The following is a 230,686-nucleotide window of genomic DNA, read 5'->3' as shown; positions in this document are numbered from 1 at the left end:
GCGTGGCGGCGGCCGAAGCCGCCTCCTGGATCTCAGCGATGGCCCGGGTGCGGGGGGTACCGGTGTCAGTCATTGACGGGCTCCTCGAGCAGCGTGGCCAGGACCTCCTGGTAGACGAGGTCGGGGGTGAGCCGGCGCAGCTCCTCGTTGAGGGTGCTGACCGGCTCGCGCCGCGCCATCGTGACCACCTGGGGCTCGGGGGAGCCGGGGCGCGTGATCGTGACCCGCTCCAGGTCATGGCGGGCGATGATGATCTCGCCGTCGTCGGTTCTGGCGGTAATGGAGGAGATGCCCTTGAAGTCCTCCTCATCGACTCTCGTGACCGGTACGTCCAGCCGCAGCCGCAACCACGCGATCATGAGGGAGAGCGAGGAGTTCCTCGGCTCGCCGGCCACCACGAGCTCTCGCAGGCTGCCCGCGCGCAGCAGCGGGTCCAGGGTGGAGGCCACCATGGCGCGCCACAGGGTGATGCGGGTCCAGGCCAGATCGATGTCTCCGCGCACGCTCACCGGTGCCAGCTCTCGCAGCGCCCTGGCCGGGAAGTCCTGCGCGGGAGTGTTGGTGATGCGTGTGGAGCCAAGGCGTCCCAAGGGATCCTGCGAGGGGATCTCGGGGACGGTCGTCGGCCACCACACGACCACCGGGGCGTCGGGCAGGAGGAAGGGCACCACCAGCGTGTCGGTGTGCAGAGCCGCTTCGTCCCAGGGCCGCAGGACCAGCGTCTCGCCGGCACCGGCGTCGTGACCGACGCGGATCTCGGCATCCAGGTGCCCTCCGGCCTGGGCTGGGACGTGTCCGTCACGGCTGCGTGGAGTCACGCGACCGACAGCGTCCTCCTCAGGCGGTTTGACGACGGCGATGATGCGGCTGGGGTGATCCCGGCTGGCGCCGTGCGCGGCGCACAGCGCGTCCTCCAGGCCCTTCTCGTCGGTGGAGATCACGAGAGTCAGCACCCGGGAGGAGCCGGAGGTCCCCTCGTGCTCCACCAGCCGGGAGACGATCCGGGAGGTGGTCGTCGCGGTCAGTGTGGTAATCATGAGCGCCTCCAGGTGCGGCCGTCGCGGGCAAGGAGTTCGTGGGCACTGGCCGGCCCCCAGGAGCCGGGGCGATAGCCCTCGGGACTCCCACCGGCGCTCCAGTGCTCGATGACGGGATCGAGAATGCGCCAGGACAGGTCGACCTCGCGCTGGTGGGGGAAGAGAGGGGCGTCACCCAGGAGCGCATCGAGGATGAGGCGCTCGTAGGCCTCCGGGGACTCCTCGTTGAAGGTGGCTCCGTAGCCGAAGTCCATGGAGACGTCGCGCAGCTCCATCTGGGTTCCGGGCACCTTGGAGGCCAGCCGCAGCGTGATGCCCTCATCGGGCTGGATGCGCAGCACGATGGTGTTGGCACCCACGGCCGTGGTGGCCGCCGACTCAAAGGGCAGGAACGGCGGCTGCTTGAAGACGACGGCGACCTCGGTGACCCGGCGGGTCAGGCGCTTACCGGCGCGCAGATAGAACGGTACGCCGGCCCAGCGACGGTTGGTGATCTCCAGGCGCAGGGCGGCGAAGGTCTCGGTGCGGGAGTCGGCGGCGACGCCGTCCTCCTCCAGATAGCCCCGCACCGGCAGCCCTCCCTGGAAGCCGGCGTCGTAACGGCCCCGGGCAGTGGTGAGGTCCAGGTCCAGCACCCCGTCGCGCTCCAGACGCACGCAGTTGAGCACCTTCTCCTTCTCCAGGCGCACCGCGGCCGCCTCCATGCTGGTGGGCTCCTCCATCGCGGTCAGAGCCAGGAGCTGGAGCAGGTGGTTCTGAATGACGTCGCGCGCCGAGCCGATGGTGTCGTAGTAGCCGGCCCGGGTTCCGATACCGATGTCCTCGGCCATCGTGATCTGGACGTGGTCGACGTAGCGCTGGTTCCACAGCGGTTCGAACATCGTGTTGGCGAACCGCAGCGCCAGGATGTTCTGCACCGTCTCCTTGCCCAGGTAGTGGTCGACTCTGAAGACGTCGTCGGGACGCACGATACGTCCCACGAGATCATCGAGCTCTCGGGCGCTGGCGCGGTCGTGCCCGAAGGGCTTCTCAATGACCACGCGGCGCCAGGCCTCGGCCGACTCCTCCACGAGCCCGGAGCGGGCGATGCGTTCGGTGACGGCGGGGAACCACCCCGGAGGGATCGACAGGTAGAAGGCTCGGTTGCCGCGCGTGCCCCGGGTGGCGTCCAGGTCATCCACCACGGCCGTGAGCCGGTCATAGGCGGCGTCGTCCTCGAAGGAGGCGAACTCCACGAAGCGCATCCCCGCTGCCAGCTGCTCCCAGATGGCGGGACGCCACGGGGTACGGGCGCCCTCTCGAGCCGATTTCTCCACGTAGGCGCGCAGGTCGTCGTCGGACCAGGAGCGCCGGCCGACCCCCACCAGGGAGAAGCTGGGGGAGAGCAGGCCTCGGTTGGCCAGGTCGTAGATCGCGGGCAGGAGTTTGTGGCGAGCCAGATCGCCGGTGATGCCGAACATCACCAGGACGCAGGGGTCCGCGATACGCGGAAGGCGAAGGTCACGGGCGTCGAGGAGCGGGTTGACCGCCCGCGCGGGTCTCGACGACGGGAACGGAGTCGCAGAGTCGGAGCTGGACACGTCAGCCTTTCTGAGATTCGACGAACGGCGGACCAGGTGGCGCCGACTGGTCGTCGGAGCACTGCGGCGCCCTGAGCGCAGGCCCGGCCGGGGCCGCTGCACCGCCTGGAGGAACCGTGCTGGCCGCACCCGTCACTGTAGCGCCACCTCAGGCGGCTCACCCGGCAGGGACAGGCCTGTCGTGAGCCATCACACGCCGTTGCCGACACGTCTGAACCACGGACGGTCCTCGTGCGCGAGGACTGGACGCGGTAGGGTCACAGAGGTTGACAGGTGCGGGCGGTACTCATCAGCGTCGTGAACCGGAATGTTGACACGCCGTTGCCGTTATCGCAGAGCGCAACCATTATCCTCCGCCACCAAGGCTTGGAATCGCAGCGCCGTCATGAGGGGGCTGCGGCACAGGAAAGGACTTTCATGACCAGCTTCACCCCCGCACCGGCCACAGCCGACCTCGGTGTCTTCGGGCTGGGGGTGATGGGGGCGAACCTGGCCCGCAACCTGGCTCGTCATGGCCACGCGGTCGCCGTCTTCAACCGCACGCTGGCCCGCACCGAGAGGCTCATCGAACGCTACGGCTCCGAGGGCGACTTCGTGCCCGCTGCTGATCTGAAAGATTTCGTGGCCTCGCTGCGCACGCCGCGTGTGGCCATCATCATGGTCCAGGCCGGAGCGGCCACCGAGGCGGTCATCGAGGAGCTGGCCGCCCTCATGGAGCCCGGCGACATCATCGTCGACGCCGGCAACACGCTCTACACCGACACCCGGCGCCGCGAGATCTCCCTGCGTGAGCGCGGGCTGCACTTCGTGGGCATGGGGGTCTCCGGCGGCGAGGAGGGAGCGCTCAACGGCCCCTCGATCATGCCCGGCGGCACCGCCGAGTCCTACGACCGCCTGGGGCCGATGCTGGAGTCCATCTCTGCCCACGTGGACGGCACGCCGTGCTGCACCCACGTCGGTCCCGACGGTGCCGGCCACTTCGTCAAGATGGTCCACAACGGCATCGAGTACGCCGACATGCAGCTCATCGCCGAGGCCTACGACCTGTTGCGGCACGTCGGCGGGTTCACGGTCCCCGAGATCGCCGAGGTCTTCCGCTCCTGGAAGGACTCCGAGCTTGACTCCTACCTCATCGACATCACCACCGAGGTCCTGTCCCACACCGATGCGGCCACCGGTGAGGCCTTCGTCGACGTCGTCGTCGACGCGGCTGGGCAGAAGGGCACCGGCGTGTGGACCACCCAGACGGCTCTCGAGCTGGGAGTGGCCGTGCCCGCCATCGCCGAGGCCACCTTCGCACGCGCGGTCTCCTCCTCCAGCGCGGCGCGGGCCGCGGTCCAGGCCGCTGACATCGCTGCAGGAACCACGCAGACGGCCCTGACCGACCCCGAGGAGCGACGCGGCTTCGTCGATGCCGTCAAGCAGGCCCTCTACGGCTCCAAGATCGCCGCCTACGCCCAGGGCTTCGATGAGATCGCCACCGCCTCCAAGCAGTTCGACTGGAACATCGACCTGGGTGCCATGGCCCGCATCTGGCGAGGCGGCTGTATCATCCGCGCCCGCTTCCTGGACGACATCACCCGTGCTTACGCCGAGAACCCCTCTCTGGCCAGTCTGCTCACGGCGCCGGTCTTCGCCTCCTCCCTGGCGAAGGTTCTGCCCGCCTGGCGCCAGGTCGTGGCCACCTCCGCCACCACCGGCGTCCCCGCCCCGGCCTTCGCCTCCTCCCTGGCCTACGTCGACCAGCTGCGCTCCCGGCGCCTGCCGGCCGCCCTCATCCAGGGGCAGCGAGACTTCTTCGGCTCGCACACCTACCACCGCACCGATGATGTCGAGGGCGTCTACCACACCCTGTGGGCCACGCCCGAGCGCACCGAGGAGAAGTGGGACTGAGGTTTGGCGAGGCCTGGTACCCACCTCGTACCAGGCTCGCTGAGGTCTCGGCCGCGACCGCATGCCGCTAGATTTTGCCGCATGACGACCACCGCGCCCGCCCGCTCCGACAGCCCCACGAACCTGCGTCACGAGGAGGCCGCCTGGCGATCCTCCGTGTGCCAGGTGCCCTCCACCCACGTCGCCGTCGATGTCACCGGGGCCATCGACCGCCACGAGGTCGCCTTCAGCGTGCGTTGCCTGATGGGCCTGGACATCAGGCAACGCGCCGAAGGACTCTGGGTGGACTTCGTGGGGCAGACGGTCGACTCCCTCAGCATCGACGGGCAACCCGCCCCGGTGACCTGGGACGGGGCCCGTATCGAGCTGCCCGTCCTCGACCCGGGCGAGCACACGGTGGAGATCACGGCGCGCGGCCTCTACTCCAACTCGGGTCAGGGGCTGCACCGCTTCCACGACCCGGTCGACGGCGCCACCTACCTCTACACCCACTTCGAGCCCTCCGACGCGCGCCGGGCCTGGCCGGTCATGGAACAGCCGGACATCAAGACCCGCTTCTCGCTGGAGGTCAGGCACCCCCGCGGCTGGACAGTCATGTCCAACACCCGCCCGCAAGCAGGAGGATCGAGCCCCCAGGCCGCGACCGGCACGGACTGCGGCTATGAGACGACGACCTTCGCCGCCTCCAAGCCCCTGCCCAGCTACCTCACCGCACTGGCGGCCGGCCCCTGGCACCGAGTGACCGGGCAATGGGCGTCCCCGAGCCGGCCGGGCCTGACGATCCCGCTGTCCTGGTCCTGCCGAGCCAGCCTGGCCGAGTACCTCGATGCCGCAGAGCTCCTCGACCTGACCCAGGCCGGCCTGGACCTCTATGACCGGGCCTACGCCTACGGCTTTCCCTGGGACTCCTACGACAGCGTGCTCGTCCCGGAGTACAACCTCGGCGCCATGGAGAACCCGGGCTGCGTCACCTTCAACGAGGAGCTCTACCTCTTCAGGGGGCCGGTCACCCGCTCCCAGAGGGCCGGACGCGCCAACACGATCCTCCACGAGATGTGTCACATGTGGTTCGGCGACCTCGTGACTCCCACCTGGTGGGAGGACACCTGGCTCAAGGAGTCCTTCGCCGATCACCAGGGCACCTGGGCCGAGGCCGAGGCGGCCGGCTACACCGAGGCCTGGGTGAGCTTCGCCTCCACCCGTAAGGCCTGGGCCTACCTGGAGGACTCCCGGCCGGCCACCACCCACCCCATCGTCGCCCGGGTCGACGACGTCGAGGCCGCCCGGCAGGCCTTCGACGGCATCACCTACGCCAAGGGGGCCGCCGTCGTCAAGCAGCTCGTCGCCCACGTCGGCCAGGAGGCCTTCTTCAAGGCCTCGGGTCTCCTCTTCGAGCGCAGAGCCTACGGCAACGCCTCCCTGGACGACTTTCTGCACGTGCTCTCCCAGGTCTCGGGCCGCGACATGCAGAACTGGGCTCGCGCCTGGCTCCACACCGCAGGCCCCTCGGTCGTCACCGACGAGCTGGTCGTTCATGAGGGACGCATCGTCTCCCTGACCCTGCAGCAGGAGGGGATCGACCCGGTGAGCGGGCAGAGCGTGCTGCGTCCGCACACGCTCGTCGTCGGCCTGTACTCCTTCGACGGGGACGGAGCGCTGGTACGCACCCACCGCCTGCCGGTGGTCCTGGAGGCCGAGAGCCTCGACGTCGTCGAGGCCGTGGGGCTGCCCGCTCCCGATCTCGTCATCGTCAACGACGAGGACCTCACCTACGCCGTCGTGCGGCCCGACGACACCTCGCTGTCATGCCTGACCGCCTCGCTCGGCTCCCTGCGTGACCCCATGGCGAGGGCCTTGGCCTGGTCGATGCTGCACAACCTCGTCCGCGACGCGGTCATCGATGCGGCACTGTTCGTCCAGGCAGTTCTGGCGCACGCCGACGATGACACCGAGCCGAGCACCCTGACCGTCCTGCTGAACCAGGCGCTGCGGATCGCCTGCAGGTACGCCGACCAGCACACGCGTCGTGCGCTCCTGGAACGCCTCGTGGCCGATGACTCGACCGGGCCCTCCACGGAGGGGGAGCCGGCCGTCCTGCCCGGCGGATGGGGCAGGCTCCGTGCTGCCGCGCCGGGATCCGACGCCCAGATCGTGCGCGTCCGCGCCTGGCTGGAGGCAGCAGGGCAGGCGCGGCTGCTCGGTGAGGCGGGCAGTGCCCAGGTGGCCGCTCGTGCACGAGAGATCCTGGACGGAGCCCTGCCCGGACTGGAGCTGGACGCCGACATGCGGTGGCGGGCCCTGACCGCTCTGGCGCGGCTGGACGCCGTCAGTGCCAACGAGCTCGAGGCACAGCGAAAGGCGGACCCGACGGCCAGCGGCATCACCCATCACCTGCAGGCCTCCACCTCGATGCCCCACCAGGACCTCAAGGCCGAGGTCTTCGAAAGGCTCCTCAGCGACACCTCGGTGAGCAACGACCACATCGACGCCCTGGTGGCCGGCTTCGCCGTCGACGCCCACCGTGAGCTGACCGCGTCCTTCACCCCTCGCTACCTCCGGGAGATCCAAGGGCTGTGGGCCGAGCGTGGTCAGGAGATCGCTACCCGGTTGGTCGTCGGGCTCTTCCCCTCCTGCGGGGACGAGGCGGATGCCCAAGCGGTCGAGGACTGGCTCGCGACGCACCCCGAGGCGCCGTCGGCCCTGCGCCGGCTCATCCTCAAGAGCCTGGACGACCTGCGACGCGCTCTGACCGCTCGACGCACAGGCTCGGCGGTTCTCTGAAGGGATCGGGCCATCTCCATCCCGTGAGACCTTTGTCCTAGCCTGAGTATCATCAATGCGGAACCGTGACCTGTTTGAGACCTTCAATCGGTGCTCCCAGTCACCTTGCGGGCATCGTCGCGGGCGTGCAGCGGGTAGGCTGCTGGCCAATCATGGAGGGTTGTGTCGTGGTGTTGACTCGACGGCGGTACAACGAACGGTATGGTGGTCCCTGAGGCGGCGCACCGGGCGCCGCAACGAACCGAGGGGCAGGAATAATGTCGAGCAGTCCGATCGAGCAGGATCCCTCCTCCACACAGACCTTCGGGGTCGTCGACGTCGCCAACGCAGTCGACTCCCCGGTGGTGGGGCTGAGCCAGCAGGATGCCGCCGCGATCGCTGCCCTACCGTCGGGAACGGCGCTTCTCCTGGTCCACCACGGGCCGACCACCGGCGCGCGGTTCCTCCTGGACGCCGAGGAGACCACCGTGGGGCGCCATCCTCGTGCCGACATCTTCCTCGATGACGTCACCGTCTCCAGGAAGCACGCGGTCTTCTCGTCGCTGCCCGATGGCGGGTACGGCGTCCGTGACTCCGGTTCGCTCAATGGAACGTATGTCAACCGCACGCGTGTGGAGCAAGTGGCGCTCCGCTCCGGCGACGAAGTCCAGATCGGCAAGTACCGGATGACCTACCACCCCGGCCCCCAGGGCGGAGCCGCGTCTCGGTGAGCGCTGCAACCGCACGAAGCAAGAAGCGAGACGCCCCCTCCTCCTTGCTTGAGGCGTCTGAGCGCCCGGCAGGCGAAACCTGGCCCCGCGGCATCTCTCGAGAGCCTGTGATGAAGATCGGGCAGGTGGTGGATCTCCTCAAGGTGGAGTTCCCTGCCCTGTCGATCTCCAAGGTTCGCTATCTCGAGGGTGAGGGGCTCATCAGCCCTCACCGTGTCGGCAACGGGTACCGTCGCTACTCGCAGGCGGACCTGGAGCGGCTGCGCTACGCCTTGGCGGTGCAGCGCGACGAGTACCTTCCGTTGCACGTCATTCGTGAGCGTCTGGCACGGCTGGACGCCGACGTCGAGGCCCCCGCCCCGCAGCCCGTCGCCCGGGTGGTCGCCCGGGATGGCCGGATCGTCGACGACGGCCCCATGGATCTGGAGGCGCTCCTGGCTCACTCCGGTGCCAGTGAGTCCCAGATCGAGGAGCTCGTCGCGGTCGGACTCATCAGTCCCGATGTTCGTGGACGCTACAGTCAGCAGAATCTCAGGACCGTGCGCCTGGCCATGGAGATCACCCGCAAGGGAGTGCCCCTGCGCAACCTGCGCGCGGTACGCGCCTCAGCTGAGCGGGAAGCGGACACGATCGACCAGGCAGTGGCTCCGCGTCGGTCACGCTCGCGCAGCGCCGGTGAGGAGACGGCTCGGGAGCTGGCCGGGCTCGTCGCGGATCTGCACACGATTCTGCTGCGTTGCGCCGTTGACGCGCTGGGCTGAGGGTGGGTGCGTGCACGCACGCCCGGTAGGCGTTCATCCGGCCGGTGGTGCGTGTCGACGAAGGTCAGCGTGCATCGGTTGCGCGTTCCTGGGACAGGGGTGACTACCTCCCGTAGGGTTGGAACGTGCCCTTGATGCAGTTGGTGGGTGTCAGATCCACCGATCCTGATGACGGCTTGGTCGCAGTCCTCGTGGAGGACGGCGGACCGACGATGCTGGCCATTCCGGTGACGGCGCACGAGGGGCTGGTGCTGCAGGCCCACGGCTCGCACCGCTCGCCCTCATGGCCCAGGCTCCTTGATGATGTCGTCGAGGCACTGGGCGGTCGCATCGGGCGCACTGAGCTCGACGTTGACGATGACGCGCGTATCGTCGCCAGGCTCGTCGTTGAGACTCCCGCCCGCGCCAGCGGGGTGACGACTGTTGCCTGCACTCCGGGAGAGGGGCTGCTCCTGAGTGGATACCACCGGTTCCCGGTGCACGCCAGCAGCTCGCTAACGCGCCTGAGGGCTGTGGACCTCAGCGACGACCACGGTGCGGAGCGCCTCGAGCAGTGGCAGCGAGTGCTGTCGCAGACCGATGACCTGGCCGACGGCGACACGCGGGACTGATGTGACTGATGTGACTAGAGTTGTAATCTGCGTCACTGATAGACGCTGCTGTCCTGTCGGAGAATCGGCTGTATCGCAGGGAATAGTCGGTGTGTGGACCGCGACTGTCGACCTCACCTAGAGATTCATGCCTGACGGCACACTGAGATGGGGCGCGCCCTTCGTTGAGCATCGCCTCAAGTGGCCCTATCGTGGAGCCGTGGCCGCACGAGGCGGGCCGCCGCACCAGTTTCAGGTGCGTGTTCTTCCGGCGACAGGAGCAGGTCGTGAGCATGAATGAAGCCAGCGCGATAGCAAGGCCTCAGCGTACTCAGGGCATGCTGTTCGGTGACCCGCTTCCCCAGCTTGATGCCGACTCGGGCTACCGCGGGCCGGTGGCCTGCCGAGCCGCCGGCATCACGTATCGCCAGCTCGACTACTGGGCACGTACCGGGCTGGTTGAGCCGTCGATTCGAAGCGCCAAGGGATCGGGCTCCCAGCGGCTCTACTCCTTCCGCGACATCCTGGTTCTCAAGGTCGTCAAGCGCCTCCTGGACACCGGGGTCTCGCTCCAGCAGATCCGTACGGCGGTCAGTGCCCTGCACTCCCGCGGTGTCGAGGATCTGGCGTCCATCACCCTCATGAGCGACGGTGCCTCGGTCTACGAGTGCACCTCGGCCGACGAGGTCGTCGACCTGGTCGCCGGCGGCCAGGGCGTCTTCGGCATCGCCGTGGGGCGGGTGTGGCACGAGGTCGAGGGAGCGCTGGCGGATCTCCCCGTCGATCACGCTCAGGCCCTCGGAACTCCTCTGGTTGAGGACGAACTGGCCAAGCGTCGCGCCGCTAAGCGACAGCAGGCCATCTGAGCACTGCGAGGCGCACAACACCATCAGAACGCCTGTTCGCTGAGGCTGGAACCGTGGAGACGGTTCCAGCCTTCAACGTATTCTGGCCGAGTCGATCCGATTCATGACAAGGCGAGTGTCGCCGCGGTGCAGCTTTCGGCGGCGCTCTCACACCAGGAGGCAAGATGACTGGAGCGCCCACCCGTACCCTGGCCGACCTGAGGATCAGCCCCATTGGGCTGGGAGGTAACGTCTTCGGCTGGACGGCCGATGAGGCGACCTCCTTCCAGGTGCTGGACGCCTACCTGGACGGCGGCGGGAACCTCATCGACACTGCTGATGGATACTCCTACTGGGCTCCGGGGAACTCAGGAGGGGAGTCGGAGACCGTGATCGGTGCCTGGCTCGCCTCGCGTCCTGTCCGTGAGCGCGTGGTTCTGGCCACGAAGGTATCCACCAAACCCGACCGTCCGGGTCTGAGCGCGGATAATATCCGCCGGGCGCTGGAGGAGTCGCTGTCGCGGCTGCGTACTGACGTTGTTGATATCTACTACGCCCACTTCGACGATGAGTCGACTCCGTTGGAGGAGACCGTCGGCGCCTTCGAAGAGGCCCGGCTCGCCGGCAGGATCCGGCACGTGGGGCTGTCCAACTACACGCCTGAGCGCATCCGGCAGTGGTTCGCCATCGCTGACGCACACGGGTATGCACGGCCCGTTGTCCTTCAGCCCCACTACAACCTTCTCCACCGAGACGACGTCGAAGGCCCTGGCGCCAGGGGGCAGGTGGCGGCCGAGCTCGGTATGGGGCTCATGCCCTACTTCGCCCTGGCCGCCGGCTTCCTCACGGGGAAGTACCGTCGGGATGAGCCGATCAGTGGTGAGAGGGCAGGGATGGTAGCCGACTACCAGCGGTCCGAGTGCTATGACGTCGTTGAGGCCGTCGCCAGGGTGGCGGCGGATCACGGGGTGGAGCCGGCAGCCGTGGCTCTGGCCTGGCTGCGTGACCGTCCCGGTGTCACCGCTCCCTTGGCCTCGGCGCGCAACCTGAGTCAGCTGCGACCGATCGTGGAGGCGCTGACGCTCGAGATCAGTGACGAGGAGACCCGGGCTCTCACCCGGGCCTCCGACGCCGCGTGCGCCTGACCCGCTGCGGGGCCGGCCGGTGCCTACAGGGTGCGCCTGCCCAGAACGTAACGGCGGCTGTATCCGTCGGAGAGGTCGGTAATGGTGACGCGAACCAGGCCGGCTTCATCGACGCGGTAGTGCTCCTGAATCCGCGGACCGTGATCGCGCCGCTCTACTGAGTAGGTCCTCAGCTCCTCGTCATCGACGTCCCGCAGTGAGGACTCGAAGGGGAAGACGATGTCCTGGTAGGGGGCGATCTCGCCGCGTGGCTCACCGCCCTCGTCGACACCGGCGCACTCCACAAAGCGGTACCAGCCGATGTTGTGCGCCGCGTCGTACTCGCGGGTCAGCACCGTGCCCTCCCGGCCCCCGGGCGAGGCCTGGACCGACTCTGGGCTCAGGATCGCGTCGAAGGTGAGACGGTGGCCGCCGTCGGCCTCGCGGAAGACACCGAAACCCCGTGAGAGCCGGTCGGTCAGGTCGTAGTCACTGGTGCGGTCCGCCGCGATTGCCAGGCCGATGGCCGTGGAGGCCCCGGGGTAGGGGGAGCGGTGAACCCGACGACCGAAGCGCTCCCTAAGGAGCCTGGGCACCAGGGGAAGACCGGAGGCACCGCCGACCAGGTAGACGCCGGCAATATCGGTCAGATCCGGGCTCCCGTCGTCCAGCCTGCCGACCAGAGGTGCCATCGTGTCCAAGGACCGCTCAATGAGCGGCGTGCAGGCCGTGTACAGGTCGGACACCGGCAGGACGACATCCTGGCCTCTGAGGATGATGAGCACCCGACGGCTCTGAGGGGTGAGGTGCTCCTTGGCATCCCGGCACTGGTCCAGCAGGTCGTCGAGCTCAGTGGGGGAGAGGTCCTCCTCGGTGATGCCCGCCCGGCTGAGGGCCATCGTGGCCATGAGCAGGTCGACGTCGTCTCCGCCCAGGTCCCCCAGTCCGTGAGAGGCCAGCACCTCGTGAGAAGTGCCGACGACGTCGACCAGTGAGGTGTCGAAGGTACCGCCGCCCAGGTCGTAGACCAGCACCCGGGTGCGCCTGGAGGAGACGGTGGTCGCCTTGCGATGGGTGTACTCGAACCCGGCGGCACTGGGCTCGTTGAGCATGGCGGCGACACGGAAGCCCGCTTGCTGGAAGGCCTCGAGAGTCAGAAGACGCTGAGCGCCGTAGGCGTGGGCTGGCACCGCGACCACCACGCGGGCGCGTGCGATGTCGATGCCCCGCTCAGCGAGCTCGCTTTCAAGGTGGCGCAGGAAGCTGGTGAGAACCTCCAAAACGGAGAAGGTCTGGTCTCCCAGCCGTACCGGCGTCGATGCCGTCAGCGTGGGGGAGGCCAGGGCCCGTTTGAGGCTGCGCAGCAAAGGAGCCCCCTGGTGAGCGACCTGCCTGGCGGCGAAACCGTGGACGAGCGTCCCCTCGTGCAGTGCTGTCAGTGAGGGGACGAAGTCGTGCTCGTCACCGTGCTCGTCGGTGAAGCTGATAACGGGATAGTTCCCCCGATCAGCACGTGCCACGACGGTGCGTGTCGTCCCCAGATCGATACCCAGGTCGATGTCCGTTGCCGACTCGGAGTCGATCCCCTGGTCGGGGAGGATGCCGCTGCCGATGCTGTCCAGGCTCTTCATGGTGTCCGCTGCCATGCGTTGACCCTATCGTGACGGGCCCCTCTTTCCGGGGAATGCCACCATGTCGAGAGGTACTTGTGGAACGTGACAATTGGCTCAGCGGCTTTGCCCCCGAGATGGGACGAAAGACCGTGTTGCTAGGGAGTGGACATGACGTGCTTATGAGACGTCCGGAACCGGTGCGAGGCTCGTATGCGATTGGTTAGGCAGCAGGGGGGTCGGCGGGTAACAATACTAGTGGGTTGCGCTCACGCGACCCGGACCTCCGCAACCGTCTGCCAGGGCGGCCGAGAGGGGCAGCCAGATCTCCCATCGGGAACGGTATGAGCACCATTCTCTTCCTCGTGATCGTTGTCGTCGTGACGGCCCTCGTCTTCGACTTCACGAACGGTTTCCACGACTCGTCCAATGCGATGGCGACGTCGGTGGCGACAGGCGCCTTCACACCCAGAAGAGCGGTTCTGGTCGCCGCCGTGCTCAACGTCATCGGCGCCTGCCTGTCGACCGAGGTCTCCAAGACGATCTCGCACGGGATGTTTGACGACACGGTGATCGAGTCGGCGCCGGCCATGATCTTCGCTGGTCTGGCCGGCGCCATCCTGTGGAACCTGGCGACCTGGTTGTTCGGGTTGCCGTCGTCGTCGTCCCACGCGCTGTTCGGAGGACTCATCGGAGCGGTCGTGGTGGCAGCCGGGGTCCAAGGAGTCCACTGGGGCACTGTGATCTCCAAGATCATCCTGCCCGCCGTCATCGCACCGGTCGTGGCCGGGCTGGCGGCAGCGCTGGCCACGGCACTGGCCTACCGCATCGCGCACCCGACCAACCCGTACTCCGAGAGGCTCTTCCGCAACAGCCAGCGGGTCACCGCATCGCTGGTGGCGCTGTCTCATGGCACGTCTGATGGTCAGAAGACCATGGGGGTCATCACGCTGGTGCTGGTGGCCGGCGGCTACCAGGAGGCCGGTACCGGGCCCCACTGGTGGGTCATTGCGGCAGCGGGCCTCGCCATCGGCCTGGGCACCTACTCGGGCGGGTGGCGCATCATGCGCACCATGGGGCGTGGGCTGGTGCATGTCGAGGCTCCGCAGGGCTTCGCCTCCGAGACCGCCTCGACGGTGGCGATCCTGGCTTCCTCCCATCTGGGGTTTGCGCTGTCCACCACCCACATCTGCACCGGGTCGATCCTGGGCTCCGGGATCGGCCGGGGAACCAATGTGTCCTGGAGGACCGCCGGCAAGATGGGGATCGCCTGGCTGGTGACGCTTCCGTGCTCAGGCCTGGTGGGGGCCGCCACGTCCTATGTCGCGGTCAAGGGCGGTGTGCCGGGCACGATCGCGGTCATCTGCCTGCTCATCCTGGGAGCCCTGGCCATCATTCGGCAGGCGAGCCACAACCGGGTGGATTTCTCCAACGTCAATGACGCCTCCGAGGTCGTCGTCGTCAAGCAGAATCCGGAGCTGGGACGTGAGCCGCGGACGCTGGACGAGGTGCGTTCCGAGATCGTCAATGGCGTGACGGACCAGGACAGTACGCATCGGATGACGACAGGATCCATGGCATGACCGGTATGGCGATCGACTGGGGATCACTGGGGCTGGTGGCGTCCGTGACGGTGCTGGGCACCGCCTTCATCCTCACCATCTGCTCGTTGGCGGCCCGCATGCTGGCCACCGTGCACGCCAAGCACGAGGCCGGCGAGGTCGAAGGGGTGCGTCTGGCTCAGGTCCTGGCGGGCGTCTTCATCGTTATTGCTGCCGTGATCGCGTTATTCGGTCTGTGGCTCATCGTCCCGTACTTCCACTGAGAACCACCTCGGCGCACGACAGTGGTCCTGCTAACATCCCTTCGTGACTGAGGATCTCAAACGCCTGGCCCAGGATGCAATCGCCGCATCCGCAGCGGCTGATGACCCGGACTATCCCTGCTTCCACGTCGTCCCGCCGGTGGGCCGACTCAACGATCCCAACGGACTGCTCATCGACGGCGACACATACCACGCCTTCTACCAGCTCAGTCCCTTCCACCCCCACCGCAAGCTGGTCTACTGGGGACACTCCTCCTCGACGGACCTGCTGCACTGGCGCCACCACGCGCCCGCCATCATCCCGGACTCCTCCTACGACCGCAGCGGTGCCTACTCCGGTAACGCGATCGTGCTGGAGGGCCATGAGGTCGATGCCGCCCCTGCTCGGGCTCCGTTCCAGCTGTTCTACACCGGGAACCTCAAGGACCCGGTGACCGACGAGCGCACCGCCAGCCAGTGCCTGGTGACTAGCGGCGACCTGACCGACTTCGCCAAGTGGCCCGGAAATCCGCTCATTCCCGCCCACGCCGAGGGCTACACGACCCACTACCGTGACCCGCAGGTCTTCCGGGATCCTGACCGGCCGGGGGAGTACCGAATGCTCATCGGGGTCCAGCGCGCCGATGAGACCGGCGCCGCAGTCCTGTACCGCTCCCGGGACCTGGTCTCTTGGGAGCTGGAGGGCGAGCTGAGCTTCCCTGGAGCGGGAGGCGCCTTCGATGCCTTCGGGTACATGTGGGAGTGCCCCGGCCTGGTGCGGCTGAAGGATGAGGACACCGGTGAGGACTGGGACGTCCTCATCTGGTGCCCGCAGGGCATCACCCCCGAGCGGGAGGGCTTTGAGAACATCTTCCCCTGCGTCTACACGGCGGGACACCTGGTGGGCACTGAGCTGCGAGACACCGGCGGGGTCTTCTACGAGGTTGACCGGGGTTTCGAGTTCTACGCCCCTCAGGTCTTCGCCCGGCGGTCCTCCGAGCCGGGGCCGGTGCTGCTGACCGGGTGGGCGGGCAACGCCTCTGAGGACGATCAGCCCTCCATCGAGACTGGGCAGTGGGTCCACGCCCTGACCATGCCTCGGATGCTGAGTCTCAAAGCAGGCCGACTCATCCAGCGCCCCGCCGCCTCACTGCCGTATGACGCCGGGGAACCGGCTCTCGTGGGGGAGAGACTGAAGGCGGGCCTCCACGAGGTCGATGAGCTCAGCGGGCATCGCAGCTGGCAGCTGCGCCTGGAGGCAGACACCGAGCACACCGCCGGGCTGTGGGGGCTGCGGATCGGATCGGATGACTCGCACGTGGACATCACCCTGGATGGGCAGGTGCTGCGAGTGGACCGCACCACCTCCCGCTACGCCCAGCACGGATCGGTGCGCAGCGTGACGCTTCCTGAAGGGTGTGCGCCGGTGCTGGAGGTCATTCACGACCGATCACTGACCGAGGTTTTCGTCGGTGATGGGGCATTGGTCCTCACGCTGCGCAGCTTCGTCGCCATCGACAGCTCGGGAGTACGGCTGATGGTGGACAGGGACCTCGCGTTGACGGCTGGCAGCACGAGGACATTCACACCGTCCTGAGCCCTCCCCAACCTGGCGTCATGATGGGGGTGAAGGGCTCCTGAGCAGGGCGAAGACAGGGAATTGACCAGGGCCTTCTCTCCGGTTGCAGGGTGCTCTAACTCACTGTAATGTGACAATCGATTGACACAGGTGTGGCCGCCGGGAGTCAGCGACGTTCCCGACCAATGGGTTTCCCAGCCCGCCCAGTTCTCGCGGTCCCATCACGAGAAAGGAACCCCGGGTGGCAATGGATCACGCCCGCGTGGCGAAGGACGTCCTGACGTACGTCGGTGGCGCTGACAACATCAACGCAGCAGCGCACTGCGCGACCCGCCTGCGTCTTGTCCTCAATGACATGGACAAGGTCGACCAGAAGGCTCTCGACAAGGACCCCGACCTCAAGGGAACCTTCATCGCTGGCGGCATGTTCCAGATCATCGTCGGGCCGGGAGACGTCGACCTCGTCTTCTCCGAGATGATCCACACCGGAGGCGTCAAGGAGGTCTCCAAGGACGAGGCCAAGGAGCAGGCCGCTAAGAGCGGTAACCCGCTGTCCCGTTTCATCAAGGCTATCGCGGATATCTTCGTCCCGCTGCTACCGGCCCTTGTCGCCGGCGGTCTCATGATGGCGATTCATAATGTCCTCACGGCCGATTTCTTCACTGCGTCCTCCTTCGTCACGTCGGACAACCCCACTGGTGCCTACGGACTCGTCGACCGGTTCTCATGGCTTGCCGACTACGACGACGTCATCAACCTCGTATCCTCGGCAGCCTTCGCCTTCCTGCCGGTGCTCGTCGGCTTCTCCGCAGTCAAACGCTTCGGTGGCAACGTCTACCTGGGTGCGGCCATGGGGGCCGCCATGGTGTCCACCCAGCTGACCAGTGCCTACGAGATCGAGACGGCTCGACAGGCCGGCACTATTGAGGTCTGGCACCTCTTTGGGCTGACCGTGGACAAGATCGGTTACCAGGCCATGGTCATCCCTGTCCTGTGCGTGTCATGGTTGCTGGCATACATCGAGAAATGGCTCCACAAGCGCCTGTCGGGAACTGCCGACTTCCTGCTGACCCCGCTCATCACGCTGCTGGTGACCGGCTTCCTCACCTTCGTCGTCGTGGGCCCTCTGGCACGTGAGCTCTCCGACGGCATTACCAACGGCTTGAGCTGGCTGTACACGACCGCCGGACCCCTGGGCGGCTTTCTCTTCGGCATGGTCTACTCGCCGATCGTGGTGACCGGATTGCACCAGTCCTTCCCGGCCGTGGAGCTGCCTCTCATCGCACAGATGAGCAGCGGCGGTCCCGGCTCCTTCATCTTCCCGATCGCCTCCATGGCCAATGTCGCCCAGGGCGCTGTGACCCTGGCGGTCTTCCTCCTGACCAAGGACTCCAAGATGAAGGGTCTGGCTGGTGCTGGTGGTGTCTCCGCGATCGTTGGTATCACCGAGCCCGCCATTTTCGGTGTCAACCTGCGCCTGCGTTGGCCGTTCTTCATTGGGATGGGTGTGGCCTCCCTCGGGGGTGCCGCCGTCGCCCTGCTCGATATCCACAACCAGGCTCTGGGCGCCGCCGGATTCGTTGGTTTCGTCTCGATCGTTCCCGACGACATTGTCAAGTACCTCATCCTCGAGGTTATCGTCTTCTTCGCCGCTTTCGGCGCCGCCTTCGCCTACGGCACTACTCGAGGAAAGGCATCTCTGGCCGGCGATGACGTCGACGCCGATGAGGCCGCCCTGGAGGCCGAGGCCATGGCCGAGCACGCCGAGACCGTCGAGCTGCCCGCTGAGGCCACTGAGGACTTCACCGTCACCGCTCCGATCCAGGGACGTGCGATCCCGCTGTCCGAGGTGGAGGACCAGACCTTCGCCTCAGGCATGCTCGGTCCGGGCATGGCCATTGCACCCGCCGAGGGGCCGGTTGTCTCCCCGGTCGACGGCGAGGTCCTCGTGGCCTTCCCGACCGGTCACGCCTATGGCCTACGATCCGCCAGCGGAGTCGAGCTGCTCATTCACGTCGGCATGGACACCGTCCAGCTCGAGGGCAAGCACTTCAGCCCCAAGGTCAAGGCCGGCGACAAGGTTCTGCGGGGCATGCCGCTGGTGGACGTCGACTGGGCCGCCGTCGGAGCCGCCGGCTACCAGACCGTCACCCCGATCGTCGTTTCCAACGCCCAGGGCTACGAGGGGATCGAGGAGCACGGTGCTGGAACGATTCACCGAGGCGATGCGCTCTTCGACGTCGTGCGCAAGGCCGATGACTCCGGTGCCGACAAGACGGATGTTCAGGCCGACGCCGCTCAGGCCAAAGCCTGATCCAGTCAAGGATCGTCCGTGATTCGGATGCTCGTGGGCCCCGACCATGCAGGCCGGGGCCCACGAGCATCGTCAACGGATCACTAGGCGGTACGGCCGGGCAGTAACTTCACCGGCATGGGGGAGGGAACCTGCAGGTCCTCCACCCCGGGACCACCCGACTGCGTGCTCTGCGTGGAGACCGCGGTGGCCGAGTCGATCCGCTTCAGGAGCAGGTCGGCTGCCGCCCGTGCCAGCTTGGTGATGGGTTGCTGGATCGTGGTCAGCGCCGGCAGGGCATGCCGCATGGCGACCGTTCCGTCGAAGCCGATCACCTTGAAGTCGTCCGGAATCCGCAGGTCGCGCTCGGCAGCCCACTCCATCACTTGCGCGGCAGCCAGATCGTCGGTCGCGAAGACCGCGTCAACGTCGTCGACCACGAGGTCGAGCCGTTCTCGGATGAGACGGGGGCGCTCACTGTTGGGTGTGTTGAAGTCGACAGTCAAGACCACCGGCTCGATGCCCGCCTGCTGGAGCACCTGACGGTACCCCTTCTCCCTCAGGTTGTGGATTCCAGTGCGAGACGTCAGCAGGGCCGGACGACGCGCCCCCCGTTTGAGCAGGTGCTCGGCGGCGAGCCGACCGCCGGCCTCGTTGTCGCAGCGGACATTGGGGACGATGGGGGAGAGGTCCCGATCCACACTGACCAAGGGCAGGTGAATCGAGCTGTAGTCGGCAAGACCGTCATTGTGGGCGCTGGAGATGATGCCATCGACCCGGTGGGAGACGAGCAGGTCGAGGTACTCGCGCTCCCGATCCGCCTTGCCCATCGAGTTGCAGACGAAGGTCCGGTAGCCGCGCTCTGCGAGGAAGTCCTCGACATGCTCGGTCAGCTCGCCGAAGAAAGGCAGGGCAACGGTGGGTACGATCAGCCCGATTGAATGCGTCGACTTGCCGTGCAGTGCTCGGGCGATCTGATTGGGGCGGTAGTTGAGCTGAGCGATCGCCTCAGCCACCCGCTCCCGCGTCTCTTGGGAGAGGTAGCCGCGGTTGTTGAGTACGCGGGAGACTGTCGTCAGCGAGACGCCTGCAGCCTGGGCGACATCGGCCAGTGTGGGTTCGCGGTGTGACTCCACGAGTGGGTCCTCGAGCTCCTTCAGTCGGTCACGGTGAGTGCGATCTGCTGCCAAGCATATGCCTCGAGGGGGTCATTACCCAACTGACCTGCGTAAACGTGAGTGGAAGTGTTACGAGCCGGGCAGGATTTCGGCGTAGAAGGCGATCATGGCGCGAGCCATCCGGGCGTGTCCGGCGTCGTCGGGGTGGATCTGGTCGATGGCCAGGCGGTCCTCGTCACCGTTGATGGCCGTGCTCAAGGCATCGGTCGAGGTCAGACCCAGGGACGTGGCCTTCTCGTGCACGAGACGGCGGATGGCCTGGAAACGCGGACCGACCTCCAGGGAGGGGAAGTAGGGGGCGATGATGACCGGCGCGCCCCGCAGGCGTGTGGAGATGAAGCTGAGGTCATGGTCGATCGCCTGCTCGACCAGCTCACGCTGAGAGGGGAGGAAGGCGGCATCGTTCAGGCCCAGGCTGATCGTGACGATGTCGGGCTCGCAACGCAGGACCGCTTCCAGCCAGGTGGTGTCACGGCACGACGGTGAGCGTTGCCCGCCGGGCAGGTGGCCCCCACGTCGTGCGAAGAAGCCCAGGCCGTCCGCCGCCAGGTTCACTTCCCGCCACCGCTGATGCTCACACACGAGCGAGGTCCAGCGATTACGAGGATGGCTCAGGGCTCGCCAACCGGTGGTGATGGAGTCACCGAGGAAGACAGCAGTGGGGAAGTGGTCGGAGTGCGGGATCGTGGACACGGCTACCGACTGTAGTTCTCCATGCCGGGAGGAGCCAGCGCTGCTCAGCGGTCATCGCGTGAACCGCTCTGGCCCTCGCTGTCCTTGGGTGCGTCCTGTTCGGTCAGGACACCGTCGTGCATCGCCAGGACCCGATCGCATACGGGAAGCAGCCGCTCGTCATGAGTGACCATCACCGTGGCCTTGCCCAGCTCGTGGGTCTGGTCCGCAAGCAGATGAGCGACGTCCTGAGCCCGTCGGGTGTCCAGGGAGGCGGTGGGCTCATCGGCCAGGATGATGTCCGGGTCGTGGTAGAGCGCCACCGCGATGGCGGCGCGCTGACGCTCGCCCCCGGAGAGCTCCGAGGGGTAGGCGTGGGCGCGCTTCGTGATGCCGAGTGAGTCCAGCAGATGATCCCGTCGGTCGGTGTCGCCCTGCGTTCGTGCCGCTCGGTCGTGCAGGCTGAACTGGTCGTTGAGCCTGAGGAAGGGAACCAGCCCCGAGGCCTGGAGGACGAAGCCGATGTGCCGAAGTCGGAGCCTGGCCCGCTGCTTCTCCGGCAGGCTGGAGAAGGGCTGACCGGAGATCGTCACGGTGCCACTCGAGGGAGTGCGCAGGCCGCCCATGATGGTCAGGAGCGTGGACTTCCCGGAGCCTGAGGGGCCCAGGATCCCCACCAGCTCGCCAGCGCGCAGCGTGAGGTCCGTGCTGCGCAGGGCGTGAACGGTCTCATCGCCCTGACGGTAGTCGCGGGTCACCGTCTCCAGGGACATGACCGGAGTTGCCGCTCCACTTGCTGCTGCTGATGCGGTCATGAGATGGCCTCCACGGGATCGATGCGGGAGATGACCCGGACGGAGATGAAGCCTCCGATGACGGAGATGGCGATGAATGCCGTGACGATGAGCAGGTCCAGGGGAGCGGAAATCCTGAAGGGCACGGCGCGGGGGAGGACCAGGGACGTCGCCATCGTCAGAAGCAGGCCGATGCCGATGCCGGCTACCGACAGCACGAGGGTCTGGGCGCATCCGGAGCGGATAAGGTAGCCGGTGGGGACGCCGCGAGCTTTGAGGATGCCCAGGACTGGTCTCTTCTGCAGCGTCAGCACGTAGATGAAGATGCCCAGAACCGTGGAGGCGATGATGATGAGTGAGCCGATCATGAGGCTGAAGGTGAGTACCTGGGCCGAGTAGCCGGGGAGCGTGCGAACGAGCTCCTCGGTGGTGAGGATCGTCAGTCCTGCGTCCTTGGCGGACTGCGTGGCCTTGCTGTCGGTGGTCAGGTCGGAGGTGAAGACGACGGCGGAGACGGCTGGGGACAGGCTGGTGGGGCCGTGCTGGCGCAAGGCCTGGCTGTCCATGGTCACCACGGGAGCCGCCTGGAAGGTGGTGTCATGGGTGAATCCGACAACGGTCCAGTCGTGGTCAGAGCCCAGCAGTCGAATCGTGTCACCAACCGCGAGTCCCTTGGCCTTCAGCGAGTCGTCGACGAGGACTTCGCTATCGGGGGCAGAGATCGTCCGCCCGTCGGCCACAGGCGGACTGAGCTGTCCGTCCAGATCGATTCCGAAGGCGAAGACATCCTCACGCAGCGCCTCGCCGTCCTCGTCCTTGACGTCTGGCGCCTGGGCAACAGCGGCCGTGCTCATCAGGGCAGAGGCTGTGGTTCCGTTGTCCTTGGCCAGGGCCGTGGCCGCTTCCAGCTGCTTGTCGCTCAGACGGGAGGCGGAGAGGTTCTCGTTGGAGGTGTCCGTGACGGCGACGCTGGCGGTGTTCCAGCCGTCGATGCCGGCGCGGTAACGGTGGGCGAGGCCCACAGCCAAGGAGGCCAAGAAAAATGTGAGGTAGGCCACCAGGGTGATGACGGAGATGATGAGCGTGAAGCGCACGGGTTCGTGGCGGATCTCGCGCAGCGCGAGGAACATGGGGCTCCCTGAGGAGTGGTCGGCAGCGGGCCGGCTGGCGCACTCCGTGAAGGCTACATGCCGCGAGAGGTTCGCAAGGTCGAGGGTTCAGGGGGAGCGCTCGCCTTAGGGGCGGCGACCAGGCAGGACGCCGCCCAGTTCCTACCGCGTGTCGCGGGAGAGTGTCGCTCCTGCACGAATGACATAATGTACATTATCGGCGTTCGGCGAGTGGGGCTTGTTCTCAGGAGCGCTGTGCGCGGCATCGGGTCCGGGACATCCGGTCGGCGGCGACGTCCATCAGTCCGGCACAATTGTGCGTGTGACTGGAAGGGCTGCTGGAAACAACCCCGCCGATGCGCATGACGTCATCCGTGTCGTCGGGGCTCGTGAGAACAACTTGCGCAGTGTCGACGTCGTCATCCCCAAGCGCAGGCTGACGGTCTTCACCGGCGTGTCGGGCTCGGGCAAGAGCTCGCTCGTCTTCGCCACGATCGCCACTGAGTCGCGCCGTCTGGTCAATGAGACCTACCCGGCTTTCGTGCAGGGCTTCATGGACGCCGGCGCACGTCCCGACGTCGACCGTCTGGAAGGACTGACGCCGGCGATCGTCGTGGACCAGGAACGCCTGGGATCCAATCCGCGCTCAACGCTCGGTACTGTCAGCGACGTCGGAGCCCTCCTGAGGGTCCTGTACTCGACGCACGGCGTGCCACACATCGGCTCACCTCAGGCCTTCGCCTTCAACGTCCCGTCCGTCACCGGTGGTGGTGCGCTCACCACGCAGCGCGGCAGTCGCAAGATCGTCGAGCGCAAGACATTCACCGTTCAGGGCGGGATGTGCCCGGATTGTGAAGGCATGGGTCAGGTCTCAGACATCGATCTGACGCAAGTGCTCGATGAGACGCTCTCCTTGAATGACGGCGCCATCACCGTCCCAGGATACGCAGCCGGTGGCTGGCAGGTGCGCAGCTTCACCGAATCCGGTCTCTTTCCGGCAGATGTTCCGGTAGCCGCCTTCACGCCCCAGCAAAGAGATGATCTACTCTACAAGGAGCCCACGAAGATCAAGGTCGGCGGCATCAATGTGACCTACGAGGGGCTCGTTCTCAGAATTCGACGGTCGATCCTGTCCAAGGAACCACAGGCACTGCAGCCTCATATTCGTGCCTTCGTGGAACGGGCCGTCGTGTTCGGAACCTGCCCGCAGTGTCATGGAACCCGCCTGTCCGAACCCGCCCGCAGCTGTTTGATCGACGGTAAATCCATTGCTGATGCCTGTGCCATGCAGATCTCGGATCTGGCGCAGTGGATCACTCGTCTTCAAGGGACTCTGACCGGTGCCGCTCCCCTGCTGGATAATCTGAAGGACATGCTGGACGCCTTCGTGCTCATTGGGCTGGGCTATCTGTCACTGGACCGCCCGGCCTCCACGCTCTCGGGCGGTGAGGCCCAGCGCACCAAGCTCGTGCGCCACCTGGGCTCGGCCCTCACCGATGTCACCTACGTCTTCGATGAGCCCAGCATCGGTCTGCACCCGCACGACCTCCACCAGATGAATGAGCTGCTGCTGTCACTGAGGGACAAAGGAAACACCGTGCTCGTCATCGAGCACAAACCCGAGACGATGTCGATCGCCGACCACGTGGTGGATCTGGGGCCGGGAGCGGGAACCCGAGGAGGCCGGATCTGTTTCGAGGGAACGGTCGAGCAGCTGCGCGGCTCTGACACTCTTACCGGACGCCACCTAGCGGACCGGATGCGAATCAAGAAAAGCCACCGCTCCCCCACGGGAAGAATCGAGATTCGCGGCGCCAGAACGAACAATCTTCACGACGTCGATGTCGATATTCCCCTGGGAGTTCTCAGCGTCATCACTGGAGTGGCCGGATCCGGCAAGTCGAGCCTCATCCACGGCCACCTCTCCCCCATCGATGGCGTGGTGACGGTCGACCAGGCACCGATCAAAGGCTCCAGGCGCTCGAATGCCGCCACCTACACCGGACTGCTCGACCCTGTTCGCAAGGCCTTTGCCACAGCCAATAAGGACAAGGGTGCGAAACCCGCGCACTTCTCGGCCAACTCAGACGGGGCCTGCCCGGTGTGCGGCGGAACGGGAATCATTGAGACGCAACTGGGCTTCATGGAGACCGTGGAGTCCCGATGCCAGGCCTGTGACGGGCGGCGTTTCAGGGACGAGGTGCTCGCCTACCAGCTTCGCTGGATTCAGCATCGCCGATGTCTTGGACATGAGTGTCGAGGCGGCGCTGGCCTTCTTCTCCCAGGGCGAGGCTCGTCTCCCCGCGGCAGCCAGGATCCTGTCACAACTGACGAATGTGGGGCTCGGTTACCTCCACCTCGGCCAGGCCCTGACCACCTTGTCCGGTGGTGAGCGTCAGCGGCTCAAGCTCGCCGTCCAACTGAGCCAGGAAGGCCGCATCATCGTGCTCGATGAGCCGACCGTCGGACTGCACCCGGCCGACATCGAGGCCATGCTGACGCTCCTGGATCGCCTCGTGGACGGCGGCCGCACCGTCGTCGTCATTGAACATCACCAGGCCGTGATGGCGCACGCCGACTGGATTCTTGATCTGGGACCCGGAGCCGGTCACGACGGTGGCCGCGTCGTGTTCACCGGAACACCGGCGCAGATGGTGGCGGAGCGAAGCACACTGACGGGCCAGTACCTCGCCCGGTACGTCGAGGAGGAGAACAACCATGCCCCCATGTGAGGCTCGGGTTCATGGACATGCCGAGGTGGCACGTACCTACCGAATCCGTCCGGCGACGATGGCGGACTCCCCCGCGATCCGCCGGATCCGTAACGCCGCCGTGCGGGAGTCTCTGGCCATCTGGACCAGCATCGAGCAGGACCACGCCGAGGCCGAGGCCTGGCTGGCCCCCATGGTGCAGCGGGGAACGGCTCTCGTCGCTCACGTCAGCGGTAAGCCGCAGGACGTCGTCGGCTTCGCGGTGGCCGGTCCCTGGCACTCCTACGAGGGCTACGCCCGCACCGTTGAGGACTCGATCTACCTTTGCCCTGCGGCGCAGGGCAAAGGTCTTGGTGCCAGGCTCCTCGCCGCCCTCATCGAGGCCTCACGGCGGGCCGGGGACCGCACGATGATCGCTCTCATCGAGGCGGGTCACGCGACCTCGGTGCGCCTGCACGAGCGCTATGGTTTCACCACTGTCGGCACTGTCCCGCAGGCCGGCGAGAAGCATGGTCAGATCCTCGACCTGACCCTCATGAGCCGTTGCCTGAAAGGACCCACCATGTGCTGTCACCAGATCAAGCCCGCCGACAGCGACAGCCACCGACGGGTCGATGCCGACCAGTCCATCGAGCTTCAGCCCGAGGAACCCGCCGTCCTCCAGTGGCAGGTCAGCACCACCGATGACCTTGTGGCGCACCTGCTGAGCCTTGTCGGCACGCCCCAGGGACGGCCGGCGATCATCGCCGTCGACGGGAGGGGCGGATCGGGCAAGACCACGCTCACCACGGCGCTGGCCGCAGCCGTCCCCGGCGCGCAAGCCTTTCACCTGGACGACCTCATCTGGAACGAGCCGCTCTATGACTGGGACCAGCTGTACGTCGACACCCTGACTCAGCTGCGTCGGGCCGGCAGCCTCGACCTGGTCCCGGACAAGTGGCGCGAGCACGGCCGTGAGGGCTCCATCCGGATCCCAGCCGGCTCTCCCCTGGTCCTCGTCGAGGGGACCGGGGCGGGTCTGGCCGCAGTGCGCAGCCTCATTGACGCGCACGTATGGGTTCAGACCGGTGACGACGTGGCCGAGCGCCGCGGCATCAAGCGGGACATCGCTGAGGGAGTCAACGGCGACGCCGAGGAGTCGGTGCGTTTCTGGCACTGGTGGATGGCCGGCGAGCGCCTCTTCTTCGCCAAGGACCGTCCCTGGCGGCGCGCAGACGTCATCGTCTCCGGTGACGCCCCGGCCGGCGTGGAGCCAGGAGAGATCGCCTGGACTCCGGGGCCGCTCCTGGCCGGCTGAAGCCCGACTCTTCGCCGCTCAGGGCGGGGCCGTCAGTCCCCCAGCGCGGTCCCCACGGCGCGAGCGGCCTGGATCCACTCGTGGTCGGCCGGAACGAACTTGGTACGTCCGGCCACCTCCTTGAGCGGCACCAGCTCCGTGCCGTGACCGCGGTCGGCGACCATGACTCCGAAGTGGCCCTCCGCAATCGCGTTGGCTCCGGCCACGCCCAGGCGCGTGCCCAACAGACGATCCGCTCCGCAGGGCGAGCCGCCGCGCTGGACGTATCCCAGGATGGACACGCGCGCCTCCAGCCCGGTCAGGCTCTCCAGCTGCTCGGCCAGGGTGAAGGTGTTGGCGCGGTGAGAGGCCTCCAGACGCTTGACGCCCCGCTTGGCCATCGCCTTGCGCTCGGGACTGGAAGCGTCCTTGACCAGGGCGCGGGCGTGCTCCAGCTCGGCATGATCCGTCACTGACAGCGCCCCCTCGGCCACGGCCACCACGGAGAAGGACGACCCGTGGGAGCGGCGCCGCTCAATCTTGTCCGCGATCGCGTCCACCGAGTACGGAATCTCCGGCAGCAGAATGACATCCGCCCCACCTGCGATGCCGGCGCCCAGGGCCAGCCATCCGGCCCGGTGCCCCATGATCTCGGTGAGGATGATGCGGTGGTGGGAGTGCGCCGTCGAGTGCAGGCGGTCCACGGCCTGGGTGGCGATCTCCAGGGCTGTCGCGAAGCCGAAGGAGGAGTCGGTGTGGACGATGTCGTTGTCGATGGTCTTGGGCAGGTGGATGACGTTCAGGCCAGCATCCATGAGGCGTTTGGCGTTCTTCGCGGTCCCGCCCCCGCCGAGGCAGACCAGGGCGTCGATCCCGTCCTTCTCACAGTTGTCCACGATGGTGGGCACCATGTCCCGGGGCTCGCCGTCCACCATCATGCGATGCACCTTGTCCCGGCTGGTTCCCAACATGGTTCCGCCGGTGGTGAGGATCCCGGACAGGGCGGCGGGGTCGAGCTCGGTGAAGCGGTTCTCGGCCAGGCCGCGCATGCCGTCCCGGAAGCCGATGAGCTCCCAGCCGTGCTGCTGGATCGCCGCCTTTCCGAAACCTCGGATCGCCGCGTTGAGTCCCGGGGCGTCGCCGCCCGCCGTGAGAATGCCGATGCGCTGAGCCATGAAGCCAAGTATGCCGGTCCCCGCTGGTCCGCACAGGCTGTAGGCGCCGGTTCCGCTGATTCCGGCGATGCGAGGCAGGCTGGTCGCTGAAACGGATCGACGACACCGCGTTAGACGCCAACCGGTATCATCACTACCCTGATCGCGTCGATGCCGGGGGAACCCGGCGGGAGCCCATCAGAACCGGGACACCACGAGAGACGAGCCACAAGGAGACCACAAGCATGGCAGACCGCGCACTGCGAGGCATGACCATTGGCGCGAAGTCGATGGAGTCGGAGGACGGCGTCGAGTTCGCCGAGCGGATGATCGTCAGCTACGAGTGCCCGATGGCGCACGTCACCAGGATCCCGATGTCCACCGAGGCCGAGGTGCCTCCCACCTGGGAGTGCCCCGAGTGCGGCCAGCTCGCCGCCCGGCGCGGCGAGGACGAGCCCGAGCCCGACGAGCCCAAGAAGACCCCGCGCACCCACTGGGACATGCTCCTGGAGCGCCGCAAGGTCGATGAGCTCGAGGTTCTCCTCAACGAGCGCCTCGAGGCGCTGCGCAGCGGTGAGGTCTACCGCGAGCGGGTCAGCGGCTGAAAGCCGTCAGGAGCGCTTCTGCCGCGATGAGCTCGTCGGACGCTGTTGCTGGTACCCGGCGGCGGCCCGACGGCGCTTGTCGCGGGCAGCGCGCAGCCTGCTTCCGGCGACCTTGGCCGCATCGAGCAGCTGGCCGGAGCGCTTGGCGACACCCCAGCGGGTCACCAGGGACAGTTCCTCGGTGAAGATACCTCCCGAGAGCTTGGACTGCCCGGCCTCCCGCTCCAGGAAGGTGATCGGCATCTCCACGATGCGGCCGCCGATCTCGTCAACCAGCTTGGTCATGTTGACCTGGAACCCGTAGCCGAGGGCCTCGACCTTCCCGAGGTCCATGCGACGCAGGATCGAGGCGCGGAAGACCCGGAAGCCCGCGGTGGCATCCTTGACGCGCAGCCCCAGCATGGCGTTGATGTAGAGGTTCCCGGCCTTGGACAGGGCCACACGTTTGGCATCCCAGCCCTCGGTGGCGCCGCCGGAAACCCACCGCGAGCCGATGACGAGGTCCGGCTCGTCGGCCATCTCAGCGCGCTGAATGAGCAGGGCTAGGTCCTCGGCGCGGTGGGAGCCGTCGGCATCCATCTCCACGATGAGCTCGTAGCCGGCGGCCAGTGCCCAGGAGAACCCGGCGAGGTAGGCCGGGCCCAGCCCGTTCTTCTCCGAGCGGTGCAGGACATGGATGTGGGAGTCCTCGTCGGCACGGGTGTCGGCGTAGTCTCCGGTGCCGTCGGGGGAACCGTCGTCGACGACGAGAATGTCGGCCTCAGGAGCGTGCTCGCGGACCCGGTCCAGTGCCGTGGGCAGGGACTCGATCTCGTTGTAGGTGGGTATGACGACGAGTGCCTTCACTTCTGTCTCCAAGGTTGGGGTCGTGTGGCGCCGAGGCTAGTGGCGGCGCCCTGAGGTTATCTGAGATCAGTGACGACGCCGGCGATCTCCGGCCGCAGCCGCTGCCTTCCGCCCTGAGCGCAGCCGGCTCAGGATACCGGCTCCCACCAGTAGCCCTGCACCGGTGAGGAGGATGATGCCGGGGGCGGCACCGAGCCGGTCGGCGACGGTTTGCGAGCTGCGCAGCGGAACGTCGGCCACGAGGCTCGCCTGGGTGTAGGGCCGGGTGACCTGCTCGACCTCACCGCGGGGGTTGATGATCGCGGTGTAGCCGACGGTGGAGGCCTGGATGACGCTGCGGCCGTGGACCACCGCCTGGACACGGCCCTGGGCGAGCTGCTGGGCCGCCTCGCCGGAGTCGAGGAAAGAGGCGTTGTTCGTCGGGATGATGATCGCCTGCCCGCCCTGTTCGACGCCGGTGCGCAGGGCGTCGTCGTAGGCGACCTCGAAGCAGATGCCCATGGCGAAGGTGACGTCCCGGCCCTGGGTGACGGCCGGAACCGTCAGCGTGCTGGGACCGGTGCCGGGCAGCATGTCGATGCCGACCCGGTCGACCTGGGTGGTCAGGCGACGTACCAGGGAGCGGGAGGGGATGTACTCCGCGAAGGGCACGGGCCGGTGCTTGCGGTAGTAGGGATGAGCCGTCTTGCCCGAGACGTCTCCGGGATTCCAGATGAGGACGTCGTTGTAGCGGATGTCGCCGACAACAGGAACCGCGCCCACGAGCACCGGCGCCTGGGCCGCCTGGGCGGCCTCATCGACGATGCTCGCCGAGGCCGGGTAGTCGCGAGGGTCCAGGTCCGCGGAGTTCTCCGGCCAGATGACCATGTCGAGGCTGCCGGGGCCCACGTCGGCGGCCAGCTGCTTGGTCGCCTTGGCGTGGTTACCGGTCACCTCCAGGGCCCGGTTGAAGGCGTCCTCGAAGTCGGTGGCCACATTGCCCTGGACGGCTCCGACCCGGACGGTACCGTTCTCAGCACGCGTCTCCAGGGGCAGTGTCCGGGGCGCAACGAGCACAGCCGCCGCGATTGCTGCGCAGGCGAGGACCGGCATCGCGCGGCGCTCATAGATGGAGCGAGCTGCATGGGCGATGCATGCGGCCGCCAGTGCCACCAGCAGGCCCACCCCGGCGCTGCCGACATAGGCCGCCGCCGGCAGGACAGGGGCATCCGCCATGGCGAAGGCCAGGCGCCCGAAGGGGAAACCGCCCAGCGGCCACACCGAGCGCAGCTCCTCCATCCCGGACCACAGCAGGGCGAAGAAGAGCACGTCGGCCGCGCCGGCCGGCACACGCCGCGTGAGCCGCCCCCGTCGGGCAGCACCCTGGAGCAGTGGCAGGCGGCTCACCAGGGACCATGCCCCGCCGAGTGCGGCGAGGTAGAGGGACTCGAAGAGCGTCAGCGCGATCCAGCCGATCGGGTTGCCCATGCCCACCATCGTGAAGTGCAGCAGTGGAGTGAACAGGCCGAAGCCGTAGAGCAGTCCCAGACCGGTGCCCGCCCAGAAGCGGCGTCCCCGAATGAGGAGCATGAAGGCCCCGACCCCGATGAGGGCCGACCACCACAGGTTCACCGGGGGGAAGGCGGCGTAGGTGGCCAGCCCCGCCAGCAGCGCCACCACCGCCGGGGCTGATCGACGAAGCCAGCTGGGGGACTGAGATAGCATCCGGGAGGGCAACCGAGAGGGCACTGTCACGCGGTGAAGCATACGGGTACGTTGATAGTTAACCTTTGTGACGGCGGGCCAGAGCGTGATGCACGGGCCGCCAGGCCAGGGCCAGCAGGGTGCCGATGACGGCTCCGATGAGGCAGGACATGGCTGTTCCGGTGATCCAGGACAGGATCGGGTTGTGGGTGAGTTCCTCGGCCCACTCGATGGCGTGGTGCAGCGGGTGGAAACCGACCTTGGCGAGGTTGGCCGCCAGGATGTGGCCGCCGACCCACAGCATCGCCACGGTCCCGATGATCCCGATGCCGCGGAAGAGCGCCGGAGCCGAGGTCACGATCGCGCGGCCCAGGGAGCGGATGGTGCCGGTGCGGCCCTGCCCGGCCAGGTGCGCCCCGGCGTCGTCGAGCTTGATGAGGGCCGCCACCAGGCCGTAGACGGCGAAGGTGATGAGCAGGGCGATGAGGACCAGCACGATGATGCGCCGCATGGAGGACTCCCCCTCCACTTCGGCCAGGGCCAGCAGCATGATCTCGGTGGACAGGACGAAGTCCGTGGTGATGGCCTGACGGATGATCTGCGCCTCGTTGACCGGGCCGGTCTCCTCCTTGGCGTGAGCAGCACCGCCGAAGCGCTCCAGGATCTTCTCCCCGCCCTCGAAGCACAGGTAGGCGCCGCCGACGATGAGCGCCACCGGCAGGAGCCACGGAGCCACGGCGGTCAGCAGCAGACCGATCGGCAGGATGATGAGGAGCTTGTTGCGCAGCGAGCCCAGCGTGATCTTCTTGATGATCGGCAGCTCCCGGTCCGGGGTGATGCCGGTGACGTACTGGGGGGTGGTGGCGACGTCGTCGACGGCGGCCGCCGAGACCTTCGCCGAGGTCTTGACAGCCATGGAGGCCGTGTCGTCAACAGTGGACAGCGTCAGCTTGGCGAGCGTGGCGATGTCGTCGAGAAGGGCGAAGAAGCCTGACATAGGGGCATGAGTCCTGTCGTCCGGAGTATCGGCTGGAACGAGACTACTAGCCGCCGCATCACACGGCCGACCAGCTCACCACTCCCCTATTGAGATCCAGGGAGGCCTCGGCGGCGCGCATCGACAGGTCGGTGACCGCCCTGGCCTGCTCGGGGATGGCATCCGGTGGCGGTGAGAGGCTCGCGATCTGCCCGACGACGTCGAGCAGCTGCTTGCACCAGCGCACGAAGTCCCCGGCCGTCAGCTCCGTGGCGTCCAGGATGTCCGCCAGCTGCGCGCCGTCGCACCAGGCCTGGACGGCCCCTGCCAGTGCCGGCTCCGCGCCCGAGGAGGCCTCGATGCGGGCCAGGGACTCCAGGTCGTGGATTCGGTGCGAGACCCCCAGCTGTGCGCGCAGGCACTGGCCGAGCCTGGAGCCGGGCGCCACGGGCAGCCCGATCGACTGTGCGCTCAGTCGTGGCTCATAGACGCAGGCACTCAGTGCCCCGGCCAGCTCCGCGGCGCTGAGGTCCCCGAAGACTCCCGTGCGCAGGCACTCGGCGATGAGCAGGTCCCGTTCGGCGTAGATCCGGGCCAGGACCTTGCCGGCACCGGTGACCCGCAGCTCGCGCTCCGGGTGGCCCCGGTCCACAGGGTGCAGATAGCCCAGTTCGAGCAGGACCTCGCAGACGGCGTCGAAGAGGCGGGCGATGGTGCCGGTGCGGGTCTCGATGCGCCGTTGAAGGCGCTCGGCCTCGGCCTTGGCCCTGGACCACTTGCGGCCCACCCGGGCGTGTTCCTCCCGGTCGGGGCAGCCATGGCAGGGGTGGGAGCGCATCTCGTGGCGCAGTCGCTCGAGGTTCTCGATCGCGCTGTCTCGGCGGGCCTGGGCGCGGCTGGAGCGGGTGCGCGTGCGCTTACCGCTCCCTTCCAGGTCCCCGGCACGCAGTGCGTCGACCAGACGCTGAACGAGCCGGTCCCGGTCCCGGGGCCGGTGCGGGTCCACCGAGTCCGCCACCCGCAGCGCGCCCACGCGCATGACCCCGTCCGGTGCCGTGTCCGGGGTCAGGGCGACGACTCGCGCATCCTCCCCCAGCACCGTGATGGTGGGGGTTCCAGTCCGGTCGGCACCGACTTGAAGGACGATGCCGTGGCGGCGGCGTCGCCCCTTGCGGAAGACGATGACGTCACCGCGTCCCAGTGAGCTCATGGTCCGTCCCGTCTCGCTGCGGCGCGCCGCGGACTTGTCCCGCGACAGGTCCGCCTCGGCGTCGGCAATGGCCTGGCGCAAGGAGGCGTACTCGCGGAAGTCGCCCAGACGGCACGTCATGTCCTTCTCCAGGCCCTCCAGGCTGCGGCGCTTGCGGCGAGCCTGAGCGGCCAGCTCCACGACCCCGCGGTCGGCCTGGAACTGGGCGAAGGACTGCTCGAGCACCTCACGCACCCGCATCCGCGGCATGCGCTCAAGCAGGTTGACGGCCATGTTGTAGGTCGGACGGAAAGCGGAGACCAGCGGGTAGGTGCGCCGGGAGGCCAGCGAGGAGACCGTGGCCGGCTCGACGTCGTCAGCCGCCAGCACGACGGCGTGGCCCTCCACGTCGATGCCACGTCGCCCGGCCCGCCCCGTCAGCTGGGTGTACTCCCCCGGGCTGAGGGTGACGTGGGCCGAGCCGTTCCACTTGCGCAGCGACTCCAGGACCACGGTGCGGGCGGGCATGTTGATCCCCAGCGCCAGGGTCTCGGTGGCGTAGACGACCTTGACCAGGCCCGCGCTGAAGAGCTCCTCCACCGTCTCCTTGAACACCGGCAGCAGTCCCGCGTGGTGGGCCGCGACGCCGCGCTCCAGGGCGTGGGCCCAGAAGTGGAAGCCGAGGACCCCCAGGTCGCCGGCGGGGATGTCAGCCGTGCGCCGCTCGATGACCTCCCGGATTCGGGCCGCCTCGGCCTCGGTGGTCAGGTCCACCCCGGCGCTGACCACCTGGTGGACGGCCTGCTCACAGCCCGCCCGAGAGAAGACGAAGACGATCGCGGGCAGCAGGCGCGCCCCCTCCAGGGCCGTGACGACCTGCAGTCGTGAGGGCGGCTTCAACCTTGCCGTGCGGGCTCCCCCCTCGCCACGGCGAGGCGCCCGTCCCCCTCGGGCGGAGCGCTTCCAGGGCTGCGGTCCCCTGGCCGAACCGCCACCGCGGCCACGGTAGCTGTTCTTGGAGGCGCCACCGGAGGCGGCGGCACGCCTGGCCTGCTTGACGGCCTTAAGCAGTTCGGGGTTGAGCGGGGGCTGCCCCGTCTGCAACGGCTGCCGCTCCAGCTCGGTCTGCTCGGTCTGCTCGGACTGCTCAGGTATCTCTGCGGGGTGGGAGTACAGCGGCAGCAGCCGGCGTCCGACCATCATGTGCTGAGTCAGTGGGACGGGGCGTTCCTCGGAGACGACGACGGCGGTCCTGCCGCGCACCTGGCCGAGCCAGTCGCCGAATTCCTCGGCGTTGGAGACCGTGGCAGACAGGGAGATCACCTGGACCTCGGCGGGCAGGTGGATGATGACCTCCTCCCACACCGGCCCGCGGAAGCGGTCGGCCAGGTAGTGGACCTCGTCCATGACCACGAAGCCCAGCCGGTCCAGGTCACGCGAGCCCGAGTAGAGCATGTTGCGCAGCACCTCGGTGGTCATGACCACCACGTCCGCGTGGGGGTTGACGGAGGTGTCACCGGTCAGCAGCCCCACCCGTTCCTGACCGTGCCGGGCCACGAGGTCCAGGTACTTCTGGTTGCTCAGCGCCTTGATGGGGGCGGTGTAGAAGGTCTTGAGCCCCCGGACCAGGCCCAGGTACACGGCGAACTCCCCCACCACCGTCTTGCCGGCGCCTGTCGGGGCGGCGACCAGGACACCCTCTCCCCTCTCGACGGCTCCGCAGGCCTCCTCCTGGAAAGGGTCGAGGGGGAAGTCGTAGCCCTGGGCGAAGCGGGCGAGCTCACTGCTGGAGGCGGCCTGTCGACGACGAGATGCGGCATAGCGCTCGGCTGGTGAGCTCATGGCAACACCCTACGGGCCCGATCGGCCCGGAGCTGGTAGGAGCAGCCGGACGGCGTCGGGAACGGCCTCAAGGCGCAGGGGCAGCTCGGCCAGCGGCTCACCGTCGGCGAAGGGGTGAGGAGGCGGGCGCAGGCCCCGATCACGGCCGGTTCGCTCAGCGAGCGCCTCAATGGTGACGGTGCAGCTGCGCTCCACGTGGACGGCCGGGTCGGTCAGGTGCGTGCCGCGGAAGAGCCGGCGGAAGAGGGCGAGCAGGTGGGTGCGGCCCACGGGATCCAGGCGCAGCACCTCCAGCAGGCCATCGGCGGGGTCCGCCTGGGGCGCCAGGTCCATGCCTCCGCCGACGTAACGGGTGTTGGCCACCGCCAGCAGGAGCGCCGGCCCCTCCCAGGTGCCCTCGTCGGTGGTGACCCGGTATCCGTAGGGAGCCAGCGTCGCGAGCTCGGCGGTGAAGGCGCGCACGTAACGTCCCTCACGGGCCGGCCAGGAGAGGGTGTTGGCGCGGGCGTTGACGGCGGCGTCCACCCCGGCACTGACCACGGCCAGGGACCAGCGACGCTGCGGGGCGAGCAGGGTGCCGTCGGGGCGGGAGGCGTAGATGGCGTCCACCGCAGTGATGGAGCCCTTCCCGGACAGCGCCTGGTTGATGAGGCGAGCGGAGGCCTCCGCGTCCCGGCTGGGCAGACCGAAGTGCCTGGCGATGTCGTTACCGGTGCCGGTGGCCACGATGCCCAGGGGCACACCCGTCGTGGCGACGATGTCCACCCCCAGGTGGACCATGCCGTCCCCGCCGACGACCACCAGTGCCTCAACGTTCCGGTGCGGCCCGTCCCCCAGGAGGGCCCGTCCTGCGTCACGCGCCTGCTCGTAGGAGCTGCCACGGACGTGAAGGACCTCGTGGCCGGCCCCGGTCAGGATCCGGCGGGCGACGTCGTCGGCGGCCGCATGACGGCCTCTTCCCGAAGAGGGGTTGGACAGCAGAGCGATACGCATCGAAGGAAAGGGCGGGACAAGTCAGGCAGGGACGGGGGTGAGCACCCGGCTACTCGGCCAGGGCGGCCTCGAGCTCAGCACGCTTCTTCTCCACCCGTTTGTCATGTGTGATGGAGATGAAGCAGGCCAGGAAGTACAGGCCAGTGACGGGCAGTGCCATGAAGATCATGGACCAGGGATCCGGCAGCGGGTTGGCGAAGGCCATGAAGGTGAAGATCGCGACAACCGCCCAGCGCCAGCCCTTGAGCATCGTCGAGCCCTTCATGAGCCCGAGCATATTGAGGGCGACGAGCAGCTCGGGCAGAAGGAAGGCGATCCCGAAGACGAGGACCAGTCGCATGACGAAGGCCAGGTAGACGCCTGCGTTGATAAGTCCCGCTGTAGGACCGGAGGGGATGAAGCTGGTGAGAATGGCGACCGCATGCGGCATGATCCACATTCCCAGAGCCGCACCTGCGGAGAAGAGCAGCAGTCCTACAACACCGTAGGCCCAGGTGTAGGCCTTCTCCTTGCGAGTCATGCCCGGTCCCACGAAGGCCCAGAACTCGTACATCCACAGTGGCGCGGAGAACAGGACGCCGAGCCAGATCGACACCTTGAGCCTCATGTCGAAGGAGGCCAGGATCGTGTCGAAGTTCAATGTGAGGTTGGCGCCTCGGGCATTAGCGGCCTCGATCGGTCGGGTGATGAGTGAGAAGGCCTGTTCGTAGAGCACATAGCCCACGACCGACATGACCAGAATGCCCAGGGCCGAGATGAAGAGCCGGTTGCGCAGCTCGCGCAGGTGGTCCCCGATGGACATACGCGCCTCGGGGTTGTCCCTGCGCCTCGATCGCTTGATCCGAGGGAGCTTGGGCACCACGGCCTCCTTCGTCTCCAGGTCACCGGCTCCGGCCGGATGACGTCACTTCTGGGAAGAGCCCTCGGTGCTCTGAGCGGTCTGACCGGACTGGGTGGGCTCGGTGTAGTAGGTGCCCTCCTGAGGCTGCTGGATCTGAGCGGCGGGCTTCTTGTCGTCGTCCTCGTCGCGCAGCTCCTTGATCTCCTTCTTGAAGACCTTCATGGACTGACCCACACTCTTCGCGATATCGGGAAGTCTGCCGGAACCGAAGACAACCAGTACAAGGACAAGCAGAACGATCATGTGCCAGACTTGAAAACGCATGGTGCTACTCCTAGGTGGTCGAGGCTATCGATACGGGCTGAGTGTAGCCTCCCCGGCAGGTACCTCTGAACGACGGCACCGTCGGTTCCCCCCAAGGCGGACGGAGTCGGCTGCTCCTGGGGCGCCCTCACTCCACATCAGTGTCATAGGAGCTCAGGGCCTGTTGAGCGGCCTCGGTGGCGTCGTGGGCAAGATCCGCAGGCTCGACGGCAATGAGGTGACGGCCCGCCGAGAGAACCAGTCCGATGAGCCAGGCCCGGTCGCGTCCTTCCACAACGACCTTGAGGCTGCCGTCCGCAGTCTCCTCCTGTGAGAGGCACGGGATCTGCTCTGCGAGCCAGCGGCCCGTCGGATGCAGGACCAGAGTGCCGCGAGGCCTGTCCTCCGCGGAACGACCGGCCTCGGGCTGGTTCCTTCGGCGCGAGGCGCGATGCCGCACAGACGGGGTGTCGAGCACCTCTGCCGCAGTGATCCGGTCCAGGCGGAAGCTGCGTTCGGCCTGGGCGCTGAGGCACCAGCCCACCAGGGTCATATGTGATCCATCACTTTCCAGGGTGATGGGATCGACGTCTCGCTCCGAGGGGGTGTCGGTGGCGGAGACATAGACCAGGTGGAGGCGGCGCCTGTCCTGCAGAGCGGAGCGCACCGTGGCCAGAATCCGGGACGCATGGCTGGAACGTCCGGCGTGTGCGGGCCCTGGGCCGGGGGTGGTGACGGTTCCCGGATCGACGCGGGTGTCGGAGTCCTCGGTGGGGGTGCCAGAGCTGAGCAGGGCGGTCACCGCCTGCTGGGTGGAGGCGATGACGGGTGCGGAGGCCTCGTCGTCGGCCAGGAGGTCGGCGAGCACCCTGAGCGCCATGAGCAGAGAGATCGCCTCCTGCCGGGTGAGGCGAACCGGGCGGTCCAGCCCCAGCGGTTCGGACAGGCGCAGGCGTCCGTCCTCGAAGTCCGCAGCGTCGAAGTCCACGAGGTCCCCGTGCATGCCGCCGGGCAAGCCGGAGATCCACAGCGTGTTGACGTCGCGCTCAATGACGGCCGGGGTGACGCCGAAGTGCTTGGCGGCCTCGGCAACGGTCACGCCGGGGTGTTCCGCGACCCAGGCGGGCAGGGCGAGCAGCCGCGTGAGCTGGTCGGAGGCGGACACGCGCGCCATCCTCACTCCCCCTCCGGTGCCGCGAGCCCGGCGGCGCCTTGCAGGTGGGACAGGACCGCCTGGCGCAAGGATTCGGGGGCGAGGACGACGACTGCGTCGCCAAGAGCGGCCACGGTTCCGGCGAAGGAGAAGGGATCCTCGTACTCGACGGCGATGAGATCACGGCCTTCCAGGTGCGCGGGCAGAGCAGGCAGTTCTGCCTGCGGGCGCTGAGCCGGATCGAGGTGGGCTCCGGCCAGACGCAGTCCTAGAGCACGCCCCGGCAGGGCGGCGAGCAGTGCGCGCCGGCGGCTGGGCTCCTTGGCGGGAAGCCGGGTGAAGGCTCCGGGGTTTCCGTGAACGGTGACTGGGCCGGTGATGCGAGCCAGCCGGAAGGTCCGCAGCCCGACGGCGGTTCCTTCCGGTTCCTCCGGTTGTCTGCTGGCGTCTGGGCTGTGGGCGCCTGCAGGCTCGACGGCGTCGAGGTACCAGGCCCCCTCGGCCAGGCGCAGGTGGTGCGGCTCGACAGTGCGGGCCCGGGTGCTGCCCGAGCGGGCCGAGACGTAGTCGAAGGTGACCAGGCGGAGCTCGTCGACCGCGGTGATGAGCTCCTCGGGGATCTCCTCACCGGACAGGTCCGCGGTGAGGACCGGCAGGCCGGCAGAGCCGCCCCTGGTCGGTCCCTCACTGACGGCACGCAGCTTGGTCAGGGCCCGCCGGGCCGTGGCGGGAAGGTCACCGTCGCGCCAGGCGGAGGCGGCCAGGCCCAGGCAGGCGGCCTGCTCGGCGCTCAGATGCAGCGGGGGAAGGGTGTAGTCCTCTTCGATGACCCGGTACCGGGGCTCCTCGGGGCGCCCGGTGGTGGTCACCTCGATACCGAGCTCGCGCAGCGTGTCCTTGTCCCGCTCGAACTTGCGGCGAGCCGAGAGCGGATTGGTGGAGGGGTCCGCCAAGCCGTATCCCGGCACACTGGCCACGAGCTCCTCGGCACTGAGACCGGTGGTGGTGTTGCGCAAGGTGAGCAGAAGGCTCACCAGGCGCTCCTCGGTGCTACGGGTCGGCTGGCTCACGGTGCCCCAGCCTAGGAGAGTCCGGTGGCCTGCGGCTGGTGGCGCGCGCGCCCGGATAGTCTGCCGCCATGATGTGGCGCGACGGCGTAGTGACCGGGACCAGGACGACATGGGGACCCGCGGGGCGATCCTGCGCCGAGCTGGACGTGGAGATCGTCGGAGCCCCAAATGGTGCGGACGGCCTGCTGCCCGGCCAGCGGATCCGCGCGGTCGCCTACGAGGCCCTCACCGGGCTGCCCGGCGCCGCCGAGCGGGTGAGGCTGGAGGTCTCAGCCCTCGACCGCGCCCTGGGCACGGGCGGGCACGCCATGGTCAGCTCTCGCCTGGACGTCCTGCCGCCTGACCCGCCGCGCGAGGGGCATCTCGTCAAGGCCCGCTACATGCCGGACCAGGTGATGGTCACCGGTGTCGACGAGCAGGGCACGGCCCACCACGGCCTGCTGTCCCAGCCGATCGGCAGCCTCCATCTGGAGGGGATGCCGGTGATGGTTGCCGACCTGCACTCGAGCCTGCCGGCGGTGCTCGCCGGGCTGCGCTCCCCCGACAGCCAGGAGCAGCCACGAGTCGCCTACATCATGACCGACGGCGGGGCCTTGCCCCTGGCCTACTCACGTGTCGTTGCCGCCCTGAGCCAGGCCGGGTGGCTGACCGGGACCATCACGGCCGGGCAGGCCTGGGGCGGTGACATTGAGGCGGTCAGCGTTCACAACGCGCTCCTGGCGGCCCGTCACGTCCTGCGCGCCGACGCCGCCATCGTCATCCAGGGGCCCGGGAACCTGGGCACCGAGACGCCCTGGGGCTTCTCCGGGGTAGCCTGCGGGGACGCGATCAACGCCATCGCCACGCTGGGCGGACACCCGGTGGCCTGCCTGCGTGTCTCTGACGCCGATGCCCGCGCCCGCCACCGGGGCGTGTCCCACCACTCGATGACGGCTTACGGGCGAGTCGCGCTGGCGGGGGCCGACGTCGTCGTCCCCGGCCTGGAGGGGCCGCTGGGGGTGCAGGTGCGTCGGGAGGCCGAGGCTCTGTGCGCGCCCCGGCCGGGCGCCGGGCAGCACCGACTCGTCGAGGTTCCCGCCGACGGGCTCCTGGAGCTGCTGCGGGCTGCAGAGGCGCAGACCGGGGTCAGGCTGTCCACCATGCGACGAGGTTTGGATGAGGACGCAGCCGCCTTCATCGCCGCAGCGGCGGCGGGTCGCCACGCGCGCCATATCCTTGACGAAGGAACGGCACATGGCTGATCGAGACGGCCGACTGGAGGCCGCAGCCCGCGGCGCAGCGCTGCCGACGACAGCGAGTCTGTCAGCGGCCTACGACTGGCAGGCCCGTCACCGCATGGTGCCGGGGCGAAGAGGCCGCTGGGCACACTACTCGATCCCGGTCGTGGATCTCGCCCTGGGGGCCGTCTTCCTCGCCTTCGCACTGGAGTCGGTCACCTTCATCCTGCGCTTCGGCGGCTATGCCATCTATGTTTCGGACTTCGCCCTGTGTCTGGCGTTGGCGCTGACGCAGTTCGGACGGTTGCGTCTCCTGCGTGTCTCCTTCATCGCGACCTACGCCCTGCTGGCGGCCTACGCGATCCTCGTGGTCCTCTCCCCCGTCAACCTCGGCCTCAACCCGATCATCGCCACGGCCATCACTAGTCTCTACACCGTCACCCGCTGGGAGCCCGACCGGCGCTGGGGCACGGCGGCACTCCTGCTGGCTCTGGCCGGCGCCCTGGTCAACCCCGTTACCCTCGCCTCCTATACCCCGCCCTACGAATCAGACGCCGACCCGACGACAGGCTCCGGCTGGGACGGAACCATCCTCCTGGTCAGAGCACTCTCCAGCCTGGTCTTCGTCGGTGCCGTGGTACTCACCTACCTGCTGGCCTCCTCCCGGCGCCGAATCGCCGAGAACCAGGCCCTCGACGTCGGCATCGCCGCGGCCCAGGCGGTTGCGGCCGAGCGCCTGAGCCTGGCCCGAGAACTCCACGACCTGGTGGGCCACAGCCTCACCACGATCAAGGTGCAGGCCGCCACCGGCCTGGCCCTGGGAGGCGAGGAACGGCTGCGCAGCACGCTGACCACGGTGCGTGACACGGCCGATGCCTCCCTGGCCTCCGTACGCCAGCTCGTCTCCGTGCTGCGCTCCGACGCCGGCGAGATCACTCCCCTGGCGGACCTGCGGACCATCCCGGCCCTCATCGAGACCACTCGCAGCTCGGGGAGCCGGATCAGCGCCGTGCTTCCCGAACCGGAGGTCCTGGAGCGGTGCAACTCGGCGTGGTCTGCGATACAACGCCTCACCCTCGTGCGTCTGGTAGGAGAGACCCTCACCAACGCCGTCAGGCACGGAACCGGCCAGATCGAGCTGAGCCTGACACTGTCGCAGGACTCCTGCCACCTTCACGTCGCCAACCCGGTGCCCGACGTCGCAGAGCACTCCCCCTTCGGTGGCAGCGGACTCGTCGGCCTCGAGGAGCGGCTCAGGCTCGTGGGCGGAACCATGACCCACGGCATCCACAACAACGGGGACCACAGCTTCTTCACCATTGATGTCGACTTCCCGGTGGCGCCGCTCGAGCTGCCCGCGAGCGCCATGACCGCCGGCGAGACAGAATCAGGAGACTGCAGATGACGACCAGGACAACCGGTGTTATCAGGGTGGCTGTTGTCGACGATCAGCCGCTGCTGGTCAGCGCCTTCAGTGCTCTCGTGGCCGCACAGCCCGACATGGAGGTGGTTCTGGAGGCCGTCAACGGGCGTCAGGCCGTCGAGGGTTTGACCGCTCGAGCCACCGGTACCCACGGAGGGGCCGACCTTGTGCTCATGGATCTGCGGATGCCGGTCCTGGACGGGGTCAGTGCCATTCGCGAGCTGCGTGCCTCACCGGCGACTGCCTCGTTGCGGGTTCTGGTCCTGACCACCTTCGATGATGAGGAGCTCGTCCTGGCCTCGCTGGGTGCCGGCGCCCACGGCTTCCTCCTCAAGGACGCCGAGCCGGCGACACTGCTGGAGGCGATCCGCGTCGTCGCCGGCGGAGGGTCCTGGCTGGATCCGGCCGTCACCGGAACCGTTCTGGCGCATCTTGATGCAGGTACCGGACCTGGTGCCCCGCCGTCGTTGGCCTCCCCGTCGGCACCGATCGATGGGGCTGTGCCCGTTGTGGGGGCGCCGTCGGGTCCCTACGAGGCGCTCACCGGTCGGGAGGACGCCGTACTCGCGTTGGTGTGCCAGGGGTTGAGTAACGCCAGTATCGGTGAGCGGCTCCATGTCGCCGAGTCGACAGTCAAGTCCCATGTCAAGACGATCCTGGGTAAGACGGGCTGCCACAACCGGGTCGAGCTCGTCATTTACGCCCTGACCACGGGACTCGTCCAGCCGCGGTAGCTCTCCTCCCCAGGGAGGAGACGGGAGTGTGGGAGCGGATGCGGACTGTATCCCTGGTGGGGATCCGTTGAGGTACTGGTGCGCACGAGCATGGAACCATGACAGCCACCGCAATATCATCACTTCCCCCCTCCCCCACCCACGCCGTCGGCCTGACGCCCGGTCTCAGGCTCGCCGGGATTTCCAAGTCATTTGGTCGCCAGAAGGTCCTCACCGATCTGGACCTGTCGGCCTATCCCGGCCGTGTCTACGGGCTGCTCGGTCTCAACGGGGCGGGCAAGTCGACCGCCTTCAACATCGCCCTGGGGCTGCTCACACCCGACGCCGGGCGTGTGGAAATCCAGGGGGCTCCCTTCTCCCGTCGCAGCCTGGCCCAGGTGGGGGCCTCCATTAACGGCCCCGCCCTTTTTCCCCAGCTGTCCGCGCGACGCAACCTGCTCGTCCACTGCCGTCTGACCGGTACCTCGCCGCAGGCCATCGCCCCGCTCCTGGAGCGTGTCGGGCTGGCTGGAGTCGGCAGAAAGCGTGCCGGCTCCTTCTCCACGGGCATGAAGGTGCGCCTGTCCCTGGCTATGGCACTTCTGACCGACCCGGAGGTCCTCATCCTCGACGAGCCCCAGAACGGACTGGATCCTCAGGGCATCATCGAGCTGCGCGATCTCGTACGGAACCTGGCCGACGAGGGACGCACCGTCGTCGTCTCCAGCCACCAGCTCGGGGAGATCGCCCGCATGAGTGACGACATCGGGGTCCTGGCGACCGGGCGCCTCGTCTACGAGGGGCCGCTGGCCGACTTCGCCGACGCCGACGACGAACGGGCCATGGAGGCGGCATTCCTAGCGGCAGTCACCGGAAGCGGACGCCCCGCCGGGACGGAGGTGCGCGCATGAGCACCGTTGTGCAGCCGCAGACCCGGGTGAAGGCACAGGGGACGGCAAAGGTGAGAGTAGGCCTGTGGGACCTGGTGCGCGCTGAGTTCACCCGCAGTCGGCGCACCTTCACCTGGGGCGTGATCGGGGCGACTCTCATCTTCACCGTTCACACCATCATCCTGGCGAACGCCTCAATCTCCTCAGGAGTGGTCACGGAGCTCCAGTGGAACGGCAATGCCCTGGCGTGGATGCACATGTATGCCGGGGGCTTCGCCGTGCCTCTGGGGCTGCTGACCGGGGCGATGGCCCAGTGGCGTGAGCAGCGGTGGCGTCAGGGTGGGACGGCATGGCGCGCCGTCGCGCCGCGCCGGGTGGCGGGTGCCCGCCTCGTGGTCCTGAGCCTGTCCGCGCTTGCCTGCCAGGTGGCGCTGGTCGCCCCGGTGGTGGGGCACGCCCTCATCGTCGGCAACGGCTGGGGGCCTTGGGACCGGTACCTGCTGTTCGCCACCTACATGTGGATCGTCGTCACTGGCGCCTGCGCCTGGGGCATGGCAGCCTTCCATGTGCTGCGAGTTGTTTCCGTAGGGGTCGCCCCTGTCCTCGGCTTCGTCTGGTCCGTGGCGGGCGTGGTCCAGGCCGAGCGGAGCAACTGGTGGATGCTCCCGTGGGCCTGGACGGCGAGGGTCCCGTTGCCCCTGCTGGGCGTTCACGGCAGCAGCGTGCTGCTCGAGGCGGACTCGCCGGTGTGGGGCTACCCGCTCCTGCCCGGGTTCTTGCTGACGATCGGCCTGACCCTGGCCGGCGTCGGACTGGCCGTACTCTGCGGGGCTTCCGGTGGTACCGGGTCCTCGGCGTCGTCGGTTTCCCGACTCAGCCGGCTGCTTCCTGGCGGAAGGGATGCCGCTGACGATCAGTCGGAGACCGTCTCGGTGCAGTCACCGGAGCAGGCCCCAGGCGCGCGACCCCGAAGCATCCCGATTCGTCGAGCCACGCCCACCACCCGTATGGCCCATGTTCCCGGGCCGCGCAGTGCCGTCCTGGCGATGGCCGGCGTTCTGCCCTGGATCGTGTGGGTGGTCCTGGCGGTCCTGCTGCTTGCCTTCCTGGGGATCCTCCACATCGTGTACCCACCCGGGTACGGGCAGAGCTTCCTCGAGCTCATGGGAGTGCCGGTTGCCGCAGCCCTCGTCGGCATCACGGTGTGGGGACGTCTCCAACCTGCCTGGCGTGCGCTCATCACCCGCCGAGGTGCCGGGGCCATCCTGACCTCAGTTGCGGTCCTGAGTGGGTTCTTCCTCATCCCGGTCCTGGGCGCCTCCTGGGGCATGACGGTCCTGGGCGACACATTGACCCGCACCGACCCGACCCTGCCGGCGGTGACCGGCCCGGTCTACGGGTTCATGGTGATGCCGGCCGTTGCCTTCATGATCGCGGCCGTCAGCCTGGCGGTGGCTCTGAGCACCCGGATCGTCGTGGCGATCGTCCTCAACATCATCCTTGTCATCATGGGGCTGCTCATCGGCGGTAACGAGGTCTTGGCGGCCACCTGGCTGTGGCGGCTGGCCCCTTGGGGCTGGATGAGTATCGCTCACCAGTTTCCCGAGCGTTGGCTGATGATCGTCGTCCTCAGCCTGCTCATCGGATCGGTGGCGATGGGGACAGCGGCCCTAGGTGCCCGGCGCGCCGCCATCCGGGACTGAGTGGGGGTGTTGTCGGTGTGCCGTGCGCCCTCGGTGTCACGGATGGCGACTTTTAGGGTGTCCGTCGGCTGGCGTGCCTGGGCCTGTAGGGCTCTGGCCTGTGCATACGTGTCAGGGCTCGACGGTCATCGACCAAGCGTGTTCTTAAAAGTCGCCGTTCGTGACACCGTTCGCCGGCCGAGCTGGTGGTCTGGGGTGCGGCCGCGTGTGCTGGGTGTGGGGGTTAGTGGCCTTGGGCTTCTTCTGCGTCGTCGGTGAGGTAGGTGACAATGCGGACCAGGTCGTAGGGGGTGGAGGTCTCGGTGGTGGTGATGGTGCCTTCGATGGGTCGCCACTGGTCCTCGCCGGTGGGGCGGTACCTGGTGGTCCAGGTGGTGGTCAGGGTGGTGGTGACGCCGGTGGCGGTGTGCTGGTAGTGGTGGGTGACGGTCTGGTGGGGGTAGGGGGCGCCGGGGTCGGTGGTGGTTGTGGTGGTGCCGTCTCCCCAGCCCCAGGTGTAGGAGGTGGGTGTGAACTCCACCTCGATGGAGGTGCCCAGGATGGTGGTGGTCTGGTGCTGGGGGCTGGGGTTGGTGTAGACGATGAAGGCCTTGGAGATGATGACCTTGGGGCCTGGTGGCTGGCGGGTGATGCCCGAGCCCGAGGCGATCAGGGTGGCGGCCTGGCGGGTGGTGACCGTGACCGTACGGCCACCACTGTCAGTGTTGGTGGGTTGGTCGGGCCCGCCGGGGCGGTTGAGGGTGGCCAGGTTGCACTTGTACTTGTCCAGCCCGTAGGCGTCCTTCTCCGGCGAGCACTCCCGATGCGACTGCTCCTCCCACATCGACGGATCCGAAGCCTGAACGGTTGGAGAACTGGATGAAGGGTCTCCTTCTCCTGACGATGGGGATTCGATGGTTACCTGCTTATCTCCGGTAAACTGAGTCGAGTCACCCGAGTTGTTTGCACCTAACTGAATATTAGTTCCCGAAGAGTCTTTACTATTTCCCTCATTGTCGCAACCAATGCCGAGAGCGGCAGCCTCGACCGAAACAAATAATGTCAACGATAAGATCAGATAGGCGGCAATAGAGGAAGGTGTATGGTTCATTGCAGTACTTCACCTTCCCGGATCGCCCAGCCCCCGTTGACGTACCTAATGGCGAAACGCACTTTCTGTCCTTCGGTGGGAGGTGCAACACTCTTTTCCCAACTTCCCCCAGAATAAGAGGTCATTTCTCCGTAGTTTATGGTTGCCTCGATTCGACTGTAATCATATCCTTCGAGTTTGTCGTAGTACCTGACGTTCGTGATGTCTTGGTCCCACTTATCAGCCCATCCTCCATCTTTGTGTAGTTGATTTGCTCGGTCGATCACTGATTTACAGAAGACGCATCCGTTCTCGCTCATGGAGTCAACCTCTTTGGTTTTCCCGGTCATGAAGGCGTAGCGGTAGAGGTCGAGGAAGTAGCCGACGCTGGCTGCTGCGCCCTCAGCGCTCTCCTCGTTCAGCTGCGGGGGCTTGGCCGGTGCGGGCTCGGACAGGGCCGCGTCGCGCTTGGCGCGCAGCTCAGGAGTCAGGGCGGCTTCGCGCGAAGCGGTCGCACTGGCGTTGGCATCCGCAATGCCCTTCTCGGCCCGAGCAATAGCCGCCGACGCGCTGGCACTGGCGCTCGCGCTGGCCTCAGCCTTGGCGTCCCTCACCGAGCAGGCCGCCACCCCCAGCGCCAGCACACACACCACCGCCAGTCCGGCCACACCCCTCCAACGCCCAAGACGAGCCCCTGGCCGCCGACCGCGCCCCAACAGCACCGGCCTGCTCAACCACTCCGGCCCGACCGCCATCCGGGCCCGCTCCGCAGACTCACTGACGCCATGACAGTTCAGGTGGCCGCCATTGCCATGCGTACCAGTGCCCCGCTGCGACACTCTCCACCGGCCCGGACCGGGAACTGGCTGCCGCGTACCCACGGGCGCAGCAGATCGTAGGGACGCACTCATCACGGAAGCCTCCTCGCCACCGAAACAACTCGTACCCCGCCAGGTCGGGCGACACTGCCCGTCCAGACGGTGTATTGACACTACCCGCCCCAACACCCCCACACCAGCCCCCAAGGACACCCTGTGGAAAACCTCAGGGTGGGACGGCCTCAAGCCCCTCACAAGGGGCAGCAGACTTCGCGTAGTTGCCGATCGTCGGGCTCATCCCGAGCATCTGGCCGGTGGCGATGAGGTCAGCCGCCCCGGGCAGCCAGAGACGCCTCCATCCGGGATTGAATCAATCTGCGGCAGCTGGTCTCTGCGGCCATAGAGGCCTGCCGTCGCCTCGGGGCAAAACGTCACTCGGAGATGGCTGCCTGCGTCACCGGCACCGAGCGCTGCGAGCCGGCCCGGTTCTACCGAGGTCATGGGACAACGGTCGGTCAGTGTCTCACCGGCTTTCCGATAGCCTAGGCCCATGAAGACCTTTGAGGACCTTTTCGACGAGCTGCAGCACAAGGCGGCCACCCGCCCCGAGGGCTCCGGGACCGTGGAGGAACTGGACCGCGGAGTCCACTTCATCGGCAAGAAGCTCGTGGAGGAGGCCGCCGAGGCCTGGATGGCCTGCGAGCACGAGTCCGATGAGGCCGCCTGCGAGGAGATCAGCCAGCTGCTCTACCACGCCCAGGTCATGATGGTCGCCAAGGGCTACAGCCTTCAGGACGTCTACCGCTACCTGTAGTCCCCGCCCCCTCACGCCTCCTACTCGACTCCCCCACCACAGATCAGGAACCGCCGTGCTGCGTATCGCTGTCCCGAACAAGGGCTCCTTGTCCGACCCCGCCATCACCATGCTCTCCGAGGCGGGCTACCGCACCCGCCGTACCGGCCGTGAGCTCGTGCTCGTCGACGAGGCCAACGACGTCGAGCTGTTCTTCCTGCGGCCACGCGACATCGCCGTCTATGTCGGCCAGGGCACCGTCCACGCCGGCATCACCGGCCGCGACCTGCTCCTGGACTCCGGGGTCGATGCCGTCGAGCACCTGCCTCTGGGTTTCGCCCGCTCCACCTTCCGCTTCGCCGCCCCCAAGGGCACGATGAGCTCCCTGGCCGACGTCGCCGGGCGCCGGGTGGCCACCTCCTACGACGTCCTGGTGCGCAGCTACCTGGCTGCTCGAGGTGTGGATGCCCAGACCGTTCACCTCGACGGCGCTGTGGAGTCCTCCGTCCAGCTGGGCGTGGCCGACCTCATCGCCGACGTCGTCGAGACCGGCACGACGCTGCGGGCCGCCGGCCTGGAAACCTTCGGGGATCCGATCCTTGTCAGCGAGGCCGTGCTCATCACCACCGAGCAGTTCCGCGCAGAGCCCGGGCTGGCCACGCTCGTGCGGCGGCTGGAAGGGGTACTGCGTGCCCGCGCCTACGTGCTCGTCGACTACGACATCCCCATGAACAAGCTGCACCTGGCGACAGCCCTCACCCCGGGCATCGAGTCCCCCACCGTTTCCCCGCTGCAGAACCCCGACTGGGTGGCGGTGCGTGCCATGGTCCCGCGAGCCGACATGAACCGGGTCATGGACGAGCTCTACGAGGTCGGGGCGCGCGCCATCCTCGTCTCCTCGCTGCTGGCCTGTCGGCTGTAGACGCCTTACCCCGGTGACGTTTCCGGGGCGGACGCCCTGGCCCACTCCCCTGCGCTCTACTGCCCCAGGGGCTCGCAGATGTCGGCGGCCTTGGGTGTCTTCTTGTCGCCCAGGATCTTGTGGGAGGCGAGGAACTCGATCATCGGTGTGAAGTCGTCGACCCGCACTGAGCCGACGGCCGCCTTGCCCTCCCCGCTGACCAGCTTGCCCGTGGCCACGGCGACCTCGCGGGCGTTGGCGGCCTGAGTGGAGTCAACCAGGTCCTGCACGTACTCCTTGGTCGCCTCGACCGCGGCGTCAGGATCCTTGACGAACGCGGTCATGCCCTCCACTGAGGCCTTGACCGCCGCCTGAAGGTCCTCACGCCTGGAGTCCAACAGCTTGCGGGTCGTCACCAGGGAGACGCCGATGAGGGGGATCGACTCGGACGGCTGGATCGTGCGCACCGCGGTGCCGGCCTGCTTGATCTGCACGGCGTCGTTGTTGGAGAAGCCGACGACGGCGTCAACCTTGCCACCCACGAGCGCAGCCTGCTGGGTGTAGCCGATGTCCTGGATCGTCAGGTCGGACTCGCTCAGGGAGGCGGTGTCCATGGCCAGTTGGAGGGCGTACCAGGTCTCCCCCTTGCGTCCCGGCGTGCCGACGGTCTTGCCCTTGAGGTCCGCGGGTGTCTTGATTGGCGAGCTCTCCGGCACGATGAGGCAGGCCGGATAGGACTGGTAGTAGCCGCCGACGACGACAAGATCAGACCCGTTGGAGGCGGCGACGACGGCCTCATCGGCTCCCGCCACGACAAGCTGCTCCTTTCCGCTCAGAAGAGCATCGAAGAGCCCCTCCTGGGCCCCGTGATGACGCAGGCTCACCCCGGAGGCGTACTTGCTGTTCTTTTTGGCCATGTAGATGGGGGCGAACTGGATGTTGGGCGTGTAGGTCAGGCCGATCGTCAGTGGGCTGCTTGACTGTGAGGAGCAGGCGGCGAGCACGCCGGTTCCGCTCAGGACGAGACCACTGGCGAGCAGGTGGCGGCGCGAGAGGGGCATGAGTGTTTCCTTTCCAGGGGGATCAGGGCAGGGCGATGGGAGCGAGGGCGCGATGGTCGGGCAGCTCAGCCGGCACGCCGGCCACGCAGGGCGTCCACCGTGCGGCTGCGCTGCTCGAGCTCGTGGAGCGCCCAGTGGATGGTGGTGGCCAGAATGCACAGGAGGGCAATGGTGGAGAACATGCCCGTGGTGTCCACCTTGTCGCGCTGCGTGGACAACAGCATTCCCAGGCCGTCACCGCCCATGATCATCTCTCCGACGACCGCGCCGGTGATCGACAGGGTGAACCCTGTGCGCAGTCCGGTGTAGATCGCCGGAAGCGTCATGGGCAGCTCCATGTGCACGAGCATGCTCAGCCCGTACGCGCCGTCGAGCCGGGCGGCGTCGATGATGTCCGTGTCCAGGCCCCGCAGCCCCAGAAGCACGGTGATCGTGATGGGGAAGAACACCATGAAGGCGCACAGAATCACCACCGGCAGAGTGCCGTAGCCGATCCACAGGACGAGGAGCGGGGCTAAGGCGATACCGGGAACCGCCTGGCTCGCAGCGACATAGGGCAGCACCGCCCGGGAGAAGAACCGCCAGTGGTGCAGTACCCAGGCCAGTGGCAGCGCAAAGGCCGCGGCCAGCAGACAGCCCAGGAGCGCCTCCTTGAGCGTCACCCCGGCGTAGGCGGCCAGTCCTGCCTGGGTCAGGCCCAGCCACATCCGCGTGATGACGGCCAGCGGACTGGGCAGGAAGATGGCCGGAACGGCGCCTGAGGCCGCGGCGGCCTGCCACGCGACGAGCAGAGTAGCGCCGAGAAGGAACGCCGGCCACGGGCCGTGGCGGCCTGCAGTACGGATAGGAGGCTGACGATGAAGCGGCGGCGTCTGCGGCGGCTCTAAGACGGACCCCGCCGGCGAGGGCGCTGGCGAGCCTGAGGACGTCACCGGCTCGTGGGCATCGCGGGATACTGCGGTGGGGGAAGCGTAGGAGCGTGCGGCCTTGCCGATGGGGCTGGGGCTGTACACGGCGGTGTCCTCCCGGATCGTTCCGGGAACGGGTGCTCCCGGCTGCACCGGGGTCCGCCTGTGTGCCGTCGGTCGGCGCACACACGTGCTGGGCGCTCGCCCGGTTCACCTCCCGGTGAGCTCACGGCTGTCCGTGAGCTTGGGACGTTGTCTCGAGCTGCGGGTCTCCCCGCTGAGCGCCACGCGCATCCTCCCCTCCGGACTTTCACCGTCGGTGCCGGGATTCCACCGGCTCAGCCGCTGCATCCATGGCCGCCTCAAGCGGCTGCGGTGCGAGCGGGTCGCGGACTGTGACCGCCGGTTCGGACTTTCACCGACCCCGGAGCACGTTGCTGGCCGCAAGGATACAACGTTGATCGCTACGGGGCCACTGCCGCTGCGGTGACCATCGTTCTGGGTCACCACAGCAGTCGTGGACCGCTCAAGGCGCCATGATGATCCACAGCGCCGCGAGCAATGGTGTGGGCCGGCTACGCCCGTGAGGCCGCAACGGCGGCGTCGAACTCCTCGGAGATCTCCTTGGAGGGCTGACTTGCGAGAGATACGGCCACGGCCACAGCGAGGTTGCTCAGGAATCCGGGCACGATCTCGTAGAGGTCGAAGATGCCGCCCGGGCCACCGGAGACGTTCCCCCAGATCATGACGACGACGGCCCCGGTGATCATTCCGGCGAAGGCTCCCATGGCGCTCAAGCGCTTCCAGTACAGGGACAGCAGAATGGTGGGGCCGAAGGAGGCGCCGAAGCCGGCCCAGGCGAAGGCCACGAGGTCGAGGATCGTTTTACTGGGGTTCCAGGCCATGACCGCCGCGACCAGGGCGATGGCGAAGACTGCCATGCGCGAGTAGAGCACCATGCGGTTGCCACTGATCTTCTCCTCCCGGGTGCGGGCGAAGGAGCCGTACAGGTCCTCGATGAGCGCTGAGGAGGTCACGAGCAGCTGGGAGGAGATCGTCGACATGATGGCGGCCAGAATGGCAGCCAGCATGAAACCAGCGACCAACGGGTGGAAGAGCAACTTGCCCAGTGTGATGAAGACGGTTTCCGGGTCGGCCAGCTGCTTCTTGTCGTGCTGGTAGGTGGCCACGCCCACGATCGCGGTGCCGGCTGCACCGAGCACGGCGAAGAGCATCCAGCCGATTCCGATGGTGCCTCCGGCCACGGCCTCCCGGGGGCTGCGGATGGCCATGAACCGGACGATGATGTGCGGCTGACCGAAGTAGCCCAGGCCCCAGGCCAGTGCCGAGATGACGCCAAGCAGCGTCGTCGTCGGCCCCCAGATGACCCAGTAGTGAGGGTCGACCTCGGCGATGGCCTGCCTCAGGTTGGACAGTCCCCCGAGCCGAATGACACCCGCGACGGGCACCATGACCAGGGCGGTCACCATCATGACTCCCTGCACGAAGTCGGTGTAGGACACGGCCAGGAACCCGCCGATCAGCGTGTAGACCACGGTGATGGCGGCGACGATGACCATGCCGAGGCGATAGTCCATTCCGAAGGAGGACTCGAAGAAACGGCCGCCGGCGACCATGCCGGAGGAAACGTAGAAGGTGAAGTAGACCAGAATGATGAGGCCACTGGACCAGCGCAGCAACCGATGCGTGTCGTGGAGTCGGTTGTCCAGGAAGCTGGGAACGGTGATCGAGTTGTTGGCGACCTCGGTGTAGGCGCGCAGACGCGGGGCCACCAGCAGCCAGTTGGCCAGGGCTCCGACCGTCAGTCCGACGGCGATCCATCCCTCGACCAGTCCACTGACGTACAGGGTTCCCGGCAGTCCCATCAGCAGCCACCCCGACATGTCCGAGGCTCCCGCCGACAGTGCTGCCACCCAAGGATTGAGGTCGCGGTCGGCGAGCATGTAATCGTCGAAGTTGTCCGTTCGCAGATAGGCCCAGCCCCCGATGGCGAGCATGGCCACGAAGTAGACGATCATCGCGATGGCTTGATAGGTAGTGGCAGTCATCTATATGTCCTCACGTCAGTCAGAGGGGAGATATACCGCTGCAGCCGTTGGAGAAAGGACTCCTGGAGTCTCGTGAGTGATCCGGATCGGCGCACGCGGCATATCGCGGCTCGTCGTTGATGTTCCTGATGGCGCGACCATGAGTGACAGATCAAGCACTACGGATGATGTGCAAATCCGTACGTGACATGACGGGCAGCAGTGACCGCTCACTGGATCATGGTCAAGGTTTCCTCACCGGTCCTTCTGTGTGGGCACGACTCAACGCACGTGAAGGACGATGGCCGCGGCGTAGTCACCGTCATGGCTCATGGAAACCGGCCAACACCCTGGGGTTGATACCTCCTCTCCGAGGCTGCGCTCAACAGCGTGGGCAACGGTGCCGCTCAGGCGCAAAGAAGGCCGGCCCCACCGATCGGTGACAACCTCGATCTCACGCCAGTCGACGTCCTCGGCCAGGATAACCGGAGAGGTACTCGTTCCGCGACATTTTGCGCACAGAACGTGTGCCTGGCTCCAGGCCTTGATGAAGGACTCCTTGGCCGCCCACCGCGCTGCCAGGTGCTGGGCCGGGTTGGTTCCCCTCTCCTCCGAACGATTTCGGGCCTCTCGGCGCTCGCGCGCCGTGAAGGCGCGTTGTGCGAAGACGCTGCCGGGCTGCTCGAGCTGGGCGGAGAAACCCGGAATGTGCACCAGGTCCGTACCCACTGACAGAACAGCGGAACCGGGGGGAGTCTGCGGAGTATCTGGAAGCCGTGGTTCCGCCATCACCGAACTCCAGAAAAGAAAGACTTACAAATCATTGAGGAATTCCCTTTGACAAGACTGTGTGCACGCACAGGACCGGTTCCACGGAAATGGAACCCATTAGCCGTGAAACCGGTCCTGTGAGCGCTCAGGTGAGGTGGTTACTCCCCCGCGTGGTAGACGCCGTCGGAGCCCAGGCGAGCATCGGGGTCGAGCAGCATGGCGGCCTCGACCTCGTGCGGGTCGCGCTGCTTGGACTCCTCCCCCAGACGACGGCCCTGGACCTGCTCGAACAGCGGGGCCCGACCGATCATTCCGGCGCGGCGGCGCCTGGTCCCGGCGGCCAGGCGGGCGTTGGCGGAGGCCAGCCAGGCGTCAACCGCCTCCTGGCCCTCGGCCTGCCGCAGGGCGGCCTCAAAGGCACCGGGGTGGACGATCGCGATGAGACCGGAGACGTGTCCGAAGCCCAGCGAGGTCAGCAGACCGGCACGCACCGGACCGGCACCCGGGACACGCCCGTCCTGGCCACCACGACCGGCCAGACGGATGGGCCTGCGCGGCCACACCCAGAAGGCGTCCTTGGCCAGCGGGGCGTCCACAACGTCCAGGGAGGCGTTACCGGGAGCCACACCGGAGGCGAGGATTTCGGTCAGGCCCGCAACCTGGAAGACGGCGGCACCGCCCTTAGCGTGACCGGTGATGGTCTTCTGCGAGACCGCCACCAGCGAGTTGCCCTCGGAGCGTCCCAGGGCGCGCGCCAGACGCGTGTGCAGCTCGGACTCGTTGGGGTCGTTGGCACCGGTGGAGGTGTCGTGCTTGGAGACCAGTGCGATGTCGTCGGCCTCCACACCCAGGGCCGCCAGGGCCTTGGCCAGGCGCGAGCTTCGCCCGCCGCGGCCGGCGCCCAGGGCGCCCAGGCCGGGTGCCGGGATCGAGGTGTGGGCGCCGTCGGCGTAGGAGGAGACGAAACCAACCACACCGGCCACCGGCAGCCCCATGCGGGCCGCCACCGAGCCACGGGCCAGGATCACCGTGCCGCCGCCCTCGGCCTCCACGAATCCGCCGCGACGGCGGTCGTTGGCGCGTGAGAAGTGGCGGTCGGAGATGCCCTTGGCGCGCATGGCCGCGGCCTCCGCGGTGGCGTTCATGTTGCCGAAGCCGACGACTGACTCGATCGAGATGTCGTCGATGGCGCCGGCCACGACGACGTCGGCCTTGCCCAGGGCGATCTTGTCCCAGCCCTCCTCAATGGAGACGGCCGCGGTGGCGCAGGCGCTCACCGGCTGGACCATGGCACCGTAGCCGCCGATGTAGGACTGCATGACGTGGGCGGCCACGACGTTGGGCAGGGCCTCCTGGAGGATGTCGCTGGGACGCTCCTCCCCCAGGAACCGGCCGACGAACATCTTGCGCATCGACTCCATGCCACCGAACCCGGTGCCCTGCGTGGAGGCCACGTCGGAGGGGTGGACGGCCTTGAGGAGCTCGGCCGGGGTGAAGCCGGCCGACAGGAAGGCGTCGACGGCGGTGACCAGGTTCCAGGAGGCGATGGGGTCCATGCCCTGGGTCATCGAGGCGGGGATGCCCCAGCGCTCCGGGTCGAAGTCGCGCGGGAACTGGCCGCCGACCGTGCGCGACAGCGCGGCGCGTCGCGGCACCCGGGCCAGTGAGCCGGCCAGTCGGGTGACGGTCCACTCGCCGGTCTCGGCGTCGGGAACCACGAGCGTGTGCTCGGGGTCGGAGGCCTCGATGGTGCGGGCCGTGGCCTCGTCAGGAACCGACAGGGTGATGTCGCGGTCGAGGTAGACGGTGACCTCCTCGTCGGCGATCGGCGCGATGACGCCGTCGTCGACGAACTCGCGGATACCGCAGCGGGCCACGACCTCGTCGCGGTAGCGCTCCAGGATGTCGGACTCCTCGACCATCTCCCCGTCGGTGTCGTACCAGCCGGCCTTGGGGCTGTCCTGCCAGGTGAGCAGACCCATGCCCCAGGCGAGCTCGAGGACACCGGCGGCGGTCAGGTCGACGTCCTCGCCGCCGCTCATTCCCAGCTCGGCCTCGCGGCGCGTACGGCCCGATCCCCAGGTGGAGACCTCTCCGGTGGAGATGATGACGACCAGGTCATCGAGGTCGGCGCTCACCTCGCCCCACTGGGGGGCGGTGGGCTGGGTCGGGACCACGGGGGTGGGCAGGGCCTTGATGACGGCCGGGGCCTCGGTCTCCTTGGCGGGCGCAGCGGCTTGCGCGGCGGCGTTCTCACGCAGGGCCACCAGGTCGATGTCGTCACCCAGTCCCCCCGTGAGGTCGGCGTTCACCGGGGCCTGAGCCGCCTGGGTGCGCACCTCGGTGGTGCACAGGCCGGTGAGTTCGGAGGCGATCTCCTCCGTGGTCCAGGTGCGCACCCCGGCTGCCTCGACAGCGGCGACGAGCGGGTCGTTACCGCCCATGAGGCCGGTGCCCTTGACCCAGCCGATGCGCGGGTGGGCCAGGGTGACGCGCTGGGCCCAGGCCCGCTCCGAGGACCAGCGGTTGACGATCGCGTCCAGGGCGGACTTGACCTCGCCGTAGGCGCCGTCACCGCCGAAGGTGCCCCGGTTCGGGGAGCCGGGCAGGACCACGTGCAGACGGTGGTCGACGTGGGTGTCGGTGCCGATGGCGCTCAGAGCGGCGATGGTGCGCTCCACCGACCACAGCAGCAGGCGGGTCTGGGACTCGGCCGCCGGGCCGGCGTCGGCCAGCGTGCCCGAGACTCGCGGCGCAGCGAAGGGGAACAGGAGGGTGGGAACCAGGGCCTCCTTGACGACCTTGGTGGAGCCGCCGGAGGTGACCACCTGGTCGTTGCCGATCCACTCCGCCAGAGCGTCGACGTCTCGGTAGGAGGACAGGTTCGCGGGAACCATCCACAGCTTGGCGCCGGCCGCGGCGTGCTCGCGGTACAGGGTGGTGGCGAACTCGAGGCGCTCGTGGGTCAGGCGCGAGCTGGTGGCCACCACGGTGGCGCCACCGGCCAGCAGCTCCCCGACGACGGCCGCCGCGATGGAGCCGGGGGCCACACCGGTGACGACGGCGACGTCCTCGGACCAGCGCACCGTGGCGTCACCGGCCTGCGGGGTCTTCGGCGCGGCCTGGGCGATCTCGGTCAGGACGGCGGCGCGCTCGGCGCCGTCGGCCAGGTCGGAGGCCTTGGCCTGCTTGGCCCACCAGGTGGCGTGATCGGCCACCGCCTGTCCCAGACCCACGAAGCGCTCGGGGGCCAGGAGCCGGCGGAAGGCGTCCAGGTCGGTCTCGCCGGAGCCGAGTCGGGCGACGTCCTCACGGGCCGTGGCCCAGCGGTCATCGATGAGCACGGCGCGCTCAGGGGCGAAGCCCGGGGTGACGGACTTGACCCATCCGGCACCGAGCTCGGCGTCCAGGGCGGCCATGGCAGCCCGGGTACGGGAGGCCTCGTCATCGGCATCAGCCGCGACAGTGGCCTTCTCGGCCAGCCCCAGGGCGTCCAGGAGGGTGCGGGCCGTGGTGGCCAGGACACCCTCGGAGCCGGTGACGCTCTGGGCGAAGGCGTCCAGGGCCGCGGAGTCGACCACCGCGCCCCCGGCACCTCCGGCACTCGGCTTGGCGACGCTCACACCGTGGTCGGCGGCGACGGCCTGGACGGCGGAGTCGATGAGGGAGTCCACGGCGCTCGCACTGGTCAGCGGGGCCGAGGAGCCCAGGGAGGCCAGGTCCTCGCCGCGCATCGAGGCGCCCTCCCGGGTGCCCAGGAACAGGGCGGCGGTCACGTGGGAGACCCAGCCCTGCCCCAGTCCCCAGGTGCCGGTGACGCGGTCGGCGATACGGGAGGCGCGCACGCCGGAGGGGCCCAGGAGCCGGCCCAGCCCCACGCGGATGGCCTCGGTGAGGACCGGACCGAAGGCCTTGTAACCGGGAGCGCCCTTGGCGACCGTGGCGGCCAGGGCCGTCATGTCGGCGTCAGCGGCACCGTCGATGGAGGCGAGTTCGAGCTCGGTACCCAGGTCCATGAGGAGCTGGTTACGACGCGAGGAGACTCCGTTGGTGAGTGTCTCGGTGGTGTCCGTGGCGCCGATCTGCTCGGGGCGGATGCGCGAGGCGTGGGCCAGGAGCACCGTCAGGGCGTCGGTCGCACCGAAGGGCAGGTCGTCCACCGGTCCGGCTGCGGCTGGAGCCGGACCAGCGGGTGCGGCCTCGGCCGCGGGGGCGGGAGCCTGCTCGGCAGCAGTGCTCTGCGCGGGAGCCTGGGCCTCAGCAGCCGGCTCCTCGGCGGCCGGAACGTCGAAGTCCGGTTCGGTGAGCTCGACGGCCGGGTCGGTGTCGGTGGCCAGCACCCGGGCCTCGTCGCGACGAGCGTTGTGCACGGTGACGTGGCGCCCGGCGTGCTGGGGCAGACGCAGGGTGTTGGTGGCCAGGTTCGCCAGGGTGGGGGAATTGGCCAGGCCCACCTCAACGATGTGCTCGATCCCCAGGCCGCCCTCGCTCGGGGAGGACAGCAGGACCTCCTGGGTCTCGATCCAGCGCACCGGAGAGGCGAACTGCCAGGCCAGGAGCTCGACGAGCAGGACTCGGGCCAGCTCGGTGGGGCGCTTCACCCAGGAGTCCCAGTCGGCCAGGATCTCCTCAACGGGCTCGGAGGGCACGACCTCAAGGATCGAACGGGCGAAGTCCTGGGTCAGCGCGAAGGGCCGCGCCACGAGGTTGGGCACGTAGTGGCCCACCAGGCGCGCGACATCCAGGTCCTCGGGGACGAGCTCGAGCAGACGGCCACGGAACTCCGGCACACCGGGGCGCAGCACCTCGGAGTGGAAGGGCACGTCGATGCCGGGGACGAACATGAAGGGGTTCTTGCCCCCGCGGGCCTTGGCTTTGGCGCGGGCGTCGGTGGCCAGGGCGTCCAGGCCCTTGATCGTGCCGGCCACGGCGTACTGCACGCCGGCCAGGTTGTGGTTGACGATCTGGAGGAACTCTCCGGTGGCCTCGGAGATCGAGCGCACGTATGCCTCGACCTCGTCGGCCTTGATGCCCGCCTGGTTGGGGCGCAGCGCGCCCATGCGGTAGTTCGAGGCGCCATCGGCGTCACGGGGCACCAGCGAGTGCATGGTGGAGCCGCGCTGGAAGACGATCGAGATGGTCGTCTCTACGGGCATGACGCGCCCGTAGGCGCTCAGCGCCGTGTACTCGCCCAGGGAGTGGCCGGCGAAGGCGGCGCTGTCCACGAGGGCACCGGCCTCGGCCAGGCGCGCAGTGGTCGCCATGGCGACGGTGGCCAGAGCCACCTGGGTGAACTGGGTGAGGTTGAGCAGGCCCTCGGGGTGGCGGTAGGTGACGCCACGGGCGGTCATCTCGGTGGGGTTGTCGCGCACCAGGTTGATGACGGAGAAGCCCAGCTCGGCACGGGTGTGGGCATCGGCCCGCTCCCAGATCTCCCGGGCGGCCTTGGAGGAGTTCATCTCGTCCAGGCCCATGCCGGGGGCCTGGATGCCCTGGCCGGGGTAGACGTAGGCGGTGGGCTCGGGCGTCGTCACGGCAGTGCCGCGGGAGACGACCTCGCCGTTGATGCGGCAGACGACCTCCAGGACGTAGCCGCCGCCGACCACCAGGCCGGTGCGCTCCACGGTGATCTCGACGTCGTCGCTCAGTTCGACCGGACCGGTCATGACGTAGGTCCAGCCGGCCAGGACGTGGCGCGAGCCGTCGGCCGCGGTGGAGGCCGCCACCTGCTGGGCGGTGGCCGACAGCCACATGCCGTGGACGAGCGGGGCCTCCATGCCGGCCACGTGGGCGGCGTTGTAGGAGGTGTGGATCGGGTTGAAGTCACCGGTGACCCGGGCGAACGCAGTCATGTCCGCGGGCGCGGTGACGGTGGTGCGGCGCAGGATGCGGCGTGCGGCCGGGGCCGTCTCGCGTCCGGTGCCGCCGGCGAGCTCGGGGGCGCTGGGCACGGCGTTGCCGGAGGCGCGGCCGCGGATGGCGAAGCGCTCACGCATGAGTGCCACCACGGTGCCGTCGGTGGCGTCGGTCAGCTCCAGGCGCACGTCGACGACGCGGCCGGCGCTGGACTCCTCCAGTGCGGCGACCCAGCCGGTGACGTTGATCGTGGGGCTGGTCGTGGCTGCGGCCTCCTGGAGCTGGTGGAGCGTGAGGTGCAGGTCGATGGTGTGGTCCAGGTGGACGGCACCGAGCAGGCCCTCGATGAGCGGCATGCCGTCCTCGACGACGCTGCCCAGGGCGGCGTAGACCACCGGCCAGCAGGGGCCGAGCAGGGCGTCGGGCACGAAGGGCGCGGCGGACAGGTCCGACGGCAGGGCGTCGGCGGTCACCGAGGCGTGGTCGTGGCCCAGGGTGCTCGCCAGGGTGAAGGAACCGTGGATGGTGCCGAAGGGCTGGGTGGTGGGGCGTCCCAGGACGTCCGTGGCCCCGGCCTGCGCGGGGCGGACCTCGGGCAGGTGGTCGACATGGTCGCCCGTGATGGACACGGCCCCCACGCCGGCGGTAGCCCGCAGCAGGTCGTTCATCGTCTCGCTGATGCGCTCGGGGTCGACCAGCGGAGCGGCACCGTCCCAGGCACGGGCCAGGCGCAGCGGCACGACGAGGCGGCGCACGGCGTGGATCTCATCTCCGCCGGGAGTGCCGTCCCAGTGGGTGTCGAGGCGGATGTCGAGGTCGTAGGCGTCCTCGGCCACGTCCGGGCGGGCAACGACGTTGTAGGCGTCGTCGTCCAGGACGATGGCCGGGTTGACCGTCAGGTGGCCGTTCCACAGGACGTGGGGGGCCACCTGGACGAGCTCCTTGGCGTCGGCCACGGGGGCGGCCAGGACGCCGTCGGCCACGGCGGGGGCGGCGCCCAGACGACCGGCGGCCTCCTGCTCGTCCGTGCCGGCCTCCTGGAGGGCCTCGACGGCAGCGGTCTCGAAGCGGCCCAGCAGCTCGCCGACCGGCTCATTGATGGTGGTGATGCCGGCAACGGCGACCGGACCGGGGATGATGCGCACCTGGTCAGCGGTGTAGCGCGGGTCCTGGGACTGCCACAGGGAGTCGGTGCCCCACCAGCGCAGGATGTCGGCGTCGACCACGGGCACGAAGGGCACGGGCTTGGGGTGCTTGCGGCACAGGTCGACGAACCAGGCGGCGTCGACGGGCTCCACGAGGGTGGAGGCGGCCGACGGGTAGTGCTCGGCCAGTGCGGCCAGGGCGGCGTCGGAGTCGATGACGGCGTCGTAGTCGGCGAAGAGCGTGGGGATCTCGCCGTGGTCGGCCCGGCTCAGGCGGGCCTCGATGCGGTGCAGCAGGTCGATGAAGCGGTCGTACCAGCCCTCGTCGGCCCAGTCGGCGCGGGTGGCGCTGCGCCCCTCGTGGGGGGCGACGCACAGCTCGGCGTAGCGGGTGGCCCACTCCAGGTAGGTCATCTCCTCGACGTCGCCGAAGTAGGGTTTGGCGGTCTTGGCCAGGGCGTCGATCATCTCCTGGCGGCGTGCGGACATGGCGGCCTCGTCACCGGCGAGCTCCTGGATGAGGCGGGAGGCCCGGGCCGAGGAGTTGTCGATCTCGTAGAGGTCGGCGCGCAGGTGGGACAGTCCGGAGGTCATACCGCCGATGGACTCCCCGGAGGCGACCCAGCCGCCCTCGACCCCGGAGTCCTCGGGGATTCCAGGGGTGTCGACGAGGAGCTGCTTGACGTCGTCGTTGGTCTTGGCCTCCAGGCAGGTCATGGCGGCGGTGCCGATCATGACGCCGTCGACGGGGGCGGCAGCCGTGCCGTAGGCCTCGGCCCAGCGGCCGGTGAGGTAGTCGGCGGCGCGGGTGGGCGTACCGATGCCGCCGCCGACGACGAGCACCACGTTGGTCACGGCGCGGATGGCGTCGTAGGTGGCCAGGAGCATGGTGTCCAGGTCCTCCCACGAGTGGTGGCCACCGGCGTGCCCGTCCTCGATCTGGATGATGACGGGGCTGTCGGGCACGGCGCGGGCGATGGCCAGGACCTGACGGATCTGGTCCACGGTGCCGGGCTTGAAGGCGATGTAGGGGAAGCCCTCGGCGTGGAGGCGCTCAAGCAGGGCGGTGGCCTCCTCGAGCTCGGGGATCCCGGCGGAGATGGTGATGCCGTCGATGGGGGCGCCGCCGGCGCGGGCCTTGGACAGCAGACGCTGGGTCCCCAGGTGCAGGTTCCACAGGTAGCGGTCCATGAACATGGCGTTGAAGGCCGCGGTGCGCCCGGGCTCGAGGGCCTTCTCCAGGCCCTGAAGGTTCTCGGTCAGGACGGCGGGAGTGGTCTGGCCCCCACCGGCGAGCTCGGCCCAGTAACCGGCGTTGGCGGCTGCCGCGACGATGGCGGGATCCACGGTGGTGGGGGTCATTCCCGCCAGCAGCACCGCACTGCGCCCGGTCAGTCGGGTGAAGGCGGTGTCAAGGGTGAGGCGGCCGTCGGGCAGGCGAGTGATGCGCGGGGCGAAGCGGGAGCGGTCGACACCGGGCCGGGGTGCCGCGCCGGCCCGGTCGAGGTCGTCAATGGCCTTGGCGGTCCCGGCGGGCACGACGGTGGTGCCGGTGCCGGCCACGACGCCCTCGGTGAGACGGACCAGGACGTTGCCCGGCCCCAGGTCCAGGACGGTGCGCACCGGGGCGTCCGATCCGGCTGCGAGGGCCCCGGTGACCAGACCGGGCCAGTCGACCGGGTCGATGAGCACGGCGGTGGCCAGCTCGCGGGCGAGCTTCTCGTTCAGGCCGCAGGCGGCCGCCCAGGCGGCGACGTCGTCGACCGCGCCGGCGAGCAGCGGGGTGTGGAAGGGCACCGAGGTGGTGAGGAACTCGGTGACCGGGGCCAGGACGGCGCCGCCGCGGCGGCGGTCCTTGCGGGCCTTGGCGCTGCGGGCGGCGGCCGCCTCCAGCGCGGTGACAACGGCCTCGAGGTCGGCCGGGCGCCCCGAGAGGATGTGCGCCTGACGGCCGTTGGTCACGCCCACGGAGATCCGCTCCGAGCCGGGGACTCGGGCCAGGACGGCGTCGAGCACGCTGCGGGTGACGCCGCGCACCGAGAGCATGGGGGTGGACTCCCCCACCGTGCCCAGGTCGAGACGGCGGGTCGTGCGGGTGGCCGCCGCACCGATGAGGCGGGCGATGGCGTGAACCTCGATGACGCGCTCGCGCTCGCCGGCCTGCACGGCCTGGAGCAGGCTGACGCCCAGGACGCCCTGGGAGTGGCCGACGGCGCTCACCGGGGCGTGGGCGGCCGGGTCGATGCCGGCGCCGGGCAGGGAGGCCAGGGCGGCGTGCTGGGCCATGAGGATGCCGGGCACGGAGACGTCGGCGCCGTCGGCGGTGGTGCGGTGCTGAGGGGCGACCGGGGCCGCCTCGTCGTCCAGGAGCCTCGAGCCGCGCGGGGTCACGGTGAGCAGGTCGGTGGATACGGGGGCCAGGCGCTCGGCCACGGCCTGGTCGACCGCCACGACGTCAGCGGCCAGGGTGTGGTCCAGGGAGACCAGGTCGGCCAGCGTCTGGCGCCAGGGGGTGGCCTGGCCGCCGAAGGTGATGATGTAGGGCTCGCCTCCGCTCAGGCGCTCAGCGATGGTGGTCGCGGGGCTGGGGGCTTGCGAGTTCGTGTGCACGGTAGTGGTGTCCTTCGGTGTTGCGACGGCGTGGTCGGTGGTCTCGGAACGGTTACCTGAACTGGGGTCGGGTGAAGAGGGGGAATACGGCGGAGGCGGAGGCGAGTGGGTCTCGGAGCCGGGGTCAGAGGGGGATGTTGTCATGCTTCTTGGGGGACTCGGGGCGGGCGTCGTTCTTGGCGCGCAGCGCGGCCAGTGAGTCGACGATGACGTTGCGGGTGTCCTCAGGGGCGATGACGGCGTCGATCTCACCGATGGCCACGGCCTTGTCCGGGTTGATGACGGCGTCGGTGTACTCGGCCACGAGCCGCTCGTGCTCGGCGGTGGCGGCCTCCTCCCCCTGCTCGTCACGGACCTTGGCCAGGTCGCGGCGGTGGATGATGCCGACGGCGCCGGCGGCGCCCAGGACGGCGATCTCGGCTCCCGGCCAGCAGAAGTTGAGGTCGGCGCCGATGGCCTTGGAGCCCATGACGATGTAGGCGCCGCCATAGGCCTTGCGCAAAACGATCGTCACCAGCGGCACAGTGGCGGTGGCGTAGGCGTTGATGACCTTGGCTCCGCGGCGGATGATGCCGGCGTGCTCCTGCTCGGCTCCGGGACGGTAGCCGGGGACGTCGACGAAGGTGACCACCGGCAGCCCGAAGGCGTCGCAGAAGCGCACGAAGCGGGCGAGCTTCTCAGAGGCGTCGACGTCCAGGGTGCCGGCGTCCACCAGCGGCTGGTTGGCGACGATCCCCACCGGGTGGCCCTCGAAGCAGGCGAAGCCGACCACGACGTTGGGTGCGAACTCCTCCTGGACCTGGACGAGCTCGCCGTGGTCGACGACGGCCGAGACCACCTCGACGACGTCGTAGGCCTGCCGGGTGGAGGCCGGGACGATCTCGCCGACACTGCGGGCGGCCTCAGCGTCGGCCTGGGCGTCAGCGTCGTCGTAGGCGTAGAGGGGGGCGCTGACCTCGGATGAGGAGGGCAGGTAGGCCAGGAAGGTGCGGACCTGCCCCAACGCGTCCTCCTCGTCGTCGGCCACGTAGTGGACGACGCCGGAGACGGAACCGTGGATCTGTGCACCGCCGAGGTCCTCGGCGCTGATCTGCTCACCGGTTGTGGCGCGTACGACGTCGGGGCCGGTGACGAACATGTGGGAGGCCTGGCGGGTGGCGATGACGAAGTCGGTCAGGGCCGGGCTGTAGACGGCGCCGCCGGCGCAGGGTCCCAGGATGACGCTGATCTGCGGGACCAGTCCGGAGGCGGCGCAGGTGCGGTTGAAGATGCGCCCGTACTGGCGCAGAGCTCCCACGCCCTCCTGGATCTTGGCGCCGCCGGAGTCGATGAGTCCGATGACGGGGATGCGCAGGCGCAGGGCGTCGTCCAGGAGGCGGACGATCTTGTCCCCCTCGATGGTGCCCAGGGCGCCGCCGGAGACGGAGAAGTCCTGGGAGTAGACGGCCACCTGGCGGCCGTCGATCTGGCCGAAGCCGGTGACGACGCCCGAGGGGCGGGCCTTGTCGCCGGCACCTGAACCGGAGTAGCGGCCGATCTCCAGGAAGGTGGAGTCGTCGAGCAGGTCGTTGATGCGCTCGCGGGCGGTGCGCTTGCCCTTGGCGTGCTGACGGGCGGCGGCGTGCTCCTCGGCCTCCCGGTCGATGCGGGCGATGCGCTGGCGGAAGGCGGTGGTGGCCTCCGAGTCGGCCATAGTGGTTCCTTGGGCCGGTGTCTCGGCAGATGCGCCGGGGCCGGTGATGGGGGCGGTGGTCACGGTTCAGGCCTCCTCGGAGTTGTTCTCGGGGGTGCTCATGCGCACCAGGACATCGCCGGCCGAGACGGTGCGTCCGGCGCTGACGGGGATCTCCGAGATGGTGCCGTCGCTGGGTGCGTGGACGTAGTTCTCCATCTTCATGGACTCCAGGACCACGAGCAGATCGCCCTGGCAGACCGGCTGGCCCGGCTCCACGCAGATCCGGGTGACGATGGCCTGCATGGGGGCGGCGATGACACCGGGCTCACCGCCGGCGGTCCCGGTCTCACCGGGGGCTGCGCCTCGAGGTGAGCGGGTGGCGCCCGAACGGCCGCGCAGCGGCTGGGCCCGGTTGCTGTGGGGGCTGAAGCCTCGCGCCGGGTTGGAGGGGGCGAGGATCCCGTCGGGCAGGGTCAGCTGCATGCGGCGGCCGTTGAGCTCGATGATGTAGCTGGAGCGGGTACGCGGGTTGGCGACCGTCTCCGCCGAGCCGTCGGCCTGCGACGTCGCCGCGGCGTCGGCGAGATCGGGCAGCACCTCGTTCTCGATCCACCGCGTGGTCACAGCCAGCCGCCCGGTCTCGTCGGAGGCGGTGAACTCGGGGCGGGTCAGGACCTCGGAGTGCAGGGCAGTGCACACGGTGACGCCCTCGACCACCGTCTCCCGCAGGGCTCGCCGGGCTCGGGCGATGGCCTGCTCCCGGCTGGCACCGGTGATGATGATCTTGGCGAGCATCGGATCGAACAAGGGGGTGACGACGTCGCCCTCAGTGACTCCGGACTCGATGCGGATACCGGGACCGGCCGGCCAGCGCAGGCGGGTGATGGTACCGGTGGAGGGGGCCAGACCTCGGGCGGGATCCTCACAGGTGATGCGCAGCTCGAGGCTGTGACCGCGGGGCTCGTTGACCTGTCCGAGGTGACCACCCTCGGCGATGCACAGCTGGATTTCGACCAGATCGGTGCCGGCGACCTCCTCGGTGACGCAGTGCTCCACCTGCAGACGGGGGTTGACCTCAAGGAACCAGATATCGCCCTCGGGGGTCAGGAGGAACTCGCAGGTGGCCACGCCGACGTAGTCGACCGTCTCCAGGAGGCGACGGGAGGCCTCGACCAGACGCCCGTGGACGCCCTCGGGCAGGAAGGGTGCGGGAGCCTCCTCGAGGAGCTTCTGATTGCGTCGCTGCAGGGAGCAGTCGCGGGTGGAGACCACGGCGAAACCGCCGTGGCTGTCGCGGGCGCACTGGGTCTCGACGTGACGTGCGGCCGTGACGAACCGCTCCAGGATGAGGGTTCCGCCGCCCTGCGCCGCGGACTCGAAGGCAGGGGTGGCCCGGACCTCGTCGTCATTGTGCAGGACGGTGATGCCGCGTCCGCCGCCACCGTCGGTGCGCTTCAGGGCGACCGGGTAGCCGTGGGCGGCGGCGAAGGCGATGACGGTCTCGGCGTCGGTGACCGAGTCGGTGATGCCCGGCACCGGGGCGACCTGGGCCCGCTCGGCGGTGGCTCGGGCGCTCATCTTGTCTCCGAGGGCGTCCATGGCCTCGGGTGAGGGCCCGACCCAGGTGATCCCCGCCTCGATGATGGAGCGGGCGAAGTCTGCGTCCTCGGACAGGAACCCGTATCCGGGGTGGATGGCGTCCGCGCCGGTGGCGCGGGCCAGCTCGAGCAGTGCCGCCGCGTCGGTGTAGGACGATCCCTCGGGCAGTGCGTAGGCCTCATCGGCGAGCTCTGCGGCGGGGCTCATGAGGTCCTCGGGCGTGTACGGAAGGATCGACGTCGCCCCAAGGTCGCGGGCGGTTCGCACGATACGCAGTGCGATCTCGCCACGGTTGGCGATGAGGATACGGGAGAGGGTCACCAAGAGTCTCCTTACCTGGACGCTGCCGGGCTGGCGGCGGGCCCTCCTTGGGCCGGCGGGGTGGATCCGTGCTTTCCCTACAATCGTCGAGGGGCGGGTCCACTGGACTATGACGTTACGTGGTCAAGGCACCACATTCCATTTGTGGAAACCTCACAAAGACTGAGAGTTGCGTTGGTGTAACAATCGAGACCCCAGTAATGGGGCGGCATAACGGGGGCCTGACAAAGACGGCTCCCACCCCTCGAATGCCTTTGAGGTTTCCCACAAGCCCGATGGGGTGGTGCGACCCAGCGCATCGGCTGTCACACCTGCATCACGAACACCTCCTCCAACAAGGTGTCGATGCCGGTCGCGGGCAGCACCCCGCGGCGTCGTCAGTGTCAGCCGCGAGCGTCATGGCGGTGCGAGGAGGCCGCCTCGCGCAGCTCGCAGATGGCGGCCAGGGCGTCGTCGGCCCGGTAGACGGCCGACCCGGCGACGAAGACGTCCGCCCCGGCCTCGGCGGCGCGCTCAATCGTGTGGGCGGTGATGCCGCCATCGACCTGCACTCGCAGGTCGAGCCCTCTGGCACCGACCAGCTCGCGCGCCCGGCGGATCTTGGGCAGCATCGACTCGATGAAGGACTGGCCCCCGAAGCCCGGCTCCACGGTCATGAGCAGGAGGAGGTCGAACTCCCCCAGGACATCGGCGACGGCCTCCAGGGGGGTGGCGGGCCTCAGGGCGATGCCCGCGCCGGCGCCGAGCCGGTGGAGCTCGCGCGCCAGGCGCACCGGTGCCGTCGTGGCCTCGGCGTGGGGGGTGACGATCTGGCAGCCGGCCTCGGCGTAGGCCGGTGCCCAGCGGTCGGCGTCGCGGATCATGAGGTGGGCATCCACGGGCAGCGAGGAATGGGCGAGCACCGCCTCGACCACCGGCAGCCCCCATGACAGGTTGGGCACGAAGTGGTTGTCCATGACATCGACGTGGAGCCCGTCGGCGCCCGGGGCGCCGACGTCGCCCGTGACCCGGTCGAGCTCGTCGGCCAGGTGGGCGATGTCGCAGTTGAGGATCGAGGGGTGGATGGCCGTCATCGGGATGCTCCTCATGATGCGCTGGTGTGGTTGGTCAGTCAGCTGGTGCGGCGCAGCAGGGCGCAGAACATGGCGTCGGTGCCGTCGAGGTGGGGCCAGAGCTGAAGCGCCTCCCGGTCGGATCCGGCCGGCGGATGAGGGGCCAGGCGGGTGGCGACGTCCCCGGCGTGCAGGGGCTCGGTGCGCAGGCCCTCGCGCTCCAGCAGCCGCGTCACGTCGCGCACCACGAGGGTCGTCTCCAGGGCGTGCGGGGAACAGGTCACGTAGGTCACCACTCCCCCGCGTCGCACGGCGCGCAGGGCACTGGCCAGCAGCTCGCGCTGAAGCTCGGCCAGAACGGTGACGTCCTGCGGCTGCCGGCGCCAGCGGGCCTCGGGGCGGCGGCGCAGCGACCCCAGCCCCGTGCAGGGGGCGTCGACAAGAACCCGGTCGTAGGCGCCGGGCTCATCGCGCCCGAGGTCACGTCCATCACCGCAACGCACCCGGGCGACGTCCGGCGCGATGGCTCGCAGGGCCGAGCGCACCAGGTCGGCCCGATGGGGGCTGACCTCGTTGGCCAGCAGCTGGGCGCCTGTCTGCGCGGCCCTCGCGGCGAGAAGCGCAGCCTTGCCACCGGGTCCGGCGCATAGGTCGAGCCAGCGCGCGTCGCGGCCCTCCACAGGGGCGTGTGCCGCAACGAGTGCCACCAGCTGGCTGCCCTCGTCCTCGACCCCGGCCCGGCAGTCGCGGATCGCCTCGATCCGGCCAGGGTCTCCCCCGACCATGACGACGGCGAGGGGACTGATCCTGCCGGGGCGAGGCTCGACGTCGTGGACCCGGTCGGCCTTGCGGGCGGCCTTGGCCAGCGCCTCCGGAGCGATGAGGCCGGGTCTGGCGCACAGGGCCACCTCGGGGTCGGCGTTATCCGCGGCCAGGAGCGCCTCGAGCTCCTCGCCGCTGCGGCCGTGGGTGACCAGGGCCTGGCGCAGCGCCTTGACGATCCACTCCGGGTGCGACTGGGTGCGGGCCAGAGCGCTCGTCTCATCGGGTGCGTCCCGGCGCAGCTCATCCATCCAGGAGTCCAGGTCCCGCCCGCTGAGGCGACGCATGACGGCGTTGACGAAGGTGGCCGCGCCGCGCCCGCAGGAGGTAGTGGCCAGGTCCACGGTGGTGCTCACGGCGGCGTGCTGGGCCACCCTCATACCCATGAGCTGGTGGGCCCCCAGGCGCAGGACGTCGAGCACGGCCGGATCGATGCGCTCCAGGGGACGGTCCGTGCAAGCGGCGATCATCGCGTCGTAGCGACCCAGCAGCCGCAGGGTCCCGTAGGTCAGAGCAGTGGCGAAGCCGGCGTCACGCCGATCCAGGTCGGCGGTCTCCAGCAGCTCGGGCAGGAGGAGGTTGGCGAAGGCGTCATCGCGGCGAACGCGGGTGAGCACCTCCAGGGCCACCTGACGCGCCGAGCCGGATCGACCTCCCGCCGGGCGCGCCGACGCACCCGCCTGTGGGCCGTCCTGCTTGAAGGAGCGCCGGCCCCGGGCTTGGCGACCCTGGTGAGGACCGCCGCGCTCAGTTCGCCTGCCGCGTTGCTCCCGGCGTCTGCCAGGAGCGCCACCCCGCCCGTGGCCTGCGCCTCGCCGGTTCTCGTCGTGGCCGCCCGACGCGCCCCGGCGTGTCGATCGCTCCCCCATCAGCTCATCGCCTCACCGTCGTCGTTCGTCACGCACGAGGTCCCCAGGACGGCCCCCACCTCCGGACGCGCTCCCCTGGCCCAGGCGTCGGCAGGCATCCAGCTGCGCCCGGCGGGCGCGACCTGCCCCAGACGGACGGCGCAGCCCCCGGCTCCCACGAGGACCTCGCGCTTGGTGGCGCGCAGCTGGCCGGGCAACAGATCGGTGACCTCCGGGACCAGGGTGACCGGGCCCAGACGGAACCGGGACCCCTGGTACGTGGTGTGGGCACCCGGCGCCGGAGTGACGCCCCGGATCCGACGGTCAATGGCAAGCGCCGGATCCTCCCAGCGGATCAGGCCGTCGGCCGACGAGAGCACGGGGGCCAGCGTGGCCAGCGCGTCCTCCTGCGGCTCCGGACGCACGCTGCCATCCTCAACCCGGCGCAGCACATCGAGGACCAGGGGCGCCCCGGCGCGCGCCAGCCGCTCGAGCAGATCCCCGCTGGTGTCCCGACCGCTGATGGCCTCCGTGAGTCGGCCATAGACGGGACCGGTGTCGAGCCCCTCCTCGAGGCGGAACACGCAGGCCCCGGTGACCTCGTCACCGGCGATGACCGCCCGCTGGACCGGGGCGGCTCCGCGCCACGCGGGCAGCAGAGAGAAGTGCAGATTCAGCCAGCCGTGCTCAGGGACGTCCAGCAGATCGGCCGGCACCAGGCGACCGTAGGCGACCACGACGGCGACGTCAGCCTTCAGAGCGCCGACCCACGCGTGCACGTCGTCGGCCTGCTCCCCCTTGAGGGTGGCCGGAGTGCGTACATCGAGCCCCGCATCGCGAGCCACGGCCGCCACCGGCGAGGGGTGCAGCGTCCGGCCGCGCCCTTTGCGAGCGTCAGCACGGGTGAGGACCCCGACGACGTCGTGCTCACTGGCGATGAGGGCCTCCAGGGTGGGCAGGGCCGCCTCGGGGGTTCCGGCGAAAAGCACACGCATGCGGCTGAGTCTAAGGGGCGACGTCACCCAGTGCGGGGTTCAATGCCGGTCCGGCGTGGGGAGCAGGCCCAGTGCGATGAGCTCGGAGCGCAGCCGTCCCACACCGGTGAAGTGGTGGGTGCGCATTCCCAGGTGGCCAGCCGCCTCGATGTTGACCACCGAGTCATCGATGAACAGGGTGCGGGAGGCCTGGAGACGGTAACGACTCAGAAGAAGGTCGAAGATGGCGGCATCCGGTTTGGCCAGGTGCTCGCGCCCGGAGACCACGATGCCCACAAAGCTTTCGAGCTGGGGAACCAGGAGCCTGGCCCGCTCGAAGGGCGCGGCGTCGAAGTTGGTCAGCCCGTACAGCGCCACGCCCCTCCCAAGGAGGTCGTCGAGCAGAGCGGCCATGCCGGGAACGGGACCCGTCAGCGATTCGGCGAAGCGCTGACGGTACAAGGAGAGGATCTCCGCCCAGTCGGGGCGGCCGGGGTGGGCCCGGGTGTAGTCGGCGAGCACCTGTTCGAAGGGCTCTCCCCGGTCGAGTCGTTCGTTCCAGGTCAGGAACCCTCCGTCGACCACGAACTCCTCCCAGTCGTCGGCCGAGACGTATCCGGCGACGGCCGCCATGGGCTCCCACGCGTACAGGACGTTGCCGTAGTCGAGGACGACGGCACTGACGGCGCCTGCGGGGCTGGAGGTCGTCAAGGAGGACGATGCGTTCACGTCCGCCATCCTCCCACTCCGTCACCTCGGGACTCGGGTGGCTCCACCCGGGACGGATCACCCTTGACGTTTGTGAGTCACCTACTGAAGCGGGTCCGCCGCATCGGCGGTTCAGGGGCGCTCCACAGCAGCGCCCGAAGAGGCAAAACACCTGATGAAAGCAACGTCACGTACCGATCGCGACCGCTCAATCGGTGCGCTCAGAACTTCTTCCTACCAGGGAGTTTCCAAGCCTCAGGAACTCTGGTACGCTCGTACCAATCCGGTACAGGCGTACCACTTTGACAGTCTGAGCGCGTGATGCGCGTCATGATCCATATCGGCGACACAGTGCTGTGTCAGAGAGGGAGTCATGGAATTCTCCGTAGATTCCGAAATCGGGAAGCTTCGCCAGGTCATCCTGCACCGGCCCGGCAACGAGATGCTCCGACTCACTCCGCAGAACAAGGACCACCTCCTGTTCGATGATGTCCTGTGGCTCGAGCGGGCCCAGGAGGAGCACGACCAGTTCGCACGAGTTCTGACTGACCGCGACATCGAGGTGCTCTACCTCAGCGACCTGCTGGCCCAGACCCTCGAGGTGCCCGAAGCCAGGCAATACGTCCTGGACCGAGTCGTCAACGAGAACACCAACGGCCCCAGCGCCGCCGATCCGCTGCGCGCCCTGGCCCAGGGGCTGTCCGGGGCCGAGTTGGCCGAGGTGCTCGTTGCTGGGATCACGAAGGCCGAGCTGCTCGAGCGCACCTCATGCCCGGACTCGCTCGTGCTGGCCTCCATGGACGACGACGACCTGCTTCTGCCGCCGTTGCCCAACCACCTCTTCACCCGCGACACGTCCTGCTGGATCTACAACGGCGTCTCCATCAACTCGATGATGATGCCGGCCCGGCAGCGCGAGACCATCAACTACGAGGCGATCTACCGTTGGCACCCTCTCTTCGCCGGCTCCGACTTCCCCGTGTGGTCCGAGGGCACGCAGGCCGGCCCCGCCACCGTGGAGGGTGGAGACGTCCAGATCATCGGCAACGGCGCCGTTCTGGTCGGAGTCTCCGAGCGCACCACCTCGCAGGGCATCGAGAGGCTCGCCAGCCGACTGTTCGCCGGAGGCACGGTGAATCGGATCATCGCCGTCGAGATGAACCGGACACGCGCCCAGATGCACCTGGACACGGTGATGACCATGGTCGACGTCGGCACGTTCACCATCTACGGCGGCCTGGGGAAGCTGCCGACGCTTACGCTGCGCCCGGACGGCGACAAGCAGATCAGCGTCACACGCAACGCCCCCGAGGACATGTACCGCGTCATCGCCCAGGCCCTGGGCGTCGACGGGCTCAACGTTCTCATCACGCCCCAGGACTCGATGGCCGCCGCCCGTGAGCAGTGGGACGACGGCTCCAACTCCCTGGCCATCGCCCCCGGTGTCATCGTTACCTATGAACGTAACGTCAACACGAACGAGTACCTTACTTCCCATGGCATCGAGGTCCTGACCATTCCCGGCTCGGAAGTCGGTCGCGGTCGCGGTGGTCCACACTGCATGAGCTGCCCGACCCTGCGGGACCCGCTTGCCTGAGTCGGCCCTGGCCGACACATAAGAAGAACTGTCAGTACATCACCACACTGGACGAAGGAATCCTCATGTCCCACCCCCTGCACAACCGCAGTTTCCTCAAAGAGCTCGACTTCACGGCCGAGGAGTGGAGCTCCCTGCTCGAGCTGGCCGCCCAGCTCAAGGCGGACAAGAAGGCCGGCCGCGAGGTGAAGCGGCTGACCGGTAAGAACATCGCTCTCATTTTTGAGAAGACCTCGACGCGCACCCGCTGCTCTTTCGAGGTCGCCGCCTACGACCAGGGCGCACAAGTCACCTACCTCGACCCCTCCGGATCCCAGATGGGTCACAAGGAGTCCGTGGCGGACACCGCTCGGGTGCTGGGCCGCTTCTATGACGGCATCGAGTTCCGCGGCAAGAAGCAGGAGCACGTCGAGGCTCTGGCTGAGCTCTCCGGCGTCCCGGTGTGGAATGGACTGACGGACGAGTGGCACCCCACCCAGATGCTCGCCGACCAGCTGACCATGCTGGAGCACGCCGACAAGCCGATCGAGCAGATCTCCTTCGCCTACCTGGGCGACGCGCGCAACAACGTTGCCAACTCACTGCTCATCTCGGCGGCCCTCATGGGAATGGACGTGCGGATGGTGGCCCCCAAGGAGCTGCAGACCTCTCCCGAGGTGGTGGCTCAGGCCGAGAAGCTGGCCAAGGACAGTGGCGCCCGCATCCTCATCACCGACGACACCGCCCAGGGTGTCAAGGGCGTCGACTTCCTCTACACCGACGTGTGGGTCTCCATGGGTGAGCCCAAGGAGGTCTGGGATCAGCGCATCGCCCTGCTCGCGCCCTACCAGGTCAACGCCCAGCTGGTGGAGGCCACCGGCAACCCGGACGTGAAGTTCCTCCACTGCCTGCCGGCCTTCCATGACCGCAACACCACGGTCGGTGAGGACATCTTCGCCAAGACCGGAATGGAGGGCCTGGAGGTGACCGACGACGTCTTCGAGACCGAGCGCAACGTCGCCTTCGACCAGGCCGAGAACCGTATGCACACCATCAAGGCCGTGATGGTCGCGACCCTGGGACAGTGGGACTGACTTGTGAGAATCGTCGTCGCCCTCGGAGGAAACGCCCTGCTGCGTCGGGGGGAGAAGCCCGACGCCAGTACCCAGATCCGCAATGTCGAGATCGCGGCCCACGAGCTGGCCAAGCTGGCGGAGAAGCACGAGCTGGTCCTGACTCACGGGAACGGCCCCCAGGTGGGTGTCCTGGCCCTGCAGTCCGCCAATGACGAGCGCCTCTCCGAGCCCTACCCCTTCGATACCCTCGGTGCCCAGACGCAGGGCATGATCGGATACTGGCTGCTGCAGGCCATGCAGAACGCCCTGCCCGGTCGCCACGTGGCCGCCATGGTCAATCAGACCCTGGTGATGGCCGGTGACCCGGCCTTCTCCAACCCCACCAAGTTCGTCGGTGAGGTGTACACCAAGGAGGAGGCCGAGAAGCTGGCTGAGGAGCGGGGCTGGGTGGTCAAGCCCGACGGCGAGCACTACCGCCGCGTCGTCGGCTCCCCCATGCCGCAGCGCGTCATCGAGACCCGTCTAGTGCGCACACTGCTGGATGCCGGCGCGATCGTCGTCTGCTCCGGGGGCGGCGGTGTGCCCGTCGTCCGCAGCGAGGAGGGCAAGCTCAAGGGTATTGAAGCCGTCATCGACAAGGACCTCACGGCGTCGGTCATGGCCGAGGCCCTGGAGGCCGATGCGCTTCTTATCCTCACGGACGTTGATGGAGTGTTTCGGGACTTCGGGACCGAGAACCAGAAACAGGTTCCGAGGGCGACGCCGGCAGAGCTGCGGTCCATGGGACTTCCCAGTGGTTCCATGGGACCAAAGGTTGAGGCGGTGTGCCGATTTGTTGAGCTGACTGGCGACATGGCGGCAATCGGGCGCCTCGAGGACGCCGTTTCCATCATTGAGGGCCATGCAGGGACTATCGTGACTCCCGGGGGAAACTACGGGGGGCCGGACGATATCCATCCCCCGATTCCCGAGCAGCTCGACACGCGCATCCGCAGGGCCTGACCGGCGCAACGGCATCGGTCTTTCAAGGAGGTGGTGAACACCCTTAACCCACAATGACCGTGCCACGGTTCAGCAATCATTCTTATACTCAGATACTCCTACGGCTACATTTGCAGTTCGTTCAGAGTAGAATGACAATGTTGAGCCATAGACACATCACTTGTCTTCATTCACTCATCACACATCGAGCACAAAGGAGTGACTTACTCATGACGAAGATCGTCAACTCTTGGAACGACTTCGACCCTCTCAAGCGTGTCATCGTCGGACGCGCCGACTTCTCGGTTATTCCTCCCGAGGAGCCCGCCACCTCTGAGAAGGTGCCGATCGACTCCGAGATGCGCGGAATGTGGGGCCCCCGCCCCACCGCCACCGTTGAGGCCGCCAACGAGCAGCTCGACAACTACGTCAAGATCCTCGAGGGTCTGGGCGTCCAGGTGGACCGCCCCACGCCGCTGCAGTGGAACCAGGCCATCCAGACGCCTGACTTCCGCACGGAGTCCGGCTTCACCCAGATGCCCCCGCGTGACATCCTGCTCACCATCGGTGACGAGATCATGGCGTCGGCCAACTCGTTCCGCTGCCGCTACTTCGAATACCTCGCCTACTGGCCCCTCATGAACCAGTACTTCGAGGAGGACCCCGAGTTCAAGTGGACTCAGGCCCCTCGTCCGCGGCTGACGGACAAGTCCTACAAGCACAACTACTACGACGAGCGGATCTCCCTGGAGGAGCGCCTTGAGCGCACCGCCGCCAAGGACTTCGTGACTACCGAGTTCGAGCCGATGTGGGACGCCGCCGACGTCATGCGCGTGGGTAAGGACCTGTTCATCCAGCACGGTCTGACCACCAACCGCAAGGCGATGGAGTGGTTCAAGCGCTACTACCCGGACCTGCGGGTGCACGCGGTGAACTTCCCCGGCGACCCCTACCCGATCCACATCGACGCCACCTTCGTGCCGCTGCGGCCCGGGCTCATCATCAACAACCCGCACCGCCGCCTGCCCGAGGAGCAGCGCAAGATCTTCGAGGCCAACGACTGGCAGATCGTCGACGCGGCTCCCCCGGCCCACGAGGTTCCGCCGCCGCTGTGCTACTCCTCCGTCTGGCTGTCCATGAACTGCCTGGTCATCGACCACAAGACCGTGTGTGTCGAGGCCAGTGAGGTCCACCAGATGGAGCAGATGGACAAGCTCGGCATGAACGTCATCCCGGTTCCCTTCCGTGACGCCTACGCCTTCGGCGGTGGTCTGCACTGCGCAACGGCCGATGTCTACCGTGAGGGTGGCTGCGAGGACTACTTCCCCAACCAGGTCGCTGACCCGACTCTGGTCTGATCTCAAGGGTGCGGGGCGGCGGCTCATGGGACCGGGCTGCCGCCCCGCACCTTACCCGGCTCTGCTCTTCGCAGCGCGGTCAGCGGCCGCTCCATAGGACTGGGAAGGCCCTCCTGACCGCGTGAGACCTGGCAAGGATGCCGGTCCGTCGCGCACGCCGGGGGAGAACTCAGGAGACACAACTGCTATGTCACAGACATCGTCCGCTGAATCCTCTGTCACAGAGTACGTCATGAACAAGAAGCTGGGCGCCATCGCCATGCTTCTCTCCGCCACCGGGATGGGCCTTGTCGGCACCATCAGTCGTGGTACGACCGCCGGCCTCGCTCACGCCGACAAGTCCGTCATCGGTTCGTTCCTGGCCTTCGGCCGCATGAGCGTCGGACTACTCGGGTTCATTCTTATCCTCATCTTCACCGGGAAGGCCGGGCTGTTCAAGAGCACCCGCCTGAGCACCACTGTGATCCTGGGAGGGGTCAGCATCGGCCTGTCCCTGGGGTGCTACATCTCCTCGACATTGATGACGACCATTTCCAATGCCGTCTTCCTCATCTACACGGGACCCTTGTTCTGCGCACTGCTCGCACGCATTTTCCGCAAAGAGAAGATCAGCGTGCTCTCCGGAATCTTCCTGTCGCTCGTGTTCATAGGAATGCTGCTGACCATTGGAATCATCGACTTCAAGAACGGGAGTCTGACTTTCGGACTGGATCTGTCGGCCACAACTCCAGAGTTCCCTCAGAAGAGCCTAGGGGATCTTTTAGGTCTGTTGTCCGGCATATTCTACGGTCTGGCACTGTTCTTCTACGGGTACCGCAAGGATGTCGATTCGATCGTCCGCGGTGTGTGGAACTTCTTCTGGGCCGCCTGCGCAACGCTGGTCATGTCCATCGTCTTGCGTCCTTGGCACGGCATTTCCACCTTCACCGCCACCAACTGGATGTGGGCAGTGGCCCTCTTCCTCGTCTGCGGCCTCTTCGCGCTGGGATTCCTGGTCGTTGCAGGGCGCAACCTGCCCGCCGTTGAGTACTCGACGATCTCCTACTGGGAGTGTCCGGTCGCCATTCTGTGCGGCCTGCTCGTCTGGGGCGAGAAGCTCACCCCCATGGGGATGATCGGCGGACTGCTCATTGTCGGCGGTGGGTTGGCCCCGATCATCGTGGATGCCATCGCCCGGAAATCACGCGCCTCCACGTCCTGATCCTCCTGTGATCCTGTCTGCCTGCGCCAACTCCCAGCGGGCAGACAGGATCACATGTAGAGTCATCAACGTCTCACCTTGGGATGACCATTACGTCATCGTCGACATCCACCGAGCTGGAGCCATAGGCTATGAACACCTCCCACTCAGGAAGCACGAAAGACCATCATCTGGACTCAGAACGAAGTCTCGCACTGAGGCGTGCAGCGAAGGCGAGCTTCATCGGAAACTTCATTGAGTGGTTCGACTACGCCTCGTACGGATACCTGGTCACCGTCATTGGTCACGCCTTCTTCCCAGAGGCAGATAAATCAGTCCAGCTGCTCTCGACATATGCAGTATTCGCGATGTCCTTCATTCTGCGCCCGATCGGCGCCGTTGTATGGGGGGCGTGGGGAGACCGTTGGGGACGCCGTTGGGCACTGTCCTGGTCGATTCTTATCATGTCCGGATCGACATTCTTCATCGGTCTCCTTCCCACGTACGCGACTATCGGCATGGCAAGCGCCATGAGCCTCCTTGTCCTGCGAATGATTCAGGGATTCTCCGCCTCCGGCGAGTACGCGGGTGCCGGAACCTTCCTTGCCGAGTACGCACCTCCGGCTCGGCGCGGTATCTACACGTCGCTGGTTCCGGCTTCTACTGCCTGTGGCCTCCTTGCCGGCTCTCTCATGGTGACCGGTATGTTCTCGGTCCTCAGCGACGATGCCATGAACACCTGGGGGTGGCGAGTTCCCTTCCTTTTGGCAGGGCCGCTGGGGCTCATCGGCCGCTACATCCGGGTCCACTTGGAGGACTCCCCCGCATACCAGGAGATGCGCGCGGAGATGCCGCAGGAGCAGAAGGCCGCCAGCTGGTCCGAACCGCTGCGGCTGCTGCTGCGAGACCACCTGCATGAGACCCTCATTACCTTTGGAGTCTCCTGCCTCAACGCCGTCGCCTTCTACATGCTTCTCACCTACATGCCGACGTATGTTCACGAAGAGCTCGGATTCTCCCAGGACACTTCCACTCTGGCTACCTCAGTGATGCTGGTCGTGTACATTGCGGCGATCTTCCTCATGGGGCACCTGTCGGACTCCTTTGGGCGTCGTCGGATGCTCATCGCCGCCTGCGTCGCGTTCATTGTGCTCACGATTCCGTTGTTCGTTGTGATGACGAAGGCTGCGGGCATGCTCGCCGTGGTCATCCTGTGTCAGATTGTCTTCGCTATAGCGTTGACGGCCAATGATGGAACTCTGGCCACCTTCCTGGCTGAGTCCTTCCCGACCAACGTGCGCTACTCGGGATTTGCCCTATCCTTCAATGGAGCCAATGCGCTTCTTGGCGGGACAACACCGTTCATTGTCACATGGCTCATCAAGGTCACCGGTTCCCCCCTGGCACCTGCGGTCTATCTCACGGTGATCGCGCTGATCGCCATGGTGGCAATCTTCCGTTCTCGTGCGATTCATGGGTCGGAGCTGACTGAGGAGCAGGCTCACCCCGAAGTCTGACCCACTCACTGAGAGCAGTTGACGACGAGTTGAATAGACACTGCTTGCTCACGAGGTCATTATCACCGTCTTGTTACGGACTTCAACGCGTTGTCGTCGTAAGATGATGGGTATGGCTCGTACTGATGGACATGACGCTGGAGAGGCAGCGAGTAGTGATGTGTCCGTACCCGCAGGCTCTCGCACAGAATCGCGAGTGACCCCGCGAGGTGAGGACCGTCGTCAGACCATCATCGAAGCCGCGGCGGCCATCATCCGTGAGTCAGGACCGTCCGCGATCAGCCACCGCAGTGTCGCCAAGCGAGCCGGGTGCTCCTTGTCTGCGACAACCTACTACTTCGACGGCTTGGAGGATCTCCTCCATCAGGCGGGTCTGGTCAACATCGGACTGTGGGCGTCTCGGGCGGAGCACGTCGCCGACCGGGTGGAGGCCTTCAAGGGCGTTCCGGACGTCCCCCAACGGGTGCGGTTCATCCTCCAAGCGACTCTTCCCGCCCATGGCGGCTACTTCGGGCACTATCTTCAGCTCATCTCAGCCAGCCAGGCATCTCCGGTGAAGCACGCCTACCGTCAGGGGCGGCAACGTCTCAATGCCGCACTGCGCCGGGTGCTGCGTCAGCTCGACAGCCCGCTCGAACCGGAGATGGTCATCGCTATCGTGGATGGTGCTGCGGTCACCGCGCTCAGTGAGGGGTGGAACGTCAAGTCCACCGCCGCGGGGCTACTGACGGATCTCATCTCCCTGGCCCATGGCATGCCACCCTTCCAGGCGCCTGGTGACACGCTGAGCGCTGCGTCGCCTCATGGCTCTCCCGCCACGTCGCCGGTCACAGCGGTGACGGGTAGCACTGCTGACTAGTGAGCCGTCCGAGCGGGTCTGCCTCTCCCCCTCGCATCTTCACGGTTGCCTCACCACAAACGGGTGGGGTCGAGCTCAACACGAACCGGCTCCTCGCGGCGGGCTGATCGGTCGCGCAGTCGTACCCTGAACATGGTGGCAAGCGCCTTGCCACGTGACAGCGGAGCGCGTACCAGGGCTCTGGCCGCGTCGGGGAGCACCTGACCGTGAACGGGCGGTGGCGCCACCGGGCCGAGCACCTCAAAGCCATCGGCTTCGGCCTGAGCCAGGAGGGATTCCACGCCGCGTACCGGCCCGTCCAAGCGGGCCACTCGCCATGCGGGCGGTAGGTGCAGGTCGGCCCGCTCCAGAAGGTCTCTGCGGGCGAATCCCACCTGGTCCCATCGCACGAGGGCCTGTGCCGCCACCGGCTCCGGGCCTCCCAGAAGGACAACGCGGGCCGACGGCGCCGCCAGCACCACGGCATTGGACCACTGGCGCAATGCCTCGCTGGCAGCACCAAGATCGGGACGGGAGGACAGTGCGGCGCCGTCGAGAAGTAGGACAGCCCGGTATCCGCCCTCGGCCACCGGCTCCGCCCCGGGCGTGGCCACCACGAGACGTGGCGCGTCGTCTACCTCGTCGATGACGCCGTGGGCCTCCCTGGCTCCTGAGACCACCACGGGGACGCCGGGAAAGGCCCGCCCCAGCTCCTCACCCGTACGCGTGGAACCGACCGTCGCCATCCTCAGTCCATGGCCGCCGCACTCAGGGCAGTTCCACCGCCCCACCGTACGAGCGCACCAACGGCAGGAGGTGCGCCCCCGTTGGTCCATCGCCAGCGGGCCGCCACAGACAGCGCACTGAGCGGCTTCGCGGCACCGGGCGCAGGCCACCAACGGCGCGTAGCCGGCGCGCGGCACCTGGATGAGAACCGGTCCGTCCTGCAGGGCCCGCCGCAGTGCTTGATGGGCGAGCGACGGGAGCCGGGCCGCCCCGGACGCACCCTCCCGGTCCAGCTCTGCCGGGCCAGGAACCTCCACACGAGGGACAACACCGCGCACAATATGCCGTGGCGCCGCCAGACTCTGGCACCATCCCTGCTCGACGAGCGACTGCGCTTCCACGGAACGGCTGAATCCACCGATGAGCAGGCCGGCTCCATCCAACGTCGAGCGCAGGGCCAGGACTGTGCGCGTATGACTGTAGGGGGCGTGAGGCTCTTCCAACCGGTTGTCCCCGTCGTCCCAGACGACCGCCAGCCCAAGCCGGTGCACCGGGGCGAAGGCCGCCGCCCTGGTGCCGACGACCACCCGGGCTCGCCCCAGCAGGAGAGCCAGGAATGCCCGATAACGGCGCGCAGGACCGTGCTCGGCTGAGAGCACCACCACCGGTTCCCCCTCCAGGTCGCGCCTGATCCGGGCTGCCAGGGTCTCAGCCTGATGGGTCGTTGCCACCACGACGACGGCGCCGCGAGAGCTCGCCAAGGTGGCCTGGACGGCTCGGGCCAGGCACAGCTGCCACGGCGACACCACCGGGACGCGCCTGCCGTCGTCGTCCGACGAACGTGCTTCGGGCGGCGGCAGCTGGGCCGGCAGGGCGGACCAGACCGCGCGTGGAGCCTCACCGTGAGCCAGCCGTCTCAGGAACTCCTCACCACCGTCGTAAGGCCGCCAGCTGAGCTCACTTGAGGACGGCGGATCCCAGGTGGGAAGTGCGAGGGGAGCCTTGTCCCTCTCAGCCTTCTCCGTGGTGGCGTGCCTTGCCGGAACCGCAAGACGAATGACGTCGGAGCGTGTCCCGCAGCTGCGGGAGGCAACGGCCTCGATGAGGCGACGCGAGCCCTCCGGCAGGACCGGGAGGTCGGAGACCACTCGCCGCAGAGCCGAGAGCCGGCCGATATGGGTGGTCGTGGACCCTCGCTCCCAGATCCATCCGCGCATCTCCTGCTCACCGAAGCGAACCATGACCCGGGTGCCAGGCAGGGCCTGCTGCGCCATCACCGCAGGAACCAAGTAGTCGAAGGTGCGGTCGAGGTGCGGCACCGGGGAGTCCAGGAGAACCCTGGCCACGGGGTCACGGACCCCGGCCACCGTCACTGTGCGCTGACCGGGCTCTGGCAGCTCCAGCAGCTCACCCTGCCTGCTGACGCCGTAACCACGTGCGGGGCCATCCGACTCACCGGAGGCAGAAGCGGCGTCGTCGTAGCCGGTTGCCATACAACCCCTCGGAAGTCTTCCGCCCCGAGTACGCGGGACTCAGACGGCCTGGCGCAGGGCCTCGACGCGGTCGGTGGCCTCCCAGCTGAAGCCGGGACGCCCGAAGTGGCCGTAGGAGCTGGTGGCGCGGTAGATGGGACGCAGCAGGTCGAGATCGCGCACGATCGCGGCCGGACGAAGGTCGAAGACCTCGTTGACGGCCTTCATGATGCGCTCCTCAGGAACGGCTGCCGTCCCGAATGTCTCCACGTAGACGCCCACGGGGTGAGCAGAGCCGATGGCGTAGGCCACCTGAATCTCACACCTTCTGGCCAGTCCGGCTGCGACGACGTTCTTGGCGACCCAGCGCATGGCATAGCTGGCGGAGCGGTCCACCTTCGAGGGATCCTTGCCGGAGAATGCGCCCCCGCCATGACGGGCCATTCCGCCGTAGGTGTCCACGATGATCTTGCGTCCCGTCAGGCCGGCGTCACCTGCCGGACCACCGATGATGAACTGTCCCGAGGGGTTGATGAGGACGTCGGTGTCGGCGGTGTCGAGCTCGGTACCGGCCTCTGCCTGGGCGGCCAGCACCGGCTCGATGACCTCCGTACGCAGAGCGTCGGTCAGCCAGGCACGAGTGCGGTCCGCGTCGTGCTGGGTGGAGATGACCAGGTTGTCCAGGCTGACTGGGCGCTGGCCGTCGTAGCCGATCGTCACCTGCGTCTTGCCGTCGGGGCGCAGTCCTGGAAGGATGCCCTGCTTGCGCACGAAGGCCAGACGCTCCGCCAGACGATGAGCCAGATGGATGGGCAGGGGCATGAGAGCCGCGGTGTCGTCGCAGGCGTAGCCGAACATGAGCCCCTGGTCTCCGGCACCCTGCAGGTCGAGAGGATCGATGTCCGTGTCGTCCCGACGGGCCTGAAGGGACTTGTCGACCCCCGCCGCGATGTCCGCGGACTGCTGCCCGATCGATACCGACACACCACAGGAGCGAGCGTCGAAGCAGACATCTGAGGAGGTGTAGCCGATGGCGGAGATCTCCTGGCGAACGATCTCAGGGATCTCAACGTAGGCCCTCTCCGTCGTGACTTCTCCGGCCACGTGCACCAGGCCGGTCGTCACCATGGTCTCCACCGCGACGCGTGCGGTGGGGTCCTGCTCGAGAATGGCGTCGAGAATCGCATCAGAGACACGGTCGCAGATCTTGTCCGGGTGACCTTCAGTGACCGACTCGGACGTGAACAGACGTAAGGAGGAACTCACGCACCCATCGTAGTCACCGCCGGAACTGATCCGTCGTGGCGTTACCCACGAAAATGCGGAAGCCGGCCCTCAGGCCCCATTCACCAGGTCAGCAGTCAAAGAGATGAGAAGGCGGGCGACGTCCATCTTGCTGCCCTGTCCACGCGCGACTTCAGTGCCGTGGGCATCCAGGACGACGACGGCGTTGGGGACGTCTCCGAAGCCGAGCTCCTCCCCCACCGCGTTGACCGCCAGAAGGTGCGCCCCTTTTCGGCGGGCCTTGGCCCTGCCGTGGAAGAGCACGTCACCGTTCTCGTCCCCGGTCTCGGCGGCGAATCCGACCACGATCTGTCCGGGCCGAGGCGGGTCGCTCACCAACCCGGCCAGGATGTCCGGGTTGGTGGTGAGCTCAATGGACATGGCGGACATCGTGGACCTGGTGAACCTGGCCGCTTCTCCGGAGTTCTCCACTCCGGAGGGTGCCTGCTTCTTGAGCTTGGTGGTGGCCACGGTGACGGGCCGGTAGTCGGCGACGGCGGCAGCCATGATGACGGCGTCGGCGTCGCGGGCGGCATCGCGCACGATACGGAGCATGTCCGCGGCGGTACCGGCCGCGACAACGCTCACCTGCGCAGGCAGGGCTTTGAGCAGGTCGGAGGCCACGTGCGCCTGCACCAGGGTGACGCGGGCTCCCTGCTCGGCAGCGGCCGCCGCCAGTGCGCAGCCCTGGCGTCCTGAGGAGCGGTTGCCGAGGTACCTCACCGGATCGATGGGCTCGCGTGTACCGCCGGCCGAGATGACGACGTGCCGTCCTTGCAGACTCTTGTCGCCCTCCCCCGAGGCCTCCTGCGCTCCCGCGAACCCGGCGGCGGCATGTGTCAAGGCGGCCAGGGCCTGCGACACGATCTGCTCGGGTTCGGGCATCCGGCCCACTCCGGAGTCCTTGCCGGTCAGGCGCCCGCTGTCCGGCTCGATGACCGTCAGACCACGCTCACGCAGCACTGCCACATTCTCCCGGGTGGCGGGGTTGACCCACATCTGGGTGTGCATGGCCGGCGCCAGGACGACGGGGGCCTGGCAGGTCAGTATCGTCGCGGTAAGCATGTCGTCGGCCCGTCCTACTCGTACCCGCGCCAGTAGGTCCGCCGAGGCCGGAGCGACCACGACGAGCTCGGCCCACTCGGCCACGGCCACGTGCTCGACGGCGGCCGGGTCATCGAAGACCCCGGTGGATACGGCCCGGCCACTGACCGCCGCCAGAGCCGGAGCACCGATGAACCTCAGCGCCGACTCGGTGGCCACCACCTTGACCTCGTGCCCGGCCTGACGCAGCAGTCGAACGACGAAAGGGGCCTTGTAGGCGGCGATCGACCCGGCGACGCCGACGACGACGCGCCGTGACCGCTCGACGGCGGTCACGGCGCGTTCAGTCACAGCAGTGTGCGGCTCGTCCATGGCGAGCCGGGCTCAGAACTGGATGTCGTCGAGGCTGGTGGGAGTCTCGCCGCCCTCGAGGGACACCGGGGAATCCAGCGAGATGTCGCTGAACATGTCAGCCTCCGCGGCTCGACGGGCCTCCTCGGCCTCGGCGCGGCGGGCTCGGGCCACGTCCCCGGGGATGACCTCGAGCTTGTCCTCGGCGATCTCACGCAGAGCGATGCCCAGGGACTTCTCGCCGACCTCGGAGTCGACCAGCGGACCGAAGAACTCAAACTGGTTGTCCTCGAGCTGCTGGGTGTAGGTGTTGATCTGGCGGGCGCGCTTGGCGGCCTCCACCACGAGCCCGTACTTGGAGTCGACCTTCTCCAGAAGGTCGTCGATCGGCGGGTTGGTGATGCCCTCGGGCTGGGGAGAGGTTCCGAGCATGTGCATGCCTCCGGTTCAATCTCGATAGTTCAGAGCCACGTTATTCTAACTGCCCAATCCCATGAGTCTCTCCAGCTCCGCGGTGGCGCTCGCCACGGTGTCATTGATGACGACGTGGTCGAACTCCCCGGCCGCGTCCAGCTCGGTGCGGGCCGTGGCCAGGCGCCGCTCCTGCTCATGGGCATCCTCGGTACCGCGACCGACGAGCCTGCGGACGAGCTCCTCCCAGCTCGGCGGCGCGAGGAAGACGAGGCGAGCCTCAGGCATCGCCCGACGCACCTGCCGGGCACCGTCCAGGTCGATCTCCAGCAGTGCGGGGCATCCGGCATCGAGCCGGTCCTGGACCGGGCCCCGGGGGGTGCCGTAACGATGCGCTCCGTGGACCAGTGCCCACTCCAGCATCTGACCACTGGTGACGAGCGAGTCGAAGTCCTCATCGCTGACGAAGTGGTAGTGCACGCCGTCGACCTCACCGGGACGAGGCCGACGGGTGGTGGCCGAGACCGAGACGAACAGGTCTGGATGACGTCTGCGCAGCTCGGTGACGACAGTGCCCTTACCCACCGCCGTGGGGCCGGCCAGAACGGTCAGGCGGGCGAGAGCGGGAACGGACGGGTCTGAGGCAGCAACGTCGGTCATGGCCACATCATGGCCTACCGGGACCCGTCGGCACGACCCAGCGTCTAAGCGGCCTTCCTAGCCGAAGCGCTCCACGAGTGCCGCCCGCTGGTTGGCCCCCAGCCCACGCACTCGCCGGGACTCGGCGATATGCACGTCAGCGAGGATGGCATCAGCTGTTGTGGTCCCCACGCGTGGCAGGGAGATGAGCAGTGCTCTGACCTTCATCTTGCCCAAGACATCATCCGTCTCTGAGGCGGTGAAGAACTCGGAGAGCTTGAGCTCTCCGCTCTTGAGCTCGGACTTGATACGGGCGCGATGCGATCGCGCCGCAGCAGCCTTCTCCAGTGCCTGAGCCCGTTGCTCGGGTGTCAGCGTCGGAAGCGTCATGGTGTGTCTCCTCCCGGTCGAATACCAGTGACCCGCACCACGAGCATAAGTCGGGCCAGGTGTACTCGCATTCGCAGGGGCCTATATTCCACCACCGACTTCGTGTTTCCGCACACACCCTCAATCCGAGGCGGGCTGCAGCACCTTCAGACTCAGCGCAGAGCTGCTGCGGCCTCATAGGCGGATGCCGACGCTGCCTTTCGCAGCTCGTCGATGGAGGGTCCCGCCTTGAGAACCCCGCGTGATGTGGAGGCCAGGACCTGACGGCGCGCCGTCCCGAAAACCGCCTCCAGCTCGGCCGGCCCAGCGCCTTGGGCGCCCACGCCCGGCGCCAGCAACGGACCATTGGCGCGCTGCAGGTCAATTCCCAGGTCACTCACGGCCCCACCGACGGTGGCGCCGATGACCAGCCCGATGCTGCCGAGCCTGCCTTCGCCACTGGCCTGGGCGTTGGAGGCGGTCACGCCCTCCACGATGCCGGCGGCCACGGCCTGGTCCCCGTTGACAGCGTGCTGGACGCCGACTCCTTCCGGATTGGAGGTCAGGGCCAGGACGAAAACGCCGCGTCCGTTGGCCTCGGCGAGGTTGAGTGCAGGTGTGAGGGACCCGTAGCCCAGGTAGGGCGAGACGGTGATGGCGTCGGCGGCTGTAGGAGCGTCGTCGGACAGGTAGGCCTGAGCGTAGCCGGCCATCGTGGAACCGATGTCCCCGCGCTTGACGTCGAGAACGGACAAGGTGCCGAGGTCGCGTAGGGCCGCCAGGGCCTCCTCGAGGACCGCGATGCCGGCGCTGCCATGACGCTCGAAGAAAGCGGACTGGGGCTTGACGGCGGCCACGTGTCCACCAACCGCATCGATGGTCCGCAGGGCGAAGTCCCGCAGGCCTGCGGCCGAGTCGGCCAGGCCCCAGGCCTCGAGCAGGTTCGGGTGGGGGTCGATGCCGACGCACAGGGGCCCGTGGTCGTCCATGGCGTCAGCCAAGCGGGCTCCAAAGGGGCGTCGACTGGTCTGGTGAGCGGCGGTGGAACTCATCTGGTCTCCTTGTCGTCAACGGGGGCCACGGGGTGGGACTCGGATACCGAGCCTCGCCGGGATCGGCGGGCGGCGATGTGCTCCTGGAGGCTGCGAACCCGGAAGGGACCGCGCAGCTGGGCCTCGAGGGCCTGGACCGCTGCCTGGAGCTGTTGGACGGTGGTGATGATGGGACGGTCGGCACCGGTGGTGGCCGCGCGGATGGAGTAGCCGTCGGCGCGGGCCCCTTGGCCCTTGGGGGTGTTGACCACCATGTCGATGGCTCCGGACTCGATGAGCTCGGCGATCGTCTGCTCGCCGTGGTCACCAACGCCCTGGCTGATCTTGCGCACCGCCAAGGCGTCGATCCCGTTGCGGCGCAGCACCTGTGCGGTCCCGGTCGTGGCCAGGACCGTGAAGCCGAGCTCCGCGAGCCGAGCCACCGGCAGGATGATGGCTCGCTTGTCCCGGTCGGCCACCGAGACGAACAGCGTTCCCTCTCCTGGTAGACCACCGTAGGCACCGGCCTGGGACTTGGCGAAGGCCCGCGGGAAGTCGACGTCGTAGCCCATGACCTCGCCGGTGGAACGCATCTCCGGCCCCAGGATCGTGTCAACCACGCGGCCCTCGGTGGTACGGAACCGTTTGAAGGGCAGGACCGCCTCCTTGACGGCGATCGGGTCATCGGGATCGGTGACGGCGGCGTCGGCCTCGGGAAGGTGACCGGAGCGCCTGAGCGAGGCGATCGTCTCCCCCGTCATGATGAGGGCCGCCGCCTTGGCCAGTTGCACACCAGAGGCCTTCGAGACGAAGGGGACTGTGCGCGAGGCCCTGGGGTTGGCCTCGATGACGTAGAGAACGTCGGAGACCAGGGCGAACTGGATGTTGAGCAACCCTTGCACGCCCACACCTTTGGCGATCGCCTCAGTGGAGCGCCGGATGCGAGCGATCTCCGTGTCGGACAGGGTCATGGGCGGCATGACGCAGGCGGAGTCACCGGAGTGGATACCGGCCTCCTCGATATGCTCCATGACGCCGCCGAGGAACAGCTCACTGCCGTCGTACAGGGCGTCGACATCGATCTCGATGGCGTCGTCGAGAAAACGGTCGATGAGTAGTGGCCCGGTACCGTAGACGCCTCCGGGCTCAAGACCGGCGCGCTGGAGATAGTCGTCAAGACCCTGGGCGTCGTAGACGATCTCCATACCGCGGCCGCCGAGCACGTAGCTGGGGCGCACCAGGACCGGATAGCCGATGCCCTGGGCGACCGAGCGCGCCTGCTCGTCGCTCAGAGCGGTGCCGTGCGCTGGTGCGGGCAGGCCGGCACGCTGAAGAACGACCCCGAAGGCCTCACGGTCCTCGGCGGCGTCGATCGCCTCGGGACTCGTTCCCAGGATCGGTACCCCGGCCTTGGCCAGTCTGGCCGCCAAGGACAGCGGTGTCTGACCACCGAGCTGGACGATGACACCGGTCACGGGTCCGGCTGCCAGCTCGGCCTCGTAGATCTCGATGACGTCCTCGAAGGTCAGAGGCTCGAAGTAGAGCCGATCGGAGATGTCGTAGTCGGTGGAGACGGTCTCAGGGTTGCAGTTGACCATGACGGTCTCGTAGCGATCGGACAGGGCCATCGCGGCGTGAACACAGGAGTAGTCGAACTCAATGCCCTGGCCGATCCGGTTAGGACCCGAGCCCAGGATGATGACGGCCGCACGCTCGCGGGATGCCACCTCGGTCTCCAGGTCGTAGCTGGAGTAGAGGTAGGGGGTGCGTGAGGCGAACTCGGCGGCGCAGGTGTCAACGGTCTTGTAGACGGGCCGCAGGCCGAAGGCATGGCGGACCTCTCGCACCGTGTCCTCGCTGATGCCGCGCAGGGAGGCGACCTGGACGTCGGAGAAGCCGTGGCGCTTGGCCAGGGCCAGGACGTCCGCGGTGAGCGCGGATGCGCCCTTGACCTCTTGGGCCACCTCCTCAAGAAGCAGCATCTGGTCCAGGAACCAGGGGTCGATGCGGGTGGCCTCGTGGAGCTGAGCAATGGTGGCTCCACCGCGCACGGCCTGCTGGAGGTCGACCAGCCGGTGCTCGGTGGGCACGGCGATGGACTCCAGCAGCTCAGCGGTCTGCTGCTGGCTGGGCGCCGGTCCGTCCCAGTGGAAGGCGGTTCCCTTCTTGTCCAGAGAGCGTAAGGCCTTCTGGAGGGCTTCCGTATAGGAGCGACCGATCGCCATGGCCTCGCCGACCGATTTCATGGTGGTGGTGAGCCGGGGGTCAGCGCCCCGGAACTTCTCGAAGGCGAAGCGCGGCACCTTGACGACCACGTAGTCCAGGGTCGGTTCGAAGGAGGCCGGGGTGGAGCCGGTGATGTCGTTGGGGATCTCGTCAAGCGTGTACCCCACGGCCAGGCGTGCGGCGATCTTGGCGATCGGGAAGCCGGTGGCCTTCGAGGCCAGGGCTGAGGACCGGGAGACGCGGGGGTTCATCTCGATGACGATGATCCTGCCGGTGGCCGGGTCGACGGCGAACTGGATGTTGCAGCCACCGGTATCGACCCCGACCTCCCGGATGACGGCGATGCCGATGTCCCGCAGCCTCTGGAGCTCGCGGTCGGTGAGGGTCAGGGCCGGGGCGACCGTGATGGAGTCGCCGGTGTGCACTCCCACGGGGTCGACGTTCTCGATGGAGCACACGACCACCACGTTGTCGGCGGTGTCGCGCATGAGCTCGAGCTCGTACTCCTTCCAGCCCAGGATCGACTCCTCCAGGAGAACCTCGGTGGTGCGGGAGGCCGCCAGACCCGCCCCGGCGATGCGATGCAGGTCCGAGTCATTGAAGGCGACACCGCTGCCCAGACCGCCCATCGTGAAGGAAGGGCGCACGACGACCGGGTATCCGCCCAGGGCATCGACCCCCGCGCGGCACTCATCCATGGTGTGGGCGATGACGCTGCGGGCGACCTCGGCGCCACAACGCTCGACGACGTCCTTGAACTCGTCACGGTCCTCCCCGGCGTTGATGGCCGCTGCAGAGGCGCCGATGAGCTCGACGTCGTACTCATCGAGCACGCCGCGCTCGACCAGGCTCATGGCGGCGTTGAGGGCGGTCTGCCCGCCCAGGGTGGGCAGGAGGGCGTCGGGCCGTTCCTTGGCGATGATGGTGGTCAGCACCTCTGGGGTGATCGGCTCGATATAGGTGGCGTCGGCGACGTCGGGGTCGGTCATGATCGTGGCCGGGTTGGAGTTGACCAGGATGACGCGGATTCCCTCAGCGCGCAGGACGCGGCAGGCCTGGGTGCCGGAGTAGTCGAACTCGCAGGCCTGCCCGATGACGATGGGGCCCGATCCGATGACCAGGACGGAGCTGATATCAGGGCGAACAGGCATGTCAGTTTGTGTCCTCGCGGTCCTGGCCCCGGCGGTGCTCCCGCATGAGGCGGATGAATCGGTCGAAGAGGTGCTCGGCGTCATGAGGCCCAGCAGCGGCCTCGGGGTGGTACTGGACGGAGAAGGCCGGCAGGTCCAGCGCCCGTAGCCCTTCGACCACACCGTCATTGAGTCCCAGGTGGGAGACCTCCACCCGACCGTAGCGACCGTTGTCGAAGGGGGCTACAGAGGGCTCATCGATGGGTGCGTCGACGGCGAAGCCGTGGTTGTGGGCCGTGATCTCCACCTTGCCGGTGGCACGGTCCAGAACGGGCTGGTTGACGCCGCGGTGCCCGTAGGTGAGCTTGTAGGTGCCGTAGCCCAGGGCACGTCCCAGGAGCTGGTTGCCCAAGCAGATGCCGAAGAAGGGGATGCGCGCGTCGAGGACGCCACGCAGGAGCTCGATCTCGGCGTCGGCAGTCCCCGGGTCTCCGGGGCCGTTGGAGAACAGGATGCCATCGGGTCTGAGGGCAAGGATCTCGGACAGAGTCGTGGACTGGGGCAGGACGTGGACGCGTACGCCGCGCTCGGCGAACTGCCACGGGGTGCGGGACTTGATGCCCAGGTCGATGGCGACCAGCACCGCGACCGGCTCATGTCCCTTGGCCGGTCCGGTGGGCTCGACGACGTAGCCGGAGGGAGTAGTCACCTCGGCGGCCAGGGCGCGGCCGCTCATGGGCGGCTCACTGCGCACGGCCTCCAGGCAGATGTCGATGCAGGCCTGGCTGGGACCACCGGGGTCAGTGCCTCCGGCAGGCAGGGCGTCCCCGGAGAAGATGCCGCCACGCATCGCGCCCGCCTCGCGCAGATGCCGGGTCAGGGCCCGGGTGTCGACCTCGCAGAGGCCAACGATGCCGGCGTCACGCAGATCGTCCTCCAGCTCCCGACGGGAGCGCCAGCTGGAGGCCCGCCGCGCAGGCTCGCGTACGACGTAGCCGGCCACCCAGATACGGTCCGACTCGGCGTCCTCGTCGTTGACCCCGGTGTTACCGATGTGTGGCGCGGTCTGCACGACGATCTGGCGGTGGTAGGAGGGATCGGTCAGTGTTTCCTGGTACCCGGTCATCCCGGTGGAGAAGACGATCTCTCCAATGGTGCGCCCTTGGGCCCCGTAGCTGCGGCCCCGCAGGGCCCAGCCGTCCTCCAGCACGAGGAGGGCGGCTGGGCGGTGGCTCAGCTCAGGCATGAGCCGAGCCGGCGGGAGCCTCAACGGGAGCGCCGTCGAGCACGGTGGGGCGGCCGTGGAGGAAGGTGGCCATGACCTGTCCCGGCAGCTCCATCCCGGCGTAGGGGGTGTTGGTGGAGCTGGTCCACTGGGCGGAGGCGTCGACGGTGCGGCGCACCTCGGGGTCGACCACAGTGATGTTGGCCGGGGCACCGACCTCGAGCTCGCAGCCCTGGTCGCTCAGGCGGCCGATGCGGGCCGGGGTCGAGGACATGGCCCGGGCGATGTCGCGCCAGGTCATGCGGCCGGTGGCGACCATCGTCTCGATCAGGACACTCAGTGCGGTCTCCAGGCCGGTCATGCCGAAGGCTCCGGCCTGCCACTCGCAGTCCTTGTCCTCCACGGGGTGCGGGGCGTGGTCGGTGCCGACGACGTCGATGGTGCCATCGGCCAGGGCCTCGCGAACCGCCTCGACGTCCTCGGCCGTACGCAGCGGGGGGTTGACCTTGTACAGCGGGGAGTAGGTGCGGGCCATCTCATCGGTCAGCAGGAGGTGGTGCGGTGTGACCTCGGCGGTGACATTGATGCCGCGGGACTTGGCCCAGCGGATGATCCCGACGCTGCCGGCGGTGGACAGGTGGCACACGTGCAGACGCGAGCCGACGTGCTCGGCCAGCAGGACGTCGCGGGCGATGATCGACTCCTCGGCCACTGCCGGCCAGCCACGCAGTCCCAGCTCGGCGGAGACGACGCCCTCGTGCATCTGGGAGCCCTCGGTGAGGCGGGGGTCCTGAGCATGCTGGGCGATGACGCCGTCGAAGGACTTGACGTACTCCAGGGCCCGGCGCATGAGGACGGGGTCGGAGACGCACTTGCCGTCGTCGGAGAAGACCCGCACCCGGGCGGCGGAGGCCGCCATGGCACCCATGTCGGAGAGGTGCTCGCCGGCCAGTCCCGCCGAGACGGCGCCCACCGGGTGGACATCCACCCAGCCTGCCTCACGGCCCAGCCGCAGCACCTGCTCCACGACACCGGCGTTGTCCTGGACGGGCGTGGTGTTGGCCATCGCGAAAACGGCGGTGTAGCCGCCGACGGCTGCGGCGCGGGTACCGGAGTAGATGGTCTCGGCGGACTCCCCTCCGGGCTCGCGCAGGTGAGTGTGGATATCGACGAGCCCGGGCAGGGCGATGAGCCCGTCCAGGTCATGGCGCTGGACATCGGCCGGGGCCTTCGCCGCTGCGTCAGGGCCGATGGCGGTGATAGTGCCGTCGGTGATGAGAATGTCAGTGGGGTCCTCGCCGTAGGGGCGGACACCGGTCAGGAGGTGGGAGGTCACAGCTGGTTCCCTTCGTCAGCGAGGAGGAGGTAGAGGGCGGCCATACGGACGGAGACTCCGTTGCCGACCTGCTCGATAATGCGCGAGCGGGGGTCGTCGGCGGCCTCGGCGGTGATCTCGAGGCCACGGTTCATGGGGCCGGGGTGCATGACGATCGCGTGCTCCGGCATGGCCCGGCGACGGGCGGAGGTGAGGCCGTAGACACTGGAGTACTCGGCAGGGCTCGGGAAGAAGCCCCCTCCTGCGGCACTCATGCGCTCACGCTGAATGCGCAGCATCATGACGGCGTCGGGCTGAATCTCCTCGATCGCCTCATCGAGGTTGTAGGAGACCTCGCAGGGCCAGTCGTCCATACCGACAGGCAGCAGTGTGGGAGGTGCGACGAGCGTGACCTTCGCGCCGAGAGCCGTCATGAGGTCCACGTTGGAACGGGCCACCCGGGAGTGCAGGACGTCTCCGACGATGATGAGGCGGGCGCCCTCCAGGTCCCGCCCCTGCGGGGCGGGGCTGCCGTCCGCCGTCTCGGTCGCTCCGGGGATGTACCAGCGTCGCAGCGTCATGGCGTCCAGAAGGGCCTGAGTGGGGTGCTGGTGGGTGCCGTCACCGGCGTTGAGGACCGGCACGTTGATCCAGCCGGCGTGGGCCAGCAGGTGCGCGGCGCCGCAGGCGGAGTGGCGCACGACGACGGCGTCCGCCCCCATGGCCATGATCGTCTGGGCGGTGTCCTTGAGGGACTCGCCCTTGGACACTGAGGAGCCCTTGGCCGAGAAGTTGATGACGTCGGCGCTCAGGCGCTTCGCGGCGGCCTCGAAGGAGAGCCTGGTGCGGGTGGAGTCCTCGAAGAAGAGGTTCACCACGGTCTTGCCGCGCAGCGTCGGAAGCTTCTTGACCGCATGACGCTGGGTGGCGGCCATCGCCTCGGCGGTGTCCAGGACCATGACCGCCTCGTCGTGGGTCAGGTCCTTGGCGGAGAGCAGGTGCTTCATCGGGTGGCCTCCTGGTTGCTGCGCTCACTCGAACGCTCAGTGGGGACGTCTGCGGGGACGATGGTGACGGCGTCGGTGGAGGCGCCGAGCTCGGTCAGGGACACCACCACTTTCTCAGAGCGGGAGGTCGGCAGGTTCTTACCCACGTAGTCGGCTCGGATGGGCAGCTCCCGGTGTCCGCGGTCCACGAGTGTGGCCAGTTGCACGGCCCGGGGGCGGCCGACGGCGCCCAGGGCGTCGAGGGCGGCCCGGATGGTGCGCCCGGAGTAGAGGACGTCGTCGACGAGGATGACGACCTTGCCGTCAATGCCCCCCTGGGGGATCTCCGTGGGGCGGGGAACACGGATGGGGTGACGTCCCAGGTCATCGCGGTACATGGTGATGTCCAGGGTGCCGACCGGGACCTTGGCGGCGACCTGTGCCTGCTCGGCCTGCTCGGACCACTGCGTCCCTTCTCCCGCGGCGACAGCAAGCGCCTCGACGAGTCTGTGCGCGAGTGGTGCTCCCCCACTGGGGATCCCGAGGACGACGATGTCCTGCGTCCCGTGGTTGCGCTCCAGAATCTCGTGCGCGATACGGAACAGGGAACGGGATATATCGGGAGGTCCGAGGATCTCCTTGCCCTGGATCGGTGCGCCAGAGGCGCCTGACAAACTTTCGGCCATTTCAGGCCTCCTTCCCCGCCTCTCTGGACGGACTTAAAGGATGTTGGTCGCCATCGAGTGTACGTCACCTCCGGCAGGATGTGCTCGCCCACACAGCACGACCTTCGGAGACGAAGGTCACGCCAATGGCTGCGGAACGGCTCAGCGCCTGACTCCAGTGTCAGTGGGACGTGTTTCGCATCTACAAACCATCCGTAACAATGTTTAGTCTTAGCCCAATGCTCAGGCGTCGTCAGACGCTGACTGCGAGATCGTCACAACATGTCGAGAGCTTGAGAAGTGAGTGCCGGATCCATCTGAGCCCGATTGAGAGCTGAACGATGTCGCAGAGCAGGTACGGTCCGGTGTTGCTGCTGCGTCAGCGACTTCTTCTCAAGCAAGGAATGCCCTTCATGACACTCCCCACTCGACGTTCGATCATCACCGGCCTCAGCGCCGGGGCAGGACTGGCCGCCGCCAGTCTCGCCTCCCCCTCGCAGGCAGCGGCTGCGGAGTCCTCCTACGACTTCAGCAGCGTCATCTTCAATGAGCAGTTCTCTGACGGATCGGACTTCTCCCCGTCACGGTGGCGGGACAACCGCTCGGAGCCCGAGTCCTGTGCCAGCTACGACTGGGGGGTGTTCACCCATGACACACACAGCGTCAGCAACGGTGTCGGGCACGTCCTGTGGCGCAAGCGCGCCACCCCCCTCAAGGGCTTCCAGAACCGCTTCGACAAGGAGCCGACCCTGCGCTACGTCGACCAGGCCTTTGTCAGACCAGGCCTCTGTCACCACGCAGGGGCTGTTCTCCTTTGTCTACGGCTCCTTGGAGACCAGGGCACGTTTCCCTCAGTCGGCTGAGGGACTCTTCGCCGGCATCTGGTTGCGGGCGGACGACGACGACAACGGGGGCGAGATCGATGTCGTGGAGACCTACGGCGGCGGCAGTGCCACCGGTATCGCCGAGTCGACTGTGCACTACGGCCAGGCGGGGGGCAAGGGAAGCAACCTGGGGGTCTCGCCGCGGCCCGATCTCACCCAGTGGCACACCTACGGGATGGAGAAGACCCCCGAGAGCATTCTCTTCCTCTTCGACGGTCAGCCCTACCATGAGGTCTTGCGTTCAGCATCGCAGAAGGAGTTCGATGCCTGCTTCGGTGACGACGCCGCCTACCACATCTGCCTGACCACGCACAGCGGAAGCATCCACCGGGGGCGACTCAAGCATGAGGGCTTCACGCAGGCCCAGGTGGATATTGACTACATCGTCGTACGGGCGATGGATGAGTAGCTGATGCAGCGCCCGTTGTTCTCATCGGGCCCGGGAAGAGATCATGCTGGCTGCGTCCCCGGCGCCTGAGACGCTCTGACCACCGGGTCCAGCGCCTTGCTCATACGGAGCACAACGATGAACCCCGCTGCGATCAGAACCTCCACCAGATCGCAGGCGACAACCAGAGATTTGACAGCGGACTTGGACGAGCCCTCCGAGAACCAAGCGACATAAATGGCGAGGGTGGGAAGTCCCGCCACAATACTCGCCACCAGCAGCATCAACGTTGGCAACTTGGCCTCGATCCATCCGTCGGGCTGGACCTGAGGTGTCCGGGAGTTCGCCCGAATACAGGCGATGACACCGAGCATGAACGTCACGATCCACCCGAGGCCAACGACGAACGGGGCGACGATCATCATGAGAAGGGCAAGGAGCGCGAGCTCCAGGTACTCTTCCCCCTGCAGGTTGGCAGTGAGGAGTTCGTAGGTGGTGAAGATGATCTGGATCATCATGGTGATGAGCCCGATGATGCTGCCGGCGACGGAGACCTTGCGGGTCGCGGAGCGCTTGCGCTGAACCTCCGTCAGCACCGGGTCGATCGAGCCGAAGCCAGCAGCAGGCGTCTGCCCCACCAGGGGGTTGTAGCGGCCGTCAGGAACGGGCATGGGGTACTCCAGGATCGGCAGAGGGGATGGCCTCAGCCTAGGTCAACCGCGTCGGATGGGCACAGCTCACGGTATAGGGAGTCCACCCCATGTGCCGCGAGCCCCTCAGTCCATGCCTTAGCCGCTCAGCATTCGAGCTCCCTGCGCCTAAGACGCTCTCACCGATGGGTCCAGTGCCTTGCTCCTACGGAGCAGAACGATGAATCCCACTGCGATCAGAACCTGCACCAGGTAGCTGGCGACGAGCACTGTGTAGAGGACGTAGGTGTCGGTGCCCCCGATGCCGTGGTGGATCTGCCAGAACCAAGTAAGAAGTATGGCAAGGGTGGGAAGTCCCGCCACGATACTCGCGGCCAGCAGAGCCGACGTTGGCATCTTGGCCTCGATCCATCCGTCGGGCTGGACCTGAGGTGTCCGGGAGTTCGCCCGAATACAGGCGATAAGACCGAGGATGAACGTCACGATCCACCCGAGGCCAACGACGAACGGGGTGAAGATCATCGCGAGAAGGCCAATGAAATCAAGGAATGTGAACTCCAGGGACGGATCCCTTGGGACGACGGAAGTGACGAATAAGGTGGTGGCGGCGATCACCTGGATACTCATGGTGATGAGCCCGATGATGCTGCCGGCGACCGAGACCTTGCGGGTCGCGGAGCGCTTGCGCTGAACCTCCATCAAGACCGGGTCATTCCAGCCGAAGCCGGCAGCAGGCATCTGCCCCACCAGGGGGTTGTAGCGGCCGTGAGGAACAGCCGTGGGAGCGTTCCGTGGGTGGCCGGCGCCCTGGATATGGGGGTCGTTGTTGGGATTCTGGGGAGGTAGGTGGCTCATGGGGTACTCCGGCATTGGCAAAGGGGATGGCCGCAGCCTAGGTCAACCGCGTCGGATAGGTGCAACTCAGGGTATAGGGAGCCCGCCCCATGCCGCGAGCCTCCTCGCACCCTGTACCAGCGCCCAGCATCCCGCACTGATCGGCGTCGACAAGCATCTCGATGACACGTCGACGCCCGAGTTCGCATCGCCGCTGCGAACAGATCATGCGGGCTGCCCTCCCGGGGCCTGAGATGCTCTGACCGCCGGGTCCAGCGCCTTGCTCATACGGAGAAGAAACACGAACCCCACGACGATCAGGACCTGGGTCAGGCCGCAGAACATGAGTAATGGCTCCAGGAAGCCATCGATGAAATCATCCGTGTAGTCGCGTGAGAGCGCCTCGTACAGGACCACGTACATGATGAGGGTGGGCAGTCCCGTCACGATGCTGGTGACCAGCAGCGCCAGCGTTGGTGTCTTGGCCTGGATCCATCCGTCCGGCTGAACCTGAGGCGTGCGGGAACGGGCCTGAATACAGGCGACAAGAGCCAGGATGAAGGTGGTGACCCATCCAAGGCCAACAGCCATCGGAGCGAGGACCACGATGAGAAGGGACATGAACAGCAAGAACTCGCCCTGCTGCCCCGTGTACCCGATGGCGAGGAACATGGTGACGATGATGGCCATCTGGATCACCATGGTGATGAGCCCGATGATGCCGCTGGTGAGCGAGACCTTACGGGTCGCGGAGCGCTTGCGCTCGCACATGAGGACCGGGTCGTTCCAGACGAATCCAAGAACCGGGTTCAGTCCCATTGGAGGGTAGGGACCGTGAGGAACAGGCGTGGGTCCGTTCCACGGATAGCCTCCGGGCGCTGCTGGAGACGGCGGGAGGCCTCCGAAGGGATAGGGCCTGGCGGGGTAGGGCATTCCCGATCCCGCCCAGGGGTAGCCGGCCACGTGGGGGCCGGACAGTACTGCTACAGGGTTGTCGACACCGATTGCCCCTTCCTGAGGTGCGCCGACGCCCTTGATGTAGGGGTAGTCGTTGGGATCCTGGGGAGGTAGCTGACTCACGGAGCACTCCAGCATCGGCAGAGGGGGCGGCCTCAGCCTAGGCCACCGATGCAGGACGGACGCAACTCACGGCATAGGGAGTCATCCCCATGCCGTGAGCCCCTGCGCGCCGTGATTCAGCGCAACGTGTCCGCGAGGTCTCCGATACGCCCCAGAAGTCCACCGAGGTACCTGGGTGACTCGTCGGTGGAGAGCATCCGGCTCAGCGTCATGGCCTCATCCACGGCGACGGGCGCATCCACCTCGTCGTTGTAGACGATCTCCCAGGTGGCGATTCGAGCAATGGCGCGGTCGACGGCCGGCATCCGCCCCAGGGTCCACCCCTGGGCGTAGGTCTGGATCGTCTCGTCGACGTCGCCCAGGTGATCGCACAGACCGTCGAGGATCTCCCGGGTGTAGGCAGGAGCCTCGGTGTGGTTGGCCGAGCTGACGGCGCGCAGCTGCGCGAAGGAACGCAGCTCCTCGGAGCCCTCGGAGCTCAGCATCCCGCGCTGATCGGCCTCGAAGAGGATCTCGATGGCACGCCGGCGCGCCTTGGTGCGGGCGGTGACCGGGTGGCGCGATGCGGGGCTCGAGTGGCTCGAGACCTCCTCGGGATGCTCGGTCATCAGTCGTTGACGCGGGAGATGTAGGAGCCGGAGCGGGTGTCCACCTTGACCTTGTCACCGGTGTTGAGGAACAGCGGGACCTGGATCTCAGCACCGGTCTCGACCGTGGCGGGCTTGGTACCGGCGCTGGAGCGGTCGCCCTGCAGGCCCGGCTCGGTGTGGGAGATCGTCAGGACCACGGAGGCCGGCAGCTCGACGAACAGCACCGAGTCCTCGTGGAAGGCCACGATGACCTCCTGGTTCTCCAGCATGAAGGTGGCGGCCTCGCCGACGGTGGCTGAGGGGACGTAGGTCTGCTCGTAGGACTTGACGTCCATGAAGACGTAGTCGTCGCCGTCCTTGTAGAGGTACTGCATGTCGCGCCGGTCGACAGTGGCGGTCTCGACCTTGAGGCCGGCGTTGAAGGTCTTGTCAACGGTCTTGCCGGACAGGACGTTCTTGATCTTGGTACGCACGAATGCGGGGCCCTTGCCGGGCTTGACGTGCTGGAACTCCACTACCTGCCACAGCTGGCCCTCAAGGTTGAGCACCATGCCGTTCTTCAGGTCGTTCGTCGTGGCCACGAGGGTTTCCTCACTGTTGCATTGCATCTGGGACGCGCTGATCCTACCGCGAGGCACTGCGCTCCCCCGGCGACGGGCGTGTCGGACCGATCACGAGTGGCGGGACAAATCGGCTCCGACGGCACTCATGACCTTCTCGCCGGCCTCGTCTGGGGTCGTTGAGGTGGTGTCGATGACGACGTCGGCCAGGTCCTGGCACCGGGCCTGACGCTCGTGGAGCATCTGGACGAACTGGTGGTGGATGGTTCCCAGGGCCACGGACCGCGGTGCGTCGAGACCGTTACGGGTGGCCAGGACCCGGGTGGCGCAGGTCAGGGACGCGACATGGTGAGTTCCCCGGTTGGCGAGCCTGAGGCGCTCAAGGCCCTGACGCACTCCCGTGGCCTCCAGGCAGCCCGATCCCAGGGCGACGACGAGGCCCCCGCTCTCGGCCCGCTCCAGGAGCCGTTCAGCGGTGCCGGCCTCGATGCGGCGGTACTCGGTCTCCGGCACCGCGACGAGTGCCAGGTCGGGGCGGGTGCCCAGCTCGTCGGCGACGAGTCGGCCCAGATCGAGCACGGTCAGGCCCTGGGCACTCCCGATGGCACGGGCTACGCTGGAGCAGCCGGCACCGGGCGGGCCGATGAGGATGAGGGAGCCCGGTGCCGTGGCGCTCAACCGAGGTTCCCTTCTGCCGGGCTGGGCCCACCGGTGACTGCCTCGTGAGCCGATAGGAGAACGCTCTCCGCCGGTGCCTGAACCCGCACGGGCCTGGCGATGTCGTCGAGCAGGACGAGGCGCAGCCGGCCGCCGCGCACCTTCTTGTCGCTCATCATGGCCTCCTTGAGCTCCTCCCAGCGCCCCTCCCCTTCGGGGAAGCGGGTCGGCAGACCGACCGCTTCCAGGCTCTGACGGTGCAGGGCGAGCGCGTCTCTGCTCAGATTGCCGTTGCGGTGTGCGATCTCGGCGGCGAAGACGCATCCGACGGCGACCGCCTCTCCGTGACGCCAGGAGTAGTCGGTGACCTTCTCGATCGCGTGGGCGTAGGTGTGCCCGTAGTTGAGGACCTCCCGCAGGCCGGCTTCGGTGAGATCCTCCCCCACGACGGCGGCCTTGACCGCGATGGACCGGGCGACCAGGTCGGCCAGCACTGGCGAGTCCCAGGTCAGGCAGTCGGCTGGATCGGCCAGGACCCGGTCGAGAATGACCGAGTCGGCGATCAGGCCGCACTTGATGACCTCTCCGAGTCCGGCCCGCAGCTCAGCGGCCGGCAGAGTGGAGAGCATCTCCAGGTCGGCGATGACGGCGGCCGGCGGGTGGAAGGCACCCACCAGGTTCTTGCCTGCCGGCGTGTCGATTCCCGTCTTACCGCCCACGGCGGCGTCCACCATGGCCAGAAGCGTGGTGGGCACCTGAACCACGGGAACGCCTCGCAGCCAGGTGGCGGCCGCGAAACCGGCCAGGTCCGTCGTCGCTCCGCCACCGAGTCCGACGACGAGCCCGTCACGGCCCAGGCGGAAGGAGCCGAGCCGCTCCCACAGGTACTCCGCGACGCGCGCCTTCTTGGCTGCTTCCCCATCGGGGACCTCGAGGCGCAGGACGCGCAGCCCCTCGGCGGTCAGCGCCGCCTCGGCAGCGCGGGCGCGGTCGGCCAGCGCCTTGGCGTGGATGACGGCGACGCCACCCGCACCTGCTCCGGGGACGTCCTGCACGATGCGGGGCAGCTCGGCCAGGATCCCGTGGCCGATGAGGACGTCGTAGGGGCTCGGGCCGCCGACGGTGACCCTCCGTGCGCCGCTGCTGCCCTCGGTGGTTGCCACGGGCCGGACGCGGACGCGCCGTGGCGAGGCGTCGGCCCCGTCCGGGGCAGCGGGCGAGTCTGTCTGCGTCTCGGCCATGGGAGCCAGGACACTGACTGCCTGAGAGGTCTGGACCCCCAGGGCCACCAGGATGAGAGCGGCGACCTGCTGGGGACTGAGCCCGTCAGTAGGCACGGTCAGCGTGGCGACCTCGGAGTACAGAGGCGAGCGCTGAGCATGGAGGGCCTCCATCCGCGCCAGGACGCCCGCGTGCTCGCCCTGCTCCTCACAGCGCTGCTGAGCGGCACGGGCCTGGTCCGAGTCCGCGTCCGGGGCCATGACCGGGCGCCCGGCCCCGTCCCCCACGTGCTTGGCCGCAGTGCTCGGAGAGGCAGACAGGTAGATGACCGTGTGACCGCGCAGCAGGTCTCGATTCTCAGGGCGCAGCACCGCTCCCCCGCCCAGGGCGATGACACCCTGAGCGGCCGCCGGGGAGTCCAGGACTGCCCGCATGGCCCGGTGCTCGCGGTCGCGGAAGCTCTCCTCCCCCTCGGCGGCGAAGATCTCTGGGATCGTCATGCGGGCGCGCCGGCGGATCTCAGCGTCGGTGTCAGTGACCTGGACGCCCAGGGCCTGGGCCAGGAGCCTGGCCTGAGTGGTCTTGCCCGCGCCGGGCAGCCCCACCAGAACCAGGGGCAGCTGGTCGTCGCGCAGAGCGATGGTCGGAACACGCTTCCAGGTCATGATCGTGACTCCCTCTCCGTCGAGATCGCTGTGGGTCGTATCAGTATCGCCCGAGCAGACCGACTTACCACAAGATTCACCGCTCGGTTCGCCACTGCGTCCGTTCAGCAATGCGGTCCAGGTAGGAACGCAGGTTGCGTCCGGCCTCATCGACCGAGTCTCCCCCGGTCTTGTCCAGCAGAAGATCGGCCAGAACCAGGGCGGTCATGGCCTGTGCAATGACCGCTCCGGGGACGACCGCGCACACGTCTGAGCGCTGGTGGAGCCCGGCGGCGGGCTCGCCCGTGGCCAGGTCGACGGTGCGCAGGGCCCTGGGCACCGTGGAGATCGGCTTGAAAGCGGCCCGTACCCTCACATCGGAGCCGTTGGAGATACCGCCCTCAATGCCGCCGGCCCGGTTGGTGGACCGGGTGAGCCTTCCACAGTCCACTGAGACGATCTCATCGTGAGCTGCCGAGCCCCGCCGAGCCGCCTCGGCGAAGCCGTCACCGATCTCCACGCCTTTGACGGCCTGAATCCCCATGAGCGCGGCCGCCAGGCGCGCGTCGAGGCGGCGGTCGGCGCTGACGTGAGTGCCCAGTCCCACCGGGACACCGGTGGCGATGACCTCGACGACGCCACCGAGCGTGTCGCCGTCCTTCCTGGTGGCATCGATCTCGGCGACCATGGCGGCACTGGTGGCCGGATCCGTGCAGCGCACGGGATCGGCGTCCAGTCGCTCGGTGTCCTCAGCTCTCGGCGGGGGTACGTCATCGGGCAGGGCGACCGATCCGATCCGCACGACGTGACTGACCAGCCTGACACCGGCGACCTGCTCCAGAATGGCCTCAGCCACGGCCCCCAGCGCCACACGGGCGGCGGTCTCGCGGGCTGAGGCCCGTTCCAGGACCGGGCGGGCCTCAGGCAGGTCGTACTTGAGCATCCCCGGCAGGTCCGCGTGCCCGGGCCTGGGGCGGGTCAGCGGGCGGTTACGGGCAATCTCGCGCTCGTCACCGGTGCCGGCGTCGATGAGCAGGTCGTTGGGGTCCACGGGGTCGGCGCTCATGACCGTGGACCACTTGGGCCACTCGGAGTTGCCGATCTGCAGGGCGATGGGGCTGCCGATGGTACTCCCGTGGCGGATGCCCCCCAATACCCGCAGCTCGTCGCGCTCGAAGGCCTGGCGGGCACCACGCCCGTGCCCCAGTCGCCGCCGGGCAAGTGCTACCCGGATGTCCTCACTGGTGATCCGCACGCCCGCGGGCACGCCTTCCAGCACCGCGGTCAGAGCCTCGCCGTGGGACTCCCCGGCCGTCATCCATCGAAGCATGGGGTAGATACTCTCACACGCCGATGCCGCTACCTGCCTCGCCCGACCTGGAACGTTGATGTTGCGCGGGTCAGTATGCGGTTGTCGAGGTATCCGTGGTGGGGGCGATGGCTGCGAGGAGCGCGGTACGCATGAGATCGATATCGGGCTGCTGCCCGGTCATGAGCTGCACCTGGGGCACGGCCTGGTGCAGGAGCATGAGCCAGCCCGGGGCAAGGGCTCCCTCGGCGTGAGCCCATGCACCGGCGACGGCGGTGGGCCAGGGGGCGTAGACGACATCGAGCATGACGGCTCCTGGGCGGGTGCCCTCGGCCTGCTCCAGGGCCTGCCTCAGTGGGTCTGCCAGCGGGTCGGCCGCATGCGCGGGCAGGGTCGAGATGACGACGTCGGCCGCGGCCAGACGCCGGGCCGCCTCGGTGTTGGAGGCGGAGTCGGCAGGCTTCCAGGTGAGAGTCTCAATGTCCAGCCCCATGCGGTGGGCGGCGCTGAGTGCGCGACCGGGGCCGGCGTGTCGTCGGGCCACGACGGTGATCCGGCCGGCCCGGAGCTCTCCGAGCGCCGCGAGGGCGGAGCAGGCGGTGGCCCCCGATCCGAGCACCACGGCCTGCTCGATTCGCAGGCGGGCGCCTGGGCAGTCCGGTGCCTGTGTACGGGCGGTCTCCCGCAGCGCGCCGACGATACCAGCGACGTCGGTGTTGAAACCGGCCAGGAGCGCACTTCCTGAGCCGCTGCGCTGTGCCACCACGGTGTTGACGGCACCGACGGCCTCGGCGAGAGGGTCGATGACGTCCAAGCGTGCCAGGAGCGTCTGCTTGTGGGGCATGGTGACGCTCAGACCTGCCCAGGCCGGACCGGCCTGAACCGGAGCGGCCAGCTCGGCGAGCAGGGCCGACAGCGCCTCCGAGTCGGTCTCGCGCCGCTCGTAGGACCAGTCGTCCAGTCCGAGCCCGGCGTAGGCGGCCCGGTGCAGCACGGGTGACAGCGAGTGGCTCACCGGACTGCCGATGACGGCGGCGCGGTGGCGGATCTCCCCCGCCGGCGACTCAGCCACTCTTCTTCTCGCCGTTGCAGATCTCCTGGTTCTTCTTGCAGTAGTCGTTGAGCTTCTTGGTGTTGGTCTTCTGCTCCTCGTTGGTGGAGGCGAACAGGGTCTCGCCGGTCTCGAGGTTCACCGTGACGAAGTAGAGCCAGCTCCCGGCCGGCGGGTTGAGCACCGCCTTGATGGCCGCCTCACCGGGGCTGCCGATCGGCCCGGGCGGGAGACCCTTGTGAACGTAGGTGTTGTACGGGTTGTTCGCGTCCTGAGTCTCCGCCTCGGTGGGGATGCCTCCATACCGTCCCAGGCCGTACTGCACTGTCGAGTCCATCTGGAGCAGGCCATGGGTCTCGCCGTCTGTCTGCGACAGACGGTTCTCGATGACCCTCGCTGCCTGCCCGTAGTACCGCTCACTGTTGACCTCGCGCTCGACGATGGAGGCCTTGGTCAGAACCTTCTGGTAGTCCTCCTTGGGCACCTGGAGCTCTTTGAGCTGGGTGACGGTCTGGGAGACCATCTTCTTGACCAGGTCCTTCGGCGTGGCGTTCTCAGTGACGTCGTAGGTGCCCGGGGCGAGCCAGCCCTCGACATTGCCGCCGGCCTCGGCGGGCAGACCGATGGCAGCGGAGTCGGCATAGGCCGCCTCGATCTGCTCGTCGGTGAAGCTGCCGACCTTCTTGAGCCGGTCCTTGACGATCTGCTTGGAGACACCTGCGGGGATGGTCAGCGTGTGATCGCCCTTGCTCTCAGGATCGAGCAGCGCCTGAAGAGCTGAGTTGGCGGACATCTTCTTCTTGAGCTTGTAGGTGCCCGGCTGGATCGTATTGCCCTTCGGGTTGTTCTTCGCCGCATTGGTGAAGGCCTTACCGGAGGCGACGACGCCCTTGCTCTGGAGGATGTCTCCGATGTCCGCTCCGGAGGCCCCCTCCGGGATCGTCACGGTGACCTCGCCCTCGCCCTCGCCCTTGTAGTCCTCGGCGTGAGTCGCCTGGGCAGAGGCGTCGCGCATGATCCCGATGGCCTTGTAGCCCAGGACGCCGACGGCCACGAGGGTGATGACGATGACAAGGCTGGTCAGCCAGTGCCGGCGCCGCTTGCGCTGACGGCGCTCGACCTTCTCCATGCGCCGCTGCCTGCGGCTCTTGGGCTTGTCCTTGGCGTCACCAGCGTCCTCATCGCGCTGGATGCCGAGCTCGGCGAAGAAATCGTCGTGGCTCACGCTCTGCCTCTCTTGATCGGGTGGACTCGCTCACCGGCCGGGACCCCGGACATCCGCTCAGTGGTGATGGCCTGTTCGAGGATGACGACCGCTGCCGCTTGGTCGACAATACCGCGGAAGCTCCTCTCCTTCAGGCCGGCCGCGTGCAGATCCCGGTGAGCAGAGACGGTGGTGAGCCGCTCGTCGACCAGCCGGACGCACACCCGCTGAGGCAGGCGGCTCGCCAGGTCTCGCGCCCACTGGCGGGCATCCCTGGTTGAGCTCGAGCTGCCGCCGCCCATGTGCTTGGGCAAACCGACGATCACCTCGAAGGCACCGTACTCCTCGACGAGGTCAACGGCCTCGTCGAGGTCTGCACCATAGCGGTCCCGCCTGAGAGTTACCACAGGAAACGACAGGATCGCGTCCTGATCGCAACGAGCGACACCAATACGTGCCTTTCCGACATCGAAGGCGATGCGGACACCGGGACGAAATTGCGTCGGGTCCGGTTGAGCCGATGAGCCTGTCACAGGATCTGCTACGCGTGCGGGGCGATCCGGTTTCCCGGATCAGGCCTGGATCTGCTCGGCCACGGCGCGCAGCGCCTCGTCGAGAGCCTGGGGGTTCTGACCACCGCCCTGGGCAAGGTCGTCCTTGCCACCGCCTCCGCCGCCCAGAACCTGGGCGGCGGTACGCACCAGGGCACCGGCACGGATGCCCTGGTCACGAGCACCGGCATTGGTGGCCACCACCACGACCGGACGCGAGCCCACGACCGCGCCGACGGCGACGACGGCGGGCTCGGCGTCACCGAGTCGGCTGCGGGTGTCGAGAACCAGCGAGCGTACGGCGTCGGCCGAGCCGACGGTCCCGAGGTCGGCTGAGGCAAGACGGACCTCGCCCAGCCGGACGGCGTCGGAGACGATGCCGGCCGTGCGCGCCGACAGCGCCGCCTGCTCGGCCGCAGCCAGGCGCTTCTCGGCGTCCTTCAGGCGCGTCATGAGGCTCTCGACGCGCTCGGGCAGGTCCTCGGGGCGGCCCCCGACCATGGTTGATAGCTGGGAGACCAGCGCGTGCTCCTTGGCCTGGTAGCCGTAGGCGCCCTCACCGACGAGGGCGTCGATACGGCGCACGCCCGAACCGATCGAGGACTCGCCCAGCACCGCGATGCGGCCGATGTGGCCGGTGCTGGGGACGTGAGTGCCGGCGCACAGCTCCTTGGACCAGTCACCCCCGATGGAGACGACCCGCACCTGCTTGCCGTACTTCTCTCCGAACAGGGCCATGGCACCTGCAGCGCGGGCGGCGTCGATGTCCATGACCTCGTCGGTGACGGCCAGGTCCTCCGAGAGCCTGGCGTTGACCCGCTCCTCGATGCCGGAGATCTGGTCCGAGGCCAGGGCTGAACCGTGGCGGAAGTCGAAGCGCATGCGGGAGGGCGAGTTCTCGCTGCCGGCCTGGGTGGCGTTGTCGGAGACGATCTCGTGGAGCGCCTTGTGCACCATGTGGGTGGAGGTGTGGGCGCGGGCGATCGCCAGGCGGCGCGCCGAGTCGATCTGGGCGAAGGCCTTCTCCCCCACCGCGATCGTGCCCTCGGTCAGGGTGCCGCGGTGGACGTGCAGCCCCTTGACGGGGGCCTGGACGTCGTCGACCTCGACGGTGCCGCCGTCGGCCAGCCGGATCGTGCCCTGGTCGGCGAGCTGGCCGCCCATCTCGGCCCAGAACGGAGTCCGGTCCAGGACGACCTCGACCGAGGCCGGGGCGGTGACGACGCTCTGCGGGACGCCGTCAACGAGGATCCCGGCGACGGTGGCATCGGCGGAGGACTCGGTGTAGCCCAGGAAGGTCGAGCCGCCGCCCATCTCCTTCTCCAGCTCGCGGAAGACGCGGATGTCGGCGTGTCCGGTCTTCTTGGCGCGCGCGTCGGCCCGGGCACGCTCCTTCTGCTCGTTCATGAGGCTGCGGAAGGCGCTCTCATCGACATCGACCCCCTGTTCGGCCGCCATCTCGAGGGTCAGGTCGATGGGGAAGCCGTAGGTGTCGTGCAGCTCGAAGGCGCTCTTGCCCGACACCAGCGGGCGCCCGGAGCGGCCCGCCTCCTTCTTGGCCGAGGCCACCGCGGTGTCCAGGATCGTGGTGCCGGCGGCCAGGGTGCGGCGGAAGGCGTCCTCCTCGCCGTAGGCCACCTCGGAGATGGTGCTCCAGCCGTTCTCCAGCTCGGGGTAGGAGGACTTCATGGCGTCCTTCGAGACGGTCAGCAGCGTGGGCATGGCGGCCTCGTCGACGCCGAGCAGGCGCATGGAGCGCACCGCCCTGCGGATGAGGCGGCGCAGGACGTAGCCACGGCCGTCGTTGCCGGGGCGCACGCCGTCGGAGATGAGCATGAGGGCCGAGCGCACGTGGTCGGCGACGACCCGCATGCGCACGTCATCGTGGTAGGCCTCGCCCGCCTCGGGGCCGGCCGAGCCGCGGCCGTAGACCTTTCCGGACAGCTCCTCGGCGGCCTTGATGACGGGGAAGACCTCGTCGATCTCGTACATGTTGGGCTTGTCCTGCATGATGAAGGCCAGGCGCTCCAGACCGGCACCGGTATCGATGGCCGTCTGGTCGAGCTTACCCAGGAGCTCGAAGTCGTGGCCCTTGCCCTCTCCGCGCAGGAATTCGTCGAAGACGAGATTCCAGATCTCCAGGAAGCGGTCACCCTGGGTGTCGACGGCGGGACCGCCGTCGGGCCCGTAGGCGGGGCCGCGGTCGTAGTGGATCTCGCAGCAGGAACCGGCAGGGCCGGGCTGGCCCGTAGACCAGGAGATGTCCTTGAAGGGAAGGAGCTGGATCCGCTCGGCGGGCACCCCGATCTCACGGGTCCAGTAGTCGAGGGAGACCTGGTCCTCCTCCCAGATCGTCATCCACAGCCGGTCCCCGTCCAGACCGTAGCCGCCCTCCTCGCGGCTGCCTGTCAGCAGTCCCCAGGCGTAGGAGATGGCCCCCTCCTTGAAGTAGTCACCGAAGGAGAAGTTGCCGTTCATCTGGAAGAAGGTGCCGTGGCGCGTCGTGATACCGACGTTGTCGATGTCATTGGTGCGGATGCATTTCTGCACCGAGGCGGCCCGGGGCCAGGGGGCCTCCTCGGTACCCAGGATGTAGGGGATGAAGGGCACCATGCCGGCTACGGTGAACAGGATGGAGGGCTCGGGAGACACCAGGGAGACCGAGGGCCGGATCTCGTGCTCGTTCGCGGCGAAGTAGTCCAGCCAGCGGCTGCGGATCTCGGATGTGCGCATGGGGTCCTCATCCTGTTCGAGGTGTGCCCGGGCACTGCGGCTCTTGGGCCTGGTGCTGGGCGGGTGGACGGTGTGGTGTGGCCGACCGGCCGGCCAGGTACGCGGCGGAGACGGTGGAACCAGTCGCCTGCGGGCGCGGAGCCGGTCGAGTTGCTCCATGGTGAGCGTACTCCCACGCCGGGGCGCCCCGAACCTCTCATGGGTCCGGGGCGCCCCGGCGTCAGGTGGGCGTGAGGGTCAGCGCGAGTAGTACTCGACGACCATCTGGACGTCACAGGTCACGGGGACCTCGTCGCGCTTGGGACGGCGCACCAGCGTGGCCGAGAGCTTCTCGAGGTCCACGTTGAGGTACTCCGGGACGGGGGGCAGCACGTCGCGGTGCGCACCGGCGGCGGCGACCTGGAAGGGCACCATCACCTGGGAGCGGGGACGGACCTGGATGGTCTGGCCGGGCTTGACGCGGTAGGAGGGGCGGTCCACGACCTTGCCGTCGACGAGGATGTGGCGGTGGACCACGTCCTGGCGGGCCTGGGCGATGGTGCGGGCGATCCCGGAGCGCAGAACGAGGGCGTCCAGGCGCATCTCGAGCAGCTCGACGAGGGACTCACCGGTCAGGCCCTGGCCGCGGCGGGCCTCCTCGAAGACGCGCTGGAGCTGGGCCTCGCGGATGCCGTACTGGGCGCGCAGGCGCTGCTTCTCCTTGAGGCGGACGGCGTAGTCGGACTCGGTGCGGCGGCGGGCGCGGCCGTGCTCACCGGGGCCGTAGGGGCGGCGCTCGAAGTAGCGCACGGCCTTGGGGGTCAGCGGGATGCCGAGGGCGCGGGAGAGGCGCACCTGGCGGCGGGAGCGTGAAGAGCTCATGTGTGTCATTCCTGTCGGATCGATGGTCGCACGCCGTGGCGGGAGCCGACGGCGCGGGGTCAAGCCTCGGTTCGGGCCGGGACCCCAGGAGGTCCGCATCGTCGTCGGGCGGTGACACCTGCGGGAGGCGCCTGCCGTTTCCGATGTGGACAACTCGAGAACTCTAGCGTGCTCACCGGCGAAAACCCATGTCGGAACCGCCCGGTGTGAGACGGTCCTCAAGCTCTGCCCGGATGGGGTGCTCAAGGCGTACGCACTATCGCTCGTCGAGGATGCGCCTGACCGCCTCGAGGCGGGAGGCCAGCTGCTTCTCGAAGCCGTTGCCGGTGGGCCGGTAGTACCGGCTGCCCTCGAGCCCGTCGGGCAGGTACTGCTGGCCGACGACGGCGTGGGGGAAATCGTGCGGGTAGCGGTAGCCCTTGCCGTGCCCGAGCCCCTCGGCCCCGGCGTAGTGGGCGTCGCGCAGGTGAGCGGGAACGGCCGCGGCCTTACCGGCCCGCACATCGGCCAACGACTCGTTGAGCGCCGCGGTGACCGCGTTGGACTTGGGCGCAGTGGCCACGGCGAGCGCGGCCTCGGCGAGAATGAGCCCGGACTCCGGCATCCCGATCATGGCGACCGCCTGCTGGGCGGCAACGGCGGTGGACAGCACTGTGGGGTCGGCGAGGCCCACGTCCTCGGCGGCGTGAATGACGATGCGGCGGGCGATGTAGCGGGGGTCCTCCCCGGCGGCGATCATGCGCGCCAGGTAGTGCATCGTGGCGTCGGGGTCCGAGCCGCGCATCGACTTGATAAAGGCGCTGATGACGTCGTAGTGCTGGTCTCCGGCGCGGTCGTAACGCACCGCTGCCACGTCCGCGGCCCGCTCGACGTCGGCCACCTCGATGAGGGGAGACGAGCTGGAAGCAGGTGTCTGCGCCAGGACCGTGCCGGCGGCGGCCTCCAGCACGGTGAGCGCCTTGCGGGCGTCGGAGCCGGCCATGCGCACGATCTGCTCGCGCGCCTCCTCGCTGATGCCCACGGTGCCGGCCAGGCCCCGCTCGTCATCCAGCGCGCGATCGATCAGGCGCCCGATGTCATCGGCCCCCAGAGGCTGGAGCGTCAGGAGCAGGGAGCGGGACAGGAGCGGTGAGACGACGCTGAAGGACGGGTTCTCCGTAGTGGCCGCGATGAGCGTCACCCACCGGTTCTCCACGCTCGGTAGCAGGGCATCCTGCTGGGAGCGGGAGAATCGGTGCACCTCGTCGATGAACAGCACCGTCTCCTCCCCCGCCGCCAGACGGCGCCTGGCATCGGTCACGACGGCGCGCACGTCCTTGACGCCGGCCGTCACCGCTGACAGCTCCACGAACCTGCGGCCGCTGCCCCGTGCCACCAGGTAGGCCAGCGTCGTCTTGCCGGTTCCGGGTGGGCCCCACAGGATGACCGAGGACAGGGAGGAGCTAGACGGCCGCGCGGCGGCGCCCCGTTCACCAGCATGGGAGCCCCCGCTCGCCTCGGCCGGCTCCACGAGGCGGCGCAGAGGCGATCCGGGGGTGAGCAGGTGTGCCTGCCCCTGGAGTTCATCGAGTGTGCGCGGACGCATCCGTACTGCCAGCGGGGCGTGGGAGTCCACGGGGATCCCGGCGTCATCCGTGCCGGCCGACTCGAACAGGTCCATGCACCGACCCTATCTCCCCTGACGCCGGCCCCACGGATGCACGATCTCCAGGAGCTTGCAAGGACTCACGCGAAGGCGGGCCCGGCAAGTACTGCGAGAACGACGGTACCCGGATCGGTTACAGCAGACTGACGTCTCCTGCGCCCTCGCGCAGCACCTCGGGGACGTCGTCGGTCAGGTCGATGACGCTGGTGGGCTCCCCCTGTCCGACCGGCCCCTCGATGACGACGTCGATGAGGTGCCCCAGCGAATCCTGGATCTCCCATCCGTTGGTCTCGGGCTCCTCCTGGCCGGGGCGGATGAAGGTGGAGGACAGGATGGGAGCGCCGAACTCGGCGACGAGGGACTGGGTGATGGCGTGGTCGGGGATGCGCACGCCCAGCGTGTGCTTCTTGGGGTTGAGCGTCATCCGGGGCACGTCCTTGGTGCCCTTGAGGATGAAGGTCCACGGCCCCGGGGTGAGCCGCTTGATGAGCCGGAAGGCGTTGTTGCCCACGATGGCCAGCGGCCCGACCTGGGCGAAGTCGGCGCACACGAAGGTGAAGTTGTGCTTGCCGTCGAGCTGGCGGATGGTGCGGATCCGGTCCAGCCCATCCTTGTTGCCCGGCGCACAGGCCAGGGCGTATCCGGAGTCGGTGGGGTAGGCGACCAGGCCGCCGTCGCGCAACGTGTCGACGACCTTCTCAACCAGACGCACCTGCGGGTTGACGGGGTGGAGCTCGATGTAACGTGCCATGCCCCCACCCTACCCCGGGTGATGGTTCTCACATAGCGTTCTGGGGGCAGACGGGTGTCAGCAACCAGGGATCTGGTGGGCGACGTCGGAGAAGACGCCGGTGGCCCCCCAGCTGAAGAGCTCGTCGGCTCGGCTGGGCGAGTTGACGGTCCAGATGTTGACGCCGTAGCCCGCATCCCGAAACTCCTGGACCTGCTGCCGGGTCAGGCCGGAGTCCTCGGGGTGGATGAAGTCGGCGCCCACGATCTCAAGGGTGCTCCTCCAGTCACCCGACAGCGCACGACTCTCGTAGAGACACCCCACGGGGACCTCCGGGGCGCGCTGCTTGAACAGGTGGAGCAGGAGGTGACTGAAGGAGGAGACGATGACCTTGACGTCGGGGCGCAGGCGCTCGAGCTGTGTGATGACGCCGTCGATGAGGCGCAAGGTCGCCTCCTTGCCGGTCTCGTTGGGCTTGATCTCGATGTTGGCGTTGAGACCACTGTCGTTCATGAGGTCGATGAGATCGCTCAGGGCGGGCAGCGGCTCACCCACAAACCGAGGGGAGAACCAGCCTCCGGCGTCGATGCCCGCCAGATCGGCCGCCGTCAGGTCGTCGTACCGACCAGTGCGATTCGTGGTCCGGTCCAGGGTGGAGTCGTGGCAGATGATGACTGTTCCGTCGGCGATGACGTCGACGTCGGCCTCCACCCACTTCACCTGATGATCCACTGCACAACGGAAAGCGGCCATGGTGTTCTCCGGGGCGAGCGAGCTCAGGCCCCGGTGCCCGAAGATCATGCGCTCGTCTCCGCGTACGCACCCACCACTGTCTGAGGTCACCGATGACATGGCCGGAATGCTACATGAGCCGCACGAACGCACTCCGCGGAAGAACGCTTTGACATCAAGGCGAGTTGATATAAAATCCCTTGTATGCGAAAGGTCGCGACACCACCGGAGGCCCCCCTTGGGGAGGACTGGGCCGTGGTGCAGCTGTTCAAGGCGCTGGCTCACCCCATGAGGGCGAGCATCGTCTACCGCCTCATCAGCTCACCGGCTGACGTCACCGAGCTGGTGACGTTCCTCGGCGTCTCCCAGCCCCTGGTCTCGCACCACCTGCGGGTCCTGCGCAACGCCCACCTGGTCGAGTCGGTCCGCGACGGCAAGCGCCAGAGCTACTCCCTCATTGACGACCATGTCGCATCCATCTTCATCGATACCCTCGAGCACACGAAGGAGCACGATCATGACTGCCACCACTGAGCACCGCCCCGCTGAGGCCCACCAGCACACCCACGGCCCCGACTGCGGGCACCTGGCCGTCATCCACGGAGACCACGTGGACTACATTCACAACGGCCACGCCCACCACGAGGACAACGGCCACTACGACGAGTGCGACACCTGCTCGTGCGAGCACTGCTCGGACCCCTGCGCCGTGTGCGAGTGCGAGGACTGCACCTGCCCCACCTGCAACCACAACACCTGCTCGTGCGAGCACTGCTCGGACTCCTGCTCCTCGTGCACCTGCGAGGACTGCACCTGCCCGACCTGCACGCACGCCGCCTGAGCGACTCAGTCAGTCACCCCTGGACGGGCTCCGCCTTCAGGAGGTGCGCCCCTGTGAGGGCCTTCTGCCGAATGACGTATGTCGGCAGGAGGCCCTCACGGTTTGCGGCAACGCTGTAGCCGGCGGCGCCCGACGCAGACGGTCAGCGGGCTGTCCCCTGGACGATGAGGCTCAGGGAATGGCGGGTTTGCACCGATGCGCACGCGCAACGATCATGTGCCCATGAGCAGTCCCCTCCCTGTTTCCGGTGCTTCTGGGCACGTTGCACCGCCTGTGCCCGGTGTCCGTCTGGGACAGGTGCTGGGTCAGGGAGGATTCGCCACCGTCTACGCCGGGGAGCAGGTCTCGTTGGGGCGCCCAGTGGCTGTCAAGATCGACTCCAGGCCGCTGCACGACGAGCGCAACCGCCGACGTTTCATGCGGGAGATGGCGGCCGCCAGCCGGATCAGCGGGCACCCGAACGCGGTCTCGCTGATCGACTCCGGAGTGCTTCCCGACGGGCGCCCCTACCTGGTCATGGAACGCTGTGACGGGGGCTCCTTGGCCCAGGTCCTGCAGCGCGGCGAGATCAGCGCCGCCCAGGCCGTCAGCATCGTCACGGCCGTGTGCTCCGCCCTGGGCGCCGCTCACGACGCCGGGGTCCTCCACCGCGACATCAAGCCCGGAAACATCCTCATTGACGCTTATGGAAGCCCGCGTCTGAGCGACTTCGGCCTGGCCGCCGTCCAGCGCGAGGGCATCGACTCCTCCGTCACCCTGGAGACGATGACGCCGGACTTCGCTCCCCCGGAGGCCTTCACCTTGGCCGCGCCCTCACCCAGGGGCGACGTGTGGTCGATGGGGGCCGTTCTCTTCGCGCTCCTGACCGGACGCGGGCCTCGACGCACAGCCGACGGCGCCCCCCAGAGCCTGCCGGAGATCATCAACCGGCTGTCAGTGCCCATCGACACCTCCGACACGCGCATCCCCGAGGCGTTACGTCCGCTGCTCGACCGGGCACTGCACCCCGACCCCGCTCAGCGATACCGCGACGGCAACGAGCTGACCGAAGCACTGACTCGGGCCGGCGGGCTCTCGAACGGCGCGTTCAGCACCCCTCACTCGGCGCTACGGGATTCCCACCCCCTGCCTGCGGCGATCTCGACGCCCACAGCCGGATCGCGCCGCTCGAGCAGAGCACTGATGCTCCTGGCACTGGGGGTGACAGCCGGCGTCGTCATCTCCGCCGCTGTGCTGGGAGCCGTCAGGCTCATCGACTCGGTGCCGTCAGCGAACCGGGCAGCCCAGCGGGCCTCTGCCTCGCCCGTCCTACATGCCGGGGCCCGAGCGGAGCAGGGCGCCGGCAGCCGCCCCTCGGCTACGGCCCGGGCAACCGTCCCCGGCTCCCGGAAGGCCTCGCCCTCCCCGACAGCCGCCCCGACTCCCGCGCAGGTCAACGCCCAGGGCATCCCCTACTCCGACGACATGCCGTGGCCTCTGGGGACCTGCCTGAGCCGGACGACCTCGGTTGTGGGCGGCACGAGCGTCAGCCAGGTCGCCTGCTCCCAGGCCGACTGGATCGTCTTCGCCGGCGGAACCTTCGATCCGGCCACGACTGCTTCCAGCGCCACCGAGGCCATGGCGAATGACCCTCAGGTCGAGGCCGCCTGCACCAGCGCCTACGCAGAGCGCTATGGACTCGACCTGTCCACCAGCTACACGATCAACACGCTCGGTCCCAATGATGAGGAGTGGGCCGCGGGCAGTCGGGGTTTCGCCTGCGTCCTGGGCCGGTTGTAGATCTGCAGCGGTCTCACATGCCCCTCCGCAGGCGTTGGCCGGCGCCGACGTCAACAGGTCAGCCCCCGGGAGGCGAGTCACCGGCCGGTGCTGGCGAAGACTTCCTCGATGAAGGGATCGACCAGCCCGTGGTAGGCCTCCGGGGCATCCCTCCGCACGCAGTGGCCGACGCCGTCGAGCAGCACCAAACGTACGAGCGGATTGCTCACCTCAGAGGGGTCAGGAGCCATGTCACCGCGGCGGGGCGCCAGGTAGAGCGTCGGCGCCCTCAGCCGGTTGATCGCGCTGACGAGGTCGGCCTCGCCGAGATAGGTACCTTCGCGGATGTAACGGCGGTCGACCTGCCTCTTGCACGCGGCCCAGGCCTCAATCTCGGACTCGGTCCATGAGGTCTCGCGCCGCATACGTTCCCGCTCGGCAGCGCCGCCGTCGGCGAAGGCGTCCAGGAAGTGCTCCTGATGCTCCACGAACCAGGGGGCCGGAGCCCAGTGCCCGGTGGGACGCGCGACGTCCTCCAGGACCAATGCCCGAACCAGCTCGGGCCGGGCGACACTCACCCGCAGCGATATGAGCCCACCCAGACTGTGCGCCACGACGACCGGCGGCTCCGGGAACAGCGCCAATGTCCTCGTAAGGTCCTCGTGCATCGTCTGCGGCGCCCGAGCCAGGGCCTCATCGTCCCACCGCGGGGATGCCCCGTGTCCCCGCTGATCGATCGCGAGGACGTGATACTGGGAGGACCAGCGGGCTACGGCATCCGGCCAGGCGGTAGCTGATTCAGTCAGGCCGTGCACTAAGAGCAGCGGCGGACCCGTCGGGTCGCCCCACTCGTGCAACGCAAGCATCGTCACCTCATCGAGTGTAGGCGAAGAGCGCACACGACTTCCGTGCTCACCTCGGTGCCCACTGAGTTCATCGATTCCGATGAGGGCGAGTCTTCTAGAGCTTGAGGTGAAAGTCGTCGAGTTCGGTACTCCCCTGGGGGATACCCTTGGGAGCACCGAACTCGGCGCCGGGATCAGCGCGCCGTCCGCAGGTCCTTACCCAACGACGCGACCTGCGAACGCAGATTTGCTTCGTCCCTTGCTGTTAGCCCTGCGCCGCAGAGCCGGAGTCGTTGTCCGGGACGGCGTCGACCCCGGCCTCCTTGCGCTGTTCGGGCGTGATCGGGGCGGGTGCCTCGGTCAGCGGGTCGAAGCCGCCACCGGACTTGGGGAAGGCGATGACGTCGCGGATGGAGTCGGCCCGGGTCAGCAGGGAGACGATGCGGTCCCAGCCGAAGGCGATGCCGCCGTGCGGCGGAGCACCGAACTTGAAGGCGTCCAGCAGGAAGCCGAACTTCTCCTGGGCCTCCTGCTCGCCGATCCCCATGACGTTGAAGACGCGCTCCTGGACGTCGCTGCGGTGGATACGGATGGAGCCGCCACCGATCTCGTTGCCGTTGCAGACGATGTCGTAGGCGTAGGCCAAGGCGCTTCCCGGGTCGGTGTCGAAGGTCTCCAGGCACTCGGGCTTGGGCGAGGTGAAGGCGTGGTGGACCGCGGTCCAGGCGGACTTGCCCAGGGCCACGTCGCCATCGGCCTTGGCCTCGGCAGAGGGCTTGAACAGGGGGGCGTCCACGACCCACACGAAGGACCACTCGTTGTCTTCGATGAGGCCGCAGCGCTTGCCGATCTCCAAACGGGCGGCGCCCAGCAGGGCGCGCGAGGAGTCCACGGGGCCGGCGGCGAAGAAGATGCAGTCGCCGGGCGCGGCGCCGGCGGCCTGGGCCAGGCCCTCGCGCTCGGCGTCGGTGATGTTCTTGGCGACGGGCCCACCAAGGGTCCCGTCCTCGGCGACGGTGACGTAAGCCAGGCCCTTGGCGCCGCGCTGCTTGGCCCACTCCTGCCAGGCGTCGAAGGTACGTCGGGACTGGGAGGCCCCTCCGGGCATGACGACCGCGCCCACGTAGGGGTTCTGGAAGACCCGGAAGGTGGTGTCCTTGAAGTAGTCGGTCAGGTCCACCAGCTCGCAGCCGAAGCGCAGGTCGGGCTTGTCCGAGCCGTACCTCTCCATGGCGTCGTGGTAGGTCATGCGGGCGATGGGCGTGGACAGCTCGTAGTCGATGAGCGCCCACACCTCACGCAGCACGTCCTCGGCGACGGCGATGACGTCGTCCTGCTCGACGAAGCTCATCTCCACGTCGAGCTGGGTGAACTCGGGCTGGCGGTCGGCGCGGAAGTCCTCATCGCGGTAGCAGCGGGCGATCTGGTAGTAGCGCTCCATGCCGGCCACCATGAGGAGCTGCTTGAACAGCTGCGGGCTCTGCGGCAGGGCGTACCAGGAGCCCGGTGCCAGTCGAGCCGGGACCAGGAAGTCGCGGGCGCCCTCCGGGGTGGAGCGGGTCAGGGTGGGGGTCTCGATCTCCACGAAGTCATGGGAGTCCAGGACTCTGCGGGCGGCCTGGCTGACCTTGGCCCGCAGGCGGATGGCGTGCTGCATGGCGCTGCGCCGAAGGTCGAGGTAGCGGTAGCGCAGACGCGCCTCCTCGCCGACCTGTCCGGCGTCCTCGGCATGATCGGAGACCTGGAAGGGCAGCGGCGCGGAGGCGTTGAGAATCTCAACGTCGGAGACGACGACCTCGATCTCGCCGGTGGGCAGGTTCGGGTTGGCGTTGCCTTCGGGCCTGGCGCTCACCTCCCCGGTGACGGCCAGGACGTACTCGGCGCGCAGGTCGTGGGCGATCTCCTCGCGGATGACAACCTGGGCGATCCCCGAGGCGTCCCGCAAGTCGATGAAGGCCACGCCTCCGTGGTCACGACGTCGATCCACCCATCCGGTGAGGGTGACGACCTGGCCTATGTCTGAGGCGCGCAGGGAGCCTGCGGTTCGGGTTCGCAGCACGGTGCTGAGTTCCTTCCGTGTGGGGCACTGAGCCGGTGCCCGTCGGGGCGCACCACGAGACGGGTGGGCGCCGGCGGCAGTTTACAAGGAGCTCGGGTCTCAGTCCTCAGGCCATGGCCCGACGACGTTGATAGGCAGCCATCCTGCGACGGTTGATCGCCACGAGCACCGACAGCACCACCAGGATCACGCTGAGCCCGAGGACGAAGGCACCGATGATTGGGAAACCGGCCGACTCGCCACCTGGCCCCGCGGCTTGAATGCCGGCGGCGGTGCCGTTGGCCCGGCCCGAGGCCGCGACCTGACGGGGCGGTGGGGTGGGAGCCGGCGGAACGGTGGGAGGGGCGGACCCGCCTATGACCGTGACACCCGATACCGTGAAGTAGGGGCTCTTGTTGGTGTAGTCCGCCGCGTTGCCCTCCTGGCCGCTCTCCCCCTGGGCCCCGAAGACCCGGAATCGCAGCCAGTGGTTGCCCTGCTCGACGTACTCGGGCAGCTCGAAGGAGCCTGCGGCAGTGCCGTCCTTCTTGACGGTGATCGTGGTGACCACCTCGGACTCCCCGGGGCGCGAGGCGACCAGGGCACCGTCGTCGATGAGGACCTGGACCGTCACGCCGCTGGGGAATCCCGACAGCGTGTACATGATCGTTCCTCCGACAGCGACCGTCGAGGGGCTGACTGTTGAGGCGGTTCCTGTGGTGGAAGGACCGGTTTTGGTGTCCGCGCTGGCGACGGGGCTCGTGGAGACCACCGCCACCAGGGATGCCAGGAGCACGGAGCAGACGATGACCAGCATCCGAGGTGACCCTTGGAGGCGCCTCAAGGCACTCCGATGCCGACTCGGCACGGGACGCCGCTCACGCCGTACGCGCTCAGTCGTCCGGAATATCCGGATCATCTGCTCACACCTCCTTTCCACGGCCGCGTGCTCCGGCCCCTTGACGATGTCATTGACGCTCTCCTAGTACACCGTCTCAGCGCCTGCGCGGAAGCCGCAGGGTGGTCCGTGGTGCGCGCAGCGGCATCCCGGAGAACGCGGCGACCAGCAGGCTCACGGCGCCGACGACCAGCAGCCCTCCGGCGCTCCCCAGGAGCATGTCGTTGGCACTCAAGCCCTTGGTGGGCGCAGCCGCGGTGTCCGGGAAGGTCAGCAGCTGAGCCTGTGCCGGGTTGCGAGGATCGAAGGACGCAGAGGAGATCTCCAGCTTCGCCCATCCCAGGAGGCTGTTGTCGCGATCGGCCACCGCCAGCTCGTAGGAGCCGGAGTCGAATGTTGAGATATCGATGGAGACGCTGTTGGCATCATCAACCTGCACCCATCCCTTCGTGGTGGCGCCGGGGAAGACGAACACCGAGACCCACTCGCCCGCCTGCGCCTTGGACTTGGGCAGGACGAGGTTGACGATGTTGCCCTGGCGGGAGCCGGACAGGGAGCCGGCGTTGTCCGCGCTCAAGTGGGCCGCGCTGGTCACCGGGGCCACCGGGCTCCGGTCCGGACGGACGGTGCGCTGTGAGCTCGCGTCAGCCTCAGGCGAGGCCTGCGCCGAGGCCGCGGAGTCTTCCGAGGCATGGGCGCGTTCGCCTCCTGAGCCACCGGCGTTCGGGGCGGGCGCCGCCCCAGCGTTGGCCGGTTGTTGGGCGGAGCCGTCCTGCGAGGTCGAACGGGAGTCCGATCCAGCATCGGGGGCCTGCGGCGCGGAGGAGTCGGCCTGGCTGCCTGCGCCTGTGTCCGCGCCCGCACCTGAACCAGCGCCCGAGCCGGAACCCGAGCCGCCGGGATTGCCACCTGGGTTGTTGCCCGCGGCGTTGTCCGTTCCGGGGCGCCCACTGTCATCCGGGATCGGCTTCGGAGCGTTCTGGTCGGGTTCGGTGGTCTGAGGTGCAGGAGCCGGGGACGCCGTCTCGGAGGGGCGGGCCGTGGGGGAGGGCGAGGCGGAGGGCTCCGACGACGGAGCAGCCGAGGGTGCGGGAGCAGGGCTGGTGGGTGAACCAGTCGGCTCCGGTGCGGGTTCGCTGGTGGGCTCCGCAGTGGCCGAGGGCTCCGCGGTCGCAGTAGGAGCCGGGCTCGGCGCGGGGGACGGCTCCGGCGTGGGCTGCGGGGCGACGGCCTTGTTGAGGGCGAAGATGTTGGTCGCGGCCGTCAGTCCGGAATCGATGGGCGAGAGCTGCAGGTAGTAGCGCCCCTTGTCGACCTTCCCCCCGGCGTAGAGGGCCGACAGGTTGAGCTGGGCGTCGAAGGACCCGTGACGGAAGGTGACGGGAACCGAGAGCGTTCCCGGAACCACGTACCCGCCGTAGGCCGCGACCTTGATCTCGACCGGCTTCTCGCCGTCGAGCATCGTCCCCTGCGAGCACCAGCCCGTACCCCGGACCCTGACTGCAGTATCCGGGTCGTAGGAGGGCTCTACCCCCTGGAGATCCGAGCCATCGGAACCGAGCACCTGGACGGCGGGCTTGACCTGGCACGTCTTAGCGGTCGCGCTCGGCTGGGTAGAGGCAGCCGGCTTGGGCGACTTGGAAGGCGAGGGCGACGAGCTGGGTGAGGCAGCCGCGGAAGGACTGGCCGTCGGGCTGGGCGCCGCAGAAGGAGTCGGTGAGGGGGCTGCCGACGGACTGGGTGCCGCGGAGGGACTCGGTGAAGGCGTCGGTGTCGGTACCGGCGTGGGAGACGCCGAGGGTGCCGGCGACGGCTCAGTCGAGGCATGAGGAGCCGGTTCCGCAGTAGGTGCGGCCGTCGGTTCAGCAGTCGGCTCCGGACCGGGTGCAGCACTCGGCTCCGCAGAGGGTTCAGGAGTCGGCTCCGCGGTAGGCTCCGCGGTGGGCTCCGCAGAGGGTTCGGGAGTCGGCTCCGGCGACGGCTCGGGAGTCGGCTCGGGAGCCGGAGGATTGATGACATCCGGGTCCTGCTTGACAAAGGAGAACAGGCCCGTGGTCGCACTCACCGTTCCACTGGTGTAGGTGAGGCTGAAGACCTTCGTGCCGACCTCCCAGCCTTTGTCTCCGGTGGCCTGACGCACGCCCTTGACGAGGTAGTCAGTCGGGATGAACACGTCCTGCTCGCCGTTGGCGGGAGCCGGACGCTCAAGCTCGGCCTTGATACCTGGAAGCAGGTAGGGAGTGACGGTCCTGCCCTCGACGACGTTGAGCGTGATGGTGGGGTCCTCCAGGACCTCCCCAGCGGAACTGCACCAGCCCGACAGGATCGACTCGACCCCCACGCCGAACCCGGTCTCATAGACCGGCACCACGTACTCGGGCGCCGACTGGCCCTCGGGGTAGACCATTCTGGCTGCGGGGTGGCAGGCCGAGCCGCTCTCATAGTCCTCAACAGCATTGCCTGCATTCAAAAGGGGCATGGCGGCAACACCGGCGGTGGCCAGAACAATGCCGAAGGCTGTCAGAACAGCAAGAATCGCGCGCAGGCCGCTCCTGATGGAAGGGAGGGCGGCAAGCAGCCGCTGAGCGTATTGCATGACGTGGTCTCGTTCATGGGCAGGGGCAGATGGACTTACTCGTACAGCACATGGTTGACAACCGAGATGCACGAGGAAAGGACGCACCACGAAGCAGGCGCGACTGCCTTTCGCGAACGATGATAGACGGACGCCTCCCTTCTAAGAATCCGCTATCACCCGAAAACATCGTCCGCGTTGTCGATTCCGGGTTAAGTATACACAGCGGTAACCCGTCAATCGGTCGGGTTGAGACCATTCAGAACCGGGAGACTTGAGGAAACTCGAGCAATGGTAACGATAAATTGGGATACGTGACCCCTTTGTTGCCAAGATTTCTTTTGTGTCACGGTTTTATTTGCGCAGTAGATCCGCCCCTGCAGCGCGCCCCGAGCTGGCGACAGCCGCACGCGGAGCACCTCAGGTGGCTCATGAGCAGAACCCCAGGTCCTGCTCATGAGCGTCAAGCCCCCACGACAAGGCATGACGCCACCAGGCGTAATCGTGCCCGCCACGCTCCTCGCGATACTCGAGCAGCGCTCCTTCGACCCCAAGAAGCTCTGAGACGGTGCGAGCCCCCTGACGCAGGCCGTCTTCATGGACCCCGCACTGGACCACCAGTCGCGCCCCCAGCCCATGGCCATCATGAGGATGCTGGTCGCTTCTTGGGCGTTGCAGGCTCCGGGCCTCGGAGCGGTGACGCAACCAGCGCAGCAGCTCCCCTTCACCCTCGCCTCGGCGCTGAGAGCCGAGCCAGAAGGATCCGGACTGGACAATGGCACGAGTAGCCAGCTCGGGATGACGCAGAACCAGGTCGGCCGCAGCAACCCCTCCCAAAGACTGCCCAGCCACCACGATCCGATCCGGGCGCCACATGCAACCAGCACCATCCTCAGAGGACACAGCTATCCTGCAGCCTCGTCCGCAGACGGCCCGATGTGCCGCCTGCAGACACCTACGGAGCAGTTCTCTGCTGCGTCGCGGATCCCCCAGGTCGCGTGAGCGCATGGCCAGGCTGCCGGAGTCGATGAGCAGCACATCCCATTGGCGGGATCTGGGGGCCAGGTGATCGACGGCATGGTTACCACGCCAGATGTTTCCGTCGAGCAGGATCAGCAGACCCCGCTCACTGTGCCCGCAGGAGCCCTCCTGGACACGGCCCCCGCACCACAGTGTGACTCGCCGTCCGGGGTCTCCCGGCTCATCAAAGTCTGTGAGCACCTCGTTCTCCAGGTCGAACCGGAGGACGTACCTGTCGTGTTCATCCTGGGGACGGCTCAGCGCCTGCCACGCCCCCTCTGCCGAAGCTCCCGAGCCGATCATCCAATCCGGGTGCAGCATGGCCTTGGGGCCCGCCCATAGCGAGGACACCAGACCGAAGCCGTCATGCAGCCGGTGGGGATTGAGAGGATCGGGCCGTCCCAGTGCATGAACGCGCTTCCAGCACTCGCGTCGGGCCCCGGCATCGTCAGGCAGGGCGTCATGAGTCACAACGATCCGGTAGCTCAAGAGCGCATCCTGCGGCAGCAGGACGTGAAGCGCCCACCAGCCGGTCCCGGGAACCCGGGCGGCCAGTGCCGGCGCGATGTGAGCGCGATGGTTGTCGGTCAGGGTATTGAGATGGATGAGCACACTGGGGCTGGCGCCGTGCCGGTGGTCATCACGCCACAGGAAGCTCGCCTCCACCATCTCAACCCCGTTGATGATGTGTCCCTCCCCCAGGACGGGAGTGCCGTGCACCGCGGCAGCGGCCAAGGCTGAATCGTCAGGAACCGGAGGCCACCACGCCGGGGTGATGCGAAGCGGGCCACCGTCCTGGGCCACAGGAGTCGCGGCCAGCTGTCTCCACCGTGCCTGCGGCACAGGCGGTTGATCGCCACACCCCCCACTCACGTCGCCGACTTTACAGCCACTCAGTATCGGTTCCACGTATCGGTTCCACAGTGATCCGGCGATGGGAGGCTCGCATCATGGGACGCATGGCAGGCTTGCATTGTTCCGGGGAGCGTGGCGTAGGGTAGTCGTCATGACGCACATCGTTCTTACGGCCACAACCGCTCCTGGCGCACAGGCGCTCGCGGTCATGTGTGGTGCGCAGATGTGTTGTTGTCGAGCCTGTTGATTCCGTCCCCTCCCCCCGGCGCTGAACCTGCCCGGGGAGCGTGACGACGCCTCAAAGCAGCGTTGACGCCGGCCGAGAACGACAACCGGCCATGACGTCGTGGGCTCCCGTGCCGCGTATTTTCCGCTCGCCAGAGTACGGAGACGCCCTTTCACACGCTCTGATGGCCTGAGGCTGTGTCCGCACTTACTCGGCTTGCTCCGCTCGGCTTCTCGTGCTCCTCCTCCACCATTTTCACTGGGACGCTGCTGCGTCATGCGCATCGAGGCCCGTTCCCACCACTACAGGAGAAACCATGTCCACGTCCTCGTCGTCCTCTTCTTCCTCCGATCCGTCCCAGTCCTCCGACTCCTTGTCCTCCGTCCCATCGGAGGCCGAGGTCGTGGAGACTCAGGAGGTCACGGCTGAGAACGCCGCCGCGATTCTGGCAGCCGATGACGACATCGATGATCCCGACGCCAATGAGACGGATCAGTCGCATCGCGGCAAACCGTCACGGCGCACGCTACTCACGATTGGGGGACTCGCAGCCACTGCCGCGGTCGGTACCGGCGCGTACCTGACGATTCGGCGCACCAACCAGGGTGTCATCGGAGCCCACGAGGCACTCCCCCTGGTGATTGGCGGCGACATCTGCGCCGCACCACTGTACGCCGCGTACCACCGGGGTTTCTTCGACGACGCGGGACTGAAGGTCACGCTGGCGCGCACCCAGCAGACCGAGGACACCAAGGACGGCGTGGGCGCCGGTAAGTACATTGGCGCTCCGGGAATCTTCTTCTCCTGGCTGGAGCCGATCTACAACGGCCTCAACGCCAGGCTCACCGCGGGGCTCCACGCCGGCTGCCTGCGCCTGGTGGTGCGCAAGGACTCTCCGTATCAGAAGCTGGCTGACCTGAAAGGCACCACCATCGGCGTGCCGTCACTGTCGTCATCCGCCTTCGCCTACTTCGCGATCGGGCTGTCCGAGGCCGGCATCAACGTCAAGCCGGACGGAGGCGACATCACGTGGCGCACAGTCGATGCGGACTCCTTGGGGACCGCACTGACTGACGGTCAGGTGGACGCCATCATGGGTTCTGACCCCGGACCGCTGCTTCCCGTCTTCAACGGGACGGCCCGTGAGCTGGCCAACAACGACGCTGAGGAGTTCTGCTGCTCGGTGGCACTCAACGGGGACTTCGTACGTCGGCAGCCCAAGGAGGCGAAGGCTCTGACCGAGGCTTGGTTGAAGGGCTCGGCCTACGTACCGGGCCACATCGAGGAGATCGCCAAGATCGAGGTTGACAACGACTACGTCGCCGCGGACCAGGACGTCGTCGTCCGGGTGCTCAAGACATACGGGTTCAAGGCCTCGGCCTCCAGGTTCCGGGCCGCGATCGAGCCCGGCATCGAGAAGTTCAAGGGGACCGGCTTCATCGCATCCGACGTCTCCGCCCGGAAGCTGACCGACACCGTCGTTGCCGACCTCGGCATCAAGGACTGAGTGACGATGCCCACTGAAGTGACTCCCGCGACCGCATCGACCGCGTCTTCCAAGCCCGTCGACGATGGGCATCCACGACCGCCCTCCTCCACAGCCAGGCAGAGCGCACCAAGCGATCGCCGTTCCAGCGCAGGCGCGCTTGTGAGCACGACGGCGCTATTCCTGTGGTCGGCCTACCTGGTCCTCCTCATCGCCCTGCCGGAAGCCGACCTTCTCCGCAAGGAGTCAACCACTCCAGTCGCAGTCCTTGCCGGGGCATGGCTGACCGCCCTGATCGCGTGGACACTCACCGCACGGGTCCGACCGGCCTCTTCGGCAGCGAGGTCCCTGACGCACTTCCTGCCCTGGATCAACGCCGCCGGCGCATGGTTCATCGTCTGGCAGCTGACAACATCCAAGCTCGGACTGCTCACGCCCCCGTACTTCGCCGCCCCAGAAGTACTCATTGCCTCCTTCCTCGGAGACTGGAGGCTGCTGCTCAGCTGCCTGGGTGCCTCGGCGCTGCTCTTCATCATCGGGTACACGGCCGGATCGGTGCTGGGGTTCTTCACAGGCCTGCTCATGGGCTGGTCGAGGCGCGCCGACTACTGGCTCCATCCGCTCCTTCAGACCATCGGCCCAGTTCCCGCGGCCTCTCTGCTTCCGCTGGCGCTGCTGCTGCTTCCGACGACGTACACCTCGGCAGCCTTCATCGTCGGCTTCGGCGCCTGGTTCCCCATGGCGACCATGACCCGCGCGGGAGTTCGCTCCGTGCGCCGTGACTACATCGACATGGCCCGCACACTGGGAGCCGACGAGCTCTTCCTTATCAGACGAGTGGCCGTTCCCTCCGCGCTACCAGACATGCTCACCGGCCTGTTCACGGGACTGGGAACCTCGCTCGCCGCCCTCATGACCGCCGAGCTGACCGGCGTCGACAAGGGCCTGGCCTGGTACATCAACTGGGTCAAGGGCTGGGCGGACTACCCCCGGATGTACGTGGGCCTCATCATTCTGGTGACCTTCTGCCGCACGCTCATGGTCCTGCTGTTCAAGATCCGCTCCTCGCTGCTGGCATGGCAGCAGAACCTTGTGAGGTGGTGAACCGATGTCTGCTGATTCGTCGGCGGCTACTGCCGCGCCGCAGGTCTCGACTCCGTCCGTCCCCCGCGGGGCACAGGTCGATCTCGCTGGTGTCTCCCACAGCTACCCGTTGTCCCATGACCTGGAGCACGGGTGGCTCCATCTGCTGCTGCGCCGGTTCTCCCCCGCTGCGAGGGCTCGCTATGAGGCTGAGGCTGCCAAGCCGGATCAGCTTGCCGTCCTCAATGACATCGACCTGACGGTGGCACCCGGGGAGTTCGTCTCACTCGTGGGGCCGTCCGGCTGCGGGAAGTCCACGATCCTGAGACTGCTGGCCGGATTGGAGCAGCCCGTCGAGGGCAGCGTCACCGTCGACTCCAAGCAGGTGACCGGGCCCTCGCCTCTGCGCGCGCTCGCGTTCCAGGACTCCACGCTGCTGCCGTGGAGGACCGTGCGGGACAATGTCGCCCTGGGCCCTGAGGCAAGAAACCGCATGGAGCGCGACCGGCGCCGGGTGGAGGCGGCCCTGCAGATCGTGGGGCTGCGGGACTTCGCCGATTCCTACCCCTCCACGCTCTCGGGCGGTATGGCTCAACGGGCCTCACTGGCCCGAGCCCTGGTCAACCGGCCCCGGCTCTTCCTCCTGGATGAGCCCCTGGGCAAGCTCGACGCCCTGACACGCCTCCAGCTCCAGGACGAGATCCTCAGGCTGTGGGAGTCCCAGCGCTTCACCGCCGTCCTGGTCACCCACGACGTGGACGAGGCCCTGCGCCTGTCCAACCGAGTGGTCGTCCTGTCAGAGCGCCCCGCGCGCATCGTCGCCGACATCGAGGTACCCGAGCACGACGAGTCGAGTGACGAGGTCCGCGAGCTGCGTCGGAAGATCCTCGGCCTGCTGGGGCGGTGAACGGGCCACGAGACCGACCTCACCTGTGATCCAGCCCGTGGAGCGCGGAGTTCCGCTGATTCTCCCGTAGCCTGGGCGCAGGAGCGATCCGTGCCCTGTTGACCCCGTTCGGGTCCTGCCGCACCCGGTGTGCGGCACGAGTATCCCGTGAGTCTGTGCGTGTTAGCCCATGAGTCACCCGGCCAGTCCGGGTGCGGGGCGAGTGTGGTGGGCCAGGTACGGCAAAGAGCGGAGGACAAAAGGTCCTCCCCCACACTCCGCCGCGGTCCCCACCATCTTCATGGGGACAGATATGGGATAACTTCATGACTCACTCCAGCAGTACTGCGCCTGGCGCCTCCGACGCTCAGAGCAAGGACGGCAACGGCCCCCTCAGCCTCGATGCGCTCTTCTCCGCCGAGCTCTCCGGCGGCGAGCAGACCGGCCCGACCAAGAACGACGAGGAGAGCACTGTCGCCGCGCCGCACCACCGCGACGGCACCACCTCCTCCCCCGAGGACTTCGCCACTCCCGCCTCCTCCGATTCCCCTGAGGACCCGGAGGACGTCGACCACGAGGAGGAGGCGGACGACGTCGACCGAGATCTCCCCGAGGCCGACCCGGAGGACGGGATCGACGACTCCGATGAGGACGACGGCGTCGACATTGATGAGGACGAGGTTGACGGCCACACCCCCTTCATCGACACCGATGCCGACTCCGACAGCCACCAGCGCGACGTCGAGCGCGCCGCCTCGCCGCGCGACCGGGACAAGAGCGAGGTGAGGACCGCTCACGAGGATGAGGAGATCACCTTCGCCGACCTGGGTCTTCCCGGTGACCTGCTCAAGGCCGTCACCGACATGGGCTTCGTGACCCCCACCGCCATCCAGAAGGAGGCGATCCCGGTTCTGCTGGCCGGCCGTGACGTCGTCGGCGTCGCCCAGACCGGAACCGGCAAGACGGCGGCCTTCGGGCTTCCGCTGCTCGACGCCGTCGACTCGCGTGACAACGTCGTTCAGGCGCTCGTTCTGGCCCCCACCCGCGAGCTCGCGCTCCAGAGCGCCGAGGCCATCACTGATATGGCTGCCCGCTCCCGCGGACTGGAGGTGGTGGCCGTCTACGGCGGCGCCCCCTACGGCCCCCAGATCGGCGCGCTCAAGGGCGGCGCCCAGGTCGTCGTCGGCACTCCCGGCCGCGTCATCGACCTCATTGATAAGGGCGCGCTCCAGCTCGACGACGTGCGCTACTTCGTGCTGGACGAGGCCGACGAGATGCTGCGGATGGGCTTCGCCGAGGACGTGGAGACGATTGCGGAGTCTCTTCCCGCCGATCGGCGCACCGCCCTGTTCTCCGCGACGATGCCGCCGGCCATCCAGGCCGTGGCGCGCCAGCACCTTCACGAGCCCGTTCAGGTCGAGGTCTCCAGGCCGGCCTCCACTGTCGCCACCGTCCACCAGACCTACGCGGTGGTTCCCTTCCGTCACAAGATCGGCGCCGTCTCCCGGGTCCTGGCCGTCACCGACGCCGAGGCCGCCATCGTCTTCGTGCGGACCAAGTCCACGGCCGAGGACGTCGCCATCGAGCTGGCGGGCCGGGGCATCCAGGCCGCCGCGATCTCCGGTGACGTGCCTCAGCGCGAGCGCGAGCGCCTGGTGGAGCGGCTGCGCGCCGGCACCCTCGACGTGCTGGTGGCCACGGACGTCGCCGCCCGAGGCCTGGACGTGGACCGCATCGGCCTGGTGGTCAACTTCGACGTGCCCCGCGAGGCCGAGGCCTACGTGCACCGTATCGGTCGCACGGGCCGCGCCGGCCGCCACGGCGAGGCCGTCACCTTCCTGACCCCCAAGGAGAAGGGCAAGCTCCGCCAGATCGAGCGCCTCACCGGAAGCCGTCTGGAGGAGATCACCCTGCCCTCCCCCGCGGACGTCTCCGAGCACCGCGCCCGCAAGCTCCTGTCCAAGGCAGCCGCCCGCCACGAGCGCGGCCGTCTGGACATGTACCTGCCGCTGGTCGCTGACTCCGCCCGGGAGCTGGACATCGACGTCGAGGAGCTGGCAGCCACGCTGCTGGCCCTGGCCGTGGGAGACGAGGGACCGCGCAGGCGCGAGGAGCGGGGCGGTGAGCGCCCCCAGCGCGCCCGCCGGGAGGAGAACCTCGACTCCGAGGGGACCTTCCTGTCGGCCTCCTTCGAAGGCGGCCGGGAGAAGGGCCGTCGCGCAGAGCGAGGAGACCGTGGCGAGGGACGCCGCTCGGCCACGCGTTCCGGGCGCCGCGAGCACGAGGGCCCCGGGACCGTCTACCGCGTGGAGGTCGGGCACCGCGACCGGGTCCTGCCCGGAACGATCGTGGGCGCGCTGGCCAACGAGGGCGGTATCGAGGGCTCCGATATCGGCAAGATCGACATCCTTCAGTCCTTCTCCCTGGTCACGATCTACGCCGACCTCAGCCCCGAGCAGCTGAGCGTCATGGGGCGGGCGACCTTTGCTGGCCGCGAGCTGCGGATCCGTCCCGACGAGGGTCCGGGGCACGGCTGGTCCGGCCCCAACGGCGCCGAGCGGCGTCCTAAGCGGCGTGACTGGGAGGACCGCAAGGACCGTGGTGACCGCAGCGACCGCGGCGAGCGGTCGGAGCGCGGTTTCCGTCCTCGCCGTGAGGACGGCGAGCGCGGTTGGAAGGACCGTGATGGGCGCGGTGGTAGGGGCGGCTACGACCGCTCGGAGCGCGGGGAGCGCCGTGACAACCGTCGGTGGGATGAGCGCCGTGGCGATCGGGACGGCTTCCGTGGCCGGCGCGAGGACCGGGGTGGCCGCGGCTACGACCGCGACGGGCACCGGGGCGAGCGCCGTGGCTACGGCGAGCACAACCAGAACCGCTTCGGCGGCCACCGGGGCGGCTTCCGTGGAGGGCGCGGCGAGCGCTGAGTCCCGAGGACTCCTCTGATGCGGTTGGGGGCGGCGACATGTGTTGCCGCCCCCACTACTTTTCCCCTACTCCGCCATCTGGTCGTCGCATGGGTGGGTGCTCAGGCCCTGCGCACCCGCACGGTCCCCATCTGGGTGCGGGCCCGCAGCTCGAGGCGTCGTTCGAGGGCATCGGGGCGCTCCTGGCGGGGCAGGTCGGTGGCGACTCGACCGAAGTCGGAGTGGCAGTCGGCCAGGACCGCGGTTCCCTCGGGTACTCCCACCGACACGGTTCCCATCTCGCTGGACAGATCCAAGGTTCCTTCACGGGCCTCGACGATCTTGACCGAGCCGGCCTCCGTGTGGGCAGACACTGTGCCGGAGGTCGAGCGGATGCGCACAGAACCGGCTTGGGCCCGCACGCTCCCCTCATGCAGGGCGCCGATGACGATGGAGCCGGCGTCGGCGTGCACCTGCGCACTCATGCAGTCGCCCAGCCGGATCGATCCCGCCGAGGTCCGGATCTGCACGTGCTCCCAGGAGTGCTCAGCGCTGATCGATCCGGCATCGAGGCGGGCATCCAGGTGCGTGCCGTGCGGCACCGTGACCCGAACTCGAGATGTCTGCGGGCCCCACGGCCAGATGCCAGCGAATCGTTCACGTCCCACGAGAGCGATCTGGCGGATGCTCACCTCGGCCCCGTCGGCGGTGACGTCCAGGAGGGGGGTCAGGCTCTCATCGGCCTCGACGGTGATCGCGCTTCCCGTCCCAGGCGCGGTCACCACGCTCAGGGTGGACAGGTCCAGGACGAGGTTCGGCTGAGCGTCATCGGGAAGGTCAAAGGTCCAGATCGGCATGGGTGGTCTCCTCAGGTTTCAGGTATCTGCGCGGACCGCCACGATGTGGTCATCCAGCGGGTGAGTCGTTGGGATCAGGTGAGATCAGTGGCACGACGGCGCGCTGGTACGGGGTCAGCCGAACCAGCCGGTGAGCGTCGCCCCCGAGCTCCGGTGCTGCGCCGGTCCGGCACGCCAGTCGGTGGGGCGTCCTCCGTCGGAGCCACTCGCAGAGCGATCAGACCCCGCCCAGTCATTCCCGGTGCTCGGCGGGCGCCGGGAGCCCGACGCGGACGACTGTTCAGACAGCGCACCTCGAGCCGCTTCCACGAGCCAGGCGTTGACCGAACGTCCCTGCATCCGGGCGGCGGCGTCGATCTGCTGCTTGAGTGACTCGGGCAGGCGCAGCGTCGTGCGGACCTCCGGGCCCTCCTCCACCTCAGGTACTGCGTGCACCGGAGTCTCGGCATGGCGGTTCGGGCCCGTCACGTGGTCCTGCTCCCGCTCATCAGACCGATCAGCCTGGGTCACCAGGAGATGGGGCGTCGCACCGTCCATCACAACGGCGACATGAGCTCCGTCGAGCTCGCCGTTGAGCTCATCTGCGGTGTCCGTGAGCATCTGCAGGGCGACGAGGCGCAGCGCCGGATCGAGTGCAGCCGCCAGGGAGCGGGCCACGTCCTGGGTCCGGTCGTCACCCAGGGACGAGGTCTCCACGAGGGTACGACGCAGGGTCTCGGTGTAGGCATCCACATGCATGACACCATGATGACACTATTAGCCACCCCAGCCAAGAGAGTTTGGTGTCAAGTTGATGTCAGATCGGAACATGATGGTGTCACATCAGGCGATTCGCTCCAGAATCCGCGCGAGCTCCACCCATCCATGTGTTTCGGCCCTGAGCGGCTCGATGAGCTCGGCGTTCACGACCTCGTCGGTGGCCCGGCGCAAGCGCTCGACAATCCGCCTGCGGTGACGCCTGGCCTGAAGGCCGGCCAGGAACGTCCCCAGACCCGCCAGGACCAGTCCGATCAGCAGGCCTCCGAGCAGGAGGACGGTGGGCCAGGGGACTGCCCCCCAGCGCGGAACGTCGATGCTGATGAGCAGGAGGTAGTCCTCCAGAACGTGAATGGCCACCAGCCACAACCCGCCGATGAGCGCAGCCAGTGCGGTCACCCACTGCAGCACGTTCGCAGCTTTCCACCAGACCGGGCGCTTCCACGTCCCGTAGTCCACCTGGGCCACAGCCAGTTCCAGAGGCTCGGCAAGCCTCTCGGCGCGCTCGTCGCTGCGCAGAACGGCCTGAGCGGCCAGGTCACCGGGCAGGGCGGAGCAGGCCGCCACGGCGTAGACGTGAGCACTGCTGCGCAGCCTGCCCGTTGCGGCAGGTCCTGCGGCGGGCAGGGAGGTCAGGTCGATGACGCCGGAGCCCGTCGCGCCGTCGGATCGTTCCGCGTCTGCGGACTTCGGGGCCGGCGGACGCCCGGTCCCCAGGTGGAGGGCTCGAAGCGGATCGCGTCTGAGGTGTCCGATCCACCGCAGCCAGAACCAGCCGACTCGGGTGCGGGCCCGGTGACGGTCCGATCCTTCAACCGCCTGCGAGACGACGTCGACCCCGGCGAGGCTCGCGGCCGCCTGCCGTAGAGCAGTGAGGGAATGACGTACCTGCGGCTCCTGCTGAGCGGCCGGGCCCGGTGTTGGCGCACCACGGCCGGATGGAGCGATGAGCCCCGTGCGCTCGCCCAGCTCGCTGGCTGCGCGCCGGGCGTGGGCGGCAAGGCTTCGCGCACTGGCCAGCCTGTTCGAGGCGACCGAGGCCACGGTGCGTGCCAGGGTCTCTACGCCCTGTCCGGTGCGGGCGCTGACGGCAATCACTGAGACGGCTCCAAGACCCTCTCGGTCCAGGATCCTTCTGAGGTCGGCGAGCACTGCGTCCCGGCTCTCGGGGTCGAGCCGATCCACCTGGTTGAGGGCGACCACCATGACCTCGGCGTGCGCCGCCATAGGGATGAGGAAGTCGCGATGAACGACGCCATCGGCGTACTTCTCCGGATCGAGGACCCACACCAGGACGTCGACCTTGCCCGCCATGCGCTCGGCGATGGCCCGGTGCGCGGGTTCGTCGGAGTCGATGTCGGGCAGATCGACCAGCACCGTCGTCTCGCCCAGGGCCCAGCCGCCGTCGACGCGCACTCTGTGGTTGATGGAGAGCCAGTCCAGCAGCTCAGTGGCCTCAGCGGCCGTGTCCGGGACGACGGCGAGGGGCTGGGTCGTCGTCGGGCGGGTGCGGGCGGTTCGGGACACCTCGGAGCCGGCCATGGCGTTGGTGAGGCTGGACTTGCCCGACCCGGTCGCCCCGAGAAGGGCCGCCACCGTGGTCTGCGGCGCCAGACGCCGTCGGTGGGAGGCCTGCGTGAGGACGTCCCGGGCCTGGGTGAGCTCTTCGCGCAGACCGAGCTGCTCGCCCAGGTCGACCGCCCTGGCCAGGTCCTCAAGAACCTGAGGCAGGTCGAACGCCTCGGAGCGGTCGGTGGTCACCTGACCCTCCTCCCGGCCGTACGGCGACCGCGGGCAGCCGGCAGGACGCGCAAGGACGTGGCCGCCTCCTGGCAGGCCCGAAGCTGTTCTCGCAGCGTGTCCGCGCTCGGGGTGGGCAGCGGAAGAGCGTCGGTGAAGCACTTCGCCTGGTTGGCGAACAGAGCCGTGGCACGCTCGCTGAGGTCCTCCCGGGCCCGCTTGGTCATGCCGCGCATCGCCTGGTCCCCGAAGACGGCCTCCAGGACACGCTGAGCCAGGATGGCGGTGCCTCCCGCGATCCCCACCTCTCCCCCGGTCAGTCCACCGGTGTGAGCGAAGACGAGAATCATGAGAACGACTCCGGCGCCGTTGACCCCCAGGGACAGCAAACGGGCAGTGAGCCGCTTGTCAGACCCCTCGGATCGAACGAGCGTGAGAACCTGACGCTGCCAGTCGTGGACGAGGGCCGCGGCGACAACCTCCAGGCCGGTCTGACTGGGCACCTCCGCCAGAGCCCGGTTGAGCGCCTGCTGGGAGGTGCCGGCCCGTCTCCAGGAGCGTTCCGTGGCCAGGCAGGCCCGTTGGGACTCGGCGACCAGGAGCTCAACCAAGGAGGAGCCGATCGCCTGCTCGACGCGCTTGGCCGGCGCCGGACGTCCCCGCAGAAGCGACGTGACGCGGTCGCGGACCCGCCCCACCTGCACCTCCAAGGACCGGAACAGGTCTCCGGTGCCCACGAACTCCTGCCAGCGGGCCAGCACCTCGCCATGCAGCATGGAGCCGTCCTCGGTGGCCTCGATGACGCGCTCGAGAGCGTCATCGTGCTCGGAGGTGGCTGCTCGCCGCAGCTCGGCGTGCTCGGCCTCCTGGGAGGCCAGCTCGACGGCGAGCAGCTCGCTCTGCGCCAGGAGGGAACCAATGGCGCCGGTCAGACTGCGGTGCGCGACGTCCTGGCGAGCAGCTGCGTCGGAGGCCAGCGCCCCCAACCACTGGCGCAGCGGCGAGACGCAGGACTCGGGCAGGAAGCCGTCATCGTCCAGAGCGGTCTCGGGAATCGTGAAGACGGGTGCCTCGGCCAGGTGCGCCTGCGCGAGCCGGCGCCGCAGGTCGGCCTCCACCTCGATCTGCGCGCCCTGCGGTACGCGGTCCAGGACGATCGCGGCCGTGATGTGCCGCTCGGCCGCGGCCCGCAGGTGCTCCCAGGGAACTGCGTCGGCGTAGCGGGCCGCCGTGGTGACGAAGATCCACAGGTCCGCCCCGGCCAGGAGCGTGGCAGCCAGGTCCCGGTTGTCCTCGACCACGGAGTCGACATCAGGTGCGTCCACGATCGCCAGTCCCTCGGGCAACCCCTCGCAGGCCCGCAGCTCGAGCTCTCTGGGGGTGTGATCGGTGGCCGGGCTCGCCGGTGCGTCGGCGTCCACGCGCATGCGCGACAGAGACCCCAGGACCCGGTCGGTGTCGAACCAGGCGGCGTCGGTCGGTGCGTGCAGCAGCAGGGGGCGGCGCGTGGTGGGGCGGATCGCCGAGGCCCTGGCCACATGCCGGCGAACGAGCGAGGACACGAGGGTCGACTTGCCGGCCCCGGTCGAGCCGCCCACCACGGCCAGCAGCGGTGCGTCCAGGCTGGCCAGGCGGGGAAGGACGTAGTCACCGAGCTGGTCACGGATGAGCGTGGCCTTGTCCGAGGCGGCGGCGGTTCCCTGAAGGACATAGGGCATGGACAGGGCCGTCAGGCTGTCCCGGAGAGCAGACAGCGCCATGGTCGCCTGCTGGACGTGGTGCGTGCTGCTGGACTCGCTCCGGCTCGTGGTCATGAGGCTGAGTCGACCTCGCAGCCGTCCTGGCCATCGGCCGGGGAGCAATCCGCAGCCGGGCTGACGGTGATCCGGGGGGCGGCATCCTCGGCGGGCGGCTGCCAGGTGGCGGCGTCGGCCTCGACCTGCTCGCCGGAGCGGATGTCCTTGACCGAGTCGGGGGCCCCCTCAGAACCGGGGAACCACACGAAGGGAATGGAACGCTTGTCCGCGGCCTTGATCTGCTTACCGAACTTGGCGGCGCTGGGGGCCACGTCGGTGCTGATGCCGCGGGCGCGCAGCGCATCGGCGACGGCGTCAGAGGCCGAGCGGTGGGCCTCGTCGGTGACGGCCACGAGCACCGTCGTGGGCACGGCTCGACTGACCTGCACCAGGCCCTCGCCGATGACGCGGGCCAGGAGCCGGGACAGGCCGATGGAGATGCCCACACCGGGGAAGGTGCGCTTGCCGTTGGTGGCCAGGGAGTCGTAGCGGCCCCCGGAGCACACTGAGCCCAGATCCTCGTGGCCTGCCATGAAGGACTCGTAGACGGTGCCGGTGTAGTAGTCCAGTCCGCGAGCGATCTTGAGGTCGGCGATGACGGCGCCGGGGCGGCGGCGTCCAGTGGCCTCGAGCAGGGCGGTCAGCTCGGCCAGGCCCTCGATGAGGAGCTCGGTGGGCTCGGCGCCGGCCAGCGCCCGCAGGACCTGATCGGAGACGTCCTGACCATCGGTGCCGGTGATGGTGGCGAGCCTGAGGGCCTGTGCCGCCTGCTGCGCGGTGGTGCCGACGCTCTGGGTGAGCTCGGCGGCCACCTTCTCGGGACCGATCTTGTCGAGCTTGTCGACCACGCGCAGAACCTCGATGAGCCGGTCGGTGTCAATGCCGATCGACTGGTAGAAGCCCTGGGCGACCTTGCGGTTGGAGACGTGGATGGTGACCGCGGGCACCGGCAGGGCGCTGAGCGCCTCGTGCATGATGAGGGGGACCTCGACGTCGTGGTGGAGCGGCAGGGCACCGTCACCGACGATGTCGATATCGGCCTGGATGAACTCGCGGAAGCGTCCCTCCTGGGGCCGTTCCCCGCGCCAGACCTTCTGGATCTGGTAGCGCTTGAAGGGGAAGGTCAGCAGCCCGGCATTGTCCACGACGTAGCGGGCGAAGGGGACGGTCAGGTCGAAGTGGAGCCCCAGCTGCTTGCGCGGCTCCGTCTCGGACTCGGCGTCGGCAGGATCGGCCTGAAGGCGGCTGAGCAGGTAGACCTCCTTAGAGGTCTCCCCCTTCTTCGTCAGCTCGCTCAGTGGCTCGACGGCGCGGGTATGGATGCCGCTGAAGCCGTGGAGCTCGAAGGTGCGGCGCAGGATGTCGACGAAGTGCTGCTCGACGATGTGGCCCGCGGGGAGCCACTCGGGGAAGCCGGACAGTGAGGAGAGAGCTTGTCGTACCTGTGCCATGGTCCGCATTGTGTCATGACGAGCAGTGAGCCTGCGCGTCACCGTCGGGCCCTGGCGCCATCAGGCCTTGAGGTCTCCCCCACGGATCTTGGCCTCGGCGAGGTAGGGGTTGCCGTGGTGCTCGTGCTCCATGGTGGTCACTGCGCCGTGCCCGGGCAACAGGATGGTGGCCGGGTCGACGGCGTTGGCCAGGAAGCGCAAGGTGGCGAGCATCTGCACCTGGTCCCCGCCGGGCAGATCGGTGCGTCCGACGGAACCTTTGAAGATGACGTCGCCGTCGAGGGCCATGAGGTAGGAGTGCTCCTCGTCGGCAACGGCAGGGTCGTCATCGATGACCTCGGCCTCGTAGAGTAAGGCGTTGTCGGCCAGGCGGGCCTCGAAGAAGAACAGCGTGGAGCCCTCCGAGTGGCCCGGGGCGGGGACCGCGCGCAGCGCGATACCGGGGGCCAGCTCGATGGCCTGGGAGAAGCCGTCTCCCGGGAAGAGACGGATGTCGGCGGGCTGCTTCCACTCACTGCCGGCCATGTCGGTGAAGGTCATGCCGTTGGCGCTGATACCGGTGGTGATGTCGGGCTCCTCGAGCCGGTAGCGGTCGCGCTCGGGGATGTATACCGGCACGTCGACGGCGTCGTCACTGGTGAGCAGGCCCTCGGCGTGGGCGGCCTCGATGAGCGCCTGGCAGTCCCACACGTGGTCGGCGTGACCGTGGGTGAGCAGGATGGCGCTCAGGGTGAGCCGATGGGAGCGAAGCAGGGCCAGCGCCCCGCGGGCGGCACCGGCTCCAGGGTCGACGACGAGGGCGGGTTCGCCCGGACCTGCGGCCAGGACGTAGCAGTTGGCGGCGAACACGGGTGCGATGGTGCGCTCCAAGATCATGCCCCCACCCTACTTGGGCCGTCTGGGAACAGTGTCGATACGGGTCAAAGAGCTGCTCAGGTCCACAGGACCCGGCCGGCTCACCGAAGGTGAAGCCGCCGACCCCACCAGTGCTCAATGAGCCAGCGGTCGTGGCTGGCGACGATGAGCGTGCCCGTCCATGTCCTCACAGCGGCCTCGAGCATCTCGAGGGCGTCCAGATCCAGGTAGTTCGTGGGCTCGTCGACGACAAGCACCTCAGACCCAGCAGCAGCGGCCAGGGCCAACTGAACGCGGCGCTGGTTGCCGTCGGAGAGCTCGCTGATGGGACGGTTCCACAGGCGCGGGTGCAGAGACCCCCGGCCGCGGTCCCCGATCCCCTCGGTCCACACGTTCTCATCCACCCCTGGGTCACCGAGTTTCGGCAGGTGCTGCGGTATCCCGAACACAGAACCGGATACCGTGAGGCCGCCGACGGAGTCCTCCGTGGGAGCTGACCGCCTACCCATCCAGCTCAGAAGCGTGGACTTGCCGCTCCCATTGGCGCCGGTGACCAGCAGGTGCTCGCCTGCCATGACATCGACCGTGACCGGTGCAAGGCGCCCGGGTACGGCAGCTGACCGGGCAGAGACCGCCATCCCTGTTCGCAGCGCCGGTTCAGTCAGACGTAGCTGCAGGTCGTAGGAGCGGGGCCTGCGCACCTCGGTACTGGCGAGCGCCTCCAGCCGGCGGTCGTCCTGCGTCTTACGCCGGGTGGAGACGCGCTGGGCACGATCGGCGTAGAACTTCCGGGCCATGCGGGCCTCGGTCCGAGGTGCTGCCCCGCTGTGCCCAACGATCTCGGAGTCGCGACGGTGACGCACGAGCTTGCGCCGCTGCTCCTGCTGACGCTGATGAAGACTGCGGTGGGAGGACCTGGCGTGCGCCTTGTCCACGAGGTAGTCGCTGTATCGCCCCGAGCACCGGTAGGCACCCATGGGGCCGCTGTCCCCGGAGGCGGTGGCGAGTGCCTTCCACGGCGCCGTGTCGAGGTCAACGACGGCGGTGGCCACCTCGTCAATGAAGGCACGATCGTGAGAGTTGAACAGGACCGGTCCGGGCCATGACACCATCATCTCGCTCAGGTAACTACTGCTACCGGCATCCAGGTGGTTGGTGGGCTCGTCGAGCACCAGCGCCTGACCGGCTGAAAGAAGCAGAGCGGCGATCTCCAGCCTCCCCCGTTGGCCCGGCGACAGGGAGGAGACGAGGCGGCCTGTATCCACGCGCCCCAGTCCCAGCCCGGCGAGCGCCTCAGCCCGTCGAGCCGGAAGGTTCCAGGTATCGAGAGACTCAAGCCGGGTCAGTAACGAGTCGTACTCCTCGGCGAGGGAGCCGGTTTCAGCTCCGGCCTGGGCGATGGCCTCGCCCATGCGCTCGAAACGATCAAGCGCGTCCAGGGTCTCAGCGCAGACGGCGTCGAGGTAGCCCGCGATCGACGTGGCAGTCGACCCCTCCGAGTTGGCCGTCTGCGGGCCATGCTGCCCGGGCACGCTGACAGTCCCGTGGTCAGGCGACAGCTCACCGGTGGCCAGGCGCAGGAGCGTGGACTTCCCCGATCCGTTGGGGCCGACGACGCAGACGCGTTCGTCGTCGGAGACCGTAAGGTTGATGCCCTCCAGCAAGGGGGCGGAGGTGTAGGAGAAGCTGACATGGGAGAAACTGATCGCAGGCATGACTCGTCCTTGGCATGAGGTGGTGGGGGCACAGGGGCGAGTCACGCGAGCATGGTCACATGCTAACAGCGCCAGCCGGCGACGAGGTTGGGGCAACCGACACCGGCCCGCTCGTGAGGGGCACCGGCGCTCAACGAGTCAACTGAAATCAGTGGGGCGAAGGATGGTGAATGGAGCCAGCGGGAACGTAGACTTTCGACACTGCCGTCCTCCGACGGCACCTCACCACCACCCGGCTTGAGAGCCGGGCGCGAACGGAACGGAGCGGTCATACCGCTCCCTCCCCGTCAACCATGAAGGAGCATCCCGTGACTGAGCGGATCCAGCCCGACAACCGGTCTGACAACCAGCCTGATAGCCAGTCAGACACTGAACAGACCATCCAGCCGACTGACCTGAACGAGTCGGCAGCGCCCAGCCCGACGGAGCAGGCGCCTGAAGCCGCCTCCTCGCCCGTTGCGGAGGCCGAGGCCACAGAGCCCGCAGAGCCTGCAGCCAGCAGCACCTCGGAAGCGTCCTCGGCGCCCACCCCGACGGAGCCGGTGAGCGATGAACCCGCCGGCGAGACCGTTGAGGAGCCCGCCGAGCAGGCCGCTGACAAGCAGCAGACCGTAGAGACCGCGCAGGAGGACGCCACGCCGACCCCGGCCGAGGTGCCCGCCCCGGCAGCGGCGCCTGCGGCACCTGCCGAGCCGGCCGTCGACCCGCAGGAGGCCATGGACGCCGCCAAGTGGGGACGCGTGGACGGTGAGGGCCGGGTCTACGTGCAGGACGGCGGCGCCGAGCGCGAGGTCGGCCAGTTCCCCGATGCCCCGATCGCCGAGGCCATGGCCTTCTACGTGCGCCGCTACCTGGACCTCAAGGCGACCATCGACCTGTTCGCCACCCGCCTGCCCCAGCTCAGCGTCCGAGAGATCGACTCGACCCTGTCCTCGATCTCCGAGTCCCTCACCGAGCCGGCCGCCGTCGGCGACCTGGAGGGACTGCGGGCCCGTTTCGCCGCGCTCAAGACCGTGGCCGCCGAGCGGCGCGAGGCCGTCTCCGCCGAGCGCGCGGCCGCCAAGGAGCAGGCTCTCAAGGAGCGCACGGCGATCGTCGAGCGCGCTGAGGCCATCGCCGAGCAGGACCCGGCCCGCACGCAGTGGAAGAACTCCGGCGCCGAGCTGCGTGAGCTGCTCGAGTCCTGGAAGGCCGCGCAGCGGCGCGGGCCGCGCCTGGACCGCCCCACCGAGGACGGGCTGTGGAAGCGCTTCTCCCACGCGCGCACCACCTTCGACCGTCACCGCCGCCAGTTCTTCAGCGAGCTGGACGCCAAGCAGGCGCAGGTGCGAGCCGCCAAGGAAGCGCTCATCAAGCGCGCCGAGGAGATGCAGACCTCCACCGACTGGGCCGGCACCTCCGCGAAGTACCGTGACCTGCTGGCCGAGTGGAAGAAGGCCGGACGCGCCTCCCGCAAGGAGGACGACGCCCTGTGGGCCCGCTTCCGGGCCGCCCAGCAGGTCTTCTACGACGCCCGCCGCGCCAAGGACGAGGCCGTCGACGCCGAGTTCGCCGAGAACCTCAAGGTCAAGGAAGCGCTGGTGGCCAAGGCCGAAGCGCTCCTGCCCATCAAGGACATCAAGGCCGCCAAGAAGGCCCTGCGCCCCATTCAGGACGCCTGGGAGGAGGCCGGGCGGGTCCCCCGCGGCGCCGTGCGTCGCATTGAGGGCCGCATGCGCGCCGTCGAGGACGCGATCCGTGAGGCCGAGAACGCCGAGTGGCGCCGCACCGACCCGGAGACCAAGGCCCGCGCCGAGGGCCTGGCCGGTCAGCTCCAGGACGCGATCGCCGGACTGGAGAAGGACCTGGCAGCCGCCCAGGCCGCCGGTGACGCCAAGAAGATCGCCGAGGCCGAGGCCGCGCTGACGGCTCGCCGGGCCTGGCTCGAGCAGGTACTGCGCTCAGCCAAGGCCTGAGCCGAGTACCTTCCGCTCAGCTCTGAGACTGAAGGAGCGTCTGAGGCGGGGCCGATACCACCCACCGGTGTCGGCCCCGCCTCGTGTCTCGTCCTGGTGGCCCTGGTCGGGCGATCTGCTACTCCCAGGTGGCGGTTTCTGGATCCACTCCCTCAGAGCTGGCGCAGGCGTCGATGACGTCCTTGAGCCAGGCCGCCAGACCCGGTGCGCGCTTGTCGTAGTAGCGGGCATAGCGTTCGTCCGCCACATAGCCGCGGGCGATAATGACCTGCTTGGAGGTGGAGACCTCGAACCACCGGTTGAAGTCCTTGCGGTGCCACCGCGCCAAGGCATTGGCCTCGGGGCTGCCCGGTTCGACGCCGTTGCGCATCGCCTCGGCAAGCGCGGTCTCCAGAGCGACAGTCTCCTCGTGCGCCCGCTCCCAGTCGGCGCGAGACATCCGAGCCTTGCGTTGGTAGGACTCGGCCCACTCCGGTGTATCACCCCACCGGACGCGGGCCTCCTCGACATAGACGGGGTCCCAGTCGGTCCCCCAGATCTCCGCCATCTCAGCCACGGAGATCCTCGCTCCCAACTGATGTATATCGATCACCATGTCGATGGAGCTGAGCTTGTGCTGGAGGTGGGAGATCTGTCCTTGCACCAGCTCGCGCTGACGGCGCAGGTGCGTCAGTGCATCGGCGCCCGGCTCGTCAAGGACTGCCTTGATGTCGGCCAGGCTCATGCCGGTCTGCCGGTAGACGAGGACCTGCTGGATGCGCATGATGTCCGCCTCGCTGTAGAGCCGGTAGCCGGCGGCACTGCGCCGGGAGGGATGCACCAGGCCGGACTCGTCCCAGTGATGCAGCGCCCTGACGCTGACGCCCAGGAGCGTTGAGACCTCTCCGACCGTCATGGCGATGTCAGCATCGTCCGACACGGCATCGACCGTGGCCTCGGCTGTCGTGCCAGGCCTTTCAGCTCCAGCATGACGCTCTTGAGAGTCCTTCACCGTAGTCTCCTTCCTCAGTACTGGCTCCACCTGGCGCGTGTCCGGGTGCGTGTCATCCACCGTGGAGCCTCCCGCCGCGTGAGGGTCAATTCCGCGCGGTCACCACGAGGTTATCCACAGGCGGCCGGTTCACTGTGGCGCCCGCGGCCGGTTGACGTCCACGATGGCATATGGCTCGTTTTGTCCCGGTACCCGGCCACGCCGCCGTGGCCCACCTGTCCGCCCGCCCGCTGACCCCGGTTCTGGGCACGCTTCCGCCCCAGGATATGCAGGTACTCAGGTGCGCCGGGCTCGACCCCCGGCTGCTGGTCAACATTCTGGGCAACTTGCAACCGGCCGACACGCTGCGCTCGGCCGAGGGACGTATGCGGGCCATTGCCGCTGCGCTGCCCTGCCGAGGTGTGCTTCTGGCGAGCACTGCCCTGTGGGTGCACGTCGGTGGGCCCCCGCCCGACTCCCTGGAGGTGAGCCTGCCCGGCGGTCGTCGGAGTCGACTGCCCTACCTGGTGACTAAACGAGGTCGGCTGCCTCACTGCGACACGACCGTGATCGGGGGTATCACCTGCGCCACGATCGCCCGAGCCGCCGTCGACATCGCCCGTCTGGGGACACCGGTGCAGGCTGTGCAAGCCATCCTGACCGCCCGCAACCACGGAGTGAGCCGAGTCCGTCTCCTGCTCACGCTCAATCACTGTCGCGGGGCTGCCAGCAGAGGCTGCCCGCGGGCGCAGCACATCATCGAGTCCGTCGCATTCCGCCAGTAAACAGCGACACATTCTCGAAGAACATTGATTCACGTCACCACCGCAAGCACCAGCCAAAGCCTTCATGACGCCCTCAGTGACGCTGTTCATGGCTCCCAGTAGAAGAAACTCATGTTGTTATTCCATTCCCTTTCGGTCGTGCTATGATGCTCGCCATCCTCATGAGGTCGAGATTGGACCACTTTGAACGAGTGACAGGCTCCACATGTCAGAAAATGGCGTTGCACGATCAAGACCGCCACAGCATCAGTTGCTCGGCGGCGGAGGGGTATTACTCGTCGGCCTGGCCTGCCTCTGGCTCGGCTGCAGGCGATGGGTCACCCCTTCATTTTCTGACGATGACGCCGGCGTCGCCACCATATGGCTCGTGTGCGCCGCCATCCTTATTGGTTTAGGGGCTGGAGTGGCCTTCCAAACATTCGTGAACTACGTCGAGGTCGGGCCAGGATTCGTCAAGAAACGCTCCTTCCTTGGCAGAACAACTCGAATCGATTTTGGAGACATAACAGCATACTCATATAATTACTCAATTACTCGGCGGCAGACCCGAAACCTTGTCATACACTCTTCCGATCGACGCAAGATCAAATTCTCACCCAAAGATTACCAAGGGGAGCATGTGACATCAGTCATCGCCTTTCGCCTTCGCAATAATCGTTGGCCATCCTTGCTGGATGAATTCGACCAGCTTGCCGTGATGGAGGCAGCTGCACATGGCTCTGGAGACTCCTACTTACGAAGAGTCCATAGTGCCAGACTGAATGTCACGTAACGATCAGTAGTCACGTGGCACCCACTCGTCCCCATTCCTCTTCATCGACGACGTGTCGTGGACAGGCTTCTGCGCGCCTCGAAGACGCCGTCGATGCGCCGCAGGGCCGCCAGCGTGTGGTCCAGGTGCCCGACCTCGGCCAGCTCGACGACGAACCGCCCGGTGACGACCCGGTCACGGCTCGTGGCGATGGAGGCGCTCACCAGGTTGACGTGGCTGTCTGCCAGCGCTCGGGTGATGTCGGCGAGCAGGCCCCCGCGGTCCAGGGCCTCGACCTCCACCTGGACCAGGTAGGCCGACTGGGCGTGGTCCGCCCAGGAGACGGTGATGAGGCGCTCGGGCTCACGCTGGAGCTGTTCGACGTTCTGGCAGTCGGCCCGGTGCACTGAGACACCCGAACCGCGGGTGATGAAGCCGACGATGGGATCACCCGGCATGGGGGTGCAGCAGCGCGCCAGCTTGACGTAGACGTCGCCCTCGTCCATACCGGCGACGACGACTCCGGCGTCGGCCGTACGCGGCCGGCGGTGCGTCGTGGCCCGGGTGGGCAGGATCCCCTCCGCGAGGGTCTCCTCGGCGCCGTCCTCCCCGCCCATGGTGGCCACCAGGGTGTCGACGACGTGCTGGGCCGACACGTGTCCCTCACCCACCGCGGCGTACAGGCCGTCAATGTCGACCTTGTCGAGGGTCTTGGCCACGTTCATGAGGGTCTCGTGGCTCATGAGGCGCTGCAGGGGAAGGTTCTGCTTGCGCAGGGTGCGGGCGATGGCGCCCTTGCCCTCCTCGATGGCCTCCTCACGACGCTCCTTGGAGAACCACGAACGTATCTTGTTGCGGGCCCGGGTGGAGGCGACGAAGGAGAGCCAGTCGCGCGAGGGTCCGGCGTTGATGGCCTTGGAGGTGAAGACCTCCACCGTGTCACCGTTCTCCAGACGCGTGTCCAGGGGCACCAGTCGGCTGTTGACGCGTGCACCCACGGTGCGGTGGCCGACCTCGGTGTGGACGGCGTAGGCGAAGTCCACCGGGGTGGCTCCCGCCGGCAGTGCGAGGACATCACCCCGGGGGGTGAAGACGTAGACCTGGTCCCCGGCCATCTCGTAGCGCAGGGCGTCGAGGAACTCGGTGGGGTCCTGGGTCTCCTTCTGCCAGTCGACGAGCTGACGCAGCCAGCCCATGTCGCCCTGGTCGGAGTCTCCGGGCCTGCCTCCCAGGGCGCTGGGGCCCGAGGCGTTGGGGTCCTCCTTGTAGCGCCAGTGCGCGGCCACGCCGTACTCGGCCATGCGGTGCATCTCGTGGGTGCGGATCTGAATCTCCACCGGCTTGCCACCCGGCCCGACGACAGTCGTGTGCAGCGACTGGTAGAGGTTGAACTTGGGGACGGCGATGTAGTCCTTGAAGCGCCCGCTCATGGGGGTCCAGCGCGAGTGCAGGGAGCCGAGCACCGCGTAGCAGTCCTGGACGGTGTCGACGATGACTCGCAGCGCCACCAGGTCGTAGATATCGTCGAAGTCCTTCCCCCGCACGATCATCTTCTGGTAGATCGAGTAGTAGTGCTTGGGCCGTCCGGTCACGGCGCCCTTGATCTTGTTGACCCTCAGGTCCTCCTCGATCTGGAGTCGGACCTGACGCAGGTACTCCTCACGAGCCGGGGCACGCTCGGCCACCATGTGCTCGATCTCCTCGTACACGCCCGGGTAGAGGGCCTTGAAGGACCGGTCCTCCAGCTCCCACTTGATCGTGTTCATCCCCAGACGGTGGGCCAGGGGCGCATAGATCTCCAGGGTCTCCTTGGCCTTGCGGGCGGCGTTCTCCGCGGAGACGTACTTCCAGGTGCGGGCGTTGTGAAGGCGGTCGCCGAGCTTGATGACCAGCACCCGGATGTCCTTGGACATCGCGATAATCATCTTGCGCACCGTCTCGGCCTGGGCGGCCTCACCGTACTGGAGCTTGTCGAGCTTGGTGACGCCGTCGACGAGCAGGCTGATCTCGTCGCCGAAGTCGGCGCGCAGACGCTCGAGGGTGTAGTCGGTGTCCTCCACGGTGTCGTGCAGGACGGCAGCCGCCAGCGTCTGGGCCGTCATTCCCAGCTCGGCCAGGATGGTTGCCACTGCCACCGGGTGGGTGATGTAGGGCTCCCCCGACTTGCGTCGCTGACCGGAGTGAGCCTTCTCCGCCACTTCGTAGGCGCGCACGATGAGGCTCGTGTCGGCCTTGGGGTGGTTGGCGCGCACCGCGCGCAGCAGCGGCTCGATGGCCGCCGGTGTGGAGTGTCCCCGGGAGCCGAACCACGCCAGTCGGCTGCGCACGCGCGAGCCGGGAACAACACTGTCACCTGACGTGTCCGGGGTGTTCTTCGTCTCCGTCATTGACGCATCATATAGCGGCCGGCACACCGAGGCGTGCCGGCGCTGCCGGTGACCGTGCGGTGTCACGTCCTTCAGGATCACGACACCGCACGAGAAACAGCCCCGGCTACCCGTCGAGCAGCGGGCCTGCGACGAGCTGCCGCCTCAGAAGATGACGATCGAGTCGACCTCACGCCCCTGGAGCTGGCGGCGACCGCCCAGATCGGACAGCTCCAGCAGCATGCAGATGGCCTCCACCGTGGCGCCGGCCTGCTCAATGAGGGAGATGGAGGCGGCGGCCGTCCCACCGGTGGCCAGCACGTCGTCGATGACCAGGACACGCGCACCCTTGGTGACGGTCTCGGGCCTCAGCTCCATCCGGGCCGTGCCGTACTCGAGTGCGTAGTCCACACCGATGACCGGGCCGGGCAGCTTGCCGCCCTTGCGCACCGTAATCATGCCGACCCCGAGTCGAACCGCCAAGGGCGCCGCCAGGATGAAGCCGCGCGACTCGAGCCCCGCGATCGCATCGATCCGACCCCGGTAGTGATCGGCCAGCCCCTCGACGAGAGCGGCGAAGGCCTGCCCATCGGCCAGGAGCGGAGTGATGTCCCGGAAGAGGACCCCCGGCTCGGGGAAGTCGGGAATCTCGCGCAAGTGGCTCATGACCAGCCTGGTCAGAGACTCGGGCACCGACTCGGAATGGGCCACGGGAGCGGTCATCTGCGCTTCTTCTTCCTTTTCGGCTGAGCCGCCACGCCGAGGTGGTGGCCGGGAGTGACTGGTGAGGCGGCCGGAGCCGCGTCAATCTTAGCCAGTTCTTCGGCGTCGTCACCGGCCTCGTCCCGACGGTGCTGGCGCGCCGCGGCGACCTTGGCGGCCTGCTCCTTGATGCGCGTCTCACGTGAGCGCAGGTCCACCAGGAGGGGGGTGGCCAGGAAGATCGAGGACAGGGTTCCGGCGATCATGCCGATGAACAGCGTCAGGGCGATGTCGCGCAGCGTTCCCGCCCCCAGGATGAAGGCGCCGACGAACAGCAGCGAGGCCACCGGGAGCACGCCGACCACGGAGGTGTTGATCGAGCGGATGAAGGTCTGGTTGACCGCCAGGTTCGCCAGCTCGGCGTAGGTGGATCGGCTCTGGGACTCGAAGTCCTCGGTGTTCTCCCGGATCTTGTCGAAGACCACCACCGTGTCGTAGAGGGAGTAGCCCAGAATCGTCAGCACACCGATGATCGTGGCCGGAGTGACCTCGAATCCGGACAGGGCGTAGATGCCCACGGTGACGATGATGTCGTGGCACAGGGCGAGCAGGGCCGCCGCCGCCATCTTCCAGGTGCGGAAGTACGCCCAGATGAGCAGTCCGACGAAGATGAAGAACAGGACCAGTCCTCGAACCGCCTTCTTCGTGACGTCGGAGGACCAGGTCGGTCCCACAGTCGTCGCTGAGACATTGGAGGCGTCGGTCTTGTAGGCGGTGGCGAGCTGACCGGCCAGCGAGTCGAGGCGCTGCTTGCTCAGCTCAGAGGTCTGCACCCTCACCGACGACGAGCCCATGGTCGTCACCGAGGAACCGGCCGCCAGGTCGCTCTTGGAGAGGACCTCGTTGGCGGGACGCTCTGAGGGGGAGGACAGCCCCGTGATCGTGATCTCCGAACCGCCCTTGAAGTCGATGCCCGGAGTCAGTCCCACGGTGCCCAGGAGCGTGGCCGAGCCAAGAATGATGACGACGGCGATGAGGTACCAGATCTTCCGTTTGCCGACGAAGGGGATGGATGTCTTGGCCGAGTAGAGCTCGTTACCGAGCGTGGCGAGAGACTTCACTTCGTCTCACCGTCCTTTCCCTTGTCGGCCGCGGCATCGACCGCGTCACCGTCCTGCTGCTCAGCCTCATCGTCGGCGGCCTCGCCGCCGGACTCCTCAGCCGCGTCCTCCGTGCTCTCAGCGTTTCTGCGGGCCTCGGCCTTGCGACGCGCCAGCGACCCGGTCACGCGGTCGGCGACGGCCTCGCGCCCCTTGCCGTAGGTCGAGGACGTCGCCCCGAGGTGCTCGGGGTCGAGGCCGGAGAGGCGGTGCCCCTCGCCGAAGAAGCGGAATCGGACGATCCACTCCATCATCGGGTGGGTGAACAGGATGATGATGGCCAGGTCCACGCACGTGGTCACCCCCAGGGTGAAGGCGAATCCCTGCACCCCGCCGACGGCCAGGAAGTACAGGACGATCGCGGCCACGAGGTTGACGGCGTCGGAGACGAGGATCGTGCGCCTGGCGTGCTTCCATCCCTCATCGATCGCGGTCCTCAGGGTCCGCCCCTGACGCACCTCGTCACGGACGCGCTCGAAGTAGATGATGAAGGAGTCGACTGTGATGCCGATGGAGATGATGAGTCCGGCCACCCCCGCCAGGGACAGGCGGTACCCCATGGTCGCGCTCAGGGCCGCGATGACCAGGTAGGTGCCGGCTGCTGCCACCACCAGGGAGGCCACGGCCACCACCGCCAGGCCGCGGTACTGCCAGGCCAGGTAGAGGATGATGAGGGCGAAGCCGATGAGCCCGGCGATCAGGCCGTTGCGCAGCTGCTCGGTTCCCAAGGTGGCGGAGATCTGCTGCTCGGACTGCACCGTGAAGCTCAGCGGCAGCGAGCCGAAGGAGAGCTGGTTGGCCAGCGTGTTGGCCTGGTTCTGGCTGAAGCCACCGGTGATCTGGACCCGTCCGTCGGTGATCGGCGAGTGGACGGTCTCGTTGAAGCCGGAGGCCATGATGGTCAGCCCGTCCAGGACGATGGCGAACTGGGCCTTGGCCTGGCTGTCCTGGTTCTGAGCGCCCTGAGCCCCCTGCGCGCCGGCGGCACTGGCCTGGTCGCGGTAGGCCAGCAGCCGCTTGGACATCTCGGCGAACTTCTTGGTGCCGTCGGCGTTGAAGGCCAGCGAGACGACCCACTGCCGGGTGGCCTGTCCTCGCGAGTCGGTCTCCAGGCCCGAGTTGGCGCTCTTGAGCTCGGTGCCGGTGATCTCGGCCGGGCCGAGGATGTAGGCGCCTTGGTGCTGGGAGCCGGCCTCCTTGGAGCAGGAGATGACGGCGACCTTGGGGTCCTGCGTCTGACCGGTGAGGTTCTTCGGGTCGGAGCAGTCGGTCATGTAGCCGTCGTAGAGGAGCTTCTCGGTGATCCAGGAGTCCGACGAGTTCGTCTTGTCCTGAGCGGGGAGCGGGTCGGAGGAGATGACCCCGTCCTGGTTGACGTCCGCCAGCTGCTTGGCGATCTCCTCGGGAGTCCTGGGCTGTGCCGTCGACTGGGCCGTGGGCTGCGCGGTGGGGGCCGGAGTCGCGGCCGGCTGCTCGCCCTGGCCCGAACCCTCCTCGGCGCCCTCGGAGTCCGCCGCCGGCTGAGTCGCCTCGCTGCTGGCGCTCGGGCTGGACTGAGCCGCCTGCGCCGGGGTCGGCCCACCAGAGGGGTTCTGGCTGGCGATGTTCTTGGCGGCCTGCTGGGCGCTGCCCGGCAGGATGCGCAGGACCGGGCGGAAGTACATGACGGCCGAGGTGCGCACCAGCTCCAGGGTGGCCTGGCTGGGTTTACCGGGCAGCGAGACAACGATGTTCTGACCGCCCTGGCGGGAGATCTGCGCCTCGGAGACACCGGAGGCGTCCACGCGCTGGCGGATCACCTCGATGGCCTGCTCGACGTCGTTGTCACTGATCGCCGAGCCGTCGGAGGTGGTGGGCGTCAGGATGAGCTGGGTCCCGCCCTCCAGATCGAGGGCGAGGCCGGGGGTGAGCGAGGCCTTGTGCCTCATGCTTCCCGCCACGAGCGCACCGAAGCCGATGGCGAGGACGAGGATGAACATCAGGAGGCGGCGCCCTGGGCGCTTTCGCTGCTTACTGGACACGTGGTCCCTTCCTGGAGTGGAGTGTGCTCGAGCACATGGCCCGAAGGCTGAGGTGAGTGTGGGGTAGGGATGCTTGGCGGGCACCACCATGAGACGCACCGTTTCCGGTGGACTCGGCGAGTCTGGTCGCCAGGCGCGGGTGGGGTGTGCAGGGCTCCGCGGGGAGCCGCCGCGCTCACATCGTGGCAGAGCGCTCGGTTCGCGACATCAGGACTGCGGCTCGGCCGCGTCCTGCTCGGAGTCCTGGATGTCGTTGTCAGTCTGCTCGACGTCGGAGCCGGACTCCTCGTGGGCGGAGGCGGAGCCGAAGGGCGGCTCCTCGATGGCGGCGATCGCCCGCTTGCTCCACAGAGTCTCGTCGCCCAGCGGCGTGGCCAGGGTGACCACGTCGCCGTCGACCTCGACAACCGTGCCGTAGAAGCCGCCAATGGTGCGAACCCAGTTGCCGGGTACCAGGCCCTTCTCGGTACGGCGCTTCTGCTCCTCCTGCATCGCGCGCTGCCGGCGGCTGACGAACCACATCATCAGGAGCATCCCGATGAGCATGATCCAGATGAAATACGACGACATGGAGGCCTCTTCCGTTTCGACTAGGCAGTCCCGGCTGATGCAGACCTACGACTGTCACAGGCCGGCGGTGGCGAGTCTATGGCACGCGGGCCAGAGCCTTACCGACCGTTGGCGAGTGGTCGGGCACAACTGGGTACCAACCGGTTACAAAATGGTCACATTACCCGGTTGTCGCTCAGGAGAACAATGATCCGTCGGCAGGGGGCTCGAGTCCCAGATGGGTGTAGGCCGCCGGCGTGGCCGCCCGCCCCCGCGGGGTGCGCACCACGAGCCCCTCTCGCACCAGGTAGGGCTCGGCCACGGTCTCCACCGTCTCGGGCTCCTCCCCCACGCTGACTGCCAGCGTCGTCAGCCCCACCGGGCCGCCGCCGAACCGGGTGCACAGTGCCTCAAGCACCTGGCGGTCCAGACGATCCAGGCCCAGGGCGTCGACCTCGAAGACATCCAGGGCGCCACGCGCCGCCTCCAGGTCCAGCCGACCGGGACGCCCGTGCACCTCCGCCCAGTCCTGGACCCGGCGCAGCAGCCGGTTGGCGATTCGGGGCGTGCCGCGTGAGCGTGAGGCCAGCTCCTTGGCGGCGTCCGCCTCCAGGCTCACCCCCAGCAGCCCCGCGCTGCGCGTGAGGATACGGGTGAGCTCGCCCGGCCCGTAGTAGTCGAGGTGCCCGGTGAAGCCGAAGCGGTCCCGCAGCGGCGCGGGCAGCAGCCCCGCTCTCGTGGTGGCTCCAACGACGGTGAAGGGGGGCAGGGACAGGGGGATGGAGGTGGCGCCGGGTCCCTTTCCCACGACGATGTCGACCCGGAAGTCCTCCATCGCCAGGTAGAGCATCTCCTCGGCGGTGCGTGCCAGGCGGTGGATCTCATCAATGAACAGCACATCCCCCTCCTCCAGGGAGGACAGGATGGCCGCGAGGTCTCCGGCGTGCTGGATGGCCGGCCCCGAGGTCAGGCGCAGAGAACCGTCCACCTCGGCGGCGATAATCATGGCCAGGGTGGTCTTGCCCAGCCCAGGCGGCCCCGAGAGCAGAACGTGGTCAGCGGTCACTCCACGGGCCAGGGCCGAGCGCAGCACCACCGAGAGCTGGCCTCGCACCACCTCCTGCCCGGTGAAGTCCTCCAGGCGCTTAGGCCGCAGGGCCGCCTCGGCGGCGCGCTCGGTGGCGTCGGCACCGCCACCGACCAGGCGCTGCCCATCGAGCTCATCGGGCTCAGCCACGGTGCCCGCCCCCCAGCCACCTCAAGGAGGCCCGCAGCACCGCCGCCATGTCCGGCTCCTGGCCCCCATCGGCGGCATCAGCCGTCACGGAGGAGACCGCCTGCTGCGCGCTGGCCTCGTTCCAGCCGAGCTGCACCAGGGCGGCGACCACGTCCGCGTGGGGCTCGGGACCGCCGTCGCTCATCGCCTCCACCCCCTGCGCGCTCTGCGCAACAGTCTGCGCGGCCCCCAGATCGTCCCCGGTGACAGGGCCCAGCTTGTCGGCCACGTCCAGGATGACGCGCTGAGCGCCCTTGGGTCCCAGGCCGGGTACCCGCGTGAGGGCGGCGACGTCCTGGGAGGCGATGGCCCGCCTGAGTGCGTTGGGCGTGTGGACGGCCAGCATCGCCAGCGCCAGCTTGGCTCCGACACCCTTGGCGCTCATCAGGGTGCGAAAGCTGTCCCTCTCGTCGGTGTCGGCGAAGCCGAACAGGGTCAGCGAGTCCTCACGGACCACCATCTCGGTGTGCACGAGGGTCTCCTCGCCGACCCTGAGGCCGGACAGCGTGGTGGGCGTGGCCTGGATACTCATGCCAACGCCGCCGGTCTCAATGACGGCGTTGGTCAGGCCGACACTGAGGACAGTGCCGCGCAGGGAGGCGATCATGGGCGACTTCTCCTGGGGTTCTCAGCGGATCGAGCGCTCTCAGGCCGCCTTGACGGACACCGACGGGGCTCGAACAGACGTTCGGATCCTAGCAGCCCGACGTCGGCGGGGTCCTCAGCGCCGCACTCGTCGCGGGTCGACGGCGCCGGTGCGCCGGGCCGCGGCCTGGGCGGCGGCCCACTGGCGCTGTGCCGGCGTGCGGGCGGAGACACGCACCGCTCCCCCTGCGGAGACCATCTCGGTGGCGTCGTCCGTGCCCGTTCCGCCCCCTCGCCAGCCGTGGCAGATCGCCTGCGCCAGGGCGTCGGCGGCGTCGGCCGGCCGGGGTGGGGCGTCGAGGCCGAGGATGCGGGTGACCATGGCCTGGACCTGAGCCTTGTCAGCCGTGCCCGAGCCCGTGACGGCGGCCTTGGCCTCACTGGGCGTGTGCTGAGCGACCTCCAGGCCCGCGCGCGCCGCCGTGGCCATCGCGGTCCCCATGACCTGGGCGACCCCGATGACCGAACGCAGGTTGTCCTGCGCGAAGACCCGCTCGATGGAGACCACCGACGGGCCCAGGCGGGCGATCCAGTCCTCAATGGCCTCCGTGATGGTCAGCAGCCTCAGCTCGGGGCTCTGGGAAGGCGGCGTGCGAACCACGCCGACCTCCACGAGGCGCACCTGACGGCGAGGGTCGACATCGACGCATCCCAGACCGCAGCGGGTCAGTCCGGGATCGATACCCAGGACCCGCTGCTGGGCGACGACGGCGCGAGCCGAGCGCGGCCGGAGGCCGGCGAGGTCCAGGGGCTCAGTCCTCGTCGCCGGCGAACTCGGCGGCCACCTCCGGGCTGAGGTCCACCGAGGTGTAGACGTTCTGGACGTCGTCGGAGTCCTCCAGGGCGTCGATGAGGCGGAAGACCTTGCGGGCTCCTTCGACGTCGACCTCCACCTTCGTGCCGGCGACGAACTGGACCTCGGCGGAGTCGTAGTCCATCCCCGCCTCCGTCAGGGCGGTACGCACGGCGACGATGTCACCGGGCTCGGAGTAGATCTCGAAGGACTCGCCCATGTCCTCGACCTCCTCGGCGCCGGCCTCCAGGACGGCCATGAGGATGGAGTCCTCGTCCACGCCGTCGGCCTTGGCGACCTCGACGACGCCCTTGCGGGTGAAGTTGTAGGCCACCGAACCGGGGTCGGCCAGGTTTCCGCCGTTGCGGGAGAAGGCCACGCGCACGTCGGAGGCGGCCCGGTTGCGGTTGTCGGTGAGGCACTCGACGAGGAAGGCGACCCCGCCGGGGCCGTAGCCCTCGTACATGATGGTCTGCCAGTCGGCGCCACCGGCCTCCTCGCCGCTGCCGCGCTTGACGGCGCGGGTGATGTTGTCCGCCGGCACCGAGTTCTTCTTGGCCTTCTGGATGGCGTCGAACAAAGTGGGGTTACCGGTGGGGTCACCACCGCCGGTGCGGGCAGCAACCTCGATGTTCTTAATGAGACGTGCGAAGAGCTTGCCGCGCTTGGCGTCGATGGCGGCCTTCTTGTGCTTGGTGGTGGCCCACTTGGAGTGACCCGACATAAGTGCTCCTTGGGAGTCGATACTGAGGGCGCTGCCGGACCTGCTCAGGCCCGGCGCGTCACCATGGAGACGAAGACGTCGTGGACCCGGTGGTCGCCTCCGACCTCCGGGTGGAAGGACGTGGCGAGCAGGGATCCTTGACGAACCGCGACGATCCTACCGCCGTCGGCCCCACCGACCCCAGCCGCACGTCCGGCGCGGGTCGTGGCGAGGATCTCGACGCCCGGGCCCACCTCCTCCACCCAGGGGGCCCGGATGAAGACGGCGCGCAGCGGTCGGTCCGGCCCCGCGCCGAGCTCCGGGGCGATGAGGTCCTCCTCGTAGGAGTCCACCTGTCGGCCGAAGGCGTTGCGGCGCACGGTCATGTCGATGCCACCCAGGAAGGCCTGACCCTCCTGAGCCCCCTCGACGCGGTCGGCCAGCATAATCATCCCGGCGCAGGACCCGTAGGCGGGCAGGCCCGCGCCGATGAGCTCGCGCAGGGGCGCAAGCATCTCGAAGGCGACCAGCAGCGTACTCATGGTGGTCGACTCCCCTCCGGGGATCACCAGGCCGTCAAGCCGGTGGCCGGGGGCCTCACCCAGATCGGCGGCGCGGCGCACCACGACGGGTCGCGCTCCGGCCGCCTCGAGGGCCAAGGAGTGCTCGCGCACGTCGCCCTGAAGGGCCAGGATCCCGACCGTGGGCCGGGAGTCGGGCGCTGCGAGCGCGGGAAAGAGCGCCCGGGGGTGGCGGGCGTCCATCGTGTGGGCCGGGCGGTGGGCGTGGCTCGGGTCAGTCATCGGGCTCCTTCAGGCGCTGGGGTCGCAGTAACGGGGAGGTTTGCTCGCGAGCTCGGCCAGGACCTCGTGGTCCACCGGATCGGTCAGGTCGAGGCACCGGCCGTTCCAGCCCGAGGCGAGCTCCTCCACGATCTCGGGCAGGCGCACCGGGTAGATCTCCTGCCCCCGCTGCTGGGCGGCCTGCAGCTGCTCGGCACTCCACCACGAGATGGAGTCGACGACGTCGCGCTCCAGGCACGTCCAGCCGTCCTTCCTGATCGGGTGCCGGGTCGGCAGGTGCAGGAGGAAGAAGATCTCGTCCTGGCGGCACGTGACTGAGGCGAAGCGGAAGATCGCCTCCCGGTGGGCGATGGGCCCCTCCAGGTCCTCCGGGGACACCTCGATCCCGGACTCCTCGACCAGCTCACGCACGGCCCCGGCACGGGGGTCCTCACCGCTGTGAAGTCCTCCTCCCGGGGTGAAGACCCAGCTGTGATCCGGGTCCGCGGCGTCGTGCCCCACCAACAGCAGTACCTCGCCGTCCTGGGTCACGGCCAGGACCCGGGCGGCCGTCCTGAAGGGCAGACCATCCTCCCCCAGGCTCCACTCGGCGGCGTCGAGGTGCTGGTCCCAGTCCTCCGGGACCAGCACCGGGTGACGCCCATCGACCAGGCGGCCGGTCACCAACCGCGTTCCGCCAGGCGGTGGGGCTCGGGAATCTCGTCGACGTTGATCCCCACCATCGCCTCGCCCAGTCCGCGCGAGACCTCGGCGATGACGTCGGGGTCGTCGAACTGCGCGGTGGCGCGCACGATGGCGGCTGCCCGCTTGGCGGGGTCGCCGGACTTGAAGATGCCCGAGCCCACGAAGACGCCCTCGGCCCCCATCTGCATCATCATGGCGGCATCGGCCGGGGTGGCGATGCCACCGGCGGTGAACAGCACGACCGGCAGGTGCCCGGTGCGAGCGACCTCGGCGACGAGCTCGTAGGGGGCGGCGAGCTCCTTGGCGGCCACGTAGAGCTCGTCCTCGGGCAGCGAGGTCAGGCGACGGATCTCATCGCGGATCGTGCGCATGTGGGTCACCGCGTTGGAGACGTCCCCGGTTCCGGCCTCCCCCTTGGAGCGGATCATGGCCGCGCCCTCGGTGATGCGGCGCAGCGCCTCACCGAGGTTGGTGGCTCCGCACACGAAAGGAACGGTGAAGGACTGCTTGTCAATGTGGTGGGCGTAGTCGGCCGGGGTAAGGACCTCGGACTCGTCGATGTAGTCCACGCCGAGGCTCTGGAGGACCTGGGCCTCCACGAAGTGACCGATACGGGCCTTGGCCATGACCGGGATGGAGACCGCCTCGATGATGCCGGTGATGAGGTCGGGGTCGCTCATGCGGGCGACGCCGCCCTGGGCTCGGATGTCGGCGGGGACGCGCTCGAGCGCCATGACGGCGACGGCTCCCGCGTCCTGGGCGATACGGGCCTGCTCGGGCGTGACGACGTCCATGATGACGCCTCCCTTGAGCATGTCCGCCATGCCGCGTTTGACGGTGAGGGTGCCGGTGCTGGGAGTGGTCTGTTCTGTACTCAATCGTGGTCCTCCGGCCGTGAGCCGCGGCCGCCGCACGGGGGCGGCAGCAACGTCTCCGAGAAAATGCTGACGCCACGCATGCTACCCCGCGCCTCCGTAACAGTCCCCGATACTCACGCAGCGAGACCTGAACCGTCGCAGGATATCCGGCTACTGCCGTCTTCTAGCCGGCCCCGAGGAAGGACCGGCGCGCCTGGCTGATCCGGTCGAGCAGCTCGGTCTCCTTGACGGACAGTTCGCCCAGATCGTGGCTGTCCACCGCCTGCTGGCGTAGCTGGGCCAGTTCCGCAGCACCTTTCTGGAAGGTGTTCATGGCCGCTGAGGCATGCAGTCCCCTGGTGGCGGCCCACCGCTTGCCCGACCGGCGCCCCGCACCGGTGGTGAGCATCTGGATTTCGGCCGGGGAGAACCAGCCGGCGCGGGCGTAGTCCTCCAGCCCGCGACGCATCGACCGGCGCTCACTCCAACGCAGCCACGAGACCAGTCCGGCGCACAGAGCGTAGAAGGGGAACTGAAGCAGCAGATACACCCCGAAGTTTGCTGCAACAAAGCCGTTCCAGGTCGCATGAAGCAAAATCGCACCGACCAGACCAACAGGAGCCATCCACGCCCAGGCGTACTGAGAGCGCCGGCGGGAGGAGACACCGATGGCCACTCCGGTGCAGGCGGTGAAGGTCAGGTGGGCAAACGGGGACAGGACCCCTCGCATGACGAAGATCGTCCCCACGTACTCCCAGCCCTGAACGAAGTAGAGAATATTCTCCACGAAGGCGAAGCCTGCGGCGGTGAACGCCGCATACACGACCCCATCGATCGTCCCATTGATCGTGCGGCGCCAGATGAGGAAGACGAACAGGACGCCCAGTCCCTTGGTCAGCTCCTCCACCAGAGGCGCTGAAATGACACCGGCCGCGTTCGGGTCCCCCATGGCCTCGGCGATGACCCGAGCCACCCAGCCGTTGACCACCAACGAGCACAGGGTGGACACGCTCGTCCCCCACAGGAACGCCACCAGGAGCGTGACCACCGTGAACACACCGGGAGGCCTGGGCTCCCAGCGGACGTACCAGAACACTCCCGCGAGCAGCATCGTGACCACCAGCACCCCGCCCAAGGGGATGAGCGCCAGCAGAAACGATGGAAGCACGACCGGACCGAAATCGTCTCGAAGCCCTGAGAAGAAGTACACGGTGAGCAGCGAGAACAGAACGATCGCGGTCAGCATGACAATCGCCCCGACCCTCGCCGGAATACCAGGTGGGATGAGGGAGGCCACCTGCTCGTGCTGCTGCCGGCCATCCTCAGGATCCGTGGCCCGCGAAGGAGGCGTGCCCTGAGTGTCACGATGAACCTGATACCGCTGCCCGACTCCGGGAAGGGGGCCGGAGTCGGCTGGGGTCCGCGGCAGGGCACTGGAGCGCCGGTATCCGGGACGGGGAGCCCAGGGACTGGGGGGCATGCTCATGGAATCACCTCGGTTGCACCTCGTCGTCGCGCTCGGGCGGCGTCTCAGGGGTGGTGTCGTCGTCGGCATCGAAGGTCTGGGGCATGGGCGCGTGCCCAGCCAGGTGACACATCCGGACGAGCAGCCGTGCCCTGAGGGCCTGGGCCTCGCTGACGTGGGTGTTGTGGAACCTGCGGGCCAGGACCAGGCGGGAGCAGGCCCGGTCCAGGCGGTTGAGCGCGGGCAGGCTCAGCGGGTCGGCGGACAGCTCGCGGCGTGCGGGCTCGCTGACCACCGTTCGCAGGACCCGACTGAGGTCGGACTCGATGAGGGCCCGACTGCGGGCGGTCGGCGCCGGGAGCGCCGCGCCGCTGGAAGCAGGATGGGAGGAGGGGATGCCCTCAAGAGGCGTGGAGGTGTCCAGACCGTCATCGACGAGCGGCCCCTCGGCGTCCAGCGCCTCGCGAGCGGCCCGGCTGAGCAGCAGGCCGGAGGCCGGATCCAGGGCGGGAACGGTGGCCAGCTCCGCTGCCGCCTCGGCCCGGTGAACGAGCTGGGCCTCAAGCGTGGCCCGAGCTCCCAGCACCTGCCGGTGCAGCCGGTCCACCCGCACCGCCCTGGCGTAGAGGGCCCACCCGACGGTCACGGCCAACCCGACCAGCAGCACGACGACGCTCCACAGCGGCGCCGTCATCGCGCCGGACTCTGTGGAGGACAGTGCCGGTAGGGCCGTGGTCGCACTGGCCGGGGTATCGACGGCCTGCGTCATGGCCGTCGTCATGCTTGCTGCCATGGTCGGTTCCTCATCACTCCTGAGATCAGCTGCTAGTCGTCCAGGGCATCGCGCAACCGGCCCAGCATGGTGCGCGAACCGGGGGCGGGCTCGACCCGGGTGTGAGCGGTGGACAGAGCCATGTCATAGACGTCGAGCACCTCGTCGGTGACCGCGGACCAGTCGTAGCGGCCGACCACCTGACTGGCCGCCTGAACGCGGGCCTGAGCGGCCGTGGCGTCCTGCAGGGTGTCGATGATGACTCGGGCCAGGTCGCTGCCGTCCTCGTTGCGGAACAGGGCCCCATAACGGCCTTCGCCAAGCACGTCCGAGAAGGCCTTGAGGTCGGAGGCGACGACCCGGGTGCCGGCGGCCATGGCCTCCACCAGGACGATGCCGAAGGACTCCCCTCCGGTCTGCGGGGCCACGTAGCAGCTGGCCGAGGCCAGCATGGCGGCCTTGTCCTCGTCGCTGACGCCACCCAGGAAGACCACGGAGTCGCCGAAGCGGGCCAGCTCCTCACGGATCTCCTGGGCCTGCCCGCGCCCTGCGATGAGGAAGCGCGCCCTGGGCACCGACTCCAGCACCGTCGGGATGGCATCGGCCAGGACCCGCAGTCCCTTGCGGGGCTCGTCCAGACGCCCCAGGAAGGAGATGGTGGGGGCCTCGTCCGTGCCCAGGAACCGGGGGTCGTCCTTGGGGGCGTCGGCGAAGGGCCTGACATTGACGCCGTTGGGAATGACGACGGCGTCGCCGCCGTGGTACTGGATGAGGGTGCGGCGGGCCTCCTCGGAGACGGCGATGCGGGCCGAGAGCTTCTCCATGAGCGGCACCGTCGCCGGGCTCAGCAGCTCACGGGCCAGCGAGCGGTCCATGGCGGCGTGGAAGGTGCCCACCACCGGCCCGGTGGCGGCCTGCAGGGCCAGCATCCCGACGCTGGGGGTGATGGGCTCATGGATGTGCAGGATGTCGAAGTCCCCGGCATCCAGCCAGCGTCGGGCCCGCCTGGCCACGAGGGCACCGAAGTTCAGCCGCGCCACCGAGCCGTTGTAGGGAATGGCGATGGAGTCACCGGCGCTGGTGACCCAGTCGGGCAGCTCGGTGTCCTGGGAGGCCGGCGCGAGGACCTGTACCTCGTGGCCGCGGCGGAAGAGCTCACCGGCCAGGTCCATGACGTGGACCTGGACGCCTCCGTGAGCGTCGAAGGAGTAGGGGCAGACGATACCGATCCTCATGCGTCCTCCTCGTGGGCGCCCTGCTGGTCGCGGGCGTGGCTGCGAGCCAGGCGCTCCTGGTCCAGGTCGGCATCGAAGACGGGCTGAAGCATGTGCCAGTCCTCGGCGTGCTCGGCAAGCAGAGGCTCCAGCGCGGCGACCCAGGCGCGCGTGTGCGCCACGACCTGCTCGCGTCCCTCCAGCTGGTGGGGCGCCGGAACCCTGCGGGCGGTCAGCACGATCCCCCAGGACGATCCAGCCCGACGGAGCCTCTGCCCGGCGAGCGGCTCGTAGTGGATCGAGGCGGCGTACAGGGGGCGTCCCAGGCGCTGAGCGATCGCCGCGGGGCCGGCTGCCACCCGTGCGGTGGCGCCGCCCAGCTGCGCGGTGATGCCGGCCGAGGACAGGTCCCGGTCCGCCAGGAGCGCGACGACGTAGTGCCCCTGGCTCGCCGCCTCAAGGAGGCGGTCGAAGACCTTCTCCCCGTGGGACTGGCCGATGATGCGCATGCCCAGTGACTGGCGGAAGGAGACGAACTGCTCGAAGAGGTCCTCGGGCTCCAGGCGCTCGGCGACGGTCAGGACGGTGGCGAGCTCACGGCAGGCCCAGGCTCCGATGAGGTCCCAGTTGCCCATGTGTGGCAGAGCCATGACGACGCTGCCGGCGCGCACGTCCTCGTGCAGCTGGGGGTCGATGTCGGTGCGCACGCGCGCCAGGATCTGCTCCGATGTGATACCGGGCAGGGCGAAGGCCTCGTAGAAGTAGCGCATGTAGGAGCGCATGCCGGCTCGGGTCGCCCGGCGCAGCGCGCGCGGTGGTGTTCCCACCGGGAGGATGCGTGAGAGGTTGCGCTCGAGCTGTCCCACCCCGGCGGTGGAGCGCCGCAGTCGCTGCCAGGCCCACAGCGCGTCGGCGACAGTGTGCGCCAGGCTGTAGCCCACCGGCGCGGGCAGGTGGCGGGTACCACGCCAGGCCAGGCGGTAGGCGTCTGAGACGGCTGGCAGGCGCACCCTCATGCCTTCTCATCCCCCTGCCGGACCTGCTGGTGGACGGCGCGCACGCGCTGGATCACGGTGATGAAGGAGGCGATCGCCACGTAGACGAGCCCCGCGGCGAGCACCCACTGGGGCGCCCCGAGCCCCACGAGGAAGGTGGAACCGAGCGCGACCAAGAGCCGGTCGGTGCGCTCGGCGATCCCCACGGAGGCGGTGGCGCCAATGGACTCGGCCCGGGCGCGGGCGTAGGGAACAGTGGCCGCCATGACGACGGCGACCAGGGCAGCCGCGACGGTCACGGTACGCAGCGCGCCGACGGGCATGGACAGAGCCGCCCAGGCCGCGAGGGATCCCAGGACGGCGCCGTCGGCGAGGCGGTCCATAGTGGAGTCCAGGAAGGCCCCGAACACCGAGCTCTTCCCGGTGGCCCGGGCCAGAATGCCGTCGAAGGAGTCGGCCACCAGCACCACGAGCAGGACCAGGGGCCCGGCCACGAAGTGCCCCTGGGGCAGCAGGGTGACCGCCGCCGTCACGGACAGAGCCGTTCCGGTGACGGTGAGCATGTTGGGAGTCACCCCGAGCCGCCCGAGCGCGAGGGCGGGTCGGGTGAACAGGGCCTTGGTCAGGCCGCGGCCGTGGTTGCCGAGCATGAGGTCCTTAACACTGGGGTGGAACTGTCTAAGAGACGGGCCGTGGTGGCACGGGACGGACTAGGACGCAGGTGCGCCCTCAGCCTGCCGGAGCACGTCGATCGAGGCCAGGGGGATCAGTCCCCGCTCTGCCCGACCGAGGCGGCCCAGGCGGCGGCGAGCATGTCCCGCTGCTCGCCGAGCAGCTGGGGAACGGGCTTGGTCCGACCGATGATGGGCATGAAGTTCGCGTCCCCCTTCCAGCGCGGCACGATGTGCTGGTGGAGGTGGGCGGCGATCCCCGCACCGGCGACCTCGCCCTGGTTCATCCCCAGGTTGAACCCGTGGGGGCGGCTCACCGAGCGCACGACGCTCATGGCCGTGGCAGTCAGCTCACCGATCTCCTGACGCTCGGCCGCGGTGGCCTCGGTCCAGTCCGAGATGTGCCGGTAGGGGCACACCAGCAGGTGACCGGTGTTGTACGGGTACAGGTTCATGATGACGTAGCTGGTCTGGCCCCGGTGGACAATGAGGGACTCCTCGTCACCGCGTTGCGGCCCGGTGCAGAACGGGCACTGTGCGGGGGTGTCATCGGAGGGCTTGTTCTGCCCCCCGATGTAGACCATGCGGTGCGGAGTCCACAGCCGCTGAAAGGCCTGCGGAGCGCCCTCGTGGTAGAAGGGAGCCTCCACCTCGACGTCGTCACCGCCCCCGGGGGCGCTGATCGTCTCTCCGGTCACGTCCTCAGTCACTGTGCAGCTTCTCCCCCGCCGGGTCGTTGATACGGGCGTCGATGACGCTGACGATGTGGGCCACGGCCTCCTTGACGGGCACGCCGTTGGTCTGTTGGCCGTCGCGGAACCGGAAGGAGACGGCGCCGGCCTCGGCGTCCTCTCCCCCGGCGATGAGGGTGAAGGGGATCTTGTCCTTGGAGGCGTTTCGGATCTTCTTGCCGAAGCGGTCGTCGGAGTGGTCCACCTCGACGCGCACCCCCTGGGCGCGCAGCTGGGCGGCGACGTCGTCAACGTAGGCGTCAAAGGCCTCGGCCACGGGGATGAGCCGGACCTGCACCGGGGAGAGCCAGGCGGGGAAGGCGCCCGCGTAGTGCTCGGTGAGTACCCCGATGAAGCGCTCCACACTGCCCAGCTTGGCCGAGTGGATCATGATGGGGCGCTGGTGGGTGCCGTCCGCGGCCGTGTACTCCAGGTCGAAGCGCTCGGGCTGGTTGAAGTCGTACTGGATGGTGGACATCTGCCAGGTCCGGCCGATGGCGTCCTTGACCTGGACCGAGACCTTGGGACCGTAGAAGGCGGCGCCGCCCGGGTCGGGAACGACCTCCAGCCCGGAGGCGTCACAGGCGTCCTGGAGGGCCTGCGTGGCAGCGGCCCAGTCGGCGTCGGATCCGATGAACTTGTCCTTCTTGGCGCCGTCCTCGTCGCGGGTGGACAGCTCGAGGTAGAAGTCGGTCAGTCCGAAGGCCTTGAGGATGGACAGGAAGAAGTCGATCTGGGCGCGGATCTCCTCGCCGGCCTGCTCCGGGGTGCAGTAGGTGTGGGAGTCGTCCTGGGTGAAGCCGCGCATGCGGGTGAGCCCGTGGACGACACCGGACTTCTCGTAGCGGTAGTCGTGGCCCATCTCGAAGAAGCGCAGCGGCAGCTCGCGGTAGGAGCGTCCGCGGGAGCGGAAGATGAGGTTGTGCATCGGGCAGTTCATGGCCTTGAGGTAGTACTCCTGGCCGGCCTTGGTGATGTTGCCCTCGGCGTCGCGCTCCTCGTCGGCGAGCATGGGCGGGAACATGGTGTCGGCGTAGTAGGGCAGGTGCCCGGAGGTGTGGAAGAGCCCGCCCTTGGAGATCTCGGGGGTGTGGACGAAGTCGAAGCCGTAGTCCTGGTGGCGGTCGACGACGTACTGCTCGATCTGGTGGCGCAGCATGGCGCCCTTGGGGTGGAAGACCACCAGGCCGGGGCCGATCTCCTCGGGGAAGGAGTAGAGGTCGAGCTCGGCGCCGAGCTTGCGGTGGTCGCGCTTGGCGGCCTCGGCCAGGCGGGTCTGGTAGGCCTTGAGATCGTCCTTGGTGGCCCAGGCGGTGCCATAGATCCGCTGGAGGGAGTCACCGGACTGGTCGCCCTTCCAGTAGGCCGACGAGGACTTGGTCAGCGCGAAGCCCTGCCCGATGAGGCGGGTCGAGGGCAGGTGGGGGCCGCGGCACAGGTCGGTCCAGGCGACGGTGCCGTCGCGTCGGACGTTGTCGTACATGGTCAGCCCGCCGGCGCCGACCTCGACCGAGGCGCCCTCGGCGCCCGCTCCCTTGGTGGTGATGAGCTCGAGCTTGTAGGGCTGGTCGGCCAGCTCCTGACGCCCCTGGTCCTCGGTGATGTCGCGGCGCACGAAGCGCTGCCCCTCCTTGACGATCCGCTTCATGCGCTTCTCGATCTCGCGCAGCATCTCGGGGGTGACGGCGTCGATGGCGCCGAAGTCGTAGTAGAAGCCGTCGGTGATGAAGGGGCCGATGCCGAGGTTGACGTCCGGGAACATCTCCTGGACGGCCTGCGCCATGACGTGGGTGGCGCTGTGGCGCAGGATGTTGAGGCCGTCCTCGCTGGCCAGGGTGATGGGCTCGACGACGGCGCCGGCCGGGACCTGGCGCTCCAGGTCCCAGGGCTCGCCGTTGACGCGCATCGCGACAACGCCGTCCTTCTTGACGGCGTCCTGCAGGAGGAGCGCCCCCGTGATGCCCGCCTCAATGGTGCGGGGCGCGCCGTCGAGGGTGATCTCAATCATGGGCTGGTCTGACACGGGTTCGTCTCCTCTGCTGCATCGGTGCGGGGCGCTGTACTGGTGCACCCCGGTTCGACCGCGAGTCTACGTCGTGGTCGCGCGGGCTCAGTCCTCCCGTGAGCCACGCCGCGCGCGCAGTGCGTCACGCAGGCGCTTGGCGGCGGACATCCCGGAGTAGATGAGTCGGGAGACCGGGACGTCCCAGGCCCCGTCCACCTCGGTGACGTGCTGGGCGTAGCGCTTCTTGTACTGGCCCACCGTGTAGAGCGAGGGGACGCGGGTGGAGCCGGCGCCCATGAGATCGAGGCCGCGGTAGCCCTCCTGGGCCAGGGTGCAGGACGCCCACCAGTCCAGGGCCTCGGCCCCGCGGAAGGTGCGCGACTCGTTGGAGGAGGCGCCGTAGTAGGCCACCGAGTCCTTGCCCGAGGTGAGGATGAGGTCCCAGGCGTGGGGCACACCGTCCTTGCGCAGCACGAACAGGCGGGCGTTCTTCTCCCCCAGGGAGGTCAGCATGGTCCAGTAGACCTCGGCGTCGTGGGGCTTGAAGCCGTCGCGCTCGGCGGTCTCGCGCAGGACCTCGTAGACCTCGTCGAACTCCTCGCGGCTCAGGCCGGTCTCGTCGCTGATGGCGCAGCCGGCCTCCCGGGCCACGCGCTCGGCGCGCTTGACCGCGCGGCGCCCGTCCTTGGGCATGATCGCCGCGATCTTCTCCGGTGTCTTGGGCACCAGGTCGATGACGTAGGTGCGGTCATAGGTGATGGTGGACAGCAGCTCTCGCAGGTCGGCAGCGCGGTAGCGGGCGTGCATACGGATGAAGCGCACGGAGCGGTCGCGCTCCTTGACCACGGAGCGCAGCAGACGACGCAGGTGGGCCTCGCGCTCGGGCGACTGCTCCTTGAGCCAGACCGGGCCGTGCTTGGCCCACAGGAAGGTCTGGCCGCCCATCTCGTAGCGGTACAGGGCGATGGCGGCCACGGGCTTACCCTCGTCCTCATAGAGGTAGCGGCCCCACAGGGGGCGGCCCATGGCCTCCTCGAAGCGCTCCCAGGCCTCGGTCTGCTCAACCGGGAAGTGACTGTTGCCCACGGCCAGACGCATCTCGCGCCCGTCGACCCGACGCAGGGTCTCGGAACGGTCCGGGGTGGAGTGCACCGGCTCGGGATGCGTGAGCCGAGGCGCCTTGGGCTTGTCAGCCTTGTCGGCCTTGTCGGCCTTGGCGGCCTTGGCGGGTTTGTCGGTCGGGTCAACCTTCTGCTCGGGCTGCTCGGGCTGCTCGGACTCGCCGCCCTTGCGCCCCTTGTTCTTGGGCTGAGTCGCCTGAGCCTTCTGGGGGGCCGGCGCACCGGCCTCGACCTTGGTTTCAGGGGTGGAGTCAGTCGCGGAATCAGTCGTGGCGTCGGGGGTGGTGCTGTCGGGCATGTTCTCGTTCTCGGGCATTCAGCGGGACCTGTCGACTCGTTGCGGATAGTTGCGGGCGAACTTGCGGTAGTGGTTGAGGCGCTGGAGCTCGATCGTCACGCGACGGCGCAGCGAGCGCTCGGCCGGATCGCGCAGCGGGTCGACGCCCCGCCCCAGGCCCTTGGCCTTGCGGCGCAGAGCCTCGTCGGACACGTAGCGTGCGATGACGCCGTCGGGAACCAGGGAGTAGAGGATCTGCCGGGTGACCTCGATGGGCTCGTCACGCTGGTCCAGGACCAGGTCCTTGAGCATGACGGCCATGGGGTTGGCACCTGCGGCGGTCAGGTAGAAGGAGTTGCGGCCGATACGGGGGTTGACCTCGAAGAAGAGCTCCCGTCCGTCACGGGGGTCGACCTTGATGTCGAGGTTGGCGAAGCCGCGGTAGCCGGCGTGGCGCAGCAGGCGACCGGTGGCCTCCCACAGGTCGGGGAAGGCCTCGGTCATCATGGCCACCGGGTTGCCGATCATGGTGGGCGCGTGGTCCTGCAGCAGAACACGCGCCGAGCCGATGAGGCGCAGCTCACCGGTGGAGTCCATGTAGGCCGTCACCGAGCGCATGGCGGTGTCGTCACCGGGGATGCACTCCTGCACCAGGAAGGTGGAGCGGTAACCGGCCTCCTTCAAGCTCCTCCACATGCCTGCCAGCTCGGCGGCGTCGTCGATGAACCAGATCTTGCGCTTGCCGGGGAAGGAGATACGGTCGTAGTCAGCGCCGATGGCCGCCTTGGCCACGAGCGGGAACTCCATGCCGAGCTCGTCGGCGCTGGTCGGCGGCTCGCAGTCAGGGTCGGCCAGGTCGACGACGACCTCCCGGGGCGTGAGCACCCCCACCTCGGCACACAGACGGGAGAAGGAGGCCTTGTCGCTGACGGCATCGAGAACGTCGATGTCCGGAAAGGGCAGGACATAGGTGGGCTCGAGCTCGCTGCGGTGGGCCGAGATCATGGCGGCCGCGGCGTCGGTGTTGGCCATGAGCACAGCGCTGCGGGGCCCTCGGCCCTGGGCCAGCTTTCGCAGCAGCGCGATGGTCCGCTCCGGCGGGGCCCCAGCCTCCTGGTGGACCACGGTGATGTAGACCGACTCGGAGATCGCGACGATCGGATCCGAGGCCACGACCGTCACCGACGTGCCGGTGACCTCATGAAGCTGCCGCGCCAGGGCGTAGGCGCCGATATCACCGCCGAGGACCACGGGCAGCAGGTGCCTGAAGCGTTGCGTCATAACCATCCGTTTCTTGCCGCAGGGGCCAACTCCTCCCCAGATGGTAGAGCACGCCGGGACGCCCCGTTCCCGGCCGCTCCAGGAACATCACGATCCAGACACGGGACCGTCCCCGACCGCCTCCGCCCCGCCCCCTCAATCCAGCGTGATTCCGCGCGATAGTCCGCACCTGGACGACGACATCACGGCCTGACGGTGACACATGCCACCCTGCGCGAGGCCGCCTTCCCGGAGAACGACAAGAGCCCGGAGCGCTGGGCTCCGGGCTCACTTCGACTATCGGTTCTGGTGGGCGATACTGGGATCGAACCAGTGACCTCTTCCGTGTCAGGGAAGCGCGCTCCCGCTGCGCCAATCGCCCGAGCGGATGACGGGACTCGAACCCGCGACCCTCACCTTGGCAAGGTGATGCTCTACCAACTGAGCCACATCCGCGTGACACCCTTGTGGGGTGCGGGAAGAAAGTTAGCAGAGGTATCCCTCGGAGGCAAAACGCAGCCGAGCCCGTGTCCTCATGAGGTGTCTCACGCCCCACCGACCCACCTCGATCACCGGGCAGCACCCGGGACGTGCCGGGAGACGCTCCGACGTGACATGTCTTTCTCCCACTCTCCTGCCTTCGCACCTCAGTCGTGGCAGGGTAGTCCCCATGACCACGCCGACAACACCGACGCCTCAGGCCGCACCGGAACCTCAGGAGGGCCCCCAGCGCCAGATCTGGCCGGGCCACCCCTACCCGCTCGGGGCGACCTATGACGGCTCGGGAACGAACTTCGCCCTCTACTCCTCGGCCGCCACCGGTGTCGACCTGTGTCTGTTCGACGACGAGGGCCATGAGGAGCGGGTGGCGCTCAAGGAGGTCGACGGTGACGTCTGGCACGCCTACCTGCCCGGGATCTCTCCGGGCCAGAAGTACGGCTACCGGGTGGCGGGCCCCTACGACCCGGCCTCCGGTCACCGCTGCGACCCCTCCAAGCTGCTGCTGGACCCCTACGCCAAGGCGATCTCCGGCGAGGTGACCCCGTCCCAGACGCTGTACTCCTACTCCTTCGACAACCCGGAGGTGCGCAACGAGGAGGACTCGGCGGGCCACACCATGCGTTCGGTGGTCATCAACCCCTACTTCGACTGGGGCCACGACCGTCCCCCGAACCACGAGTACCACGAGACGATCATCTACGAGGCCCACGTCAAGGGCATGACCAAGCTGCACCCGATGGTTCCCGAGGACCTGCGGGGCACCTACGCCGGTCTGGCACAGCCCGCCGTCATCGACCACCTCAAGAACCTGGGTGCGACGGCCATCGAGCTCATGCCGGTCCATCAGTTCGTCAACGACACCCACCTGCAGGAGAAGGGCCTGTCGAACTACTGGGGCTACAACACGATCGGTTTCTTCGCCCCGCACAACACCTACGCCGCCTACGGCGCCGAGGGTGAGCAGGTCCAGGAGTTCAAGTCCATGGTCAAGGCCTTCCACGAGGCCGACATCGAGGTCATCCTGGACGTGGTCTACAACCACACGGCCGAGGGCAACCACCTGGGCCCCACCCTGTCCTTCCGAGGCATCGACAACAGCTCGTACTACCGCCTCGTCGATGGCTCAGCCAGCCACTACTTCGACACCACCGGTACCGGCAACTCGCTGCTCATGCGCTCGCCGGCGGTCCTCCAGCTCATCATGGACTCGCTGCGCTACTGGGTCACCGAGATGCACGTCGACGGGTTCCGCTTCGACCTGGCCTCCACTCTGGCACGCCAGTTCCACGAGGTGGACAAGCTCAGCGCCTTCTTCGACATCATCCACCAGGACCCGGTGCTCTCCCAGGTCAAGCTCATCGCCGAGCCCTGGGACGTGGGCGACGGCGGCTACAACGTGGGCGGCTTCCCGGCCCTGTGGAGCGAGTGGAACGGCAAGTACCGCGACACCGTGCGCGACTTCTGGCGCGGGGAGCCCTCCACCCTGGGCGAGTTCGCCTCCCGTATCACCGGCTCCTCCGACCTCTACCAGCATGCCGGGCGCACCCCGGTGGCCAGCATCAACTTCGTCACCGCCCACGACGGCTTCACGCTGCGTGACCTGGTCTCCTACAACGAGAAGCACAACGAGGCCAACCTCGAGGGCAACGCAGACGGGGACAACAACAACCGGTCCTGGAACTGCGGCGCCGAGGGGCCCACCGACGATCCGACGATCACCGAGCTGCGTCAGCGCCAGACCCGCAACTTCCTGGCCACCGTCCTGTTCAGTCAGGGCGTGCCCATGATCTGCCACGGCGACGAGATGGGACGCACCCAGGGGGGCAACAACAACGTCTACTGCCAGGACAACGAGATCTCCTGGGTCAACTGGGATCTCAGTGAGCAGGACAACGACCTGCTGGAGTTCACCCGCACCATGATGTGGCTGCGTCGCGACCACCCGGTGCTGCGGCGTCGGCGCTTCTTCACCGGGGACGCCCGCCACGGCGGGGAGAGCGAGCTCGGCGAGATCGAGTGGCTCACTCCGGCCGGTGAGTCCATGACCGACCAGGACTGGACCACCTGGTACGCCCGGGCCATGATGGTCTTCCTCAACGGGGAGGCGATCGCCGAGCCCGATGAGCGGGGCCAGAGGATCGTGGACGACTCCTTCCTCGTACTCATCAACGCCTCCGACGAGGACATCACCTTCACCCTGCCCGGCGAGGGGTACGCCCCCACCTGGAAGGTCGCGCTGGACACGGCTCCCGCAGTGGACGGGGACTCCGACCCGGTTCTCGCTGCTGACGACACCGTCGTGGTCGAGGCCCGCTCCATGCTCTTCCTCATCGACGCCCCCGAGTCCGCCGCCACCACGGAGCGCCACCCGAGGTAGGGGCTCTCCGCGGCCCTCCGGCGCGCCACCGAACGCACATCACCCATCAAGCAGCACCACCCGACGCAGACCAGACGAGCTTCAGGAAGTGACATGACCGACGCAGTGGACGCAGCAGTGGATCAGGCAGGTTCGGCGGGTTCTGCGGAGACACCCGCCTACGCGCCGTGGTCGGGGCACGTGCCGGCTCCGGAACACCGGACGCCGTTGACCACCTACCGTCTCCAGCTCGGTGAGGATCTGACCTTCGCAGACGCCAAGGCCCTGGTCCCCTACCTGGCCGATCTGGGAGTCACCGACCTCTACCTCTCCCCGATCCTCACCGCCGCGCCGGGCTCCACCCACGGCTACGACGTCGTCGATCACCGCCGGGTCTCGGCCGTCATGGGAAGAAGGGAGCAGCTCGAGGCCCTGGCCGCCGAGGCCGACGCCCATGGGATGGGCGTTGTGGTGGACATCGTTCCCAACCACATGGCCGTGCCCACCCCCGGTTGGCACAACCTGCCCCTGTGGTCGGTGCTGCGTGAGGGACCGGACTCCCCCTACGCTGCCTGGTTCGACCTCTCCCTGGACGAGCCCATCCTCATGCCGATCCTGGGCAAGCGCATCGGCGCCGTCCTGGCCGATGATGAGCTCACCCTGGAGCAGATGGTGGTTCCGGGGCAGGAGGATCTGGGCGAGCAGTGGGTGCTGCGCTACTACGACCATGCCTTCCCCGTTGCCCAGGGCACCGAGGCGCTGCCGATGCACGTCCTCGTCGAGCGCCAGCACTACCGCCTGGCCTACTGGAAGGTCGGTGACGAGGAGATCAACTACCGACGGTTCTTCGATGTCGGCACCCTGGCCGCGATCCGCGTCGAGGAGCCCGACGTCTTCGCCGGAAGCCACGGCCTCATCCTCGATCTCATGAGAGACGGAGTCATCAGCGCCCTGCGGGTCGACCACCCCGACGGCCTGGCCGACCCCGGTGGCTACCTCACCCAGCTGGCCGAGGCCACCAGCGGGGCGTGGATCGCCGCGGAGAAGATCCTGGCGCCCGACGAGTCCCTGCCCACCTCCTGGCCGGTGGCCGGAACCACCGGCTACGACGCCGCCTGGCGGATCGACCAGCTCCAGGTGGACCCCGCCGGCGCGGCCCGCCTGGGCGCGCTCATGCAGGAGCTCACCGGGGACGCTCCGGTGGACTACGACCGCATTGTCGAGGAGGCCAAGCGAGAGGTCATCGCCGGCTCACTGGCCGCGGAGGTCGACCGTCTGGCCCGCATCCTGGACTCCCTGACCTCCCAGGACGTGCGCCTGCGCGACCACACCCTGCGCGACCTGCGGGCCTGCGTCGTCGAGCTGCTCGTGGCCGCCGACCAGTACCGGGTCTATGTCGTTCCCGGGACGCCCCCAGGCCCGGAGACGGCCGCCGTCCTCCAGGCCGACGCCGAGCGGGCGCGCCAGCGCCTCGAGCCGGACCAGGGAGAGACCCTCGACCTCGTGGTCGCCATCCTCCTGGGTGAGCCGGTCGGCTCCGAGGGCCTGTCGGAGTCCCCCGAGCGCACCGAGGCCATCATCCGCTTCCAGCAGGTGTGCGGGGCCGTCACCGCCAAGGGAGTGGAGGACACGGCCTTCTACCGATGGACCCACCTGACCAGCCTCACCGAGGTCGGCGGCAACCCGGCCGGTTTCGCACTGAGCGCCGACGAGGCCCACGCGTGGGCCGACCGGATCCAGAACACCTGGCCCGACACGATGGTCACCTCCACCACCCACGACACCAAGCGCGGTGAGGACGTGCGCGCCCGCCTGGACGTGCTGGCCTCCTACGCCGAGGAGTGGAGCGACCTCATCCACCGTCTGCGCGCCATGACCGCACAGGTCCGCCCCCTGGACCTCGACGGGCGCAGCGAGAACCTGCTGTGGCAGACCCTATGGGGGACCTGGGCACCGGACAGCGACGACCCCATGACCCCCGAGCGGCTCAGCGCCTATCTCATCAAAGCCTCCCGGGAGCAGAAGATCTGGACCACCTGGACCGCCCCGGACCTGGCTCGGGAACAGGCCCTGACCGACTACGCCACCCACCTGCTCACCAGCGAGGAGGTCTGCGCCGAGCTCGAGGCCTTCGCGGCCCTGACGGCCAGGTCCGTACGCACCGCGATCCTCGCCGGCAAGGCGCTCGCCCTGACCTGGATGGGGGTCAGCGACATCTATCAGGGCAGCGAGATCACCCGCACCTCACTGGTGGACCCCGACAACCGTCGCGCGGTCGACTACGCCGGGCCCTCGGGTCTCATCAGCGCCCTGGAGCGCCTCGACTCCGGAGCCGCACCGCGCAGCCTGGATGAGGACAAGCTCTTCCTCACCTCACGCCTGGCGCGTCTGCGCGCTGCTCGCCCCCACACCTTCGTCGGTCCCCGCTCGGGCTACCGCACGATCCCGGTGACCACCTCCTTCGCCTTCGCCTACACCCGCCTGCTCGACGAGATCCCCGACGTCGTCGTCATCGTCAGGCGCCTGTCCCGGCGGCTCGAGCAGCTGGGGGGATGGCGTGAGGAGAGCATCGTCCTGCCGGAGGGGACCTGGGAGCACGTCCTGCGCACCGGCACCGTGGAGGGAGGCAGCCAGCCTCTGGCCGAGGTGGTCGGGGACGATGCCGTCGTCGTCCTGGCCAGGGTCGGCTCCCCCGACTCCCAGACCGACTCAGACCAGGCCGCCCAGGAGCAGGAGGCCGCCCGATGAACCCGGCATCCTGGACCTGGCAGTCACCGGCCCTGCCTGTGGGCCCCCGCGTTCCCGTGTGGGCCCCCACGGCGAGGCGGGTCGAGCTGCACCTGCCCGGCGATGAGGGACTGGATGACCGGCTGGTTGACATGGTCCCGGCCCCCGACGGCTGGTGGGCCGCCCCCTTCGACCTGGAGCCGGGCACCGACTATGCCTTCCGGGTCGACGGTTCCCCCGACCGCCCCGATCCCCGCAGCGCCCTGCAGCCCCACGGTGTCCACGGCCCCTCACGAACCGTGGACCCGACCGCCTGGCCGTGGACCGATCAGAACTGGATGGGCAAGGACCTGCTCGGCTCAGTCATCTACGAGCTCCACGTGGGCACGTTCACCCCCGAGGGCACCCTGGACAGCGCCATCTCCCGGCTCGATCACCTGGCCGAGCTGGGCGTCGACATCGTCGAACTCATGCCCCTGGCAGCCTTCCCCGGCCGAGCCGGATGGGGCTACGACGGGGTGGGCCTGTGGGCCGTCCACGAGGCATACGGGGGCCCCGAGGCCCTGATGCGCTTCGTCGACGCCGCCCACCGCAGCGGCATCGGCGTGTGCCTCGACGTCGTCTACAACCACCTGGGCCCGTCGGGCAACTATCTCAGCGTCTTCGGCCCCTACTTCACCCCCGCCCATCACACACCCTGGGGTGAGGCCGTCAACTACGACCACGACGGCAGCCACCAGGTGCGTGCCTTCGTCATCGACTCGGCCCTGCGCTGGCTGCGGGACTTCCACATCGACGCCCTGCGCCTGGACGCCATCCACGAGATCAAGGACGACGCCGCAGCCGCCGACCCGCCGCAGGTGCACGTCCTGGCCGAGCTCTCCAACGCCGTGGCCGCGCTGTCTGACGAGCTGGACCGGCCCCTGAGCCTGGTGGCCGAGGCCGACCTCAACGATGTCGGAGTCATCACCCCCACCGACCAGGAGCCCCCCGCCGCGACACCCAGCCTGGGCATGACCGCCCAGTGGGCCGACGACGTCCACCATGCCCTGCACGCACGGATCACCGGCGAGGCGCAGGCCTACTACGCCGACTTCGCCGAGCCCGGGGCGTGGACCAAGGCCTACAGCAGCGCCTTCCTCCACAACGGCACCTGGTCCACCTTCCGGGACCGGGTCTGGGGCGCCCCCGTCCCCGAGGACACCGACCCCAGGCGCTTCGTCGTCTTCGGATCCAACCACGACCAGATCGGCAACCGAGCCGTCGGGGACCGTCCCTCGGCCGGCCTCGACGACGCCGCCCTGGCCGCCACTGCCGCCCTGGTGCTCCTGTCGCCCTACACTCCCATGCTCTTCATGGGCGAGGAGTGGGGAACCCGCACCCCCTTCCAGTTCTTCACCGACCATGAGGAGGAGGACCTGGCCCGCAGCGTCAGCCAGGGGCGCGCCCGGGAGTTCGCCGCCTTCGGCTGGGACGCTGACGAGATCCCCGACCCCCAGGACACCGCGACCGTCGAGACCTCGCGCCTGGACTGGTCCGAGCTTGAGCAGACCGAGCACACCCGCATGCTGGCCTGGTACCGGGCACTGACCGCCCTGCGCCGCGAGCTGGCCTGGTCCCAACGCACCGCGTGGCCGCAGATCGATGAGGCCGACGATGTTGTCACCGTGACCTACGAGGACATCGTCGTCGTCACCAACCTCTCCGGGAGGCCACGGCCCGCTGCCGAACTGAGTGACGTGCTCCTCTCCTGGGCCCCGGTCGGCTCCGACCCGTCCTGCCTGCCCCCCGGACAGACGCTCGTCGCCCGACGCTGACCAGTCCCACCAGGAGGCTTCCCCGGCCGACCAGATGCCGGCGAACCGGAAGCGGCCGATGCACATCCGTTCAGAAAGGCAGGCACCTCGTTGACACAATGCAACCCTCCCAGCGGCGTGGCTTCATGTGCCCACTGCGGTAGCGCACTAGCGTGGCATCCGTGACTGTCAACGGTAGGCCGCGTCAGAATGAGGCAGGTGGCATCCCCGAACGATTCGAGGAAGCGCTCCTGTCCCTTCGCGACGCGCCCCGCCCCCGGGGACTCCTCATGGAGGAGGTGCCCGCCCCCAAGAAGCTGGCCCCCTACTCCGCCGCCCTGAGCGCCGAAACCGTGGAGACTGTCGGCGCCACCCCCGTGGCCACCGGACGCTTCGTCGTCCTCCACGACCCCGACGGCCAGGAGGCCTGGGACGGGGACTTCCGCATCGTGGTGCAGACGCGCGCCCGCATCGACGACGAGATCGGCATGGACCCCGTCTTCGAGTCCGCCGCCTGGAGCTGGCTCACCGACGGCCTGGAGGACTCCCGCGCCGGCTACCACGCACTGGTCGGAACCGTCACCAGGGTCCTGTCCGAGACCTTCGGTGGGCTGACCCTCACCGACTCATGCGCCCACGCCGAGATCCGGGCGTCCTGGTCCCCCACGACCCCCCAGCTCGGCCCCCACCTCACCGCCTGGCACGAGCTGCTGCTGGTCGCCTCCGGCCATGAACCGGCCGCAGTCCACCCCCTCACTCTCGCCGGAGCCGGAAGGTGACGCCCCGCCGCACCGGCGTGCCCCGCCCAGCTGCGACCTCGGCCGCGCCCCGCCCACCTGCTTCCTCGGCCGTGCCCCGCCCAGCCGTCCCCCCTGGCACAACAGATCACCCCATCAACCCGCACGACATCATCGACTACCCCCGTCCCAAGGACGGGCTCCCCGAGATCACCGCCACCCCCACCCAACTGAACCGAGCCGCTCAGCTCCTGGCGGCCGGTCGGGGCCCCGTCGCCGTCGACGCCGAACGAGCCTCAGGCTTCCGCTACGGACAGGACGCCTACCTCATCCAGTTGCGCCGTGACGGCGTCGGCACTCTACTCATCGATCCGGTCACCACCGGGCCTCTGACCGAGCTGGCCGCAGCCCTCGACGGACCCGAGTGGATCCTCCACGCCGCCGACCAGGACATCCCCTGCCTGACCGCACGCGGGCTGAAGGCCGCCTCCCTGTTCGACACCGAGCTGGCAGCCCGCCTCCTGGGCCGACAGCACGTCGGGCTCGGCGCCGTCATCGAGGAGACCCTGGGCCTGCGTCTGGCCAAGGACCACGCGGCCGCGGACTGGTCCACCCGGCCCCTGCCCACCTCCTGGCTCACCTACGCCGCCCTCGACGTCGAGCTGCTCATCGACCTGCGCGACGCCCTGGCCACCGAGCTCGAAGCAGCCGGCAAGGACCAGTGGGCCGCCCAGGAGTTCGAGCACGTGCGCACCAAGCCGGCCAGGCCGGCCAAGGTCGACCCGTGGCGCAAGACCCCACGAGCAGGCAGCTCCGTACGCTCCCCCCGCTCACTGGCCATCCTGCGCGAGCTGTGGAACTCGCGCGAGCAGCTGGCCGCAGAGCTCGACCGCACCCCCTCCAAGGTCCTGCCCCACCAGGCACTCGTCGCCGCTGCCGTCGCCCGCCCCCGGTCACGACGCAAGATGAGCGCCCTCAAGGAGTTCTCCTCCCGCCAGGCCCGCCAGAACCAGGAGCGCTGGTGGAGAGCCATCGAACGCGCCCTGGAGCTGCCTGACGACGAGCTTCCCCCCACCCGCGCACCACTGGCGCCCGGCGAGCTCCCCCATCCGCGCTCCTGGCAGCGCCACCACGCCGCGGCCGCCGAGCGACTCACCGAGGTACGCGCGGCCATCAGACAGCACGCTGAGGAGATCCGCGTGCCCCAGGAGCTCCTCCTGACCCCGGAGTGCCAACGTCATCTGGCCTGGGACCTCGGCGCGGAGATCGAGGCCGGTCGTACCGGCAGAGTCACTGCTCAGGAGATCAGTGAGCGTCTGGCCGCCATGGGGGCCAGGCCGTGGCAGATCGAGCAGGCCGCCCCCGCTCTCGCCGCAGCACTGGGCTGACGCGCCATCACGCGCGTACCACAGTGCGCCGCCCACGGTGACGTGGACGGCGCACGACGTGATTCTCGTCAGAGGAGCTCGGCTCGAGAAACCAGTGACCTTCGCCGGCCTCAGTGGACCTCGAAGCCGTAGGAACGGAAGATGGCGCGAGTGGACTCCACCAGTTCCGGCTCCGGGGGCCTGGTGTCACGAAGCTGGTACGTCAGTCCCAGGGCGTCCCACTTGTCGGTACCCATCTGGTGGAAGGGCAGCACCTCGACGCGGCTGACCGAGCCCCAGCGCTCGATGATCCGGGCCACGTTGTGGACGTTCTCAGGGTCATCCGTCAGGTCCGGGACCAGCACGAACCGGGCCCAGATCTCGATCCCTTTGGCCGCCAGACGATCCCCGAAGGTGATGGTCGGAGCCAGGGAGCGCCCCGTCACCTTCTTGTAGGTCTCCTCGTCACCGCTCTTGACGTCGAGCAGGACCAGGTCGATGTTATCGAGCATCTCATCGCTGGCATTGGCACCCAGGAACCCTGAGGTGTCGATGCAGGTGTGGATGCCCATCTTCTTGGCCCCGGCCAGGAGCCTGCCCGCGAAGGCCGGCTGCATGAGGACCTCACCGCCCGACAGCGTGATCCCGCCCTTGGACGCGCGGAACACTCCCCGGTAGCGGCGCATGCGGCGGAGAAGCTCCTCAGCCTCGACCGGCTCCCCGTCCTTCATGAGGAAGGTATCGGGATTGTGGCAGTACTGGCACCGCAGGGGGCATCCGTTGAGGAAGACCGTCATCCGGGTGCCGGGACCGTCCACCGCGGTCACGAGCTCCCAGGAGTGGATCGAGCCCAGCTCGCCATCGCGCATCCGAGCCAGGCGCTCCGAGCGTTGAAGATCCGTCAGCTCCTCGAGCCCGCCGATGCCCGCACCGCGCAAGCGGGCGGCCGGGGCCAGGAAGTCCTGGTCCCGACCGCCGTCGCGCACGGTCGTCGTGGTCTGCGTCATGACCGCTCGCCGTGCTCCAGGGCTCAGGCCTGGGAGTGGAAGGTGCGGTGGAGGACGTCAAGCTGCTGCTCGCGAGTCAGCTTGACGAAGTTGACGGCGTAGCCGGAGACGCGAACCGTGAGGTTCGGGTAGTTCTCCGGGTGCTCCATCGCGTCCTCAAGGGTGTTGCGGTCCAGGACGTTGATGTTGGCGTGGTACAGGCCCTTGACGCCGCCGTTGTCCTGACGCTGTGCCTTCATGGAGGCGAGGCGCTCTTCGTACGTGGCCATGGTGGCCCCTTTCTGAGGTGATGTTATCGATGTGTGGAAATTGCTGCGGTGTGATCGGCCGGATTGAGCGGCTCGATCAGATCTCGGCGCAGTCGTCGGGGACGAAGCCGGCGTCGAGAATGCCCACGAGGTTGGCGACGCGCTCGTCGAGCGTGCGCCCCAGTCCCTGCGGGGTGATCGTGTTGGTCAGCGAGATGCCGTCGAGGGCGTCGTTGTAGTCGAGCTTGCCGACGCTGAGCATCGATGCGACCATGCCGTGGGTGTCCATCCCGTTCTCCGGGTTGGCTCCGGGCGAGAAGGGGGTCCCCTTCTGGTGCCCCGAGGGGAAGGAGCCGGTTGCCTTGCCGTAGACCACGTTGGAGGTGATCGTCAGCACCGACTGGGTCGGGATGGCGTCGCGGTAGAAGGGCTGGGCCTTGATCTTGGACATGATCGTGTGGACCACGGTGGCGGCGATGTCGTCGGCGCGGTCGTCGTCGTTGCCGTAGATCGGGAAGTCGCCCTCGGTGACGTAGTCGACCACCAGGCCGGTCTCGTCGCGAACCGGGGTGACCTTGGCGTACTTGATGGCCGCCAGGGAGTCGGCCACGATCGACAGGCCGGCGATGCCGCAGCCCATGGTGCGCACGATGTCGGAGTCGTGCAGCGCCATCTCGATGGACTCGTAGGCGTAGCGGTCGTGGCAGTAGTGGATGATGTTGAGGGCCTCGACGTAAGTGGCCACCACCCAGTCGAGCATCTTCTCGTACTTGTCCCAGACCTCGTCGAAGTCGAGGGGGCCGTCGCCCTCGATGCCGGGCAGACCGGTGACGACCTGCTTGCCGGTCATCTCGTCGCGGCCGCCGTTGATGGCGTAGAGCAGGGCCTTGGCGGAGTTGACGCGGGCGCCGAAGAACTGCATCTGCTTGCCCACGCGCATCGGGGACACGCAGCAGGCGATCGCGGCGTCGTCGCCCCAGTGCTCACGGATCTGCTCGTCGGCCTCGTACTGGATGGAGGACGTCGTGATCGAGATGAGGGCGCAGAAGTCTTTGTAGCCCTGCGGCAGGTTCTCGTCCCAGAAGATCGTGATGTTCGGCTCCGGGGCCGGGCCGAGGTTGCGCAGGGTCTGCAGCAGACGGAAGGAGGTCTTGGTGACCAGGGCGCGACCGTCCTCACCGAAGCCGGCGTCGGACCAGGTGGCCCAGTAGGGGTCGCCGGAGAAGATCTGGTCATAGTCGATGGTGCGCAGGAAGCGGGTAATGCGCAGCTTCATGACGATGTTGTCGATGAGCTCCTGGGCGCGGGTCTCGTCGATGACCCCGTTGCGCAGGTCCCGCTCGAAGTAGATGTCCAGGAAGCCGGAGAGACGACCGATACTCATGGCGGCGCCGTCCTGGGACTTCACGGAGGCCAAGTAGGCGAAGTAGGTCCACTGGACCGCCTCATGGGCGTTCTTGGCCGGGCCGGAGATGTCGTAGCCGTAGGTCTGAGCCATGACCTTGAGCTTCTTGAGCGCCTTGATCTGCTCGGAGTGCTCCTCGCGGTAGCGGGCCCAGTGCTCGGAGAAGGGCTTGTCCGCCACGGCGTCCTTGGCCTTCTGCTTCTGCTCGATGAGGAAGTCGACGCCGTAGAGCGCCACGCGGCGGTAGTCACCGATGATGCGGCCGCGGCCGTAGGCGTCGGGCAGACCGGTGATGATGTGGCTCGAGCGCGCTGCGCGGATGCGCGGGGTGTAGATGTCGAAGACCGCGTCGTTGTGGGTCTTGCGGTAGCGGGTGAAGATCTTCTTGACCTCGGGGTCGACCTCCTTGCCCGCCTCCTTGATGGCGGTCTCCACCATGCGCCAGCCACCGTTGGGCATCATGGCGCGACGCAGCGGGGAATCCGTCTGCAGACCAACGATGACGTCATCGTCCTCGCTGATGTAGCCGGCCGGGAATGCGTCGATGTCGGCGGGGGTGTGGGTGTCGACGTCGAGGATGCGAACCTTGCGCTCCTCGGAGAGGTAGTCCTTCTCCAGGGTGTCCCACAGACGCAGGGTCTTGTCCGTGGCGTCGGCGAGGAACGAGGCGTCGCCGTCGTAGGGGGTGTAGTTGCGCTGAATGAAGTCGCGGACGTCAATGTCCTCGGTCCACGGTCCGTTAACGAAGCCCTCCCAGGCGTCATTGCCGCTCGCCGTGGTGGCAGATGTTGTGACCTCAGTGGTCATCCGTGCCCTCCTCATGTGGGTGACCGGAGAGCCACCCGGTTGCGATCGCCCTTGTGAGGCGAGGCGGCACATCGGCGCGCCGTCGGTCTCAGACTAGAACTCGGAGGATGGCTTGTGGGTCGCTGGTCCCAAGAAGGGCCGGTTAGATGACTCACAGGTCGATCACCGTCGTCGCAATCCGGGACATAAGTCCCTATATCGACCCCTCAGGAGGATTTCCGCCACCAGCGACCAACTCCCTCCAGCCTTCGACAACGAGGACGAGTGGGGCCGCGTTCCCAGCGCATCAACCTATCGGAATGATTAGGACAGGTGTCCCAGCGGATTATCGTTACCGTGCGGGGAACCGGAGCCGAGGCGCCGCCTCCATTGCCCTACTCGTGCCCTACTCGGCCCTAAGGTCCTGGTCGGCACAGGTGCCTACGACGCCGTCGGCCGCCCTGCGGGCCGCCTGGGCGATATCAGCCGCTCGCATGCCGAAGTCCTCCATCAGCTGAGCACGGGTGGCCGTGTCGACGAACTGGCGCGGAACGCCGATGCGGCGGAAGACCGGCGAGCCCCCGGTAGCGCTGTGGGCGGCCTGGTACTCCTCGACCGCGTCACGCAGCTGGGAACCAATACCGCCGTCGACCAGACCGTCCTCGACCACGACGACGACATCGACGTCGGCTGCGGCCGTCACGAGAGGAGCCGGGGCAGGAATCACCCAGTGCGGGTGCACCACGGTGACGGCGTACCCCTCCTGCTCAAGGAGCCTGCCGGCCTCGTAGGCCTGGGTGGCCATGGCACCCACCCCCACCAGCAGGATCCGCGCGCCACCGGCCGGCCGGCGGCTCTCGAGCAGGACATCGACGACGTCGAAGACACTCACGGAAGGCGTGTCCTGGTGCACCGGATCTCCGCCGCGCCCCGGTTCCTCCGACTCCGGACCGAGGCGTCGCAACGCGGTCAGGGGCTCGGGCAGCGCGCCCTTGGGGTAGCGCACGACAGTGGGGGAATCGTCAGTGCTCACGGCTGTGCGCAGGCTCTCGCGCAGCGTCGCCTCGTCGCGGGGGGCCGCCAGGCGCAGACCAGGAACGTGCGCCAACAGCGCCATGTCCCACATGCCGTTGTGGCTGGCCCCGTCAGTTCCCGTGATTCCGGCCCGGTCCAGGACGATCGTCACTCCGGCCCGGTGCAGGGCGACATCCATGAGCACCTGGTCGAAGGCGCGGTTGAGGAAGGTCGCGTAGAGGGCGACCACCGGGTGCATGCCGGCGAAGGCGAGGCCGGCGGAGAAGGTCAGCGCGTGCTGCTCGGCGATGCCGACGTCGATGACCCGCGTCGGCATCTCATCGGCCAGGGGCTGGAGGCCCACCGGGGCCTGCATGGCGGCGGTGACCCCGACGATCCGTTCATCTCCGCGGGCCAGGGAGACGATCTCCTCGGCGAAGACGGCGGTCCAGCCGAAGCGCTCGGCCACCACCGGCAGGCCGGTCTCGGGATGAATCTGACCCACCGCGTGGAAGCGGTCGGGGACGTGCTCCTCGGCCGGGGTGTAGCCCCGCCCCTTCTCGGTGATGACGTGGACGATGACCGGCTCGGCATACTCGCGGGCGCGAGTGAGGGCGAACTCGACGGCCGTGATGTCGTGGCCGTCAACCGGTCCGGTGTACTTGATCCCCAGGTCCTCAAAGAAGGCCGAGGGAACCAGGACGTCCTTGAGCCCCCGTTTGAGTCCGTGCAGGGCGTCGAAGGCGGCCCGGCCGGGGGCGCCCTGCGACAGGAGCGTCCGCTTGACCCCGGACAAGACACGCTCGTAGCCGGGATTGGTGCGCAGTGCGTCGAGGTGGTGGGCCAGTCCCCCGATGGTGGGGGCGTAGGAGCGGCCGTTGTCGTTGACGACGATGACCAGGTGGCGGTCCGAGGAGTCGGCGATGTTGTCCAGGGCCTCCCAGGCCATTCCCCCGGTCATGGCGCCGTCCCCGATGACGGCGACGACGTGGCGCTCGTCGTGGCCCTGCAGGTGGTTGGCCCGGGCGATGCCGTCGGCCCAGGACAGGGAGGTGGAGGCGTGGGAGTTCTCCACGACGTCGTGGACGGACTCGGCCCGTGAGGGGTAGCCGGACAGGCCGCCGCGCTCGCGCAGATGAGTGAAGTCCTGACGACCGGTGAGCAGCTTGTGGACGTAGGCCTGGTGGCCGGTGTCGAACACGATGGTGTCCCGCGGGGAGCGGAAGGTGCGGTGCAGCGCGATCGTCAGCTCGACGACCCCAAGGTTGGGGCCGAGGTGGCCGCCGGTGCGCGCCACTGAGGCGACAAGATGCTGGCGGATCTCCGAGGCGAGCGTCACCAGCTGCTCGCTGGTGAGCCGATCGAGGTCGGCGGGCTTGCGCACGCAGGGCAGGAGCGCCTTGCCGGTCTGTCCGGCGGGCCCTGCCGGGCGCTCAGCAGCTGCTGGCACGGTGCGCCTCCTTGTCGAAGGTGGTGACGAGTTGTTCGTGTCGCTCAAGAGCGAGCCGCGGCGGGTCGCTGAAGCGGCACTCGGGACAGGGTAGCCGTTGACGAGGCGAAGGGGTCTTCCCAGGAGTCTCCTTCCCGGGCCCGGGGACCGCCGGGCTTCCCGGAGCGACGCTCCTGAGTCGACCGAGGGTGCTCAGCATAGAGCCGCCACGACCACTGTGCGGCCACGTGTCACGCGGGTCACGGATGAGCACGTACTGTATGCCTTGGGTGTCGAACCGTCCGCGCCCACCGGTCGACGGCGTCGTTCCTGATCGCCCGACCGCCCCTCAGGACTGCCCTCCAGGAGGAACCATGAGCACCACAGCCCCTTTCGGTACCTGGCCCTCGCCCATCACCCCGGGCACCATCACGACCCGGACGGTCCTGCTCTCCCAGGTCCGTGTGGACGGCGCAGACACCTACTGGGTGGAGCAGCGCGCCTCACAGGCGGGCCGCAACGTACTGCTCCGCCGCAACGGCGACGGCCAGATCGGTGAGGTTCTTCCGCTGACACCCGCCGACGAGCTGGTCGATGTGCGCACCCGGGTGCACGAGTACGGAGGGCGGGCCTACGCCGTCGACAGCGGGATCATCGTGGTCTCGCACGCCGGGGACGGGCGCCTCTACCGGTACGACGTGGCGCACCGCATGCGGGGCCTGGTCCCGCTCACGATCTACGGGGACGTGCGACACGGCGACCTGGAGATCGACACGGGCCGGGGCCTGGTCTACGCCGTCCGCGAGGACCACCGAGGCGGCGGCGAGGCCGTGAACACCTTGGTCGCCATTCCCCTGGACGGCTCGGCCGCCCGCGATGACTCCCACGTGCGCACACTGGTGTCGGGCACGGACTTCGTGGTCGCCCCGACGCTGTCCCCCGACGGCGAGCACCTGGCCTGGATCACCTGGGACCACCCGGGGATGCCGTGGGACAACGCCAGCCTGCACGTGGGGGATCTCGGCCCGGACGGGACTCTTGGCGAGCAGACGCTGGTGGACGGCGGCGACGGGCACTCGGTCTCCGAGCCCCGGTGGACCGAGGAGTGCGAGCTCGTGCACGGCTCCAACGCCTCGGGCTTCTGGAACCTCTACCGCACTGAGGGCTTCCCGGTACGCGGCACCAACCGCACCGGCTGGTCGGAGAAGCTGCGCACCCGCCCCCTGCACCCGGCCGAGGCCACCTTCACCAACCCGGCATGGCAGCTGGGGCCGCACTCATTCGACGTGCTCGACTCCGAGCACATCATCACCTCCTGGGCCCGCGATGCGGTCTCGCACCTGGGGACCATCAAGCTCGCCAACGGGGAGCTCGAGGAGTGGAACGTGGGGTGGCAGCCGATCGGCAACGTCGCCTCCAACGCCGGGCGCGTCGTCATGCTGGCCTCCAACGAGATGTCGATGCCAAGCATCGTGGAGGTCAAGAACGGCACGGTGAAGGTGCTGCGCGGCTCGGGCGAGTTCGTACCTGAGGGTACCGGGGTGTCCTTCCCCGAGCCGGTCTCCTGGCCCACCAGTGACGGCGCCACCGCCCACGGCTTCTACTACCCGCCGACCTCGGCCTCTCACACTGGCCCCGATGGCGAGCTGGCGCCGCTGATCGTCAACGTCCACGGCGGCCCGACGGCCACGGCGGTCCCCGGCTACGACCTGCGCATCCAGTACTGGACCAGCCGGGGCTTCGGCTACCTGGACGTCAACTACCGCGGCTCCATGGGCTACGGAACCGGCTACCGCAAGGCCCTGGAGGGCAAGTGGGGCATCTACGACGTCGACGACTGCGTCAACGGGGCCCAGCACCTGGTCGACGCAGGGCTCGTGGACCCGCGCCGTATCGCGATCCGCGGTGGTTCGGCCGGGGGCTTCACGGTGCTGTCGGCCATCACCCGCTCCTCCGTGTTCACGGCGGCCAGCTCCTGCTTCGGGGTGACCGACCTCAAGAGGCTGGTGCGCACTACCCACAAGTTCGAGTCGCACTACATCGGCCAACTCATGGGAACCCAGGACATCGACGACCCGGTGCTCGATGAGCGCAGCCCCATCAACCACATCGAGGACATCAACGTCCCGCTGCTGCTCATCCAGGGCTCGGAGGATCCGATCGTCCCGGCGGAGCAGGCCACCGCCATGTATGAGGCCCTCAAGGAGGCCGGCGCCCCGGTGGCCCTGGAGGTGTTCCAGGGTGAGGGCCACGGCTTCCGTCTGGCGTCGAACATCCGGCGGCGTTACGAGGCCGAGCTGAGCTTCTACCGGCAGGTGTGGAGGATCGGCGCAGCCTCCTCCCATGCCGAGGGGCAGGGTGAGGAGGAGACCTTCACGGTCAAGGTGGAGAACCTGCACTGATGGATCGCGTCTGGAAGAGGCTGTCCGCCCCCTTGTCGCGGCGCGCAGGCAGCCTCTTCCGCCATCATCGCTTCGGCCTCTACATCCTGGCGGTGCTGGTAGGACTCACCTCGGGCCTGGGTGCGGTGCTGTTCCGGCTGGGAATCGACGCCTGGTCCCAGCTGCTGAGCGGAGCCAACGACTACACCGTGTCGATGGGGCCCTCGGTCGGGCTCCTGGCGCCTCTGGGAACCTGGTTCGTCCTAGTCACCCCGGTGCTCTCCGGCCTGCTGACAGGACCGTTGATGTCCCGACTGGGCCGTACCCCCACGGGCCACGGGGTGGCCGGCGTCATCTGGTCCACTCGCCACGGCGACGGCACCATGGCGCCCCTGCCGGCCTTGGCCGCGACGACGTCGGCTGCGCTGACGATCGGTGGCGGGGGCTCGGTCGGTCCGGAGGGGCCGATCGCCGAGCTGGGCGCGTCGACAGCAAGCATCATCGGACGGAGGCTGCGGCTGCACCGGTCCTCGATCCGCCACCTGGCCGCCGCCGGAACGGCTGCCGGCATCGCCTCCGCCTTCAACGCGCCACTGGCGGGGGCCTTCTTCGCCCTGGAGGTCATCCTCATGGGCTTCAGCGCCGACGCCTTCATCGTCATTGTCCTGGCCTGCGTCTCCTCGACGGTCCTGTCGCACCACCTACTGGGAACGACGCTGTCTCTGTCACTCCCCTACCTGGACCTGTCCGGTGACGCCCAGCTGGGCTGGGTCGCGCTGCTGGGAGCCGTGGGCGGCGGAGTCGGTGTCGGCTTCATGCGTCTTCGCTTCGTCATCCTCGACGCCCTGACCCGCGCCTGGCAGCGCTTGGGCATTCCGATCTGGGCGCGTCCGGGCATTGGCGGGCTGGCGGTCGGTACGACTCTCCTGATTCTGCCCGAGATGTACGGCGAGTCATCAGCCGCTCTCAACCGGGCGCTGGCAGGACGCTACGCCCTGACGCTGCTGCTGGTGCTGTGCGTGGCCAAGATGCTGGCGACCTCCTTGACCCTGGGAATGGGCTTCGTCGGCGGAGTGTTCGCCCCGTCCCTGTTCATCGGTGGGACACTCGGCGCCGCCTTCGGCACCCTCGTGGCTCCCAGCTACGCGCCGGCCGCCGGAGTCTTCGGGGTGATCGGCATGGGGGCGGTCTTCGCCGGTGCGGCTCGCGCCCCGATGACGGCGGTCCTGCTCATCATTGAGATGACCGGGCAGCACGCGCTCCTGGTGCCCCTCATGCTGGCCACGGTGCTGGCCACCTTCATCAGCCGGTTCCTGTCACGCGGCACACTGTTCACCGAGGAGCTGCGTCGTCGCGGAGAGGATGTCGAGGACCCGATGGCCACCACACTCCTGGGACGCACCCGCGCCTCCCGACTCATGGTGGATCCTCCCGGGGTGCTCCAGGCCACGGCGTCACTCAGCCAGGCCGCCTCCGTGATGAGCCGGCGTGGCCTCTCGGCCCTGCCCGTGGTCGCCACCGGACAGGACCGCACCGGCGGCGAGCTGCTCGGTTGCGTGACGGCCGCACAGCTCGCCGAGTCGCTCCTGAGCGAGGACTCCGACGACGTCTCTGCCCGGCCGGCGACGGTGGCGGACCTGACGCTGGTCCGTGACCGTCTCGACTGCGAGGACGAGGCGACCGACGTGCTTCAGGCCCTGACCGATACCCGCCTGGAGGGCCTTCCGGTGGTCACCCGCACCGCCGGCTCCGGTGCGGAGGAGCTGGTGGGCTGGGTATCCCAGAGGATCGTCGTCGAGCGGGTCTACGAAGCCCAGGCGCAGGCCCGCACAGCCGCCGCCACCTACACCTCCTGGGGCTCACGGCTTCAGGACAGGTGGCACTCCCGCCCCGTTCCTCGGCGCAGAATCGGAAGGATCAGCCGTATCAGCCGAGTCAGCTCGCGCAGCTCACGCCGTTCCCGGCGCCGATGAAAGTCCGCCGGGGCTCAACGCGCCGCGGCCCCGTTCAGGACTCGCCGCAGCGCCTCACCGGTCCCGACCACCGCGGGACGTCTTGTGAGTCCGGCCCTCCTGGACCGCCCGGGCCTTCTCGCTGATGCTCTCGGTGAGGGTGTCGGACAACTCGGTGATGCGCTCGGCGTTGGCCACGATGCGCCGGGGGTCGGACATCCACATCCAGGCAGCGGCGACCACCGGGAGGATCGCGGGCAGGTACCACCGAGACCGGCCCCAGTGCGCCCACACCGAGACGCTGAGGTCGGCGGGCGAAGGTGTGGGCAGGGTGAGAACACCGATGAGCACCGCCATGGTGGCCAGCGCCCCCAGGCACATCCAGCCGATATTGCGCATCCGGCGCCCGTTGTGAGCCACGCAGACGGCCAGCAGGAGGTACAGGACGCCCCCCAGGAGGTTGAGCGACCACACCGCGGGCTCCTCATCGGGGCTTCTCAACAGCGTCGTCAGGGAAGGGACGAGGACGATCGCCCCGAAGACGGCGAAGACGCCGACCAGGATCCGCCCCCACCCGTATGCGGGACGGCGGGTGTCCTGAACCGGGCGTACCGATGAGCGCTCGTCCATGAGGAACGACCTTTCCGTGTGATGACCTTCGGCACGCGCAGCACCGGTTCAACCTCCAACCAATGCCAGAACGTTACTATTCACAACGTGAGTACCATTAAGTTGACCAAATCCCTGAACGCACGCGCCTCGGCGGACGATGACCGCAAGGATACCGACCTCAGCAGTCAGGCCGAGGTCGACACGGTCGAGGAGGCCGAGAGCTCCGAGGCTCCCGCAGCCGGCGACGGGGCCGGCTCGACAGATGCCGAAGCCGCCGAGCGGGACCTGAAGCAGGACTCCGACGGCGACGAGGATGCCTCCGAGGACCAGGAGGGCAACGCCGACGGTGCCAGCGTCAAGGGCAGCGGATCCGAGGCGGGATCCGACGTCGTCCCTGATGACGCCTCCGGCACCGAGGCCGACGTGCTCGTCCTGGCCGCAGCGCCGGGCCGGGACGGGGCCGAGGCACCCGAGATCCTCCTGGAGGGCCTCGAGCCACCCTCGAGCACCGCTCTGGAGGGCCTGGACATCAACGCCCTGGTGACCCTGCTGCCGACCCTGGGCTTCTCGGGTGCCCAGGACTCCGTGGTGCGCCTGCCCTCCTCCGCGGTGGCCGGCCAGGGCTACCGGGGACCGGCGACGATCCTCGTGGTCGGCGTCGGAACGGGCTGGGCCGACACCGATCCGCTCGCCATGACCATCGACGACGAGGCCGCACTGGGCTACGACCAGACCGGTCTCCTGCGCCGGGCGACCGGACGCGCCACCCGAGCACTGGCCGGGACCGACTCCGCGGTCCTGGCACTGCCCACGCTCTGCGAGGAGCAGCTCGCCGCCGTCGCGCACGGAGCCGCCCTGGGCGCCTACTCCTGGAGCGCGACGAAGAACGAGGACCGCCCCGGACAGGAGACGGCCTCGAAGAACACCTCCCCGCTCACGACCATCTCGATCATCTCCCCCCTGGCCGACACCCCCGAGGGGCAGGCGGCGCTGGCGGGAGCCCTGGCGCTGGCCCAGGCCACGGCACTGACCCGGGATCTGGTCAACGAGCCGCCGAACCGGCTGACTCCGGAGGTCTTCGCCGAGAGGGCCCGCGCAGCCGGGCAGGAGGCCGGCATCCGCGTTGAGATCTGGGACGCCCCGGCACTGGTCGAGCAGGGCTTCGGGGGGATCCTCGGCGTGGCTCAGGGCTCGGTGCACCCGGCGCGCCTGGTCCGTCTGGAGTGGTCGCCGGAGCATGCAGCCAAGGCCTCCGGTGGGCAGGAGGGCTCACAGGCCGAGGGTGACGGAGCAGCCGGTCGCCCCAAGCACGTCGCCCTCATCGGCAAGGGCATCACCTTCGACTCCGGCGGCCTGTCCCTCAAGCCGGCCTCATCCATGCCGGAGATGAAGTCCGACATGGCGGGGGCCGCCACCGTGCTGGGCGCCATCGTCACGGCCGCGCGCCTGGCACTTCCGATCCGCGTCACCGCGTGGCTGGCGCTGGCCGAGAACATGCCCGGCGCCGACGCCCAGCGCCCCAGCGACGTCATCACGATGTTCGACGGCACCACCGTGGAGGTGACCAACACCGACGCCGAGGGGCGCTTGGTCATGGCCGACGCCCTGGCACGGGCCGTCACGGAGGAGCCCGATGCCGTCCTGGACGTGGCCACCCTCACCGGGGCGCAGATCGTGGCCCTGGGCGACCACGTGGCCGCCGTCATGGGGACACCGGACCTTCGCGAGGAGGTCGTCGCCGCGGCGCAGCGGGCCGGGGAGTCCTTCTGGCCGATGCCGCTGCCGGCGCACCTGCGTGCCACCCTGGACTCCCCCTTCGCCGACCTGCGCAACACCAAGGTCGGCTCGCGTGCCGGCGGGATGCTCTCGGCCGGGCTGTTCCTCCGAGAGTTCGTCGGGCACCGGCCGTGGGCTCACCTCGACATCGCCGGTCCCGCCTACAACGACTCCTCTCCCTGGGGCCTGACTCCGACCGGCGGGACGGGCATGGGGGTCTCCACCCTGGTGGAGCTGCTCCGTTCGCTGTCCGCCGAGGTCAGCATCCTTTCCTGAGCCCGCGCCCAGCGGAGACGAGTTGACGACGAGCCGTGCCGGGGCCTCACACGAGCGCCCCGGCACGGCTCGTTGCCGAAACCACCCATGAACGGTGATGCGTCTCACCCCGTTTTCAGGACTCTGGTCCCTAAACAGCAACCCCCGTGGCTCCTGCACTCCCTCTTCAGGTGGAACAATGGCCCCGTGCCGAGCCGCCCCGCGGGGGCGACGTGACCAACCAACAAGGAGTGAGTTCGTGACAGAGACCGTCTACGACATGGTCATTCTGGGCGCGGGATCAGGGGGCTACGCCGCCGCCCTGCGTGGCGCCCAACTGGGCCTCAAGGTCGCCCTCATCGAGGCGGACAAGCTGGGGGGCACCTGCCTCCACCGCGGCTGCGTGCCCACCAAGGCCCTGCTGCACGCCGCCGAGACCGCCGATGCCGTGCGCGAGGCCGCCACGGTGGGCATCAAGGCCGCCTTCGAGGGCGTGGACATGCCTGGCGTCCAGAAGTACAAGAACAGCATCGTCTCGCGGATGCACAAGGGCCTGGAGGGCCTGGTGTCCTCGCGGGGCATCGATCTGATCCAGGGGTGGGGACGTCTGGTGGCCGCCGACGCCGTCGAGGTTGACGGCCGTCGCATCACCGGCCGCAACGTGGTCCTCGCCTCCGGCTCCTACTCCAAGACCATCGGGCAGGAGATCTCCGGAGGCGTCATCACCTCCGAGGAGGCCCTGGAGATGGACCACGTCCCCGCCTCGGCAGTGATTCTGGGTGGCGGCGTCATCGGGGTGGAGTTCGCCTCGGCCTGGGCCTCCATGGGCAGCCAGGTCACTATCATCGAGGGGCTGCCCCACCTGGTGCCCAACGAGGACGAGGCGATCTCCAAGCAGCTCGAGCGCGCCTTCCGCAAGCGCAAGATCACCTTCCGCACCAACACGATGTTCGAGTCGGTCGAGCGCCACGACGGCGGGGTGACCGTGCGCACCCAGGACGGCAAGACCCATGAGGCCGAGGTCCTCCTCATCGCCGTGGGCCGTGGACCGGCGACCGCCAACCTCGGCTACGAGGAGGTCGGGGTCGCCATGGACCGCGGCTTCGTCCTGGCCGACGAGTACGGCCGCACCAACGTCCCGGGCGTGTGGGCCGTGGGTGACATCGTCCCCGGTGTCCAGCTCGCCCACCGCGGCTTTGCCCAGGGCATCGTCGTGGCGGAGAAGATCGCGGGCCTGGACCCGACCCCGGTCGATGACGTCCTGGTCCCCAAGGTGACCTTCTGCGAGCCCGAGATCGCCTCGGTGGGGCTGTCGGAGGCCAAGGCCGCCGAGATCCACGGCAAGGAGAACATCACCTCCGCCGAGTTCAACGTGGCCGGCAACGCCAAGAGCCAGATCCTGGGGACGCAGGGCTTCGTCAAGCTCGTCTCCCTCAAGGACGGCCCGATCCTGGGCTTCCACGCCATCGGCGCCCGCATGGGCGAGCAGGTGGGTGAGGGACAGCTCATGGTGTCCTGGGAGGCCGACGCCGACGACGTCGCCGCCCTGGTCCACGCCCACCCCACCCAGAACGAGACCCTCGGCGAGGCCGCCATGGCCCTCGCCGGCAAGCCGCTGCACAACCACGGCTGATCCAGCTAGACGAGAGTAAGGAAGACAGTAATGTCAGAGTCCGTGAAGATGCCCGCTCTGGGTGAGTCCGTCACCGAGGGGACGGTCTCCTCCTGGCTCAAGGCCGTGGGAGACACCGTCGAGGCCGACGAGCCCCTGCTGGAGGTCGCCACCGACAAGGTGGACACCGAGGTCCCCTCCCCCGCATCCGGCGTCCTGCTGGAGATCCGCGTCCCCGAGGACGAGACCGTCGAGGTCGGCACTGTCCTGGCCATCATCGGCGACCCCTCTCAGGCGGGCTCCGCCCCGGCCCCGGCCGCCCCCGCACCCCAGGCCGCACCCGAGCCCCCGGCTCCCGCCCCGGCCCCCGCCGCCCCGGCTGCGACCGAGGCGCCTGCAGCCGCCGCCCCGGTGAGCTCTGGAGCCTCGGGTTCCTACGTCACGCCGATCGTGCGCAAGCTCGCCAAGGACAAGGGTGTGGACCTGTCCACCGTCACCGGTACGGGTGTGGGCGGACGCATCCGCAAGCAGGACGTGGAGGCTGCCGCCAAGGCCGCTGAGGAGGCCCGCGCGGCGGCAGCCGCCCCGGCCCCGGCTGCTGAGGCCTCGGCGCCTGCCGCCGCGGCCAAGCCGGCCTCGGCCAAGCCCGAGGTGGACACCACCCTGCGCGGCCGCACGGAGAAGATGAGCCGACTGCGTCAGGTCATCGCCGATCGCATGATCGACTCCCTGCAGACCTCCGCCCAGCTGACCACCGTCGTCGAGGTGGACGTGACTCGCGTGGCCGCTCTGCGGGCCCGCGCGAAGAACGACTTCCTGACCAAGAACGGCACCAAGTTGACTTTCCTGCCCTTCTTCGTCCAGGCGGCGACGGAGGCCCTCAAGGCCCACCCGAAGATCAACGCCTCCATCGAGGGCAAGAACGTCACCTACCACGATGTCGAGCACGTCGGCATCGCGGTGGACACGCCGCGCGGCCTGCTCGTGCCGGTGGTCAAGAACGCCGGGGACCTCAACATCCCCGGGCTGGCCAAGCGCATCAACGACCTGGCCGCCCGTACCCGGGACAACAAGGTCAACCCCGATGAGCTCAGCGGCTCGACCTTCACGATCACCAACACCGGCAGCGGCGGTGCCCTGTTCGACACCCCGATCATCAACCAGCCGGAGGTCGCGATCCTGGGCCTGGGCGCCATCCAGCGCCAGCCGCGCGTCATCAAGGATGCCGACGGCGGCGAGGTCATCGCCATCCGCTCGGTGTGCTACCTGGCCCTGTCCTACGACCACCGACTGGTGGACGGCGCGGACGCGGCCCGCTACCTCATGACGGTCAAGAAGCGCCTCGAGGAGGGCGACTTCGGCGGCGAGCTGGGGCTGTGAGCCTGCGCTCGGCCCGCTAGGCCGTCAACAACGGGACCCCGCACCATCACGGTGCGGGGCCCCGTTCGTTGTACCCGGGCTATCGGGTCCTGTACTCGGGCATACGACAACCGCCGCTGTCCGTTCCCGGGCTCACGGCTCGGCTCAGGAGTCCTCCGCCGCAGCCCGTGCGATACCGGCAAGCGTGTTGTCCAAGCCCAGACGAGTTCCTCGCCAGAAGAACGGGTAGAGCAGCGCTCCCAGCCGCCCCCATGTGCGATGTGCCAGAACCAGACGGACACGAGTGCCGCCCGGCGCCTCGATCAGGTGCAGATCACGAACGGATGCGACCTCACCGTCGCGAGGCCCTGAGACGACGCTGCACGACCAGGTAACCCTTGCGGCCACAGATGTTTCCAGCCGCCACCTCAGGAAGCCGGTTCGGCGGCGCCCCTCCACCCTCTGCACGACGCCGTCGGAAAGAACCTCGACCAGCTGCTGTCGGGGCAGGGCCCACCACGTGAGCCGGTCCGGGTCCCTCAGTAGGGCGACCAGCTGAGCCACCGGCGCTGAGATGAAGCGTTCCTGACTCAGGACCCGGTCCAGGCCATACCCACGGTACTCGTCAGTCATCCGGTAGCGTCCCCGGGCTGATTCCTCGTCGGCCACTATCTCACTGAGCTCAGTGCGCAAGTAGCCGACATCAACACCGCAGTGAGCAAGAAGCCTGACGACCGGGGACTGGAGCGAGACGGTGGATGAGGAGATGAGCGCTTGCAAAGCCTGAGCGCTGGTGCTGAATGAAGCCCCCGTGTCGTCAATGAACTCGGCGGCAGCGTCCGAGAGGGGAATCTCCCCTCCTGCCCTCACGGTCAGCTCTTCGGCTGCGATCGGCGCTGGCCTGAGGGCGTCGGAAAGGCTGACGCCCGCGCGAGCGAGGTCCGCATCAGCCATCTCCTCGATGGCAGCGCGTGCTCGCGTGAGTGTCACGCCCTGGGCCGCCAAGACAGCCGCAGCCGTCCCACCTTGGGCGAGGAGACCGAGGAGCATGTGCTCCGGCTCGATCTCCCGATGATGCAGGCGCGCAGCCTCCGCGCGCATGGCTTCGAGCCAGGTCAGGTAGTGGGAAACAGCGGCCATCGTCATCTCCTTCGGGTCGGGGCCAAACCGGGCTGGACTCGCTTGGCGTACTTCTTGTGGACTGCCTGACGAGAGACTCCAAGACAGGAGGCGATCTCGCTCCATCCCATGCCTGCGCGCAAGGCGGCCTCGACCTGCGCAAGCTCAAGAGTGTCCGTCAGTCGCCGCAGAGCCGCCACAGCTCGTAGCCCATCTTCGGGGCGAGTGGTGTCAGCAGCCTCGGTGGCTGCGGTGAGCGCATCCATGTAAGCAACTTAGGTTGACAGAACTACTTTGTCAACCTTTGTTGCTACTCACCTTCAATAACGACATTCAGCCAGGCGACCGAACACCTTTCCGCTTCCGCCACACACCCACCACTGAGCCGACTCCCACACCCTCAGTCCCTGCTCGCCACAGACACTTCAGCAAGACCGACGACACCGCGAGCGAAGTCGATGCGATCCTCAGTAGAGCTGAACTCGCCCACCAAGGGGCCGTCGAGGAGCAGCGAGGCCAGGCCGTGCACGCCGGACCAGATCAGCACCTCCGCCTCGACCTGAGCGCTATCACCCATGGCAGCCTTCACCAGACGGGCCAGCTCATGACGCGCACGCTCACCGGCCTGCACCACCTCCGGGAAGCGCTCGGGATCACAGACGTCGGGCCGGAACATCACCCGGAACACCCCGGGGTGACGTAGCGCGAACTCAACATAGGCGTTTCCCGAGGCCACCAGAACCGCATGCAGATTCGCACCCCCAAGCCCCTCGTGCGCCGCAGCGAGCCTGTCGGCGAGCTCATCGAAGCCCTCGCACACCAAGGCCGCCAGGATGGCCTCACGATTTGCGAAGTAGTGGTAGGGCGCCTGGTGCGTGCAGCCGGCACGGCGCGCGACCTCCCGCATGCTCAGGGCACTGGGGCCGGCTTCGTCGAGGAGCTCCCTGCTGGTTCGCAGCAGCTCGGAGCGCAGGTCCCGGCCGCCGCGGCGCCCTGAGGCGCCTGTCGGTTCAGAGGTGATGGGAGGAGTCTAGAACCGCACTACTAGACAGTGTCCAGTTCACTGTTATGCCGACTTGACACTGTCTAGTCACGTAAGGGGTACACCATGTCCTACGACGTCATCGTGATCGGTTCAGGTATCGGAGGCCTGACGACTGCCGGACTGCTGGCGCGCGCCGCCGGTAAACGAGTCCTCGTCCTGGAGCGGCACACGGAACCGGGCGGCCTGACTCACACCTTCCGGCGCGATGGCGCCTCCTGGGACGTCGGGGTGCACTACATCGGTCACCTCGGCCCCGGAAGCCAGGGCCGCGCCTACTTCGACTACCTCTCGGGCGGAGAGCTGGAGTGGAACCGTATGCCCGACGCCTATGACAGGTTCGTCTACCCGGGAGTGGACCTATGCGTCAGCAGCGATCCGGTTCGCTACGAGCGCGACCTGGTTGCCGGCTTCCCCCAGGAGGTCAGAGTCATTCACCGTTACTTCCAGGATGTTCAGCGGGTGTCACGGTGGGTGACACTGGGCCTCGCCCAGGGGATGGTCCCCCGCCCCGCGGCCTCGCTGCTCAGAGCGGCTCAGCGCCTGGGAGGACGACGAGCCACGGGGACGACGAAGGCGTATCTGGATGCCCACTTCCGCTCCCCCGAGCTCAAGGCCGTCCTGGCCAGCCAGTGGGGGGGACTACGGCCTGCCGCCGTCCCAATCAGCTTTTGCCGTGCACGCGCTGATCGTCTCCCACTACCTCGAGGGCGCCTGGTTTCCCCGCGGTGGGAGCGCTCGGATCGCCCGCACCTTCGAGAAGGGCATCGAGCAGGCTGGAGGCGCTGTCCGCGTCGCGCAGGAGGTCACCGAGATTCTCACCGAGAACGGGAAGGCGGTCGGGGTCCGAGTCATGGACCACCGCGGCGCCCAGGTACGCGAACGCGTCTACCGCGCCCCGGTCATCGTGTCCGCCATCGGCGCCTGCAACACCTTCAACCGCCTGCTGCCCACATTCGGAGAGATCGGGCGGCGCACCTGGCCCGTACGCCGCTCGCTGGAGCACCTGGGTACGGGCACGTCCGCGGTTACCGTCTTCCTACGCTTGCGTGATGACCCGCGCAGCATCGGCATCGATGGTGGAAACATCTGGGTGAACCGGGACCTCGATCACGAGGGCGCACAACGGTGCAGCGATTCGCTGCTCGAGGGGCATCCTCACGATGTCTTCGTGTCCTTCCCCTCTCTGAAGTCCGGCGAGTCCCCACATACCGCCGAGCTCATCTCCTTCTGTGACGCGCGAGCCTTCCGGCAGTGGGCCGAGCAGCCCCGAGAAAATCGCGGCCCCGAGTACTTCGCTCTCAAGGAGCGCATCGCCCAAGGCATGCTGGAGCTGGCTGAGAGCGCGGCCCCGGGGCTGACCGAGCTCGTGGACTACGTGGAAACCTCCACTCCTTTGACCTACGAGCACTACACCGCTCATCCCGCCGGGGCCTTCTACGGTCCTCCGGCCACTCCGCTGAGGTTCCGGTCCCGCCCCCTGGGGCCGCGCACGGCCGTCCCCGGTCTGTTCCTCTCCGGCCAGGACGCCGGGAGCGCCGGCATCATGGGAGCCATGATGGGCGGAGTCGCAGCCGCGTGCCAGGTCCTTGGGCCCCGTGGGTATCCCACCATCGCCTCCGCCCTGCGAGAGAGGCCCGAGGCTCCTGAGTCTCGAGCAGTGCACCCACTGCCCGAGGGCAAACACCTCGCCACCCTGGTCTCCAAACGGCGTCTGACTCCCAGCGTGTGGGAGGCGGAGCTGCAGTTGGACGGCAGGATCGGCTCGTGGGCGCCAGGGCAGTTCGCCCGTCTGCACGTGGGCGATGACGCATGGCGTGACTACTCGATCGCGGGGCTGGAGGAGGATCGTCTTCGGCTGCTCATCTCCACCCGGACAGGCGGCCGAGGATCCCGGTTCATCGAGAACGCGGACACGGGCGCGCAGACAGTGGTGGAGCTGCCCCTGGGCGGTTTCGGGCTCGCCGACTCGGGCAGGCGCCGCCTGTTCATCGCCACTGGCACGGGGATCGCACCCATGCTGGCCATGTTCGCTCAGGCTGCCGGTCTGGAACGCGATATTCTGCTCTTCGGGTGCCGTCACCGGGAGGAGGACCTGACCACCAGGATCAGCTCCCCCTTGCCGGGGACCGTCGTGCGCTGTCTAAGCCGCCAGGAGGCTCCAGGCGCATTCCACGGACGAGTCACCCAGGCCGTCACCGCTCTCGCTCACGACCTCCGGCTCGATCCCGATGGCACGGACGTCTACCTGTGCGGTTCAGCGGCGATGGTGGCAGACGCACGAGACGTGCTCGAGCGCGAGGGCTACACGTCGGTCCTGACCGAGCCGTACTGAGCGCCGTGCGGTCCATGCCCACCCCGAGTCCACCCCGATCATTGGCCGCGCGTCACAGGCGGGCGAGCCTGCGGGTCATTTCACGGCTCGAATGTCGGCAACGCGCCACGGCTCCGGGACGACGATGAGCACGACCTGGCGGGGTGCGAGGGCCGGGACTGTCCGAGTTCCCGCAGGCCCCGAACGCGTTGAGGCGCTTTGAGACAGCGTCACCTGGACCGCTCTCGCGCCGGCCCACTGCTCCGCCGCGTCGTCAGGCAGCCTCACCTCAGCGACCTGGCTGACGGAGGTGTGCAGCTCCTTGACGCCTTCACCGGAGTCCGACAGCTCAGTGAGAACCTGAGTGTCGGCCCGCGCCGCGGGCGACCCCGGTACCGTCGTGGCAGCCAGAGCGACGGCATCGCCGGCCATGAGGGCCCGATCTCGAGCCGCGGACAGTCCGACGACGACGCTGGCCACATCGACGCCGCCGCTCCCACCAGGAGCCTGCGTCGACGCCGTTGCGACTGAGCTCCCGGCGACTAAGGGAGACGGGCTACCTGAAGGGATGGCTCCGGCGCGGGAGGAGGTCAGCGGCCGCGCCGATGCTGGCGGGCCGGCGACCGCTCCGAGCGCCCACGCGGGCCTGTGCGACACCAGGGCCTTGGCCGGCCCCCAGGCGGCCAGGCAGATGGCCACCAGCGCCACTGCCGTAAGTCCCCAGGCGCGGGTGCGCGAGCGCCCTGATCCTCCCCTTCTCCCCCAGCGTATGGCCGCGGGCCCTCGCCCGGTGCGGCCGGCACTGCCATGGTTGTTCCGTGGCTCGCTCCTCATCCTCGGTCGGCGGCTCGGTCGGGCTTTGGGCGTGAGCCGGGAGCCGACCGTGCGGGTCGGGGTGCGGGCTGCTGCTCGCAGGGAGCCGGCAGCCATGCGGGCGCCGTCAGGCAGCTCGATGGGTGAGGCCTGCCCGAGCTGAGGTGCCCGGGCCGCCAGATCCCGTGCGGTGGGACGGTCTGCGGGCTCCTCGGCCAGGGCATCAGTCAGGATTCCCGCCAGACGCCGGGAGGCGGTACCGCCCTGTCCCGAGCACTCGGTCAGCAGACGGGCCAGAGCGTAGACGTCACCGGCCGCGGAAGGCGGGGCACCGGCGAGGCGTTCCGGCGCGGCATACTCCTGCGTGCCCGTCTCCATGACGGAGCCCAGCAGGTCAACGAGAACCGGGTGCCCATCGGCGGTCACCAGGACGTTGCCACTCGACACGTCCCCGTGGGTCGCTCCGTGCTCGTGCAGGTAGGCCAGTGCCGAGCCCAGAACGTCCAGGAGCGTGGCCAGCGAGGAGACGTTCAGCCGTCCTCGCGCCCCCAGAACCACGTCGAGTCCCGCCCCGTCGACGAGGTCCATGATGACGCCCGCCCGATGCTCGGGCAGCGAGACCACCTCCCGCACGGTGACCAGGCCGGGGTGGCGCAGGACGCGCAGGTCGGCCAAGCGCCGCAGGACTATGGCTCCAGCACGTCCGTGGGGCAGGTCGACGACCCGGATGACCACATGGCGGCCCTGCGCATCGAGGCCACGGCGAGGGGCGCTGGGGGCAGTGGAACGCCCCATGACCTCACCGATGGTGTAGCCCTGCTGCGACAGGGCGCCGAGCGCCGAGTCAGGGATGCTCGGCTCCGCGTCCGAGGGAGGCAGTGAGCCGGCGCGAGGGGCGCCCGCGCGGCGCGGCCGCAGTCGCCGGCGAGGTACGGGACGGCGTCGGGGACGGTGGGAGGCGCCATCTCCGGGGCGGTCGGCGGGGCGGGGGCACGTCGTCGGGCTCATGCACTCCATGGTCATCACGGCGCACCGTGATGACCAGCCCTTTCGACCGGCCTGTGGATAACTCGGGTTCGGGTGCCGGTTGTGGTCACGTAGACTGCACCCGTGCTGCGTGAGGACATGGAGCTCGGTTCCCGGCTCATCCCCTTCCATGAGGGCTGGCAGCGGCAGAGGGATGTTCACGGCGAGATTGTGGAGGGGCGCCGCCCCTCGACCCTTCTGCTCGTGGAGCACGAACCGGTCTACACCGTCGGCAGGAGAGCCCACTCCTGGGAGCGGCCCAGCGCCGACGTCGTCGAGCCCGGTCACGTACCGGTGGTCGACGTGGACCGTGGCGGCAAGACCACCTGGCACGGGCCCGGACAGCTGACCGTGTACCCGATCCTGCGCCTGGCCCAGCCCATTGACGTCATCCGCTACGTACGGGCCCTGGAGGCCGCCGTCATTGACCTGTGTGGCCTCTACGGACTGGAGACGATCCGTGTCGAGGGGCGCTCCGGGGTCTGGCTGCCGGCCGATCCTGAAGCCGCGGGCGAGGCGGATCAGCTTGCGCGCCCCGAGCGCAAGATCTGCGCCCTGGGGGTGAGGGTCGCCCGCGGCGTGACCATGCACGGGATCGGCCTGAACGTCGATCCCGACCTGGAGGCCTTCTCCCTGGATCGCATCATTCCCTGCGGAATCGACGACGCCGGAGTGACCTCACTGGCAGCGGAGACCGGCCGGCACCTGGCGACCGGCGCTCCCGCGGACGCCTTGGTATCCACCCTGGAGAGCCACCTGTCGCCCTTGGTGGCGGATGCCACGTGACAACAGGCCTTACTCCTAGGCCGGAGGTCCTAAGAACCTCGGGAGCGTACTAGACTCCCCGTAGAACCGTCGTCAGCGAGGAGAGGTAGACGTGAGCACCACCGTGGCCCCTGAGGGACGTAAGCTCTTGCGGGTTGAGGCGCGCAATGCCCAGACCCCCATTGAGTCCAAGCCCGACTGGCTGCGCACCCGCGCCGTCGTCTCCGACACCTACCAGGAGGTCCGCGGCCTGGTGCGGGAGAAGAGCCTGCACACGGTGTGTGCCGAGGCGAACTGCCCCAACATCTACGAGTGCTGGAATGACCGTGAGGCCACTTTCCTGGTGGGCGGCGAGATGTGCACCCGACGCTGCGACTTCTGCGACATCGCCACCGGACGTCCCACCGAGTACGACGTCGATGAGCCCCGGCGTGTGGCGGTCTCGATCAAGGAGATGGACCTGCGCTACGCCACCGTGACCGGGGTGGCCCGCGACGACCGTCCCGACGGCGGCGCCTGGCTCTACGCCGAGACCGCCCGCCAGGTGCACGAGCTCTCGCCGGGCACCGGTGTCGAGCTGCTCATCCCCGACTTCAAGGGAAACCCCGACGCGCTTGAGGACGTCTTCTCCTCGCGCCCTGAGGTTCTCGGCCACAACCTGGAGACGGTCCCGCGCATCTTCAAGCGGATCCGGCCGGCCTTCTCCTACCAGGGCAGCCTCGACGTCATCACAGCCGCCGCGGAGGCAGGACTGGTCACCAAGTCCAACCTCATCCTGGGCATGGGTGAGACCCGTGACGAGATCGAGGCGGCCATGTCCGCCCTGGTGGAGGCGCGTTGCGACATCCTGACCATCACCCAGTACCTGCGCCCCTCCAAGCTGCACCACCCCGTTGACCGCTGGGTCAAGCCACAGGAGTTCGTGGACCTCAGCCGCCTGGCCGAGGAGATCGGGTTCGCCGCCGTCATGAGCGGCCCCATGGTGCGTTCCTCCTACCGCGCCGGCATGCTGTGGGGACGGGCCATGGTCAAGCGCGGTCGCCCCATCCCCGAGCACCTCTCGCAGCTCGCCGAGCCGGCCACCGCCCGCCAGGAGGCGTCGGCCCTGCTGGGAGCCCACCCCCACCTCGCCGCCGCCTGCTGAAGGCGAAGCGCGGGTCCCACGCAGCCGACCGGGTTCCCGGTGCGCACCGGCCTGCCACGCTGACGGCGAGACCATGTGTGCCGGCACACCAACGTCGTCTATGGTGTGCCCGTGAGTAGTGCCCAGTCCCCCCAGCCGAAGAAGAAGCGCCGGCTGGCTCAGTACCTTCAGAACATCAAGGACTCCTACACGATCTCGCGGCGGAGCTACCCGTGGATCGGATGGGTGATGCTGGCGGTACTCGCCACCTGCCTCGCCCTGGGGGCCGCTGTCTCCTTCGGCTACGGACTGTCCCTGTGGTACTGGCTGATGGTGGGCATCCTCATGGCGCTCATGATCGACATGGTCATCCTGTCAGTCGTGGTGCGCCGCGCTTCCTTCTCCCAGATCGAGGGAATGCCAGGAGCGGCGAAGGCCGTTCTGGACCAGATCGGTCGGGGCTGGTTCGTGGAGCCCGAGCCCGTGGCCTTCACCAAGGATCAGGACCTCGTATGGCGGCTGGTGGGACGCCCCGGTGTCGTTCTCATCGCGGAGGGACCCAGCACCCGCACCCGACGCATGCTGGCCGAGGAGGAGCGCAAGGTCCATCGGTTGCTGTCGACCGTTCCCATCCACACCCTTCAGGTGGGCACTGACGCCGGCCAGGTACGCCTGACGGACCTGTCCAAGACGCTGCGCCAGCTTCCGACCAAGCCCACGTCACTGACTGACAGCGAGATCACGCAGGTCTCCAAGCGCTTGACGTCGATGGCCGGCAAGAACCTGCCGATCCCCAAGCACATCGATCCTAATCGGGTCCGCCCCGACCGCCGTGCCATGCGTGGGCGCTGACTCTCTCAACACCTGCCCCACCTCCATCTGCCATCACTCAGAGCCCTGCCGGAGTCGCCGAGGCCCAGCGATGAACGGGCGAAACACTCAGGCAACACTGACGCCATTCCTTTGTCACGGTGGCGTCAATATAGTGGCCGTTGTCAGCCACAGTGCATACGTGTGGAGTATGTGCGCCGTTCCCACTTGGAGGAGATATGTTCAAGGACGCATCCGAGGCACTGACGTTCATCGAGAAGGAGAATGTCGCGCTGGTCGATGTGCGGTTCTGCGACCTACCCGGCGTCATGCAGCACTTCACTATTCCTGTGGCCGCCTTCAAGGATGAGGCCCTCACTGACGGCCTCATGTTCGACGGCTCATCAATCCGAGGCTTCACGGCGATCCACGAGTCGGACATGAAGCTGGTTCCCGATGTGTCCACCGCCTTCCTGGACCCGTTCCGCGAGGAGAAGACCCTGGTCGTCAACTTCTCGATCGTCGACCCCTTCACGGACGAGGTCTACTCGCGCGATCCCCGCTCGATCGCCGCCAAGGCCGAGGACTACCTGCGCTCCACCGGAATCGCCGACACCTGCTACATCGGGGCCGAGGCCGAGTTCTACCTCTTCGACTCGGTGCGCTACGAGGCCTCACCGGCCGAGTCCTTCTACGCCATCGACTCCTGCGAGGCGGCCTGGAACACCGGCCGCGAGGAGGAGGGCGGCAACAAGGGATACAAGACCGCTTTCAAGGGCGGCTACTTCCCCGTCTCCCCCAACGATCAGATGGCCGATATCCGTGATCGCATGGTCCGTACCTGCCTCGCCTCCGGACTGGAGATCGAACGGGCCCACCACGAGGTCGGGACCGCCGGACAGCAGGAGATCAACTACCGTTTCAGCTCTCTGCTCGCCGCGGGCGACGACATGATGAAGTTCAAGTACATCATCAAGAATGAGGCCTGGCGCAACGGCAAGACGGCCACCTTCATGCCCAAGCCGATCTTCGGCGACAACGGCTCGGGCATGCACACCCACCACTCGCTGTGGAGGGACGGCAAGCCACTGTTCTTCGACGAGCGGGGCTACGGCCAGCTCTCGGACCTCGCCCGCTGGTACATCGGTGGGATCCTGGCCCACGCCCCGGCGCTGCTGGCCTTCACCAACCCGTCGGTGAACTCCTTCCACCGCCTGGTCCCCGGCTTCGAGGCGCCGGTCAATCTGGTCTACTCGGCCCGCAACCGCTCGGCCTGCATCCGCATCCCGGTCACGGGCTCCTCCCCCAAGGCCAAGCGGGTGGAGTACCGGGTGCCGGATCCCTCCTCCAACCCCTACCTGTGCTTCGCCGCCGTCCTCATGGCCGGAATTGACGGCATCCGCAACCGCATCGAGCCCCGCGAGCCCATCGACAAGGACCTCTACGAGCTGGCTCCCGAGGAGTACTTCGACATCGACAAGCTCCCCGACAGCCTGGATCAGGCGCTGGAGGCCCTGGAGGACGACCACGACTTCCTCACTGAGGGAGACGTCTTCACCCCCGACCTCATCGAGACCTGGATCGAGTACAAGCGCACCAACGAGATCGAGCCGCTGCGGCTGCGCCCCCACCCCTACGAGTTCCAGCTCTACTACGACCTGTGAGCCGGTGACCCAGCTCAGACGGCGGCCCTGAGTGTCCTACGCACGAGGCTCTGGGCCGCCGTCGTGCTGTACGCCACCACCCCAGTTTGCATATCTATACTGCATTGCGGATATTCTTTCTCTGTCTTGATCCACTCCGAAGAGGAGATCCCACGATGAGGATCCGCCATCACGCCTCCCTCGGGCTGGCAGCCACCGCCTGCCTGGTCCTCAGCGGATGCACCAACGCCGCTGACTGGAACGCGAACCGGAGCTCGCAGATCCACTCCTTCGACACCTCGTCGATCCAAGCGCAGCCCGACATCATTGCCAAGCTCCCTCAGGGCGCCCTCGAGGACGGTGTCCTCGACGTGGCCGCCTCCACGGACTACGCGCCGGCCGAGTTCCTCGACCCCTCGGGCACGGCCGTGGGCTACGACGTCGACCTGACCAACGCGATCGCCGCCGTCCTAGGCGTCAAGGGCAAGGTGCACACCGCCGAGTTCGACTCCATCATCGCCTCGATCGGCTCGAAGTACGACGCCGGCATCTCCTCCTTCACCGTCACCCCCGAACGGACCGCGGAGGTCGACATGACCGCCTACATCAACGTGGGCTCGCGATTCAACGTCCAGGCCGGCAACCCCAAGGGCGTCGAGACCTCCGACCACCTCCAGCTGTGCGGGCGGACCATCGGCGTCCAGGTGGGAACCGCCCAGGAGACCACCATGCGCGACGCCGCCGACAAGTGCGCACAGGAGGGCAAGCCGGTGCTGTCCGTGCGTTCCTACTCCAAGCAGTCCGAGGCCACCACCGGCCTGGTGGGCGGCACCATCGACGCCACCTACTCGGACTCCACCGTGGCCGGCTACGCCGTCGAGCTGACCGATGGCCAGATCGTCACCCTCGGTGAGATCGAGGACGCCGCCCCCCAGGGTGTGGTGACCGCCAAAGCCGATCCACAATTCACCGCCGCGATCCAGGCCGCCGTCCAGTACCTCATGGACCACGGCATCTGGCAGAAGATCCTGGACAACTGGGGCGTGAAGGACGCCGCCCTGACCACCGCAGAACTCAATCCCGCAGTGAAGGAGTGAGCAGTGACCGCCTCACCCGCCTCTGAGGACGACAAGGTCGTCCTCAACAACCCCAAGCCCGTCCCCCGCCCGGGGACGTGGATCAGTGCCGCGATCGTCACGGTCCTGGGGGCCATGCTCATCCACGGCCTGGTCACCAATGAGAAGTTCCACTGGTCCACGGTCTGGTTCTTCCTGCGCGAGGTCCACGTGGTCAAGGCCGTCGGCTGGACGCTGCTGCTGACCTTCATGGCCATGGCCATCGGCATCGTGCTCGCGGTCACCACGGCGATCCTGCGCCAGTCCTCCAACCCGGTCCTGCGCTGGGTGGCGCTGGCCTACCTGTGGTTCTTCCGTGGCACCCCGATCTACACCCAGCTGGTCTTCTGGGGGGCGCTGTCCGCGCTCTACCAGAAGCTGAGCCTGGGCATCCCCTTCGGCCCCGAGCTGCTGACCTTCAAGACGACGACGGTCTTCACCCCCTTCGTCGCGGCGGTCCTGGGACTGGGCATCAACGAGGGCGCCTACCTCTCCGAGATCGTCCGCTCCGGCCTGAACTCAGTGGACAAGGGCCAGAGCGAGGCCGCCGGTGCCCTGGGCATGAGCAGGGGCCAGATCCTGCGCAGGATCGTCCTTCCCCAGGCGATGAGGGTCATCGTCCCGCCCACCGGCAACGAGACGATCTCCATGCTCAAGACGACCTCCTTGGTGCTGGCGGTCCCCTTCACCCTGGACCTGACCTTCGTCACCAACTCCTACGCGTCGCTGACCTACCAGATCATTCCGCTGCTTCTGGTCGCGGCCATCTGGTACATCATCATCACCTCGATCCTCATGGTGGGACAGCACTACATCGAGCGCTACTACGGCAAGGGCTTCGACTCTGACAAGTCCTCCGGCTCCTCGGGCCGGGGCCTGTCGGCCCGTCAGCAGGCCATCCTCGATGCGCACACCACCAAGGACGATCCCTTCCTGGAGGTCACCCCATGAGCACATCCGCCCAGGCAGCAGCCGCCACGCCCAAGGTCGAGATCAGCGACCTGCACAAGTTCTTCGGTGAGCTGCACGTGCTGCGGGGCATCGACCTCATCGTCCCGCCCGGCTCGGTGACAGTCCTCATCGGTCCGTCGGGCTCGGGAAAGTCGACGCTGCTGCGCTGCATCAACGAGCTGGAGTCCATCGACGCCGGCCGGATCAAGGTCGACGGTGAGCTCATCGGGATGCGTGAGGTCGAGCGCAGGGGGCGCATCGAGCTGCACGCCCTGTCGGACAAGGCCCGCGCCGCTCAGCGCGCCAAGATCGGGATGGTCTTCCAGCGTTTCAACCTCTTCCCCCACATGACGGCTCTGCAGAACGTCATGGAGGCACCGGTCCTGGTCAAGAAGACTCCGAAGGCCAAGGCCCGTGAACGCGGCATCGAGCTACTGGAGCGGGTGGGGCTGGGGGATCGCCTCGACCACTACCCCTCCCAGCTCTCCGGCGGCCAGCAGCAGCGAGTGGCGATCGCCCGGGCCCTGGCGATGGACCCCGAGCTTATGCTCTTCGACGAGCCGACCTCGGCCCTGGACCCCGAGCTGGTCGGTGAGGTGCTGCAGGTGATGCAGGACCTCGCCGCCTCCGGCATGACGATGGTCGTGGTCACCCACGAGATGGGCTTCGCCCGGGAGGTCGGCGACCAGCTGATCTTCATGGACGGCGGTGTCATCTGCGAGTCCGGTGACCCCGTCAAGGTCCTGGACGATCCCCAGGCCGAACGCACCCGGGCCTTCCTCTCCTCGGTCCTGTAGGGTCGGGCCGGTTCAGGAGGGGGCCTGGTCCCAGGCCCCGTCATCCCAGGAGGTCAGGCTCCATCCACCGCCGGGATCGCCGTCGACGACGGTGATCCCGGTGTTGTGCATGGGGCGATCGGCGACCCACAGCGGGTCCACGCCGCCTCCGGCCGCGGCCCTCAGGGAGGTCCACAGACGCAGCGCGGTGCCGTGGGAGACGAGCAGGGCCGCTGAGTCTCCCGCCCGTGCGGCCTGCTCGCAGATGCGGTCGATGGCCTCGTCGAAGCGCTGAAGCGTGTCGTGCCCGTCCTCCGGGGAGCCGGGGATGCGGCAGGCGGGGCGCCCCGCCATCCATGCCCGGGTGGTGTCCACGTAGCAGGCCACCGAGCGCGCGTCGGTGTTCATCTCCAGATCGGCGGCCAACACCTCACGCAGTCCCGAGTCGACAGTGGCGCTCAGGCCGGTGGCGGCCTCGATGGGGGCGATGGTCTGCCTGGCGCGCAGGATCGGGGAGACCCACAGCGACCCCAGCCCGTGGAGGAGGCCGGCCTTGTCCAAACGGTCCGGCAATCCGTCGGCCTGCTCCAGCCCTACCTCATCCAGGGGATTTCCGGGGAAGGCGGTGTCGAGTGCCTGCATGACATTGGCCTCGGTGCGACCGTGGCGTACAAGAATGAGCCTCACGGCGGCAAGTCTGCCAGGTTCGTAGCGCGGGGACCCACGACGACGGTGCGATCCTCATCGCCCAAAGACCTGCGTCCGGTGCCGTCTGCACCCGGTCAGCTCCAGGGGTAGGGTCCCTCCGGTCGCCTTCTCGTGGTGCGGGGACGGCTGGCCCGTCTGGAGCCCTTGGAGGCTGCCGCCCCAGTATCTCGGCGGGACCGTGCGCGAGAGCTCCGGGCCGAGCCTGCTGAACGTGGCGGCGGTGACTCCTGGCTGTACGGCTGAGCCGTTGACACGGTGCTCGACGGCGCTGAAGCGGTGGAGCCATGGGCGGCGTCGGTGAAGACGATGCGCTCGGCCACTGCGCGCGCGTGGCGGGCGCTGCGGCGGTAGAGGTCCTCGAGCTCTCGCTCCCTGCCCGCACTAAGGCCGATGAGGCGCCCCACCAGACGGATCTCCCGGCTCTGGATGGGGAGGACCTGGGAGCGCGGCCCCGAGGCGCGCCCGGTTCCCAGGACGATCGCCGAGCGCAGGCGGCTGGCCAGGATCCAGGCCGCGACCAGTTCTCCCCCGCCATCCGCGCTCAGTACCCCGGCCTGGACCGCGGCCTGGAGCGCGCCGACGGTCGAGGTGGTCCGCAGCTGGGGTATCCGACCGGCGTGGGCGAGCTGAAGCACCTGGGCGCTCCACTCCACGTCACTGAGCCCACCGGGGCCGAGCTTGAGGTGGCGGGCCGGGTCAATGCCCCGTGGCAGGCGCTCGGCCTCCACCCGTGCCTTGATCCTGCGGATCTCCCGCAGGTCCTGGGGCGCCAGACCCTCCTGCGCCCAGCGCAGCGGGTTGATGAGCTCCTCGAAACGCCGACCCAGGTCTCGGTCTCCGGCGCAGGGACGGGCGCGCAGCAGTGCCTGACGCTCCCACAGGGCGGACCAGCGGCCGTAGTACTCGCGGTAGGCGTCCAGCGAGCGGCTCATGACGCCGTTGCGTCCCTCGGGCCTCAAATCGCAGTCCACCTCAAGGGGGTGCGGGAGCGCCGCGGCCAGCAGTCCCATGACCTGTTTGGCGACGGCCTCGGCCTCCTGGGCGGCATCCTCCTCACCCGCCCCGTCGCGGGCCTGGTGGACGAAGAGGACGTCCGCGTCCGAGGCGTACCCGATCTCGCGGCCTCCCAGGCGTCCCATGGCGATGATGGCATGGCGGGCGCGGGCGGCCTGCCAGCACCCGCTGGCGTCGGGCCCGGCGGAGACGGCCTCCAACCCGTCACGCTGGGCGATGACCAGCCCGGTGGCCACGGTCAGCGCCCCAGCCAGGACCGCGTCGGTGGCGTCGGAGAGGATGGAGGCGGTGCGTGCGGGGTCGATACCGTCCAGGCAGTCCGCTAGTGAGGCCCGTACCTCCTCGCGGGCGCGCACTCTCAGGATCGCCTGAACCGCCTCGAGCGCCTGCTCGGCAAGGGCAGCGTCATCGGGGCCGGTCAGGCTGCGGCGGCGCAGGACGGCGGCGATCTCCTCCGCCAGGGCGCCGGATCGGCGGGGGGCGAGCTCGTCGTCGTCGTCGAGCCAGGCGATGGACTCGGGGAACTCCGCGAGGCGCTCGGTGGCCCAGTGGGCGCTGGAGAGGACCTGGCACAGTCTGCGCGCCGCCACCGGGGAGTCCCGCAGCATGGCCAGGTACCAGTGCGAGCCCCCGATGGCCTCGGACAGCCGCCGGAAGGAGAGCAGACCGAAATCGGGGTCGGCTCCCCCACCGATCCAGCCGATGATGACCGGCAGCAGCTGGCGCTGGATCGCGGCGCGGCGGCTGACCCCCTCGGTGAGGGCCTGGATGTGGCGCAGGGCCCCGTCGGGATCCGCGTAGCCGACTGCGGCAAGACGCTCGCGCGCCGCCTGAGGACTCAGAGCCATCTCATCGGCGCTGAGGGCGGCCGCGAAGGCCAGTAGGGGACGGTAGTAGATCTCCTGGTGGAGGGCCCGTACCCGCCGGCGCAGGTCCTTGAAGTCCTCCCACAGGCTGTCTCCGCGGCCCAGGCAGTCACTGATGCCCCGCTCGACACGGCGCAGGTCCTCCTCCTTCTCAGGAAGGTTGTGGGTGCGGCGCAGCCGGAAGAGCTGGCTGCGATGCTCCAGCAGCCGCAGGGCCTTGTAGCAGCCGCTCAAGGCCGCTGCGTCGGTGCGGCTGACGTATCCGCCTGCGCTGAGAGCGTCGAGAGCCTCCAGGGTGGCACGCGCGCGCAGGCTCTCGTCGGAGCGGCCGTGGACGAGCTGGAGGAGCTGGACAGTGAACTCGACGTCCCGCAGTCCCCCGGGGCCCAGCTTGATACGCCGGTCGACTCCTCCGCGCGGCACGGACTCCTTCTCCACCCGGCGCCGCATGGCACGGGCGTCCTCAACGAAGTTCTCCCGCCTGCTGGCCTCCCACACGTAGGGCGCCACGCCCTGCTCGTAGCGGGCCCCGAGCTCGACGTCGCCGGCGCAGGCCCTGGCCTTGAGCAGGGCCTGGAACTCCCAGGAGGCGGCCCACCTGCGGTAGTAGGCCAGGTGGGAGTCAAGCGTGCGCACGAGCGCACCGTCCTTGCCCTCGGGACGCAGCGCCGTGTCCAGTGGCCACAGGGGAGGTTCGGGCGCGGTGGCGGAGACGACGTGGGCGAGCTCGGTGGCCACATGCGTGCCGACCTCCACGAGGCGCTCCTCGCTGATCGGCTCCTGAGCACCGCAGGCCTCGTGGGTGGGGCCGACGACGTAGACGACGTCGACGTCCGAGATGTAGTTGAGCTCTCGGGCCCCGGTCTTTCCCATGGCGATCACGGCGAGGGCCACGTCGTCGGCCCGTGGTCCGACGGCGGCGCGGGCGACAAGCAGGGCCGCGTCCAGGGCGGCGTCGGCAAGCTCGGTCATGCGGCGGCACACGGTGGGGACGTGCTCGATCGGGTCGGCGCTGGTGAGGTCATCGGCGACGATCGCCGTGAGCCGGTCCCGGTAGGCGCGTCGCAGCGCCGCGGTCGCCCGGCTGACGGCATCGTTTCCCGGGTGTGGGGACCTTTCGTCGCTGTTCGAGGGGTCCGCATTCACGGGGTCGGCCTGCCCCAGCGCGTCGCGGACCGTCCGTTGCAGCGCCTCACCGGCGCCGGGCTCCTGCGGGGCGTCCCACGCCCTGTCAGGCGCGAGCGCGGTGAGGCGCTCAGGATGGGCCACGAGGAAGTCGCCCAGGGCCTGCGAGGCGCCCAGGACCGCGAGCAGGCGGTGCCTGTGCTCACGCGGCCCTGCGGCAGGATCGCTCATGACGCTGCACAGAAGTGCTGCTGGCGTCGTCGTACCCCCAGTCTCGACACCGCCCACCGATGCCCGGTGAGCTGATTCGGCCGCGGTGGCGGCCTCGGCGAGCCGGACGAGGCTGAGCAGAGCCATGTCGGGGTCGGCGGTGAGTGCTAGGGAGTCAATGAGCTCCTCACGTTCAGGCCCCAGCCGTATCTCAGCGGGTCGGCCACCCAGCCGTGTGGAGCGGTCCGCCAAGGCGCGCCCACCGTGGTCGCCTGCCTCGCCGACGTCGTCGGCCTGAGTGCCGTCCGGTAGGAAGGGCAGCAGCGCCGGGTCGCCCAGGAGCTTTCCGGCGCGGGCCGCGTCGTGGAATCCGGCCCGCAGCAGCAGGGTCCTGGGCGAGGAGCTGTGCCGGGAGGGGGACCCGATCGGCGCTCGCTTCTCGCTGCGGTCTCTCACAGCTGTCTCCTGCTCCGCTCAGGCGCGCGGGAAGAACTGGCTGATCTCGAAGTCGGTGACCTGGGCGTCGTAGGCCCGGTACTCGCGGCGCTTGTTGCGCAGGAAGAACTCGAAGGTGTCCTCGCCGAAGGTGTCCGCCACCAGGTCGGAGCGCTCCATGGCGGCGACCGCGCTCTTGAGCGAGGTGGGCAGGGCGTGAATGCCCAGCGCCCTGCGCTCCATCTCCGACAGGGCCCAGACATCGTCCTCGGCCTCGGGGGGGAGCTCGTAGCCCTCCTCGATGCCCTTGAGGCCGGCGGCAAGAGTGACCGCGTAGGCCAGGTAGGGGTTGGCCGAGGAGTCGATGCCGCGGAACTCCACCCGCGCGGACTGGGCCTTGCCGGGCTTGTGCATGGGGACGCGCACCAAGGCGGAGCGGTTGTTGTGGCCCCAGCACACGTAGCTGGGGGCCTCGTCCCCTCCCCACAGGCGTTTGTAGGAGTTGACGTGCTGGTTGGTGACGGCCGTGATCTCCGAGGCGTGGTGCAGCAGTCCGGCGATGAAGGAGCGGCCGGTGGCGGAGAGCTGGTACTGGCCGGCGGGGTCGAAGAAGGCGTTGCGGTCACCCTCGAACAGGGAGAAGTGCGTGTGCATGCCCGAGCCGAACTCGTTGGGGAAGGGCTTGGGCATGAAGGTCGCCAGGCAGCCCTCCTTGAGGGCCACCTCCTCCACGACGGCGCGGAAGGTCATGATGTTGTCCGCCATCGACAGGGCGTCGGCGAAGCGCAGGTCGATCTCGTTCTGGCCCGGGCCACCCTCGTGGTGGGAGAACTGCACCGAGATCCCCATCTGCTCAAGCATGAGGATGGCGTGGCGGCGGAAGTCGTGAGCGGTGCCCCCGGGCACGTGGTCGAAGTAGCCGGCGTCGTCAGTGGGGCGGATGCGCCCGTCGGCGTCGCGGTTGACCAGGTAGAACTCGATCTCCGGGTGGATGTAGCAGGTGAAGCCGGCCTCGGCGACCCGGGCGAGCTGACGCTCGAGCACCGAGCGCGGGTCGGTGCGGGCGGGCTCGCCGTCGGGTGTGAGGACGTCGCAGAACATGCGGGCCACGCCGTTGTCCCCGTCCCGCCACGGCAGCATCTGGAACGTGGAGGGGTCGGGGGCCAGGAGCATGTCGGACTCGAAGACGCGCGTGAGTCCCTCGATCGCCGATCCGTCGAAGCCGATGCCCTCCTCGAAGGCGCTCTCGACCTCGGCCGGTGCGATGGCCACGGACTTGAGCTGTCCGGAGACGTCAGTGAACCACAGACGGATGAAGCTGATGTCGCGTTCCTCGATGGCTCGGAGCACGTACTCCTGCTGCTTGTCCATGGTGCCTCCTCAGCGTGGGGTGCGGCAGCGGACCGACGGCGTGGCCGGCGTTCTTGCGCCTGAGACGTTCTGCTTGGACCAGCCTAGTGCGCGGGTGCGTCAGGCAGGTTTCGTGTATCACCATCAGTGGGAGAAGCCGGCCGCGAACTGGGCGGGGACTCAGCCCGTCAAGGACGCCCGGCGACCTCCGGTAGCCTCGGATCATGGCTACACCCGAGTCCCCTTACGGACCTTCATCCGCCCCCATCGTCGCAGGCGGCAAGCCCGTGCGCGTCCATCACCTGGCATCCGCCAAGAAGGACGGCACCAAGCTGGTCATGCTCACCGCCTACGACGCCGTGACCGCCCGGATCCTGGATGCGGCGGGAACCGACCTGCTGCTGGTGGGCGACTCCATCGGCAACGTCATGCTGGGGCACGACTCCACACTCCCGGTGGAGCTCGACGAGATGGTGGTGGCCACCCGCTCGGTGGCCCGGGCGACCAAGCGCGCCCTGGTTGTGGCCGACCTTCCCTTCGGCACGTACGAGGCCGGTCCGGAGCAGGCACTGGCCAGCGCGGTGCGTCTCATGAAGGCGGGGGCCAACGCCGTCAAGCTCGAGGGCGGCACCCCCCGGGCAGCCAGCGTGAGGGCACTGGCCCAGGCGGGCATCCCGGTGGTGGGGCACCTGGGGTTCACCCCGCAGAGCGTCAACATGCTCGGCGGCTTCCGGGTTCAGGGCCGTGGCGAGGCCGCTGACGTGCTGATGGCTGACGCGCAGGCACTGGCCGAGGCGGGGGCGGTCGCCCTGGTCCTGGAGATGGTGCCCGAGCCCCTGGCCGCGCGCGTGACCGAGTCGCTCACGATCCCCACGATCGGTATTGGCGCGGGCGCGCGCTGCGACGGGCAGGTCCTGGTGTGGACGGACATGGCCGGGATGACGGACTGGTCTCCGCGCTTCGCCCACCAGTTCGGGCAGGTCGGCGAGGCCCTGAGGCAGGCGGCCGCCGACTATGGGGCCGCGGTGCGCGAGGAGTCCTTCCCCGCGGAGAAGCACTGGTTCAGCTCCTGACGGTTCCTGACAGTGATAAGACCCACAGCGTCATGGTGGAGGCCTTGAACCACAGGCTGGAGGGAAGGTCACGCGAACCGGATGCCTCCTCCTATGCTTACGACCATGACTTCTTCGGCTTCCCCTGCGTCCTCGGCCTCACTGGCCGACCGCGCGCCGCGTGGCACGCTGACTCCCGGGACGCTCAGTCCTGAGCGTCATGTGCCTGCGTCCATCGCACGCCCCGAATACATGTTCCACGACGGCCCCGAGCGCGTCACGGCCTCGGAGATCAAGGACGCCGAGACGATCGAGCGGATCAGGGTCGCGGGGCGGCTGGCCGCCCGCGCCCTGGCCGAGGCCGCCAAGGCGATCGCCCCGGGGGTGAGCACCGACGAGCTCGACCGGATCGCCCACGAGTACCTGTGCGACCACGGCGCCTACCCTTCGTGCCTGGGCTACATGGGTTTCCCCAAGTCGATCTGCACCTCGATCAATGAGGTCATCTGCCACGGCATCCCGGACTCGACCCGATTGAACGAGGGAGACCTCATCAATCTTGACGTCACCGCCTACGTCGGCGGGGTCCACGGCGACACGAACGCCACCTACGCCGTCGGCGAGGTCGACCGCGAGACGGAGCTGCTCATCGAACGTACCCGCACCGCGATGGAGCGGGGCATCAAGGCCGTCAAGCCGGGGCGCGAGGTCAACGTCATCGGCCGCGTCATCGAGGCCTACGCCAAGCGCTTCGACTACGGGGTGGTGCGCGACTACACCGGACACGGCGTCGGGGAGGCGTTCCACTCCGGCCTCATCATCCCCCACTACGACGCCGCCCCTCTGCACGACGACGTCATCGAGACGGGCATGGTGTTCACCATCGAGCCGATGCTCACACTCGGTGGCATCGAGTGGGAGCAGTGGGACGATGGCTGGACGGTGGTCACCAAGGACCGTTCCCGTACTGCCCAGTTCGAGCACACGCTCGTGGTGACCGAGGACGGCGCCGAGGTGCTCACCCTGCCTTGAGGCAGTGGGTATCGCTACCCATCCACATCCAGGACGATCGAGCGCGGTCACGTTGCCTCACGATAAGGTGACGACGTAGGGTCCTTGAGTAGCGGACATCTCTATTCTGCCCAGGAAACCCATGCGGGTTTCTCCCTGTTTATTTCCTCCCGGAGGTTCTCATGGCTTTGCGCTTCAATCCACCGCCGAACTGGCCCGCGCCACCCGAGGGCTTCGAACCGCCTGCAGGCTGGCAGCCCGACCCGGCCTGGGGACCGGCTCCAGAAGGCTGGCAGATCTGGGTCGACGACTCCGCCGCCTCCGCTGCTTCGGCCGCAGGCGCCGCTACCGAGGCCGACCCGGCGTGGGCTCCGACCCAGGCGGTGTCGACCGCCCCGACGGCGTCGTTGAGCACTGCCTCACCGGTTGCCGACCCGACAGGCATGTCGGCCTCCGCCCCCTCCGGGGACTACGCCGGCGCTCCCGCAACCGGGGGCAGCCCTTACGCGGCCAACATGGACTACGCCCAGTCGCCCACGCCCTACCAGCCCCAGGGGGCCGCCGGAGGCATGCAGCCTCCCGCTGGCGGGTGGCAGCCCAACGCCGCCGCTCCGGCCGGCCCTGGCAACGGCTCCAAGCCGCTGACCCAGCAGTGGTGGTTCTGGACCGGTATTGCTGCAGTCGTCGTGGTCGCCCTGGTGATCGGTAGCATCTTCATGTTCAAGGGCGATTCCAGCGATTCGGACGACAAGGCGGACAGCACGTCAACCTCGGAGCCGAAGAGCCAGAAAAAGGCTGACTCTGACTCTGACTCCAAGAAGAAGCCTAGCGACTCCGACAAGACTGACAGCCCGGATCAGAAGAAGTCCTCCAAGACCAGCAAGCCGGGCAGCAACGACCCCGGATCAAGCGAGAAGAACCCCCTCGACCCGAAGGCCGGGCCGATCACGCTGCATGCCGGTAAGTACGACGACGACCCGAACGCCTCGGTTGACGTCACCGTCGGCGATGTCGAGTGGAACGCCAATGATTCGTTGAAGGCCGCCACGAACCAGTACAGCTACAAGGAGCCTCCGGCTGGCAAGGTGTACATTCGCGTTCCCGTTGAGATCACCTACCACGGAGAGGGACAGTTCCAGGAGTTCAGGCTCCAGGTGGGGTTCACCCACGAGGGGAACACCTCCGAGGCTGAGCTGTCTATCGGCGGACAGTCGCTCTTCATCCGCCAGAGCATGCCTCGAGATGGAGGTAAGGCGAAGGGTGATTTCGTCTTCCTCGTTGACGAGTCCGCCGCCAATGAGAAGAAGGGCGCCTTCGCGGTGAGCGCCTTCTCGCAGGTGGACAACAAGAATGAGGTCTACGTGGCGGCGAAGTAAACGCGCTACCCGCCTCTGACCACGTGTCGGTTGTGGCCCGCCAGGATCATCCTGGCGGGCCACAACCGTTTCAACAGGTTCTATGGGGCGGACGAGCCGACCTGTACGCCGGGTTCTGTTGCCGCCCACCGTTGCCGGCCTGGGCGGTGGCGACCATTCATCTTGGACCACTGTTGCCAGCGGCCTCATGCGACCTACCCGCTGACTCGGGCGAGCAGCCTTCAAGCGCCAGCTGTGCGGTCTTGCTCCGGGCGGGGTTTACCGAGCCGCGACGGTCACCCGCCGCGCTGGTGGGCTCTTACCCCACCCTTTCACCCTTACCCACCGGTATCCGGTGGGCGGTCTGCTCTCTGTGGCACTGTCCCGCGGGTCACCCCGGGTGGCCGTTAGCCACCGCCCTGCTCTGTGGAGCCCGGACGTTCCTCAGCCCGCCACCACTATGAAGGCGGTGGCCGGTACCGCGGCCGCCCGGTCGGCTCGTCCGCACGGGTCAGTGTAGCGCCGTGGGGCATCAGCACGGAGTCTCGCTCGCCGTCGGCCCCTGACCTGCTGGGAGCCGCCTATCATGTGCAGGTGCTGATCCTGCTTCCTCCCTCTGAGGGAAAGACCGCTCCTGCCAGTGGACCGTCGCTGGAACTTGACTCGCTCCTGGACGCGGACAGGCTTACTGCTGCGCGCCGCGAGGTGATGTCCGCGCTGGCTGAGGTGAGCCGGAGTGCCGAGGGGGCCTCCGTCCTGGGGCTGGGACCGCGTAGCGCCGAGCAAGTTGCAACGAACCTGACGCTGGAGACCTCGCCCTGCGTCCCCGCCCATCAGCTGTTCACCGGGGTCCTGTACGAGGCCGCCAGGCTCGACTCGATCGCCAAGGAGGCGGCCGGCCGGGCTGCGCTGGAGCGCCACTGCGTTGTTCTCTCGGGGCTGTGGGGCATCCTGTCCCCCACTGACCTGGTGCCCGACCACCGCCTGTCGATGGGCACGTCCCTGCCTGGACCGGGGCGCCTGCCGGCGTTCTGGAAGCCGCACCTGGCGCCGTCGCTCACTGACATGGCTGCACAGGGACTGGTGGTGGACTGCCGGTCGGCGGACTATGCGGCCGCATGGAAGCCGTCCGCGCGCGACGGCATTGAGGTGGTGAGCGTGCGCGTGGTGCGCACCGCCGACGACGGTTCGCGCAAGGTGGTCTCCCACATGGCCAAGCACGCTCGCGGACTGCTCACCGGAGAGCTCCTCAGGGCCATTGCCGCCGGCTCCGTGCCCGAGCACGTCCACGTGGACGACATCGCAAGCATCGCCGGGGGCCTGGAGGGCATCGACGACGTCGAGGTCTGCGAGCCGGACCGGCAGGGGCGTCGGACTCTCACCCTGGTGACCCGCTGAAGCCGGTGGCGGCCGGCTTCAGACGGGCCGCGCCGTCAGATGTCCATGCGTACAACGATGACGTCGTTCTCCTCGGCGTGGATGACTTCCTCGGCAGGGGCGGCCACGATGCGGGCCAACTCCTGGGGGCTGATCTCGACGGCGCCACCCTCAACGGTACGTCCTCTCAGGGCGACTGCGCCGAGCCCGCCGGTGGAGGTGCGCACGGCCTCGTAGTCCGCCAGGAGGGGTGCCTCGATGGTTCCGGCCAGGTCCGCCCGCTGGTTCTCCAGGGACTCGATCTCCTCATCGAGTCGGGCGAACTCGGCGTCGCGCTTGGCGGTGAGCTCCCGCCCGGCCGTACGGATCTCGGACTCCTCCTGGCTGAGGCGCTCCGCCTCCTGCCGGGCGGAGTCGAGCTCCTCCATGGCCACGATCTGCGCCTCCTCCAAGGCTGACTGCCGTTGGCCGAGCTGGTCGATCTCCCCCTGGATGGCGGAGAGGTCACGGGCCGCACTGGTACCGGAGTGGAGGCGCTCGCGCAGCACCTCGGCGCGGCGCACCACCTGAGCGACCTCTTCCTCGCTGCGGGTGGCCTGCTTCTTGGCCTCGTCGAGGGCTGCCTCGGCCTGAATGGCTGCGCGCTTGTTGACCTTGAGGCGCTCGATGACCGACTCGATGCGGGTGAGGACCGGAAGGTGCTTGCGCTCGTGACGCAGCCGTGCCAGGCGGGAGTCGAGGTCCTGGAGGTCGATGAGAAGGCGCTGCTGGGCGATGGGGGCGCTGGTCACGGCGTGTGCTCCTTCAGGTGTGCGCAGGTTGCTCCTGCGAATCCTCTCATGCCCGGTCTGATCCGGTCGGCAGGCGCAGCGCCCAGGGGTCCGTGACAATGTGGGAGACCTGGACGGCCAGTGAGGCTCCCCGGGAGTGGGCGTCTTCTGTGAGCCTGCGGGCCAGGGGCTCAAGGCCGACCCACTCGGTAGCCCAGTGGGTCCCGCACAGGAGATAGGGGCGGCCGTCCTCCAGGTGCTCGGAGGCGGGGTGGTGGCGCAGGTCGGCGGTGAGGAACACATCGGCTCCGACCTCTCGAGCCCGTTGCAGGAGAGAGTCACCCGCCCCACCTGAGACGGCGATTCGCTCGACGACGGCGTCCAGATCCCCGCCCACGAGGAGGCCGGGGGCGGAGTCGGGCAGGGCTGCGGCGACGTCGGTGGCGAGCCGGCGCAGAGTGACGGGCTCTGGGAGCGTGCCGACCCGCCCAATGCCCTGATCCGGGGAGGCGGGGTCGGGCTCGAGGGGGACGGTGGAGACGAGTCCGACACGCTCGGCCAGGGCGTCGGCCACTCCCCCGTGGGCGGCGTCGAGGCTGGTGTGGGCGTTGAGGAGCGCGATGCCGGCGCGGATGAGGCGGTGGACGGTGCGGCCCTTGGGGTCGGTGGCCGCGACGTGCTCGGTTCCGCGCAGGTAGAGGGGGTGGTGGGTGATGACCATGTCGACGCCGGCGTCGATGGCCTCGTCGACGACGGCTGCCACCGGGTCGACGGCCAGCAGGATGCTGCGCACCGGCTCGGCGGGGTCGCCGCAGATGAGTCCGTTGGAGTCCCATGAGGCGGCCAGGCCGGGAGGTGCGGCGGCCTCTACGAGGGCGACGACGTCGCCGACGGTCAGGTGGCCTTCCGGGGTGCTAGGCGAAGGTCCGTGTCCGGCCTCGGGAGATGCGGGTGCAGGAGTGTGACTCATGCGACCAGGCTAGCGGTAGGGCCGGCGGTTCCTGAGATGTCAGGGGGCAACGAAGCGTGGTGCCTGCGTGTGGGCTTACCTGACGGAACACAGTGGGGAAAACGACCGATGCGGCCGTCATCTGGGGTAACCTACTTCCGCGCTGCTGGCCCCCTCCGGTGCCGGCGGCGTCGGCCTCCTCGACGCCGTCGATGTCGTGGCCGCGCCCCCATAGCTCAGCGGTTAGAGCAGCGAGCTTATACCTCGTATCGTGTCTGATAAACACAAGGTCCTGGGTTCGAATCCCAGTGGGGGTACCACGATAGCCTTACCCAAACCTAGGTCATGAGTAACACGGTCTGGGTTAGTTGATGAAGATGCGAAGCGCTCACCACCACTGGTGAGCGCTTCGTCGTTGCAGACGGTGTTGGTGACCGGGCAGTCCACTTGGTTGTCCCGGTTTTCCTGGGTGTTGTCTTGCAACAAGGTCGCACGGTGCTGTCGTGCGACATTGTGCATCCGGCGGCTGGTCAGCCAGTCGAAGGGCCGCCGGAGGTCGGCTGCCAGGCTGGCGTCGCTACTTGCGTCGGCCAGCAGGCGCGGTGCTGCAGCCCGCTGCAATGGCCCGTCGTCACTCTCCCCTATCGGGCAGTCGCCAGCTGCTATGTCGGTCATGGTCTTGCCTCTGCCATCATTCGTTCCATCGTCCGGCAGGATGACTCGGCCCTCCTCATCCACCGCCGGATTGACCAGCACCCGCTCGAAGAACACCTGGTTGAGCAGCTTCTTTAGGTGGGCAGGCGCGGCGGTGTAGAGGCGGTGGCAGTCCTCGAGGAGGTCAAGGGCCTGAGTGAGGCGCTGCCGCACCTCGGTTATGTCGGCCTGGTAGGCGGCCAGTTGGCGCTCAATATGGTCGAGCTCGCTCGTGAGCTGGGTCTGTTCCTCCCGGAGCAGCTCCAGGGGGACGGCTCCTTCGTAGTGGGCGTGCATCAAGCGGCGGCGCTTGTCCTCGATGTTCGTCCGCCGTGTCGTTAGGGAGCGGATTGTCCGGTCTTTGTCGCGCTCAAGGTGCCGTAGCTCCTCCCGCACATACTGCTCCACCAGCTGGCGATCCTGGCTGCTGAGTTGGATCGTCCGGTAGAGGTCACTCATGCGCTCTTCGACGACGTCGATCAGAACGGCGCGGAAGGCGCAGTCGTGGGTTCGCTGGCGCCTGGCGCAGATGAAGTAGGGGTAGAGGTCGCCTTTGCTGTTGCGCGTGTTCTGCACCAGCAAGCGGGCCCCGCACAGGCTGCAGTACACCGTCGTCTTAAGGTGGTGGTTGTGTTGACGCTCGCGCTCGCCGAAGCGATGGGAGTCGAGCACGGCCTGTACCTGGCTCCAGGTTTCTTCGTCCACCAAGGGCTCATGCGCCCCGGCGTACTCCACGCCTTGGAAGGAGATGACGCCCTTGTAGTAGGGGTGGCGCAGCATGCGATGCAGCTGGGCACCCGTCACCGCCTTGGCCGGTTTACGGGCCGTCGGCACGGTCGTCAGCCCGCGATCGTGCAGGTGCGCAGCGAGCCTCTTCGTCGTCCACTGCCCCGTCGCATACTCCGTGAAGGCGAGGCGTATGAGCGGTGCCCGCTCCTCATCCAGGGCGATGGTGCGGACTTCTCGGCCGTTCTCATCCCTGGCACGGACGTTCACATACCCCAGTGGCGCCTTGCCCAGCGTCCCGCCATTCCTGGCTTTCTCGCCCATCCCCTTGATGACCTCATTGGCCAGGTTACGGGAGTAGAACTCGGCGATGGAGGACATGATGCCGTGCAAGAGCATGCCGCCAGGCGTCTGGTCGATGTTCTCGCTGGTGGAAACCAGCCGGACGCCGGCTTGCTCGAAGGCGCGGTTGATCTCCACGTCATCGGCGCGGTTTCTGGCTAAGCGGTCAAGCTTATGGACGATGACGTAGTCGATCCCACCGTCTTCTTTGAGGTAGGCCAGCATCTTCTGCAGCTCAGGGCGGTTCGCACTACGAGCCGACTCGCCCCGGTCGGCGAACTCCTTAACCACCAGCGCCCCCATCGACTGGGCCTTACGCTTGTTGGCCTCCCGCTGGGCCGGCAGGGAGAAGCCCTCCTCACTACCACCACGCTGGGCCTGCTCCCGAGTAGAGACGCGGATGTATGAGACGGCCCGCTTGGGAGTGAGCTGGGCGGCCATGGCGGTGAAGGGATCGGGGGCGAGTGCGTCAGGCATGGTGCACCTCCTTGGTGGTTTCGGTGGGTTCACTGCTCTGCTCGCGCTGCCTATGCTCTTCCTCTCTGAGTGCGTCGAGCTGGCGCATCCACACGCCTTCTTCGTCATCCCACCAGGCTGGTGGGGTGCCGTCGCCCGGCTGCCAGCCGTTGAGGCAGACCAGGTGGGTACCGGCTTGGGCGAGCTGCTCAATGACCGCGTCTGCTTCGGTGGTGGTGAGGTTGGGGGTGGGCCAGTCTGCCGTGATGACGTACTCGACCCCACCACGCTGGCAGGCGTCCAGTAGCATGCTCAGCCCGTCCTGGCACTGCTGTCGGTCGTGGAACTCGGTGACCAGGTTGAGGCCAGTTGCTTCGGCATAGTCCTCCACCAGCTCCCGTTGCCGGGCCAGCTCGAAGGGGTAGTGAGCCGCGCCGTAGAAGATGGCGATCGGCCCAGCGTCCGCACCACCGTCGCCTCGTGCGGTGGCCGGTACCGCCTCCAGCACGGCCGGGTGCTCATCTCGTGCGTTCGTTGTTGTCTGTGTTGTCATCGGTGTCCTCCTCTCGTCATATATTGCTATTTCACTGGTTTGGCGTTTCTCCTCTTTCTATTGACGCTCAGATGGGCGGAAAAGTCCAGTCTGGTTTCCTGTATCTCTAACATTCCCGCCCAACACTCCCCTAGTCGCCAGCTTGCCCCGCCATTCCGCCGCTTTCAGCACAGTTCGCCAACTTCGTCGCTGGTAGGTTCTCCTTGCCGAGAACGAGGCAGACCGAGAAATAGCCAAGTAGATAACGGCGCTGCTTTCGGCGTCCTAGGGCCCCTCCTGAATTAAGGTGGCGAGCTGCTCGGGCGCGGCGGTGATCTTGAACAACCCCGGGGTCAACGTCTGGTCGGCGGCGATCTGCTCGGCCAGGCGGCCGGCCCGGGTGGGGTTGGTCAGCAGCCAGACCACCTGCGGGTAGTAGCCGTGCTGGGCCTGGAAGATGCCGCTGGCCAGGTGAGCCTGGTAGTCGTGGCACTTGGCCAGCAGCCGTGCCGGATGCTCGGTGTCTAGGTCGACCTCAAGCAGCCAGTGATCCTCTGCGCCGGTATCCGTTGCCGTGATTGCTTCCAGATCCGGCTTGAGCCAGCCCAGCGCCCCACCGAGCCGCAGCCAGGAGCGCCAGCAGGCCGGCTCGGTACGCAACCGGGCCAGGTGCCCGCCGACGGCGTGGATGGCCTGCTCGATGACCACCCGCGCCTGCGTGATCGCCAGCGTATGAGCCAGGAACAAGGGCGACGGCTCCTGAAAGCGTCGCCGCGCCCCGCGACCCTCGCCCGTCAGGCGCTGCCCCGCTGCTGTCAGGTACCAGACGTACCCGGCTGAGCCGGCCCGCGTGCCACCGATCCGCCGTGCCAGGTGAGCAACCAGCCCCAGCCCGTGCTGGCGTCGCAGCCGCCGGCTGGTCTGGCGCAGCGCCGAACGGGCCGAACCGTACTGCCCCGACAGCTCAGTGATCTGCGCAAGCTGGCGCGTCGTGGCATAGCGATGGGCCGCCAGCAGCGCCAGCAGCTCGCGATCGGTGACATCGAGGCGCTCGGCAATCGCCTGCAGCTGGGCACGGCCAATCCGCGTGGGAACCGGCCGCCTTGCTTCGGCCTCTGTCGTCGCTGCTCCCTTCATCGTCGTTGGCGTCGTCGCAGGCGTCGGCACTGCCAGACCAGTGCCTGTCCCGACGCTCGCGTATTCCGATGTCGATATCGCTGTGTTCATCGCTGTTTCCTCCTGTCTGATCGTCATGTGGTTGATCGAGCCGCTGCTGCGAGCCAGGGGTTGTGCTGTGAGGCTGGGGCCGTTGCCAGTGGTGATGGGATGGCCAGAAGGGGCCATCAGTCGCCTCCCGTAACCGCGCCGGTGCCGCACCACAGCGCCGATAGCCCCTGCCTGCTCGCTGCAGCGATGCGTCGAGCGATTCGTCCCCCGACGCGTCTTGGCAAGCCAGTGGTGGAGACAAGCGCAGGGGTAAGGCAAGGGGCGATGTATGGCTGCTGGACTTCGCAGGCTAAAAGCCCCGCTGGGCATGGGCCGGCGCTGTTCTTGGCGGCAGCGCTGACGGGCCGTCCCTCAATCCGCAGGAGTGTGAAAACCGATCGCAATGAGCGGTTTTCAGCCCAGCGCAAGCGGTCGATACTCGGGGAGTGTCGACCCTTACAGCGTTCCGGAGGAGGGAGGGCGGCCAGACAGCGCGTGCAACTACGTCCATGACTCAGGCGATAACCTCCCCGCGGGCAGCCGGTGGCTCCTGGAGTAGCACTTCCGCGCGAGTGACAGCCCGTCAGCGCCACCAACGCGCTGCGGAGGACACGCTCAATTCCTCCGCCCGTCATGCTGTTCCTCCATCCCGCCTATCTGGCCGGCGGCCGAACACCACATCAGCCGTCGAGCCAGGTACGCCATTCGCTGGCCCAGCGCCTTCATTCGTGGCTTCTCCCCCGCGCTCACCCGTCGCGTCGTCCGCTGCCATCTGAGCCACGTCATCACCGGTCATCTCGCCGTGCTGCCTGATCCGCGCGAGCAAGGCGGCCTCAACCTGCGCGGCGTCTTGGCCGTAGCGCGCCTGGCTGGCGGCGCGCAGTGCCAGGGCGTCCTGCACCGGTGGGGTCGGTGGCAGGGTGGTGGCGTGGCACCAGGGGTTCTCCCGCCCGTGGTGCAGGGTGCGGGCGTAGACGCCAAAGCGCGGCAGCAGCTGGAAGTCGGCCGCCTCCAGGCCAATCGCCTGACGGGCCAGCTCGGCCGCGTCCGCCGCACTCAGGGAGAAGATGATCTTGTTGCGCGCATTGGCATCGATCCCCGCCTTGAGCGCTGGGGGCAGCTGCCCGCGGTACTGATGCGCCAGATGAAACGCCGCGCCCAGTGACCGGGCCTGGGCCAGGGCATCGGCCAGGCTGCCCGGCAGCGACAGGTAGTCCTGCACCTCATCAATGAAGACACTGACCACATGCCGCCGCGATGGTTCCACCGCTGCTCGGGCCAGGATGAGTGGCCAGAGCTGGCCGACCAGCAGCGACCCAAGCAGCCGAGCCGACTCCGCCCCCAGCACCCCCTTGTTGAGACTGACCAGCACAATCCGCCGCCGCGTGAACACCTCCCCCAGATCGAACGACGGCGCGGCCTGACCCAGCGTGGCCCGCAGGTGCGGGCGGATGAGGAAAGGCTGCAGCCGCGTCAGCACCGGCCCAACCCACTGCTGACGCTGCGCCTCACTGAGCGCCTCATAGGCCGCCCAGAACTGGCCCATCCCCAGCGGATCCGCGCCCGAGGCCGCAATGAGCCGCTGACGGTACGCCGCGTTGGTCAGCAAGAGGGGCAGATCGACCAACGTCGCCCCGGGCGTGCGGGCGAGCGTCACCAGCGCTGCGGAGAGCACCTGCTCGACCCGCACACCCCAGGATTCAGCAAACACCCCCTTCAACGTCGCCAGCACCGTATCCGCCACCAGCTCCGGCGACGCACCACCACCTAGCACACCACCTCCCACCACCGATGACGACAACGCACCGCTGCGCGCTGCCTGCGCTCGGGCCAGCGGGTTGATCCCCACCGGGCGGCTACTGGTCGGGTCGATCACCACCACGTCATCGCGTCGCTGCTCAGGGATCCGCGCCAAGATGTCCGCCACCAGATCCGTCTTCGGATCGATCAGCAGCACACCCCGACCAGCGTGAATATCCGCCAACGCCAGATGCGCCAAGGCGGTGGACTTACCAGCCCCCGTCGGCCCGAGCAGCACCGTGTGATAGAGCGCATCACCAATCGAGATACCAAGGCGCTCACCCGCCTGATCCGCCACCCCCGTGGCAAACGCCCGCTGCGTCTCACGCGCCTGAGGCAGCGGCAGCACCCGCGGCTGAGCCGACGGCGTCGCCGGCAGCGCCCCATCCCCCACCGGCCAACCCGCCATCGCCACAATCTCTCCTGCACCCAGCTCCAACCCTGCCCGCCACGGCCGCCGCACCCCGTTGAGCTTGGCGGGGTGCTCCGTGCGAGCGCGCAGCCGCACCCCCGGCCCCTCCACCAGGCGCAGCGCCCCCAGCAGCCCCTGCAGCAGCACCCGCTGCCGCAGCGGCGAGGCGGCCCGCACCCCCAAGCGCAGACAGACTGCTGCCCGATGCCGACCCACCTGCGCCCGCATTCGCCGACCCCGCTCACCACTAAGAGACGGAATCGGTACGAGGCCGAGCAGCTCCAGCCAGCCCTGCGGCTCCACCCGCCCCAGCGCCTCTGGCGAGAAACGCCGCCCCAGCTGCAGCTGAACCACCAGCTCCTCACCCTCAGCCGTCACCGCTAGCGCGGCCAGGACAGCCCGCACCACCGCCACCAGCCGTTCCGTCGCCAGCCCCATCCCGACCGGCCAGGCCGACACCACCACCGCCTGATCCACCGCCCGCCGCGAGACCCCACGCGACACCCGGCAGCCCGGCACCAGCTCACGCACCACCGAGACCAGCCGCTCACCCGCGCTCGAGCCCACCGCCCAGACCGCCTGCCCACCCGCGGCCCGCAGCTCCAGCACCACCCGCCCAAGCGAGCTATCCGCCAGGATGCGCTCCACCAGACCCACCGCCGTCTCTGTCGGCAGCGGCAGGGCAAACCGCAGCTGGTGCCACACCAAGGGGCGAGCGGGGCGGGCCATCACGGAGCACCTCCCGACGTGGACGGAGCGGCGACCTCACCGGACTCAGCCGCACCGGCACGATCCGTCACGGCATGGGACGTCGTGGAAGGGGTGCCATGAGCCAAGTAGTGAGCACCGTAATGACGCTGGCGAGCACACCGACCTGCCGACACGGGCTCGTTTGCAGCACAGCGCCCCACCGAGGTGCCACCGCGGGCACTCTGGCCGCTATGAACGCCAGCCCATGGAGCCGCCGCGTCACTTGCGGCAGCCAACCCATCGCTGCTGCCAGGCTCACGCTTCGCGCAGACCTCAGCACCTGAGGAAACCACCTCGTCAACCGCTGCCGACTGCGCCGCCTCATCCGCCTCTACCGCCATCTGCCGCGCCAGTGCTAGCACGATCCGGGCCACCGCCCGATGATCCATGCTGCTCTGCCGCACCGGCACCAAACGCACCCGGCGCGACGAACCAGGCCGACCAGCAGGGTGCGGGGCCATCATGAGTGCCTCCTTGGGGAGCGAGACCGCCGCCCGCTCCGTCGCCGGCCATCGCTGGCAGCCTGAGTGCAGTGGTGGCCAGTGCCGGGCTCCCTCACCACTCCCGTCGGCCCTGCCACCAGCGCACTGCCAGCCAGGCGGCGGCGCTCACGGCGAGCAGCCCGACGAGCCAGGGCCAGCTGCTTTGCACGATGGCGACGATCCACCTCAGCCCCATCGCGATCAGGAGCAGGCCGACGCCGCATCGCAGCAGGCTGCCAGCAAGCGAACGCCTCGAATCGCTCATCATCACCATCTCCTCGCAGACTGCGAATTGGGTACTTGTCTTGCCACGGCCGACTCATCGCAGGGCCTCCTCGTTCTCCTGCGCCCGCTCGCTATACCGCGGCACGGCAAAGCCGGGGATGCGGATATCTGAGTCCACTTGGTCGCCCCACACCGCCCAGGGCTGGTTCGACTCTGGCCGTCGGCGGGCAAACAGCTCCAGGTACGGCCCAGGGCTGACCCGCTCGATAATGGCGAACTGCTCAGCCGGCTTGCGCGAGTGCTCGGTAACGGGAGCGTTAAACCAGGTCGGCTGAGAGCGCGACCCCAAGGGCGCCTTCCCCCGGGTGCAGAACAGCAATTGCTCGGTGGCATTGCGCAACTGGTAGCGGCCACCCAAACCGAGGCGGAACTTCACCCAGGTCAGCGGGCTACGCACCGTAAAGCCCCAGGCCTCAGCCACCTCATACGCCCTCGGCAGCAAAGCATTCGTCGTCCACAGCCACAAGTGGGCATCACGGGCCGCCAGTTGACCCACCGGCAACGCCGTGATCCGCGCCAGGCTCATCGTCCGGTAGTGCTTCTCACCGCTCTGGAGCGGCCAGGGCGGATCGACCAGGATGGTGGCAAAGCCACCAGGCGGCAGGCCAGGGATGGTGGGTGATGAGCTTGCGCCCCCAGTCGGCACGCTGGCTTTTCTGCCGCTACCAGCTGCTTTGTCTGCGCTGTCTTGGCTGAGCACCGCAGCGCTGGTGGCAGCTCTAGCACTCACCGCGTCGCTAGGTCGCAGCGCGCCACCGTTCTGACCTGCCAGTGATCCCACCTGCCTGGCCACCGCACCCTGCCGTGGTGCCGCTCCCCCAGCGCCCGCTCGTCTTGTCTGTTTCGTCTGCTGCATAGTGTCCCTCCTTTTTTGTTCCTTACGTGCTATTTACTTCGGGCAAACCCGCTGTCGGCTATTTCGCGCATCGGCAGCAAGTCGCCCTTATCCCATACATTCCACGAACACTCGCGTGTTGCAAGACCTCCCAATTCAGATTACGAAGCGACGCGACACGTGCTGTTCTTGAGCTGTTTCTGTGGTGCCACCCCAGGAAACAAAATGGACACACGCGCCATTTAGTGGCCACGAAAGTCGGTGCTGTAGTTTTTGCAACAAGCGAGCGAAAATGACGTGGCATGTGGGTAAGGAATGGAGCCGATTGCGACGACATCCGCACGGTCAGCGGGTCGTCGACGCAGCGCCATACAGGGATGCAGACGCTCACGGCTGCCGCCCGTCCGACCGAGTCGGTCGCTGCTGTGTGCACCGCCTGGGACGCGGCCGCGGCGGACGACGCGAGGACGCGTGAGCCGGCCAGGTAGGAGGAGCCGTTCCAGCCACCGGCTGACCACTGTTGCCGTCACCGTCCGATCCATCCGGCACCGCGCCAGGAGACGCACCGTCATGGTTGTCACTGCCGTCGGTGCCGTGAGCTCTGTCGGTGGAGGTAGACGCCGCTGCCTCCCGCACTGCCTGCTCGTTGTCCTGCAGCACCTGGGCCATTGCTGCCTGCATGGCCCGGCCTGCCTCCTGGCGCTGCTGGCTCAGCTCACTGCCCAGGGCCAAGGCGGCTGCCCAGGACGAGCTGGCCGGAACGCCTGCTCCAGCCACTCTGGCCGCCTGGTGTGCGGAGCGCCAGCTGGCTGCTACCTCACCGGCGAGCTGACCGGCCTGGTAGCTGCTCGGCAGCGCGGCAGACAGCGAGAGCGGCGGCTCACCGACGGGCACCGGCCGACTCGCTCCGCCCGGTGGCACCTCCCGCCACGTTGCCAGGCCATCGCGCACCCCGTGGGCGAACGCCCAGCCGATTGCACCCACCACCGCCAGGCCAATGAGGGCCAGGATCCCGACTATTACCGTCATGATGAAACCTCCGAAGATGAGAAGAGATGAGAGAAGAAGAGAAGGAAACGACGAGAAGAGCGTGAGGAGACGTCGCGCTGCCTTTGGCTACAGTTGCCCGATCCGCTGCCCAGCCCCCAGGGCATACCCCGTGATGATCGCTTCGTAGAACTGGGCACCGCCGGGGGCGATGCGGGTCTGGGCCTCAGCCTGGGTCACCAGCGTGGCGATATTGGTCAGTACCTGGGAGGTCAGGAAGGCCCGGGCCTGCTCGGCCTGGGCGGCTACCTCTGCCTGGGCGGCGACCTGCTCGATCTCCCGCCGGGTCACCCGGGCCTGGCCATTGCCCAGTACCACCCCCATCCGGGTGCGCTGGGGCGAGAAGAGACTGAGATTGGTAGAAGCCATGAGAAGAGTCCTTTCGAGAAGAGAAGAGAAGAGAAGAGAGAAAGACGACCAGCCGGGCTGGTCATCTCGCGTTGACGGCCCGTGCTGCCGCTCTGGGGAGAGCGGGCCGTACTACCCGCCACGAGCCGCGCCAGGCCGGCGTTTTCTGCCGGTCTTGTTCCGGGCTTGTGGCGTTGGTTAGAACGGTAGGCAGGCCGCGCAGCAGTGCCGTCAAAGTTGGAAGAAAGTTGGAAAAGCGGGCTCCGCTCAGGCGTCCACCACTGGCGCACATGAGCAGCACTGCCCATCCCCCACTGCGGTCGGCAGCACAACCACGGCTGCGAAAAGCCAGTCGGCCAAGGCAGGGACAGACGGCGCGCTGCCGCTCAATGACTTCCCCGCTATATCTCCTGGTTTGTCCCGACCGCTCGGTCTAGGCTGGCTTGCGGCCCGTCCCCGACACCCGAGTCGCCACGCACGACTGGCCCGTCGCAGCAGGCGTCTTACCAGCACCGGTACTGGCACGTCGGTCGCCTCGTCGCTGCCCTGCCCCAACGACTTCACCTCTGCCTATCCCCGCACCAGCTCTGCCCGTACTCCCCTCTAGGAGGCTCGCTCATGTCCCGCGCTCGTCTTGATGCCGATGACGCGGCGTCCTTGCGGCGTGAGCTGGCGTGGCTGCGTAAGCGCGGTGGCTTCACGGCGGCGCGGCTGGTGCACGCCCCGATCGTCGATGAGGTGCTCCGGGGCAGCCTGGAGGACTCCTTCGAGCGGCTACGCCATCGCTTCGTCTCGGCCATCCACAGCCTGAGTGAGAGCGGGAGTGAGCAGGATGAGCCGCTGGTGGGTGTGCTGCTGGCGGCCTTTGCGCTCAGCCCTGAGACAGCCGGGAGCGGTAGCTTGCTGGAGCGGCGGCGGGCAATGGCGAGCCGCTTGGGGTGCAGCATGGAGACGATCGCTTCGCGGGAAGAGGTCGGGCTGCGCCTGCTGCACAGCCGTCTGGTGGCTGGGCGCTATGCTCAGGCACCGCTGGTGCTGGATGTGCCGGAGATGCACGGTGGGATTGTCTATGAGGAGACCACCACGCTCATCGTGGTGGAGCAGCGTCAGTGGCGGGGCACGGTGGAGCACTACCGGCTGGCCAACATGGCCGGCGAGCTGGACTTCGTCACGATCTCGCGCTCCTACCCCGCTCATGTCACGGCGCAGCCGGGCGGGGAGTTCAGTGTCAACAGCCGCCCTGTCGAAGGGGCGGGGTGGAATGACCACTTCTGGCACATCGACCCCGCAAGCGGTAGGCGCACCCCGATGCACGACGCGACGCGCTACGACCTCGCCTTCCGGGCCGAGCCGTTGCCGGGCGAGGAGCCGACCACGCCGATCTCCTTGGCCAGCCGGGCCTTCCACGCTCGCTCACTGCTGGCCACCATCCAGGTGCGCTTCATTGGGGAGGTGCCGTCCAGCATCTGGCAGTTCACCGGGGCTAGCCCCTTTGCCCGCCCCCAGGCAGCCAACCAGTACAACCGCACCAGCCTGGACGCCCAGCAACGCGCCACCCTCACCCAGCGCGACGTCCATGGCGGGCTGTTCGGCGGGTTTGGGTGGGAGTGGTGAGGAGAGCATTCACGAGGTTGCACCCCATCTTCATCGTTACCATTGCGTGACAATCGGTTGTGCACTCCTACAACGCGAAGTACCTCAAAACTGCCGATGACCTGCGAAGTTGCGACATCACCAACCCCTTCCGTCTGATAATGTCACAGACTCAGTGTGGCCTACTGTTTCTACCGATCCACAGCGGTATATTGTCTGCATCACCCCCAAGGTTCACACATAGCCGCGGCAGAACGGCGTTGAACGCTACGCCGCATCGGGGCACCATCCATCAGCAGTAGCGCAAAGGCGGAAGGATATGAGCACCAAGGTCACCACACGCCAGACAGGGGCACTGCTTGCCTACTGGAGGCTCTTGACCGCCATACTCCGCTTCCGCCGAATGCCTACTATATCCACGTCAGCCTGCACTACAAGGCCGCAGTCGCTGCCATTTGATCATCGTCGCAAAAGCATCGATTGCAGAGTGATTTGGCAGGACGACATAAATACCGCTCCACGGCGTTGGGGGATGAAGGTGTTACCCGCACCTTAATTTATCGGTCGAGTTGATTAATCGTTAAGCACACATAGCCAATCTATGGTATGATAGATGGGTTATGTGTGAACGATTTCCTCAACAATCAAGCCAGTTTGGCTCCACTGGCGAAACACATCCTTCGAGCCAAGAAGTAAGTACGTACACTTTGCGTGAACGCCTAAAACACACTATTGGAGCACTAGCTTCACGAATAACGGGATCAAAAGTTATGTCACTTTTTACCGAGGCTCGCGAGCGTAGAACAGCACGAAAGTTAGAGAAATATCGGAAAGCAACCGAACCTAATCGCTATTGGGCTATAGGACGAGTAGCCCACGATGTGGCATATGGGCTTTCAAATAGTAGCTCAGACTTGGTTGTCAACGTGCCATCCGTGTACCCCATATCACCAGCATTACTAGACGATCATCGTCAGGTGCTGAAAGAAATGAATGATCCGGGATACCATGACCGGATACAAAGAATGCTTGACGCGATTGACGACAACGATGAGTCTCAATCCGAAGAGGTGACTCCACTAGAAAGTTAGAACCCTCGCCAAGGAAGCCTCTCCTTCATTAGCGCCCCTAAACTCGCATTCGAAGGGGCGCTATTGTTTTATCATTCTAAAACAACAAACAAAACGATTTCTGGATCCACGAGCAAGTTTGCGAGAATTGCAGCACAACCAATGGACTCTATTTCTTTGCAGATACTTACCTCCGACCTTCTAGGAGAAGGTAAGGATACCATAAAATCTTGCCTTTACTATCACTACCTCTACGAGCAAAGGTCGTGGATACGTCGCCAAATTGAGACCATCGAATTTGAAA

The 230,686-nt window shown here is 68.1% G+C and carries 175 protein-coding genes, 3 tRNA genes, 1 other RNA gene, 3 pseudogenes and 1 riboswitch (1 of these 183 running past the window's edge); of the genes and pseudogenes, 64 read left to right on the top strand and 118 right to left on the bottom strand.

Annotated elements, in window-relative coordinates; translation table 11 throughout:
- The 3 genes in view from pgl to zwf are tightly spaced (each overlapping or abutting the next) and all read right to left on the bottom strand, a layout consistent with a single transcriptional unit that may run on beyond the window.
- On the bottom strand, positions 1–73 hold the 5' portion of the coding sequence (gene pgl / locus FK267_RS08915) for a 6-phosphogluconolactonase (RefSeq protein ID WP_141406968.1). Its footprint begins 722 nt before the window's first position; 73 of the gene's 795 nt are visible here — the first part of the coding sequence; the start codon lies at positions 71–73; the stop codon falls past the left edge of the window.
- Positions 66–1,037 (bottom strand): glucose-6-phosphate dehydrogenase assembly protein OpcA, encoded by a 972-nt coding sequence (locus FK267_RS08910; protein WP_075374094.1) that lies wholly within the window; start codon positions 1,035–1,037, stop codon positions 66–68. Before FK267_RS08910 ends, pgl begins: the two co-directional genes overlap by 8 nt.
- A complete protein-coding gene (gene zwf / locus FK267_RS08905; protein ID WP_141406967.1) occupies positions 1,034–2,617 on the bottom strand; it encodes a glucose-6-phosphate dehydrogenase in 1,584 nt (527 codons plus the stop codon). The genes FK267_RS08910 and zwf overlap by 4 nt, the downstream gene beginning before the upstream one ends.
- A gap of 417 nt (positions 2,618–3,034) precedes the next feature.
- On the opposite strand from zwf, the gene gndA reads away from it, so the two are divergent.
- From gndA to FK267_RS08870, 7 genes are all read left to right on the top strand, one after another.
- A complete protein-coding gene (gene gndA, locus FK267_RS08900; RefSeq protein ID WP_101587271.1) occupies positions 3,035–4,510 on the top strand; it encodes an NADP-dependent phosphogluconate dehydrogenase in 1,476 nt (491 codons plus the stop codon).
- Positions 4,511–4,591: 81 nt separating this feature from the next.
- On the top strand, positions 4,592–7,291 hold the full coding sequence (pepN, locus tag FK267_RS08895) for an aminopeptidase N (RefSeq protein WP_141406966.1): 2,700 nt from the start codon (positions 4,592–4,594) through the stop codon (positions 7,289–7,291).
- Between the two features lie 257 nt (positions 7,292–7,548).
- Positions 7,549–8,001 carry an FHA domain-containing protein gene (locus tag FK267_RS08890; protein ID WP_004564921.1) on the top strand — a complete coding sequence of 151 codons (453 nt, stop codon included), beginning with the start codon at positions 7,549–7,551 and terminating at the stop codon, positions 7,999–8,001.
- The gene (ftsR, locus tag FK267_RS08885) at positions 7,998–8,762 is read left to right on the top strand and encodes a transcriptional regulator FtsR (protein ID WP_141406965.1); all 765 of its coding nucleotides are present in this window, start codon (positions 7,998–8,000) and stop codon (positions 8,760–8,762) included. Before FK267_RS08890 ends, ftsR begins: the two co-directional genes overlap by 4 nt.
- Before the next feature lie 134 nt (positions 8,763–8,896).
- Positions 8,897–9,373: a DUF151 domain-containing protein gene (locus FK267_RS08880; protein ID WP_075379553.1), complete on the top strand. Its 477-nt coding sequence runs from the start codon at positions 8,897–8,899 to the stop codon at positions 9,371–9,373.
- 317 nt (positions 9,374–9,690) lie between these two features.
- Positions 9,691–10,218, top strand: a complete 528-nt coding sequence (locus FK267_RS08875) for a MerR family transcriptional regulator (protein WP_009397704.1) — start codon at positions 9,691–9,693, stop codon at positions 10,216–10,218.
- A gap of 164 nt (positions 10,219–10,382) precedes the next feature.
- Positions 10,383–11,342, top strand: coding sequence for an aldo/keto reductase (locus tag FK267_RS08870; RefSeq protein ID WP_075379552.1), 960 nt, complete (start codon positions 10,383–10,385; stop codon positions 11,340–11,342).
- Positions 11,343–11,365: 23 nt separating this feature from the next.
- Here the strand turns inward: FK267_RS08870 and FK267_RS08865 are convergent, their stop codons facing one another.
- The gene (locus FK267_RS08865; protein WP_075379551.1) at positions 11,366–12,967 is read right to left on the bottom strand and encodes an Hsp70 family protein; all 1,602 of its coding nucleotides are present in this window, start codon (positions 12,965–12,967) and stop codon (positions 11,366–11,368) included.
- A gap of 308 nt (positions 12,968–13,275) precedes the next feature.
- On the opposite strand from FK267_RS08865, the gene FK267_RS08860 reads away from it, so the two are divergent.
- From FK267_RS08860 to FK267_RS08845, 4 genes are all read left to right on the top strand, one after another.
- Positions 13,276–14,514, top strand: a complete 1,239-nt coding sequence (locus FK267_RS08860) for an inorganic phosphate transporter (protein ID WP_075379550.1) — start codon at positions 13,276–13,278, stop codon at positions 14,512–14,514.
- The gene (locus FK267_RS08855; protein WP_081379429.1) at positions 14,511–14,756 is read left to right on the top strand and encodes a hypothetical protein; all 246 of its coding nucleotides are present in this window, start codon (positions 14,511–14,513) and stop codon (positions 14,754–14,756) included. Before FK267_RS08860 ends, FK267_RS08855 begins: the two co-directional genes overlap by 4 nt.
- 43 nt (positions 14,757–14,799) lie before the next feature.
- Positions 14,800–16,332, top strand: coding sequence for a glycoside hydrolase family 32 protein (locus tag FK267_RS08850; protein WP_075379549.1), 1,533 nt, complete (start codon positions 14,800–14,802; stop codon positions 16,330–16,332).
- Positions 16,333–16,561: 229 nt separating this feature from the next.
- Entirely contained in the window at positions 16,562–18,628 is a 2,067-nt protein-coding gene (locus tag FK267_RS08845) for a PTS sucrose transporter subunit IIABC (RefSeq protein ID WP_178389516.1), read from the top strand.
- Between the two features lie 83 nt (positions 18,629–18,711).
- Here FK267_RS08845 and FK267_RS08840 read toward each other — a convergent pair whose 3' ends face one another.
- From FK267_RS08840 to FK267_RS08825, 4 genes are all read right to left on the bottom strand, one after another.
- Positions 18,712–19,743 (bottom strand): LacI family DNA-binding transcriptional regulator, encoded by a 1,032-nt coding sequence (locus FK267_RS08840; protein ID WP_075379547.1) that lies wholly within the window; start codon positions 19,741–19,743, stop codon positions 18,712–18,714.
- Between the two features lie 111 nt (positions 19,744–19,854).
- The gene (locus FK267_RS08835; protein ID WP_075379546.1) at positions 19,855–20,478 is read right to left on the bottom strand and encodes an SGNH/GDSL hydrolase family protein; all 624 of its coding nucleotides are present in this window, start codon (positions 20,476–20,478) and stop codon (positions 19,855–19,857) included.
- Positions 20,479–20,522: 44 nt separating this feature from the next.
- On the bottom strand, positions 20,523–21,272 hold the full coding sequence (locus tag FK267_RS08830) for an ABC transporter ATP-binding protein (protein WP_075379545.1): 750 nt from the start codon (positions 21,270–21,272) through the stop codon (positions 20,523–20,525).
- Positions 21,269–22,381 carry an ABC transporter permease gene (locus FK267_RS08825; protein WP_075379544.1) on the bottom strand — a complete coding sequence of 371 codons (1,113 nt, stop codon included), beginning with the start codon at positions 22,379–22,381 and terminating at the stop codon, positions 21,269–21,271. The genes FK267_RS08830 and FK267_RS08825 overlap by 4 nt, the downstream gene beginning before the upstream one ends.
- 301 nt (positions 22,382–22,682) lie before the next feature.
- Between FK267_RS08825 and FK267_RS08820 the strand changes: the two genes are divergently transcribed.
- Genes FK267_RS08820 through FK267_RS08815 form a run of 3 tightly spaced genes read left to right on the top strand, consistent with a single transcriptional unit; the run spans position 22,683 to position 26,368 of the window.
- Positions 22,683–24,752, top strand: a complete 2,070-nt coding sequence (locus FK267_RS08820; RefSeq protein WP_249039343.1) for an excinuclease ABC subunit UvrA — start codon at positions 22,683–22,685, stop codon at positions 24,750–24,752.
- Positions 24,697–25,092, top strand: coding sequence for an ATP-binding cassette domain-containing protein (locus FK267_RS13850; RefSeq protein WP_232622584.1), 396 nt, complete (start codon positions 24,697–24,699; stop codon positions 25,090–25,092). Before FK267_RS08820 ends, FK267_RS13850 begins: the two co-directional genes overlap by 56 nt.
- 25 nt (positions 25,093–25,117) lie before the next feature.
- Positions 25,118–26,368, top strand: coding sequence for a GNAT family N-acetyltransferase (locus FK267_RS08815; RefSeq protein WP_232622583.1), 1,251 nt, complete (start codon positions 25,118–25,120; stop codon positions 26,366–26,368).
- Between the two features lie 32 nt (positions 26,369–26,400).
- Here the strand turns inward: FK267_RS08815 and FK267_RS08810 are convergent, their stop codons facing one another.
- Positions 26,401–27,522: a 6-phosphofructokinase gene (locus tag FK267_RS08810; protein WP_141406963.1), complete on the bottom strand. Its 1,122-nt coding sequence runs from the start codon at positions 27,520–27,522 to the stop codon at positions 26,401–26,403.
- A gap of 224 nt (positions 27,523–27,746) precedes the next feature.
- Here FK267_RS08810 and FK267_RS08805 point away from each other — a divergent pair, with 224 nt between their 5' ends.
- Positions 27,747–28,106, top strand: a complete 360-nt coding sequence (locus tag FK267_RS08805) for an RNA polymerase-binding protein RbpA (protein WP_010615210.1) — start codon at positions 27,747–27,749, stop codon at positions 28,104–28,106.
- A gap of 6 nt (positions 28,107–28,112) precedes the next feature.
- On the opposite strand, the gene FK267_RS08800 is transcribed toward FK267_RS08805, so the two are convergent.
- The 9 genes from FK267_RS08800 to FK267_RS08760 all read right to left on the bottom strand — a co-directional run bounded on the left by FK267_RS08800 (position 28,113) and on the right by FK267_RS08760 (position 39,002).
- A complete protein-coding gene (locus FK267_RS08800) occupies positions 28,113–28,952 on the bottom strand; it encodes a polyprenol monophosphomannose synthase (RefSeq protein WP_009406341.1) in 840 nt (279 codons plus the stop codon).
- Positions 28,953–29,018: 66 nt separating this feature from the next.
- On the bottom strand, positions 29,019–30,656 hold the full coding sequence (gene lnt / locus FK267_RS08795) for an apolipoprotein N-acyltransferase (RefSeq protein WP_141407182.1): 1,638 nt from the start codon (positions 30,654–30,656) through the stop codon (positions 29,019–29,021).
- Between the two features lie 58 nt (positions 30,657–30,714).
- Positions 30,715–31,632 (bottom strand): DUF808 domain-containing protein, encoded by a 918-nt coding sequence (locus FK267_RS08790; protein ID WP_141406962.1) that lies wholly within the window; start codon positions 31,630–31,632, stop codon positions 30,715–30,717.
- A gap of 58 nt (positions 31,633–31,690) precedes the next feature.
- Positions 31,691–34,642, bottom strand: coding sequence for a DEAD/DEAH box helicase (locus tag FK267_RS08785; protein ID WP_141406961.1), 2,952 nt, complete (start codon positions 34,640–34,642; stop codon positions 31,691–31,693).
- 9 nt (positions 34,643–34,651) lie between these two features.
- Positions 34,652–35,635, bottom strand: a complete 984-nt coding sequence (locus FK267_RS08780) for a diacylglycerol/lipid kinase family protein (RefSeq protein ID WP_010615216.1) — start codon at positions 35,633–35,635, stop codon at positions 34,652–34,654.
- 49 nt (positions 35,636–35,684) lie between these two features.
- On the bottom strand, positions 35,685–36,494 hold the full coding sequence (tatC, locus tag FK267_RS08775) for a twin-arginine translocase subunit TatC (protein WP_141406960.1): 810 nt from the start codon (positions 36,492–36,494) through the stop codon (positions 35,685–35,687).
- A gap of 45 nt (positions 36,495–36,539) precedes the next feature.
- On the bottom strand, positions 36,540–36,800 hold the full coding sequence (gene tatA, locus FK267_RS08770; protein ID WP_010615218.1) for a Sec-independent protein translocase subunit TatA: 261 nt from the start codon (positions 36,798–36,800) through the stop codon (positions 36,540–36,542).
- Positions 36,801–36,927: 127 nt separating this feature from the next.
- Complete coding sequence (locus FK267_RS08765) at positions 36,928–37,953, bottom strand: helix-turn-helix transcriptional regulator (RefSeq protein ID WP_141406959.1); 1,026 nt, start codon at positions 37,951–37,953, stop codon at positions 36,928–36,930.
- Between the two features lie 2 nt (positions 37,954–37,955).
- Positions 37,956–39,002 carry a helix-turn-helix transcriptional regulator gene (locus FK267_RS08760; protein ID WP_198498153.1) on the bottom strand — a complete coding sequence of 349 codons (1,047 nt, stop codon included), beginning with the start codon at positions 39,000–39,002 and terminating at the stop codon, positions 37,956–37,958.
- Between the two features lie 68 nt (positions 39,003–39,070).
- Between FK267_RS08760 and FK267_RS08755 the strand changes: the two genes are divergently transcribed.
- The 5 genes from FK267_RS08755 (at position 39,071) to FK267_RS08735 (ending at position 44,948) form a co-directional block, all read left to right on the top strand.
- Positions 39,071–40,243, top strand: a complete 1,173-nt coding sequence (locus tag FK267_RS08755; protein ID WP_141406957.1) for a DUF3866 family protein — start codon at positions 39,071–39,073, stop codon at positions 40,241–40,243.
- Entirely contained in the window at positions 40,236–41,624 is a 1,389-nt protein-coding gene (locus FK267_RS08750; protein WP_141406956.1) for a sensor histidine kinase, read from the top strand. The genes FK267_RS08755 and FK267_RS08750 overlap by 8 nt, the downstream gene beginning before the upstream one ends.
- Positions 41,621–42,376 (top strand): response regulator, encoded by a 756-nt coding sequence (locus tag FK267_RS08745; protein WP_141406955.1) that lies wholly within the window; start codon positions 41,621–41,623, stop codon positions 42,374–42,376. Before FK267_RS08750 ends, FK267_RS08745 begins: the two co-directional genes overlap by 4 nt.
- A gap of 98 nt (positions 42,377–42,474) precedes the next feature.
- The gene (locus tag FK267_RS08740; RefSeq protein ID WP_141406954.1) at positions 42,475–43,266 is read left to right on the top strand and encodes an ABC transporter ATP-binding protein; all 792 of its coding nucleotides are present in this window, start codon (positions 42,475–42,477) and stop codon (positions 43,264–43,266) included.
- Positions 43,263–44,948: an ABC-2 family transporter permease gene (locus FK267_RS08735; RefSeq protein ID WP_141406953.1), complete on the top strand. Its 1,686-nt coding sequence runs from the start codon at positions 43,263–43,265 to the stop codon at positions 44,946–44,948. Before FK267_RS08740 ends, FK267_RS08735 begins: the two co-directional genes overlap by 4 nt.
- 223 nt (positions 44,949–45,171) lie before the next feature.
- On the opposite strand, the gene FK267_RS08730 is transcribed toward FK267_RS08735, so the two are convergent.
- Positions 45,172–45,771 carry a zinc transporter gene (locus tag FK267_RS08730; protein ID WP_141406952.1) on the bottom strand — a complete coding sequence of 200 codons (600 nt, stop codon included), beginning with the start codon at positions 45,769–45,771 and terminating at the stop codon, positions 45,172–45,174.
- Positions 45,772–46,034: 263 nt separating this feature from the next.
- Positions 46,035–46,685: a DUF6318 family protein gene (locus FK267_RS08725; RefSeq protein ID WP_141406951.1), complete on the bottom strand. Its 651-nt coding sequence runs from the start codon at positions 46,683–46,685 to the stop codon at positions 46,035–46,037.
- Positions 46,686–47,385: 700 nt separating this feature from the next.
- Between FK267_RS08725 and FK267_RS08720 the strand changes: the two genes are divergently transcribed.
- Together FK267_RS08720 and hisG are read left to right on the top strand one after the other, a co-directional pair.
- Positions 47,386–47,649 carry a phosphoribosyl-ATP diphosphatase gene (locus tag FK267_RS08720; protein WP_010615230.1) on the top strand — a complete coding sequence of 88 codons (264 nt, stop codon included), beginning with the start codon at positions 47,386–47,388 and terminating at the stop codon, positions 47,647–47,649.
- A gap of 55 nt (positions 47,650–47,704) precedes the next feature.
- Positions 47,705–48,550, top strand: coding sequence for an ATP phosphoribosyltransferase (gene hisG, locus FK267_RS08715; protein ID WP_009406030.1), 846 nt, complete (start codon positions 47,705–47,707; stop codon positions 48,548–48,550).
- Positions 48,551–48,606: 56 nt separating this feature from the next.
- Here the strand turns inward: hisG and FK267_RS08710 are convergent, their stop codons facing one another.
- From FK267_RS08710 to FK267_RS08660, 11 genes are all read right to left on the bottom strand, one after another.
- Positions 48,607–49,590 (bottom strand): ABC transporter substrate-binding protein, encoded by a 984-nt coding sequence (locus FK267_RS08710; protein WP_141406950.1) that lies wholly within the window; start codon positions 49,588–49,590, stop codon positions 48,607–48,609.
- Between the two features lie 65 nt (positions 49,591–49,655).
- Entirely contained in the window at positions 49,656–50,651 is a 996-nt protein-coding gene (locus FK267_RS08705) for an ABC transporter permease (RefSeq protein ID WP_065362703.1), read from the bottom strand.
- A 133-nt stretch (positions 50,652–50,784) separates the two neighbouring features.
- Positions 50,785–50,935: riboswitch (FMN riboswitch) on the bottom strand.
- A 138-nt stretch (positions 50,936–51,073) separates the two neighbouring features.
- Positions 51,074–52,567: a sodium/proline symporter PutP gene (gene putP / locus FK267_RS08700; protein ID WP_141406949.1), complete on the bottom strand. Its 1,494-nt coding sequence runs from the start codon at positions 52,565–52,567 to the stop codon at positions 51,074–51,076.
- A 261-nt stretch (positions 52,568–52,828) separates the two neighbouring features.
- On the bottom strand, positions 52,829–53,335 hold the full coding sequence (gene acpS, locus FK267_RS08695; RefSeq protein WP_141406948.1) for a holo-ACP synthase AcpS: 507 nt from the start codon (positions 53,333–53,335) through the stop codon (positions 52,829–52,831).
- 140 nt (positions 53,336–53,475) lie between these two features.
- Positions 53,476–62,928, bottom strand: a complete 9,453-nt coding sequence (locus tag FK267_RS08690) for a type I polyketide synthase (protein ID WP_141406947.1) — start codon at positions 62,926–62,928, stop codon at positions 53,476–53,478.
- Between the two features lie 124 nt (positions 62,929–63,052).
- Positions 63,053–64,621 carry an acyl-CoA carboxylase subunit beta gene (locus tag FK267_RS08685; RefSeq protein ID WP_232622600.1) on the bottom strand — a complete coding sequence of 523 codons (1,569 nt, stop codon included), beginning with the start codon at positions 64,619–64,621 and terminating at the stop codon, positions 63,053–63,055.
- 66 nt (positions 64,622–64,687) lie between these two features.
- On the bottom strand, positions 64,688–66,523 hold the full coding sequence (locus tag FK267_RS08680; protein WP_141406946.1) for an ATP-binding protein: 1,836 nt from the start codon (positions 66,521–66,523) through the stop codon (positions 64,688–64,690).
- Between the two features lie 383 nt (positions 66,524–66,906).
- Positions 66,907–67,596 (bottom strand): ribulose-phosphate 3-epimerase, encoded by a 690-nt coding sequence (gene rpe, locus FK267_RS08675; protein ID WP_198498152.1) that lies wholly within the window; start codon positions 67,594–67,596, stop codon positions 66,907–66,909.
- Positions 67,597–67,634: 38 nt separating this feature from the next.
- Positions 67,635–69,026, bottom strand: coding sequence for an RsmB/NOP family class I SAM-dependent RNA methyltransferase (locus FK267_RS08670; RefSeq protein WP_141406945.1), 1,392 nt, complete (start codon positions 69,024–69,026; stop codon positions 67,635–67,637).
- 239 nt (positions 69,027–69,265) lie between these two features.
- Positions 69,266–70,240, bottom strand: coding sequence for a methionyl-tRNA formyltransferase (fmt, locus tag FK267_RS08665; protein ID WP_141406944.1), 975 nt, complete (start codon positions 70,238–70,240; stop codon positions 69,266–69,268).
- Positions 70,241–70,279: 39 nt separating this feature from the next.
- A complete protein-coding gene (locus tag FK267_RS08660) occupies positions 70,280–70,957 on the bottom strand; it encodes an HAD family hydrolase (protein WP_141406943.1) in 678 nt (225 codons plus the stop codon).
- A gap of 343 nt (positions 70,958–71,300) precedes the next feature.
- Here FK267_RS08660 and FK267_RS08655 point away from each other — a divergent pair, with 343 nt between their 5' ends.
- The 7 genes from FK267_RS08655 to FK267_RS08625 all read left to right on the top strand — a co-directional run bounded on the left by FK267_RS08655 (position 71,301) and on the right by FK267_RS08625 (position 79,474).
- A complete protein-coding gene (locus FK267_RS08655) occupies positions 71,301–72,524 on the top strand; it encodes an arginine deiminase (protein ID WP_141406942.1) in 1,224 nt (407 codons plus the stop codon).
- 65 nt (positions 72,525–72,589) lie between these two features.
- Complete coding sequence (gene argF / locus FK267_RS08650; protein ID WP_075413879.1) at positions 72,590–73,597, top strand: ornithine carbamoyltransferase; 1,008 nt, start codon at positions 72,590–72,592, stop codon at positions 73,595–73,597.
- A 3-nt stretch (positions 73,598–73,600) separates the two neighbouring features.
- Positions 73,601–74,581, top strand: coding sequence for a carbamate kinase (arcC, locus tag FK267_RS08645; RefSeq protein WP_004564868.1), 981 nt, complete (start codon positions 73,601–73,603; stop codon positions 74,579–74,581).
- 209 nt (positions 74,582–74,790) lie between these two features.
- Positions 74,791–75,918 carry a serine/threonine protein kinase gene (locus FK267_RS08640; RefSeq protein ID WP_075248172.1) on the top strand — a complete coding sequence of 376 codons (1,128 nt, stop codon included), beginning with the start codon at positions 74,791–74,793 and terminating at the stop codon, positions 75,916–75,918.
- A gap of 187 nt (positions 75,919–76,105) precedes the next feature.
- Positions 76,106–77,119 carry a DMT family transporter gene (locus tag FK267_RS08635; RefSeq protein ID WP_141407180.1) on the top strand — a complete coding sequence of 338 codons (1,014 nt, stop codon included), beginning with the start codon at positions 76,106–76,108 and terminating at the stop codon, positions 77,117–77,119.
- Positions 77,120–77,250: 131 nt separating this feature from the next.
- Positions 77,251–78,615, top strand: a complete 1,365-nt coding sequence (locus FK267_RS08630) for an MFS transporter (protein ID WP_075377684.1) — start codon at positions 77,251–77,253, stop codon at positions 78,613–78,615.
- Between the two features lie 196 nt (positions 78,616–78,811).
- Positions 78,812–79,474: a TetR/AcrR family transcriptional regulator gene (locus FK267_RS08625; RefSeq protein ID WP_075377683.1), complete on the top strand. Its 663-nt coding sequence runs from the start codon at positions 78,812–78,814 to the stop codon at positions 79,472–79,474.
- Positions 79,475–79,524: 50 nt separating this feature from the next.
- Here the strand turns inward: FK267_RS08625 and FK267_RS08620 are convergent, their stop codons facing one another.
- From FK267_RS08620 to pyrR, 12 genes are all read right to left on the bottom strand, one after another.
- A complete protein-coding gene (locus FK267_RS08620) occupies positions 79,525–81,672 on the bottom strand; it encodes a primosomal protein N' (protein ID WP_081379283.1) in 2,148 nt (715 codons plus the stop codon).
- Positions 81,673–81,711: 39 nt separating this feature from the next.
- Positions 81,712–82,917: a methionine adenosyltransferase gene (metK, locus tag FK267_RS08615; RefSeq protein ID WP_075377682.1), complete on the bottom strand. Its 1,206-nt coding sequence runs from the start codon at positions 82,915–82,917 to the stop codon at positions 81,712–81,714.
- A gap of 69 nt (positions 82,918–82,986) precedes the next feature.
- Positions 82,987–84,351 carry a bifunctional phosphopantothenoylcysteine decarboxylase/phosphopantothenate--cysteine ligase CoaBC gene (gene coaBC, locus FK267_RS08610; protein WP_075377681.1) on the bottom strand — a complete coding sequence of 455 codons (1,365 nt, stop codon included), beginning with the start codon at positions 84,349–84,351 and terminating at the stop codon, positions 82,987–82,989.
- Between the two features lie 12 nt (positions 84,352–84,363).
- On the bottom strand, positions 84,364–84,762 hold the full coding sequence (rpoZ, locus tag FK267_RS08605) for a DNA-directed RNA polymerase subunit omega (RefSeq protein WP_004564860.1): 399 nt from the start codon (positions 84,760–84,762) through the stop codon (positions 84,364–84,366).
- A 45-nt stretch (positions 84,763–84,807) separates the two neighbouring features.
- Positions 84,808–85,401 (bottom strand): guanylate kinase, encoded by a 594-nt coding sequence (gmk, locus tag FK267_RS08600; RefSeq protein WP_075377680.1) that lies wholly within the window; start codon positions 85,399–85,401, stop codon positions 84,808–84,810.
- Positions 85,402–85,458: 57 nt separating this feature from the next.
- The gene (gene mihF, locus FK267_RS08595) at positions 85,459–85,770 is read right to left on the bottom strand and encodes an integration host factor, actinobacterial type (protein WP_009406210.1); all 312 of its coding nucleotides are present in this window, start codon (positions 85,768–85,770) and stop codon (positions 85,459–85,461) included.
- A gap of 152 nt (positions 85,771–85,922) precedes the next feature.
- Complete coding sequence (gene pyrF, locus FK267_RS08590; RefSeq protein WP_075377679.1) at positions 85,923–86,801, bottom strand: orotidine-5'-phosphate decarboxylase; 879 nt, start codon at positions 86,799–86,801, stop codon at positions 85,923–85,925.
- Positions 86,798–90,157, bottom strand: coding sequence for a carbamoyl-phosphate synthase large subunit (gene carB / locus FK267_RS08585; RefSeq protein ID WP_141406941.1), 3,360 nt, complete (start codon positions 90,155–90,157; stop codon positions 86,798–86,800). The genes pyrF and carB overlap by 4 nt, the downstream gene beginning before the upstream one ends.
- 1 nt (position 90,158) lies before the next feature.
- Complete coding sequence (gene carA / locus FK267_RS08580) at positions 90,159–91,382, bottom strand: glutamine-hydrolyzing carbamoyl-phosphate synthase small subunit (protein ID WP_141406940.1); 1,224 nt, start codon at positions 91,380–91,382, stop codon at positions 90,159–90,161.
- Positions 91,375–92,697, bottom strand: coding sequence for a dihydroorotase (locus FK267_RS08575; RefSeq protein WP_141406939.1), 1,323 nt, complete (start codon positions 92,695–92,697; stop codon positions 91,375–91,377). Before FK267_RS08575 ends, carA begins: the two co-directional genes overlap by 8 nt.
- Positions 92,694–93,683, bottom strand: a complete 990-nt coding sequence (locus FK267_RS08570) for an aspartate carbamoyltransferase catalytic subunit (RefSeq protein WP_141406938.1) — start codon at positions 93,681–93,683, stop codon at positions 92,694–92,696. Before FK267_RS08570 ends, FK267_RS08575 begins: the two co-directional genes overlap by 4 nt.
- Complete coding sequence (gene pyrR / locus FK267_RS08565; protein WP_141406937.1) at positions 93,680–94,348, bottom strand: bifunctional pyr operon transcriptional regulator/uracil phosphoribosyltransferase PyrR; 669 nt, start codon at positions 94,346–94,348, stop codon at positions 93,680–93,682. The genes FK267_RS08570 and pyrR overlap by 4 nt, the downstream gene beginning before the upstream one ends.
- Before the next feature lie 392 nt (positions 94,349–94,740).
- Between pyrR and FK267_RS08560 the strand changes: the two are divergent.
- Positions 94,741–95,620: pseudogene (locus tag FK267_RS08560) on the top strand (glycoside hydrolase family 16 protein).
- Between the two features lie 41 nt (positions 95,621–95,661).
- Here FK267_RS08560 and FK267_RS08555 read toward each other — a convergent pair.
- The 16 genes from FK267_RS08555 to FK267_RS08480 all read right to left on the bottom strand — a co-directional run bounded on the left by FK267_RS08555 (position 95,662) and on the right by FK267_RS08480 (position 112,771).
- Positions 95,662–96,270 (bottom strand): hypothetical protein, encoded by a 609-nt coding sequence (locus FK267_RS08555; RefSeq protein ID WP_075377674.1) that lies wholly within the window; start codon positions 96,268–96,270, stop codon positions 95,662–95,664.
- 147 nt (positions 96,271–96,417) lie between these two features.
- Positions 96,418–97,104: a hypothetical protein gene (locus tag FK267_RS08550; protein ID WP_232622581.1), complete on the bottom strand. Its 687-nt coding sequence runs from the start codon at positions 97,102–97,104 to the stop codon at positions 96,418–96,420.
- A 204-nt stretch (positions 97,105–97,308) separates the two neighbouring features.
- Complete coding sequence (locus FK267_RS08545; protein ID WP_232622580.1) at positions 97,309–98,163, bottom strand: hypothetical protein; 855 nt, start codon at positions 98,161–98,163, stop codon at positions 97,309–97,311.
- 116 nt (positions 98,164–98,279) lie between these two features.
- Positions 98,280–98,771, bottom strand: a complete 492-nt coding sequence (gene nusB, locus FK267_RS08540; protein WP_075377671.1) for a transcription antitermination factor NusB — start codon at positions 98,769–98,771, stop codon at positions 98,280–98,282.
- Complete coding sequence (gene efp, locus FK267_RS08535; protein ID WP_009405746.1) at positions 98,771–99,334, bottom strand: elongation factor P; 564 nt, start codon at positions 99,332–99,334, stop codon at positions 98,771–98,773. The genes nusB and efp overlap by 1 nt, the downstream gene beginning before the upstream one ends.
- A gap of 90 nt (positions 99,335–99,424) precedes the next feature.
- Positions 99,425–99,991, bottom strand: a complete 567-nt coding sequence (locus FK267_RS08530; RefSeq protein WP_075377670.1) for a shikimate kinase — start codon at positions 99,989–99,991, stop codon at positions 99,425–99,427.
- Positions 99,988–101,856: a 3-dehydroquinate synthase gene (gene aroB / locus FK267_RS08525; protein WP_141406936.1), complete on the bottom strand. Its 1,869-nt coding sequence runs from the start codon at positions 101,854–101,856 to the stop codon at positions 99,988–99,990. The genes FK267_RS08530 and aroB overlap by 4 nt, the downstream gene beginning before the upstream one ends.
- Positions 101,857–101,932: 76 nt before the next feature.
- Positions 101,933–103,165: a chorismate synthase gene (gene aroC, locus FK267_RS08520; RefSeq protein WP_141406935.1), complete on the bottom strand. Its 1,233-nt coding sequence runs from the start codon at positions 103,163–103,165 to the stop codon at positions 101,933–101,935.
- Positions 103,166–103,235: 70 nt separating this feature from the next.
- On the bottom strand, positions 103,236–104,216 hold the full coding sequence (locus FK267_RS08515; protein WP_141406934.1) for a shikimate dehydrogenase: 981 nt from the start codon (positions 104,214–104,216) through the stop codon (positions 103,236–103,238).
- The gene (mltG, locus tag FK267_RS08510) at positions 104,209–105,420 is read right to left on the bottom strand and encodes an endolytic transglycosylase MltG (RefSeq protein ID WP_009405606.1); all 1,212 of its coding nucleotides are present in this window, start codon (positions 105,418–105,420) and stop codon (positions 104,209–104,211) included. The genes FK267_RS08515 and mltG overlap by 8 nt, the downstream gene beginning before the upstream one ends.
- On the bottom strand, positions 105,417–105,932 hold the full coding sequence (gene ruvX, locus FK267_RS08505) for a Holliday junction resolvase RuvX (protein WP_004564842.1): 516 nt from the start codon (positions 105,930–105,932) through the stop codon (positions 105,417–105,419). Before ruvX ends, mltG begins: the two co-directional genes overlap by 4 nt.
- A gap of 39 nt (positions 105,933–105,971) precedes the next feature.
- On the bottom strand, positions 105,972–108,683 hold the full coding sequence (alaS, locus tag FK267_RS08500) for an alanine--tRNA ligase (protein WP_141406933.1): 2,712 nt from the start codon (positions 108,681–108,683) through the stop codon (positions 105,972–105,974).
- A gap of 237 nt (positions 108,684–108,920) precedes the next feature.
- A complete protein-coding gene (rpsD, locus tag FK267_RS08495; RefSeq protein WP_009747225.1) occupies positions 108,921–109,544 on the bottom strand; it encodes a 30S ribosomal protein S4 in 624 nt (207 codons plus the stop codon).
- A gap of 256 nt (positions 109,545–109,800) precedes the next feature.
- Entirely contained in the window at positions 109,801–111,204 is a 1,404-nt protein-coding gene (locus FK267_RS08490) for a replication-associated recombination protein A (RefSeq protein WP_075377664.1), read from the bottom strand.
- 118 nt (positions 111,205–111,322) lie between these two features.
- The gene (locus FK267_RS08485; protein WP_075374311.1) at positions 111,323–111,940 is read right to left on the bottom strand and encodes an L-threonylcarbamoyladenylate synthase; all 618 of its coding nucleotides are present in this window, start codon (positions 111,938–111,940) and stop codon (positions 111,323–111,325) included.
- A 57-nt stretch (positions 111,941–111,997) separates the two neighbouring features.
- Positions 111,998–112,771: a glycerophosphoryl diester phosphodiesterase gene (locus FK267_RS08480; RefSeq protein WP_043537658.1), complete on the bottom strand. Its 774-nt coding sequence runs from the start codon at positions 112,769–112,771 to the stop codon at positions 111,998–112,000.
- A gap of 84 nt (positions 112,772–112,855) precedes the next feature.
- Between FK267_RS08480 and FK267_RS08475 the strand changes: the two genes are divergently transcribed.
- From FK267_RS08475 to FK267_RS08465, 3 genes are all read left to right on the top strand, one after another.
- Positions 112,856–113,185, top strand: a complete 330-nt coding sequence (locus FK267_RS08475) for an ArsR/SmtB family transcription factor (protein ID WP_141406932.1) — start codon at positions 112,856–112,858, stop codon at positions 113,183–113,185.
- Positions 113,169–113,492: a hypothetical protein gene (locus FK267_RS08470; protein ID WP_009405546.1), complete on the top strand. Its 324-nt coding sequence runs from the start codon at positions 113,169–113,171 to the stop codon at positions 113,490–113,492. Before FK267_RS08475 ends, FK267_RS08470 begins: the two co-directional genes overlap by 17 nt.
- Before the next feature lie 222 nt (positions 113,493–113,714).
- Entirely contained in the window at positions 113,715–115,271 is a 1,557-nt protein-coding gene (locus FK267_RS08465; protein ID WP_141406931.1) for a serine/threonine-protein kinase, read from the top strand.
- Between the two features lie 77 nt (positions 115,272–115,348).
- On the opposite strand, the gene FK267_RS08460 is transcribed toward FK267_RS08465, so the two are convergent.
- From FK267_RS08460 to FK267_RS08440, 5 genes are all read right to left on the bottom strand, one after another.
- On the bottom strand, positions 115,349–116,116 hold the full coding sequence (locus FK267_RS08460; RefSeq protein ID WP_141407179.1) for an alpha/beta fold hydrolase: 768 nt from the start codon (positions 116,114–116,116) through the stop codon (positions 115,349–115,351).
- A gap of 244 nt (positions 116,117–116,360) precedes the next feature.
- Positions 116,361–118,154 carry an aspartate--tRNA ligase gene (gene aspS / locus FK267_RS08455; protein ID WP_141406930.1) on the bottom strand — a complete coding sequence of 598 codons (1,794 nt, stop codon included), beginning with the start codon at positions 118,152–118,154 and terminating at the stop codon, positions 116,361–116,363.
- A gap of 106 nt (positions 118,155–118,260) precedes the next feature.
- Positions 118,261–118,950 (bottom strand): DNA-directed RNA polymerase II, encoded by a 690-nt coding sequence (locus FK267_RS08450; RefSeq protein ID WP_175284673.1) that lies wholly within the window; start codon positions 118,948–118,950, stop codon positions 118,261–118,263.
- Between the two features lie 178 nt (positions 118,951–119,128).
- Positions 119,129–121,627 (bottom strand): hypothetical protein, encoded by a 2,499-nt coding sequence (locus FK267_RS08445; protein ID WP_141406928.1) that lies wholly within the window; start codon positions 121,625–121,627, stop codon positions 119,129–119,131.
- A gap of 408 nt (positions 121,628–122,035) precedes the next feature.
- Entirely contained in the window at positions 122,036–123,430 is a 1,395-nt protein-coding gene (locus tag FK267_RS08440) for an enterochelin esterase domain-containing protein (RefSeq protein WP_141407178.1), read from the bottom strand.
- 593 nt (positions 123,431–124,023) lie between these two features.
- On the opposite strand from FK267_RS08440, the gene FK267_RS08435 reads away from it, so the two are divergent.
- The 4 genes from FK267_RS08435 (at position 124,024) to FK267_RS08420 (ending at position 130,086) form a co-directional block, all read left to right on the top strand.
- Complete coding sequence (locus FK267_RS08435; RefSeq protein ID WP_009406218.1) at positions 124,024–125,214, top strand: ABC transporter substrate-binding protein; 1,191 nt, start codon at positions 124,024–124,026, stop codon at positions 125,212–125,214.
- A gap of 6 nt (positions 125,215–125,220) precedes the next feature.
- Positions 125,221–126,297, top strand: coding sequence for an ABC transporter permease (locus FK267_RS08430; protein ID WP_101558131.1), 1,077 nt, complete (start codon positions 125,221–125,223; stop codon positions 126,295–126,297).
- A 4-nt stretch (positions 126,298–126,301) separates the two neighbouring features.
- Positions 126,302–127,183 carry an ABC transporter ATP-binding protein gene (locus FK267_RS08425; protein ID WP_075379242.1) on the top strand — a complete coding sequence of 294 codons (882 nt, stop codon included), beginning with the start codon at positions 126,302–126,304 and terminating at the stop codon, positions 127,181–127,183.
- Positions 127,184–127,488: 305 nt separating this feature from the next.
- Complete coding sequence (locus FK267_RS08420) at positions 127,489–130,086, top strand: DEAD/DEAH box helicase (RefSeq protein ID WP_141406927.1); 2,598 nt, start codon at positions 127,489–127,491, stop codon at positions 130,084–130,086.
- A 101-nt stretch (positions 130,087–130,187) separates the two neighbouring features.
- Here the strand turns inward: FK267_RS08420 and FK267_RS08415 are convergent, their stop codons facing one another.
- The 7 genes from FK267_RS08415 to FK267_RS08385 form a co-directional block, all read right to left on the bottom strand.
- Positions 130,188–130,922 (bottom strand): DUF4097 family beta strand repeat-containing protein, encoded by a 735-nt coding sequence (locus FK267_RS08415; protein WP_075379240.1) that lies wholly within the window; start codon positions 130,920–130,922, stop codon positions 130,188–130,190.
- Positions 130,923–131,036: 114 nt separating this feature from the next.
- Positions 131,037–131,660: a toxin-antitoxin system HicB family antitoxin gene (locus tag FK267_RS08410; protein ID WP_075379239.1), complete on the bottom strand. Its 624-nt coding sequence runs from the start codon at positions 131,658–131,660 to the stop codon at positions 131,037–131,039.
- Between the two features lie 84 nt (positions 131,661–131,744).
- Positions 131,745–133,439, bottom strand: coding sequence for a GTPase (locus FK267_RS08405; RefSeq protein ID WP_075379238.1), 1,695 nt, complete (start codon positions 133,437–133,439; stop codon positions 131,745–131,747).
- Positions 133,436–135,232 (bottom strand): dynamin family protein, encoded by a 1,797-nt coding sequence (locus tag FK267_RS08400; RefSeq protein WP_075379237.1) that lies wholly within the window; start codon positions 135,230–135,232, stop codon positions 133,436–133,438. Before FK267_RS08400 ends, FK267_RS08405 begins: the two co-directional genes overlap by 4 nt.
- Entirely contained in the window at positions 135,229–136,674 is a 1,446-nt protein-coding gene (gene hisS, locus FK267_RS08395) for a histidine--tRNA ligase (protein ID WP_075379236.1), read from the bottom strand. Before hisS ends, FK267_RS08400 begins: the two co-directional genes overlap by 4 nt.
- Before the next feature lie 51 nt (positions 136,675–136,725).
- Positions 136,726–137,541 (bottom strand): MBL fold metallo-hydrolase, encoded by an 816-nt coding sequence (locus tag FK267_RS08390; RefSeq protein WP_141406926.1) that lies wholly within the window; start codon positions 137,539–137,541, stop codon positions 136,726–136,728.
- An 80-nt stretch (positions 137,542–137,621) separates the two neighbouring features.
- Positions 137,622–139,235, bottom strand: coding sequence for an ABC-F family ATP-binding cassette domain-containing protein (locus FK267_RS08385; protein ID WP_141406925.1), 1,614 nt, complete (start codon positions 139,233–139,235; stop codon positions 137,622–137,624).
- A 293-nt stretch (positions 139,236–139,528) separates the two neighbouring features.
- Between FK267_RS08385 and FK267_RS08380 the strand changes: the two genes are divergently transcribed.
- Positions 139,529–141,190: a DUF349 domain-containing protein gene (locus FK267_RS08380; RefSeq protein WP_141406924.1), complete on the top strand. Its 1,662-nt coding sequence runs from the start codon at positions 139,529–139,531 to the stop codon at positions 141,188–141,190.
- A gap of 118 nt (positions 141,191–141,308) precedes the next feature.
- On the opposite strand, the gene FK267_RS08375 is transcribed toward FK267_RS08380, so the two are convergent.
- On the bottom strand, positions 141,309–142,181 hold the full coding sequence (locus tag FK267_RS08375) for a MerR family transcriptional regulator (protein WP_141406923.1): 873 nt from the start codon (positions 142,179–142,181) through the stop codon (positions 141,309–141,311).
- Positions 142,182–142,351: 170 nt separating this feature from the next.
- On the opposite strand from FK267_RS08375, the gene FK267_RS08370 reads away from it, so the two are divergent.
- The gene (locus tag FK267_RS08370) at positions 142,352–142,945 is read left to right on the top strand and encodes a hypothetical protein (RefSeq protein ID WP_141406922.1); all 594 of its coding nucleotides are present in this window, start codon (positions 142,352–142,354) and stop codon (positions 142,943–142,945) included.
- A gap of 813 nt (positions 142,946–143,758) precedes the next feature.
- Here the strand turns inward: FK267_RS08370 and FK267_RS08365 are convergent.
- From FK267_RS08365 to FK267_RS08250, 23 genes are all read right to left on the bottom strand, one after another.
- On the bottom strand, positions 143,759–146,083 hold the full coding sequence (locus tag FK267_RS08365) for a RelA/SpoT family protein (protein WP_009747358.1): 2,325 nt from the start codon (positions 146,081–146,083) through the stop codon (positions 143,759–143,761).
- Between the two features lie 144 nt (positions 146,084–146,227).
- Positions 146,228–146,785: an adenine phosphoribosyltransferase gene (locus FK267_RS08360; protein ID WP_004564814.1), complete on the bottom strand. Its 558-nt coding sequence runs from the start codon at positions 146,783–146,785 to the stop codon at positions 146,228–146,230.
- The gene (gene secF / locus FK267_RS08355) at positions 146,782–147,885 is read right to left on the bottom strand and encodes a protein translocase subunit SecF (protein WP_141406921.1); all 1,104 of its coding nucleotides are present in this window, start codon (positions 147,883–147,885) and stop codon (positions 146,782–146,784) included. Before secF ends, FK267_RS08360 begins: the two co-directional genes overlap by 4 nt.
- Positions 147,882–149,945, bottom strand: a complete 2,064-nt coding sequence (secD, locus tag FK267_RS08350; RefSeq protein WP_141406920.1) for a protein translocase subunit SecD — start codon at positions 149,943–149,945, stop codon at positions 147,882–147,884. Before secD ends, secF begins: the two co-directional genes overlap by 4 nt.
- 207 nt (positions 149,946–150,152) lie before the next feature.
- Positions 150,153–150,515, bottom strand: a complete 363-nt coding sequence (gene yajC / locus FK267_RS08345) for a preprotein translocase subunit YajC (RefSeq protein WP_004564811.1) — start codon at positions 150,513–150,515, stop codon at positions 150,153–150,155.
- Between the two features lie 175 nt (positions 150,516–150,690).
- A complete protein-coding gene (gene ruvB, locus FK267_RS08340) occupies positions 150,691–151,731 on the bottom strand; it encodes a Holliday junction branch migration DNA helicase RuvB (protein ID WP_004564810.1) in 1,041 nt (346 codons plus the stop codon).
- Positions 151,724–152,377 (bottom strand): Holliday junction branch migration protein RuvA, encoded by a 654-nt coding sequence (gene ruvA, locus FK267_RS08335; protein ID WP_141406919.1) that lies wholly within the window; start codon positions 152,375–152,377, stop codon positions 151,724–151,726. The genes ruvB and ruvA overlap by 8 nt, the downstream gene beginning before the upstream one ends.
- A 114-nt stretch (positions 152,378–152,491) precedes the next feature.
- The gene (locus tag FK267_RS08330; RefSeq protein WP_101558115.1) at positions 152,492–153,097 is read right to left on the bottom strand and encodes a crossover junction endodeoxyribonuclease RuvC; all 606 of its coding nucleotides are present in this window, start codon (positions 153,095–153,097) and stop codon (positions 152,492–152,494) included.
- 70 nt (positions 153,098–153,167) lie between these two features.
- The gene (locus tag FK267_RS08325; protein WP_004564807.1) at positions 153,168–153,932 is read right to left on the bottom strand and encodes a YebC/PmpR family DNA-binding transcriptional regulator; all 765 of its coding nucleotides are present in this window, start codon (positions 153,930–153,932) and stop codon (positions 153,168–153,170) included.
- 44 nt (positions 153,933–153,976) lie between these two features.
- Positions 153,977–154,714, bottom strand: coding sequence for a pyridoxal 5'-phosphate synthase glutaminase subunit PdxT (gene pdxT / locus FK267_RS08320; protein ID WP_020991492.1), 738 nt, complete (start codon positions 154,712–154,714; stop codon positions 153,977–153,979).
- A 9-nt stretch (positions 154,715–154,723) separates the two neighbouring features.
- A complete protein-coding gene (locus FK267_RS08315; protein ID WP_101558114.1) occupies positions 154,724–155,377 on the bottom strand; it encodes an NUDIX hydrolase in 654 nt (217 codons plus the stop codon).
- Positions 155,374–156,276, bottom strand: coding sequence for a pyridoxal 5'-phosphate synthase lyase subunit PdxS (pdxS, locus tag FK267_RS08310; RefSeq protein ID WP_004564804.1), 903 nt, complete (start codon positions 156,274–156,276; stop codon positions 155,374–155,376). Before pdxS ends, FK267_RS08315 begins: the two co-directional genes overlap by 4 nt.
- Positions 156,277–156,439: 163 nt before the next feature.
- The gene (locus tag FK267_RS08305) at positions 156,440–157,741 is read right to left on the bottom strand and encodes a PrsW family intramembrane metalloprotease (RefSeq protein WP_141406917.1); all 1,302 of its coding nucleotides are present in this window, start codon (positions 157,739–157,741) and stop codon (positions 156,440–156,442) included.
- Between the two features lie 4 nt (positions 157,742–157,745).
- Entirely contained in the window at positions 157,746–158,513 is a 768-nt protein-coding gene (locus FK267_RS08300; RefSeq protein ID WP_141406916.1) for a hypothetical protein, read from the bottom strand.
- A gap of 32 nt (positions 158,514–158,545) precedes the next feature.
- The gene (locus tag FK267_RS08295; protein ID WP_141406915.1) at positions 158,546–159,727 is read right to left on the bottom strand and encodes a glycosyltransferase family 4 protein; all 1,182 of its coding nucleotides are present in this window, start codon (positions 159,725–159,727) and stop codon (positions 158,546–158,548) included.
- On the bottom strand, positions 159,724–160,722 hold the full coding sequence (locus FK267_RS08290; RefSeq protein WP_141406914.1) for a phosphatidylinositol mannoside acyltransferase: 999 nt from the start codon (positions 160,720–160,722) through the stop codon (positions 159,724–159,726). Before FK267_RS08290 ends, FK267_RS08295 begins: the two co-directional genes overlap by 4 nt.
- A complete protein-coding gene (gene pgsA / locus FK267_RS08285; protein WP_075379222.1) occupies positions 160,719–161,351 on the bottom strand; it encodes a phosphatidylinositol phosphate synthase in 633 nt (210 codons plus the stop codon). Before pgsA ends, FK267_RS08290 begins: the two co-directional genes overlap by 4 nt.
- 116 nt (positions 161,352–161,467) lie before the next feature.
- On the bottom strand, positions 161,468–162,082 hold the full coding sequence (locus FK267_RS08280) for an HIT family protein (protein WP_075379221.1): 615 nt from the start codon (positions 162,080–162,082) through the stop codon (positions 161,468–161,470).
- Complete coding sequence (thrS, locus tag FK267_RS08275) at positions 162,075–164,126, bottom strand: threonine--tRNA ligase (protein WP_141406913.1); 2,052 nt, start codon at positions 164,124–164,126, stop codon at positions 162,075–162,077. The genes FK267_RS08280 and thrS overlap by 8 nt, the downstream gene beginning before the upstream one ends.
- 87 nt (positions 164,127–164,213) lie before the next feature.
- Complete coding sequence (locus FK267_RS08270; protein WP_141406912.1) at positions 164,214–165,545, bottom strand: lipid II:glycine glycyltransferase FemX; 1,332 nt, start codon at positions 165,543–165,545, stop codon at positions 164,214–164,216.
- Positions 165,546–166,787, bottom strand: a complete 1,242-nt coding sequence (locus FK267_RS08265; RefSeq protein ID WP_141406911.1) for a carboxylate--amine ligase — start codon at positions 166,785–166,787, stop codon at positions 165,546–165,548.
- A gap of 286 nt (positions 166,788–167,073) precedes the next feature.
- Positions 167,074–167,148, bottom strand: a tRNA-Val gene (locus FK267_RS08255).
- Between the two features lies 1 nt (position 167,149).
- Positions 167,150–167,222 (bottom strand) — tRNA-Gly (locus tag FK267_RS08250).
- Between the two features lie 214 nt (positions 167,223–167,436).
- Between FK267_RS08250 and glgX the strand changes: the two genes are divergently transcribed.
- From glgX to FK267_RS08225, 5 genes are all read left to right on the top strand, one after another.
- Positions 167,437–169,644: a glycogen debranching protein GlgX gene (gene glgX / locus FK267_RS08245; protein WP_004564794.1), complete on the top strand. Its 2,208-nt coding sequence runs from the start codon at positions 167,437–167,439 to the stop codon at positions 169,642–169,644.
- Between the two features lie 93 nt (positions 169,645–169,737).
- A complete protein-coding gene (gene treY / locus FK267_RS08240) occupies positions 169,738–172,371 on the top strand; it encodes a malto-oligosyltrehalose synthase (RefSeq protein ID WP_141406909.1) in 2,634 nt (877 codons plus the stop codon).
- Positions 172,368–174,167 carry a malto-oligosyltrehalose trehalohydrolase gene (treZ, locus tag FK267_RS08235; protein WP_141406908.1) on the top strand — a complete coding sequence of 600 codons (1,800 nt, stop codon included), beginning with the start codon at positions 172,368–172,370 and terminating at the stop codon, positions 174,165–174,167. The genes treY and treZ overlap by 4 nt, the downstream gene beginning before the upstream one ends.
- A 152-nt stretch (positions 174,168–174,319) precedes the next feature.
- Positions 174,320–174,925, top strand: a complete 606-nt coding sequence (locus FK267_RS08230) for a DUF3000 domain-containing protein (RefSeq protein WP_373693124.1) — start codon at positions 174,320–174,322, stop codon at positions 174,923–174,925.
- Positions 174,926–174,996: 71 nt separating this feature from the next.
- Positions 174,997–176,271: an HRDC domain-containing protein gene (locus tag FK267_RS08225; RefSeq protein ID WP_141407177.1), complete on the top strand. Its 1,275-nt coding sequence runs from the start codon at positions 174,997–174,999 to the stop codon at positions 176,269–176,271.
- Positions 176,272–176,381: 110 nt separating this feature from the next.
- Here the strand turns inward: FK267_RS08225 and pflA are convergent, their stop codons facing one another.
- The 4 genes from pflA to dxs form a co-directional block, all read right to left on the bottom strand.
- The gene (gene pflA / locus FK267_RS08220; RefSeq protein WP_075379214.1) at positions 176,382–177,257 is read right to left on the bottom strand and encodes a pyruvate formate-lyase-activating protein; all 876 of its coding nucleotides are present in this window, start codon (positions 177,255–177,257) and stop codon (positions 176,382–176,384) included.
- 23 nt (positions 177,258–177,280) lie between these two features.
- The gene (gene grcA2 / locus FK267_RS13750) at positions 177,281–177,526 is read right to left on the bottom strand and encodes an autonomous glycyl radical cofactor GrcA2 (RefSeq protein WP_009406209.1); all 246 of its coding nucleotides are present in this window, start codon (positions 177,524–177,526) and stop codon (positions 177,281–177,283) included.
- Between the two features lie 76 nt (positions 177,527–177,602).
- Entirely contained in the window at positions 177,603–179,717 is a 2,115-nt protein-coding gene (locus FK267_RS08210) for a pyruvate formate lyase family protein (RefSeq protein ID WP_141406906.1), read from the bottom strand.
- 385 nt (positions 179,718–180,102) lie between these two features.
- A complete protein-coding gene (gene dxs / locus FK267_RS08205; RefSeq protein WP_075379212.1) occupies positions 180,103–182,160 on the bottom strand; it encodes a 1-deoxy-D-xylulose-5-phosphate synthase in 2,058 nt (685 codons plus the stop codon).
- A 353-nt stretch (positions 182,161–182,513) separates the two neighbouring features.
- Between dxs and FK267_RS08200 the strand changes: the two genes are divergently transcribed.
- Together FK267_RS08200 and FK267_RS08195 are read left to right on the top strand one after the other, a co-directional pair.
- Entirely contained in the window at positions 182,514–184,541 is a 2,028-nt protein-coding gene (locus FK267_RS08200) for an alpha/beta hydrolase family protein (protein ID WP_141406905.1), read from the top strand.
- On the top strand, positions 184,541–186,493 hold the full coding sequence (locus FK267_RS08195) for a chloride channel protein (protein ID WP_141406904.1): 1,953 nt from the start codon (positions 184,541–184,543) through the stop codon (positions 186,491–186,493). The genes FK267_RS08200 and FK267_RS08195 overlap by 1 nt, the downstream gene beginning before the upstream one ends.
- A 54-nt stretch (positions 186,494–186,547) precedes the next feature.
- Here the strand turns inward: FK267_RS08195 and FK267_RS08190 are convergent, their stop codons facing one another.
- Positions 186,548–187,102 (bottom strand): hypothetical protein, encoded by a 555-nt coding sequence (locus FK267_RS08190; protein ID WP_009405434.1) that lies wholly within the window; start codon positions 187,100–187,102, stop codon positions 186,548–186,550.
- Positions 187,103–187,123: 21 nt separating this feature from the next.
- On the opposite strand from FK267_RS08190, the gene FK267_RS08185 reads away from it, so the two are divergent.
- From FK267_RS08185 to sucB, 3 genes are all read left to right on the top strand, one after another.
- The gene (locus FK267_RS08185) at positions 187,124–189,136 is read left to right on the top strand and encodes a leucyl aminopeptidase (RefSeq protein WP_141406903.1); all 2,013 of its coding nucleotides are present in this window, start codon (positions 187,124–187,126) and stop codon (positions 189,134–189,136) included.
- 238 nt (positions 189,137–189,374) lie between these two features.
- Positions 189,375–190,748 carry a dihydrolipoyl dehydrogenase gene (gene lpdA / locus FK267_RS08180; protein ID WP_060957826.1) on the top strand — a complete coding sequence of 458 codons (1,374 nt, stop codon included), beginning with the start codon at positions 189,375–189,377 and terminating at the stop codon, positions 190,746–190,748.
- Positions 190,749–190,778: 30 nt separating this feature from the next.
- Positions 190,779–192,107 (top strand): 2-oxoglutarate dehydrogenase, E2 component, dihydrolipoamide succinyltransferase, encoded by a 1,329-nt coding sequence (sucB, locus tag FK267_RS08175; protein ID WP_141406902.1) that lies wholly within the window; start codon positions 190,779–190,781, stop codon positions 192,105–192,107.
- Between the two features lie 144 nt (positions 192,108–192,251).
- On the opposite strand, the gene FK267_RS08170 is transcribed toward sucB, so the two are convergent.
- The 3 genes from FK267_RS08170 to FK267_RS08160 form a co-directional block, all read right to left on the bottom strand.
- Positions 192,252–193,232: an SRPBCC family protein gene (locus FK267_RS08170; protein WP_232622578.1), complete on the bottom strand. Its 981-nt coding sequence runs from the start codon at positions 193,230–193,232 to the stop codon at positions 192,252–192,254.
- Positions 193,229–193,471, bottom strand: a complete 243-nt coding sequence (locus tag FK267_RS08165; RefSeq protein ID WP_075374946.1) for a hypothetical protein — start codon at positions 193,469–193,471, stop codon at positions 193,229–193,231. The genes FK267_RS08170 and FK267_RS08165 overlap by 4 nt, the downstream gene beginning before the upstream one ends.
- A 134-nt stretch (positions 193,472–193,605) precedes the next feature.
- Entirely contained in the window at positions 193,606–194,226 is a 621-nt protein-coding gene (locus FK267_RS08160; RefSeq protein ID WP_075379040.1) for a TetR/AcrR family transcriptional regulator, read from the bottom strand.
- Positions 194,227–194,313: 87 nt separating this feature from the next.
- On the opposite strand from FK267_RS08160, the pseudogene FK267_RS08155 reads away from it, so the two are divergent.
- A pseudogene (locus FK267_RS08155) lies at positions 194,314–196,582 on the top strand (FAD-dependent oxidoreductase).
- 75 nt (positions 196,583–196,657) lie between these two features.
- Here the strand turns inward: FK267_RS08155 and FK267_RS08150 are convergent.
- A complete protein-coding gene (locus FK267_RS08150; protein WP_232622577.1) occupies positions 196,658–198,382 on the bottom strand; it encodes a serine/threonine-protein kinase in 1,725 nt (574 codons plus the stop codon).
- Between the two features lie 102 nt (positions 198,383–198,484).
- On the opposite strand from FK267_RS08150, the gene lipB reads away from it, so the two are divergent.
- From lipB to FK267_RS08115, 7 genes are all read left to right on the top strand, one after another.
- Positions 198,485–199,186, top strand: coding sequence for a lipoyl(octanoyl) transferase LipB (lipB, locus tag FK267_RS08145; protein ID WP_075379038.1), 702 nt, complete (start codon positions 198,485–198,487; stop codon positions 199,184–199,186).
- Positions 199,187–199,277: 91 nt separating this feature from the next.
- Positions 199,278–200,309, top strand: a complete 1,032-nt coding sequence (locus FK267_RS08140; protein ID WP_009405909.1) for a lipoyl synthase — start codon at positions 199,278–199,280, stop codon at positions 200,307–200,309.
- A gap of 75 nt (positions 200,310–200,384) precedes the next feature.
- On the top strand, positions 200,385–201,140 hold the full coding sequence (locus FK267_RS08135) for a DUF4191 domain-containing protein (protein ID WP_081379392.1): 756 nt from the start codon (positions 200,385–200,387) through the stop codon (positions 201,138–201,140).
- A gap of 197 nt (positions 201,141–201,337) precedes the next feature.
- Complete coding sequence (glnA, locus tag FK267_RS08130; RefSeq protein ID WP_075379037.1) at positions 201,338–202,762, top strand: type I glutamate--ammonia ligase; 1,425 nt, start codon at positions 201,338–201,340, stop codon at positions 202,760–202,762.
- A gap of 155 nt (positions 202,763–202,917) precedes the next feature.
- Positions 202,918–203,838: an ABC transporter substrate-binding protein gene (locus FK267_RS08125; protein WP_075379036.1), complete on the top strand. Its 921-nt coding sequence runs from the start codon at positions 202,918–202,920 to the stop codon at positions 203,836–203,838.
- Positions 203,839–203,841: 3 nt separating this feature from the next.
- Complete coding sequence (locus tag FK267_RS08120; RefSeq protein ID WP_075379035.1) at positions 203,842–204,807, top strand: amino acid ABC transporter permease; 966 nt, start codon at positions 203,842–203,844, stop codon at positions 204,805–204,807.
- Positions 204,804–205,604, top strand: a complete 801-nt coding sequence (locus tag FK267_RS08115) for an amino acid ABC transporter ATP-binding protein (protein WP_141406899.1) — start codon at positions 204,804–204,806, stop codon at positions 205,602–205,604. Before FK267_RS08120 ends, FK267_RS08115 begins: the two co-directional genes overlap by 4 nt.
- Before the next feature lie 12 nt (positions 205,605–205,616).
- Here FK267_RS08115 and FK267_RS08110 read toward each other — a convergent pair whose 3' ends face one another.
- The 3 genes from FK267_RS08110 to FK267_RS08100 all read right to left on the bottom strand — a co-directional run bounded on the left by FK267_RS08110 (position 205,617) and on the right by FK267_RS08100 (position 211,312).
- Positions 205,617–206,270, bottom strand: coding sequence for a histidine phosphatase family protein (locus FK267_RS08110; RefSeq protein ID WP_075379033.1), 654 nt, complete (start codon positions 206,268–206,270; stop codon positions 205,617–205,619).
- A gap of 95 nt (positions 206,271–206,365) precedes the next feature.
- Entirely contained in the window at positions 206,366–209,962 is a 3,597-nt protein-coding gene (locus FK267_RS08105; protein WP_141406898.1) for a bifunctional [glutamine synthetase] adenylyltransferase/[glutamine synthetase]-adenylyl-L-tyrosine phosphorylase, read from the bottom strand.
- An 18-nt stretch (positions 209,963–209,980) separates the two neighbouring features.
- Positions 209,981–211,312, bottom strand: a complete 1,332-nt coding sequence (locus tag FK267_RS08100) for a glutamine synthetase family protein (protein ID WP_141406897.1) — start codon at positions 211,310–211,312, stop codon at positions 209,981–209,983.
- 203 nt (positions 211,313–211,515) lie between these two features.
- On the opposite strand from FK267_RS08100, the gene panB reads away from it, so the two are divergent.
- From panB to FK267_RS08085, 3 genes are all read left to right on the top strand, one after another.
- Positions 211,516–212,364: a 3-methyl-2-oxobutanoate hydroxymethyltransferase gene (panB, locus tag FK267_RS08095; RefSeq protein ID WP_075379030.1), complete on the top strand. Its 849-nt coding sequence runs from the start codon at positions 211,516–211,518 to the stop codon at positions 212,362–212,364.
- Positions 212,365–212,469: 105 nt separating this feature from the next.
- Positions 212,470–213,375, top strand: a complete 906-nt coding sequence (map, locus tag FK267_RS08090) for a type I methionyl aminopeptidase (RefSeq protein WP_040321058.1) — start codon at positions 212,470–212,472, stop codon at positions 213,373–213,375.
- Positions 213,376–213,536: 161 nt separating this feature from the next.
- On the top strand, positions 213,537–214,730 hold the full coding sequence (locus FK267_RS08085; RefSeq protein WP_141406896.1) for a hypothetical protein: 1,194 nt from the start codon (positions 213,537–213,539) through the stop codon (positions 214,728–214,730).
- Positions 214,731–214,818: 88 nt separating this feature from the next.
- On the opposite strand, the gene rnpB is transcribed toward FK267_RS08085, so the two are convergent.
- Positions 214,819–215,210, bottom strand: an RNA gene (rnpB, locus tag FK267_RS08080) — RNase P RNA component class A.
- 87 nt (positions 215,211–215,297) lie between these two features.
- Between rnpB and FK267_RS08075 the strand changes: the two genes are divergently transcribed.
- On the top strand, positions 215,298–216,107 hold the full coding sequence (locus FK267_RS08075; protein WP_075379047.1) for a YaaA family protein: 810 nt from the start codon (positions 215,298–215,300) through the stop codon (positions 216,105–216,107).
- A gap of 35 nt (positions 216,108–216,142) precedes the next feature.
- On the opposite strand, the gene FK267_RS08070 is transcribed toward FK267_RS08075, so the two are convergent.
- The gene (locus FK267_RS08070; protein ID WP_075379028.1) at positions 216,143–216,877 is read right to left on the bottom strand and encodes a zinc ribbon domain-containing protein; all 735 of its coding nucleotides are present in this window, start codon (positions 216,875–216,877) and stop codon (positions 216,143–216,145) included.
- A 46-nt stretch (positions 216,878–216,923) separates the two neighbouring features.
- Positions 216,924–217,826, bottom strand: coding sequence for a Nif3-like dinuclear metal center hexameric protein (locus FK267_RS08065; RefSeq protein ID WP_075379027.1), 903 nt, complete (start codon positions 217,824–217,826; stop codon positions 216,924–216,926).
- A gap of 204 nt (positions 217,827–218,030) precedes the next feature.
- On the opposite strand from FK267_RS08065, the gene FK267_RS08060 reads away from it, so the two are divergent.
- A tRNA-Ile gene (locus FK267_RS08060) sits at positions 218,031–218,125 on the top strand.
- Between the two features lie 499 nt (positions 218,126–218,624).
- Positions 218,625–218,840, top strand: coding sequence for a hypothetical protein (locus FK267_RS13665; RefSeq protein WP_232622576.1), 216 nt, complete (start codon positions 218,625–218,627; stop codon positions 218,838–218,840).
- 381 nt (positions 218,841–219,221) lie between these two features.
- Here FK267_RS13665 and FK267_RS13660 read toward each other — a convergent pair.
- The 8 genes and pseudogenes from FK267_RS13660 to FK267_RS08015 all read right to left on the bottom strand — a co-directional run.
- Positions 219,222–220,007, bottom strand: a pseudogene (locus FK267_RS13660) (recombinase family protein); the annotation flags it as partial.
- Between the two features lie 28 nt (positions 220,008–220,035).
- The gene (locus tag FK267_RS08050) at positions 220,036–220,575 is read right to left on the bottom strand and encodes a recombinase family protein (protein ID WP_141406895.1); all 540 of its coding nucleotides are present in this window, start codon (positions 220,573–220,575) and stop codon (positions 220,036–220,038) included.
- A gap of 264 nt (positions 220,576–220,839) precedes the next feature.
- Entirely contained in the window at positions 220,840–221,808 is a 969-nt protein-coding gene (locus FK267_RS08045; RefSeq protein ID WP_232622575.1) for a replication-relaxation family protein, read from the bottom strand.
- A 583-nt stretch (positions 221,809–222,391) separates the two neighbouring features.
- Positions 222,392–224,701: a type IV secretory system conjugative DNA transfer family protein gene (locus tag FK267_RS08040; RefSeq protein WP_198498150.1), complete on the bottom strand. Its 2,310-nt coding sequence runs from the start codon at positions 224,699–224,701 to the stop codon at positions 222,392–222,394.
- A gap of 576 nt (positions 224,702–225,277) precedes the next feature.
- Positions 225,278–225,469: a hypothetical protein gene (locus FK267_RS08035; RefSeq protein WP_232622574.1), complete on the bottom strand. Its 192-nt coding sequence runs from the start codon at positions 225,467–225,469 to the stop codon at positions 225,278–225,280.
- A gap of 54 nt (positions 225,470–225,523) precedes the next feature.
- Entirely contained in the window at positions 225,524–226,345 is an 822-nt protein-coding gene (locus tag FK267_RS08030) for an MT-A70 family methyltransferase (protein ID WP_232622573.1), read from the bottom strand.
- A 366-nt stretch (positions 226,346–226,711) separates the two neighbouring features.
- The gene (locus FK267_RS13495) at positions 226,712–227,353 is read right to left on the bottom strand and encodes a hypothetical protein (protein ID WP_232622572.1); all 642 of its coding nucleotides are present in this window, start codon (positions 227,351–227,353) and stop codon (positions 226,712–226,714) included.
- 87 nt (positions 227,354–227,440) lie between these two features.
- The gene (locus FK267_RS08015) at positions 227,441–227,740 is read right to left on the bottom strand and encodes a hypothetical protein (protein ID WP_009233120.1); all 300 of its coding nucleotides are present in this window, start codon (positions 227,738–227,740) and stop codon (positions 227,441–227,443) included.
- 597 nt (positions 227,741–228,337) lie between these two features.
- Between FK267_RS08015 and FK267_RS08010 the strand changes: the two genes are divergently transcribed.
- Positions 228,338–229,333, top strand: a complete 996-nt coding sequence (locus FK267_RS08010) for a hypothetical protein (protein ID WP_141406893.1) — start codon at positions 228,338–228,340, stop codon at positions 229,331–229,333.
- Positions 229,334–230,686: the final 1,353 nt, after the last annotated feature.

It is taken from the genome of Actinomyces oris, from assembly GCF_006546825.1.
Taxonomy (GTDB): domain Bacteria; phylum Actinomycetota; class Actinomycetes; order Actinomycetales; family Actinomycetaceae; genus Actinomyces; species Actinomyces oris.
This window is presented reverse-complemented; position numbering and strand designations above follow the sequence as displayed.

What these genes read in the sequence shown, in the direction of transcription:
- FK267_RS08910 (WP_075374094.1), bottom strand. Translation starts at nt 1,037, where the DNA reads ATGATTACCACACTGACCGCGACGACCACCTCCCGGATCGTCTCCCGG.
- gndA (WP_101587271.1), top strand. Translation starts at nt 3,035, where the DNA reads ATGACCAGCTTCACCCCCGCACCGGCCACAGCCGACCTCGGTGTCTTC.
- pepN (WP_141406966.1), top strand. Translation starts at nt 4,592, where the DNA reads ATGACGACCACCGCGCCCGCCCGCTCCGACAGCCCCACGAACCTGCGT.
- FK267_RS08890 (WP_004564921.1), top strand. Translation starts at nt 7,549, where the DNA reads ATGTCGAGCAGTCCGATCGAGCAGGATCCCTCCTCCACACAGACCTTC.
- FK267_RS08880 (WP_075379553.1), top strand. Translation starts at nt 8,897, where the DNA reads ATGCAGTTGGTGGGTGTCAGATCCACCGATCCTGATGACGGCTTGGTC.
- FK267_RS08875 (WP_009397704.1), top strand. Translation starts at nt 9,691, where the DNA reads ATGCTGTTCGGTGACCCGCTTCCCCAGCTTGATGCCGACTCGGGCTAC.
- FK267_RS08870 (WP_075379552.1), top strand. Translation starts at nt 10,383, where the DNA reads ATGACTGGAGCGCCCACCCGTACCCTGGCCGACCTGAGGATCAGCCCC.
- FK267_RS08865 (WP_075379551.1), bottom strand. Translation starts at nt 12,967, where the DNA reads ATGGCAGCGGACACCATGAAGAGCCTGGACAGCATCGGCAGCGGCATC.
- FK267_RS08860 (WP_075379550.1), top strand. Translation starts at nt 13,276, where the DNA reads ATGAGCACCATTCTCTTCCTCGTGATCGTTGTCGTCGTGACGGCCCTC.
- FK267_RS08855 (WP_081379429.1), top strand. Translation starts at nt 14,511, where the DNA reads ATGACCGGTATGGCGATCGACTGGGGATCACTGGGGCTGGTGGCGTCC.
- FK267_RS08845 (WP_178389516.1), top strand. Translation starts at nt 16,562, where the DNA reads ATGGATCACGCCCGCGTGGCGAAGGACGTCCTGACGTACGTCGGTGGC.
- FK267_RS08830 (WP_075379545.1), bottom strand. Translation starts at nt 21,272, where the DNA reads ATGACCGCATCAGCAGCAGCAAGTGGAGCGGCAACTCCGGTCATGTCC.
- FK267_RS08825 (WP_075379544.1), bottom strand. Translation starts at nt 22,381, where the DNA reads ATGTTCCTCGCGCTGCGCGAGATCCGCCACGAACCCGTGCGCTTCACG.
- FK267_RS08810 (WP_141406963.1), bottom strand. Translation starts at nt 27,522, where the DNA reads ATGGCTCAGCGCATCGGCATTCTCACGGCGGGCGGCGACGCCCCGGGA.
- FK267_RS08805 (WP_010615210.1), top strand. Translation starts at nt 27,747, where the DNA reads ATGGCAGACCGCGCACTGCGAGGCATGACCATTGGCGCGAAGTCGATG.
- lnt (WP_141407182.1), bottom strand. Translation starts at nt 30,656, where the DNA reads ATGCTATCTCAGTCCCCCAGCTGGCTTCGTCGATCAGCCCCGGCGGTG.
- FK267_RS08790 (WP_141406962.1), bottom strand. Translation starts at nt 31,632, where the DNA reads ATGTCAGGCTTCTTCGCCCTTCTCGACGACATCGCCACGCTCGCCAAG.
- FK267_RS08785 (WP_141406961.1), bottom strand. Translation starts at nt 34,642, where the DNA reads ATGAGCTCACCAGCCGAGCGCTATGCCGCATCTCGTCGTCGACAGGCC.
- FK267_RS08780 (WP_010615216.1), bottom strand. Translation starts at nt 35,635, where the DNA reads ATGCGTATCGCTCTGCTGTCCAACCCCTCTTCGGGAAGAGGCCGTCAT.
- tatA (WP_010615218.1), bottom strand. Translation starts at nt 36,800, where the DNA reads ATGCGTTTTCAAGTCTGGCACATGATCGTTCTGCTTGTCCTTGTACTG.
- FK267_RS08765 (WP_141406959.1), bottom strand. Translation starts at nt 37,953, where the DNA reads ATGGCGCGCGTGTCCGCCTCCGACCAGCTCACGCGGCTGCTCGCCCTG.
- FK267_RS08755 (WP_141406957.1), top strand. Translation starts at nt 39,071, where the DNA reads ATGATGTGGCGCGACGGCGTAGTGACCGGGACCAGGACGACATGGGGA.
- FK267_RS08750 (WP_141406956.1), top strand. Translation starts at nt 40,236, where the DNA reads ATGGCTGATCGAGACGGCCGACTGGAGGCCGCAGCCCGCGGCGCAGCG.
- FK267_RS08745 (WP_141406955.1), top strand. Translation starts at nt 41,621, where the DNA reads ATGACGACCAGGACAACCGGTGTTATCAGGGTGGCTGTTGTCGACGAT.
- FK267_RS08740 (WP_141406954.1), top strand. Translation starts at nt 42,475, where the DNA reads ATGACAGCCACCGCAATATCATCACTTCCCCCCTCCCCCACCCACGCC.
- FK267_RS08735 (WP_141406953.1), top strand. Translation starts at nt 43,263, where the DNA reads ATGAGCACCGTTGTGCAGCCGCAGACCCGGGTGAAGGCACAGGGGACG.
- FK267_RS08730 (WP_141406952.1), bottom strand. Translation starts at nt 45,771, where the DNA reads ATGTGGGAGGAGCAGTCGCATCGGGAGTGCTCGCCGGAGAAGGACGCC.
- FK267_RS08720 (WP_010615230.1), top strand. Translation starts at nt 47,386, where the DNA reads ATGAAGACCTTTGAGGACCTTTTCGACGAGCTGCAGCACAAGGCGGCC.
- FK267_RS08710 (WP_141406950.1), bottom strand. Translation starts at nt 49,590, where the DNA reads ATGCCCCTCTCGCGCCGCCACCTGCTCGCCAGTGGTCTCGTCCTGAGC.
- putP (WP_141406949.1), bottom strand. Translation starts at nt 52,567, where the DNA reads ATGACTGCCACTACCTATCAAGCCATCGCGATGATCGTCTACTTCGTG.
- acpS (WP_141406948.1), bottom strand. Translation starts at nt 53,335, where the DNA reads ATGGCGGAACCACGGCTTCCAGATACTCCGCAGACTCCCCCCGGTTCC.
- FK267_RS08685 (WP_232622600.1), bottom strand. Translation starts at nt 64,621, where the DNA reads ATGGCCGACTCGGAGGCCACCACCGCCTTCCGCCAGCGCATCGCCCGC.
- rpe (WP_198498152.1), bottom strand. Translation starts at nt 67,596, where the DNA reads ATGACGGCCATCCACCCCTCGATCCTCAACTGCGACATCGCCCACCTG.
- fmt (WP_141406944.1), bottom strand. Translation starts at nt 70,240, where the DNA reads ATGCGTGTGCTTTTCGCCGGAACCCCCGAGGCGGCCCTGCCCACCCTG.
- FK267_RS08660 (WP_141406943.1), bottom strand. Translation starts at nt 70,957, where the DNA reads ATGGCGGACGTGAACGCATCGTCCTCCTTGACGACCTCCAGCCCCGCA.
- FK267_RS08655 (WP_141406942.1), top strand. Translation starts at nt 71,301, where the DNA reads ATGGAATTCTCCGTAGATTCCGAAATCGGGAAGCTTCGCCAGGTCATC.
- argF (WP_075413879.1), top strand. Translation starts at nt 72,590, where the DNA reads ATGTCCCACCCCCTGCACAACCGCAGTTTCCTCAAAGAGCTCGACTTC.
- FK267_RS08640 (WP_075248172.1), top strand. Translation starts at nt 74,791, where the DNA reads ATGACGAAGATCGTCAACTCTTGGAACGACTTCGACCCTCTCAAGCGT.
- FK267_RS08635 (WP_141407180.1), top strand. Translation starts at nt 76,106, where the DNA reads ATGTCACAGACATCGTCCGCTGAATCCTCTGTCACAGAGTACGTCATG.
- FK267_RS08630 (WP_075377684.1), top strand. Translation starts at nt 77,251, where the DNA reads ATGAACACCTCCCACTCAGGAAGCACGAAAGACCATCATCTGGACTCA.
- FK267_RS08620 (WP_081379283.1), bottom strand. Translation starts at nt 81,672, where the DNA reads ATGGCAACCGGCTACGACGACGCCGCTTCTGCCTCCGGTGAGTCGGAT.
- coaBC (WP_075377681.1), bottom strand. Translation starts at nt 84,351, where the DNA reads ATGGACGAGCCGCACACTGCTGTGACTGAACGCGCCGTGACCGCCGTC.
- rpoZ (WP_004564860.1), bottom strand. Translation starts at nt 84,762, where the DNA reads ATGCTCGGAACCTCTCCCCAGCCCGAGGGCATCACCAACCCGCCGATC.
- gmk (WP_075377680.1), bottom strand. Translation starts at nt 85,401, where the DNA reads ATGACCGACGTTGCTGCCTCAGACCCGTCCGTTCCCGCTCTCGCCCGC.
- mihF (WP_009406210.1), bottom strand. Translation starts at nt 85,770, where the DNA reads ATGACGCTTCCGACGCTGACACCCGAGCAACGGGCTCAGGCACTGGAG.
- pyrF (WP_075377679.1), bottom strand. Translation starts at nt 86,801, where the DNA reads ATGAGTTCCACCGCCGCTCACCAGACCAGTCGACGCCCCTTTGGAGCC.
- carB (WP_141406941.1), bottom strand. Translation starts at nt 90,157, where the DNA reads ATGCCTGTTCGCCCTGATATCAGCTCCGTCCTGGTCATCGGATCGGGC.
- carA (WP_141406940.1), bottom strand. Translation starts at nt 91,382, where the DNA reads ATGCCTGAGCTGAGCCACCGCCCAGCCGCCCTCCTCGTGCTGGAGGAC.
- FK267_RS08570 (WP_141406938.1), bottom strand. Translation starts at nt 93,683, where the DNA reads ATGAAGCACCTGCTCTCCGCCAAGGACCTGACCCACGACGAGGCGGTC.
- pyrR (WP_141406937.1), bottom strand. Translation starts at nt 94,348, where the DNA reads ATGGCCGAAAGTTTGTCAGGCGCCTCTGGCGCACCGATCCAGGGCAAG.
- FK267_RS08555 (WP_075377674.1), bottom strand. Translation starts at nt 96,270, where the DNA reads ATGCCCGTTCCTGACGGCCGCTACAACCCCCTGGTGGGGCAGACGCCT.
- FK267_RS08550 (WP_232622581.1), bottom strand. Translation starts at nt 97,104, where the DNA reads ATGAGCCACCTACCTCCCCAGAATCCCAACAACGACCCCCATATCCAG.
- nusB (WP_075377671.1), bottom strand. Translation starts at nt 98,771, where the DNA reads ATGACCGAGCATCCCGAGGAGGTCTCGAGCCACTCGAGCCCCGCATCG.
- aroB (WP_141406936.1), bottom strand. Translation starts at nt 101,856, where the DNA reads ATGACCTGGAAGCGTGTTCCGACCATCGCTCTGCGCGACGACCAGCTG.
- aroC (WP_141406935.1), bottom strand. Translation starts at nt 103,165, where the DNA reads ATGCTTCGATGGATGACGGCCGGGGAGTCCCACGGCGAGGCTCTGACC.
- alaS (WP_141406933.1), bottom strand. Translation starts at nt 108,683, where the DNA reads ATGCGCACATCCGAGATCCGCAGCCGCTGGCTGGACTACTTCGCCGCG.
- rpsD (WP_009747225.1), bottom strand. Translation starts at nt 109,544, where the DNA reads ATGAGCTCTTCACGCTCCCGCCGCCAGGTGCGCCTCTCCCGCGCCCTC.
- FK267_RS08490 (WP_075377664.1), bottom strand. Translation starts at nt 111,204, where the DNA reads ATGGACCTGTTCGAGTCGGCCGGCACGGATGACGCCGGGATCCCCGTG.
- FK267_RS08485 (WP_075374311.1), bottom strand. Translation starts at nt 111,940, where the DNA reads ATGGCACGTTACATCGAGCTCCACCCCGTCAACCCGCAGGTGCGTCTG.
- FK267_RS08480 (WP_043537658.1), bottom strand. Translation starts at nt 112,771, where the DNA reads ATGTCATCGGTGACCTCAGACAGTGGTGGGTGCGTACGCGGAGACGAG.
- FK267_RS08475 (WP_141406932.1), top strand. Translation starts at nt 112,856, where the DNA reads ATGCGAAAGGTCGCGACACCACCGGAGGCCCCCCTTGGGGAGGACTGG.
- FK267_RS08470 (WP_009405546.1), top strand. Translation starts at nt 113,169, where the DNA reads ATGACTGCCACCACTGAGCACCGCCCCGCTGAGGCCCACCAGCACACC.
- FK267_RS08465 (WP_141406931.1), top strand. Translation starts at nt 113,715, where the DNA reads ATGAGCAGTCCCCTCCCTGTTTCCGGTGCTTCTGGGCACGTTGCACCG.
- FK267_RS08460 (WP_141407179.1), bottom strand. Translation starts at nt 116,116, where the DNA reads ATGCTTGCGTTGCACGAGTGGGGCGACCCGACGGGTCCGCCGCTGCTC.
- FK267_RS08450 (WP_175284673.1), bottom strand. Translation starts at nt 118,950, where the DNA reads ATGCTGGTCATCGTCTGCTCCGTGCTCCTGGCATCCCTGGTGGCGGTG.
- FK267_RS08445 (WP_141406928.1), bottom strand. Translation starts at nt 121,627, where the DNA reads ATGCAATACGCTCAGCGGCTGCTTGCCGCCCTCCCTTCCATCAGGAGC.
- FK267_RS08435 (WP_009406218.1), top strand. Translation starts at nt 124,024, where the DNA reads ATGTCCACGTCCTCGTCGTCCTCTTCTTCCTCCGATCCGTCCCAGTCC.
- FK267_RS08430 (WP_101558131.1), top strand. Translation starts at nt 125,221, where the DNA reads ATGCCCACTGAAGTGACTCCCGCGACCGCATCGACCGCGTCTTCCAAG.
- FK267_RS08425 (WP_075379242.1), top strand. Translation starts at nt 126,302, where the DNA reads ATGTCTGCTGATTCGTCGGCGGCTACTGCCGCGCCGCAGGTCTCGACT.
- FK267_RS08420 (WP_141406927.1), top strand. Translation starts at nt 127,489, where the DNA reads ATGACTCACTCCAGCAGTACTGCGCCTGGCGCCTCCGACGCTCAGAGC.
- FK267_RS08415 (WP_075379240.1), bottom strand. Translation starts at nt 130,922, where the DNA reads ATGCCGATCTGGACCTTTGACCTTCCCGATGACGCTCAGCCGAACCTC.
- FK267_RS08410 (WP_075379239.1), bottom strand. Translation starts at nt 131,660, where the DNA reads ATGCATGTGGATGCCTACACCGAGACCCTGCGTCGTACCCTCGTGGAG.
- FK267_RS08400 (WP_075379237.1), bottom strand. Translation starts at nt 135,232, where the DNA reads ATGACCACGAGCCGGAGCGAGTCCAGCAGCACGCACCACGTCCAGCAG.
- hisS (WP_075379236.1), bottom strand. Translation starts at nt 136,674, where the DNA reads ATGCGGACCATGGCACAGGTACGACAAGCTCTCTCCTCACTGTCCGGC.
- FK267_RS08390 (WP_141406926.1), bottom strand. Translation starts at nt 137,541, where the DNA reads ATGATCTTGGAGCGCACCATCGCACCCGTGTTCGCCGCCAACTGCTAC.
- FK267_RS08385 (WP_141406925.1), bottom strand. Translation starts at nt 139,235, where the DNA reads ATGCCTGCGATCAGTTTCTCCCATGTCAGCTTCTCCTACACCTCCGCC.
- FK267_RS08380 (WP_141406924.1), top strand. Translation starts at nt 139,529, where the DNA reads ATGAAGGAGCATCCCGTGACTGAGCGGATCCAGCCCGACAACCGGTCT.
- FK267_RS08370 (WP_141406922.1), top strand. Translation starts at nt 142,352, where the DNA reads ATGGCTCGTTTTGTCCCGGTACCCGGCCACGCCGCCGTGGCCCACCTG.
- FK267_RS08365 (WP_009747358.1), bottom strand. Translation starts at nt 146,083, where the DNA reads ATGACGGAGACGAAGAACACCCCGGACACGTCAGGTGACAGTGTTGTT.
- FK267_RS08360 (WP_004564814.1), bottom strand. Translation starts at nt 146,785, where the DNA reads ATGACCGCTCCCGTGGCCCATTCCGAGTCGGTGCCCGAGTCTCTGACC.
- yajC (WP_004564811.1), bottom strand. Translation starts at nt 150,515, where the DNA reads ATGTCGTCGTATTTCATCTGGATCATGCTCATCGGGATGCTCCTGATG.
- ruvA (WP_141406919.1), bottom strand. Translation starts at nt 152,377, where the DNA reads ATGATCGCCTCCCTGCGCGGCACTGTCCTCAGTGTCGGCCTGACCAAC.
- FK267_RS08325 (WP_004564807.1), bottom strand. Translation starts at nt 153,932, where the DNA reads ATGTCGGGTCACTCCAAGTGGGCCACCACCAAGCACAAGAAGGCCGCC.
- pdxT (WP_020991492.1), bottom strand. Translation starts at nt 154,714, where the DNA reads ATGACTGACCCGAGCCACGCCCACCGCCCGGCCCACACGATGGACGCC.
- FK267_RS08305 (WP_141406917.1), bottom strand. Translation starts at nt 157,741, where the DNA reads ATGAGCATGCCCCCCAGTCCCTGGGCTCCCCGTCCCGGATACCGGCGC.
- FK267_RS08300 (WP_141406916.1), bottom strand. Translation starts at nt 158,513, where the DNA reads ATGGCAGCAAGCATGACGACGGCCATGACGCAGGCCGTCGATACCCCG.
- FK267_RS08295 (WP_141406915.1), bottom strand. Translation starts at nt 159,727, where the DNA reads ATGAGGATCGGTATCGTCTGCCCCTACTCCTTCGACGCTCACGGAGGC.
- FK267_RS08290 (WP_141406914.1), bottom strand. Translation starts at nt 160,722, where the DNA reads ATGAGGGTGCGCCTGCCAGCCGTCTCAGACGCCTACCGCCTGGCCTGG.
- pgsA (WP_075379222.1), bottom strand. Translation starts at nt 161,351, where the DNA reads ATGCTCGGCAACCACGGCCGCGGCCTGACCAAGGCCCTGTTCACCCGA.
- FK267_RS08270 (WP_141406912.1), bottom strand. Translation starts at nt 165,545, where the DNA reads ATGCCCGAGAACGAGAACATGCCCGACAGCACCACCCCCGACGCCACG.
- FK267_RS08265 (WP_141406911.1), bottom strand. Translation starts at nt 166,787, where the DNA reads ATGACGCAACGCTTCAGGCACCTGCTGCCCGTGGTCCTCGGCGGTGAT.
- glgX (WP_004564794.1), top strand. Translation starts at nt 167,437, where the DNA reads ATGACCACGCCGACAACACCGACGCCTCAGGCCGCACCGGAACCTCAG.
- treY (WP_141406909.1), top strand. Translation starts at nt 169,738, where the DNA reads ATGACCGACGCAGTGGACGCAGCAGTGGATCAGGCAGGTTCGGCGGGT.
- treZ (WP_141406908.1), top strand. Translation starts at nt 172,368, where the DNA reads ATGAACCCGGCATCCTGGACCTGGCAGTCACCGGCCCTGCCTGTGGGC.
- pflA (WP_075379214.1), bottom strand. Translation starts at nt 177,257, where the DNA reads ATGACGCAGACCACGACGACCGTGCGCGACGGCGGTCGGGACCAGGAC.
- grcA2 (WP_009406209.1), bottom strand. Translation starts at nt 177,526, where the DNA reads ATGGCCACGTACGAAGAGCGCCTCGCCTCCATGAAGGCACAGCGTCAG.
- FK267_RS08210 (WP_141406906.1), bottom strand. Translation starts at nt 179,717, where the DNA reads ATGACCACTGAGGTCACAACATCTGCCACCACGGCGAGCGGCAATGAC.
- FK267_RS08200 (WP_141406905.1), top strand. Translation starts at nt 182,514, where the DNA reads ATGAGCACCACAGCCCCTTTCGGTACCTGGCCCTCGCCCATCACCCCG.
- FK267_RS08195 (WP_141406904.1), top strand. Translation starts at nt 184,541, where the DNA reads ATGGATCGCGTCTGGAAGAGGCTGTCCGCCCCCTTGTCGCGGCGCGCA.
- FK267_RS08190 (WP_009405434.1), bottom strand. Translation starts at nt 187,102, where the DNA reads ATGGACGAGCGCTCATCGGTACGCCCGGTTCAGGACACCCGCCGTCCC.
- FK267_RS08185 (WP_141406903.1), top strand. Translation starts at nt 187,124, where the DNA reads ATGACCTTCGGCACGCGCAGCACCGGTTCAACCTCCAACCAATGCCAG.
- sucB (WP_141406902.1), top strand. Translation starts at nt 190,779, where the DNA reads ATGTCAGAGTCCGTGAAGATGCCCGCTCTGGGTGAGTCCGTCACCGAG.
- FK267_RS08170 (WP_232622578.1), bottom strand. Translation starts at nt 193,232, where the DNA reads ATGACGATGGCCGCTGTTTCCCACTACCTGACCTGGCTCGAAGCCATG.
- FK267_RS08165 (WP_075374946.1), bottom strand. Translation starts at nt 193,471, where the DNA reads ATGGATGCGCTCACCGCAGCCACCGAGGCTGCTGACACCACTCGCCCC.
- FK267_RS08150 (WP_232622577.1), bottom strand. Translation starts at nt 198,382, where the DNA reads ATGAGCCCGACGACGTGCCCCCGCCCCGCCGACCGCCCCGGAGATGGC.
- glnA (WP_075379037.1), top strand. Translation starts at nt 201,338, where the DNA reads ATGTTCAAGGACGCATCCGAGGCACTGACGTTCATCGAGAAGGAGAAT.
- FK267_RS08125 (WP_075379036.1), top strand. Translation starts at nt 202,918, where the DNA reads ATGAGGATCCGCCATCACGCCTCCCTCGGGCTGGCAGCCACCGCCTGC.
- FK267_RS08115 (WP_141406899.1), top strand. Translation starts at nt 204,804, where the DNA reads ATGAGCACATCCGCCCAGGCAGCAGCCGCCACGCCCAAGGTCGAGATC.
- FK267_RS08100 (WP_141406897.1), bottom strand. Translation starts at nt 211,312, where the DNA reads ATGGACAAGCAGCAGGAGTACGTGCTCCGAGCCATCGAGGAACGCGAC.
- panB (WP_075379030.1), top strand. Translation starts at nt 211,516, where the DNA reads ATGGCTACACCCGAGTCCCCTTACGGACCTTCATCCGCCCCCATCGTC.
- map (WP_040321058.1), top strand. Translation starts at nt 212,470, where the DNA reads ATGACTTCTTCGGCTTCCCCTGCGTCCTCGGCCTCACTGGCCGACCGC.
- FK267_RS08085 (WP_141406896.1), top strand. Translation starts at nt 213,537, where the DNA reads ATGGCTTTGCGCTTCAATCCACCGCCGAACTGGCCCGCGCCACCCGAG.
- FK267_RS08065 (WP_075379027.1), bottom strand. Translation starts at nt 217,826, where the DNA reads ATGAGTCACACTCCTGCACCCGCATCTCCCGAGGCCGGACACGGACCT.
- FK267_RS08050 (WP_141406895.1), bottom strand. Translation starts at nt 220,575, where the DNA reads ATGACAACACAGACAACAACGAACGCACGAGATGAGCACCCGGCCGTG.
- FK267_RS08045 (WP_232622575.1), bottom strand. Translation starts at nt 221,808, where the DNA reads ATGACGATCAGACAGGAGGAAACAGCGATGAACACAGCGATATCGACA.
- FK267_RS08040 (WP_198498150.1), bottom strand. Translation starts at nt 224,701, where the DNA reads ATGGCCCGCCCCGCTCGCCCCTTGGTGTGGCACCAGCTGCGGTTTGCC.
- FK267_RS08035 (WP_232622574.1), bottom strand. Translation starts at nt 225,469, where the DNA reads ATGAGCGATTCGAGGCGTTCGCTTGCTGGCAGCCTGCTGCGATGCGGC.
- FK267_RS08030 (WP_232622573.1), bottom strand. Translation starts at nt 226,345, where the DNA reads ATGCAGCAGACGAAACAGACAAGACGAGCGGGCGCTGGGGGAGCGGCA.
- FK267_RS13495 (WP_232622572.1), bottom strand. Translation starts at nt 227,353, where the DNA reads ATGACGGTAATAGTCGGGATCCTGGCCCTCATTGGCCTGGCGGTGGTG.
- FK267_RS08015 (WP_009233120.1), bottom strand. Translation starts at nt 227,740, where the DNA reads ATGGCTTCTACCAATCTCAGTCTCTTCTCGCCCCAGCGCACCCGGATG.
- FK267_RS08010 (WP_141406893.1), top strand. Translation starts at nt 228,338, where the DNA reads ATGTCCCGCGCTCGTCTTGATGCCGATGACGCGGCGTCCTTGCGGCGT.